Genomic DNA, 230,686 nt, shown 5'->3' on the forward strand with positions numbered 1-230,686 from the left:
TCGAGGAAATTGCCGGCGTGGCAGCCATGTCATTGCCGAATCTCTATCGATTGTTTCACAGTATAACGGGACACCCCGTCAAGGAGTACATACGAAAACGCAGGATCAGCGAAGCTGCCAGCTGTTTGCGCAATACCGACCTGCCGACCATCGATATCGGGTACCGCTGTGGATTTGAGTCCTACCCGGCATTCATGAAAACCTTCAAAAGGTGCACAGGTCTAACTCCAGGAGCATACCGGAAAGCTCGGCTGGTCTACAGTTTTGAACGGATGAACCTGAATGAACGGATAACATTCATGGGAGAGCGGGATGCCTCTGAACGCTTTCCTGAAGTAAGGGTTACCCGTTTGCTTCCCCGGAAAGGGATCGGTTGCCTGTTTGCTGCAGAGCATGAGAAAGGGATAGAAACCGCGGCGATCGATCATTTCCGGACGCTTATGTCTTCTCACCATATCGATATCCATGAGCTGAGGCTCTTCGGTTGGAACGTGGATCTGGAGGATGAAAGCAAGCCGTTCGGATATCAATTGCTCGCTGTTGACGTGAAGGAGCGGGCCCGGATGATGAATCATCCGGAACTGCAAGCCATCGTTCTTGATGGCGGGCTGTATGCAGTGGTCCGAACGCCATCGGTGGCGGAAGACTGCATTCAGAACACATGGAACCGTTTGTTCTCCGAATGGCTGCCCCGCAGCGTGTTTGAGCAAGGAAAGCATCATTTCATGGAAGAATATGTACTGAACAAGAATCAAATCGTTCGCATGAAGCTTTACCTTCCCGTGGAACGAAGCAAGTTGATGGGAAAGATCGAAATTGTGGAGTTGTCCACGCTTAAGGCGATAGCCTTTCGCAGAAAGGGGCCGGACTGCGTGGAACAAGCGGATGAAGCTTCGATTGCCTGGTTATCGCGTAACGGGTTTAGGGGCGACTCGCGTATTCGCGTATTCATGCGCTGTGACGACGCTCTGCTGAAGCAAAGATCCGCCTACGAGATTTATATAGTTCCGCCGGAGGAGTTCCTTCCAACCCTTGAAGATAAGGACGTGCAGGTTGAGTTGGAAGGCGGTACCTATGCCTGCCTGGAATCAGGTGCTTATGGCGCAATGACAGGCGTACTTCATCGAATTTATCGATGGCTCGATGCTTCAAGCGAGTTTACGCCGGATCCAGAACGCCGGTGGTATGCCAGTTACGACCTGGAGGGGGCTTCAGATGATGGAATGATCCAAGCGAAGTGTTATGTTCCGGTAAAAATCCAGCAGCAGACATAAGAATGGAGGGAGCTCATGAGCAGATGGCCTGTCGGAAAAGAGCTGCCGGAAGGGTATCGACCGTTTAAGGCACCACGCGTACTTAAGATGATCCAAGGAGGCAAAACCATGAACGAATCCATACAGAATACGGACAACCATACACAGGCAAGCCCGATTAAGAACAAGGTGGGCAGCATCTTCATTCCGGTCCGGAATATCGAAGCGTCGCGCAGCTGGTACTGCCGCGTTCTGGGCATACCAGAGGCCGATTGCCAGATTATGAATGGCCATTTATGCCCATTGCCCATGGAGGGTACGGGCGTGATTCTGGATACGATGCCGAAGTGGGGAGGAGATCAGCCCGAGGGAGCACCGTCAATCGATACTCCCGCCTTCATGCTGATGACAGAGGACCTGGAAGGTTCTTTGGAATATATGAAGAAGCTCGGCGTGGAACTCGTGACGGAAATCGAGCACAACCATTGGTTCGTCGTGAAGGATCCCGATGGGAATAAACTCATGATTTGTCGTGAATAAGTTAGAATTTGTACGAGGAAATAGGGAAGTGACAGAAGCCGGCTCTAGCAGCCGGCTTTTTGATATGGAGAGAAGCGTAAGGAATTTAATGAAAGAAATAAAAAGACGAATGTAAAATAATATAAATTTAGGTTGATAGTGGCATACAACAGGAATATAATGGAAATGTAAGCGCATTATTTACGGTGTTTTATAGGAGAACAACAAGTGAATCTTCCATCATAGATTGGTTTGAGGCAAGACAAGAGAACGAGAAAGAGAGGTGATACGAAGCTTCAGTAGACGGTCCGCACGATGCTCGCACACGAGGTATCCATGAAACCTGAATCCGATGAAAATAGGAGGGAACATGATGCTAAGAAAATTAATATGTGTAGTTCTGCTGTTTAGTCTTCTGGTCGTTCTATTGCCTGTGAACAAAACCAATGCGGCGCCGAACTGGAATTTGGTATGGAGTGACGAGTTTAACGGGACCTCGCTCAACAGATCCAATTGGACGCCGGAAATCGGTACCGGCAGCGGGGGATGGGGTAACAATGAGCTGCAGTATTATACCGATCGCGCACAGAACCTGCAGGTCTCCGGCGGTAACCTTGTCATTACGGCGCAGAAGGAATCCTATGGCGGGATGAATTACACCTCTGCCCGGATCAAAACCCAGGATTTGAAGAGCTTTACTTACGGGAAAGTGGAGGCTCGAATCAAGTTGCCGTCGGGCCAAGGTTTGTGGCCGGCGTTTTGGATGCTCGGAAGCAACATCAGCACGGTCGGCTGGCCGAAGAGCGGAGAGATCGACATTATGGAACGGGTAAATCTGAATCCATACGTGAACGGTACCGTTCACTGGGATGCAGGAGGTCACGCCGAATTCGGTCGGGTATCCGGCAATCTGGATTTTTCGCAGTTCCATGTTTACAGCATTGAGTGGGATTCTAAATACATCCGCTGGTTTGTGGACGGTCAGCAGTTCAATGAATTTTATATTGAGAACGGAACGGGCAATACCGAGGAATTCCAGCGTCCGTTCTTCTTATTGCTGAATTTGGCGGTTGGCGGAAATTGGCCGGGTAGTCCGAACAATTCCACGCCGTTCCCATCGCAGATGCTGGTGGATTACGTACGCGTGTACCAAGACACGGGTGCATCGAATGTCATCAGCGACGGGATTTATACGATCGCTTCCAAGGCGAGCGGCAAAGTGATGGATGTCGTGGATGTGTCCACGGTCAGCGGCGCCAAAATCCAGCAGTGGACCAACTACGTCGCCAATAACCAAAGGTTCCGGGTGGAAAGCACGGGAGACGGATACTACAAACTCACGGCCGTGCATAGCGGCAAAGTTCTCGACGTGCCGAATTCGTCCACTTCCACCGGCGTTCAGCTGCAGCAATGGAATGATAATGGTACGGATGCACAGCGATGGAGGATCATTGATGTTGGAGGCGGTTATTATAAACTTGTGTCCAAAGCGAGCGGGCTTGCAGTCGATGTAGCCAGTGCCTCCACCGCGGACGGGGCCGCCGTTCAGCAATGGACGGACAATGGCACGGATGCGCAGAAGTGGGCTTTCACCAAAATCAATTAAGCTTGGACAGGCAGTCCCGTTTGGGACCGCCTGTTTCATTTTGGGGAGGGTTGCCTTGGGGCGGCGCCGGCTGACGAGCTGAAGGCATGTTTGGTATAATGTTGGGAAAAATCCGGAGGAATCAGACACATGGAACCTGTCCTTTTTACAAACGGTCTTCTTTATTCACCGCACGCTGCAACGACTGCGGATTCGATATATGTAGAAGACGGCATCATTCGTGCCATGGGAAGTGCGGCTGAGCTGCGCCTGCAGTTATCGGGACGGGATTATCGAACGGTGGATTGGGAGGGGGCTTTCGTGCTGCCAGGCCTGGTGGATGCCCATATGCATCTCGGCATGCACGGACTCAAGCTGGGCATGCTGGACTTCACCGAGGCGGCTTCGAAAGACGAGATGCTGGCTATGCTGCGAGCTCGGGCTGCGGTAACGCCGCCTGGGGAGTGGATCATGGGGCTGAATTGGAACGAGAACCATTTTCCGGACCCGGTAATCCCGAATATGATGGAGCTTGACGACATCACTACGGAGCATCCTGTATATCTGACGAGAACCTGTTTCCATGCTTTCCTCGGTAATTCGGAAGCGTTTCGAAGAGCGGGGATCACTGCAGACACGCCCGATCCGGAGTCCGGCGCTTTCGGCCGGGATGCCGATGGCCGGTTGAACGGCTGCATTTACGAGAATGCTTCGGTGCCTTTTACCATGGTCCAGCCGGAGCCTGACCCGTCCAAGCTGAAAGCTGCGATGCTTCAGGCATGCCGTGATGCCCTTCGGCTCGGCCTGACGGCAGCGCATACGGAAGACCTCCGCCTGCTGGGCAGCGTGGAAGCGATGCAGCGGATCCATCGTGAACTGCGCGAGGAGGGACTGCGCTTCCGTACCCATCAGCTGATGTTCCATGGCTTTCTTGATGAAATGGAGGAGCTCGGCGTCAAGGCAGGCAGCGGGAACGAATGGAATCGCATCGGATCGGTTAAATTGTTCGCGGACGGGGCGGTTGGAGGAAGAACGGCGCTGCTCAAGGAGCCTTACCATGATGCGCCGCATACCCGCGGGCTGGCCATGCATACGCCAGAGGAGCTAAGGGAGATTGTTGGCAGGGCGCGCAGGCTGGGTTATCCCGTTGCTTTTCATGCGATCGGTGACGGCGCGGCAGAGATGATGACGGATGTGCTTGAAATCCTTCCGCTGAGCAGAGCTGCGAAGCTTCCCGACCGCTTCATTCATGCCCAAATTGTGCATCCCGATACGGTTAAGCGAATGAGCAAGCTGAAGCTGGCCGTGGATCTGCAGCCTCGGTTTGTGCCCAGCGATTTTCCATGGGTGCTGGAGCGCGTAGGTCCTGATCGGACAAGCTGTTTGTATGCATGGAAGAAGTGGCTGCGTTCGGGGCTGCCTTGTTCCGGCGGCAGCGACGCTCCCATAGAGCCGCTGAATCCGCTGCTCGGGATTCATGCTGCCATTACCAGACGCAAGCCGGAGGAGAATCACGCAGGCTATTTGCCGGAGGAGAAGCTCAGCCTGACGGAAGCGCTCGGGCTGTTTACGCTCGGCAGCGCGGGGGCAGCGGGAGAAGCGGATCAACGAGGAACACTGGAATTGGGCAAATATGCCGATTTCACGGTAGTGGATCGCTGCTTGCATGATGGGATGGAGCCGGACGAGCTGCTGGAGGCGAAGGTCAGAATGACGGTGATTAACGGGGAAATCGGTTATGCCGAGTAGGTGTCACGACAGGAACAGGTCTTAAACATCTTGATCATTCTCGTGAAAATTTTATAAATATGGTTTACCGACGAAATGGTTTTATATATAATAATCATAACAAATGCGATGACGAGACGAGTAAATAAACGAATTCTTGTACAGAGAGCTCCGGCAGCTGAAAAGGGGCAAAGCGTTCTTTATTGAAAAAAGACTCTGAGCAGCACAAGGAACTCTCAACGGAGGGGGATGGTGTGCCAGGAGCTCCTGTTACAGAGCTAGAGTATCTGCATTCCAGTGTAATGCCGTACTCGATGAGGCGAATATGGTGACATATTGGCAAATTTGGGGTGGTACCGCGAGTATAACAATCTCGTCCCTGAGACTTACGGTCTTGGGGGTGGGATTTTTTTGTTAAGTGATCCAAAAGGTTAGACATCAGTGGCTTGCCGTTCGTATATCGTAAGTAACGGTCTGATATAAGCAGTCCGTCTTCTGAGAAAGCAAACTTTTATATCTAAAGAAATACGAAGGTTAAGGCGGGAAACCTACACGGATCTTGCCGGTTTGAATAATTATCTAGTAGAAGCTTATTTATTGCATGCTTTTGTCCGTACGGTACATCGATGTATGGGGAACATGACGACATTATTGAAAGGATATGAGTAGCGAATGTCACAAAAACTTAGAGTGGGAATTGTCGGTGGAACAGGAATGGTGGGTCAACGTTTTATGCAATTGCTGGATGGGCATCCATGGTTCGAAGTGACCACCATTGCAGCCAGCCGCAATTCGGCCGGGAAAACGTATGAAGAATCGGTACAGGGCCGCTGGAAGCTGGCTACACCGATCCCCGAGCAGGTGAAAGGCATTGTCGTTCAGGATGCATCGCAGGTGGAACAGGTTGCCGCAGAGGTTGACTTCGTATTCTGCGCGGTCGACATGAAGAAGAACGAGATTCAGGCATTGGAAGAGGCCTATGCCAAAACGGGCACGCCCGTCATCTCCAACAACTCCGCCCATCGCTGGACGCCTGACGTTCCGATGGTCATTCCGGAAATCAATCCGGGTCATATCGACGTGATTGCCGCACAGCGCAAACGTCTGGGAACAACAACCGGGTTCATTGCGGTGAAGCCGAATTGTTCCATTCAAAGTTATGTGCCGGCGCTGAACGCTTTGCTTGATTTCAAACCTACGAATGTCGTTGCTTCCACTTACCAGGCAATATCCGGGGCCGGCAAGAACTTCACCGATTGGCCGGATATGCTGGACAACGTGATTCCGTATATCGGCGGCGAGGAAGAGAAGAGCGAGCAGGAGCCGCTTCGCATCTGGGGCAGCGTTGTGAACGGGGAGATCGTGAAAGCTGAATCCCCATTGATTACGACGCAATGCATACGCGTTCCCGTAACCGATGGCCATTTAGCTACCGTATTTGCGTCGTTCGAGAACAAGCCGTCAAAGGAGGAAATCCTGGATCGCTGGCAGCAGTTTAAAGGCAGACCGCAAGAGCTGGAACTCCCTAGTGCGCCTAAGCAATTCATTACGTATTTTGAAGAAGAGAACCGGCCTCAGACGAAGCTGGATCGCGACATTGAGCGCGGAATGGGCGTTTCGGTTGGCAGATTGCGCGAGGATTCCCTGTACGATTATAAATTCGTGGGCCTCTCGCATAATACGCTGCGCGGTGCAGCCGGCGGAGCCGTTCTGATTGCGGAACTGTTGAAAGCGGAAGGTTACATTCAAGCGAAATAACGATACATCCTATATATGATAAAAGACGACTGCAGCAAGCAGTCGTCTTTTTTTGGTGATTGTTCATGATTCCTACATTGACGGCATCCGTCCTTATCGTTTATAGTGTTACTCTGTGCTTCAATGCAAAGAAGCCAAAAAGCCGAAAAGCATAAAAGCGAAAAAGTCAAACATTCATCATCAATGGACGGGAGGTAACTCCCGCCACGACAATGGATAAGGAGTCTTAGCATCATGGAACGACATCTCAGTTTCTCAAAAAGCATCATTCTTATCGCGTTTATTCTGGCGCTGCTGTTTGTCTCCATATTTTTGCTGAAAGCAGAGCCGCATCTTCCGCTCTTGGCAACCACCGTCGGTACGGCGGCCTTGCTGCGTTTGTTCGGGTTTTCCTGGAAGCAGCTCGAATCCGCCATCATTCAAGGAATTCAAACGGCGATTATGCCGATTCTCATTCTTTCGCTCATCGGCATTCTGATTGCGGTATGGATGATGAGCGGCACGGTACCGACCATTTTATACTATGGCATGGATTATATCGAACCGCATTATTTTGCCGTGAGCGCATTATATGTGACCATCGTGGTCTCGATGTTCACCGGAAGCTCCTTCACGACAGTCAGTACGGTTGGCGTTGCCTTTATGGGAATCGCGGTAACGACAGGAATTTCTCCGACACTGGCAGCCGGAGCGGTGATCTGCGGCGCTTGCTTCGGTGATAAAATGTCGCCGCTCTCCGACACCACGAACTTTGCTCCCGCGGTCGCCGGCATATCCTTATTCACCCATATCGGCAATATGATCTACACGACAGTGCCGGCCCTTGTGGTGACAACGGTCTTTTTCCTGCTTGCGCCCACAAGTAACGCGCTGGATTTGTCCTCGATAAATCTAATCAAGGCGGCGCTTCATGACGGATTCCATATTCATTGGCTGACGTTGATGTCGCCGCTTGCCGTTATCGCCTGTTCCGTCAAGCGCATGCCGATCCTGCCGACACTCATCGCAGGCATTGTAACCGGACTGATCGTGACGGCCTTCGTTCAGCAGCAGGCAGCCGTCGATGTCTGGTTCAGCGTGATGCAGAGCGGCTACAAGAGCACGGTTGCCAACGAAACCGTTGCTTCCATTGTCAACCGCGGCGGATTGCAATCCATGATGTGGTCCGTATCGCTAATCTTGATTGCATTATCCTTGGGAGGGCTGCTTCAGCATTGCGGCGTCATCGAAGCCTTCTTCCGTCAAGTCATGCAGCCGCTGAAGCGCAGCAGCAGCGTGGTCGTGATGACGGGTGCATCTTCCATCGCGGTTAACGGCATGACGGGCGAGCAGTATTTATCGATCCTTTTGCCCGGTCAAATGTTCAAGGAGGAATATACTCGCCGAAACATACCGGCCAAGACGCTGTCACGCACATTGGAGGATTGTGGAACGCTGGTTAACCCTTTAATTCCATGGGGCGTCAGCGGTGCTTTTTTTGCCACGACCCTTGGAGTACCGGTCATCGAGTACGCACCTTATGCAACTTTCCTGTGGCTGAGCCCGCTCTTCACGTTTGCGTACGCTTTGATACCGCGATTGCAGCGGAACTCGCTTGGCAGGAAGATATGACCCTAGATAGGCACGATCCCATGTTGGCCTTGTTTCCCTGTTTCAAAGGGAGACAGGGTCTTTTTATTTATCGTTTATATTCATTTGTGCCCAACCTGTGGTTCGAAAAATCTGCTACGATGGAGATATGTGATGCGAAACTATGGTTGAAATATTCTTATGGGGGTGAAAGCATGAACCAGCGGATTGGAAATGAGCCAACCGCTAAGGATTTGATGGAGATGCACACACGGGTTATGTTTACGCATGACCTGGATAGTCGGATACGAACCATTAACGAGCCTTGGCCGGGAGAGGAGCCGGCTCCCCGATTTTTCTTGGGTCGAACGATCGACGGTTCAGCCGTTTGCAGGCTTCGTTATGATATACAGGACAAACTTGCCAAGCAACTGACGGCGCTGGTTGAAAATGAACCGTCTCTTAACGAAGATTTTCAAACGAGACCCAAGCACTTCGATGACTACATGAATCTGCTGGCTGCTGATCAATATACGAGCGGACCTTGTTATCGGATTCTTGACATCACAATGTCATCGCCGACCATGCAGGCGGTATCGATCACCGGAGACAATATAACCGAGTATTCGCTCGCCGGTTTGGAATGGCTGAACGCGGAAATCGACTACGCCCAGCCTTGTGTCGCGATCATTCAAGATCAGAGGGTGGTGTCGGTCTGCCGGAGTGTTCGCGTTTCTACGGAAGCGCACGAAGCCGGACTGGAGACGTTAGCCGAATTTCGAGGGAGAGGTTATGCGGCCGCCGTTACTGCCGGTTGGGCAATCGAGGTGCGGAAGATGGGAGCATTGCCCCTGTACAGTACCTCATGGGATAATGCTTCCTCCCAGAGAGTGGCCGGTAAACTGGCATTGTCCTATTACGGCGTCAACTTCACGATTCGGTGAAAGGATAAAAAAAAATCCCTCAACAGACAACCACGTTGAAGGAGGTAGTGTGCTATATGATGTTGAATGATTAGCTTGAGCTGCCTCTTCTGTTTTTATAATAGCCATGACCTTGGTTGCCGTGCCTGCGTTTGTAATCGGATGACGATCCTTTGCGGCGAGAATACACGTGACTGCTGCTGTATTTTCTTCCGTAATTCTTCGCGGAACTGCTGTACCGCTTGCGGCCATGACTGTGGGAAGTTGAGTGGAGAAATTTGTTCATGATTTTTCTTAACATGTGGAATTTCCTCCTTTCTTGTTCGGAATCATTCCATATCATTTAATCGGATCGTAACATAAATGAAACCCAGGAATCAAATAAAACGCTGCCCATCTTATCAGAGGGGCGGTTTTTTTGCATTCGCGAGCGTCTGGAGCTCGTTCATGAACTGCAAAGAACCGGAGTAAGGACTGCTCAGTTGCAGCAAGCGTTTGATCATCTCCCGCAGTTCTTCCGAAAGCTGCAGTTCTTCCTGCCAGCTTCGTTCCCCGATTGCGCTCGGATCGTCGTCCGGATCATAGGCAGAATAGAGCATGAACAACATAAAGTGACCGATGTCGCGGAGATCCTCGATTTCTTTCGACTCTTTATATTGAACAGAGGAGCTTGTGCCGCCGCGCCGGAACTTCTTTCGGGCAGGCAGCCGGAGAGGAGGGGGTTCACCGATCCTTCGTGCCAGCCCAAAATCGATGAGATGGATACGGCCATCCTTAAACAGCACATTGGGAATCCGCAGGTCGAGATGAACATAGCCTTGTTCGTGCAGGTAACGGACCAGCTCCAGAAGCTGCAGCGCGATATGGAGACATTCGGCTTCCCCGTATTTCATGCCATGTTCGAATATTAAATCCTCCAGCGTATCCCCGTCCATATAAGACATGACCAGATACGAATGGCGGCTGTCCGTGAAAAAATCCTGATATGCCGGAATTTGCGGATGCTGAAGGGTGCTTAATATAGCGGCTTCCCGATTCAGCAATTCTTTGGCGTAATCGCCTTTGCTTGGCCGTGACTGTTTGACGGCGACTATATGACCGCTCTGTTGATCCCGACATTGATAGATGATACCGTAACTTCCTTCGCCAATCATTTCTTGGACGGTGTAGCGACTCCCCAGCACCGTATTCTCTTCAGCCGGGTAATCCCGCCATGCGTTGATAAAGGAGCCAAGGTTCGATAAAAAGCGCATTATATTCCAACCTCTCCTTTTTGGGTCCTTCGCCTAATTCTGAGCGTGTGCCATTTCTGATTATCGTACATTATAAGCGATGTTACGCATCGAGGTATACATCGGATTGGGGCGAAGTTCGTTAGTCGTCGGCTTCCATCTGATGTTTCCGATACTCCAGGGGCGACAGTCCGTTAAGTTGACGGAACAGCTTCGAAAAATAATGGATGGATGAGAAGCCGAACTTCTCGGCGATCTCGGTAATGCTGATGTCCGTATTGCACAGATCCTCCTTGGCCCGATGGATGCGAAACTGGTTAATATACTGCGTCGGCGGCAGCCCCGTCGAACGCTTGAACAATTCGAAGAAATAACCTCTGCTGATCCGGAGCTCCTCATAATATGCTTTCAATGGCCGCAGCTTGCCGTGAAGGATATCCTGATCCAATCGCTGCAGCAGCTTGTTCATTCTGTGATCGGGTATCGCCTCGTCCTGCAAGGCGAAGGCAAGGAAGTATTCGATGAATTGCAGGAATTGGCTCTGCGTCTTTACGCTGCGCATATAGGTATGCTCATTCTCATACTGGTTCCCGGTGTAGAATTTTTCAAACCAATCGCTCCATAGGCTGACTTTCTCTACTCTCATGAACTCGGGTATGGCGTAAGGAAAAGCAGGGCCTACATAGGAAGGATTCAGTTGGGCCATGTCATAACAGATAACGCTGGGGTGATCGGCCAAATGCCTGCGGTCCACATGGGCCCAGTCGAAATAACAGCACACATGGACCATGGGATCCCGGTTGTCCGCTATCCAATCATGCGGCTGACCTGCCGGTATGTACACAAGGGAACCTGGGTCGGTGATGTGCCTTCGCCCACAGGTGCGAACGATGCCCCGTCCCTCGGTAATGAGATAAAGGGATGACGAATAACAGTGGCGATTGTTATTGCTTTGACCTTTGGAAAAGGGGTATCTGGTGGCATACAGCACATAGGGATGGAAGACGGCAAAATCCACGTATTCATTTCCACATCCTTCAAGAAAAGATTCTATTCATATTCGCATGACGATTGTACAAAAGCCTGACGTTTATGTAAATACAAGGATCGCGGCCATTGCTATACTAACACTAATTCATTTCATGCTTGAGGAGGGAATTGAGATGTTGGACAGTCAATGGCTGTTGACGGATGAACAAATCTGCCAGTTTATCATGAAGGGGTATGTGGTGCTTCATAACGAATTGCCGGATCAGCTGCATGCTGAAGTCAGGGACAAAATCAACGCCGTACTGCACGAGGAAGGAAATCCCGGCAATAACATCCTGCCCCTTGTACCCGAGATTCAGCAGTTCTTCGAAACACCGGTCGTTCAAGGGGCTTTGACGAGCGTGCTCGGACCGGACTACTACATGCATCCGCATCGGCATTGCCATTACAATCAGCCGGGCGATCCGCTGCCGGGGGGCGGGCAGTGGCATAAAGACGGTTACTGGTCCAGCATGCGCAGCCACCGACCTTGGTGGGCGATGATATTTTATTACATGCAGGATATCACCGAGGAAATGGGACCTACCGCCATCATGCCCGGTACCGCATACTACGATAAGTTCGTAGGCGATCAAGGTGAGACGATACTCCCGACCGGCAAAGCGGGGACGATGGTTTTGGTGCATTTTGATTTGTGGCACAAAGCTTCGCTTAATGTGTCTGGCATGGATCGATACATGCTAAAGTTTCAATTCGTTCGATTGCGTGCGCCGGAATCGCCGAGCTGGAATCATCTAGGGACCGAAATGAACCTAACGGGGGGAACCCCTTACGTGCACTTGAATCTTTGGAGGGATGTATGGAACTGGATGCGCGGCGAACCTGGTCAGGCGAACCTCTTGGCAATGGGAGACGAAGCCGCAATCGAGCCATTGGCCGAAGAATTAAAATCCGAGGACGAGGTCATTCGCGCCAGGGCGGCGGATCAAGTTGGAATGTTAGGAGAGAAGGCCGCTTCCTTAGCTCCGGAACTGGGCCGAATGTTGAATGACAAGGAGCCGGTGGCTTTGAATGCCGGTTATGCGCTTGGCCGGCTGGGATCCGCAGGAAACGATGAATTGCTGCGCCTTATGTCCGAAGGTACAAGGCAAATCGCGGAAAGAGCGGCTTACGGACTGCAGAGTGCCGGCGCTGGAGCCGTTCCAGGACTGCTGACACTGCTCGAACATACGGACGAGAAGCGCAGAGCGCTTGCTGCTTTCGCGTTAGGGGCGATTGTGCCTTCGACGCGTGAGGTTTCGTCTGCATTGATTGCATGCTTACAGGACCCGAGCGATTGGGTTCGTCGAAACGCAATCGAAGCGCTGGGCATGATGGGGAGTGAGGCAGGCGAAGTGTGCCAGGCCTTGGCCAACATATTGGAAGAGTCGATACTGCAAGAGGGGGACGGAACAGCGGAAACCCGGGATAACGACAACACGCAGCAAAGTTATATCCTGAACAAACTCGGATATACGGCAGCCTTGTCATTGCTGCGAACGGCCTCGCCACAGGATGTTCCCATCGTCATCCATTCGCTAGAGCAAGCTCTTCTCAGCAAGGATCGTTACGTCAGGGCGTATGCCTTCGAAACGCTTACCCATCTGCGGACACCCGAAGCGATGGAGGTCCTGATCCGATATTACCGACCGGCCAGATGGTGTCCGGACACAACGAAGGCGAGCACGTTCTGATATCCGTATTTTCCTTTCAAGCCCTTCTCATTCCAAGCCGAAATGAGAGGGCTTTTCGGCATGCCCGTGCTCTGGCTCTATTCACGCTAGGTGTCCTTATTTTGCAAAAGCATGACCCTATCATGCAAAGACTTGCTCGATGCCCTCTAGTAAAATGGGCTCAAAGTTCGGCATTAGCCGATCATTGTTGAAGGAGGCGGTCATGCATGGCAGCATCAATCAAAAGAGTTCATGTCGTATTCAAGACCCATCTGGACATCGGGTTTACCGATATGGGAAAGAACGTAATCGACCGATATATGGAACATTTCATACCCCAGGCCTTGGAGCTGTCCGAACAGCTTGCGAATGAAGAGGGGGATGTAAAATTCGTATGGACCACCGGCTCATGGCTAATCCATGAATTTCTGCAAACGGCTTCTCCCGACATGCGGGCGCGCATGGAAAAAGCCATTGGGGATGGACGCATGGTCTGGCACGGGCTGCCGTTTACAACGCATACCGAGATCATGGATGCCAGTTTATTCGAATTCGGGCTGTCCATTTCGGGCGATTTGGACCGAAAGTACGGAAAAACCACGATTGCCGCAAAAATGACGGACGTTCCGGGCCATACCCTAGCCATGGTGCCTCTGCTGGCAAAACACGGCATACAATATTTACATTTAGGCGTTAACATGGTCTCCAAAAATCCCAAGGTGCCGGAGATGTTTGTATGGCGTGCTTCCGACGGCTCGGAGATTATCGTACATTATGCGGATAGTTATGGTAAGCCCTATCGGATGGAAGGGCTGGAGGATGCCTTGTATTTTGCCCATACCCACGATAATCATGGTCCATCCACGATGGAGGAGATCCGGGCATTATTCGAACAGCTGCGACGGGAATATCCAGGGGCGGACATCATGGCCTCGACATTGGATGCTTTTGCCGCGCGGCTTCAAGCGGTGAAAGACCGATTGCCTGTCGTCAGCGAAGAGATCGGGGACTCGTGGATACACGGGATTGCCTCGGATCCTTGGAAAATCGCCCGCTACCGCGAATTGTTAAGGCTTCGGGATCGCTGGATCGAGGATGGTCGATTGGATAGGGACAGTGAGGCGTACGCTCGATTTTGCAACCGTCTGATGTTGATTCCCGAGCATACTTGGGGGCTGAACAATTCTGTGTATCTCGTCGATTTCGTGAATTATTCCTCGGCTGACCTAGCCGCAGCAAGAGCACGGGATATTGTTGAAGACAATACACGGAAGAAATTCGATTACCTATGCCAGCAGGCAAACGGCACCAGATCGTACAGCCATTACGAGAGTTCCTGGCAGGAGCAGCGGGATTATCTTGAAGAAGCCCTTCAATCGCTGCCCGCGGCGCTAGCGGCTGAAGCGAGAACCGAGCTGGATCGGATGAGTCCGCAGCATACCGTCCTTAACTCGGAGCCGGTGCAGCCTCAGCCGATCGAAACGAACGAGCTTTATGAATTAGGCCAGTTTCAGGTGAGCTTCGCTGCCGACGGCTCGATTAACCGATTGATGGATCGATCCGGAAAGGCATGGGCGGGAGAGCATCAGAGACTTGGCACTTATATGTATGAAACCTTCGGCCAAGAAAACTACGACCGTTTCTTCAAAGAATACATGACGAATCTGGATATACATCATGGCTGGGCGGATAACGATTTCGGCAAGCCGGGAATCGAGTATGTCAAACCGAGGCCGGAGCATCAGCGGTATACCGCGTCCTTGCGAACATTGCACCTGGAGAGGCATGCCGATTATGATATCGTGACCGCAGAAATGAAGCTGCCGGAGGTTCTCAGCAATCAATACGGGGCTCCACGCCAAATCAACGTATTCTATTCGTTCCATGCGAATGAGCCCGTCATTGAGGTATGCCTAAGCTGGATGGGCAAACCGGCATGCCGTCTTCCGGAAGCAAGCTGGTTATCATTTGTGCCGCTTGTGGATAATCCTAACGCATGGTCGATGGATAAGCTGGGAATGCGGATATCTCCGTTATCCGTCGTCAAGGACGGCAACCGGAACATGCATGGCATCAATTCGGGCTTATATTATGAGGGGGCGGACGGAACAGCGGTCATTGAATCCTTGGACGCGCCGCTTGTGTGCCCGGGGGAACCGAGGCTGCTGCAATTCGACAACTCCTATGCTCCGTTGACCGGCGGATTTCATTTCAATCTGCACAATAACGTATGGGGGACAAACTTTATGATGTGGTTCGAAGACGACATGAGGTATCGGTTCCGCTTAAGCCTGCATTCCCATTCGTAAGCTCATTGTGTTTGTAATGAAACGGAAAGATGTGAGTTATGGGCTCGCATCTTTTTTTCATGCCTAATCATCCAAACCGTCAAATTATGATGAAGTATCGTTCTTGGCGATAAAATCCTGAATCCTGTTCCGCAGCTGATCATGCTGTTCAAACTGGTTATACATGCGATAGGCTACCGTCTGCGCATTTCCGAAGAAGAAGCGTTCAAACTGGGTTTGACGGCCCCCGAAAGAGCCTGCGCCAAGCTCCCAGGCAAGGCGGAACAAGGCGATTCGATCACGCGCCTCCGTGGTCGAGCCTCTTAAATATTGGTTCAGGTAAGGACCTGAATCCGACTGGAAGTCCATTTCGGAAGGGATCATAATCAGGCCGCTGGAACCCAGCAGCTGTATCATCTCCACCATCTCGGGATAAAAATGGGGGAATAACATGCTGGATGCGGTAAGCGGGCCCGCCGATGGAACGAAATAACCGAATTTATCCCGGCTGGCGCCCAGTTCGGAAGCCAATCTCAGGGCTTTGAAGGTCTCCAGATATGCAATGATTTTTGAAACGTTCGCGATCATTTGGGGTTCGAGCCCAACGTTCTGCTCGTCTGCCAAGCTCTCCAGCAAACCTAGCATAAATTCGGTTTTGGCGATATAACGGGTGGCCATTTGATGGGCAATATGGGTGTGAAAGCGACTCTCGCCGAATAAACGTCCGGCATAGGCCTCGTCCCCATAGTAAAAGATCCGGTCATGCGGGACCAATACGTGGTCAAAGATGACGAGAACGTCCATCTCTTCGTATCTTGCGCTCAAGGGATAATCATAGGAAGAAGCGGCACCATAACTCTCACGGCATATAAACGTCATTCCGGGCAAATCGTTCGGTACCGCAAAGGCGAATGCGGTTGGATTGACATCATGGAACAACGTGGGCGAAGGCGACGGGAATACCAGCATTTCCTCGCACGTGGCTCCCTGCGTTGCCATCATGAAAGCTCCGGTTATGATCATGCCTTGATCGTTGATCTCAACCACCTTGGCGGCAATCGTGTCCTCTGCAGCATCTTGCTGTCCGGACATTTTACAAGCATAGGGCTGAATGAAGGCATGGGATAACGTAATATCATGATCTCGACAGTACCGGTAATAGGCCCTGAGGTTGTCCGCATACTTCGGATTGTGTTCCTCCAGTATATCGGCAGCCGTGTACAGCGACATGATCGCCGTGTTCATATAATCGGGAGAGCGGCCTAAAAAGCCGTTGTGCCTCTTGGCCCAAAGTTCCATCATCAATCTGCGTTTCTGCAAATCCTCGGCATTCCTCGGCGGGAGAAAAGACAGGCCCACCCGTTCTCCGGTATCGGGCGAGGGGTACGTCATCTGCTCGATATAACACGCTTCGCCTTGCATATCGTAAAGCTCCGCTTGGGTCTGAATGATACCCTGGAATGCAGGGTGCTTGGATAAAGGTCCCTGGATAAGCTCCCCTTTATACCAAAGGTTGATGTTTTGCCGATCGATCCGTTCGATGTACTGCTTCCCTGATTTGATAGGCACATTGTTCACCCCGTTTGCGAAAATCGTAAGCTCTAACTAACCTGTCTACTGCTGTTAATGTACGTGCTTCGTCCAAGCGGAGTACATTGTCCGCAGGAAACGCTGCAAAATATGCGGATGTACCTCAGAAGGCGCGACCGGAAGGCTTCATACGAAAAAAACGGACCCGTTTGGGCCCGCTTTTATAAGATTTGCGATTACCGGGCTTGACCCAGATACTGCTCCAGCGTCAGTTGTTGTCTCGTAATTTCTCCGGCAATATAGACGCCCACATAGCGTACATGCCAAGGCTCGTAAGCGTATCCGGTTAATTTCTCCTGACCTTTTCCATAACGAATGATAAATCCGTACTTCGGTGCATTGGCCTTCAGCCATTTGCCTTCCTTCGTATTTCCGAAGCTCTGCTCCAGGGCATAGCCTACGGAAGCACTGGAAATATCCATGCTAAGTCCGGTCTGATGCTCGCTTTGCCCCGGGCGTGCGCTTGTTTTGTTAGCGACAGCCTCGCCCTTGATACTGGCGTTACGCGCGAATATGGCTTTTTGGGTTGCATAGGAACGATAACCCGATACGGCTTTGAGGTCGATCCCGTCCCGTTTGGCAGCAGCGAACAGCTTTTCGAGCGCAGTCGCCGCTATTTTTTTCATCTGCTTTTTGGGGCTTGGTCCCGAGAAGCTGAACGGAATTTGGGGTACGACCAAATCTTGCGGTACATAATTCGATGGTAGATTTCTTTGTTTGTTGACGAGCACAACCGTGCTGGACAGATTGGTGACCGTATTTATCCCGTTAACCGACCTCAGCGTCCGTTTAGGGGCGTTGTTATCCAAAAACTTCGAAAATGATAGGCTGGCAGAAGATGCTGCGGCCGCTTCCGCCTTATCCAAGCCGGAACCGTTCGGGAACCCGGATAAAGCCAAACTTGTTACGACTGAACCGATGATGACGGATGGCAGGATTGTTTTGATAAAAGTATTGCGCATGTGTAGTTCCTCCTCGTTAGCTGTCTATTGAGTATATAAGAGAGTTATATCGATAGAATCTCCGGATTGTTTCTGAATTGTAAACAAAATAGAATAGATTGAATCTAATCATAACCCGAAAATAGATTATAGTAATATATGAAAAAGGGACGATTTTCTACATAAGGAGACTTTATACATGGAGATACGCGATTATATCAAACAAGGGTTTGAGGCCTATTACGCTAAATACAGCGAAATTTCGGAGGATGGGTTCTGCAGGTGGATGCGGCCGGACGTTCCCGCGGAGATGAAGACCGTTGATACCGATGAGGAATGGTCCATATGGAAATTGCTCCCTTCCATTGTGAGCGAAGAGCAGATTGGGGCGATGGAAGCAGAGTATGGATTGAATTTTCCCGAGTGGTATAAAGCATTCATCTCCACGTACCATCATTACTTTGACGTCATACCTGAACAGGCGGTAGACGAGCCGCTGGAGAACGTCAGGAACATGTACAATCCCTTGTTGTGCCGGCTGGGATATCTCCCTTTCACTTGGGATTCTGAATACGGCAAGATCTGGTGTATCGATGTATGTGGAGACGCCGGTGAGGGGATCGAAGCCATCTATGAGATCGAACATGAAATATTGTTTGATCTGGATGAAGAACACACGGATCGGACCGAACTTAAAGAGTCGCTAGTATTTTTGTACCCGGATTTTAAGGCGTATTTTGACGATACGTTCGTGGAGGGCTGACGGGTTCCATTTCAGAAGTATAAGGAGAAGTTTCAAATGCGAAATGAACAGCTGCAGGAAATTTTGAATGAATACGATATCCGGGAACCGGAAATTGCCTTTATTCGGCATAATGAAAATCGAACGTATAAGGTAATAGGCCATGACGGAAGTACATATCTGATGCGCATTCATCAACCGCTAAAAGAAGGCATGGCTGGTCAGCAGCATACCTACGACGGTCTGCTGGGCGAACTGCAAATGCTGGAGCACTTGTCAGGCTGGGATCATCTGCTTGTCCAGAGGCCTATGCGTAATCGGAAAGGTGAATTGATCACGATTTTCGAACACGAGGGGAAGCGTTGGAACAGCTCCGTGCTTACCTGGCTGGAAGGAAGAGACTTGCAGAAGGATGACGTAAGCGACCCGGTACTGGTCGAGAAGCTGGGGACTCGCATTGCAGAGTTACACAAATTTTATGGCTCATACGAGCAGGAGGGCTTGGACAAGCGTCCGAGTCAGGGGATAGCCTACAATCTATATATGATTGAAGTTGTAAAGCAAGGATTGGCGAAAGATTTGTTTACTACCTCCGATGTTTCCATTATTGAAGAAACGATATCGTTGGTTAACGCGCGCCTTGTGGACAGTGGTAACGTTGAGGCCTGGGGGCTTATCCACGGTGATTTAAGCTTGGGGAATATCATCATGACCTCAGATGGAGAACTGAGTTTTATCGATTTTGGTTTTTTCGGACCAGGGTACCATTACACGGATGTTGCCATGGGTGCCATGATGGTTCCTTCAGCCCTTCGGGATATATTCCTGAAAGGATATTATGGCAATGATCATACGGGACAAGAGAAGCTTGTTTTGTTAGAAGGTTTCATGCTGCTGGCCATTATCGGCTACTATGTCTTTCAGATGGAGAATGAATCCGTGCATGCATGGATGCGTGAACGAATGCCGAAGCTGTGCGCCGATTTTTGCACGCCTTATTTGTCGGGGGCACGCATATTTTATTCCGTATAGTTCGATGTCGAATCACACGGTATCCGTGAAAGATAATTATAAGCATTCAATCCCTTGGAAAGCACGCTGATCGGATGATACCATATGAGATATCAACGATATGATTAGAGGTGAACACCGTATGGCGGAAAGCGAACTTCAACTACAACAAGAGGCTCTCCAGGAGGAAGCTTCTGAGGTAGCAGATGAACTTCGACTTTACGAGTTGTTAAGTCAAGCAGGCGAACCGGTGCGTGTCGGCAGCTCAGCCCTCGGATTGATGGTATGGAGAGACCTGGACATGACGGTAAAATGTTCTCGGCTGAATCAACCATTAACTGCACACATCGCATCGGAGCTCATGCTGCAAGCCGGTGTACGGGAGCTGAAGTTCATCAACGATACCGGTGATTATAATACGGATCCCGCGTATCCCGATGGATTGTACATCGGACTAAAATATAAATCACAGCGCGGTAACGAATGGGCCTTGGACATTTGGTTCGTGGATGAACCGGAGAGACAACCTGACTTGAAACATATCATAACGATGCCTGGACGACTGACTCAGGAACGCCGGGAGGCTATTTTGAGAATCAAAAATCGTTGGGCAAGCCTTGCTGAATATGGAAAAAGTGTACGAAGCTTCGATATTTATACAGCGGTTCTCGAAGACAACGTAAGCACGCCGGAACAGTTTGAAGCCTGGCTGGATCAAAGGTCCGTGAATAAAAGCTGAAAGCCCATGATTCAATAATAGGAGATCTGCATATGGAGATTATCAAGCATAACCAAGACCAATGGGAGCTTAAAGTCAAACAGAAAAATCAGTGGACTGTTCCTGTAAGCAGCGAAGAAATCCAGAAAGCCAGAATGGGCGATTGGTCTATTATCGTCACTTCAATCAAGCCTGTGCCCAAAGAATGGTTTCCGGAACTAAACGGAAAGAATGTGCTCTGCCTAGCTTCTGGAGGAGGGCAGCAGGGACCCGTATTGGCAGCTGCGGGAGCAAATGTAACCGTGTTGGATTTCTCCGAATCTCAACTGGAGCAGGATCGCTTTGTTGCTGAACGGGACGGATTGTCCATTCGGACGGTTCTCGGTTCGATGACGGATTTAAGCATGTTTGAATCGGAGAGCTTTGATTTGTTGGTTCATCCGGTATCTAACCTTTACGTGCCTGATATCCAGCCGGTCTGGCAGGAGGCATATCGCGTGTTGAAGCCTGGCGGCATAATGATTAGCGGCTTTATGAACCCGGTCTTTTATTTATTCGACTGGGAACTGGAAGAACAAGGCACGCTTCGGGTGAAGCACACCCTTCCCTATTCGGAACTGGATTATGCGACGGAAGAAGAAATCGTGAGAAGCGGGGTAGCATTGGAATTCGGACATACGCTGGAACAGCAAATGGGAGGTCAGATTCAATCCGGATTTATGATTGCCGGGTTATACGAGGATTCCTTCGGAGGCGAGAAATTGTTGGACCGATATGCAAACAGTTTTATTGCGACAAGAGCCATAAAGCTTTAACCTCATGCCTACTTCCATGTCTTCACCAGAAGAGTCATCCTAACGGGTGGCTTTTCTTTTTAATGTATATGTAAAACATAAGTGAATCCTATATTTTTAATATTATCCATATAGATGTTCCTATGATAGCATAATCGTATATCTGGCAAGGGAAGGAACGATGGATATGAGTACCGCATTTTGGTTAACGAATGCTCGTTTAGAGAGCGGCTATGAAGTTTCAGAAGGCGTTATTACGGGAACAAAAACGGAGATTTGCCACGTATTCATAGAGGACGGGAACATCGCGAAGATCGTGTCATCCGACAAGACCATCACGGATTCATGGCCGCGACACGACGTGAAGGGATTGCTGCTTTTGCCGTCCTTTACCGAAAAGCACTGCCATCTGGATAAAACGCTGCTCGGTGACCGGTGGCGATCCGTAACGCCGGTCTCCAGCATTTTCGAGCGTTTGGATATCGAGAAAGCAACGCTTCCGGCCCTGGATACCCGGACGCAGGACCGTGCGGAACGCCTGCTTCACATGTACCTGGAGTCCGGGGTGACGCATGTGCGAACGCATGTCGATATTTATCCGGAAGTGGGTTTGGCTAACTTCGAAGAGGTTCAACAAGCATTGCACGCATTTGAAGGAAAGTTATCCTACGAGATCGTAGCTTTTCCTCAGCATGGTTTGCTGCGCTCGAAGTCAAAGGAATGGGTGAGACAAGCACTTCGCGGCGGAGCAGGCTTGGTAGGCGGGGTGGACCCGGCGACGGTGGATGGTAATATCGAAGCCTCCCTGCAGGAAATGGTGGAGCTTGCCGTGGAGGCGAATGCGGGAATTGACCTGCATTTGCACGATGCCCATCATCTGGGAACCTTCACCATGAAGCGGTTGGCACAGCTGACCATCGAGGCGGGCCTGCAGGGCAAGGTGGCGATCAGCCATGCATTCGGACTCGGCGATATCCCGACGTCGCAAGCCATCGAAATGGGGGAAATGCTGGCTGATGCAGGGGTTGCCATTATTTCGAGCGTGCCGATCGGTCGCAACATGCCGCCGGTCGGTTTGCTGCACGAGTGCGGCGTAGAGGTAGCCGTCGGTTGCGATAACATTTTTGACGTGTGGTCGCCTTTCGGAAACGGGGACGTGCTGGAACGCGCGGGCCGGCTGGCTGAGGTGTCCCGATGGGTGGATGAACGCTCTTTGGCAAGGACGCTTCAATATATCACCGGCGGCATGACGCCGCTTGGTCCGGATGGCGAGCAGATATGGCCGCAGGTCGGGGACGCCGCCAGCATCGTGTTTGTCGAAGCTTCTTGTTCCGCCGAAGCCATTGCCAGAAGATCGAAGCGCGTGGCGACGATGTTTAAGGGCAGCATCGTTTCCGGTTCGCTTTAGGCGACGCATGTCGATCAGGATCAAGCTGCTGCTGTCCTTTACCGGCATGCTGGTCATCAGCTTGTTGGTTTTCGTCTTGACTGCCAGTTTGTTTACCGTCGCGGCTACCGGCGACATTCGCGGGGTTCGGGATTTTTATAAAGTTCACTACCAGGTTAACCCGCTGACCGAGCAAGAGGAGTCTATATTCCTTGAATTAAAATATCTTGCCAAGAACGAACCGGACGGTCTGCTGGATCAAGAGCTGCTGAAGGAATATGATTTTAAGCTGAGAACCGTGCGGGCAGGCCTGTACGTCCGTAAGGAAAGCCTTCAGGTTTACGAGTCCAATACGTTAAACCAGCCTGAACTGGAAGCGAATCTCCCTCCATTCGACCTGAACAACAATCAAATCCGCAATACGCTGAGCATCGGGGAACGCTTTTATGCTTATGCCAAATTCGACTTCCGGTTCTCGGACGAGACGAAGGGAAGCGTATACGTGATCCGAGAGCGAAGTCCTTTCGGCGAGGTAACGCGCAAGCTGTTGCCCATCCTTGTATTGAGTCTCGTTGGCATCATTGTGGTTGCGAACGTGATGTTATATCGCTGGATTACGCGCAGCGTGGTCAAACCGCTTGACTTGCTCCGAAATTCGGCCGAACACATCAAGGAGGGGAATCTTCAGTTTTCCCTGGATATGCATTCGAAGGACGAAATCGGCCAGCTGAACGAAACGTTTGAGAATATGCGAAAGCGGCTGCACGAATCGATTCAGCTCCGGCTCCGGGACGAAGAGAACCGAAAGGAGCTGATCTCCAATATCTCACACGATCTGCGCACACCGATAACGAATATTAAGGGTTATGTCGAGGGCATCCGAGACGGCGTCGCGGATACGCCCGAAAAGGTGGATAAATACGTGAATATCATCTACACCAAAACCATCGATCTGGATAAACTCGTGGAAGAGCTGTTTCTGTATTCCAAGCTGGATTTGAAGCAGGTGCCGTTTATGTTCGAGCATGTCGATATCATCGGTTTCATTGACGACTGCATCGAGGAGCAGCGCTATGTTCTGGAGGAGAAGGACATTCGGCTGGAGTGGAAGGAACGCCCCGGTGATCCTGTCGAAGTCATTGCCGACCTTGAGAAATTAAAGCGAACCGTGCTCAACATCATTGGAAATGCCCAGAATTTCATGGACAAGGGGCAAAAAAACATCGGCATCTCGATCCGGCTGTCTTCGGAATGGGTAACGGTTGAAATCCGGGATAACGGCACAGGCATCGCACCGGAAGCGATCCCTTATATATTCGAAAGGTTTTATCGGGCCGAGTCATCCCGCAACTCTTCAACAGGCGGCAGTGGTCTGGGTCTTGCGATTGCGAGCCAGATCATTGAAGGACACGGGGGCCAAATCTGGGCTGAAAGCGAGCTTGGCGTCGGAACAAGCCTGTATTTTACCCTGAAACGAGCGAACAGGAAGGAGGCGCGGTAACCCATGGCCACACGCATTCTCATCATCGAAGACGAAACGACCATCGCCCAGTTGGAGCGGGATTATTTTGAACTGAACGGTTTTGCCGTCGATTTATGCCATACGGGTGACGAGGGCTTGAAGCTTGCACTTAACGAGGACTACAGCCTTATCATTGTGGACCTTCAGCTTCCCGGCATGAATGGCTACGAGTTGTGCAGCCATATCAGGAAGAACAAGGAGGTCCCGATTCTGATCGTATCCGCCAAGAATGAGGAGATCGATAAAATCCGTGCGTTTAATCTCGGTGCCGACGATTACATTACCAAGCCTTTTAGCCCGAGCGAATTAGTCGCAAGAGCCAAAGCCCATTTGATGAGATATGTCAGGCTTCTGGGCAAGCAAAGTCCGAGTCCAAGCTCGGAAATTCACATCCGGGGCCTGGTCATCGACAAAACGGCGCGAAGGGTGTTCGTACGCAATCAGGAAGTCGCGTTTACGACACGGGAATTTAATTTGCTTGAATTTCTGGCGAGCCATCCGAACCGGGTGTTCAACAAACATGAATTGTTTGAACGGATTTGGGGCATGGATTCCAGCGGGGATATCGCTACCGTCACCGTTCACGTCCGAAAGCTGCGCGAAAAGATGGAGCTGGATCCATCCAATCCGCAGTACATTGAAACGGTATGGGGAGCGGGCTATCGTTTTTCGGTCTGAATGAGTTTAGAAATTGTTAATAAATATTTTCGAAACGTTTAATCCCGGATTTCTTGGGAGTTTAGGACTCTCATCTATCATGGAGATATGACGATTATCGTTCATATTCATCGAAGATAGGGAGGACTTACTTATGAAGAAGTATTCGAATAAACTGGCGGCCATGATGCTGGCCGCCGCACTGGGAACGGCGACGCTTCCGTTTCATGTTCTGCAGGCCGATGCTGCACAAGCGCCGCTCGCTGCCCAAGATATAGAGCAAGCCGTTCAAGGGCTGTCCCAGCTGCGCGTGATGCAGGGTTACCAAGACGGCACGATGGGGATAACAAGTCCGATCACACGGGCGGAGCTGGCGAAAATGCTGGTGCTTGCGTTTGGACTTGAAGGCAAAGCGGAGACAGAGCCAAGCTTTACGGATGTGAAATCAAACGCGTGGTATGAGCGGTACGCAACTGAGCTGGTAGCACTAGATATGATGCAGGCACCGGACGGACGTTTTGATCCAAGGGGAAGCGTTACCCACGACGAATTGGTACAGATGGTGACTAAGGCTCTGAAACGAGATGCGAAGTCCGTGGATTACTGGGCGCAACGTTTTTATTCCGAGGAGGGCCATGCCACTCGAGGTCAAGCTGCCTATTTGATAAGCATTGCACATGACGCAATACCGTCGGAAAAAGCAAAAATCACGAGCGTCCGCTCACTGAATGCTATCACCTTGATCGTCACCTTTGATGCTCCATTGACATCGGACGATGAGTCGTTTGCCAAAGCCAAAGAAGATTTTAAATTTAACGACGGTCTTGCCCTAACGAATATGCCGCGTCTGAAGACGGGTTCTATTTCCACCTATATCGTTCCAACTTCCGTTCAAACACCGGGGACATCGTATACGCTGACCTATAAAGGGAAAACAGCAGGTACATTTACAGGAAACAGCACGAAGCTGGACATGACCGAGGCTAGACAGGTTACCCAGGATACATTTGAATTGGAGGCGCTCAAGGAGAATGGCGTCGTCGACTACGGTTATGTTATTTCCGCTTATAGCGGAGGCCGCGGAGCCAATGCCTTCGTATTGGATGAGAACAACAGCGCCGATGGCAAGGTCTATCAGATCATATCTTCTGGTCAAGCCAGGGAAGTTACGATTACGCCTGCAGGCGGACAACCTATCGTGGCCAAATACGTACCCTTCACCCAATCCACCGACGGCAAGCAAGAGCCGAAATTCCGATTGCCGGAAGGCCAGACGTTGACGCCGGGCGTCACTTACACCGTTTCTTCGGACTGGGCTCAGATCGCCAATCCGTCATTCGTTGCAGGATCGTTTGCTCCGCTGGACATCATCGGAGCCGAGGCAGTCAGCGACAGTTCCATTGCCATCACGTTGTCCGAGGATCCGGGGGATGAGCTGTTCTCCGGCCGGAGCGTGGAATTGACCGACGCTGACGGCAATCAACACATTGCGACCTATAAATATTCAAGCCGAAAAGGAGCCGTAGGCATATTCGATCTGACGCAGGAAAGTAAATTGAAGCCGGGATCGACGTATACCATCAAACCGGTAGGCGAGTGGGCAGGAGAAACCGATGCGTCCCTGACCGTCAATTAATCCATTACAGCATGGACATGGCTGTCCATACACAAGAGGACGAGCGTAAAGCTCGTCCTCTTGAACTTGTTTATATGTGACTATCTAAGTGGTTCTATCATTTGTAAAATTAAGGGTAAGAACTTATACTGGTTTCAATATCTGCTATATTCGAGGTGTACATATGGTCAAAGAGCTTGCAAATTATTTAAGCGAATGTGATATTGAAGTTTTGGATTTGGATGGCTTAACGCTCCCTGTCCCAAAGGAAGGGGAGCACAAGATTCTCATCGCTCCCGGCTACAATCTGGTGGAAATGATGGAGGAAATATGCGAAGAAGAAACCCTTTCTGAATACGTGAACAAGGAGCTGGAGCAAGTTCAGCGGTTAAGCATGAAAGATGTGTTGGGAAAAATCGTGGCTTCGCGATTATCCTATACGGATATTGCGCTGGAACCGGAAGAAATAGAAGGCAAGAGCTTTGAGGAGTTATATCGTTCTTATTCATTATTATGGGAAGGCAGCGAAATGCTCAACGAAGAGTTTGGCGAATCGGATACCGAGCCCTTTGACTGGAATACGTCATGGGTACAGGGAAAGGTGGAAGAGGACGAGCAGGTGATCCTGCTGACGCTGCCGGCCGAAGCCGGATATGAAGCACCGCTGTGGGTTCCGATGGGAGGTTATAACGAATGTCCGCTGCCCGAGCATCAGTCGGTGATTTTTAAGCATTTTCAGCAGAGGTATCAGATTAACATTGTGGCCGTTTCGCAAGATACTTGGATTCTTCAGGCCGGAAAACGACCCCAAACGTTTGAAGAAGCATTACGGCTCGCCAAGGAGCATTTTATTTTCTGCCAATATGTCATGGACGGGTTTCCGACGCTTGGACATTATGCGGACTATTTAATGAAGAGCGCGATATCTGGTATTTTTGGTGGGATTAAACGTCAGCTGCCGCGTGAAAACGCGGCTTTTTTTATGTGGACAATGGTCAAAATATCCAAAGGCATGGTTATTTTCCGTTATTGTCATAAAGCATCATGAACCTTAACAATCGGATATTTACCAAGCTTGCCGATTCCCCTAATATGGAGTTACTTTCCGTCATTTAGCCGCATGCAGGCCTGGTATGGAAAAATGTACCCTGCCATACGCAGAAGTACCTACCCTTGCGCCGCAAACATCCATTATGATCAAATTTATAGCTGGCGGGAGAACTTGAGTCGTTATTTTTTGAAAACGCTGTCACATAAGGGGGGATATCTATTCTTAAGCAATCGAAGGTTTTTCGCAGCTTTCTCATCTCCTATATTGCCATTCTGCTCATTCCCACCATCGGAGGATACATATCCTACTTGACCTCCATCTCCGTAACGCAATCCATTTCGATTGAGAACAGCATCGTTCAGCTCGAGAAAAGCCAGGAGCTGCTGGAACACAGGATGGCGGAAGTGGAAGGGATGACGCGGCAGCTGGCGATCAATCAAGACCTTAACGTGCTTCTCAACGATCATCTTGCCCAAAGGGATGTTTATGGCATATGGAGAACGATGCGCAATGTGCTGACTTTCGGTCAAACCAACGATTTTCTTCAGCATTACTACATCTATTTGGCGAACTACGACTTGATTGTAACGTCAGGCTCCTCTTATCGGCCGGAGCATTATTATGAGTTTTTTCATTATGACGATCTCAGTTTTGAGGAATGGAAACAACAGATCCTGGAGAAAGCCCATCGCAGTGAAATCAAACCGCTCTCTTCCTTTTGGGGAAAGGGACAACGAAACCTCGGTCATCACGTACATGCAATCGCTCCCGCTGGACAGCTTTAATGATTCCTCCCCAGCCAATGTTGTGGTCGTGATCGATGCACGGACGATTGCCGGATTATTCTCGGGGTTAACCGACAACTACGGCGGCTGGGTCCACATCCACGACGGGAACGGGAATACGCTTGCTCTTCAAGGAAACATGGAATCCGATGTAAGCCAAATCATGAACGATCCGGCATTCGATCAGAACAAAACCAGCCAGTTCTACAAGAGTGACCTTGTGATCACCACGCGCTCCGCTAAGAGCGGTTGGGTCTATCAGGCCGGCATCCCCCGCAGCGCCCTAATGGAGAATGCCGATCAAATTAAACAAGCGTCCTGGTTCATTACCGGGGGCGCCATGATCGTCGGGCTGCTGTTCGGGTTGTATTTGGCTCATCGGAACAGCGTGCCGATCCATCGAATGATTAGCATCATGAAAGAGCAGTTCGACAGGGATGAGCTGACGGAGCGCAATGAATTCGACTTTTTGATGAATTGGAGTATGACGAATTGAAATAAAGGAGGCAAGGCGAGTGGAGGCAAACATGAAATTACAGTATGTGAAACCGGCGACGGTCTGGACCGAGGCACTGCCGATCGGCAACGGACGTCTTGGAGGCATGGTCTACGGCGGCGTGGAGCGTGAAACGATCAGCTTGAACGAGGATACGCTCTGGTCCGGTTATCCCAGGGATTGGAACAACCCGTCTGCACGGGAAGCGCTGCCGGAGATCCGGGAGCTGGCAAGCCAGGGACGTTATATGGAGGCTGATCAGCTAGGGCGCAAGATGATGGGGCCCTATACGGAATCTTACCTGCCGTTAGGAGACTTATGCCTCAGGTTTGATCATGGAGGCGTGTTTCATTCTTACCGAAGAACGCTGGATATCGCCAATGCCGTTCAACGAACGGAATACCGCATCGGCGAGGTGACCTACACAAGGGAATGCTTCGCGTCCAGCCCGGACCAGATGATTGCCTTGCGGTTAACCTCGAGCGCTGCTTGCGCCCTGAACTTTCATGCCTATCTGGAAAGCCCGCTGCGTTATACCGTAAAGACCGAAGAAGATATGTACGCCATGTCGGGATTTGCGCCGGAACGCGTCGAGCCCAGCTACGTTTCCTCTGATCATCCTATCCGTTACGGCGATCCTGATCATACCGCTGCCATGGCTTTCAATGGTCGGCTGGCGGTGGCCGAAACGGATGGCCGCGTTACCGTGGATTCAGCTGGCATTCATGTACTGGATGCGAGCGAAGCGGTCATTTACTTCACCGCGGCCACCAGCTTCAACGGATTTGACCAAATTCCCGGTCACCGCGATGGCGGAGACCATCCGGCGGCTGCCGCCGCTGCTCTGACTGCGGGGACCATGAAAGCCGCGTGCAGCCAGTCCTGGACAGAGCTGCGCGATCGCCACATCAATGATTATCGCAGCCTGTTTGACCGCGTCAGTCTTCGATTAGGCGAGACGCTGGCTGCAGAAGATATGGACACGGGGGAGAGAATCGAGCGATTCGGTGCCCGGGATCCAGGCTTGGTCGAGCTGCTGTTCCACTATGGCCGCTATCTCCTGATTTCAAGCTCCAGGCCCGGAACGCAAGCCGCCAATCTTCAGGGGATATGGAATGCCTCAACCCGGCCGCCATGGAGCAGCAATTGGACCTTAAACATCAATGCGCAAATGAACTATTGGCCCGCGGAGGTATGCAATTTGGCGGAATGCCATCAGCCTCTGCTGGAGCTGATCAGAAGCCTGTCGGTAAACGGTGCGGAAACCGCCGCCGTCCATTATGGCACCCGGGGCTGGACCGTTCATCACAATACGGATATCTGGGCCCATACCGCACCGGTCGGCAATTACGGGGACGGCGATCCTTCCTGGGCGCTTTGGCAAATGGGAGGAATCTGGTTAACGCAGCACTTATGGGAGCATTACGCATACAGCGGCGATGAAGCTTATTTACGATCGTTCGCTTATCCCCTGATGAAGGAAGCTTCTTTATTTGCTTTGGACTGGCTTATAGAAAACGACGCAGGCCATCTCGTGACCTCGCCGTCGACCTCGCCTGAGCATAAATTCCGCACGTCTGAAGGGATGGCGGCCATCAGCGAAGGGGCGACCATGGATATTTCCCTCATATGGGAGTTGTTCACCAATTGCATGGAAGCCGCCGGCATTCTCGGCGTGGATGAGGAATTCCGGGAGGAATGGAGCAGCAAACGCGAACGTTTGCTGCCTCTGCAGGTCGGCCGATACGGCCAGCTGCAGGAATGGTCCCATGACTCCGAGGATGAGGACGTATTTCATCGGCACACGTCCCACCTGGTCGGGGTTTATCCTGGACGGCAGCTATCTGCGGAAGAAAGCCCGGATCTGTTTGCAGCTGCCCAAACCTCTTTGGAGCGTCGCGGGGAGGAAAGCACGGGCTGGAGCCTGGGCTGGCGGGTGGCGCTATGGAGCCGTTTCGGTGACGGCAACCGTGCGCTCCGGCTGTTAACCAATATGCTGAGATTGGTGCGGGACGGGGACTCGGAGCGTTACGACCACGGAGGTGTGTATGCGAGTTTATTAGGAGCGCATCCTCCTTTTCAGATCGACGGCAACTTCGCAGCTACAGCGGGAATTGCGGAAATGCTGCTGCAGTCGCATCGCTCCTTACTCGTGCTGCTGCCGGCTCTGCCGGATGCATGGCCGGAAGGCGAGGTACGTGGATTGCGGGCACGAGGCGGCTTTGAAGTCGGTATTCGCTGGAAGAATGGAAGACTGACGGAGGCAGAGATCATGTCTCGGTTGGGGAATGTATGCAGCTTAAGCATAGGCAATGGACATGGAAATGGGATTGCGGTTTACCAAGGCGATACCAGCATTCCCATACCGGCCTCCGCCAAAGGCGTATTTTCATTTGAAACAGAACAGGGCTTAACCTATCGACTGGTCACGGATCACGCAGGGGAGCCCGGAGCTTGATCGGCATAATGGAGACCTTTTCGATGGTATCCATACATTATACTATGTTAAAAAAAGACTCCTTCAAGGAGTCTTTTTTACGTGAACTCAGAAGAAAATTCCAATTAAATTGTAATTTTAGTAGTCGAAACGTCCGGGAAGTGGGTATTAATTGTTAAACGGTTGACAACCTGTATATACATGTATATGATTTTCCTATATGCAACCTGTATATACAAGATGACGAGGAGGACCCAGTTACATGCAGAACCCAGGAACCCAATCTCAAGATTGGTGGAGAACTTCGACGGTTTATCAGGTATACCCGAAGAGCTTCAACGATACAACCGGCCGGGGAACCGGCGATATATGCGGGCTCATGGAAAAGCTTGATTATATAAAGGGACTTGGCATCGACATTGTGTGGCTCCAGCCGGTGTATGTTTCTCCGCAAAATGATAACGGTTACGACGTCGCGGATTATTGCAGCATCGATCCTGCATACGGGACGATGGACGATTTCGATGAACTTGTTGCCGAATTAAAAAAGAGAGACATGCATTTGATGATCGACATCGTCGTGAATCATTCTTCAACCGAGCATCGATGGTTTAAAGAAGCCATTTCCTCACGCGATAACCCGTATCGCGACTATTACATCTGGCGGGATCCCGCGGAAGACGGCGGCCCGCCGAATAACTGGCAATCCAAGTTTGGAGGCCCGGCGTGGCAGTATGACGAGGGGACAGGGCAATATTACTTGACATTGTTTGACAAAACGCAGGCCGATCTGAATTGGGAGAACGAGAAGGTCCGGGCGGAGGTTGTGGACATTCTCACGTTCTGGGCGGACAAGGGCGTCAGCGGATTCCGGATGGATGTCATCAATCTCATATCGAAGGATCCCGCTTATCCCGATGATGACGGTTCCGTGGCGCCTGGCGACGGGCGCAGGTTTTATACGGATGGCCCCCGCGTGCATGAATACATTAAGGAATTGAACGAAAAAGTGTTCAAGCCTTACAATCTCGTCACGGTAGGAGAAATGTCCTCCACAACCTTGGAACATTGCATTCGTTACTCGAACCCGAAGGAGAACGAATTCTCCATGACGTTCAACTTCCACCACTTGAAGGTGGACTACCCCAACGGGCAAAAGTGGGAGCTCAAGCCTTACGATTTCGAAGAATTGAAGCGGGTGCTTTCCGATTGGCAGATCGGCATGCAGAAGGGCGGAGGCTGGAATGCCCTCTTCTGGAATAACCATGATCAGCCGCGGGCGCTGACCCGGTTCACCAATGATGGCGAATACCGCTCGGAAAGCGCAAAAATGCTGGCTACGACGCTTCACGGATTGCAGGGCACGCCATATGTGTATCAGGGCGAAGAGATCGGCATGCCCGATCCGAAGTGGAATGACATATCCGAGTTTAGGGATGTTGAATCTCTAAACATGTATACCATCCTCCAAGAGCAAGGAAGAACGCCGGAGGAGGCTGCCCATATCGTCAGGGTGCGCTCGCGCGACAACTCCAGATTACCCATGCCTTGGCATGACGGCGATCAAGCGGGATTTACGACGGGGACGCCTTGGATCAAGCTCGATGAGCGGTATCCGCTGATCAATGCGCAATCCGAAGTGGATAATCCGCAATCGATCTATCATCATTACCGGAAACTGATTGAAATGCGTAAGAACCTTCCGGTGATGACGGACGGTGAATATGTTCGTCTGGATGAAGGCCATCCCGAAATATATGCGTATGCCAGAACGAACAAGGAGCAGACGCTTGTTGTCATTTCCAATTTCAGCGACCGCGACGTATCGTTCGAGCTGCCCGAGAAAATGAAAGACAATCTGACCGAAAGTCGATCAGTTCAGCTGTTAATTGGCAACACAACGGAAGAACCCAAGCTCATGCCAACAGTTGCACTTCGACCGTATGCTTCCTATATGTGGCTTATTCACAATAACTAAATTCATAAATGTCAGGAGCGTAGAGCTATGGCCATTGATCGCAAAAACGTGGAGCGCATTGTCGAGGCAGTCGGCGGAAAAGACAATATCGAAGCCGCTACGCATTGCGTAACCCGATTAAGATTTGCCCTGGTGGACGACAGCAAGGTGGATTCCCGGGCACTTGATGAGAACGACCTGGTGAAAGGGCAGTTCTCTTCCCAGGGTCAATTTCAGGTCGTAATCGGACCGGGTCTTGTAGACCAGGTTTACAACGAAATGATGGATATCACCGGCGGTGCGAGAGTATCGAAGGATGAAGTGAAGAACATTGCGAGCAAGAAGCAAAATCCGCTTCAGCGTGCCATTAAAACGCTTGCGGATATTTTCATCCCGATTCTGCCGGCGATCGTCATGGCAGGTTTATTGTTAGGGATTAACAATCTGCTTACGGGGCCGGGCATATTCTATGAAGGACAATCGTTGATTCAGGTCCATCCCGAGTGGGCGGACGTAGCCTCGATCATCAATCTGATTGCAAGCACCGCTTTTACTTTCCTGCCTGTCCTGATCGGCTGGTCGGCGGTACGTCAGTTCGGTGGCAATCCGCTCCTTGGAATCGTGCTGGGCCTGATCCTGGTAAACCCGGATCTGCTTAGCGCCTACCAGTATGCGGATGCCAAACTTGAAGGCACGGTTCCGGTTTGGAACCTGTTCGGCTTTGAAGTGGAGAAAATCGGTTATCAAGGCCAGGTGCTGCCGGTTCTTGTCTCGGCTTATATTTTGGCCAAAATCGAGAAGTTTCTGAACAAACGCGTCCACGATTCCATCAAGCTGCTTGTCGTGGCACCCGTTGCCCTGTTGGTGACCGGGTTCCTCGCGTTTGTTCTGGTGGGGCCGATCACATTTGCCATCGGCAACGTTCTTACTTCAGGCCTAGTCAGCATTTTTGATTCCTTTGCCGCTCTGGGCGGCCTGATCTATGGCGGACTGTATGCACTCCTTGTTATTACGGGGATGCATCATACCTTCCTTGCGGTGGACATTCAGCTCATCGGCAGCGAAGGCGGAACGTTCCTGTGGCCGATGCTGGCGCTGTCTAATATTGCTCAAGGTGCCGCAGCGCTGGCCATGATGTTTATCATGAAGGAGCAGAAGGCGAAAGGACTTGCCGTTACATCTTCCATCTCGGCCTTCTTGGGGGTTACGGAGCCCGCCATCTTCGGGGTCAACGTTCGCCATAAATATCCTTTTATTTTCGGTATGATCGGATCCGGGATTGCCGGCGTGCTGCTGGCCGTGAACAACGTTCTGGCTTCATCGATCGGCGTGGGCGGAATTCCGGGATTCCTGTCCATCTTCCCTAACCAGTGGGGTGTCTTCTTCATTGGTATGGCGATTGTACTGGTCGTTCCGTTCGCGGGGACATTGCTGTTCGGGCGCTACCAGTTGTCCAAGCAGTCTAGACATGCAACTGCAGCGGATGGGAATGCTGCCGGCTTAGATGGAAGAGCCGAAACTGTTAAAACGGAATCGAACGGCAGTCTTCAATCCGAGTCGTTCGCGTCGACGGAAACGGCAAACAGTCTAACCATGGAAGCGGCGCAACAAGGCGCATTAGAGGTCATGGCACCGATCAAAGGGAAAGTGGTTCCGCTGTCAGAGGTACCGGACCCTGCCTTCGCCGAGAAACAAATGGGCCAGGGCATTGCCATCATCCCGTCCGAAGGCAAAGTGTATGCTCCTTTTGACGGCCAAGTCGCCCATCTCATCAAGAAGAGCAAACATGCGATTATTTTGACGGATGCGAACGGAATCCAGATCCTGATTCACGTCGGAATCAACACCGTTTCGTTAAAAGGCGAAGGATTCAAGGCACATGTCGAAACGGGTGCGGAGATAAGGAAAGGGCAGCTGCTGCTTGAATTCGATATCGATCGCATTCAGCAAGCCGGATTGCCGGTCATTACGCCAGTCATTATTCCGGATGGGCAAGACCACATTCAGAACGTGACAGAGTTTGAAGGCGAGGCGCTTCCTGGCGAAACGCGAGTGCTTCAGGTGACACTCGGTAATGGAAGCTGATAGGTTCCTATTTAACATGTGTTGGCTGCTGGAAAATGGTACAATAGCTGATGGTGATAAAGGATGACGAACAACATTTATTGGACGCTGTATAAAGACTATGCCGACCAAATCGAAACCGGCGCTTTGCAGCCCGGCAGCAAGCTGCCCTCGGAGAACGAGCTTGCGGCAACCTATCAAATTACAAGGGAAACGGTCCGCAAGGGATTGAATTTACTCGCCCAAAACGGCTATATTCATAAGGTGAAAGGCAAAGGTTCGTTTGTGCTGGATACCGGAAGAATGAATTTCCCGGTTACGGGGCTTGTCAGTTATAAGGAAATGGCGGAGCGGATTGGCCGGAAAAGCCGTACGATTGTGCATGAAACGGAGTGCGTTCCGGCCGGGGAAGCCATCGCCAAGGAGCTGCACACCCGCCCGGACCGGCTCGTGTGGAAGGTGATCCGATCCAGGGAAATTGAAGGGGAGCGCATCATCCTCGATGTGGATTATTTGCTTGCCGACATCGTGACGGGTTTAACGAGAGAAATTACGGGCGATTCCATCTATCAATACTTGGAGCAGGAGCTCCATCTAAAGATCAGTTACTCGAAAAAAATCATCTCCGTGGAACGAGCTACGACGATGGACCAGTCCTATATGGATCTTGGAAGCGATACCCATGTCGTCGTCGTCCGAGGTTACGTCCACTTGGAAGATACCACGCTTTTCCAGTACACGGAATCCAGACATCGATTGGATAAATTTCAGTTTGTGGATTTTGCAAGAAGGGAATCCAATCATGATTTTGGAGACAAATAGAAGTGAAGTTAGCCGCGAGTTTATCGCGGCTTTTTTTATTGGCTTCCCATGTCGCTCATTCGTAAAGGCCATGCAGATCAGCAGCGTAATAGATGAAATAAAGAGGAAAACTCCTGGTTGATGTTGAAGCTGTACTTAGAGGCAAAGATTCAAGCAATCCAGTTAAAGGAGCTGATGGATCATGGATATGGGACTCCATGGAAAGGTTGCGTTGATTACCGGGGGGAGCAGGGGGATTGGCCTTGAAACCGCCGTTACGTTTGCGTTGGAAGGGGCTAAAGTTGCCATATGTGCACGAGATGAGGAGCAGTTAAGGGCTGCCGCGGATCATATCAGGCATCTATCGAAATCCGAAGCGTTAACCATCGCAGCGGATGTTACGAAACCTGAGGATTGCATGCGAGCCGTAAACGAAACCGTCAGCCGCTACGGACGGCTCGATATCCTGGTGAACAATGCCGGAACCGCCGCAGCGAAGCCGTTTGAGCAGATCGACGACGAATCATGGGCATCCGATCTGGATCTCAAGCTGTTCGGCGCGATTCGTTTTTCGCGTGCGGCCGTCCCTCATCTGCGGAATTCCGGCGGCGGCGCGATTATTAATGTGACGACATCCTGGGCCAAAACGCCGCCGGCTTCATCCATGCCAAGCAGCGTCAGCCGCGCGGCGGGACAAGCCATGACCAAAGCGATGAGTCACGATTTGGCGAAAGACCATATCCGGGTAAACACCGTATGTATCGGAACGATACGGAGTGCACAGCTTGAGGCGCGTTGGAAACGTGAATCACCTGAACTCACCTGGGACCAGTACGCCCGGGATCCGCGCCATAACATCCCGCTCGGGCGTATCGGCGATACGGAGGAAGCGGCAAAAGTCATCGTATTTTTGGCTTCCGATGCTGCTTCCTATGTTACAGGAACTTCCATCAATATTGACGGGGGTTCAGCTCCGGCTTTGTAAGGGGTCAGCATTTAAATGATGGGGATATGATTTGGAGCATGGAGGTTCATGCATGCTGGTAAAATTTATAATATTTTCATAACGAATATTATGTAAACCATGGTGCTTCGGAACGGGCAGCCCTTGTTTGAAGACATGGCGATGATGTCGTAATTTTATATATGATTTGTCGCATAGTTGGACTAAAAAAATGTGCAAGATGTGATACCTTATATGTGGATGTTCGGAAAATAAATGACGGGCTGCCGGAAGGAGTGATTTCCCTCATTGTTACTTTTTTTCTAAGACGCCATAGGGATAGAGCAGTCATAGGACCACTTCCCTAAACGTGGTGCGTACACCAACCCTTCGGATGGATGAAGGTTATCCACATGCCGACTGGAGGCCGCTCTTTGTTGAGGGTGATGTGCCTTTCAGAGATTCGTAGAGGTGTTGTGACAGAATTACATACAACGATCTGCTTGTTTTATAAGGCGTTTCGAATAAGCAGAAATTATGAATTTTTAAAAAACAATGAAAAGTGATGGTGATGATCCATGTCTAAAGTGTATCGTATTGGAATTATCGGCTGCGGCGGAATCGCAAACGGGAAGCATCTTCCGAGCTTAAGCAGATTAAACAACGTGGAGCTCGTGGCATTCTGCGATATCGTAATCGATCGGGCAGAAGCAGCGGCTAGCAAGTACGGTATTGAGGAAGCAAAAGTGTATGGCGATTATAAAGAGCTGCTGCAGGATCAAAGCATCGATATTATCCATGTCTTGACCCCTAATGATTCTCATGCCGAGATTTCCATTGCTTCGCTTGAAGCGGGAAAACATGTGATGTGTGAGAAGCCGATGGCCAAAACGGCCGCCGATGCCAAGCTTATGATGGAAACCGCGAAGCGCACAGGCAAGAAATTGACGATCGGGTACAATAACCGTTTCCGCGAAGACAGCCTTTATCTGAAACAGGTATGCGAAGCCGGCGAACTCGGAAATATTTATTTTGCCAAAGCGCATGCCGTACGGAGAAGAGCCGTGCCGACTTGGGGCGTCTTTTTGGATGAGGAAAAACAAGGCGGCGGGCCGCTTATCGACATCGGCACGCACGCGCTCGATCTGACGCTCTGGATGATGGATAATTACAAGCCGAAGATTGTACTCGGCACCACATACCATGAACTGTCCCGCAAGGAGAATGCGGCCAATGCTTGGGGACCTTGGGATCCCGAAAAATTCACGGTGGAAGATTCCGCCTTCGGCATGATTGTGATGGAGAACGGCGCAACCATTATGCTGGAATCCAGCTGGGCGCTCAATACGCTTGAAGTCGATGAAGCCAAATGCTCGCTGAGCGGTTCGGAAGGCGGAGCCGATATGAAGAACGGTCTTCGCATCAACGGCGAGAAATTCAGCCGCCTGTATACAAACGAAATCGAATTGAACTCCGGCGGGGTTGCGTTCTACGACGGCAAGAAGGAGCAAGCTCCGGATGTTGAGATGAGAAGATGGATCGAGGCTATCGACCAGGATAAGGATCCTGTCGTAACCCCAGAACAAGCTTATGTTGTATCTCGAATCTTGGAAGCTCTATACGAATCCGCAAAAATCGGCAAGGCCGTTTATCTGGACTAAGTCCATCTTAAATCGGATTCATCCCGAAGAAGCCCTGATCATCAGGGCTTCTTTTAGTTGCGAAAGTATCAAGTCTAGCAATCCATGAATCGCGGGCGAATGAGATTTACATAATGGGTAATAATAAGCTCATTAAATCGGAAGGATGGGGTCATGGACATGATATTTATTTATAATGATTATGGCGGAACCCATACAACATCTCTGGCTGCAGCTTATCATTTGAATAAATTGCCGACCAATCGCCAGCTTACGAAAGAGGAGATTCTGGCGGTAGACTATTTCGATAAACTGAATACGTCCGATATGGGTAAACTTATCTTTCACGGTCTGGACGAGAACGGGAACCCCGTGTACACCATTGGACGGGGTTCATCCAAAGTCGTAGTTCCCGCGTTGGAAAATGTGTGCTTGATTCTTCAAGACAAATACCAGAATGACGAGCCGATCGTATTCTCCAACACATCGCCTACCGTGCCCATCATCATGTCGATCGGGGGATTTTTGTCCAAGAGGCTAAAACTGAGTTTCGTCGGCAGTCCGTTATTGGTGGCAGGGGCCAAGCAGTGCTGCAGCACGATCCGCGAGCTGGTCTTATATACTAAACAAACGGCGGCATCGAGGTCCGGCTCGGAGTCCGTTATCGTGATGGAGAACAAGAATTTCTCACCTTAACCATAGCAAGGCATCATGAAGCTGAGAGGATAATCCTGAATTTGCAGGGTTATCTTCTTTTTTTATCATTCGCCGAGCATCTTATGAGCTGCTTGATCTGGTATAATTTAGGGACGCTTGATCGGATCGGGGAACCGTCTCGCATTTATAACTCAGTCCCATCGTCCCGCGGTCCATACGGCAACATGAAGGGGAGTGATGGTAATGAAACGTTTATTCACAATCAGCACTTGGGTTGTCATTGTGACGTATCTCTTACTCCTGATGATGGGATGGTTCAGAGGAACGTTATCCATTCGTGCCGTTATTTTCATGACCGTCATTACAATCTTGATTATCGCCATTGTGTATGGGCTGACTAAACTGATTCGATACTTAAACCGTAAGCTGTATAAAGAGCTGAAGCGCATGATGAAATAATCGTTCGGCTGGTGAAGCATAGGGTGACGCCGGGGGTCAATCGACTCCGTGGATGTCATCCTTTTGTTTGTTCGGACAACATTTTCGCAAAAGTTTACAGCCTGTTTTCTTCGGCAATAATGGGGGAATAGCATCTGTGAGAGGAAGAATGTTCTTATGCGGTATCGAAGAAGAACCGGCCATTCCAACAAAAACAACACCAAAGATACCCCATCGGCTGCTGCAAAGAAGAAAGATTCTAATGCTTTAAGCCCGGAACTCGAAAGCAACCTGAACCATATCCGAAGGACTCTCGGTAACAGCACCGATATCGTCATCAGGGAAATCCCGCTTGACGAAGGCGAAAAACACTATATGGCTGTTGTATACACGGACGGCCTGGCCGATCAAAAGATCATTTCGGAATCCATCATGTCCGCTGTAGCCGACATTGCGAAATCCAGGGCTAGAGAAAATACGGAGTATGGGAAACCATTGGAAGCTCAAAAGGTACTAGAAGAAATCTCTTTTATAAGTAAAGAGATACAGTCCATATCTGACTATAAAACGCTGTTCCATTCTTTATTGTCGGGAGACGCGATCGTGCTGGTTGATGGCTTGGATCGAGGCATCGCGGCCGGCGCCCGGGGATGGAAGGACCGCGGAGTCATGGAAACATCGGCTGAAAATGTCGTGCGCGGCCCGCGCGAATCCTTTACGGAGGCAGTTCGAACGAATACGGCTTTGATTCGCCGAAAGATCAAGGATCCTCATCTATGGATGGAAACGAAGCAGATCGGACGCATTACGCAAACGGATGTCGTTATGATGTACATCGATGGCATCGCCAACGAGAAAATTGTCGGCGAAGTGCGCACTCGGTTGGAACGAATCGATGTTGACAGCATCTTGGAGAGCGGTTATATCGAGGAGCTTGTGCAGGATAAGACCCTGACTCCTTTTCCCACGATTTATAATACCGAGCGACCCGACGTGGTCGCAGCCGAGCTGCTGGAAGGCAAAATCGCGATTATCGTGGACGGCACTCCATTCGTTCTGATCGTTCCTGCCTTATTTGTTTCGTTCTTGCATGCTGCAGAGGATTACTACCAGCGCGCGGATATCAGCTCGTTTCTGCGGATACTGCGCTATCTGAGCATATTCATTTCGTTGCTTGGGCCATCACTTTATGTGGCGATAACCACCTTTCACCACGAAATGCTGCCGACACGGCTCCTGTTCGGGCTAGCTGGACAGCGCGAGCAAATCCCATTTCCCGCCTTCGTTGAGGCGGTCCTCATGGAGGTAACCTTCGAAATTCTGAGGGAGGCAGGCGTTCGGCTGCCTAAAAACATCGGATCCGCTATTTCCATCGTAGGAACGCTGGTCATTGGACAAGCCGCCGTTGAAGCAGGGATCATCTCTCCAGCCATGGTCATTGTGGTGGCTATTACCGCTATATCCAGCTTTGTTGTTCCATCTTTTAACATGTCTATTGCTTTTCGGATGCTCCGGTTTCCGTTAATGGCGCTTGCCGGGTCCTTCGGACTGTTCGGCATCTTAGTTGGGGTCATCGCGATCATACTCCATTTGTGCAGCCTTCGTTCGTTCGGAATTCCGTATATGTCGCCTTTTGCCCCATTAATTCCGGAGGGGCAAAAAGATTCCATTTTGCGGCTGCCACACTGGATGCTGATAAACCGCCCCCGACTGATCAATCAGGACAACGAGAAGCGCAGGAAAGACACACCTCCCCAGAAGTCGCGGGAATAGTTGAATGCAGATCAGTGGGAAAGCGAGTGAAATGGAATGAAACGGATATTGGCGCTGCTGCTCCTGCATATCGTAATCATGCTTCTTCTTAGCGGATGCTGGAATCGCAGGGAGTTAAACGAGCTGGCCATAGCGGTGGCCGCAGGGGTAGATTGGGTGGACGGCCGCTACCGACTGTCGATCCAGGTCGCTATCCCTGGGCAGGTTACCGCCAAACGAAGCGGCGGTCCCCAAGCGCCAGCTACGCTGTATACAGCCGAAGGCGACACCATATTTGAAGCGGCGCGGAGGATGACCCAGATTAGCCCACGAAAAATATATTTTTCTCATTTGCGGATGTTTCTGATGGATGAGGCGATGGCAAGGGAAGGGATAGCCAAAGTTCTGGATCTGTTATCCAGGGATCACGAATTCAGACCTGATTTTTACCTGGCAATTACCAAAGGGGCAACGGTCGAGGAAACCTTGAAAATCATGACCCCCATGGAAACGATTCCTGCAAATAAACTATACGATTCCCTGCAAATCTCCGAGAAGGTATGGTCACCGAGCATGGCCGTAACGCTGGATGAATTGATCAACGACATTACCAGCATTGGAAAACATCCCGTGCTAACCGGACTTGTGATTACAGGGAACCGGGAAATTGGAAAAACAAAGAAAAACGTAGAAAATATCCAAACGCCAAGCCAATTGAAATATTCGGGGTTTGCTGTTTTTAAAAATGACAAGCTGATTGGCTGGTTAAATGAGAAAGATAGCAGAGGATATCGATTTATAATGGGGGACGTTAAAAGCTCTTTAGGTTTCATACCCTGCCGTAACGACGGCAAGGTCGTAGTGGAGACGCTTAGGACCGATGCGAAGCTTAAGGGAAGAATCGTGCAATCCCGTCCCGAGATGAGCATCAAGTTAAATATCGAAGGAAATATCGGCTCCGTGGAGTGCAGCGGGTTGGATTTATCGCAGCCTGAAACAGTGAGGGAACTTGAAGAGGAAATGGAGGAAAGGTTAACTCGATTTTTGGAGTCGGTGATCGATAAAGTACAAACGGAGCTTAAAGTGGACATATTCGGTTTCGGAGAAACGTTTCACCGTTCTCATCCTAAACAATGGAAAGAGATGCAGGATGCGTGGAATGACCGATATTTCCCGAACCTAAAGACCCATGTCAACGTGGATTACAAAATCCGGCGAACCGGCACAACCAATAATTCATTTCTAAATGATATTAAGGAATGAGGCAAATTCATGCTGAATATCGCATTAATTGCAGTTTCAGCCGCAATTATAACCTGGCTTGAGCTGCCTAGGATGCTGCGGGAAAAAGAATACAGGGAAGTCTGGGGATTCGCGGCATTCATGATCATTGCCATAGGAATCAGTGTGGCTCAAACGATCTTGAGAGATATACCAACTCCCTTGGTCATGATTACGATTGCCTTCAAGCCGCTCAGCGATTGGCTTACAGCCATCGGTTTGATCCAATGAGAAAGGGAGCGGGGAAGATGCCTGTAGTAAAAATTTCATTGCGCCAAGTTAGCATTTTAACCGCTATGTATACAATCGGAAGCGCAATTCTTATCGTTCCTTCGGGTACGGCTAACATTGCCAGGCAAGACGCCTGGATTGCCGCCTTGGTTGGGATCGGGCTGGGCTTCATCTTCTTAGCGGTGCAGCTGCAATTGTCCCAAAAATACCCGGAATCGAATTTAATGCAATTGACTGAGAAACTATTGGGAAAATGGATCGGCAAAACGGTAAACTTTCTGTTATTACTAACATTATTTCTAAGTGGTCCAGCATCAGTATTGCACGAAATTAGTGACTTCATGACCATCCAAATGCTGCCCGAAACCCCGGTTCAGGCGATTATTTTCCTCTACGGAGCACTTGTTGTCTTGGGGGTACGTTTAGGGCTCGAAGTGCTGGCCAGATCAGCGGAGATGCTATTTCCATGGTTTCTTTTTCTGTTTCTGTCCATGAGCATTTTATTGTTGTCAGAAATTAAATGGGAGAATGCACTTCCCATTTTCGAATCGGGAGCCAACCCTATTTTCCCGGCTGCGATCTCTTTCGCTAGTACTGCGTTTCTGCCAAACATCGTGTTGATGATCATCTACCCGGGAGCCGTCAACCGCCCGGCGGAGACAAGCAAGGCCGTTTATATTGGAAGCCTATTGGGAGCGGGGGTGCTTTTTACGATTATTGGATTAGCAATTTTGGTCTTGGGTCCGGACATTGCGGCACGAAATATGTATCCAAGTTATATGCTGGCCAAGAAAATCAATATCGGTAATTTTCTTCAGCGCATTGAAGCGGTCATGGCGGTGATGTGGTTTATCACTTTGTTTTTCCGAATCTCCTTGTACTTTTACGCCATTGCAATCGGCATCAGCCAGATATTTAATATCAAAAATTATCAGCCGCTGGTCGTGCCGCTAGGCTGGATACTTGCCGCGGTTTCCGTCTTTATATATCCCAATGTTCCTTACAAGTTGGAATGGGACGCAAAGACTTGGATTCCGTATACGATCACCGTCGGATTTATATTTCCATTGGTGTTGTTCGGGATGCACGGACTCCGTAAATTGCGGTCCAAAAAAACAAAAAAGTCCTCGAAATCCGCCTGAACGATTGGAGGACAAAGTGGGTTGTTCGATAATCCACTGTAATCGTGATTGGAATGGAAATAGCTTGGCTGTGCGATCCGTCTACTTGTAGACGGTTTTTTTATGTTGAACCGGCAGGAAAGGGTAGATTTTCTCTTGCGCACTAATATATGAAGCCACTCAGACTTCATAAAAGAACGGCAATTGTGCTTTATGCAAATCCTAAGGCTTATCACCGATTAAGCCCAACAAAAACATTTGAGAATAAGCGTAACCTTTATAAGTCTTGGATAAACACGAAGGAATCGTAAGATCCAGATCCATGTAGGTAGTCAAGATCAATTGAGTGAACTCCTTCTGGTTCGTCAAGGAATGCTCCTGCAATTGTTTGGCGAATTCCTTGCTGACATGTTCTCTTCCTCCAAGTGCTTGCTGTAATAGGTAACCTGCCAAGTATAACTCGGCAGCTGTATCTTCATCTGTCCCTCGATGCTCAGCTACATAATTGCTGATCCAGTCGCGAACAAGAGTTGAAGGGTCTGTGTTATTCTCCTTCGCAATCTCTTGAAAGCTCTCCTTGAGGTCTTTGGATAGACGGATGTGCAGATTGGTATCCATGGGCAAAGCCTCCTTAACGTAGTGAATCTATTGTACGCATAATGTAAACACGTTGTCAACACAAAATATAGACTCGCGAAAACACCGGAAAAGCTCCGGTGATAACCGATAGAGGGAGCAACTCCCATCCAGTGCTTGAAATGACGGTTGAAGCAGATACCGTGATAGCCAGAGACAAGAACATATACACGCTAGAAACCGCGACTATCGCGATTTTTTGTTTTATTTGTTTTAAATGATGTGGAAATCAGCAATTAAGAAGAAATCATTGATAGTCGAGTACGATAAAATCAGTGAGTATGCTCAATATGTGAATCGAGGAGGACTTAATGATGGGTAGAATCATTCTGACTATGCAGACTACGATGGACGGCATTGTATCAAATGAAGATCAATGGATGACATTAAATGAGGAAATCTTTGAAGATTATTTAGAGTACTATAATACTATAGACACGATTATTATAGGCAGCAATTCGTATTCATCATTAGCACAGCATTGGCAAAATGCAGAGAATTCATCTAACGACGACCTTGAACGAGCTATAGCCAAGCGCATAAATGCCATCCCCAAATTTGTGATTTCCAGCACGAAAATGGATCTAACTTGGATAAACTCTCAGCAAATTCTAGTAAATGGTGAAAATTCCATGGCTCATGAAATCGAGATGCTCAAAAATAGAGAAGGGAATATCTCGGTAGAGAGTGGAGTAAGAACGTGGCAATTATTTATCCAACATGATTTATTTGATGATCTGTGGTTATTTATACATCCGGTAATCGTTTCACAGGGAGAACGGTTGTTTGCGCTTGCAAATAAACGATTCACTATGAACCTTAACAGCAGTAAAACCTATGGCAACGGTGTACTTGGACTGTACTACAGTAAATAGGGCACTGCTATGAGAAGAGGTCTTCTATTCGAGGAAACCAGTGCGGCCAGCGTCTCTAAGATGTACGCTGGCCGCCTTTATTTCAATGGGGATAAGCCGTATCGAATTCGATGCCGCACGGACCGCCATTCGGATTGACGTCAAGGTTGATCTCCGTGCCGTCTTCCCGGAACAAAGGCCGATAAAATGCACCGATTTTGGTAGCCGACGCGTTGGCGTAATGGCAGATGAAAGCGCGGCGGAACCGGTTGGATTTGTTGCGGTAAGAGCCGTGGATCAGGTTGCCGTTAAAGAACAGGACGTCCCCTTTGTCCATGATCGCGGGGAGGACCTTTCGATCCTTGGGCGGCTTCACGAAATGAGTGGTAAACGACTCGTTCGAATCGGCTTCTTCCGGGCATACCAGGTCATAATCACTTGTTTTCGGAACGACGAGCAAACCGCCGTTCTCTTCATTAGCCGCGTCGATTGCGGTCCATGCCGCGATGCAGTTGCCCGGTTCCACCTGCAGGTAGAAGTTGTCTTGATGCAGCGCTTGGCCGCGGGAGCCTGGAGGCTTGTAATAGAACATGCTTTGGGCGGCGAGCGCCGGTTCCCCGTACAAATCGGCCAATACCTGCATGACCGGTTTATGCAGCATGTATTTCTTCGCGGTTGCATGAAAGCGGTGCGGATGCATAACGCGGGGATAACGTTTGAGCGGTTCAACGGTTTCATCGTCCAGCACAGGCTCAAAGTGGCCGGGCACGGTCGTGTGGCTGATCTCCTCAAACGTTGCTTCGATCTCCGACAGCTCCTCCTCGCGGAAGAGGCCTTTTACAATCAAATATCCCTCCGTTTCGAATTTGTGCAGCTGTTCTTCCGTCAATACGTGTAACTTCTCTCTCATAGCAATTCCTCCCGCAAATTAATGGTTTTCCTGTTGACAATAGAATAAGGTCTGCTTAACTTGAGAGGAAGTATGATTTCTGCTTAATATTACCGGAATTCTGCTATTCGGGGTACAGAGGAGGAGAGACCGCTTGAGAACGCCGGCTGATAGGCATGCCATATCCTTAGAAAGCACCGGAACCATATTCGGCGATCATTTCGAGCAAGACGATTCTTATCGCCTGCGTCGTCCTAACGGAATGCAGGACTGGCTGCTTGTTTACACGCTGCAAGGTGAGGGCTATTTCCGCACGCCTGCCGGGGAGAAACGCTGCGGATCCGGGCAGCTCGGCCTGCTGCGCGCCAACATCGCCCATGAATACGGGACCGTGCAGGGGACGCATTGGAACTTTCTTTGGATCCATTATCCCGGGCTCCCGGAAAACGGGATGCTGCCGAACGAGGAGTTTCTGGTCGAAACCTTGCCCGATGAACGTGTCCGAGGCCGTGTCGAGCTGGCCTTTCGTAATGTGCTGCAAGATTCGCTGGACCGGTTAGAACTGTGGGAAGCTCTGTGCGAGAACGCCCTGCGTGAGATTTTGCTTCTGCTTGCACAGCGGACAAACAAGAGGCTAGATCCCAGAGTCGAGCAAACGCTTGGGTTGTTATCCCGTTCGTTAAAAGAAGACGTCAAAATTGATGCCTTATCCCGAGAGATCGGAATTTCGGGATCCAGGCTGGCGCACTTGTTCAAACAGCAAACGGGATCCACCATTTTGGAGCATCTGAACCGGATGAGGGTTCGCCATGCCGCTTTATTGATGAGCCATTCGGGCCGTACGGCGAATGAAGCTGCCCACGACGTAGGGTTTAACAGTTACAATCATTTTGCCGATCAGTTTCGCAAGCAGTTCGGGGTTTCGCCGAGGCAGTACCGCCAGTCATGCAGGCATCCATGAATGTGCCGGGTTTACATTTGATGCCTGAATGAAGACGGTGCAGATATATCAGACTAACATACGAAAAGACAGGAAGGACTGCTGAAGGGCAGTCTTTTATTTTTCTATTCCCGGATTTGAGATATCATCGGTTTCTCAGCCATTTCGCTATGATCCCAATTGTAGAATTTCATAAAGAGCTTGATAAAATTGAGAAAGATACCATCCGTATGACGGTCCCTTGCTGTTTATGCGGGGCCGCTTATGATGCGGCTTTTTTGTCGTTTGGCCTTAACTTTGTGACAGAATCGAGCTTGGTTAACCGCTAGAAATAACAACTTTTCTGCTGTGATGCTTCTGCTTCTTTTGAAATATCCACATTGTCGAATAAAGGGACAAGAGGAATATGGCATGATCGTTATGGATTGACACCATCCCGGTATTTGCCTAATATACGGCCAGACGGTTCCGCTAGTCTTCCATATTCCACCAGTGCGGGTTGCGTCTAATCATGACCAAAGGAGGTTCAGTTTACTAAAAAACAGAGGCTGAATGCCTGCCGGATTCGTTCATAGCTATTAGAGCGGTCTTACGGGATAGTCAACACCGAAATCTAAGGAGGTCATTTATGAGATTTGCAAAAAGCGGCAAGTACCAGGTATTTATGCTGGCATTGTGTCTGTTATTGGTTTGTTCGGGCGGCGGTCTCGCCGCTGCTTCCGGGGAGAGCAGGCTTGCTCAAAAAACATACGGAACACCGGAGGAAATTCTCGTTCCTAACAACTATACGGTTGCCGTGTTCAACGGTACGGCAGGGAAGGAAGAAGGCCGCAACGTTCTTTATGCGACCAGTAAAGGAAAGCCGGGGCATCTTAACGTGATCGATCTGGAGGATTATAAACTGCTTCGCAGCATTCCGATCGGCCCCTCCGAAAGCTCCTGGGCACATACCACGGCACCGGACGGTACCTTGTTCCTTGCGGCCGACGGCGGCGGAGCGAGGCTGTGGAGTTACTCACCGGTTACTCATGTCCCTGTGCAAGTTGCACAGTTCGATGGCCAGTCGGTTCCGAACAGCATCACCACGGATGAACAGGGCCGCGTGTATGTCGGAACCTATCCCGGCGGCAAAGTGTACCAGTACGATCCGGCTACGAAGCAAACCAAAGATTATGGCCGCGTCATCGGGTCGCTTGACCAGGAGTATGTGCGCTCCATCGCTTACCAGGGCGGCAATATATATGCCGGTACCGCGCATAAGCAGATCGTACGCGTGAATTTAGCGACCGGTGAGAAAACAAATATCGCGGCTTCCCTGCCGGTTAAAGAAGACACCGTGTATGACCTGAGCACGATTGATAACCGTTATTTGTTTGCCCGATATACGGACGGAAGCGGCATTCCTGGAGAGGCGTTTATCTACGATACACAGACGGAAAGCTGGCTGGATGTTGTGCTGGAGAACGTAACGGGGCTTCACGCAACGGACTCGCTTGACGGAAAACTGTATTACATGTCCGACAAGAAGTTGAAAACGTTTAATCTTGCCACGCATGAGGTCGAGTTGACCGGCATGGAGTACAACAGCGGATTTCGGGGAGTAGATTGGGTGGAATTTCCCAATAATCCGGAATACCCGGGCAAAAATCTGGTGACCGTCCGTTATGACGGCGGTGTTACGATCATGAACATCGAAACCAAGCAGGTGCACCTGATGCCGCCGGTCATCCCGGGTCTGCCCGGCGTTGTCAACCGGTTGAAAAGCGTATCGGACACTCAATTGATCACCACCGGCTCGCAGGCCCGTTCCTCGCTCGTCGATCTGACCAATAACACCGCAACGCCGTTCAGCATCGGCCAAGCGGATAGCGTTCATGCCGTAGGCAATAAAGTCTATATGGGCGTGTACCCGGAAGGCGGACTGTACGAGTTCGATTTATCGACGGAGCCTGGAATGAACAATCCGAAGAGACTGGCCGTTCTGGGCAACGATCAGGAGAGGCTGGTTGATATCTCCAGTTCCAAAGGCAAGCTCTACATTTCGACGATTTCCGGTTACGGCACTTTGGGTGGCTCGTTGACCGTTTATGATACCGCCACCGGAGAAATCAACGTTCATCGCAACGTCGTCCAGAATCAGAGCGTGCTCAGTACGACGGTTCATGACGGCAAGGTGTTCGGTTCCACCACGATTCGGGGCGGACTGGGCTCCGAGCCGACGGAAGCGGAAGCGAAGATTTTTGTTTGGGATGAAGAGACGCAACAAAAAATCACCGAGTTTCCGCTCCGGGTTCCGGGACTGGATAAACCGATATTCATCGGAGATCTTTCGGCCGGTCCGGACGGTTTGATCTGGGGAGCATCCTATGAGTATATTTTTGCGATCGACCCCGATACGTATGAAGTCGTGAAGAGCAAAAAAGTGTATCCAAGCTTGAATTTCAGCCAATGGGCGCATCACCCGCTCCGCTGGTCGGAGGATGGTCTGCTTTACGTGCTGTTCAACAACAAATTGACGGTCATCGACCCTGAAACGCTGGAGCATCGGACATTGGCCGACACCTCCAGATTCGATTTACATGCCGACGGGAATCTCTATTTCACGGACATGCAGACCAATACGATTCTGTATCGGATGGAAGTTGACGGAGAAGTCGTGGAAGAACCGCCGCATACGGCTGTTCCCGTCACCAATCCTGGTTTCGAAGAGGAAATGAAGGGATGGAGTCAATTATTCGCTCCAGGCAACGGTTATCGCTATGATCTCAGCACGGAACGCAGTTTCACGGGAACGCACAGCCTGAAGATTACGGACACGCTGAGAACGGCATCCGTTGCCGTCCAAAGTGATGCGATTCCCGTCATCCCGGGAGAGGAATATACGGCAGGCATGAATCTCTATATTGAATCGGGCCAGCCGGGTTTTATGTTCCGATTCTTTGACAGCAATAACGCCACGATTTCCACACTGGAAACCCATTTGGATGAATCGCGATTGGCCCAATGGCAGAAAGTGACGCTCAGAGGGAAGGCTCCGGCTAATGCAGCTTATGCGAAACTGATTGCGGTAACTTCCAGATACAATGTGGCAACAGCCTATTATGACGATTTCTTTGTAACCGTAAAAGACAGTGTTCCTCCCGTCTCGACGGTTAGCCTATCGCCTTCTCCCAACGAGAACGGCTGGGTAAATGCCGATGTGTCCTTGTCCATCTCGTCCGACCGCGCATACTCTATTGCATATGCTGCGGAAGGGGCGCAGCCGATAGAGAAGACCACGGTAAAAGGGAGTACGGCTCAGCTTCAAATCACTGAGGAAGGCGTCACGACGGTTACCTATTCCGCCACCAACTTCTCAGGCGTATCTGAGGCACCTGGAACGCTGAACGTGCAAATCGACAAGACGGCTCCAGTCGTTGAATTCACCGGTGAGCGAACGTACACGGTAACCGACTCCGTATACGTTTCGTGCAGTGCCGTCGACAGTCTGTCAGGGTTAGCTGACAATCCTTGTTCTCTTCCGCTGCTCGAACGTCCTGCCTATTCCTTTGAACCGGGCTCCCATGAAATATCCGTAACGGCAGTCGATCTGGCCGGAAATAAAACGGAATCCGTCTTTCGTTTTGAGGTAGCCGTGACCTATGACAGCTTGATCGGGCTGGTAGAGCGTTTCGCAGGAAGCGATCAGGGAATCGCACAATCGCTGTCTACGAAGCTGCAAGGCGCCAAAGAGGCGGAGGATCGGGGCAACGACTCCGCTAAGCAAGGCAAGCTGAACGCTTTTACCAATCAGGTCAGGGCACAATCCGGCAATAAATTGACGGATGAACAGGCGGATGTGCTTGCAAAGCTGGCAGCATATCTATAAGCAGACTTAGAGCAAGGTAATGAACATCGACCATGCGTTTCTAAACGCTCGTTTATTTAATAGAAACAGCCGCGTAAACCATGCGGCTGTTTCTTTTTTTCGGAATGATACCGGCCCTCCCTTGTGGGATCGTTCGACAACCTACGGCACGCAGGACGATGTTAATAAGGCTGCAACCGTCGAAATTTGTCATAACAATTCCGCGTTTATACAACTAAAGTAGCAATTATTCGATGTCATATTGACTGGAAAATAAAACCTCACTAAAATGTGTTATAACAAATTATTAATTACATAACAAATGTTAGTACAAGTGAATAGAAGGGAGGTGTCATATTACTGTACCAAGCAGATATTGCTGATGATCTCGCACAGCTCAGACTTCTGCTACACGCCATTCGATTAGATAAAGGAGGTCATGATTAAGCATGGACGCCCGATTAAACTCGGCATCCCCACAGCCCGCTCCCAAACCCACCCGGTGGACGCATGTTAAGAGGCAGCTAAAGCGAAATATCGGGCTGTATATCATCATTTCCCCGGCAGTGCTTTACTTTTTGGTCTGGCATTATTGGCCGATGTACGGCGTACAAATCGCTTTCAAGGATTTTATGCCCGGGCTTGGCATCTGGAACAGCCCATGGGTCGGGTTCGAACATTTTGAGCGGCTGTTTGACGCCTATTATTTTTGGACGATTCTGAAAAATACGATCGGGATCAGTTTATACGGACTGCTGGTCGGCATTCCCGCACCGATCCTGCTGGCGCTATTGTTCAACGAGATTCGGAATCGCAAATTCCGCTCATTCGCTCAAAGCATTTCTTATGCTCCTCACTTTATTTCGGTCGTCGTTGCAGTCGGTATCCTGTTTTTTTTCATCTCGCCTACGAATGGCGTCTTTAACTCCATCCTAGTCTCCTTGGGGAAGGAACCGGTCGATTATTTGGCAGAGCCGTCTAAATTCTGGCATCTCTATGTCTGGTCGGGCGTATGGCAGGGAGTTGGCTGGTCTTCACTCATCTACAGCGCAGCCATCTCGGGCATCTCGCCGGACCTGTACGAGGCGGCATATATGGATGGCGCCAGCAAATTTCGCCGAATTTGGCATATTACGATTCCCGGCATCGTCCCGACGATCGTCATCCTGTCTATCTTGAGTGCAGGCGGCATCATGAGTGTCGGCTTCGAGAAAATCCTGTTGATGCAAAATGCGATGAACCTGGAAACCTCCGAGGTAATCTCCACTTACATGTACAAGAGCGGACTGCTTAACACTCAGTACAGCTTTTCGGCGGCAGTCGGCCTGTTCAACAATGTGATCAATTTTATCATCCTGATCATCGTTAATGCGGTTGCACGCAAGGCGGGGGAGACCAGCTTGTGGTAAAGGCCGTCGATGCAGGAATAGGGAGGGAGCCTAAGAAGTGCTGCTGAACATTAAACGAACGCCAGGAGAAAAACTGGCCGATATCATAATATTAGTGCTGGCGATTCTCGTGACCATCGTCATTTTGTACCCGCTCATTTTTGTTTTGTTTGCGTCATTCTCCGATCCGCGCCAAATATGGGACAAGCCGCTGCTGCTCTTTCCGGCAGGCTTCAACCTGGACAGCTATGCCAAAGTATTCGAGAACAGCGAAATATGGAGCGGGTATGCCAATACGCTGCTTTACGCTCTCGTGGGTACCGCGATCAATATCATGATGACGGTATTCGGTGCGTACCCGTTATCCAGAAAGCGCTTTTATGGCAAGGGACTATTCACGCTGCTTTTTGCTTTTACGATGTTTTTCAGCGGCGGATTGATCCCGCAGTACTTGGTGAACAAGGAGCTTGGATTACTGAATACGATGTGGGCATTGGTGCTGCCCGGAGCGATCAGCGCCTACAACATGATTATTATGAGAACCTATTTTCAGACTCGGATTCCGGTGGAACTGGAAGAGAGCGCCTACGTCGACGGCTGCAACGATTACCATATGCTGTTCCGAATCGTGCTGCCTTTGTCCATGCCGATCATTGCTGTGATGATTCTGTTCTATGGAGTGGGCCACTGGAACTCGTATTTTGACGCTATGATTTATTTGACAGACCGGGAGAAATTCCCGCTGCAGCTGATTTTAAGAGAAATCCTGGTGCAGAACGACTTCAAGGAAATGGCCGGAATTTCGGTCGGCGCCGAATACGCGGATCAGATGATGGTTAAGGAAGGGCTGAAATATGCGATCGTCGTATTATCCGCCCTGCCGCTCTTGCTATTGTATCCGCTGCTGTCGCGATTCTTTGAGAAAGGCATCATGGTGGGAGCTATCAAAGGGTAAGCCGATATAGGAGCGGTCAATTACCGCTTGGAACTCATAATCATGAAAAGAGGGGATATGGATTTATGAGAAAAGGAATGAATCTTCTGCTTGCTTTCATGTTGACATGCTCGTTGACGCTTTCCGCCTGCGGCGGATCAGGGGGAAAGGCGGAGCCGGAACCAGTCGGAACGGACGGAGACACCGGGAACATCAAGCTAAGGATCGTCAAACGCGGATATACCGATGTGCATCCACCAGCTGATCAATTATGGATGTGGCAAAAATACGAGGAGATGTCCGGAATCGAGGTTGAGTTTGAGGAGCTGGCCGGTTCCGCCGTAACCGAGAGGAAAAATGTCATGCTCGGCTCCAACGACCTGCCCGATGCGTTCTACCGTATTGCCTTCGGCACCGACGAGCTGATGAAATATGGCAAGCAGGGCTTGTTTGTTCCGCTCGAGGACTTGATTGAACAGCATGCGCCGAATTTAAATAAGCTGCTCAAGGACAACCCGGATATCAGAGGAGCGATTACGATGTCGGACGGACATATATACGCTCTTCCATACGTTGATTTTTCGAAAGCGTTCAATTCCGTTCGCCTGTATATTAATCAGGATTGGCTGGATGAAGCGGGGCTTGAAGTGCCCAAGACGACCGAGGAGTTCCGCCAAGCGCTCATGAAGGTTCGGGAGAAGGACAGTTCCCGCCTCGGCTGGGTGCTTGAATCGCAGTACTGGACCTTCCTGGAGAGCTTTCTGGCCGGCAGCTTCGGCATGGGCGAAGGCGGCGCCAAGGCTTTCGGACAGTATCTCTATAAGGACGCGGACGGACAAGTCAAGACGACGTTCAACGATCCGAAATACAGGGAGCTCTTGCGTTATATGAGCGATCTGTACAAGGACGGCTCGTTGGCTCAGCAGAATTTCACAACCGGCTACGATTATGCCAAATGGTCTACGGACGGCTCCAACAATTTGATCGGCTCGTTTGTATGGGAAGGGCCGGGATATATCGGAAAGGAAGCGGCCGAAAATTATGTGGGCATCCATGCCCTGGAAGGTCCGAACGGCGATAGAGTCGCGGGGGTGCTGGGACCGCCGGCCAAAGGGATCTTCGGTTTCGTGATTACCAACAAAAACAAGTATCCGGTCGAAACCATCAAGTGGATCGATTATTTCTACGGTGAAGAAGGGATTAACTTCGCTACCTTTGGATTGGAAGGAGAAACTTACGAACTGGTGGACGGCAAACCGAAATACAAGGACGAAATATTGAACTACAAGGGTGGCGTGCAGCTGGGTGCCTTCCAATATGTTGATAATGTGTATGGCGCTTATTATCCTTATGTTGAGCCTGACGACGATTTGCGGATGGCGGCTCGCGGGACGACGGTCGCTGACGAGATCAAAGCGGATCCTGCCGAGCTGGATGAGTTGGCGCCCAAAGAGCTTTGGCCGGATTTTGTTCCCACGGATGACGAAGCCAACCAAACCAGCGCGATTCTGACCGACATCAATAAATACATGGAGGAGATGCGGGTCAAATTTGTTACGGGTAAAGCGAGTCTGGACACGGATTGGGATAACTACGTTAAGACCTTGGACAAAATGGGGGCCCAGCGTTACCTGGAAATCAAAAGAGCGCAGTATGAACGCTATACGAACGTGAAGTAACCATGACGGGAGGCAGGCATGATCGATCGGGGCGGTTTACATGCCAATGATGCTAACGCTATAATTTTAGTTGGACTAGATCAAACCGGAAAATAGATAAAGATGGGATGAGAACCAAGTTGACCAAAGACAATAAACCGCTGTACCGCGTGATGATGGACGAGCTAAAATCGAAAATTTCATCCGGCCTGTACCCTTCCGAGGCCCAGCTTCCTACCGAGGCCGAGCTGAGTACGGCCTTCGGCGTGAGCCGCATTACAACAAGAAGAGCGCTCGAGGAGCTGGAGCGGGACGGGTTCATCTACCGCGTCAAAGGAAGCGGCAGCTTTGTCAAACCCCGGCAGCGGGGGCAGGAGCAGCGATCGGTTGGAACGGAAAAAATGATATCGCTGATCCTGCCTTCCGAAGACGACCGCGGCACGATGGGGTATATTCGCGGCGCTTCGGACTGGCTGAACGCGAACGGCTACTATTTAAGCATTCATCAGAGCGATTATGACTCCCAGAAGGAGCGCGATCTCCTGGAGATGCTGACCCGAAAGGGCATTGCAGCCATTATATTGTACCCGCGGAACGATCATACGAACTACGATATCCTGCATCGGCTGTGCCTTGAAGATTATCCGATCGTGACCATCGATAAATACTTTGACAGCCTCCCGCTCGGGGCGGTCGTTTCGGATAATTGGAGCGGCTCTTATCAAGCCGTATCCCGATTGATTGAGCTCGGACACCGAAAGATTGCGTTTTTGACCGCGGTCAGCATTGAATCCACTTCGTCGGTGCGCGACCGGTATTTCGGATACTGCCAAGCGCTGAAGGACCACGGGCTTCCCCTCGACAGCCGTTATATCAGGCTGAACATGAAGGGTTACCGGGAGAAGGTCGGCGTGGAGCAATTTTATAACGAGCTGCTGGACTCGTACAAGACGGAGGGGGTGACGGCCGTTCAGACGGAAAATGATCTGATCGCCGCCAACCTGCTAAACCTCTGTTTGGAGAGGGGGATCCGTATTCCGGACGATATCTCCATCATAGGCTTTGATAATAATCCGGTCACGGAGCATGTGATGATCCCTCTGACTACCGTCGAGCAGAACTTTTACGAGATCGGCCGCCAAGCGGCCGAGCATGTCGTAAACTGGCTGGAGAGAGGGAAACCGACACCGGGCAGGGCGCTGATCCCTGTTAAGCTGGTGGAGCGGGATACGACCGCTCCTGCTCCGAAAGCGAGATCGGGCAAGTAGATACGACATAAAGGCTGATTGTCTGCGGATGCACTTTCTGCAGGCAATCGGCTTTTTGTTCGGTATGTAAAAGTTGAATATACATATTCTTTGCTTACTCAAGCAAGGCGCAAGCGTGGTACATTATTTGGAGGGATGAAATTCGATTGGCGATGTCCATCAAAGAGAATGATTCGAAAGAATATAACGCTCAGCCCCTCCGAACAGGTAAACCATGACACTGACACCATGCTAAGCTAGTCGCGAAAGGAGGTGAATTTCATGAGTACGATTCATATGCTGGTCGGGATACCCGGCAGCGGGAAAAGCTATTATGCCAAACAATTGTGCAAAAGCGAGCGGGCCGTGCTGGTTGCGACGGACGCGATACGCGAAAGATTGTTTGGCAGCGAATCCAAACAGAAAAATACGTATATGGTATTTGACGAGGCTTTCGCCGAAATCGAAGAGGCGCTGAAGTCGGATCGAAACGTCGTATTCGACGCAACGAATGTCAGCCGGGAACGAAGACTGAAATTTCTGAAACGGTATGGCGATCGACGGGTGGAGTGCCATATCTGCACGACTCCTTATGAAGTGGCACTGGATAGAGTTAAGAGACGAAAACGCCGGCTTGATGAGAAGATCATGACCAAGTATGCCAAGAATCTTGAATTCCCGGTCATGGGTGAAGGGTTTGTCGATCTGCACCTCGTTCATGAGGCGGGTGAAACTCAGCTGGCAAGAGAGGATTTGGAACAGCTGCTAACGCGCAGGCCGGATCACGATGAGTTGTTCGGTTACTTATCGCAATCCCCCTATTTTCAAACGATGCTGGGATTTGATCAAGAGAATCCGTTCCATTCGAGAACGTTGTCGGAGCATACGTTTGCCGTGCTGGAATACATCCAAAATTGCTATGAAGGTGAAGGCGATCATCTGCTGGCTATGCAATTAGCGGCTCTGTTCCATGACGCGGGCAAGCCGTTTTGCAAAGTATGGAAGCAGGCTCGAGGATACTATTCCTATTATGGACATGAGCATGTATCGGCCATCATGGCATGTCATGCCTTAAAAGACCTTGGGTATGAGGATGAATTTGTGCTTCATGTCGTCCAACTTGTCAGCTTCCATATGGAAATATTGCATGGAGGCGATGCCGGCGCATCCAAGATTTATCATTTGTTAGGCGAGGATTTGCTGGCTCAGCTGTATTTCTTCGCAGAGGCCGATACGTTCGGCAAGTAAGAGAGGTGAACAACGATGAAAATGAAATACCCCAGAACGATGCATCTGCCCTGGTCCAGAGGTTATACCGACGACGATAAGATTTTGCGGAATACCGACCATTTTAAGGGGCAGGAGGTCGTCATTACCGAGAAAATGGATGGGGAGAACACCACCATGTACCCCGATTTCATTCACGCCAGATCCCTGGACAGCAAGGATCATCCTTCCCGTCATTATGTCAAGACGCTGCATGGGGGCATCAAGTATTTGATTCCGGAGGGATATCGTCTCTGCGGGGAAAACGTCTATGCCAAACATTCGCTTTCGTATTCGGCGCTGCCGTCCTACTTCATGCTGTTCTCCGTGTGGAATGAGTTGAATGAGTGCCTGTCATGGGATGAGACGGAGGAATGGGCGGAACGTCTGGGGCTGGTTACGGTTCCTGTGTTGTACCGGGGAATCTGGGACGAGGAGGCTGCCAAGGCTTGTTATACGAAGCGATCTTGCTGCGGCGGTGAACAGGAAGGTTATGTGGTTAGGCTTGCTTCCGCATTTGCATATGACGATTTTAAGCATAGCGCTGCCAAGTACGTCCGCAAGAATCATGTTCAAACCGACGAGCATTGGCTGAGCAAACCGGTGGAAGCGAATCATTTGGCTGCAGGAGATTTGAACGGTAAGTAAGTATTTTATTATTTTTAGAATATGAGGTGTTGATCATGTGATTTCTAAATGCTTTTTAATAAAATGATGTGGATACATAGCACTGATATGAGCTGCCGCTAAAATCGGGGCTTTTTTTATTGGGTTATTGCAAATCAGGTTACCACATTTTGTGAGTGCAGGTATAATGAGCATATACTTTAAGGTGAATACAGAATCAACCTTATTCGATGATAGGAGATCACATGAACAATAACAGGATGTTTAGCGTTTCAGCCCCGTCTGGCATTAAATTAATGGTTTCCATGCTGCTCTTAATCGTTATTCTTCTTGGAAATATCATGTTGGAACAGGGAGAAAGGGACTTCTTTTATTATGCCTGTATAGTGTGGTTAGTTTTTTGTTCCACCGTATTCATCATCTCCTTCTACAGAACCTGCCTGATGAAACCAGGCGTGATGAAAATGCATCAAGACGGGATCATAATAAACGGAAAAGAAATGAACGCAGATTCCGTGGCATGTTTACTGATCAACCAGGACAGGAAACCGGTGACCGGAATCAAGCCGAAAGGGCGTAGAATCGTGCCTTTGAAGCTATGTTTTCAGTTCTTGGAGGATCAGACTGAAGGGATCGAGCAGCTTGAACTATGGGCACAAGCAAGTCATGTGAAGATAACCAAAGGTTTTTTTATGAGATGGTTGTAGAAAGCACTTGCATTTTATTCCACCTAAAGGAGGATGGTAAATGGAGGGATTATACTCATTTATAGTCCTTGTTATTATAGTTGGACAATGGGTCCTAAGGAAGATTATTGATGTAGGCGAAGAAGAGATGCGTGACACACCGGTGTATAAATGGTATCTTCTGGGCTCATGGGCTTTATTAATTCCGATACTCATTCTTGTATGGACGATGGATAGAAGCAGACCTTATCCCATATGGCCATTCTTATTATCCCTAATCTTCTGCTTTCGCGGATATATGGAGTGGAAATACATACGCGAAACCAGGCGCCATCAAGTTTCAATCCTATTGGCTGCAGTTTCACTTTTCTTCACAGGTTGGATGATATTCATTCTCTTATTAAAATATTAAAACAAGAAAGCAATCCAAAAGAAATGTCCCGTAGATGGGTCAGCTATCATATAATCAGGTGTTTAGACATGGATTTCACTATAGGGAGAGACAAACATGAATAATATGTTCAATCATTTCGATATGACCCAAATATTAAACCGAATCGACGCATTAAGCCCTCAATCACAACCGTTATGGGGAAAAATGGATGCTGCCCAAATGCTGTCTCACTGCTCCGCGTTCCAAGACATCGCCATGGGCATCACAAACCCGCCAAGAGGCTGGCTAGGTAGGTTGGTAGGGAATTTCGCGAAGCCCGTGTTTTATAATGAAAAACCGTTACCTCGCAACATGTCGACTATTCCGGATATTTTGATTGCGGATCCAAGAGAATTTGAAACGGAAAGAGAACAATTGAAAGAAAAATTGATAGCATTCCAAAAGCACGGACCCGAGAAATGTACCACGCATCCTCATCCTTTCTTCGGTAAACTGACCTCGGAGCAATGGGGGAGGGGATTATACAAGCATCTGGACCATCACTTGAAACAGTTTGGCGTTTAAGGCTCAAGAAACCTATGTAATGTGGATACGGATGCAACCCGTAGAGCCATGACTACGAAGGTTGGCTCTACGAGGTTGAAGGGTCTTGCTGCAGATTATGTATTCTTCTTTATAACCATTCCACGTATTTCTCCATCGTAAACTCGCCTTCCAATTCCAGCCGGGTATCCGGCTTACTCCCATCATAATAATTGACGTCCATCGTCGTTCCAGTCCAATATACGTAAAATACGCCATTTCCTCTATACTCAATGCGTCCCCGGTTATCATTTACCTCCTGATGTTCAAAATAATAGAGTCTTGCATCCAGGCTTCTGGAGTTCTCGTTATAGCCCTGGGCAAGCGTAAATTCCAGCGGTGCAAACTCATTCAGTTTTAGCGTATCCAGATAAATCGTAAGCTCCGCGTCCGGATTGTTCAGCAGCTCATCCGAATCCGGGAAATCCTGAAGCGGTTCGGTCTCGGTTTCCGTTTCAAACCACAGCATGATTTGCGGCCGTTCATTGACTTGGCTGCGGGTTGCATAGGCTTTGGATTCGGCCAAAGCGTGTTTTTCGGTTCCGTTATAACGGATTAATGTGATCGTTCCCGGCATGTGATTCTCCTTGTCTATTGTATTCGATTATTATAGAATGTCAGATTTGCCTTACTAAATGGTAGCATAAACCAATCATCGCACCAATAAGTTAGCATAACTTTCCCTTACCTTATCTGGCGAATGGAACGATAAAAGTAGAATGTGCAGGGGCGGGATATGGAATCTCCTATTGCGAAAATGATATTTTATTGTAAAATGACCGCAACAGATTAGTTACGACATGGCAGGACTTCTTGTCATTTCAGGAGAGGTTGATCGAGTATTGATTAAACGACAAAGACACGAGCATTTTACCGGAAAGTTCAGCAAGTGGGTTTACGGGATCACGTTTAAACAAAGAGTTCGCTTATCCTTCATCATTATGATAACGCTTGCAATTGGAGCGGTAGGCATGACAACCTATTGGATCGCCTCCAAAGAGCTTCAGAAGAACGCTTTCGAATCCAGACAAGAGACCGTGAACAAAACGACTCAGATTCTGGACGACAAATTGGCCGGGATCTCCAATTCGGTTCGTTCCCTAATGTTCAGCTACGCCTTTAAGGAAATGATGCTGGATGTGCAGAGCAACGACATCTCGAATTATTACGTGCATTTGTCCGAGCTTCAGTATGTGTTTTCACAGGTTACCTTTAACGAGCCACTGATCGAAAGCATACTCATTGCTACCCCGATCGGGGATTTTTATCCAGTATCGCAGCGTCGTTCCCAGACCCAGTCCTTTTATGAATCCAGCATGTATTACGACGTGAAGGAGAATTATGGAGGGATCTGGGTTAAGGGGCACACCGACAAATTTTTTACCGGGAACAGCCGAACGCTTTCCTTTGTTACCAAGGGAACGCAGGAGAACGTTTCCAACACCAACGTATTCATCGTGGTGAACGTGAACGAGAGCGGGTTGATCGGCATGGTCAACCAGCATTCTTCGAATGATGACAGCGATTATTTTGTCATTGATTCGAAAGGCGAGGAAGTCATTCGGACCGCCTGGTCGTCCAGCCATAATCTCATGAAAGATAAACCATTCCTGTACAAAGTATCGGAAGGTAACCAAGGTTCTTTTTTTCATCATTTTGACGAAACCGATTACCTGGTGAATTACACCCGATCCGCCGTGGTCAAAGACTGGAGCCTGTTCGGCATTCAGCAGAAGGATAAGCTGCTGGAGCAAATGAACGGAGTCAAGCGAACCACCTTTTATATCATGCTGTTCTTTCTGCTTCTTACCTGGCTGCTGTCCACCAAATTGACGGCAATCCTGCTCAACCCGTTATATAAACTGCAGCGGCTCATGCGGGAGGTTGAGGACAACCGATTGAACGTCCGTTTTGCCAGCCGGTCTACCGACGAAGTTGCGCAGGTGGGTTATCAATTTAACCGCATGCTGGACGAAATCAATCGGCTCATCGATGATGTAAGGCTGAGTGAATCCGGGAAACGTAAGGCGGAGATGCGGGCTTTAACCGCGCAGATGGAGCCGCATTTTTTATACAACACCCTGAATACGATCTACTGCAAATCGGTGCTTGGCGAGAACGATGAGGTCAATGAGATGATTTTGTCCTTGTCCCAGATGTTCCAGTTAGGGCTGAGCGGAGGCAAGGACTGGAACACGCTGGAGGATGAGCTTCTGCATGTGGAGCAGTATTGTCTCCTGCAGCAAAAATGTTATGAGGGGCTGTTTGAGTTTGAAGTTACCGTGACCGACGATTCGTTGTTAACTTGCCTGATGCCCAAAATTCTATTGCAGCCGATCGTGGAAAACAGTATTCAGCACGGGTTTAGGGACATCGGCTCAGGAGGTCAAATCCACTTGCACGTTTGCAGGCAGGGCCAGCTGTTATATCTGATCATTGAGGATAACGGAATCGGCATGGATGCGGATAACGTCATGAAGGGGATGCTGGAGCCGCGGGTCTCCAAGAAGGGTTATGCCTTGAATAATATCGTGAACCGGCTTAGTCTCTTTTATGGTGAAGATGCCGGAATCAAGCTGACCAGTCTTCCCGGCAAAGGATCAAGAACGGAAATATGGATGCCGATTAGAGAAGGGGACGTTGAATCATGACGAATGGATTACCCGTGATTAAGTTATGCATCATTGATGATATTCGAAGCGTGGTCGACATGATCGCACGGAAGCCGCCTTGGAAGGATCATCATATCGAAGTCGTTGGCACGGCACTGGATGGCGAGGAAGGCATCCGCCTCGTGAAAGAGACGAAACCCGATATTGTCCTAACGGACATCCGGATGCCGAAGAAGGATGGGTTGGCCATGACGCAGGAAATTCTCGAAAGTTCTCCTTACACGAAGATTGTCATTCTCAGCGCATACACCGATTTCTCGTTCACGAGACAGGCCATCCGCTTGGGAGCCTTTGATTTTGTGAAGAAACCGTTCTCGATTGACGAAATCATCCAGGTCGTTTTGAAGGCAAAGGCTGCGTACCTGGAAGAATTGCAGGAGCAAAGCAAGGTCTTGGAACTCAAGCAGAACATGATCAAAAGCTTGCCGGTCCTGCAGCAGGAATACTTGTCATTGCTGATCCATCACCGTATGAATCCGGAAGCGGCATATCAGCAATGGCAAGCACTTGGCATCAAGCTTGAGCCACGGCGATTCAATCTCTTTATCGTGGAAGTGGACCGTTTCATGGACAAATATAAGGAGCAGCCAGCACGTGAAGTGGAGCTAATCAGGTTCAGTTTGCGCAATATTTTGGAGGAAACGATTGGAGGGGTTACCCATGGCGTCGTCTTCAGCGAGGCATTGAATCGCTTGATCTGCCTGATCAATTGCGAGGATATGGGGATGGCGGAGCAAATATCGGAGGCTTGCCGGCAAAACATTTTTCAATTTACGCATTCGACTATTTCCATCGGGATCGGCATGTGCGTTCATTCAATCGATGAGCTGCCCGATTCCTATCAGCAGGCTTTGAATGCGCTGGATTATCATTTTTATACAGACGGCAATGGTGTAAGCAGTTATTCCGGCACTTCTGCCGAAGAAAAGACCCTTTTGAATTATACGGCTTCGACGGAACAAGAGTTTCTGTTTGCCTTACGATCCGGGCACAGGGAAAAATGCCAGCTGATTCTGGAGCAGATATTTAATGACTTGCTGCAGCGTGACCCGCTGCCCAAGCCGCAGCATGTTGAAAACTTATGTTATGAGCTGTCATCCAAGATCTGCAGAGTCATGTCGGAGCTGTTCCCTCACGAGCGGGTGAAGAGGCTTGAAGGACAATGGAACACGGTGAAGAGTTCCGGCCATGGTTCATTCCAGATCATGCGGGATACGGTAAAAGGGATATGCCTTGAAGCTTGCTCTTGGGTCGAGCAGGAGCGCTCGGACGAATCAACCAAATTAATCTATCAGGCAAAGGATTATATATGTGCGCATCTACATACGAACTTATCGTTGGATACATGTGCGAAGCAGTTTAATATCAGCCCCGGTTATTTTTCGAATCTGTTCAAAAAAGTGCTGAATATCTCCTTCCAACAATTCGTGATCCATCAGCGAATGGAAAAAGCCAAAGAAATGCTGATCGATGATTATCAGGTACAGGAGATCGCACAGAAGCTTGGATACGAGCATCGCCGTTATTTTAGCGAAATCTTCAAGAAGCATACTAACATGACCCCGTCCGAGTTCAAGCTGTATAGTACGGGGAAGCTCAGCACTCCTATGGATTTGGATTGAGGATCATCCTATAGAATACAGCCTTGTTTCCCGTAATTCTGGATGCAAGGCTTGTTTTGTGAAGAACGGATTCATGGGGAAACCTGCCCTCGATGTGTGGTTACCCGCATTATGCGAGTGAGAGGGGCCCTTTATAATGAGAGAGAAAGAAAGAGGTTCCGTAGATAAAAAGGGAGGTAACACGGATGAAAATAAGCAAGAGATTCTTCATGTCCGCGATATGCCTGATGCTTTCTGGAAGTCTGGCAGCTTGCGGCAGCTCGACGTCCACAGATCAAGGGGCGGAAGCCGGATCCAATGACAAGACAAAAATCACCTATTGGACCGGAGATCGCCATGATTCCGAGTTTGTCAAAGAGACCATCGATACATTCAACAAGACGAACAAGGATAACATCGAGGTGGAACTGGTCATCAAGGGAGACGACTTCGATCAAGCACTGGACATGTCCTTTCAGACTTCAGAGCCACCGGATGTCATTCGCGTGAAAGAGAACACCATCCAGACCTTCTATAAAAAAGGGTTTCTTGCACCGATCGACGAGTTTCTGACGGATGAAATGAAGGAAAAGTTTCCATTGATGGAGGATCTGAACAGCTTTGAGGGAAAACGCTACAGTCTGCCGAACTACGGCACGACCATGCGACTGATTTACAATAAAGAGCTTTTTGCCAAAGCTGGCATTGAGCAGCCGCCAACCACTTTGGATGAGCTGGTCGAAACCGCCAAGAAAATAACGGAGGCAGGAAAGGCAAGCGGAGCCTATGGATTCGCCCAGAATTTCAAAAATCCTTCCAGTGCGTTAGGGCGTTCTGCGCGCGTCATCGCAGAGGTAAGCGGTTTCGGAGGCTTTGGCTATGATTTTAAGACGGCCCGATATGACTTTAGCGGCTTTAAGCCGATCATGGAGGCGTTCAAACAAATCAAGGACGACGGAAGCATGCTGCCGGGTGTCGAATCGCTTGATATCGATCCATTGCGTGCTCAATTCGCTGAGGGAAAAATCGGCATGTACTTATCTTTTTCTGCTGAGGCGGGAGTCTACCAATCCCAATTCCCGGCCAAAATCGAATGGGCTGCGGCACCCGTTCCTTCCATAGACGGTCAATTCAATGGCGCTTCCGGTTTCCTTGGCGGTCAGTGGCTGGCCATTAGCTCGGAGTCGGAGCACAAGGAAGCCGCATGGAAGTTCCTAACGTACATGTACGATGAGTCGATCCTCCAACAGTACCAAGAGAAGGGATTCGGCATATCGATGGTTCCTTCGGTTAGCGCTGTTGCCGCGAAGCCTGAAGTGAAAGGGATCGACGGGTTCCTGCCTAATCAATACGACGGTGTTTGGCCGGTCTATCCGACCGTGCCGGTACAAGGCATGAAGTCGGACGACGCCTTCTTCAAATACATCCTCAGCGGAGGCGATCTGGATTCCATCATCGACGATTTGAATACCCGCTATAATGCCGCCTTGGATGCTGCCATTGCGAGCGGGGAAGTGAAGGCGGAGCCGATGGCAGATTTTAATCCGCTGGATCTTGCCGGACAATACGCTAAATAGATAGTGTCACAGGGGATGGGGCATGCCCCATCCTTTCTTAAATTCTAAAGAGACCGCAAGGAGTTGAGAGGATATGAATAAAGCGAAGAGTGTTGCTTTTTCATACAGCTTTCTGTTGCCGAGCTTTATTCTGACCATGGTTCTTGGCATTTACCCGATCATGTGGGCGATGAGGTATATGTTTTACGATTATAAAGGATTTGGCGCCGAACGATTCGTAGGATTGGTCAATTTCGAACGTGTCATGAAGGATCATCAGTTTTGGGAATCCGTAGCCAACACGTTCATATACGCCGGAGGCAAACTCCTGCTCTCGATACCGCTTGCCCTGATCTTGGCCGTTATTCTGAACTGGAGGATCAAAGGCAGAAATTTGCTCAGAGCGATTTTCTTTATGCCGACGATCATAAGCACCGCCGTAATGGCGGTCGTATTTTTTACGATCTTTAATTCCTATAATGGCATTCTCAATCAGTTTCTGCTGAAATATCAAATCATCGGAAATGCCATCGATTGGCTGGGCGTGGATTATGCCATGCTGACCGTCATTCTCGTGGCCGTATGGGGGGCGATTGGCAATTACATGCTACTCTTTCTGGCGGGGCTCCAAAACATTCCCGAGGATGTTTATGAGAGCTCTGCATTGGACGGGGCAAGCAAATTTCAGCAATTCCGATACATTACCATCCCTATGCTTGGACCCGTGATGCAAATGATCATCATGTTGGCCATTATCAATGCCCTAAAAGGTTATGAGAGCATCATGGTCATGACCGATGGCGGTCCGATCGGAAAAACCAATGTCATGTTCCTATACGTATATAAATTGTTCTTCCCTCCGGCAGGCTCCACGGCATCCACGCAAATCCAGGAGTTCGGCTATGGCAGCGCGGTAGCTTTTGTTACGGCCGTGATTGTCGGCGTCATTACGATACTGTACTTCTATGGCTCGAAACGCATGAGTCATAACGAATAAGGGGGAAACGTTCATGAGAATCGCATGGAATACTATACTGTGGGCGTTTCTGTTAATCGTCGCATTTCTGACGCTATTTCCCGTCGTGATCACCTTGCTCGGTTCTTTTAAAACCAATGCCGAGCTTACGGCTGGGGCCACGTTTCTGCCGGCCGATTGGCAGTTTTCCAACTATATCGAGGCTTGGGAACAGGCGAATTTCTCAACGTACACGCTGAACAGCCTGTTCGTTGCCGGAGCCGCGACCATCGGAACGTTATTGGTGGCTTCCATGGCGGCGTACGTCGTGAATCGAATGAACTTTATCGGTAAAAAGCTATACGTCGGTCTCCAGGCATTTACGATGTTTGTCGCCATCGGCGCCGTGGTGCTGCGTCCTCAATTCGACCTCATGATTCGCCTTCATCTTCATAACTCGCTGTGGGGCGTAATCCTGATATTAATCAGCGCCCATGCTTCAGCATTCTTCATCCTGCTCAGCTTTATGAACGGGATCCCCAGAGAGTTGGATGAAGCCGCGCGCATCGACGGTTGCTCGCCGGGCAGAACGTTCTGGCGAATCATCATTCCCTTGCTGACGCCCGGGCTTGGCGTGTGTGCTCTGTTTGCTTTTCGCGGGGCATGGAATGAGTATCTGCTCCCGTTTGTGTTTACGCTCAGCAAACCGGAGCTGCAGACGTTGACCGTGGGCCTTGCCAATCTGAAGTACGGTGTTGCTGCCGCTTCCCAGACTCACTTCATGATGGCCGGAGCTTGCCTTTCCATAACCCCGATTCTTATCGCTTATATTTTTGCCAACAAATCTTTTATGCAAATGACCGCCGGCTCTTTAAAGGGTTAGCGGCAACTTACCATAACAGGAGGCTTTTTGCCATGAACTCACTTCATATCGGAAATCTCATCTCAAGTTCCGTGATTCGGCGTCATCCGGATAACCCGATTCTGGATGCGTCCCGCGTTCCATATCCGACAGCGCTTGTATTTAATGCCGGTGTGACCAAATTCAACGGGAAATACGTGATGGTGTTTCGTAACGACTACGGAAGTGTAGAACGCCGGACGCTCGAGCCCCATCATACCACCGACCTTGGCGTCGCCTTTAGCGATGACGGAGTTCATTGGGAGGTGCAGCCAAAGCCGTGCTTTAAGCTGCATAACCAAGAGATCATTCGGGCGTATGACCCTCGGCTCACCGTTATCGATGGTCGATGTTACATGTGTTTTGCCGTGGACACGCAGCATGGCATTCGCGGAGGCGTAGCGGTTACTGACGATTTTGTGAGCTTTGAAATATTGAGTCTATCAACGCCGGATCTGCGCAACATGGTGCTGTTTCCCGAGAAGATTGGCGGCAACTATGTACGGCTGGAGCGGCCATTCACGGTGTACAGCCGAGGGGGAGTCGATCGGTTTGATATGTGGATATCGGAATCGCCGGACCTGAAGTACTGGGGGAATTCCGGTTTGCTGCTCGCTGTCGAAGGCGTCGCGTTTGCCAATGACAAGATTGGTCCCGCGGCTCCTCCAATAAAGACGAAGTTTGGCTGGCTTACGTCTTTTCATGCGGTGGATCTTGATCCTGCAAGAGGCAAGAACGGGTGGGAACCCTCCTGGAAAAAACGTTATACCGCCGGCTTGATGATGCTGGATTTGGATAACCCCAAAAAAATCATCGGTATGTATAAGGAGCCCTTGCTGGCGCCAGAGGTTAGTTACGAGACCGAAGGAGGCTTTCGGAACAACGTGATCTTCCCTGGCGGCATGATACTTGAAGAGGATGGCGAGGTTAAAATTTATTACGGTGCAGCGGACGCGGTGGAATGTTTGGCTACGGCACATATTGATGAATTGATCCAATTATGTCTCAACGATTAGAGCGAGGTGGGATAAGAAAATGACGATATGGAACCTTCTGCAGCATCCTCCAACCCGTTATCGAACGGTGCCGTTTTGGTCCTGGAACGACGATCTGAATAAGAACGAACTCTTACGGCAGATCGAAGAAATGCACGGGGCTGGCATCGGCGGTTTTTTCATACATGCCCGCGGGGGACTTACGGTACCGTACATGGGTGAGGAATGGATGGAGGCCATCCAGGCCTGCATCGAAAAAAGCCAGGAGCTCGGGCTTGAGGTATGGCTGTATGACGAAAACGGCTGGCCCAGCGGTTTCGCCGACGGTAAGGTGCCTGCGCTTGGCCCTGCTTATCAGCAGAAGCGGCTGGCTTATGAATGGGCTCCGTTTACGGACGGAGAAAACGTGACGTTAGCCTATTATGTTCAGAGCGGTGAAGAGCTGCTGTTACTCACTCCGGATGATCCTTGCAGTCCTGACTTTCGTGTATATTACGAGGTCAATCCGTACTATATCGACACGCTAAGCAAACAGGCCGTGAAGGCGTTCATTACGACCATCTATGAAGCTTACTGGGCACATTTCGGCAATGAATACGGCACTGTGCTCAAAGGAATATTCACGGATGAACCGCAGTTTGGACGGGGGGATTTTCCGTGGTCGCTGGAGCTGGAAGAAGACTTTGAAACCCGGTTTGGATATTCCTTGCTGGAAGCACTTCCGTCACTGTTTCTGGAGACGAAGAATTGTCGCAGGACAAGATACGATTATTGGGCGTGTGTTACCACGATGTTCACGGAAGCCTACGCCAAGCAGATCGGAGCGTGGTGCGGGGAGCGGGGGTGGTCTTCCGCCGGACATGTCGTGGACGAGCAGACGCTTATGAGCCAAGCGACTTCAGTAGGCGATCCGCTGCTCTTCTATGAGTACCTTCAAATTCCCGGTTGCGACTGGCTCGGCCGATCCGTTAGCGAAGAGCCGCTTGTTCCCAAACAAGTCAGCTCCGTTGTGCGTCAACTCGGCAAAAAACAAGCCATCACCGAGAGCTATGGCTGCACCGGATGGAATATCAGCTTTCAGGATCTAAAGCGGATTGGGGAGTGGCAATTCGTTCACGGCATGAATCTCATGTGTCAGCACTTGCAGGCCTATTCCTTAAGAGGGCTGCGCAAAAGGGACTATCCGCCATCCTTGTTCTATCAGCAGCCTTGGTGGGAGCACTATCACCGGTTTAACGATTATTTTGCCCGTTTGTCCATGCTGCTTATGGAGGGAGAGCGACAGGCCGAGGTACTCCTGATGCATCCTATTCGGACTGCTTGGGTGGAGCAAGCGGGCTCGGACTCATGCAGGATAGAGCCTTACCATCAAGCGTTTGCCCAGTTGTCCCGTTGGATGTGTCAATCGTTCATCGAGCATGATTACGGCAGCGAGGGAATCATGGAACGTCATGGTAAGGTAGCAGGCGGACGATTCATTGTAGGAGAGGTCGGTTATCGGGTCGTTGTCATCCCTCCTTGTGTTACCTTAAATAAGGTAACCGTGAAATTGCTGCATCAGTTTATCCTTCAAGGAGGAACATTGATCGCTTTCGAACCTTACCCTTACTTGATCAATGGGGAACGTTGCGAAGACATCATGCGTGTCGTAGACGCTGCAATGAAACCTGATATGAGTCGATTATCTTTGGTGAAGATGCTTACGGATACGGTTTCACCTCCCATTTCTGTAACTGACGGAATCGGGAATCCCATTATCTCGGACATGGTAAACGTTCAGACACTTGAGCTGGACGGCTCTTATCTTTATTACCTGGTGAATTCCGGAGAAGAGCGCTATCCGGATACGGTGGTGACTATTCATCGAAAGGGTTCGCCTTTTCTTATTCATTTGGAGAGCGGCGCGATCGAGCCGCTGAACCATAAAGCAATGCCCGACGGCATTCGGTTGAACTTGACGCTGCATCCAGCTCAATCCTATATGATTCGGGTCGTCCCGGATCATGAGGAGCTAAACGATTCTGTTACGGTAACAGAACAGCATGCCGAAGGGCAGATTCTACCATTGGGTGAGCGGTGGAGAATCGATTATCTCGATAAGAACAGTTTAACGCTGGATACGTGCAGGTATCGGGTGGAACAAGGCGAGTGGTCAAAACCACGGCCCCTTATTTTTATCCAGGAAGAGCTGCTGAAGATCGGAGCACCGGTGCAAATCGAATTGGAATTCGAGGTTGCCGTTGCATTTGATCCCTTGATGAAACGGGAATTGTATCTTGTCTTAGAGAATCCGGAGAAAACGAAAATCCAGGTGAACGGAAACGAAGTAGCATCCCATAGTTGTGGCTGGTGGAGAGACGTTGCTTTCAAAAAATTAGATATTACAGGCTGCCTTCAGCACGGGCGAAATACCATCAGGCTTGCGCTCAATTTTTGGAACTCGCCCGAAACGTATACGGCTATAAAGCGTGCCAATCAATTTGAATCTGAGGCGAATAAGCTTACGTTTGATTCGGAGCTCGAGAGCGTGTATATCATAGGAGATTTTGCGGTAACCTCGGAATCGCCGTTTGTTGATGGAGGGGATGGTGTCCTTTTTTCGGACGGCCCGTTCATTCTTTCCGAACGTCCGCACGAATGTTCGCTGGCAGAAGATTTGGTCAGTCAGGGCTTGCCGTTCTTCGCAGGAAGCCTCCGCCTGGCGCAGACGGTTTCCATCTGTCTGGATAACCGTGCTAAATGGCTGTGGCGGTTTGACGCTAGGCCGAATGCAATTGTCACGCGATTAACCATAAACGGACAAGAAATCCACACTTTCTTATGGGAGCCGTACGAAGTTGATATCTCTGAATATCTCATTTCAGGAGAGAACCTGATTGAACTAGAGTTAATCGGAAGCTGCAGAAACTTGCTAGGTCCGCACCATCATGTGAAAGGGGAACCCCTTAAGGTCGGCCCGGACAGCTTTAAGAATAAACCCGGATGGACGGATAAGGACCTTGATCAGGACAGCCCGATCTATCAAAACCGCTATGCTTTCGTTCGTTACGGTTTGTCACATGTTCCAAGCTTGGTTCCCCAGAATATGAAACCGGAGAGGGTACGTCCCGAATGAATTAGCATATAGGATCTGCCCTTTTTGTGGAATTACCCTCATTAATCGTCCTATCCATGAAGTCTATAATGAAGAGGCGCTATATGGAAGCAGACAGGTATGAAAGGGTTTTTGAAAAACGAACGAAAAGGAGGCAATATGTAATGTCATTCGTCAAAACATGGTTTCGTGCGGCACTTGGATTTACGCTTGCTGCTGCCTTGCTGGCACCATCCGTGAATCTACAAGCGGAAGCATCGGAGGGAGGGGCTGCATTTACTCCAGCTACAATCGTAGCCTACGAGCCATCGGAAAGGTATGAAAGCTCCGTCAATTATACGCTCAAAGCGAACGGAGTACCCGTCCCGGTGGTGAAGGGGTTCAGCGATTATGACTATGCGCATTTTTCCATGTCCGACGGTCCTGTCACTTACGAGTTAACGATCCTGAATACGGACAAGGTACACGAATACTCCATAAGTCCCAAGAAGCTGGGCATCCAAGCCGATAAGATTGAAGGACGAACCATCACTTTCACGACCCAATCGGACGAGTATTTGATTGTGATGATGAATAACCGCAAGACGCGTATGGTCATCGCGGCGGATCCGCTCGAAACGGATGCACCCGCCTCAACCGGCGAGGGCATTTTCAATATTACATCCGCTCCTTATCATGTTGTATCCTCAGGTTCTTCAGCGGCCGAAGTTTCGGTAAGAACCGGGGCCATTCAGCAGGCGATTGACGATGCCAGTCATTACGGTACCGCTCGAGGAGACGGTGCGCAGGGTATTGTCTACATTCCGGCGGGAACCTATGAAATCGGCAATTTGGTATTAAAAAGTAATACGGCCCTCTACATGGAGCCGGGAGCCACCTTGGTCGGTACAGGACGAACCAGCGATTACACCGAGCACTGGTTTAAGGATTCCATGGGACGACCGGCTACCTGGTGGATCTCAACCGCATTTCAATCCGAGAATATCCGGATCTATGGACGGGGCACGATCGATGGCAACGGGCAAGCGCTGCACGACGACAAAGGAACCAATGGCAAGGGAATGATCAATAACCTCGTTGTTCCGATAGCTACCTCCCATTTTGTCATGGAAGGGATCGTGATTAGAGAATCATCGGGCTGGGCGGTGGTCACGGTACGTTCTAACGATCTTGCCTTCAGAAATCTGAAGCTGTTCAACAGTTTGGGGATGGGGGAAAATGACGGGATCGATATTTGCGAATCCCAAGACGTCGTCGTACAAAATGCGATCGTCATTTCGCTGGATGACCCGTTCTCCACGAAAGCCTGGAAAGAGGATACCGATATCGCCTCGGGCAAAGTGCCATGGCCGGGCAATCCGGAGCCCGTTCGCAATGTGTTATTCGAGGATACGATCGCTTGGACCTTATGCTACGGTTATAAGATCGGTCAAGGCGTCATGCAGGATCAATCCAATATCGTATTCCGAAACGGAGTCGTTTATAAAGCGGCTGTGGGATTCGCCATTCATCATAAATACGGCACCGGTGCGGTGAGTGACGTAACATTCGAATCGATGGACGTCGAAGATATCAGCGGCAAGAACGAGGACAATAGCGCATGGATGACCATGTTCACGGTAAATGGAAGCAATAACGGCGTGGGACCCGTCAGAGACGTTAAAGTGACGGATATTACGGTGCGCGACGCAGGTGAAAGTTTTGCCAAGATCAAGGGTATGGAAGGTGCCGAGATTACGGATCTGATGTTCGAGAATGTTTATATGCCAGGATCAAGCTTGCCGGCAACTACACTGCACGAGATGAACTTCTTGAGCAAAGAGCATTACGGCGATGTCACGATCAGACCCGTTCAGAATGAGGAACCTCTGCCAAAAACCAATTTGGCGCTGCACCGTCCAGCCATGGCTTCGTCCAATGACGGATTGGAGGATACCGCGCCGTACGTTAACGACGGAAGTTTAACTACGCGCTTCGGTTCGAAGCGGGGCGTGGACCCCGGCTGGATCTATGTGGATCTCGGAGAGACGCGAACGATAAACGAAGTCAGGCTCTATTGGGAGGCCGCTTATGGGAAGAGCTACCGGATTCAGGTAGCCGACGATCCAAGCGATGAGGCGAATTGGAGAGATGTATACAGCACCACGACAGGCAAGGGCGGTCTTGAGACGATAACTTTTGACGAAGCGGACGCGCGGTATGTACGGATGTACGGAACAGTCCGGGCTACAATATACGGATACTCCATTTGGGAATTTGAGGTATATGGGCCTGAAGAGTGAAGACTAGGGGGACGGTGGGCAGTTGATTAATAAGCAAAGGACACATTCTCTTAATGAGGTGTGTCCTTTGCTTATGTTGGCAGGCAGCCCTCTTCGTTTATCGAAGCGATAAATATTCCAGCAGGGCATCCATTTGCTCGCTTCCCAAAAGATCCGACAGTGGCGGCATCACATGGGCGAGAAAATCAGGCTTCGTCTCATAAGTTTCTTCGTCGCTGGTTTCACCTTGAAAAAGCAGAGCGCCTTCAATGAGGATGGACAGCGCGTGAAAGCAATCCGCAAGCGAATTCGCGATCAGTTTAGGCTCGCCACCTTCGAAAGCGGCATATACGGGTGAACCACTGGCTTGGACATCTACAATCAGCGGATCATCGTTCACATTGGCAATGACAACGTGATGAGCTGGCCAATTGCTCGATTCTATGGTTTCCCCCCTATCGCTAATCCAGCGATAGCCCATTTGCTGCCGGACCAGATGCTCGGGAGAAACAAAGTAAATGACAGCCGATTCGCCGATCTCAACCGCCGCGTTTTTCATTTTATGGGTTCCTTCGGCCATAGCGTCAATCATCTCATAATGGCTATATAGATAGGTCAGCTCAGGGGACAGCGTGATACGGTCATCCACGGGCGGCAGCCGGACCTCGGACCGCTGCCGTATTTCATGATCGGTGAAGAGCCCGAAACCCCGATTATACAAGTCCTGTTGTTCTATGAATCTAGTTAAAGCCGCTTCCAGTTTCAGCATTCATTTCATCCCTTCCAGCATGTTAACCGAATTATAACACGCCGAGTCATCGCGGTTAAGCGCGAGAAATTCTATCTCTGATTGGATATATGGTAGAATATCCCGTATGTAGAGAATCTATTAAACGAACGGAAGATGGTATCACGAATACGAATAGGACGTTGATTCTGCAGCAAGCAAGGAGGCGGCAAGGGATGAAATATGAATTCAATATAACGGCTTCGATCTCCGAGCTTGTGTGGTATCCGGATGAGCTGTCTGACGAGTATAGGGTACACCCTAACTTTAAAGCCGTGATGGATCGGCTTGGCATAGCGGTTCCCGTAAAGGAGATCTATGAGCGGTATTTCGATAGTCCGGTGAACACCGGCCATGTTCTGGTATTCCAGGAGACGGAGGGCCCGACTTCCTGCATCATGCTGGACACGTATCGCGATCCGTTGGATCAGCTGGATATGATCCAGATGGGTTGGCGAAGCCAAGGCGAAGATCACGAGCTTCGCCGGCTTTCCCGCAAATTCTATGATGAATGTGAATTCGCGGTCCGTTATCAGGAAGGTCAGTCGGTATTGTCCGAGAAGCTTCGCGAAGATCGATATCCACGGACCTTCCGGTATCATACGGTATTCGAACAGAGAATGAAGCGATACGTCAATTACGCAAATTCCCCTAATTTGAAGGAGTGAGCAAATTATGAATATATCGAAATCCCATATTCGTCCTTTTCCGGCTTACGAGGATGTATTCGATGGCGACGTGGAGCGGTACCGGAAGCATTTTCTTCCGATTCTTTCCTTGAATCTGCAGTGCCTGTTTCCTGGCGAGGATCAGTGGCTGCACTTTGTGTCCGTCAAAGAAATATACGACGGCAGCGTCGGCGAAGAAACCGTGTCCGAACACCGGCCGTATACCAAGGAGGATATGCTTGGTTTTGATGTAGTGAATGGAAAATACCGATTCGAAGCGGATTGGAACTACTTTTTGCTTGAGCAGGAACCGGAGCATGAGACGCTGGCAGAAGCATATGCCGACAATGAGCGGGACTTTATGGCCCGCAAGCGGTTCTATGAAGAGAAGGGGCATATCTTCCCTTACTCGTCTTTTGGTCGTGCTGCCGAATCGGCGGACGCGCTGATTCATGAATACAAGGAAAAGCAGGAGAAGGGCTGGGGATTAAGCTTCCCGGAGATCCATGGACTGCTGGATGATATTGGCTTTATGTCGGAAGAGGCACAACAGGATTTGCAGGAAGAGGGGGAATCTCTTGAGGACTGGCTGCGCTTCGAGCAGACCAATCTGATGCATGTGCCGCGTACGCCGGAAGGAGAGACTTTTACCTATGTTGGCCGATTGACGGGTTATTACTTTCAGGCGTACGGAGCAGACGCGCTGTACTTGTTCTATTCGAGGGAGCTGGGCAAGGCCGTCGTTTGCTTGGAATATACTTGAGATGCGACAATGACGAATATCCAGGTTAGGATCAATGATCCGCCCCTAAGAACCATTTGGCACGATAAGCCGCAGGAGAGATGCCTTTGAATTGGGTGAACAGCCTTGTGAAGTAATGAACGGAAGAGAATCCGGTTCGTTCCGCAATCAGCTTGATGGGATCATGGGTTTGCTGCAGCAGAAGCTCAGCTGCCCGGATCCGTTCGGTGCGAACCATGGACGAAAAGGATTCATGGATGCTGCCCGCAAGCAAGCGGGACAACTGCCGCTCCGACACGTTGAGGTATGTCGCCACTTCCGGCAAGGATAACGGTCCGCTCAGATTATCTCGAATGTACAGTTTTGCCCTTTGGACAAGCTGCACCGTGGTTGAGTAGCTCGGAGCCGCATCGAGGTTGCGGGCAGCCCCGAACAGGGCAGGGAAGGATTCGAGCAGCGCATGCGCAAGTTTGGGCAGAAGCGAAGCAGGCAGCGAGTCTTCGGCTTCCGAACGCACCAGCATGGATTTCCATAATTGGATGGCCGGCGATTCGCTGGCAAACTCGGTCCAAACGTTACATCGCCGAAGCGCCTCCAAGTATGCCGCCGTTACATCCGAGGCTGAAGGTTTCTCCCTGGCATCATATGCAACGAACAACAGATTCAGATCGTGAACGTCCTTGATCTGATGGAGCTGACCTGGACGTGTACAGAAAGCGACCCCAGGATACAAGGGGTATGTCTTGTCGCCTTCGAGATACACGCCGGTTCCGCCGTTTACATAACAAATTTCAACGAAAGAATGCCGATGCAAGGAATTGGCCGTCAAATGACGAACGGTTCCCCAGTAATGGACAAGGAACGAGAGGCTCTCGCCTTCTAACCGTCCTGCATAACGATTAAGCCGTTCCTCGCTTTTGCTCCAATGGTACAAGGCAGTACAGCTCCCTTCTGGCGTAATTTTGCAAAACGTCGTCTTCCCCGTGCAAATACGATCCCGCTTGCCCTCACTATAATTAAACTAGATATTCCATAAAATATCGAGAGGGTGCATGGCGATGATTGACGAGAAGGATGTGCAATTTTACAAAGAAAATGGGTATCTGCTGGTCCGAGGCGTTTATAATCAACAGGAAGTCGAGGATATGCGAACGGCCGTTGAGGGGATCATCCAAAGGGCGGCACGCGCCAAATCGGATCAAAACCATGCCTGGCAGGGCGATTTCCTGCCGCCTGAACAGCTTAAGAAGCTGGTTCTGAAAGGATTTCACGACGTGCAATATCATGATGCCGCTTTCATGCGTGCCGCGATCCATCCTCGAATGACCGAAGTGCTGAACGGGATCATCGGACCGAACGTGCAGCTGCATCACTCCAAAATGCTGGTTAAGCCCCCTTCTAACGGGGCCGCATTCCCCATGCATCAGGATTATCCGTATTTCCCTCATCGGGACCACACCATGCTTGCTGCCAGCGTTCATCTCGACGACGCCGATATGGAGAACGGCTGCCTCTGCGTCGTTCCCGGCTCTCATAAACAGGGCGTATTGCCGCATGTCGGCGCTTACTATTTGAACCATAAAGAGCATCCTTTATCTTCGGGGACTCCATGTCCGGCCAAGGCAGGCGATGTATTGTTCTTCAATTACTTGACCATCCATGGGTCGGACGTGAACCGGAGCGAGCGTACGCGCCGAAACATCCTGTTCCAATATCGCGATGCTTCGGATGTGCCGACCGCGGATGTTCACTTCGATTGGGGCATGGGCTTAATGGTCAGCGGAACCAACCCGGATTTTAACAATGTGAAGCCGAAGTATGAAATCATCAGTGCGAAATGACCACATAACAGCACCGATACCTATGCTGAATGATAAACCAGCTTAAAAGCCCCTTACGGGGCTTTTTTTATGCCTGGAACTCATGACTGTCATGTTTGCACCTAATATGTAAAAATAATTCGTTGTAATGTCAGCCGGCCCCCCTATACTAGATGATAATGGATGGAGAGATAACGGATTGGGGGAAAAGCATGAAACTTCAGGCTGCGGGCAAAGCATCGAAATGGTTTGTTTATCAAAAAATCGTCATCGTATTTATCGTATTGTTACTTCCTCTCATCTCGATGAATATTTGGTTGAATTATAAGGGGATGTCCGTCACCAAGGAGTCTATCTTGAACTCCGCGGCCGCGGGGGCCTCCTTCTATTCCAAGCAGCTCGATAAAGAAATGTATTTTATCCGGAATCTGCAGCTGCAGCTGTTAAATGACAAGGATCTGCAGAAGCTTAGTTTTCGAGGCAGCATGCTTGAGGATTACGAAGAGGTGGAGCTCATCGACCAGGTAAGGGATCGGCTGGCAACCTTGATGGTTTCCAGCGAATATGTTGTGAGTGCCGGCGTGTACGTGAAGGATGTCGGGAAAACGATCTCGACCACGACGGGAGTGACCAATACCCCGAACAAGGAAATGGAACGGATATCGTCCATGATGGCGGTCATGCCCAAGCCTTCATTCTATAGGAGCGGCGACCGGATCTTTCTGATCGAAACCGAAAACAACGGGGCTGTATGGTCATACATCGAGATTTCCCGGCCCAAGCTCCTCGGGGCTTTAAGCGAAATCGCCAAGCTGTATCCGGAATCCGAAGTCCTTCTGGGGAGCAGGGAAGGCAGCACCATCTTGACGACGGCGCCTGCGGCCGATGAGTCAACAGAGATCTTGAATCATGTCCTGGACAAGCCGGATACGGATCGAAATGCGCCGGAGACGGGGGAATTGGGAGGCGTAGACTATTTTATCATTCAGAATGAAGTCGGCTCGCTGGATCTGTCCTTGGTCATGTATGTGAATCAGAATGAAATCACCCGCCCCATAAGCCAATTCATTACCTGGTTCTATACGCTGTTTATCCTTGCCGTGATTGTGATGGTGCTCTATTCGTTCTCGGTCAATCTGATGATCCACAGGCCTTTGTCCAAGCTCGTTAAAGCCTTTCATATGATCGAAACCGATAATTTGAATATCCTGATCGAGTCCAGAACCAAGGATGAGTTTCATTACGTGTTTAACGGTTTCAACAGGATGGCCTTGAAGCTTAAACAGTCGATCGAAGAAAACTATGAGCAAAAAATAGCACTGCAGCACTCGCAGCTGAAGCAGCTGCAATCCCAGATTAACCCGCATTTTTTATATAACAGCTTTTTTAATGTGTATATGATGTGCAAGGTCGGAGATTCGGATAGTGCGGCGGAGCTCTCGCAAAAGCTCGGCAGCTATTATCAGTACATCACGAGAAGCGGCTCCGACGAAGTGCCTTTTTATACGGAATACAGGCATGCTCTGGATTACTGCGACATACAGGGCATTCGCTTCTCGAACCGGATTTCATATGAGCATAGGGAATTTGCGGACATTCCCCAAGGTATCACCGTACCGAGACTTATTGTTCAGCCTATCGTGGAGAATGCGTTTGAGCATGCATTCGAGGATGGCATGGAGGAAGGCATGCTGTACATCAGCGCTGATTATCGGGAGGGCAGACTGCGTATCACGGTGGAGGACAACGGGAATTTGCTTACGAATGAGATGCTGCAGCGTCTGCGCGGCAAGCTTGCCATGGATTCGAAGCATGTGGAGCAGACCGGATTGGTCAACGTGAACAACCGGCTTCAGCTCAAGTATGGGCCCGGCAGCGGATTAACCGTCTCGCGCAGCGTCCATGGCGGTTTGAAGGTGGATTTGATCATTATGATTCATGAATCAGAGGAGGCATCGTGATGTACAGACTGTTGATCGTGGACGACGAGCCCGTCATCGTGAACGGCTTGGTTCAGCTTTTTCAGGAGCAAACGCAATTCGACCTGGATGTATGGAAAGCCTATTCCGCCAAGGAAGCGGTGGAGATCGCCATGAGAGTGAAGCTGGACATCCTGGTCAGCGATATACGAATGCCCCATAAGAACGGGCTTCAGCTGATTGACGAAATTACGTATTATTGGCCGCACTGCCGAATCATTTTTCTGACCGGTTACAGCGAGTTTGAATATGTGCACGAAGCCCTGCGCAAGAACGTGGATAACTACATCCTGAAAACCGAAGGAATCGATCCGATCTTTCAAGCCGTCCAAGAGGCTTCCTCCAGGCTGGATGAAGAGAACCGACGCAGAATCCAGGCAGAAAAGGCTAAGATGCATTTTCAAATGGCCGAGCCTCTGCTCAAGCGCGAACTCATACAAAAGGCATTGAAGGGGGAAGACCTGGGTTCCCTGTTGTCGCAGCCCCGTTATGAAGAGGTGGGGTTCGGTATCGACGCAGATCGGCCGGCATTCCTTCTCGTTGGAAGGATCGGAATGGCCCCGGAGGCCAAGGCGAAGAATGCGGTGCAAGCCGTTCAGATGATGTTCATCAACGACCTGCCCAGCTCGTTTGCCTGCGAGCATGCCGTACTGGATGAAGACTTGCTGGTATGGCTGCTGCAGCCGGGCGAGGAGCTTCTGGACCGTTATCGGAGGTTTGAGCCGGAAGATGTGCTTCATTGGCAGGGCATGATGTCGTATATGAGGGGCATCCTGGAGCAGGTGCAAAATGAGTGCGAAGAGCTGCTTGGCGTTCAGGTTTCTTTCGGGATATCGGGCAATCTTCTGCATCAATGGAACACGGCGGGAGAGCAGCTTCATGCTTTGCGGACCATGCTGCTCAGCAGGGCGGCGCTGGGACAAGAGATGGTCGTTGCCGATATCGAAAAGGCCAAGGAACACGAAGCGATGATACATGGAAACAGCCAGCTGAGGCAGGATGACATGAAATTCGATGTGATCGACCGGATTCACAGGTACATACTGGAGCATATATCCGGGGACGTCTCGTTGACCGCCATAGCGGAGGAAGTGCATTTTAACCCATCCTATCTTTCGCGCTACTACAAGCAGCTGACAGGTCAGAATCTGCTGGAGTATATTCAGGCGAAAAAGCTGGAGGGGGCGCTTCATCTGATGCAGCATACGAACATGAAATTACAAGAGATTGCCGTGCGGCTCGGGTTCGAATCCCCGTCGTATTTCACGACGTTTTTTAAGAAAAAGATGGGCGTAACCCCGCAGGAATACCGAAATACCCAATAATAGGTAGTTCAAAAAGTCTGCTTTTGATAAGAAAACCTCTATCGAGGCCACTTCAAGGATGAGCGACCGCGATGCGTAGGTAGGTTTTCTTGCGATATAGAATTTCATCAGTTCCACTGATAACTCATAAATTCTATATCTAACACGAAGCGAATCAGGAAGCAGCTCGGCATCGAATCTTGAATTCAGCCGGGATTTCCGGTGCTCACGTACCCAAAACGTACGCTCCGCTCCTCACTCCCTAGCTTCATCCAACTGAAGCGTTTTGAAAAAACGCACATCGAAAGCATAAGCTTCGGTGCTGAAAATCGATCTTTTTGAACACGCACAATAAGTAAAAAAAGTGAAAGGGATGTAAAAAACTTAAAATTGATAGCGCTTTCGTGCGGAATCTATAATGATATCTAAGCAGCACGGATATCAAGAATATGCCAGATCAAGGGGGATATAGCCATCATGAAATGGACCAAACTAGCGAAAATGATGTTGATTAGCACGATGACGCTTTCGGTAATGGCGGCATGCTCGAATCAGGGGAACGAATCGGAGGGGACACCGAACAAAACCTCTGCCGAGGAGACGAACTCCAATACGCCGCCGGATCCTCTCGGCAAATATCCTGAAACGGTAACGGTCACGCAAGTGCTTGGCTACAATCCGCCCGAGGACCCGCGGACGCCGCAAGGGATTACGCCCGAACAGAATGCTTACTTCAAAGATCTCAAAGACATGCTGAACATTGAAGTCCAGTACAAATGGACAGTGCCTTCCAGCCAGTTCGAGCAAAAGTTTTCATTAGCCATGGCTTCGGCCGACCTGCCGGACATTATGGAGCTGGACCAGAAGAACTTCGAGAAGCTGAAGAAGCAGGACATGCTTGCCGATCTCACCCAAGCTTATAACGACTTCGCTTCGCCGGCATTGAAAAAATACATGGAATCCGACGGCGGTTTTGCGATGAAGACGTTTACCTCAGACGGAAAGCTGCTCGCGATTCCCGGTTTCGAGGATCCGTTCCTGTCCACCCAGCTGCTCTGGATCCGGAAGGACTGGCTCGATAACCTGAATCTGCAGGCGCCGAAAACGATGGATGAGCTGGAGCAGGTTGCTAAAGCCTTTGTGCAGCAGGATCCCGATCAAAACGGCAAAAACGACACCTACGGTATCGCCATGCAAAAGAATCTGTTCTTTTGGGGCTTTGACCTGAGGGGCTTCTTCAATGGATTTGGCGCTTACCCTTCCATCGGGGACAATCAATCGGCCTGGATCAAGGACGACAGCGGCAAGCTGATCCCCGGGCTCATACAACCGGAAGTCAAGACCGCGCTGGGCAAGCTGCAGTCCTGGTACAAGGAGGGAATTCTGGACAAAGAATTCGCCTTGAAGGACGAGAACAAGTCCGTTGAAGATATTACGGCAGGCAAGGTGGGCATTTCTTACGGGGAATGGTGGTATCCGAACTGGCCGTTGAATCTGAATGTTGACAAGGATCCCAAGGCAGACTGGATTGCCCTTCAGATTCCCGGACTCGACGGGCCGGGCAAGTCCATGGTTCCCAAAATCCGCAGCAACAAACTCGTGGTCGTGAACAAAAAAATGAAGAATCCGGAAGCCGCCATCAAAATGATCAACTTCTACATCGAGATGGGCAACAAGAAATACATGGACCAGAACAAAGCGGAAAAAGGATACGTCTATAATTGGTTCAACCCACGGATCTATAATCCGGCACAAATCGAAACGATCTATACGGAAGTAAACAAGGCTCTCGATGCAAACCAAACGGAAATCACGCTGGATGACGAGAACTACAAAAATGTGGCGGACGTCTTCAAGGCGGCAAAGGATTATCTTGCAGGCAATACCGCGAATGCCTCGAAAGGCGTAAACTGGGGCCAATATTTCAGCCGGGCGGCGAAAGACGGCGGCTGGGGCATGACGCGGCAAATCAAAGAGAATCAAGCTTACGTAAATAACGAGTTCTACGGACTGCCAACGGCAACTCAAGTCGAGAAGGGCTCCCAGCTTGATAAGCTGATGCAGGAAACCTTCACCAAGATCGTCATGGGGGCCTCGCTGGACGAATTCGATAAATTCGTTCAGAGCTGGAAATCGCTGGGCGGGGATCAGATCACCCAGGAAGTCAATGATTGGTACGGCCAGCAGGGCGCCAAATAATCTTGGATTGATAAAGCGGGAGGAGAAGCCCTTGAGGAAGCCGGCAGACTCCTCCCGTTTGAAATGGACGGGGAGGTTTCATCTGTGAGAACGCTGAAAAAAGAATATTTGCTGCATTTGATGCTGCTGCCGGGAGTCATTGTCACGTTGATTTACGCATACGGGCCCATGGCCGGCCTTGTGATGGCCTTTCAGCAATTCGAGCCGCTGGCAGGATTCTTCCGCTCGGATTTCGTCGGCTTCGATAATTTCCGCTATGTCTTCGAACTGCCCGATTTCAAGCAGGTTCTGTGGAATACCATCGTGATTTCCGTATTTAAAATGGTTTTGTTTTTACTGGTGCCCCTGATATTGGCACTGCTCCTCAACGAAGTCACGCGAAGATGGTTTTCGCGCTTTATCCAATCCGCCATCTTCCTGCCGTTCTTTCTGTCCTGGACCGTGCTCGGCGGCGTCATCATCGAATTGTTCTCCTTGAATGGTCCGGTGAACGGCCTTCTGGGCGCGCTCCATATGGAACCGATCATGTTCATGCTGGATAATAACTGGTTCCGCGGGATCGTCATCGGATCGGATGTATGGAAAGGGATGGGTTACAACATGATCGTCATGCTTGCAGCCATCACCGGAATCCATGCGACGCTGTATGAGGCAGCAGAAGTAGACGGAGCCGGAAGATGGAAGCAGATGATTCACATCACGCTGCCGGGCATGGCGCCGATTCTCATTTTGCTTGGCGTGTTGAGCCTTGGCGGCATTCTTAACGCAGGTTTCGAGCAGATCTTGATCATGTACAACCCGACGGTTTATGAAGGGGCGGATATCATTGATACCTTCGTTTATCGACTGGGCATGTTCAGCCAGCAGTTCGGTCCTGCCGCCGCCGTCGGTTTCTTTAAATCCGTCATCTCTCTGGCGCTCGTGGCCGTGACGTACTATGCGGCTTACAAATATAACAATTATCGGATCTTTTAGGCTGGAGTGGAGGTAGGAAGATGCATAAACCAACGATCAGCAGAAGACTGTTTGTAATCACGAATACGCTGGTGCTGTCCCTCATCACCTTGCTCGGTATCATTCCGTTCGTTCATTTGCTCTCGATTTCGCTAAGCTCGAATACGGCCGCAATGGCGGGAGAGGTGAGACTCTGGCCCGTGGGCTTTAACCTGGACGCTTACCGGTACTTGGGCGAAAAGGTAGAGTTTTTCCGTTCGTTCCGCGTCTCGCTTACCCGGGTCGTGTTGGGGACGGCGGTGAATATGCTTCTTGTATTCATAACGGCGTATCCATTATCGAAATCGAATCATCAATTTAAGTTCCGTACGCCGTATGTGTGGTTTTTTGCCATAACGATGTTTTTCGGCGGGGGATTGATTCCCACGTACATGGTCGTGAAGAATACCGGACTCATCGACTCCGTGTGGGCTTTGATTCTGCCCGGAGCGCTTAACGTATGGAACATGGTTCTGATGCTGAACTTCTTCAGGACAATCCCGAAGGAGCTGGAAGAAGCGGCAACGATTGACGGTGCGGGACACTGGAGAATATTATGGCGAATTTACCTGCCGGTTTCGCTGCCGTCCATTGCGACGATCGGTCTGTTCACCATCGTGGGGCACTGGAATGCTTGGTTTGACGGTATCCTGTACTTGAATTCGCCGGAAAAATACCCGCTGCAAACCTATTTGTCCACCCTCATTATGTCGATCAATTCCCAAATGACCTCGATTTCGATCGAACAGATCAAGGCGATGGAGAATTTGAGCGAAAAAACGCTTCGAACGGCCCAAATCTTCATGGGCGCACTGCCGATCATGGTCGTGTATCCGTTCCTGCAGAAGTATTTTGTCAAAGGGATGACGGTCGGAAGCGTGAAAGAATAAGACCTACGGAGGGAGAGGAAACGGATGAATAAAGTGAAGGTCGCCCTGATCGGAGCCGGTCTGCGGGGCATCAATTATATGGACTATGCCCTGCAGCATCCCCATGAGATGGAGGTGGTCGCCGTCGCAGAACCGAATCGGCAGCGGAGGGAACAGTTTCAAGAAAGGCATGGGCTTGAAGACGCGGCATGCTTCGAGAACTGGAATGATTTTTTTACAGCACCCAAGGTCGCGGACGCCGTGTTCATATGTACCCAGGATAAGCAGCATTTCGAGCCGACAATGCGGGCGCTTGAGACCGGCTACCATGTGCTTCTGGAAAAGCCGATGTCTCCGGATCCCGAAGAGTGCATCCGGATGGGTGAAATGGCTTCGCAGGCCGGTTTGGTATTTTCGATCTGTCATGTGCTTCGGTACACGCCGTTTTTTTCCACCATCAAGGAGCTGCTGGAGCGTGAGGCTATCGGCCGATTGATGTCGATTCAGCATAACGAGAACGTGGGTTATTGGCATCAGGCGCACAGCTTTGTGCGGGGGAATTGGCGGCGGACGGAAGATTCCAGCCCAATGATACTGGCCAAGTCCTGCCATGATCTGGATATGCTGCTCTGGCTTGCCGATTCGGATTGCGTCCGGGTATCCTCCTTCGGCTCGCTCGGCCATTTTACGGCTGCGCAGGCACCGGCAGGCGCACCCAAGCGCTGCTTGGACGGATGTCCGGTCTCGGATGAGTGCCTCTATTATGCACCTGATCATTATTTGACCGAGGACACGAATTGGCCGACCTCGGCGATCAGCGACGATATGAGTTATGATGCCCGATATCAAGCGCTGCTGGAGGGGCCGTACGGCAGATGCGTATACCATTGCGACAATGACGTGGTGGATCATCAGGTCGTCAATATGGAGTTTGCCAACAGCGTGACGGTCGCCTTCACGATGAGCGCGTTTACGCGAGATGTCAGCCGCACGATCAAGCTGATGGGAACCCGCGGGGAAATCCGCGGAGCCATGGAGAAGAACGAAATAGAGATCATTCACTTTGACAGCGGGAAGGTCGAGCGAATTTCTTTTGCGGACCGGGGCGGCCATGTCGGCCACGGCGGCGGAGATATGGGTCTGATCAAGGATTTTCTGAGATTGGTGCAAACGGGAGGAAACAATCAAGGACTTACATCGGCAAGCCGTTCCGTACAAAGCCACCTTATGGCATTCGCGGCTGAGCAGTCGAGAGTGGATGGAAGGATCATCTATCTAAATGAGTTTGCGCAGCAGTTCAGTACGCCGATCAGAACGATGTCGGGGAAATAATGTTTAAATCTTGAAGCCTGATTGCAGTCGCAATCAGGCTTGTTTGATATAGTAAAGAAAAGACGCCGCGCCCAAGCACCTGGATATGGTAAAATAAACCGGGTGCCATATATAAAACACTCATACGGTTCGTAAATCTGAATCTGGAATGGAAGAGGCACTACGCTTATGAAGCGAATAGGGAAAATTGGGAAGATTCGGCACCTGAAACCATTCCTACGGGCCGACTCTCTTTTCTGGCTTGTGCAAGCATATAGGATATCGCATATTTGGTTTGGCCCGAATCGGACGACGCCATAGAGCCGGAGCCCGAGGTGTGGGTTTATTTAAGTTATAGCGAGAGCCGCCACCGGAACTTGGCCGAATTTCTTGAACGGTTGCTCAGCTGATAGGAGGACGATTTTTGAAATATCTGAAAGATGTTCAGGAACCGGGAATGGGGACCTGGTATTTTGAAGTGGATCACGACGGAACGGCTTACAGGCAGATGGTTCATGATGAGGACGGCAGCTGGATCACGTCGAACCGAAAGCATGACTCCCGTCATTTCTTGCTGGCGGAGCATCCACTTGATCCGAAAGAACCCTATTATGAAGAAATCAGTCAAGCTGCATTCGAAGAGCTCTGGCAGAAGCAGCTTTTGGTCTGGATGGAGGACTGGCAGCGGATCCAGCGCATGTTTCCTATAGGCGCACGAGTAGAAGGCTGGATCGAGGCCTTTTTTCCGCAAGGCACTTTGATTCATTTGCTAGAGCCGCATGCGGTCGGTTTGACGGACACCTCCGCTCTGGAAGCCGGTACCCCTCCCGAATGGATGTACCCTCGATATCGTGTGGTTGCCGAGGTATCCGGTTACGACCAATCCAACCAATGGGTTCTTCTTGCCCATGCGGAAGTTCTGGGAAGTCAGGATGACGAAGCTGAACCCGGCAAGTAATATAACCGAAGATCCGTTGCGTTCATCCGTTCAGGATCAACAGCCATTGCTTTTCCTTTGATGACAAGGATCGTCGAGTCTGAAAAACCACGTGAATCGTGGTTTTTTTTGTTTGCGGATGCGATTTTACAAGTGATTTGGTTTGAATTGGATATGATTTGCTATGTTCGGGTTATCCTAACCTCAAATAGAAGTTAAACGAGTTCAAAAAGCCCCGGGGTGGGTAATCATGTATAATTCCAAGACTGCAGGAGGTTTGAGCATGAAGCAAACAAACGGTAGATCCGATGTCGCGATTCTCGGGATGGGCACGGCATTGCCGGTGCATTCCGTAGCTCAGTCGGATATCGCAGAATTAATCGCATCCACGCTGCAGGACAGACCTGATCTGGCCCGCTTTGCCCGAAGAGTATTTCGATCCTGCGGTGTCGAAACTCGTTATACTTGCGAATCCAACTATTTGGATCCCTTGGAGAAGTGCCGATATTTGCATTCCCATGACGCGTCCGTCATTCCGACAACCGAAGAGCGTATGGATACATATAAGAGAGAGGCCCTCCCGCTTGGCGTAGAGGCTGCCGAGAAGGCATTGAAAGATGCCGGCATGTCTCCGGATCGAATTACGCATCTCATTACGGTCAGCTGCACGGGTCAATACCAGCCGGGGATGGATGTTCTGTTGATCCGGAAGCTGGGGCTTTCTCCGCGGGTCAATCGTTTGCCGTTAATCTTCCAAGGCTGTGCCGCTGGTCTTAAAGCAATCCAAATGGCGCGGGATGTTGTGAGTGGGGCGCCGGGTTCGCAGGTGCTGGTCGTGTGCGTGGAGCTTTGCACGCTTCACTTCCAGCCGGTTCGGGAGAGGGAAGCATTGTTTGCGGCCTCATTCTTCGGCGATGGTGCCTCGTCCTGTGTCATCGGTCAGCCGGAAGCAGAGCATCGGCATTATGTGGAGCTCGGCACGGGATATTCCGTCCTGCTCCCGGATTCAACGGAGGATATGACGTGGGAGGTAGGCAATACGGGCTTTGATCTTTTCTTGTCGCCGCGCATTCCCAAACTGCTCGGTGCTCATCTGGAGGATGAACTTCGTGTTCTGCTGGGAGGCGACAAGCTTCCGGAATTATGGGCGATTCATCCGGGCGGCCGGGGCATCGTAGATTCGGTGCAGGAAGTCATGCGCTTGACCGACGAGCAAACCCACTACAGCCGGGAGATTCTAAGAACGGCAGGCAACCTCTCCTCCGTGACGATTATGTTCGTGCTGAACGCGATGCGCCAGAAGATGAAAGAACGGAATGAAGCTTCGACGGAAGGAGTAGCCATGGCTTTCGGACCTGGCTTGACGGCGGAGCTTATGCGTTTTACCTATGTGAAGGCTTATGCGCCATCGGTTAAGGAGCAGGACCATGTCCTTCTTTAGAACGCTGTCCAACCGGGCACAAGAAGATGAGCTTATGGATGACTTCTCCATGGGCGGAGAAGAGCTGAGCGAAGCGCTCCGGCATTTAAGGCGGTTGAATCGCATATTCGCGGCACCAGGCCCGACCTTGGACGGCGTGGTGAAGCTCTGGAAATCGGTCGGCTGTCCGAACACCCTTAGCATCATGGATGTTGGCGCGGGTTCCGGCGATGTGAACCAGAAGCTGCTGCAATGGTCGGATCAAATGGGCGTGGAGCTGAGCATTACCTTAGTCGATGTGACGGAAGAAGCCTGCGAAGAGGCGAGACGGCTGTTTCGTCATGAACCGAGGGTTCAAGTACGCCGCGCGGACGTTAAGGAACTGCCCGATGCGTCGGCTGATATCGTGACCGGATCCCAGTTCATCCACCATTTTCAGGGACAGCAGCTCTTGGAGATCGTGTCGCATATGCTGCGAACTTCCGTTCATGGCGTCGTCATTAACGATATCCATCGGCATCCTGTGCCTTACGCGGCCGTCTGGATCACAACGCGTCTCATCTCCCGCAATCGTTATATTCGTCACGATGGGCCGTTATCGGTTGCCAAGGGGTTTAAGGGGAGAGATTGGAGAGAGCTGAACAAGCAGCTTAATCACGCCACCTTAACCTATCGATGGAAGCCGTTGTTCCGCTATTCCGTTGTTATCCCAAAACGATAGGAAGCCATAATCGGTTGCCAAAACCGATGATTAATTCTTCATGCAAGCTAAAAGGCGGGTGTTCACATATGTCAAAGCAAGCCGATGTAATGGTCATCGGAGCGGGAGTTGCCGGAACGAGCTGTGCCCTGCAGCTTGCCAAGCAGGGGCATCGTACGATCCTGCTGGATCGCCAATCCTTTCCGCGCCACAAAACCTGCGGCGAATTCATGTCCCCAGAGACCCGAGAGATGCTGGAATATCTGGGTGTCCATCTTCAAGTCCAGGAGGTGAACCCCGCTGCGATGGATCATGCCTCTATCGTGATGCCTCATGGCGGCGTCATCACCGCTCCGTTACCGGGTAAGGCTACCGGCATCAGCCGTTACGAGCTGGATCGCCTATTGCATGAGAGTGCCGTAAGCGCGGGTGCGGAAATCGTAACGGGGTCTGCCGTGACCGAGATCCGGAAGCGAGGCGATCATCGATATGAAATCGAAACGAGGCAAGGGAACGAGCAGATTCGGTATGAGGCAAGAGCCGTCATTGGAGCCTACGGTACTAAGAAGCCGCGCGGTGTTGCTTCAGCCGAAACCTATCGCGATGATACCGTATATGTCGGCGTAAAATCGCACTTTGCCGGCATCACTGTGCCTTCCAGGGTGGAGTTGTATTTTTGCGAGGGCGGTTATGTCGGGATATCGCCGGTCGAGAATGGGAAGGTCAACGTGGCTGCATTGCTGACCTTGAAATCGGTACAAGGAAGCGGCAAATCGGTACCCGAAATTCTCAAAGCCGCATCGCGCTCGAACAACAGGTTAACTGAACGGTTGGCTGAAGGAGAGCCGGTAGAAGGCACCCAGGTATCGATTGCCCCGCTTCGTTTATCCGACAGACCGGAACCGTGGTCGCAATATCCGCACATAGGCGATGCCATGTTGATGCTTCCGCCGCTTTGCGGAGACGGAATGTCGGTTGCCCTGCGTTCATCTCTGCTGTGCTCCGGCTGGACCGACAAATATTTAAACGGAGAAATCAACTTCGCTCAATGGCAAAATCATTACACGTACGAAGCCAATCGCACCTTTGCGCAGCTGCTTCGAAGGGCGAGAAGAATTCAGAATCTGGCTTTTGCCAAAAGCAATCGCTTCTATCCCGGCATCGTCCGGATGATCCCCGGACTGGCTTCCTATATCGTCAAAGCCACCCGTTTATCCGAATCGGGCATGGGCACCAGATAAGCCGCATCCTTGCGGCTTTTTTGTTTGCTGATGTTCAGATCCATGGATTGATTGGTGATAAACAATAGCTTATTATATCCTTATATTAATAGACGAATATGTATAACGTCTATATTATAGTTAATCGATGACGGAGGTATGTACTATGCAGGACGAAAATACGGCTAACCCGCCTTGTATCCTTCGAAACACCCTTGATTTCCAGTTCCAAATCGCTTGGCAGTTGCTTGATCTGCATCTCACGGGCCTTCAAGACGAGGAGTTTTTTTGGCGGCCTGCCTCGAAGGGGCTTCATGTTTATCGCGAATCCGGAATCTGGCGCGCGGAATGGCCGGAATCCGAGGAGTACGACATCGGCCCGCCCAGCATATCCTGGCTGACATGGCATATCACCTATTGGTGGACGATGGTGCTGAACCATTCGTTCGGAAACGGGGCGATGACCCGCAACGATATCCATTCTGCTGGAAGCGTTCAAGAGGCCAGAGAGCGGATTAACGATTTGAGACTGCGATGGGAACGTGAAGCGGCGGCTTTGACGGACGATGCTTTTCTTTCGACGGAACGAACCAAGTGGCCTTTCACGGATCAACCCTTTCATAAGCTGGCGGCCTGGCTTAATGTCGAGCTGATGAAAAATGCGGCTGAGATCGGCTATGGTCGTTTCCTATATGCCGTAAACAGGAAATAATAGATGTATCCCCGGTGTCAATCATCGTATAATAAACTTAATAGGATATGATGCGAGTCCATATCTTAAATGGGAGGAACTTGAATGCGCATACAATATGACCGTTTTCCCAATGGCGCCAAGGAGGCATTGACGCTTAGCTTTGATGATGGCCGCGAATATGATCGGAAATTGGTCAAGAAGCTGAATGAGTACGGAATGCGGGGCACGTTTCATTTGAACAGCGGAACGCTTGGCAAAGACGGATACATCGACCCTTCGGAGGTGGCATCCTTGTACCATGGGCATGAGGTATCCGCGCATACCGTGGATCATCCCTTCCTGGAGCAAATACCTACGGAACAAGTGGTGGAGCAGGTTATAGAGGATCGGAAAGCGTTAGAAGCTCTGGTTCATTACCCCATTAAGGGGATGAGTTATCCGTTCGGCACTTACAGTGAACAAGTGATCGGCCTATTAAGATATGTCGGCATGGAATACGCTCGCACGGTAAACAGCCATGGCTCGTTTCACAAGCCGGATGATTGGCTTCGGTGGCATCCGACTTGTCACCATAAAGATATGGTGGAATACGCCGAGAAGTTCGTGGATATGCGGCAGATTTTCTCCAGGATGGCCATCCTGTACGTGTGGGGCCACAGTTATGAGTTCGAGAACGACCGCAACTGGGATCTCGTGGATCGGTTCGGGGACATGATCGGCGGCCGGAATGATATCTGGTATGCCACGAATGCCGAGATCTATGCATACTGCAGTGCCTTGGACCAACTTCGTTTCTCGGCAGATAGCCGGATGATCCATAACCCCAGTGCCTTAAACGTATGGATTAGCGTAGATGGCGAGCCTTTAGAGATCAAAGGTGGTCAGATGGCGCGTTTGTAGATTTGGAAGGTAGAGCCCAGCGTGGACTCAAGTTCTTAAGCATAAGATAAAAGAGGGATGCAGGACTGCTGTGTGCAAGTCTTGCATCCCTCTATGTACATGAGTTCAGTTTTCGATGACGATGCGATTTAGCTTAAGATTCACCGGCGCAGCAATCGTATCGCCCACAGGGCATTTACTCTCCAGGAATGCCACGAACGACTCCACCTTATCGGCGGGCGATGGTGTCTTGATGTAAAACGTATATCGAATGTCGGAGTATCCGGGGCGTACCTCGGAGCGGTTAAAAAATCCGTCCAGATCCAAGTCGCCTTCGACGTCTACCCTGAAATCCTCCAGCACCACATCGAATTTCGGCGCATAAACACGGGCCACGATCGATTGGCATGCACCCAAGGAAGCAAGCAAGGCTTCGACGGGATTCATTCCGGTATCCGTACCGCCGAGACTTTGAGGCTCATCGATGACCAGCTCGAATTGTCTTGCTTTCGTTATAACTTTTACTCCTTCTTGCAATTGGGCGGTAGCTTTAAACGTTTGAACATTTGGCATGTGGATCTCTCCTTTTCCGGGCAGCCCAAGGTTGGACGGTTATTTGTCGTTCTATAAAATATACTATTTGTGTAGGATTAGTATGAATTATAATTCTAGTGATTCGGATCTGTCAATATCATATAAGGTCGGCAGGGATCGCCATGTGATCCGTAGTGGATCAAAAAAAGAACGTGTTTTCAGATTGAAAACACGTTCTAATGGAATCCTGTTTTATTTTTCGGAGGCCTGGTTTTGCTGTTTCAGCAAATCGCGAATCTCAGCTAACAAAACTTCTTCCTTCGACGGAGCCGGCGGTTCTTCGGCTTTGGTCTCTTCTTTGCGTTTGAAGCGGTTGAGCGTGCGGATGAACATGAATATCGAGAAGGATACGATCAGGAAGTCCACGACGGTTTGAAGGAAGACTCCGTATGTCAGCGTTGCGTCCCCGATGGTAGCCTTCAGCCCTGATAAATCCACACCGCCAAGAAGCAAGCCAATCACCGGCATAATGATATCGCTCACGAGCGAAGATACGATCTTGCCGAAGGCTGCCCCTATGATCACCCCGATGGCCAAATCCAGCACATTTCCCTTGAGTGCGAAGGTTTTAAATTCTTTTAACAAATTCATAATCGGTCACCTGCTTTTCGATCCATATGATTAGGCAGCTAGCTGCCACTCGAATTATCCTAACAGCAACCCGCTATTTGCGCAAGATCGGAAAGTCGGATATGATCCATGGTCTTCGTTCAGAATATTAAAACGGTGAGGCTCCCGAGCAGGTTGACCAAAGGGAGGTTTTCATGTTAAGTTTTTTTATATTCGGACTATAATGAGTGATCATACAGAGGAGGGATAAAGCGATGACTGAATTAGAGGTTGTAGATGTTTATGTGAACCTGTCGAAACGGGGAACACTAGACAAGGTTCACATCATAACCAATCAGATACCGGAACTTTATCCTTCTATATTCATATACAGGCATGCTTAGCGATGACTTGATCCATCGCTTGGTTTCTTTATGGTATAGTTAGGTTAACGTTAGCGTGGAAAGCACCGGGGATCTGGTGTTATCTGCGCTTTTTTCGTTCTGAAATTTCGCCATAGAGGAATGAGTAAAATGTCATTAATTAATGTAACGAACCTAACCTTTGCTTATGAAAGCAGTTATGATCCTATATTCGAGAATGTGAGCTTTCAAATCGATACCGATTGGAAATTAGGATTTACCGGAAGAAACGGCAGAGGGAAAACCACGTTCTTGAACCTGCTGCAAGGCAAGTATGAATACAGCGGGAATATTTCGTCCGCCGTGAGCTTTGACTATTTTCCTTACCATGTCGAGCACAAGGAGTATCTTACCCTGGATGTAATCGAAGAGATTTATCCGGAGTATGTTCATTGGCAAATCCTGCGCGAGCTTAACTTGCTGAAGGTATCGGAAGATGTTCTATACCGGCCTTATGCATCATTGTCGAACGGAGAACAAACCAAAGTGATGTTGGCGGCGCTCTTTACCAAAGAGAACCGCTTCCTGTTGATTGACGAGCCGACCAATCATCTTGACATGCATGCGAGAAAATCGGTCAGCGACTATCTGAGCAAAAAAAGCGGGTACATTCTGGTATCTCACGATCGAGCATTCCTGGATGACTGTGTCGACCACATCCTGTCCATCAATAAAACCAATATCGAGATCCAAAAGGGCAATTTCTCCGCATGGTGGGAAAATAAAAAGCGACAGGATCAATTTGAGCTTGCCAGTGACGAGAAACTCAGGAAAGACATTAAACGGTTAACCGATTCTGCCAAAAGAACGGGAAATTGGTCGCATGAAGTAGAAAAAACGAAAAACGGCACCAGAAATTCCGGCTCCAAAGTCGATAAAGGCTATATTGGCCACAAGGCAGCCAAAATGATGAAACGCTCCAAAAACCTGGAGCAGCGGCAACAATCCGCTATTGAAGAAAAATCGAAGCTCCTTAAAAATATCGAGAGCTCCGAGAGTCTTGCGATTTCCCAGCTCGAGTATCACAAAAAGCAGCTGGCCGAGCTAGAGAATGTATCCATCTCATATGGCTCCAAGACGGTGTGTGAGAACGTAAGTTTCACGATCGAACAAAGGGAGCGAATTGCCCTTTCGGGTAAAAACGGATCAGGAAAATCCAGCATCCTGAAATTAATATGCGGAGAAGATCTGCAGTACACGGGACATCTCAGCAGGGATCGTCAGCTGAAAATATCCTACGTATCCCAGGACACGTCCCATCTTCGGGGCAGTTTGTCGGATTATGCCACCAGCAGCGGAATTGACGAGAGCCTGTTTAAATCGATATTGCGGAAGCTCGATTTCTCGAGGCTCCAATTCGAAAAGGATATTTCGACTTATAGCGGGGGACAGAAGAAGAAGGTCCTGATCGCCAAAAGTCTTAGTGAGCAGGCTCATTTGCATATTTGGGATGAACCGCTTAATTTTATTGACGTGATTTCCCGTATGCAAATTGAAGAGCTATTGCTGGAGTATGCACCGACCATTCTGTTTGTGGAGCATGATCGTGCATTTTGCGAAAATGTTGCAACGAAAATCGTTGAGCTTGAAGGCAATCAAGAAGCATAGAAAAATTTCGAATAAAAAAGCTGTCCGCTCATTAGCGGCAGCTTTTTTTAACATTTTATTGTTATATCATCTAGGCAATCTTACAGAAGCCCAGCCTCGCTTGATTTCAATTGCACTCTACCTTAATTGCCTTCTCGAATCAACTGGAGCAGCTGATTCGTGTAAAAAGTCAGCTCGTTCTCCGAAGACAGATCCTTTAGCAGCGCTTGGATCAAAAAGGGTCGAGGACGTTCTGCGGAGAACTCTTCCCGCAGCATTGCCGTTACCTCAGACAAGTCATTTTTTCTAGAATTCGTAGAGGACATATCGGGGATAATCGACTCGATCGTATCCATCAACGCCGTTCTTCGAATTTCTTGCGTATGGGTAAGTGCTTCTAGATCAATCATCGAATATTCCTTCATGAGTTCGTCGGTGAGCAGGGGACGGGGATCACGTTTTTCCAATCCCAGTACAAGATCATCCATTCGCTCCGCAATGAAAACAGCCAATTCCTTTTGAATGAGCGGCTTGAATCCAAACAAGACATGAAAGGTATACTCTCGGATCAATCCGTTAAAGATCGCGGTAGCATCCCATTTCCATTCCGCTATCGAATCCCCGTACTGACGGAGCAAAATATCCTGGTAATAACGAAACATATTCAATTGGAGCTGATGAATGACGGAGCCGATCTTGTCACTGTTCGCTGGTGGAAGCTCATTGTGATCACGCGAAATATAATATCCATGCTCGATGAAAAAATCGAATTGGTAAGCGATCTCCTCAATAAATGTTTCCCTGCGGGATAAACCTTTATTGCGGATCTTCTCTACGGCATCAATCATATCTTGCTGTCGTTTCTCCAGAATACGGATGTACAGCTCTTCTTTGGAACCATAGTATTTATAGATTGAGCCTTTAGCGATGCTGCAATCATCCGCGATATCTTGAATCGAAGTGGCTTGATATCCTTTTTCGGCAAAGGAACGAATAGCCGATTGCATTATTTTTTCTTTTAGCAAGCTCATAGCGTGACCCCCTAACGATGTTCAAATAAACCGGATTTGATCATTATCATATCGTTTTTTGCAGAGCTAATCCACAGGCACAAGAAGGCTCCTCAATCTTGTACGAGATCGATATCCGGATATTTTTTCGACAGTTCATCCATGGCGTTATTCCGTGTTCCTTTGAGATACTGGCCAAAGAAAGCAACGCTTACCTCATTTATGATGCGATGAACCGATCTGGGATTCTCTCCCGGGTTAGGCAGCAGCGGAGAGAATAGATGAAAATCCGTATAACTCATATGGGAAGTATGGGGAATCGTCATCGTGTATCCCCCTCCTTGCAGAGCATTCATGCGACGCCGTACCGTTTCTTCCCAAAATTCTTGGTAATACTCCCGTGTATGGCCGCTTTGGGCCATGGCTTGATCGAGTGAGTTATCGAATATCGATTTATCGATACTCTTCTCGCCATTCATCTGTAAATATGGCTTATTCGGTCCCGTACTCGGCATGGGGTCCCCATATAAGGTTCCATCCATATTGAGCGCAGCTTTGATACGAGAATCCTTCAGCAGCATTTGGGCAGCGGTGGCTCCGCCGTAAGAATGCCCGAACATGCCGATTCGTTCCAAATCAAGACGGCCGGTAAAACGGTCCTGTTCATCCTGTCCATTCAATTGTTCCAGCCGATCCAAAATAAAGGATACATCCTGAGTCCATAATGTCATGTGCTCGTCAAGTGCCTCAAAACCAGAAAGCTGCTGCTTGTTGATCAAAATCTCTCGGCCGTCCGGGAATACCGTTGCAGCCGCATCATAGGCATGGTCGATTCCAACCACGATATATCCATGGCTGGCCAGCTCTTCGATCTGGAAGGTATTCTGATTGCGAAATCCCGTCATGCCGTGTGAAAAGATTAAGATGGGATATTCCTCTTCAGTGGAGGACAGCGGGGGATTGCTGTAGGCATGAGTTCCCACGAGCCCCAGATGGCTTAACGTCCAAGCAGGGAAAGACAAAGCCTGTTCGAGACCTTTAGTAATGGCTCCTACATTACGCATGTAGGGTGCGGCTTCTTCCCCCGTTTCGGGCTCGGAAGGATACCATAATTGTACCATCAGCTCGCGGTGATTCGTCGGATCGGCAGAGTACTCATCGGGCCGGTCATTGTCGATAAAATGGTATACCGCAGTTCCCACACTATAGGGTCCCTGAGGTTGATTAAATGCGAATACAGGGAGCAGGAGAGGCAGCGCGACCATGACCGATGCGTAAAAGAATAATACCGTTGTCCACAACCAGGCTGTCCATCTTCTCATGCTCTTACTGCGCGGTTTCTTTTCGTTTTTTCTAAAAATGATGCAAATCGTCAGGATAACGGACGCCGCATAACAAGGAATCATTTGCCACCGGCAGTCCTCCACGATGATCTGTACAACCGTAACGATATATAGAACGATTAACGAGTAAATCAGCTGGCTTTTCTTCGATTTTGGTCCCCAAATCGTAGCTATAGCCAGAGCGATAATGAATAGTATGATAACCATTTCCCCGAATCTCAAGTAAGCCCCTCCTATGTGTAACGGTTATTGTGGTTTATTAGATGTCTGCTGTTCAATGAAACGAAGAATCATCGGTTATTTGTTTTGGTTTTCTAAGAAATAAGCTGAGAACCAGTCCCATACATGCAATGCAGGCAGCCAGGAAAAAGGTGTCCGCAAAGGATGCGGTATGGGATTCCAGAGGGTTGGTTCCAACAGGCTTACCCGGCAGGTCTGATGTCATCCGGGAAGATAAATATCCCGTGAAGCCTGCTACGGCAAATGAAGCGATCACCTGCTGCGACGCGCTTGTGAGCGGAGTAACCCGGCTTACAAGGTGCTTAGGGGTTGCATTTAATACATGCGTATTCAGGGACATCATCGATAGCCCCATGCCGGAGCCCATGAAGAACAATACGATCATGATGAGAAATAAAGGGGTATCGATTCGAACAAAGGACATCGTTAACAAGGCTACAGTCATCAGCGCCATTCCGGCCACGAGCGGGGGGCGTGCTCCCACTTTATCAAACAGCTTGCCTGCCATCGGCATAAAGATCATGGAACCGACTGCCTGCGGCAGCAGGATTAATCCGGTCGTCAGCGGAGTGAAACCTTTAATCTGCTGTAGAAGGAGCGGGAACAGAAGCACGGAGCCGAACATGGCAGCCTGCATGATCCAGGAGATGATGATACCGCGTGTGAAATCAACCGATTTAAACGCACGCAGTTCAAGCAACGGTTGTTTTTGCCGCAAGCAGGATCCAATGAAGAGGAGGAGCGCGATCCCACCGATGGTGATTCCGAATAACGTTCTGGGGGAAGTCCAGCTTACCCCTCCCTCACTGACCCCATAAGTAATCATGGCAAAAGCCATGGGCGCAAGAATCATGCCGGCAATGTCCAGAGTAGGTGCCTCCTTTCCTGGAAAGGAAGGAAGATGTTTGATACCCACAAATAATCCGATCATGCCGATGGGGAGGTTGATCCAAAATATCCATTGCCAGCTGACAAACTCAATCAACCAACCGGATAATACGGGACCGAGCGCTGGGGCAAGCAGTAATGGTATTCCAAACATGCCTATAACAGATCCTCTTTTATCGGGAGGTGCCAAACGGTACACCATGGCCATCCCGATCGGCGATACCATGCCGCCGCCCATTCCCTGAAGAACCCGGAAGGCGATAAGCTGCTCGGCTGTCTGGGCAAAAGCACATAGCACGGATCCTATCGTAAACAATCCGATCGATATGAGAAACACTCGTTTAGGCTTAAATTTATCAGACAGCCATCCCGCGAGAGGGATAACTGCTGACAATGCAAGCGTGTATGCGGCTATCGACCATTGCATGGTATGCAGGGGGCTATCAAAATATTGAACTAACGTTGGTACGGCGACATTGACGACCGTGCTGTCCAACAGGACCATAAAGGTGCCGATGATGACTGCAAGTAATGGCGCAATAATGTCTTTGATTGTAAAAGCTTTTTCTACTGGGGTGTTACGGACGATTGCTGATGGATCTGACATGATGGTGAACCTACTTTCTGTAAAAAATATAGAATATGAACTTTATAGTTTTTTGAAAAACTATAAAGTCACATATAATAGTAACGATGAACGTATCTTGTGTCAAACGGGTATCCGTCAAGTTTTTTGAAGAAGTTAGACAGAAATTAAACCTAAATTCGCAATTGAAAAGAAATATGTATACATTTGGCATGTTAGGATATGAAGAGAAAAGGAAGTCATGGAAGCAGGCTGGATTGACATTTCATTTACTTATACGAGGGAGTGTAGAATCGATGATTAGCAAAGTTGGTCAAATTATGGTGTATGTATACAATCAGGATCAAGCCGTGAAGTTTTGGACTGAGATGCTAGGATTTGAAGTTATCGCTGAAGAGAACAACGGTGAAATGAGATGGATTGAAATTGCTCCAACGAAGGAAGCTGAAACAAGCATCATTCTGCATGATAAGGAATTCGTAGCCAAAATGTCGCCAGGATTACATTTGGGCACACCGTCTTTAATGTTGTTCACGGAAAATTTCGATGCGCTGCATCGTCATTTAACCAGCCACAATATCACGGTCGGCGAAGTGGTACATTTGCCTTCCGGCAGAGTTTTCAATTTTGCGGATGAGGAAGATAACTATTTTGCAGTCATGGAAAAATAAGATGAACCGTTCCATCAGATCAACCATAGATCATATGGATGTAAAGTCGCCTATTTGGCGGCTTTTTTGTATGAAAGAAATATCCCTGCTGAAATATGCATTAGCCGCCTGATCTAAACGGCTAGATGGCGGGCGTTATACTTTCTCCCTGTATTCGCTATAATGGATACAGTGCTTTGAGGAAGGGAATGTCATACATGAGGAAAGTCATCGTCATAGGGTCTGGTATACTGGGGGCATCGACCGCTTATCAGTTAGCCAAAATGGGAGCGGAAGTCCTCGTTATAGACCGCAAAGATCTAGGGCAGGCTACCGATGCCGCGGCAGGAATTATATGTCCCTGGTTGTCGCAAAGGAGGAATCAGGCATGGTACCGATTGGCCAAAGCAGGCGCACGCTTTTATCCTGAATTAATAAACGAGCTTATCAGCGAGGGCGAAACGGACACGGGCTACGCCCAAGTCGGCGCCCTTAGCATTCATGAAGATGTGAACAAAATCAGTAAGATGGAGGAGCGGGCTTATGCGAGAAAAGCGGATGCTCCGGAAATCGGCGAGATCACACGGCTGAATGAGGAAGAAACCCGTGAACGGTTTCCTTTGCTCCAGGAAGGCTATCATTCCGTTCATATCAGCGGTGCAGCCCGTGTCGATGGTCGGGCGCTGCGAGATGCGTTGATCCGATCAGCGCAAAGACACGGAGCCGAGCTAATAACCGGGAATGCCGAGCTGCAGTATCAGGCGAGCCGCGTAACTGGAACCGTAGTCGGATCCAAGCGCTACTCGGCTGATGAAGTCATCGTCTGTGCCGGCGCCTGGGCAAACCAACTGCTGCAGCCTTTAGGCATTCATTTTGGGGTTCACTATCAGAAAGCGCAAATCATGCATGTAGAGGTGTCCGACTATCCGGATACAGGAGACTGGCCGGTGATCATGCCGCCTTCGGATCAATATTTGCTCGCTTTCGATAACCGAAGGATCGTAATCGGGGCGACTCACGAAAATGATATCAAGGACTACGATACGAGGGTGACTCCTGGCGGCATGCAGGAAATCCTGAATAAAGGATTGGCATTGGCGCCTGATTTAGCAGACAGCAAGTTTCAGGAAGTGCGAGTTGGTTTTCGTCCGTTTACGCCCGGTTTTCTTCCCGTCATCGGCCCAGTTCCCGAGTGGGAAGGGCTGATTACGGCAAACGGGCTGGGAGCGTCCGGACTAACGACGGGCCCATTTCTAGGGTATCAGCTGGCAAAGCTGGCGCTCCGCATGCCGCTGGATATCGACATCCGCGATTATGATGTTCGTAAAGCCATGGAAGAAGCTCAAGTTTGAACCTTTGGCTAATCTGAGCCAGGAATGGATCACAGATATATACTCCATGCAGAAGAATACTGGATATCAAAAGAGCCGCGATCATATCGCGGCTTTTATTGATGAGTATGGCGAAGACTCCGACATTCTAGACGGTGTTGAGGGATTCGTTCATGCGGTTGGCTTTCAGCTTGCCAAACAGGAACCGCACGATCGGGCCTATAATGAGAAGTTGAAGCGGCAGCGCAAACACAAAATTTTTAATGAAGATGGAGAAGTAGCTTCCAAGCAGCGATTCACCAGGCAGGCCGTCGGCAAAGTAAGAGGACGCCAGACCGTACATGGACATAAAAGTCACCATCCCAATCACCATAAAAAAGGCCATTGCCACGATCATGATAATTTTGCTGGATTTGTTGCGCGTTATGGAAAATACGATTTTTTTGGCTGCAGGGCCGACAACAAACAGCTCCAGCAGGAAGGCAATCATAAACCCCAGAACAAACTGCGTGAGTACGGCTGCAAGCGATATGTTTCCGATCAATCCGTTCGTGATCAGATTGTAGGTGGTCATCATGATGACCATCCCCACACACATCATCATACCAAAATAGAAATTTTCTTTCTTAGTTGTTGGCACTTTCATCATCCTTTCTAGTTACCTTTGTAATTATAGGGATGGGGAAAAGCTCCTCGTAAGTGAAAATTCTGTGAACATTTACAGAAAAGTTTCTAATGCAACAAAAAACTGTGCCTTATTATATTGCGAATCTGCAACCGCTTGTTTCGGTTATCATCTTGAAATCATGCGGTTAGATTTACTACTCTTGGGGGCCAATTTGCTAATTCCATCGTTTATGGATTGATTATCCAAGACCAGCATTTTATAATGAGTAAAAACTCACTCAATAAAAAGGAGGGGCAACTTGCCACGTACAAAGGAACAATACGAAGAAATGCGTAACGCAACCAGACAAAAAATACAATCCGCCGGAATGCGGCTTTTTGTTCAAAAAGGGTTCGGCTCCACGAATGTGCAGGACATAGCGGATGCAGCAGGTATCAGCATCGGGCTTTTATACCGGCATTACAAAACAAAAGACAGCTTGTTTAATGAACTTGTTGAATTTGCGCTTAACGGCTTGACCCAAATCATCCAAACCTTCGAAGACGCTGATTCACCGAAAAAACTCATGACGCAGTTTGTTGACGAAATTTATCACGATATGCAAGAAGGGGAAGAGCTTGCCAATTTGCTGATTCTCATGAATCAGTTGTTTTTCTCCGGTGATGGAGCCAATCGGAAACAAGCTGAGGTTTTAGAGGTAAATGGTCGGCTGTTGCGTTCTACCGCCGCACTTATTAAGAAGGGACAGGAGTCAGGCGATTTCCGTTCCGGAGATGCCCATGAAATGGCCGTGTTGTTTTATTCGGCATTGCAGGGCCTGGCTGATATGAAAGCGATAATGAAAAACAACTTCGTTATGCCATCACCGAGTGTACTCACATTATTCCTGTTCAAGGAGGTAGAGTGACTATGTTTACAGTTAGGAAAGCCGATCAATTACAAATGGATGCAAGAGTTCAAATGTCCCGTATTTTTGCAGATGGGTTCTCGCAATGGCTTGGATATTTCTCGAAAGATAAGGAGCAAATCGCCAGAGCCTTTGCGCACATGTTTAACCTGGATCAATTTTATGTTGCCGTTGCCGGCGACAAAGTGGCTGGAATGGCTGCATGTTCGGACGGCACCTCTTTATCCGTGAAACTCAACAAAAAAGAGCTGCGGGAGCATTTGGGATTATATAAGGGCAGCCTTGCGCACACGTTTTTGAAAAAGGAATTTGAAACGCCACTTGCGAATCCGTCTCCGATGAAGTGTTCGATTGAGTTTGTGGGGACGGCCGCGGAATATCGAGGACAGGGGGTAGGCTCGCTGATCATAGGCCATATTCTTGAAGCTGCTCCATACCGTGAGTTTTTAATAGAAGAGGTAGCCGATACGAATATACCAGCGATGAGACTCTACGAAAAGATGGGTTTTAAGGAATACAAACGTACCACCATTCCTCGAAAGAAAGCAGGAAAAATAGGCATTAATCATATCGTATCTCTAAAGCAAGTAAAATGAGGAACACGGCTAGGATTCACCCAGCATAAATCTGTGAATGTGAATGTCAGCTAGCATGTAGGGTTATGGCCATATCGGTTCAAACGATATTCTGGATTCATAGTCCAAAAGTTGTAATAACGGGTCACTTCCTGGTTGAAAAGTAATAAACGAATAACAGCGGACCTATACGATATTACGGACCTCCGGCAGATGTGCGGATATCCATATCATGATAGGGTAAAGGCAGGATCAGGCAGCCATTGTAAGTGAAAACAAACGATGCCGCGTCGAATCCTCCTTTTTTACATGAAAATGACCGTATTACGAAATTGGTCAATTGGTTCTGTAACAAGAATTATTCTGCCCGAATATGGGCAAATACAAAGAGATGACAGGGATGATGGAGGGAGATCGCATGACACAAACCAAGGAAGTGCCTCAGCCTAAAACCTACGGTCCGCTCGGCAATCTGCCGCTGCTGGATTCCGCCGCACCAGTCCAATCGCTTGTGAAAGTTGCCTCCGAGCTCGGACCGATTTTTCAATTTCAATATCCAGGCGGACGCAAGGAACTGTACGTTTCGGGACATGAATATGTCAAGGATGCTTGTGACGAGAAGCGGTTTGATAAACGAATCTGGGCACCGCTGCAGAATGTCCGCCCATTCGCGGGGGATGGATTGTTTACGAGCGCCACGCAGGAGCCAAACTGGAAAAAAGCCCATAACATTTTGCTCTCCAGCTTCAGCCAGCGCGCGATGCAAGGCTACCACACGAAAATGGTCGATATCGCCATGCAGCTGATCCAGAAATGGGCTCGACTCAATCCGGACGAAACCGTGGACGTTCCTGCCGACATGACGCGCTTGACGCTGGATACAATCGGCCTCTGCGGATTTAATTACCGGTTTAACAGCTTCTACCGCGAAGACAACCATCCATTTATCGATAGTATGGTGCGGGCGCTGGATGAGGGCATGAACCAGCTTCATCGTCTGGGCATTCAGGACATGTTTATGATTAAAAAGAAACGGCAGTTTCAGGATGATATCCAGTTCATGTTCTCCCTCGTGGATGAGCTCATCCAAGATCGCAGAAAGCACGGCGGTGAAGAAGGGGATTTGCTCGCGCATATGCTGGAAGGCGTCGATCCCGATACAGGCGAGTCTCTCGATCATGAGAACATCCGTTACCAGATCATCACCTTTCTGATCGCCGGACATGAGACGACAAGCGGCTTGTTGTCCTTTGCCATTTATTATTTGATGAAAAATCCGGAAGCCTTGTTTAAGGCAGTCAGCGAAGTGGACCGCGTACTGAAAGATCCCGTTCCGACCTATAACCAGGTGAGGGAACTCAAATACGTCCGCATGGTACTCAACGAGTCGCTGCGCTTATGGCCAACGGCGCCTGCTTTCTCCTTGTATGCGAAGGAAGATACGGCGATCGGGGGAACCTATCCCATGAAGAAAGGGGACAGCGTGACCGTCCTGATCCCAGCGCTCCATCGGGACTCGCGGGTGTGGGGGGACGACGCGGAAACGTTCAGACCTGAACGCTTCGAGGATCCGAGCCGGGTGCCGCATGACGCTTACAAACCGTTTGGTAACGGCCAACGCGCCTGCATCGGGCAGCAGTTTGCGCTGCAGGAAGCAACCCTGGTGCTTGGTTTGGTTCTCAAATATTTCGAACTGATCGATAACCAGCCTTATGAGCTGCAAGTGAAGGAAACACTCACTCTGAAGCCGGAAGGGTTCCGTATTCAGGTTCGAAGCCGTCAAGGCGGGACGGCTCTCCTGGTACCGGGTGGCGGTCAAGTTGCTTCGCTCGAATCGAAGAAGCGGGATGATGCCAAGTCCGATCCTTCGGCGGCATTTGCCCATCATACGCCGCTGCTCGCATTGTACGGTTCCAATCTGGGCACGGCTGAGGGAATTGCCAGAGAGGTGGCGGATGCTGCGAAGCACCAAGGGTTCGACAGCCAGGTGGGCACACTGGACGAATATGCAGGAAAACTTCCGAAGGAAGGCGTTGTAGTCATCGTTACTGCATCGTACAACGGACAACCGCCTTCCAATGCCAAGGCTTTCATGGAATGGCTTGAGAACGCGAACGAATCCGAAATTGAGGGCGTTCGTTACGCGGTATTCGGGTGCGGAGACCATAGCTGGGCAAGCACGTATCAGCGCATTCCCCGCCTCATCGACGAGCAGCTTTCACTCAAAGGGGGGCAGCGTTTGATCCAGCGCGGCGAAAGTGATGCAAGCGGCGATTTTGAGCGGGAAGTCGATGAGTGGACGGAGCATTTATGGCCGGATTTGATGCAAGCGCTCGGATTGCCGGTTACGGCGGTCCATGGACAGAAACGCAGCGCCTTGTCCGTTCAGTTCGTCCAGAGTGCGGCAGCCGTTCCGTTGACGGAAACCTATCGCGCCGTGACGGGGCATATCGTATTTAACCGCAATCTGCAGCATGAGGGCAGCGGAAGGATCACGCAGCATATCGAAATCTCGCTCCCGCCGGGAACAGAATACCGCGAAGGCGATCATCTGGGGGTGCTTCCGGTCAATCCAAAGACACTGGTTCAGCGAGTACTTCGAAGATTCAAACTGAACGCGGGCGCCCATCTTATTTTGTCTGCAGAAGGAAGAAGCGGTGCGCATTTGCCGACCGGCATACCTGTCCGCCTCGACGATCTGCTGTCCCGCAGCTTGGAACTGCAGGAACCGGCTACAAGGGCGCAGATACGGGAAATGGCCGCTAGCACGGTATGTCCGCCGCATGCCAAAGAGCTTCAAGAACTTATAGAGGAAGCGAGCTATCAGGCCGAAGTTCGGACCAAACGGATCACCATGCTCGACCTGCTGGAGCGGTATGAAGCCTGCGAACTGCCGTTTGAACGGTTTCTTGAGCTTCTGCCGCCATTGAAGCCGAGATATTATTCGATTTCCAGCTCACCGAAAGTTAGCCGGAATACGGCAAGCATCACGGTTAGCGTCGTTCGGGACCGGGCATGGAGCGGCAAGGGAGAATATCGGGGCATTGCTTCGAACTATTTGGCCGAATTGGAAACGGGCGCGGAGGTCTTGATGTTTATACGCTCTCCCGAGTCGGGTTTTGCGCTGCCGGAGGATCCGGCGACGCCTATGATCATGATCGGACCAGGCACGGGCGTTGCACCGTTCAGGGGATTTATCCAAGCGAGACAAGCGCTTCGGGAGGCAGGTCAAGAGCTGGGCGCCGCGCATCTGTACTTCGGCTGCCGGAATCCGGAGCAGGACTTCCTGTATCGCGAGGAGTTTGAGCGGGCAGAGCAGGAGGGGCTGGTCACGTTGCATACGGCTTTCTCGAGGGTAAGAGGAGCGGAGAAATGCTATGTTCAGCATTTGATGAAACAAGACGGAATGTTATTGCTGTCGCTGCTTGAGGGCGGAGCGCAAATGTACATTTGCGGCGACGGCTCCCGGATGGCTCCGGAAGTGGAACAAACGCTGATTCGTTCCTATCAGGAGCGCCATGGCGTGAATGCTGAAGATGCTGCTGCCTGGCTGTCGGGTTTGGAATCGACAGGACAATATGTAAAAGACGTATGGGCTGGTTGAATCTCATGCCGGAAGGGAATCTCCTGAGTTTCCAGGATCGTATTTGTGATAAAATGATCCTGATATCGAGCCTTGGAAACAGATCGGAAGGAGAGTGTGGCTTGTGCGGGAAAGCGAATCCTGTGTACCAACCGGCGTGAAACCCCAAGACACCGGCTTTGGATATACATTGTCCTTAATCGGCGGCAAGTATAAAATGATCATCCTGTACTGGCTGTCAGAAAAAAAGATCATGCGGCATAACGAGCTGAAACGAAGCATCGGCTCCATTTCCTTTAAAACGCTTAGCATCATGTTAAAGGAGCTGGAAACGGATGATCTTATCGTTCGGACGGAATATCCCCAGGTTCCCCCGAAAGTGGAATACACTTTATCCGAACGCGGACTTTCTCTCATACCTGTATTACACATGATGTGCGAATGGGGAGAGAAGAACAGTTTGCTTGCTTCGGAAGGCGTACAGCGTGAAGCTTGACGACGGCCGATGTAACTAAAGAAGTATTTCCTACAGCAGGAAATACTTCTTTTTTTACTTTGTTGCAGCAACTCATCATAGGTTGTCTAAGAACTTCAAATACTGCCGGGCGCTTATATCCAACGTGCTTTGGGGCGGCCACGGCTCCATGTCGGGCGCGTTTCCGCCAGGTTCCTTCTCCTGCCCGTAGAAAGCATAGAACGAACGATAATCGGCATCGCAGTATAAGAACGTTGTCTCCAATGGAGCCAGCAGCTGCCCCAAGGTGTGGCGATACCTTCCGTCTTCCCGATAATCTTCCTCTTTAATGCCGGCGGATACGGCTAATGCGACCTTGCGTTTCTTTAGTTTATCGCCTCCATTCGAACCATAAGCCCAACCATAAGTCAAAACATCATCCAGCCATTTTTTCAGGAGCGGCGGGCAGCTAAACCAATAAACGGGGAATTGCAAAACTAAAATTTGATGCGATTCTATGAGCTGCTGTTCTTTTTTCACGTCTATGATTCCGTTCGGATACGCTTTGTGCAATTCGTGAACGGTATACTTATCCGGGTATTGCCGGAGTTCTTCTACCCAGCGCTTATTGATGATCGATGTTTCTATGTTCGGATGCGTTACGATAACGAGAGTTTTCAAAAGATGATTCCTCCTTGGATATGATGTATGTTCTAGAGTATAAAGGGCTTGCCGGATTGATGTAAGTATGCACTTTTTTTACAGGTACTTACCTAAAGGTGAGCGTTCAGGGGAAACGGCAGGTCCGATCCGGTGCCACGGAAAAACAATCTATCAACTTTATGAAATTTATGATATATAATTATTTGCATTGAAATGCATCGGAATGGACGCGTGCGGGTACATATTCTCTAGATCGATTTCATTATCACCGACAAATGCATGTAAGGCTCGCATTAGGAAATAGTATCAGTATCATATTAATTTCATCGAAGGGGTTCTTTGTTGCATGGTAGACTTTTTTATGAATTTCAATCCCATTATCCAAGCATTGCTGGCCACCTTGTTTACCTGGGGGATGACGGCGTTAGGTGCGGCTCTTGTTTTTGTTACGAAAACATTGAACCAGCGCTTGCTGGATAGTATGTTGGGGTTTGCCGGTGGCGTCATGATTGCGGCCAGCTACTGGTCATTATTGGCACCGGCCATCGAACTGTCGGAAGGCAATCCGATCGGGAACTGGTTTCCGGCTGCGTTCGGATTTTTATTAGGCGGAGTATTTATATGGGGAATCGATAAGATTCTACCCCATCTTCACCCCAATTCTCCGATGGGAGGAGCGGAGGGATATAATCCGAGAGTGAGGAAAAGAAGCACCTTGCTGGTTCTGGCCATCACGCTGCACAACATTCCGGAAGGATTAGCGGTGGGGATCGCATTTGGGGCTCTTGCGAACGGGGGAACGGAGGCATCTCTGGTGGGAGCTTTGACGCTGGCCCTGGGTATCGGCATTCAGAACTTCCCGGAGGGCGTAGCGGTCTCGATGCCGCTCCGCGGTGACGGAATGTCGCGTAGAAAAAGCTTTTTCTATGGACAGTTCTCGGGAATGGTCGAACCTATCGCCGCGGTGATAGGCGCGGTCGCCGTAGCCTTCATTGAACCCATGCTGCCTTATGCCTTGAGCTTTGCGGCCGGAGCGATGATCTTTGTCGTAGCCGAAGAGGTGATTCCAAGCTCGCAGGAAAAAGGCAACAAGGATTTGGCTTCGATGAGTTTGATGTTCGGTTTCGTGCTGATGATGATTCTTGATGTGGCATTGGGATAGGTAAGGATGGATTTTTATTAAAGAAAAGTCGCGGAATTGGCGGCTTTTTTTGTTTTCAAGCATAGTCTGAGGTTTATTCCCGGCGAGCTGGCTTCCCTTGCCAGGATTGAAGTTGTAAAGATTTGTTCTCCCATATGTTGTGAGGTATCTCAGCTTTACTAGACTTAGGTCGGGGTTCCAATCTCATTCGCGGGGTCAATGCTCATTTCCCGAAGGGATGGTATACTGAACAGGACTTCAGATATTGGAAAAACAAACCAGAGAACTCATAAAGGGATGATACGGAAGGAATGAGGAACACGTTATGAAGAAGAGAACAGGATATTTGATCGTGGCAGTCGGTGTGCTGCTGTTGATCTTTACGATGAACCCAAGGAACATTTTTTCGGATATTCAATTCGGCTTTTCCTTTGACACCAAGAAGATAAATGAAGAGCAAACGCTTGATGCGGATATCTACCGGGATTTGACGGTGAAGACCGGAAGCATCGACATACATGTCGTCCCAGGAGCAACGGATCAGATCAAGGTGCGGCTGAGTGGAAAGGCAAGTTCGAAATATGCGGACCAAGTAAAATTGAAGGTTGAGCCGAACGGCGATTCGATGACGGTTGGCGTCGAAGAAGATCATGGCATTAATCTGGGTATAAGCATTATGGATCTACAGTTAACGGTGGAGTTACCGGAAAAGAACTGGGAAACGGCCAAGATCGAAAGCGGGAGCGGTAATATCGAAATAGAGAGCATACTGGGAGACGAGGTTACCGTCAAGGCAGGCAGCGGCAATGTCAATGTCCAGCAGGTGAATGCCGGGGAGCTGGCTATGCATACCGGCAGCGGCAATATCGAAGTTGAGGAGATTGAAGCCGAATCGGTGGCGCTGCAATCGGGGTCCGGCGAAATCTCGGCAGACGGCTATCGTGCCGAACAGCTGAGCTTTCAAAACGGCAGCGGCAACGTTGAGCTGAGTGATGGAGAAGCGGCTTTGCAAGGCAAGACGGGATCCGGCAATATCCGCGTGGATGCGGAACGATTGGTCCATGATGCCGATCTGCGAACCGGCAGCGGCAACGTGAGCATTGATCTGGCTCAAGAACCTACTTCGTTGGAAGTCGATTACCAGGGAAGTTCCGGTGAGGGAAATATTCGGTTGGATGGAATGCGTTACGAGGTGAAGGACGAAGACAAAGGAAGACTGAAGGGAACGCTTGGCAGCGGCGACGTGCTGTTGAAGGTTCGCACGGGCTCCGGAAACTTCAAGCTGGAATAATTCTGTGAATAAAAGAGACGAGAAGACATCCTAACGGGGATGTCTTTTTTGTTGTGCATGAAGTCAACAAGGTGCAAAAGCCAAGGTGAAAATTTATCGATTGAAGGCGAATGCAGTGTGTATAATGAGGAAGATTATTTGCTTCCAATTTGTAGGTGAGGTGAAATGATATGCTTCCTATTCAATTGCATGAAATACCCGAGTCGATTATAGATGAAGTAGGTACGGTATCCAAGCTGGAATTTCCAAGACAGGGTCATACATCGGATGTAGGAATACTGGAAAACGAGCAGGAGCGATTTATTCTAAAGCGAACGAAGGGAGAGCAGTACAGCTCGTGGCTGGCACAAGAAATCCGCGTTCTGCATTCTCTGCAAAAGACATCGTTGCTTGTCCCTTCGGTTTACAGGTTCGTGGAAGATAAAGAAAACAATCAATCGTGGGCGCTTAACAAACACCTTGATCCATGGCGATTTCACGATTGATAATGTTTTGGTTCGCGACGGAAACATTACGGGCATCATAGATTGGAGCGGCGGAGCGCTTGGTGATCCAAGGTATGATGTATCTTTGGCGATACGCCCAAAACCGAACGCGATTGAAACCGAATCGGAAATCGACGTTTTCTTTGAAGGATATGGAAGAAGAAGGATTAGCGAGTCGGAGTACAAGTACTTTGAAGAAGGATTATATGCATTTTTCTAGATAGGATCGGGCGGTCTAATCACCATTACCTGATTATGATTCGTACTAGAACAGCTGACGATTCGAAACCGTCAGCTGTTCTTATTCAAATATTAAGCTATGAATGCCAAGCTTCCACTAGTAAGCAGCGGACCAAATTAAAAACCAAAAGCCTGCTGAATCAGTTTCGCGTAGATGGCCGCCGCTTCCTTCCGCAGAAGATTGTCCGTTGGCCGGTAATCGGCCGCACCGTTTGCATCCTTGGTCACTTCGGGACCATGCATGCCGGTTCCGACCATAAATTGCACCGCTTCATCCGCCCACGCAGCCGGTTTCGTACGGAGTTTGGCCGGGACGGCCTTCGCGCCAAGCGCATGATGTGCAGTCCGCCATATGATAGCTGCAGCCTCTTGACGCGTGACCGGCTGATCGGGTTCGAAATTTTGATTCGTCTTACCGTTCACGGCACCCATATTCGCAGCATTCTGCACATAACCAGCGAGCGGGTGCCCTTGCATATCTTTGAATATGCTTACGCTTTCGCTAGGCTTCATGCCGGCCAGCCTGCTGATGACGCTGACAAACTCGGCCCGGGTAATCGGTTCATCCGGCCGGAAGCTGGATTGTCCTTTATCCCCGAAAGCCTGGAGAGACTGAGCGAAGTAAATGTCCTTGGCATAAGGATTTTCTTCAGGGACGTCGTTGTAAGGAGCAGGATTCGGGAGCTTCTCGGACATACTGTCGATGGCCGTGTAATACATATACGCAACATCACCGTTATCATCTTCCTTAAACGCGGCGGGTACACCGTTCTCATCCACAAACCGCAGCGGTCCGACCGGTTTGAGTTTATGCTCGCCCATGGCATCTTTAACCAGCAGCTCGCCTTGTCCGGCAGTCACCTGGGTGGCGATAATCGGAGTCCTCAGGCTTCTGTATAGGCCCTCGAATTTCTGCAGCTGCTCCTGATGGAGTGGGAATGAATTCTCTGAGCCCTGCTTTTTCGGATAGAAATGATCCATGAACGCGACGAAAAATTCGCTGCGGATCGAAGCGCTCTTGTCGCTGTTAACAACGATCAGACCACCGACATTCTGGTCGGGAAGCAGCCAAAGCCAGGAATGGTAGCCCTCCAAATCGCCGCCTTTGCCAATCACCGTTTGGCCGTTATGGCTGTTGTGCATGAACGACTCGAAGCCGTAAGACGTCAACGGAATGCCAGCGGCATCATAATGCGTCTTGTGCATCAATCGCGTCGTTTCCTCCTTAAGGATGCGGGCAGATCCGAATCGGCCCTCGTTCAGATGGGCAGTAATGAAATTGGCCATATCGGTACCGCTGGCGAACATGCCGCCTTCAGGTGCGATGGTAGGCACATTCTCGTAAGGCTTTATCGGTTGTTGATCGACATTGTACCCCGTGGCAAGATTCGCGATGATATCGTCGTTCATTCGAAATGCGGCATGCTTCATGTTCAGCGGGTCGAATATTTGCTTTTTGATATAATTCTCAAACGGCTCTCCGGATACGCTCTGGACAATATATCCCTGCATGGAGGATGCCAGATTGTCATACCGGTAAACTTCACCAGGCGTACGAACCACAGCCGGAGCATTCACCCGGATAAAATCGGCGAGCGGAATCTCGCCCTTCTGAATGATGTGAGGCGGAACCGAGTAGCTGTCCGTAAAGTCGAAGCCTGTCGTATGCGTCAGCAAATGCTCAACGGTGACGGGGGCGCCGGTATGGTTAGGGATCTTCACATCCGGCATGTATTCGGTTATGTTTTGCTTCAGGTCGATTTTTCCGTTCTCGATCAGCTGCATGACCGCCGTTGCGGTAACCGATTTCGATATCGATGCCATGCGGAACAATGTACGATCCGGATCAATCTTCTTCTTGGATTCAAGATCGGCGTAACCGTAGCCCGTATTCAACAGCACCTTGTCGTCTTGTACGACCACTACTAGTGCGCCTGCCAGCATGTCCGAAACCTGGGGATCGGCAAAATAAGCGTCAGCGAATGCCTTGACTTCGTTGGAGCTTAGTACCGGTGCCTCCGCATGCCGGGATTCGACTGCGACTTCTGCGGATTTGGCCGCTGCCGCATGAATATCGACGGGGAAAGCCAGCAGACTGGCGGACAGCACGGAGGCTGCCAATACACGAATGGTTCTCGACTTGCTTTGTTTCTTCGGCTTCATGGGTTCCTCTCCTTATCTCATATGCATTGGATTTCCACTTAATGGTAGACCATGCAGGGAGCAGGAAGAACAGTCCCAAGAAGGAGTTTGAACTGGATCCGCGGCAGGAAACCAGACTCGACTTTGGTCCAGGGAATTGTATTGGCAAGCCGTGCAACGCATAATTTATACCATGGATCGTTTAAAAGTATAACAAAATTCTAAAAAAACCCGTTAAATCTTCGGATTAATATACTATAATTGTATTAATAGTAAATGTTATATATTGGGGATGATACAATGAACTTATTCATGAAGGAGAGCGGAAACATTCATGCGTCAAGGATGATCGTATTTTTGCATGGGGGCGGGGTAAGCGGCTGGATGTGGAACAAGCAGCTTCCCTTTTTTAAAGACGATTACTGCCTGGTTCCCGATTTACCCGGACACGGCGGCAGCTCCGCCAACGGGCCCTTTTCTATAAAACGCACTGCAGCGCAGATCAATGAGGTCATGTCGAATAAGGCGGACGGAAGGGAAATTATTGTATTCGGTTTTTCCTTGGGGGCGCAGATTCTCGTGGAAATGATGTGCCAACGACCTCAACTCATCGATTACGCAATCGTAAACAGCGCTTTGCTTAGGCCGATGCCGGCTGCGCTGAAGCTGATCGAACCTTCTGTACGAATGACCTTTCCGCTGACCAAATACCGATGGTTCTCCAGATGGCAGGCAAGCACGCTGTACGTGAATCGGGATGATTTTGAACAGTATTATTCGGAATCCCTGCATATGCCTTCGGAGCTGCTGGTTTCGGTGCTCAAGGAAAACATGTCCTATGCAATCTCTCCAAGCATCAAAGAATCTTCGACGAAGGTATTGGTTACGGTCGGGGAGAAGGAAAGAGCCAGCGTTAAAAAATCAGCCAGGGACCTCGTGCAGCTATCCAACCGTGCGGAGGGGATCGTGTTTCCCGGTATCGGGCACGGCATACCGCTTGCCGATCCGGCATTATTCAACCGCGTAGCGGGGAAGTGGCTGAACACCGGGGAACTGCCGGAAGATCTTCCTCAGGTGTAGTACGGAGGCGAGGAAGATCAGGGATTCCATTTTACAAATTAGCAGTGGACTTTGCCCTAAGGGCAAGGTGTAAAGTGATCTTGAACCAAGAGTCTATATACGGAAAGAGGTGGATCCTTGCTGCCGATCGGGGAATTCTCCAAACTATGCGAAGTATCGACGAAGACGCTTCGGTATTACGATGAAATCGGATTAATTCATCCGGATCAGATCAATCCGGAAAACGGGTATAGGTATTATTCCATCGGTCAGCTAAAGAGAATGCTCTATATTAACCGGTTGAAGTCTTACCATTTTTCACTGGACGAAATCAAAGAAATCTTAGCGGGGGAACCGGGTCACTCGGATGAGAAGCTTTACACGGCCCTTCACCGCAAGCGTCGGGAAGTCCAGCACAAATTAGATATGTATCATCATGCCCTGAACCAAATGGACCAGGATATCCTGAGCCTGGAAAAGGGCATCGACGTGATGTCGTACCTGAATCGAATTGAAGTGCAGCTTGTGGATCGGGCGCCAATGCATCTTCTTTTCATGCGCCGGATGATGAGCAGGGATGATTATGCTCTGGGTTATGGCAGGTATTTTAGCGGATTATATGAACGGATTGCCAAGGAGAAGCTTACATTGGTTGGTACGCCCATGACGATTTATCACAGCTCGGAGTACAATCCCGCAGGCAATGACACCGAGTTTGCCCTCCCGGTTAAGGAAAGGGTTATTGGAACGAGGGACCTGGAGGGAGGACGATGTGCCAAGTCTGTTTGGAAGGGTTCCTATTCGGATTTGACATCGGTATATGCCAGGCTCAGGGAATGGATAGAAGAAGAGGGATACGCATTGAGCCAATCCCCGTATGAAATCTATGTAACCGATCCGAATCAAGCCACGGCAGCCGAGCATTTGGTTACCGAGGTCTATTTTCCCGTGTCGAAAAAACAAATAAAAAATGTGAGGTATCTCTAATGAAGAGAGAGTATTGGCCAACGAAGGCATGGCAAACCGCTGCCCCTGAAGCCTTGAGTTTGGATGCCGGCAAGCTTTCGGCCCTGGATGCTTTGATCCCATCCGAATACGGCAACATCAACGGTATGGTCGTGGTGAGAAACGGATATATCGCATATGAAAAATACGATCATGGTTACGGCCCGGAGGATACCCACCACGTGGCATCGGTCACCAAGAGCGTTTTATCCGCCCTCATAGGCATTGCCATCGGTGCTGGCTATATTGACAATTCGGATCAAAAGGTGCTGGATTTCTTCCCCGAATATGAACACAAGTCCGCTGATCGGCAAATACAAGACATTACGCTTCGCCATCTTCTTACGATGACGGCTCCTTATCCCTTTGAGGACTGGCGCGAGCCATTGGACAAAATGTGCATGCAGCCTGATTGGGTAGCATATACGCTTGATATGCTGGGGGAAGGCGGAACCCTGGGAGCGTTTAAATATTCCACCGCAGGAGTGCACCTGCTGTCAGCCATTATCACCCGCACCACCGGAAAAAGCGCACGCGCCTTTGCGAACGAACACTTGTTTAAACCGATTGGCATGACCGAAATCCCGGATCATGACATGGGATCATTCGGATTTGATCATTTATTCGGTAAAGACGTCAGGGGATGGGTCAAAGACCCCGGCGGCAACACCACGGGTGGATGGGGCCTTACGTTAAGCCCGCGTGATATGGCGCGTTTCGGTTTTCTGTACCTGAACCGCGGCCTATGGGACGGACAACCGATTATACCGGGAGATTGGATAGACCAATCAACGGCGATGAACGCTAACCAATACGGTTATTTGTGGTGGCTGAGGGATGAGGACGGAATTTATACATATTCGGCCGTAGGCGATGGAGGCAATATCATCTGCTGCATTCCGGAAAAAGATATGGTTGTAGCGATTGCATCGTCCTTTACCGTCAATCCGCGGGATCGATGGACCTTGATAAAGGAAGGCGTGCTTTCAGCTGTCATAGAATAAATCGAGGAACGTAAACGCCATTCGCGCTATCTTCTTTCCTTGTTTCGTACCTGGTTCTCATCGCAATTCCGTTCTGCTAGAATATGTATAATCCGATTACGCAGCGAATACACCCAGCTCCTGAATATCTGACATCCATTTGCCCTCGATGAAAGAAGGGGCGAACGGAACGTATGATGTCTTATATGGGCACACAACGGATGTGGTACGGAGCTTACATCATGGAATATAACATTCAATTGTCGGTATGATCTTCAACGTTAGAGGATTTAGATTCATGCTAGAAGGGAAGGATCCCATGAATGAAGCATTAATGGAAAGATTACAGAATTTCCTCTTCCGGGAGGATCGAGCCTCACTTGTAGGAAGTCCGGCAACCCAAGAGGAAATCGCACATGCGGAGCAGCAGTTGAATGTAAGGTTTCATGAGGACTATGTACATTTTATAAGAAAGTTCGGAGGAGCCTATGCGGGCCTTGCGGTACATGCATTCTCTAATGGCTCCAGCATTGGAAATGAAACCGTCGCAGATTTGACGCTTGATTTCCGCGAGCAGTATAAGGAGCTTCCTATTGGAGATGCATTACAAACTGGTTATGTCATCTCGATCGACGGATCCGGCAACCCGATAATCATCGACCAATCAGGAAAGGTGTTCATCTGCCATCATGATACGGGAGAGGTCAAACTCTTGGCAGATTCCTTTGAGGCGCTGATCGAGGAAAATTTCTATGAATGGTAGGTCGTTCTTAACCGATCTATCAAGTGGAGATGAAATCAGTCACTGAACTCGATTGAGCAAAATGAGATGGGAAGGAGTTTTCGAAATGTATGAACGATTGGCTGAGAAACTGGAAAGCACGACAGCCGTGAAATGGTTTCCCGGACGCGGCGCGAAAGAGGAATGGATCGCCGAGGCAGAAGCGGAGCTGGGATTCAGCCTGCCGCCTTCCTATCGCTGGTGGCTCAAGAATTACGGCAGTGCCACGTTGAGCGGGACGGGCATTCTCATGTTAGCTCCTCCGGACGTGAGGGAATATACCGATACGGATATTCTATACATACATCGCCTGAATCAGGATGATGAGGAGTGGCGTGAGCAATATCCGCACAGACTGGATCTGTTCGTGCCGGACGAGGACGAGCTGTATTTTTTCGACACGTCCGCCAAGGATGAGCAGGGGGAGTTCCCTGTCATGCGTTATGATCTCATGAACGATTTGATCGAGGAGTATGCTCCGACATTTGCAGGATTTTTGGAACAATTGATTGACAAACGCAGTTCAGTATATTGAACACATAACATGAAAACCTGCAAAATGAACCGATATGATGTGAACAGCCGCAGTCTCCAGACTGCGGCTGCTTGTATCATATGGAAGAGTTGTTCCCTCATCATGAAGGCAAGTATGTTGTTTACGCCAGTTCCAGCACAACCATTTGATGATTATCCAGATTGGGAACCGTGTAGTTGATCTCCCCCTCACTCCCAATGGTGTATGGAAGCTCATCCATCGAGGGGGCCAGATAGACCCGCCGGATCGAAGGCACCGCAGGGAGGCGCAAGCGGACGGAAACGTCCCGCAGCGGCACGATGTCCTCGATGACTTCAACGCGCCCCTTCAGGACAGGTGAAGCATAGAGTAGGTGATTAATATAGCGGTTTTCTTCCTGCTGATACTGCAGCGTCGCGATGCCTCGTGCCGGCAAATCGCAGCGCAGAGTAGGCTGCGGCAGGAGCCGGTCAATCGCATGCAATACCATCTCCTTCAGAATGAGATGGCCGTTGTCCGCATAGTCGCCGAACACATTCCAAGCGATGTAGATGCCGTTTGTGCTCTCGATCATGCCCGGGCCGCCGTCTTCTCCGGCGCTTGGCGTGTGCTGATGCGAGCAGAACGTGAACACGTCCCGGTTAAAGTATGGATTCTCCCGGCTGCCAAGCGCACGGCCGCCGTTCAGTTCAACCAGCTGTCCTTCACCGTACATTACGAATGATGCAGGCATGAGAGGACCGGGAACAAAGTCCGGGCGGAAATAAGACGGACGGTATGGGCTCTGGCCTTTCCAGTTCAATCCGAGATCCAGCGTAAACGCGTCGCCTGCCGCATTCAAACCCGAACGACCCGAGGCAAGAACTTTTCCTCCACCCGCGGTGAATGCACGGATATCCTCTTCCAATTCGGGCCATATTGGCACCTCGTCCGGCAGTATCAGCACGTTGTAGAGGCTAAAATCAGCAGTTGCATCCACGATGTCGTAAAGGTAGTGCCCTTCGGTCAGGATGCGTACCGCACCGGCATCCGCCAGGTTGTTCCGGTCATCCGACTTCCGTGCTTCCGGACAAGCCTCCCAAGCAGCCTCCAGCGACAGGACGGCGATGTCCGCCACGGAAGAGGTTGCGCTGCACCAAGGCTCCTTCGCTTCCACCTCAGCATAGGCTGTGCCGATCAAGGCGTAGGTTGCTTCATCCATGAGACCCGAAGGATGAAGCTGGTCGCCGATCGAGCACTTGGCGCCGTGGGCGAGACTGAGCGCCGTTTCGAATCGCAGCGCGTTCGGATGCTTGTAACCGCCGAATTCGCCCCAGGAGGTATGGAATTTGCCCGTCATGCCGAGATAGTCCATGCCTAGCGTCTGGGCATAGCGTGCGGACAGCGGAAAGTGATCGTAACCCCAGCCACCGGTTGGAAGCGATTCGAGTTCCAAATGGCTGTTGACTTGAGCAAGGTCGCGGCGGCCGCGACGCTGATGGCCGCTGTTATGGAAGACCGGCAGACCGGGTTTGATCTCATCGATCGTTTCTCTTACGCGGCGGGCATAGTTCAGGTAGGTGGATTCGCCTAACGCGGCAACGGCAGCTTCATCGCGAGGGTCATGACCGGCTGATCGCAGCGCGGCCACGCAATGCTGGCACCGGCATTGACGGATTCCGACGATGTCAAGGAAAATGCCGTCCGCATCATACCTGGAAACTACCTCACGAATTTGCGCCAGCAAGATGTCCAGGTAAGGCGTGTTGAAGCAAAATTCATGGTAACCGGGCGTCATGAAATCTCTCGCCCAGCGCGTACGGTCTTCCGCGTCGCGGATCAGCCATTCGGGATGGCGCCGCGCCAGCTTTTCGTCCAGCCCTGCGGATAAGTACACCGGCGTCTTGACGCCGATTTCATGGGCAGCCGAGATCATTTCTCCCAGCAGATCGAATGTGAGATGCGGATGTATTTCATTAGCTTCGCTCGGGTGATATGCCCAGCCGTGATGGCATTTTGAAAACACCGTGATGGAATCGACATGCCCGGCACGCAGCATGTTCTGAAACTGGGGTTTTGAAAAACGGCTTCCGATGCCGGCAATGGCCTCGGATGTATGGAAGTCGAGATGGACCTGACGAAAACGCATGCGTAAACAGCCTCCTTAGTCGCTTTATGAGAGCGGTTTCTCGTGATCAAATGTACCTCTTTTTCATGCGGGCAACCAGTGATAATATAGACTTTGATTAGCACAAAATGAACTTGCGAAAAGGAGGGGGTGGCTGTGCTGTGCTTAGAATTCGCCATACCGCCGCTGCCGCAATTCGTTACGGCCGGACATGCCGTATGGAAGCCGGGAGACAGGCATTTCGCCCGCACCTTCGACGTTTATGACCTGCTTCTGGTCACGAAAGGAACGCTCTATATGACGGAAGAACAGACGGAGTATGAGGTCGGCGCGGGAAAGCTGCTGGTGCTGGAAGCAGGACTGGCGCATGTCGGGCACCGAGCCTGCTCTGAGCACACGGAGATTTATTGGGTGCATTTCATTCATGGTCATCCGGCTGCGCACATCCGTCGGGAAGAGATTCCCTGGTCGAACCTGCTGTCCAAAGGCACGGTCGAAGACGTTGAGCCTTCTCCGCAGCAGCGCATGTACTTGCCGAAGTTTGCGCCCTTCGAGGTGCAAACCTTGGAGCCGATGCTGCGCGGATTGAACGATACCCACAACAGACTGAACGGGGAAAATGCGCTCAGGCTCCACCTTATGCTGACCGAACTGTTTGCCGCGCTGCAGGCTGGCTGCGCCCGGACGTCCGAGCCGGAGCCTTCCGTCCGGCTGGCCCAGGCCGCCGCAGCCTATTTGAACGAACATTGGAAGGAGCCGTTTGAACGGGCCGCGCTGGAGGAAAAGCTCCACTTCCAAGCGAGTTATATCGCAAGATGCATGAAGAGGCATATCGGCAAAACGCCACTGCAGTACGTGCTGCACCTGCGCCTGGAGGAGGCCAAGAAACTGCTTGGCGGCACGGTGCTTGGCATTTCCGAGATCGCGGAACGCGTGGGAATCCGCGATTCGAACTACATGACGCGCCTGTTTACCGCCAAGGTTGGCATGACGCCAGGTGCTTATCGGCAGATGCTTCGGCAGAAGAGGGATGGCGATGGGCGGGTCACCTGAGCAGCCCTGATCATACGACGATACCCAGAGATACGGTCAGTGCGTATCCCGTACAGGGTAATATTTCGAAAATGCAGATTGACAATGAAAATCCCGGCGGCTTATAGTAAAGCCACCTAAACTTGCAGGAGAGTGGTCCCATGAACTTGCTGCAAACCCTCCGCTCTCGCAAATATTTGCAGCGGATTATCCTGAGCTTTATGCTCGTCGTCGCCATGCTCGCCATAGCCTCCCTCTTTCTGAACGCCGCCGCCCGTGACAAAGTGTTGAGCCTCCAGCATGAGGCCGACGTCAAGCTACTCACCCAAATCAACTACAACATCGAGAACATGAACGGGATCGTGAAGGATTTGGCGGTATCGCTGTATAACGACGAAGAGCTCATCGCACTGAAATCCGGGGCGGATTATAAGCAGAGCATTCTGAAGATTGAGCGTTTGAACCGCACGGTTGCCGCTTCCCCGTACTTGCACGCCGCCGTTTTTTATAACGGCAAACAGGGCCGTTTTTTCTCGTCGCTGAGCCATGATATGGATACGCGCGTCCTTTACGGCGCACTGGAAGATTACATGGACGCTCGTGCCGACCTGCCGAAGCTGCAGCTCATTCCGCTCGACCTCGATGGGGAGAACGAAGGCATCGACGTGTTCGCATTTTTCATATATGATGGGCCGAGCCTCGGTTCCGTCAATCGGAACGTGCTGATCTTGACCGTGAAGCCGGGGTGGATGCTGGATAATGTGAAAGCGCTTAATCGGGTCGCCGAACGGGAAAACGACGTCCTGTTCGTTACGGACGGCAATGGTCAAGTACTGATGGCGGGCGACCGCAAGCTACCGCCCGGGCTGGACATCAAGAGAGATTTACTCGGACGGATGGGCTCGGCAAACCATGCACCGGACTCCTTCATCCATCAACAAGGCGATAAGAAATATAAGGTCACCTATTTAAGCAAAGGCTTAAACGACTGGCAGATCATCAGCCTTCAAGACTATGACGACGTGCTGGGCAGCGTCCGCCAGATGCGGTGGACGGAAATGGCCGTGACATTGTCCGTGGCCATGCTGGCTTTGCTGCTGTCCGTACTGATTTCGCTCCGGCTATACAAACCGGTAGGACGCCTGCTTACGCTGGTGCCCTACGATGGACGTGGAGACGCCAAAGCCAAGGATGAGCTGTCCCTGATCACGGAGAACGTAACGGAAATGATCGGCAAGCTCAGAGGATTGGAACAGGAGCGGGCCACGCAATGGAATATCGCCAAGTTATATCATCTGCGGAGCCTGATCGGCACAAGCGACAGCATGGACGAAGATGCGTTTATGCGGATGAAGGAGCAGTACGGGATCGATATCGCGCATCCGTCGCCGCTTCGGCTTGCGCTTGTGCAGCTCGACGACCTGCAAAGCCAGGTCCTGCAGCCGGTTCCCCGGGCGGAAGAGCTCTATTCCTTCGCCATCGCGAATATCGGCCAGGAGCTGCTGCGCCATGGCGGCTCCTGCGAAGCGGCGGATATGAAGAGCGGCCATCTCGTTTTTGTTGTCGGGGGCGATTCCGGTCACCTCGAGTCCTTGCACGAACGCTTCCGTGAACTTCAGCAAACCATTCTCCGCTTCTATCGGATTACGTTCACCGTAACGCTAAGCGATACCTTCGAGGATTATCGCGAGCTTACGAAACATTACAATCTGGCGCTGCGGCATTCCAACTATCGCATGATATTCGGTAAGGGCGCCGTGATGCGGCCGGAGATGATCCGCAGGAACGAGCGGAACGAATCGCTTACCATTCCGAAGGAACTGGAACGCCGGCTGACGGAGGGCTTAAAAGGCGGTAATCCGGAAGAGACGGAGCAAGCCATTCGGAGCTGGAGGGAGCATCTTGCCGAGTTTAGCTTTGACGGCATGTTTTCGGCGCTGCTGCATTTGACCATGACGCTGAGCCATACGCTCGGTGAAATGAATAATAACAACTTGAACCCGGTGTCGGTCAATCTGCAGGCGATCAACCGCCGCATTCTCGAAAAAGAGACGCTGGACGAGATCGAGTGCGTGCTCCTGGACGTCGTGCGGGAGGTGTTCGAACAGCGTAGGAGCGGACGCGAGGATAAAAACCGGCTGCTTGCGGATACCGTCAAGGAAATGATCGATAAGCATTATGCCGATCCGGACCTCAACGTACAGAAGATCGCCGATATGCTGAAGATGAGTTCCGTCTATTTGGGGCAAGTGTTCAAGGCTCAGGAAGGTGCGACGGTAGTCGACCAGATCAACGCGACTCGGCTTGCCCGTGCCCAGCAGTATCTGGAGCAGCAGCAATTGACCGTGGCCGAAATCATGGAGAAGGTAGGCTTCGGCAATGAAAGCTATTTCTATCGGCTGTTCAAGCGCCGGTATGGAACGACCCCGAAAGAGTACCGCCTGAAGTGCGCCATCGAGCGCAGTACTTAAATCGCACAGGTTCCATCAGACCCGCAGGCGAGTGTTGCCGTTTGCGGGTTTTTGCCATGCCGTGCTCCGACAATGATATCCATTCGAATGCGGGCGAACCGGCAGATTCGATACAAGCTGCGAGCCCCCATTGACCAGTTGGATCAACGCGTAACTGAAAAGTACTGTCTCACTGTCTCCTGCACCTTGGGCATCGTATCGATGATGGGAGAACGGTGTTCCCTTAACGCAGGCAAAGCCCTAAAATTTTTCAAGTGCAGCAATCTTGGATCTATACAGCCGGCTGTACAGCATTCCGAAATCCCTACAGTCCACCTGTACAGCAATCCTGAAATTGTACAGTAACGGAAAGTACCGCGTTTGAGCTATCGTTAAACGTGCAAAGCCTGGAACGCAGGCAAGAAGTGCACAAGGAAAGGAAGGGGCTTTCGCTATGTTGAAGAAGATTACACGATCGGGCTCTATGGGCGCGGAACCGGCGAACCGATCGGGAACCGGGCCCGACCCGGATTCAGAACCAGCCGGCACTCGCCCAAAAAAAACGGCGCTTCGCAGGGAGCTTCGCCATTTTCGAAACAACCGCGAGCTGTTTCTTTTATCCCTGCCGGGGATTCTGTACAAGCTGATTTTTGCCTATATTCCATTGGTGGGATTGATCATCGCCTTCAAGCATTACCGCTACGATCTCGGCATATTCGGCAGCGAATGGGTAGGTCTGGAAAACTTCCGTTATTTGTTCTCGACCGATACGGCTTGGCGGATCACGCGCAATACGGTGCTGTATAATGCCGCTTACATTGCAGTTACCACGGCCGCTGCGCTGTTGTTGGCCATTCTGATGAACGAGCTCAGGGCGAAATGGAGCAAATTTTATCAGACCGCGCTGTTTCTGCCCCACTTTCTATCCTGGGTGCTGGTCGGATACGTGGCATATGCCTTCCTGAACCATTCCGACGGTTTCATTAACCGCACCTTGCAAATGTTCGGCATGGATCCGATCAGTTGGTACCAGACGGCCGAGGCATGGCCGGCCATTCTCATTCTTGTTCATTTATGGAAGGCAGTCGGCTTCAACACGCTGATTTATTTTGCGGGCATTATCGGCATTAACAGCGAGTATTACGAGGCAGCCCGGATCGATGGTGCGACGAAATGGCAGATGGCCATGAGAATTACGGTCCCGCTGCTGGCTCCGCTGGTCATCATTCTGCTGATTTTGTCCATCGGCAACATGTTCCGGGGCGACTTCGGACTGCATTATTTCATTCCGAACAACTCCGGCTTCCTGTACGGATCCACGGATATTATCGATACGTACGTGTACCGTGCGCTTCGCGAGATCGGTAATGTCAGCATGTCGGCCGCCACGGGCTTCTATCAGTCGGTTGTCGGTTTCGTGCTCGTGCTGGCGGCGAACGGAATCGTGCGCAAAATCAACCCTGAGCATTCCCTGTGGTAAGAAGGAGGATATCCGATGCCGAAGAAGTTCGAACTATCCAAAATGTTAATCCATCTGCTGTTCATCCTGCTATCGCTGGCCATCGTCCTGCCGTTTCTGCTCGTTGTCGCGGTCTCGCTGACGGACGAAGCGTCGCTTACCGACAAAGGCTATCAGTTTTTTCCAGAAACGTTCAGCCTGGAGGCTTATCGCTATCTTCTCGACGCACCCGACATTTTGCTGCGGGCATACGGGGTCACGATCACGGTGACCGTCATTGGAGCGCTGGCAGGCCTTCTGCTCACCGCGATGACCGCATACGTCATCTCGAGACCGGATTACCGCTACAAGAGGGTAACGACGTTTTACGTGTTTTTCACGATGCTGTTCAGCGGCGGGCTCGTCCCTTCCTATATTCTCATCACCCAATACCTGCATTTAAAGGACAGCTTGCTTGCACTAATCCTGCCGGTTCTGCTCTCTCCCTTCAACATCATGGTCATGAAGGGATTCATGTCCAAAATTCCGCTTGAAATCGTGGAATCCGCCAAAATCGACGGGGCAAGGGAGCTGCGCATCTTTTTCCGGATCATATTGCCGCTATCCACGCCGGCCTTGGCCACGCTGGGTTTGCTTATCTCGTTCACGTACTGGAACGAATGGTTCAACGCCATGCTGTATATCGACGATCCCGACAAGGTGCCGCTGCAGCTGCTGCTTGTGCGAACGCTGGGCAGCATCGAGTTCATAACCTCCAATTCGGAATTTTCGCAGCAGCTGGGCATCGATTTATCCAGCTTCCCGAACAACTCGGCAAGAATGGCGATCGCCGTGCTGGCCGGCGGGCCGATGCTGATCATCTTCCCGTTCTTCCAGCGGTTTTTCGTGAAAGGGCTTACGGTTGGCTCCCTTAAGGGTTAACATATATCAACCAATAAACGTTCAGGAGGTCATGTCATGAAAAAAAGATTATTCGGATTGCTCGCGGTCATCATGATCGCCATGTCCGCGCTTGCCGGCTGCGGAGGCAGCGGCGGGAAGAGCGATTCGGGCAGCGGAACGACCGGCACGCAAGGATCGACACCGGAGGCGAGCGGCGCTAGCGGGCTTGAGCCCGCAGAGCTGACTTGGTATTATCCGCTGCTGCAGCTGCAGCCGGACCAGAAGAAGGTCGAAGAGGAGATCAACAAAATCGTGAAGGAGAAGCTGAACGCCACCGTCAAGCTGATGCCCGTCGCAATCGGGGATTACGTGCAGAAGATGAATACCGTACTGGCGGCAGGCGAGAAGTTCGACATTCTCTGGACCGGTTACATGCTGAAACCGGAAGAGCTTGTACGGAAAGGGGCTATTCAACCGCTGAACGGGCTCTTGGATGAGTACGCGCCGCAGCTGAAGACGGACGTCCCTCAGGTGATGTGGGATGGCCTCTCGGTGGACGGGGAAATTTACGGCATCCCGAATCAGCAAATCAACGGGTCGAGATACGGCTTTATCGTGCAGAAGCGGTTTGCCGACAAATACGGGTTGGATCCTTCCACAATCAAAACGATAGCGGATATCGAGCCGTTCCTTGAGCAAATCAAGCAGAACGAGCCGGGCATCATTCCGATCGGCCTGTTCGGCGGCTCGTTTGTCAACCCGCAGGCGCATGACGATCAATATTGGGTCGTTCCGGGGCTTGACGATCATTTCTACATCAAGACCGATGACCCTTCCTACACGTTGCATCGCTATCCGGAGGAGGAGCTGGACAATTTCCGCCTGGCCAGCAAATGGTATAAAGCCGGGTACATCCACAAGGACGCGGCCACGGAAAAAATGACCGACTACCAATCCAAGGGCCAGATCGCGGTCGAGTTTGACGTCACGTTGAAGCCTGGGGTCGAGGCAGAGGTCAAGCCGAAGAACGGCGGCAACGATGTCATCATCATCCCGCTCAGCGATTGGTTCTCCAACGGTTATTCGGCAACGACCAACCAGTCGATCAGCCGCACTTCGCCGAATCCGGAACGGGCCATGATGCTGCTCAATCTGATCAACACCGATAAGGAGCTCTACAACCTGATGATCAACGGCTTAGAGGGCGTGCATTACGAGAAGCTGAGCGGGGAGTATATCAAAGCGATGCCGGATTCCAGGTACCGTCCGAACATGGATTGGGTCTTCGGCAGCGTCTTCAATTCCTACCTGAAGGAAGGCCAACCGGAGAACATATGGGAGGAAACGAAAAAAATCAACGAAAGCTCTGAAATCAATCCGGTCGGCGCCTTCAAGTTCAATTCCGAGCCGGTCAGCACGGAAATCGCGAACCTGAATGCCGTATGGGGCGAGTACAAACGGGGACTCGTGACCGGCACGCTCGATTTCGAGGAGACCTGGCCCGTTCTTTACGGCAAGCTGAAGGAGGCGGGCGAAGATAAATACGTGGAGGAGGTGACGCGTCAGTTCGAGCAATTCCTGAAAGATAAGGGCTTGAAATAATCGGCCAGTAAGCTTATAGACGGATGGAGACGAAACGGGAGAAACCTGCTGCCCGGGTGGGCTTTGACGACACTGCGCACGGCGCAGACAGAGCTGACCGGATTCCACGATGGAGGAAGGGGAGCGATTTATGAAGAAGCTTGTGCTTGCGGCACTGGCGGCAAGCCTGTTGTTTGCGCTATATCCATTTCTGCCCGCCGCCGAGACGGCGTCGGCTTATGGAAATCCGCACGGGACGGCTTTTTACGTAGCCTTGGACGGAAATGACTCGAACAAAGGGACGATCAACAAACCGTTTCGAACGTTGGAAAAAGCGCGTGACGCCATTCGGGCGTTGAAAGCGAAGAAAGGGCTGCCTCGGGGCGGCGTCACGGTCTATCTTCGGGAAGGCCGGTACGAGCGCACAGCCAGCTTTGAGCTGGGTTTGCAGGATTCGGGGGAAGCGGGCAAGCCGGTAACCTATACGGCCTATCCGGGCGAAACGGTCATCTTGTCCGGTTCTAAGCAGTTGGAGAAATCCGCATTCGTTCCGGTAGCCGATCCTGCCGTACTGAACCGGATGATTAGCGAAGAAGCAAGAAACGAAGTGCTGGTCGCCGATCTGGCCGCCCTCGGCATTAACGATTACGGCGAGATGAGCCGTCACGGTTATTACTTGGCCAACGATTTGAGCAAGGTGCCGCCGATGGAGTTGTACGTGGGCGGGCAAGGGATGACGCTGGCACGCTGGCCGAACGAGGGAACCGTCCAAATGGACGAAATCCTCGATCCCGGACCGACGCGGAAAGATCCGAACGGGGAGGTCCATACAAGAGGCGGGACCTTTACGTATACGTATGACAGACCGCAATACTGGACACAGGCGGACGACATCTGGCTGGATGGCATTTTCGGCTACAGCTGGGAATGGTCCTACAACAAAATCGCTTCCATCGACACCGAGGCCAAGAGCATCACGCTCCGGTACGGGGAAATGAGCGGCATTTTCAAAAATTGGTACCCGGATTTCCATTTTGCCCAAAACTTGCTGGAGGAGATCGATATGCCCGGCGAGTATTACATCGACCGCCAGGCCGGAAAGCTCTATTTTCTGCCGAACGCCGAATTCATGACCGCGAATCCATCCATTGAAGTGACGATGCTGAAGACGCCGATGATCAATGCGCTGGACGCATCCTATATCGATTTCTCGGAGCTGATCCTGGAGAACGGGCGCGATTCGGCGGTCGTCTTCATGGGCGGAAGCCATATGCGCGTCCTCCACAGCGAAATTCGCAACTTCACCAACAGCGGCGTGCTGGTCAACACCCAGAGCCGGTTTCATTATAACGACTTTACGGGGGTTCCCGGAACAGACCACACGATCGAGTTTACCCACATCCACCATATCGGGGGAACCGCCGTCACGCTCACCGGAGGCGACAAGACAACGCTCGCTGCGGGCAACAACGCCGTGGAGAACTCGCACATTCATGATTTTGCCTATTATCATAAGGCTTACAATCCGGGCGTCCTCTTGTCCGGAGTGGGCAACCGCATGTTGCACAACGAGCTGCATGATGCTCCTCATCCCGGGGTGCTGATCTTCGGCAATGATCATCTTGTAGAGTACAACGACATTTATGACGTTTGCAAAACCTTCTCGGATCTCGGCGCCATTTACATGAACGCGGGCGAAACGCCGCAGCAGCGGGGCACCGTCATCCGCCGCAATTACTTCCATAACATCGGCGAAGCCAAGCCCGGCGTGGAAGGGGTATATCCCGATAACTTCACGATGGGATTGAAGATCGACGAGAACATCTTTTATAAAATGGGCAACTCGGCGATCAAAAACAACGGCGGCGCGCATATTTTGACCCGCAACAATATATTCGTGGACAGCAAGATTCCGTACGACTACGCGGATTTGTTTCTCGGCGACGAGCCGGACGATCAGGTTCCGCTGAATTACATGCCGAAGTGGGAGGCGCTGTTCGAGGCCAACAACGACTTCATCGGGACGCCATATCTGTCCAAATATCCGGAGCTGGCAAACTTTTTCACGGAAAACCGCTTTTATCCGGACACGAACACGTTCCACGGCAACGTCGTATACAATCCGACAGTTCCGCGAAGCTCGACAACCAACGCGGAAGGTGCGTACGACAAATTCAATCTGGTCCAATATGCGGATAACTGGGTTACTAACGAGGATCCTGGTTTCGTCGATCTGGCAGGAGGCGATCTGTCGCTGCGTCCGGATGCGCAAGTATTCCAGGCCATCCCCGGCTTCCCGGATATTCCGTTTCACGAGATCGGCATTAACGGGAAAGCAGGTACCACGAGCAGTCCGGACAGCTATCCGGTGCAAAACGTGGTGGTCTATGACAACCAAATCACGGTAGATCGTTGGAAAACGGTGAAGCTGCGCACGGCGGTCCTCCCATGGAACGCGGATAATCCGAAGCTGGTCTTCACGTCGGCCGATCCCGGTGTCGCCACGGTCGATACTAACGGCATCGTCACGGGCCAGGCGGTGGGCCAAACGGTCGTCACCGTGGCGTCGGCGGAGAATCCGCAGCTCACGGCGGCGGTGGACGTCATAGTCGAAGCCGGAGACGGCGTCATGGATTTCACCAATTTCGAGTCGGGGGCGAACGGCTGGCCGCAGGATGCGAACCGCAGCATCGTCAAAGAAGGCGACAACCGCTGGTATAAGATACTGAACGGCGCTACCGCACTCAGCCAGAAAACCTTCACCGAATATGAGCTGAGCTTCAAGCTGAAGACGCCCGAGTCGATCAGTGAAAACGCAACGCTGTACGTGTTCGATCGCCAGGCGGGCAGCGGCTCGACCCGCGTCGGTTACAAAACGCGTCCGGACGGATCCTCCTCCTGGCTGCTGTATAATGCAGCCTGGACCGTGCTGCGCGAAGAGAAGCTCCCCGGCCACGACCTGCAGCCAAACACGGAATACGAGATCAAGGTGCTGGTCAGAGGCGGCGATATCAGCGTATACGTGGACGGCCAATTCCGTCTTAAGGCAGCCGATCCGGGCCATAACGCGGCAGGCAAGGTCGGATTCTACGTTAACAACGTCAGCCATATGCTGTTTGACGACATCCGGTTCAAGGCACTGAGCACGGAGCTGGCCGGCATCATACCGTCCGAGCGCGAAATACGGCTTGCCGCCGGCGAGCAGCATCAGATGCAGGTGACGTTCGATCCCGCGGACACCACGGATACCGGCATTACTTGGCAATCCGCCGATCCATCCGTGGCGGAGGTAAGCGATACGGGCGTCGTCCATGCCGTATATGAAGGACAGACCATCATTACCGCAGTGTCCGTCGTCAATCCGCTTATCAAGGCCGATATCGTGGTGACCGTTTCGGGCATCATGCACGAAACCGACTTCGAATCGGGCGGCAACGGCTGGCCGGTAGACCCGAACCGCAGCATCGCGGCGGATCCGGACGGCAATCGCCGGTATAAAATTTTGAACGGTGCCACGGGTCTGCTGGACCGCGTCTTTGAATCGTATGTACTCGAATTCAAGCTAAAGACCCCGTCGTCGATGCCGGAGGACGGAACCTTTTATATTTTCGACCGTCAGGCGGGCAGCGGTTCGACCCGGATCGGCTATCGATCCCGGACGGACGGAACCTCGTCCTGGATCCTGTACGATTCGGCATGGCAGAAGATCGCCGAGACTCCTTTGCCGAATCTCGACTTACAGTCGGACACGGAACATGCGGTCAAGGTCGTCGTGAAGAACGGGGACGTCGCGGTTTACGTGAACAACGAGCCAAGACTTGCCGCTACGGACCCGAATCATCAGCCTTCAGGCAAAGTGGGCTTCTATGTCAGCGGATTCGATTATATGCTGTTTGACGATATCCGCTTCTCGGTGGTGCCATAAGATATGCGGCGTGTCCTCCCGGTATCAGGGGGGGCCGCCTTTTACTATCGCAAAAGAAAGCTTCAGCTTCTTGAAATTGAGACATCCTGTAACATCAAAAATTGACAACAGGAGGTGCTGCATGCCATTCATGCAACGATGTTTATATAGGGCCGAGGAAATCGGGGGAAATATCCGTTCCCGGTTTCGCGGGGAACGGTATATTCAAGCGGTCGAAGATGCGATGAAGCGGGAGGGCGTATCCCGATTAAGTTTGTTTGCGGATGGAAGCCGGTTGTTTCTTTATTATGAATGCCGTGGTGAGCAGGTCCTACCGGAAATTCTGCTGCCGGAAGCCAATTCGTGGCTGGCCGTTTGGCCGGGAGGTGGATTAGAACGACGATGGGCGGCCATGACCGATATTTTTCATTACCAAGCCCCCGCTTCGGAGCAGCATTGGGAACGCAGGAATAAAGACAGCGTGCCGTATGGAAGGATCGCCCGGCTGAAGCCCGAGGAGACGGCCAGCTACGTGTACTATCATTATCAGTACCAGGAAGAACGGCCTGGCGATGGAGACAAGTACGGGATCATCGGCCTGCATGAGAATATGCTCTTCTTCTACTCCGAGCTTCCCGCTACGCTTGAGCCAGCGCCCTACAAAGGGAAGCTGAATACTTCGCTCCGGCCGGATGATTGGGCGGCGGCGATGGATCCGCATTTTATCAAGTGGGAGGAGGCGTCGAGCGGACAGGAGATCTGGCGGGATCTGGAGCTTGTACGGGAAGTGCGCATCTCTGACGAAAGGCAGGATACAAAGCATGCGTAACCGATGGTGCCTGAACGGAGAGTGGGACTTCATGCCGCTGTACGATCAGCCGCAGCGCCGGCAGCTTCCGGATGAGATCGTCTACGAGCCGGAGCCCGTCCGAGTTCCTTCCAGCTGGAGACGGTCGTACGAGCAGCCAAACGGCAGAACGTTCGGCGAAATTCACGAGCACGGATATGCTCCGATGGATCTCTACAGCTATCCCAAGGCGTGGGACGCCGCGGAAGCGGGCGTTCTGCACCGCTGCTTCCGGATTCCCGAACACATGGCCGGTCAGCGGATCGTCCTGCGGCTGGACGGTATTATGCAAAAAGCCGTCCTATTTCTCGACGGGGCGGAAGTCGCGGTTTGGGAGGACGGCTACCTGCCGCTGCGGCTCGATATCACGTCGAGCGTAGCGCCGGGCCGTGAGCATCATCTCCATGTCCTATGCGGGAGCTTCGACAGAGTGAAGCTGCCGTCCGGCATGGAGAAAGTGACGGGATTGACAGGTTCATGGTTTGGCAATGTCGCCAGAGGGATATGGCAGGATGTCTATCTGGAAAGCTACCCGGTTCTTTCACTGGAGGATGTAACCATTTGCACGTCTGTGCGGAAGAAGCGCTTGGAGCTTGCGGTCATCGCCGGGACGACAGAAACGGCTGCGGCTCTTGGGCCGATCCATGTGAGGCTGAGCGTGCGGGAACTTGGCGTATTGCGACAGGATGGAGAACTTTCGGAGGCAAGGGATGCCGATTCGTCAGGCAGCGGCATCCATCGATATGGGGCTCAAGATGCGAAGCCGCAGCAAGCTCAGGGGCGTGGAATTGAAACGGAGAGGCACCTCGTGGAGAGAAGGACAGGAGGCAGATCGGAAGCCGAAGACAAGCTGGCCGTTCCGGTCCTCCTGGCGGAGCAGCTCGCTGAACAGGTCGATCCCTCGGCTGTTGGGATGCTTCGGTTGTGCGAGAACGAACGCGTCGGAGCGGTTTATCGCGCCTCCTTCACCCTGGATTGGCAGGACGCCAAGCTGTGGAATCCTGACACGCCATTCCTTTATGTCGCGGTGCTTGAACTTGTAGCAGGTGAGCAGGTTCTCGACCGGCGCGAAGAGGTATTCGGTTTCCGCGAATTTTGGTGCGAAGGTCCTCAATTTATGCTGAACGGGATCCCGATCCATCTTCGCGGCGATTCGTGGCATTTTCAAGGCGGACTCCAGCAGATGGAGACGTATATCCGTAATTGGTACCGGATGTGCCGGTCTGTCGGAATCAACAGTATCCGTCTGCATGCCGAACCCTATCCGGAAGATTATGTGCGGATTGCCGACGAGGAGGGCATGCTGATTATCGACGAAACGGCCATATACGGATCGGGCAAATCCATGCTCGCCGACCATCCCGAATACTTGGCCCATTGTCGGTTGCATGTTCAGCGGCTCGTTCGGCGCGACAAGAATCATCCTTCGGTCATCATGTGGAGCTTGCAGAACGAAATGCGCTGGGTAGACGGCCGGGACGGCTACAGGTCGCAGATTCCCAGCTTCATGGAGGCAATGCGCGAACTGGATCCAACGCGGCCGATCATCGCAGAAGGGGACAATCGGCTGCTGTCCAAAGCGCATACGGAAGTGGAGAGCCGTCATTACAACATCGACGGCACCATTGCTCAATGGGACCGTTCCGTCCCTTTGACCTTCGGCGAACACGGCGGATGGTGGTACATATGCCCGCAGAACGCCAGCATGTACGCAGGGCTGCAGGCCTATCGCGGTACGGACGAAAGCACGGCCGGGCTGGCGCACAAGGAACGCCTATTCGTGGAGTATGCGCGGCGGCAAGGCGTCTCGGGCATAGCCACGTTTAATTTCGCCCATTATTTCATGCGGTCGATGCCGGAGAACGACGTCGCAGCTCCGCCGTTGGAACCGGACTTGCCCGGCGTAAGCCCCAAGAAGATCCCGGCCTATTCGCTGACGATCAACAACGGTATGCTCCCGGATCATCCGATGTATCTTCCTAATCCGGCTTTCGCCATCATGGCGGAGGCGTTGAAGCCGGTTACGATGTTCGCGGCCGAATACAACGGCTGCTTCTACGACGACGCGCCCATCTCGCGCAGCTTTGACGTCTTCAACGACACGCTGTCCGCACAAGACGTGCGGATTGAATGCGAGGTCATGCAAGGGGAGACGATCGTGCTGGATCGTATCTTCACGTTCCGTCAAGAGCCGGCCGAGTCCAAGGCCTTTGAAATCACGTGGATTCCCATCCCCGTGGATACGGAAGGGACGGCGCTGCTGAAGGCCTCGCTGTTTCATGGCGAGCGTCTGATGTTTGAGCTGCGCAAGGAATACCGGCTTGTGCCGGGAAGCTTGCTCCATGATCCTGTCGAAGTCGGCCGCCCGGCGGCTTACTGGGGTTCTGAGGAGGATTATATCCGGATCCGCCGGCTTGTACCCGGCTGCGAACGGGCGAACCGTGATGCGATCGCCTTGCTGTCGTCCGATGATTTGCTGATTATTGGCAGCAATGCGGAGGATCCGGACGGCAGGCTGGAAGCGGAGCTTAAAGCCTTCGTTGCAAGGGGCGGACGTCTGCTTCTGCTGGAGCAGACCGGCCTGTCGCTCGGTCGGATAACGCTGTCGCGCAGGCCTTTTCTGCGCGCCCATGCCGGGGATTACCGTCACCCGGTGCTGAAGGGCTTGAGCGACAAGGACCTGATGTTCTGGCACGAGGAGCTGCGTGAAGAAGGGCCGTTGCCGATCATACGCGCCGCGTTCGAAAAGCCGGTCCATGGCGATTTCACCCTGCTGCTGGAGTGCAGCGCCGGCGATTTCGGCGACGGGGGGGATCTTTGGTCGCCGCTGCTGGAGTATCGGAGCGGAAGCGGCATGTTTCTGGCCAATCAGCTGGAGATCATGGCCAATCTAGACCGAGTACCGCAAGCCTGTCTGCTGCTGCGCAACCTGCTGGCTTATGCAGGGCGGTCCGAGGAAGCTGCCGTCCCGGCCATGCGGACGGCAGGAGCGCTGGTAAGCCCTGGCGGGACAACGGCAGCGTTCCTCGACCGACTTCGGCTGCGTTATAAGGTGCTGGATGCCGCAGCGGTGATAGGTGAAGCTGCGGAGCGCGAATCCTCCGAGCCATCATTCGGCCTGCTCATGGCCGAAGCCTGCCTGCTTGGGTCGCCTGGCGCTGCTGAAGCCGTCAAGCGCTATGCTGAAGCCGGCGGGCATGTGCTTGTCCTGCCGGCGGACAGCAGTCAGCAGGACACGCTTGCCCGCTTGTTGGGCCGTCCGGTACGCGTGGAGCCGCACGAGGCCTACCATCTAGCGGCAGATTACTCCCACGACGCCGTGCGCGGCTTTAGCCCGGTTGATTTGTTCGGCTTCGATAAAGTGTTCCTTTCGCCGCGTGATGTCGTGAACCGGCCGCTGGCCAGCGATCGGCTGGAAGTGCCGGGCACGGACACGATGTGCGTAAGCGTCGAGGAAACTGCCTGGAAGGACTACTTCGTGAATGGTTACACATCCGAATACAGCCGTCTTGCGCTGGTTGAAATCAACCGCAGGAACGCTCGCCGATCCGGGGTATTTCTCGTCCGAGACAGGATAGGGGCAGGTTCCATTCTCTGTTCGCAGCTTCTGACTGATCTTGACAGTGACAAAGCGCTGCGATTGTACACTCGTCTGCTCGCCAATCTGGGCGCTGCCTTCGATGACCGCTTACTGGTGAGCGAGAAGGCTGACGGCGCATGGGCCGTGGAAGCGGTAATGGCGCTGTCTTGCCCGCCTTACGTCGATTTCGAAGCCATGAAGACGTATTATACCGATCCCGAATATTCGCTGAATAATTTGGGAGAAAGCCTGTACGGCTGGATGCAGAAAAAAGAGCGGAGGTCCGAGGACGGAAAGATGCGGATCTCCCATGTCGCGAATGAGCCATGGTTCTTGAGCTGTTTCGTACAGGTGCCTGATGGAACCGAGCCGTACCGCAAGGGATACATGAGAATCCAATCGGATGTACCGTACGCCATTTTTTTGAACGGCGAGTTTATACCGGAGCCAGAGCTTGAGCTTGCCCTGAAGAGCGGCCTTAACCGGCTGGTCGCGATCGTCCATGGAAACGGCGGGAATATGGACTTCGGTATGGTCATTCTGCACGCGGATGGATCGTACATGAAAGATCTGGAATACCGAATGACCCTGGACGAAGTCGAGCCGAAATAGCGGTGAGAATGGAAGAGCGGGCTCTGTTTGGATGGAGCCGCACCAAATGAATAAGTTATGGGAGGGCAAGATGGGCTGGAACGCTGTCATAGAACAAACCTTGCATACGACCAAAGCGAATATCGCCCGGTTTGAAGATCGGTTTCCGCATGTCGGAAACGAAAACGGCAAATACCGACTGGTGGATCATACGGATTGGACGGAAGGATTTTGGCCGGGAATCCTGTGGCTGAGCTGCGAGTACGGTCAGGATTCCTATATCCGTGAAGCTGCAGTCCGATGCACGCATTCATTTCAAGCAAGATTAGCGGAGCATAAAAATCTGGATCATCACGATATCGGTTTCTTGTATTCTTTATCTGCACTGGCGCAATGGATGGTTGAACGGGACGAAGCGGCCAAGATCACGGCTCTTCAGGCGGCTGATGCGCTCATGAGACGATGGAGGCCCACGCTTCAGCTTATCCAGGCGTGGGGCCCTGAACATGACCCCCAAAACGGCGGCCGGATCATCATCGACTGCTTGATGAATTTGCCTTTGTTGTGCTGGGCAACCGAACAGACCGGGAGATCGGCATATGCCGAAGCCGCCCGCATTCATGCTGACAAAAGCCTGAAGTTCCTGGTTCGCGGCGATGCCTCATCCTATCATACCTTTTATTTTGATCCCGAATCGGGGGATGCCGTGCGCGGAGGTACCCATCAAGGATTTCAGGATGGTTCGACGTGGTCGCGGGGGCAGGCATGGGGCATATATGGATTCGCGCTGGCCTACCGTTATTTCGAAGAACCGCAATATTTGGACACGGCGATTCGAATGGCGCGTTATTTCATCGACCGCCTTCCAGATGATCATGTCGCCTACTGGGATTTCGACGTTCCTCCAACGGCACTTACGCCTAAAGACAGCTCTGCTTCTGCGATTGCCGCTTGCGGGATGCTGGAAATCGCCGACCAGCTGTCAAGCGATGATCCCCGCAGGGAATTTCTCCTTGATGCCGTTCGGCGTTCCATGGATTCCATGGTACAGGGATATTTTACGAAGGGTAATCCGGACGAAGAAGGCTTTTTGCGGCATGGTTCGTATTTTGTCAGAGGGGGAATTGCGCCGGACGATTTTGTCATCTGGGGCGATTATTTCTTCCTGGAAGCGCTCATGCGTTTAAACAACGGGCGGCCCGGTTACTGGTATGAACCCAAGAGGTAAAAAAGCAATAGAATGATTTCCTAATAAGCGAGAGACCCTGTCATTTCAGAAACAAGCAGGGTCTCCCGATATCATGAGCCCTTGCTGTGGAGGGCTTTTTTTGATGTACCAAATAAAATGAGACAGGTCAGCCTTATCGATGAACACGGATAGGAAGCTGAGTCAACATTTGTCCTGCCGCAGAAGGACTCAGGTTATCTTCCAGTTTAAATTCAGGAACGGGTTCAATGCGCGGGAAGAAATCCATGAACCTGCTTATCGCAATATTTGCTTCCAGCCGTGCCAGCGGAGCACCCAGGCAGAAGTGAGCGCCATTCCCAAAGGTTAAATGTTTTTTGTTATTGGTACGGTGGATGTTCAAGGTGAAGGGATCCTCAAATACCTCTTCATCCATATTGGCAGCACTCATCCAAGCGACGACGAGATCCCCTCGTTTCATATCTACGCCGAGTACATGATTGTCCTGTTTGACGGTTCGATCCATTTTTGCAATGTTAAACCGATAACGCAGCATTTCCTCGATGGCATTGGGAAGGAGCTCGCGGTTAGCCTGGATTTCCCCGTAAATTTGGTTGTTGTCATATAAGAAGGAATAAAACGTATTAGCTAGCAGATGAGTCGTCGTTTCAATGCCTGCACCCAGGATAAACATCGTCGTTCGGACGATCTCATCGTCCGATAACCGATCCCCGTCCACCTCGGCTTGAATGAGGTCGGAGATGATATCGTCCGCGAGATTGGCTCTTTTTTGGACGATATGAGGATAGAGATAGTTGTAATATTCCTTGGCAGCATGACGTTTCAGTTCTTGTACATCTTCCGAATGGTTTTTGGGCAGGGGAAGGAACAGATGGTTTACCCACTCCTTGAATAATAACCGGTCTTCGGAAGGGACTCCGAGCAGATCCGCTATGACGATGGTTGGCAGCGCACTGGCATAATGTTGGACGATATCGATGACATGGGCGTCTCCCATTTCCTGCAGAAGCTGGTCTGCAATCTCTTGAATGCGCGGCTCCCAGAGCTTCAAGCTGCGAGGGGTGAAAGCGGCGGATATCAAGGCACGGCTTTTTTGGTGTTCCGGGGGGTCTGATTGCAGGTTGATTTTGCTCATTTTCTGGCCTTCGTCATTATCGGCGCCAACGCTGATCATCGTCCGCGTTCTTACACTAGAGAAATATTCATGATCCTTGAGAACCCTCTTGACGTCATCGTACCGGAAGACGTTCCAGGTTTGGGTCGCCTGATTATAAACGATGGGCTCATGCTGCAATTTGTGTTTGTACCATTCATAAGGATTGAATTCTTCGATCGGTGAACGGAATTGCGTGATTTCCTCTAAGGAGATGATCTCATGATTCATTACATTCCCTCCAATGCTAGTGTAATATAACATATGTTAATTTAACATATAGTTATAATTGGTCATAGTTTCCAATGACCCATGTCCAAAGTTCTGTTTATATTCTTCCTTGTCGGATTTTGGTTGAACATATACGCTAGAGATGTGCTGTTAAATATGCAGCGGTATTGTCAAATCCGTCGACGAAAGGCCTGAACGATCATGTATCTTGAACTTCTCATTCTGATCCAAATCGATAAATCCCCGAAACACGGGTATGAAATAAAAAAAGAAATACAGAAAGATCTCGGTTATTTGATGGACGTGAATCACAACATGTTATACCCGACATTGCGAAAATTTACGGATGAGGGATTTGTTCGTAAACATCGAAATGAGCAGGTAGGCAGACCGAATCAGTATGTATATGAAATTACAGAAGCAGGGAGGGAACAAATCGCAAACCTCATTAACGAATTCACCGAAAAAGATGCAAAACATCAAATCGAGTTCATGGTTAGAGTGTCCCTGTTCGATCGTATTTCGAAGGAGGACCGGAATCGGATTTTACATAGGAGAAAGAAGGATTTGGAAGAGCTGCTGTCAGATATCGAGAGAAGACTGGATGAAGGCGGGGACGAGTTGTTCCGGGACGAGGTTCTGCGGTATTCGGTATCCCAGGTTCAAGGCGAATTGGCGTGGATCGATAGGCTGGTCAGCAGCTTAACCTGATGGGTAAATACGGCTTCGACCAGAGCTTTATTCATTGCAGCATTCAGCGCGACGATGTTTTAGCGCGAGCAAAGGAGCCGCGAAATCGCGGCTTTTTACCAGTAGATCTTGAGGGCTTTGGTAGTGGATGGGGTGTTGGGCTCGAAAGTTTGAAAATTAAGCAAAGGGTTCTCCGTTGATCTTGACATGCTCCATAATTGTATTATCCCAAACCGGTAGAGCTTCCGCTTCACTTACAAACCGGCTTCCGGATAAGGAGCCGTTATGAAAGATTGCTTCATTGAAGCTGCATTCTTCAAAGAGGCAGTACATCAGATGTGCGCCGCGAAAATTAACATTCGAGAAGTTACACCGAATGAAGGCCGCGTCGCGTGCGATGGCGTGACTTAAATTGGCTCCGGTAAAATCGCAATCCTCAAACCTTTCTCCAATCCGGGCTTTTTTTAAATTTGTTTTTCGAAACGAACAATGATTGAAATGACGCGTCACAAACGAACCGCCAAGTTTCATTCCATCAAAGCGGCAATGCGTAAACCTGGATGAGTTCAGACCCGTTCCGTCCATAAACTTGGCAAAAGATAAATCAACATGATGAACATCCAGGTACTGGATAATTTCATTCAAGGTGACACCTCGGAAATCCTCTTGCCCTGCATCTGTTACTCCAAAGGGAGAGGAAGGGAATCTCCGTTCTTTTTTATGCATATTTTGTTTGCCTGTAACGGCAGCCAATGCCTGATTCACTTCAGTGGATTGCTCCGTATCCCATCTTGCGATCCATTGTTTTGCGCTCAATGAACAACCTCCTTATTTCAGAAACGAATGTATGCTCTTAGAAATGATCTTTAATCGAGTCGGTTTTATAGTATCATAGATGAAGCAGCATATTCCAAGATTTGGTTGGAATCAAATCGATGAAGGAGTGGCGAATGGAGGCTTAAGTCATGATCAAGGAGAGTGAAAGGGTATGAAGGAGAAAGAGAGACAGCCGCATTTGGCCAAAGCTGTTAGCGCAGATGAGGAACAATACGAAATGATATAAAGGAGTATTAGTGGAACATGGATCAGACACTGGAAACACTTTTGAATGAAATGAAACAGGAGATCGACAAATGGATGGCTTATATCAGCGATAAAAACGCGGACAAAATCGTAAAGCGTACTACGCTGCAGATCGGGATTCACGACTATGCGCTGCTCGAATATAACAAGGGCAGAGTGAGCATGACGGACGACGAGCTGGACTTATCGATGCCTGGAGACAGGGGCACACCTGGGGAGCCGTTGACCGAAGAACTTGTGCGAGAGCACATCGTTCCTAAATTATCCTCTTACATGCAGCGTAAATTGGACGAGATGCCAAGCTCATTAATCGATTATCAGTTTACGTTTAACGGCAAGTTTCGAGTGCGGGAAGGCGACCTGAACCTTTGCATTCTTACATATGCAGATGAGACAAAGAAGAAGCAATTACAGGAACGAATCTCAATCTATATTGCCAATAAGCTAGAAGCGGGAACCTATCCGACGAAACCGTTGGAGACGTTTTTCCTGTCCAGGCACATCCTGGACGAGGGGCTGTATCCTGACGCGGATCCCGCCTGGATCATTGCCGTTTTTGAGCGGATTCAGCAATTGAACAAAGGGAACCAACATCTCGCAGAGCATCGTTCTAATCTAATTACGGCTTTGCGGAATTGGGCGGAGCAGCGTTGGCTTCCTCGTTATTTTGATAATATCGGGACGCAGTGGCAGCCAGAATACAAGAAAAAAATCGACATTCATTTGGAAAATACCGAGCAAGGTCCAATCGATCTGCTGATCTATGCCGCCATCCTGATTCTGAAATACGAGCCCTCTTATAGCAGAAGTACAGGATTGACTATGTTGAATTGCGCCAAGGATCTTGGAAGCGAACGGGCCCAACGATTGAGTAAAGAAGGAAGCGGGACCTTCGCCAAGGAAGACGTCTGTTTACGTGACGAAATGGTGGAATGTACGGCCAACGATGTGTTTGCCGAGGTCTCCATAGCCATTAAGGAGGAAACGGGGGAGAGTTACGCTCGCGCGCTCCGGTTTCTGACACGCCTCTTCAGCTTGGGATTCCCGAAAAGCTACCAAATCAAACTGAAATCCCCGGTCAAGCAGTGGCTGCCGATCAAAGGATTGGCTAAGTCGGGAACGCATCGGTTCTTCGCCAACGCCTTGGAATACCCGGAATTGTATCCCTTCATGGAGGAGTATGCTAAAGCAGCGATGGAGCCGTTTGAATGGTATGCGGATACGGAAGGGGAAAAAAACTGCATGCCGGGAAGCTACGCCGTCTTTGGCCTCGGATTGAAGGATACAACGTTTTTCCCATTGGTGGAAGAATACATGGGCAAAGTTGATGACGAACACCAATCCGTTCAAAACCATTTCACGATAGCTTTTACTGAGCGGCATGGTGTTAATACGGAAACCATTCCAACCTTGGTAAAGTGCATGCTGCACTGCAACGATTCAATGAAAATGAAGATCCAATCGGACATGGAACACGGGCTAAACGTCAGACTGCTGCTCGATCAAGTTCGCGGCCTCCCGTATTACCAGGTGGAGCGTATCGTATATTTGATCTGGGGCGGTACGGACAAGCTGAAGAAGATAGCCGCCAAAGCCGAGGGGGAGAGGGCGCAGTGGCTCACTGATTTGGCGGAGGCCGCCTGTCGGAAGTAATCGTGTTCACTTAGGCCATCCTTAAATGAGTCCAAAATCAGCTGCTGAAAGGCAGCTTTTTTTATCCTTATCTAACTGTTCCAGGCAAAATGATGCGAAAATGATGGAACCGAAAGCCGTTTATATAGTAGCTAAATGGAGACGCATTGATATAAAATACGGACAAGAAGACAGGAAAAGTTTGGAGCCATTCGAAAAATTGAAAGCGTTGTCTTTAAGAATCTGCGGAACTTATGAATGTAGGGAAGGGGGCCTTGGAATCGGCACGTTATGGGCATTGCGAATAGAAGAGGCTCAGCTTCGAGCTGGAGTTGCCTTATATTGAGACCATGAGGACAGAGGATTCGCTATTTTGCCGAAATGGGCTCATTATGGTGACCTTGCGGACCCAGGATCCGTTATTGCACCATAATCGTAAATGATTCCACGCTAAATCCTGCAATAGCGGATCTCTTGTCCGCATATGGCTGTGAAAATAGGTAAATCAAAGAAATAGCGGAACCAGGGTCCTCTATTATCGCAAATCCATGAAGTTAAACGAAGCTGGATCGATAGCCGTGGTCCTAATGAGGGAAATGGTCATACGGCGCAAATCCCTGGTGTTATTTTGGTAATATCGGACGAATATTGAGATCACGAGGACAGCGGATACGCTATTTAACCGAAATGAGCTTATTATGGTGACCTTGCGGACACATGCTCCGTTATTGCACCATAATTGCAAGTAATTCCACGATGAATCCTCGCGAGGAAGGGACCCCAGGCATCATTCGCGGTCCAAACGGGCAGCCCGTCGTACAAATGAAGGGCATCACGATGGGCGCGAGCCAGCGAGCGGAATGGATCGTTTCTATCAAGCCGCGAATTCTGGCCGCCCAGGGAAACGCCACCGGCGAAACGCTGGAATGGATGAAAACGGATAAGAAGCCGCTGGAATTCAACAACCATTTCGGCGAAATCAGCAGCGGCTACATCGGAGTGCTCAAGGTGTTGTTTCCCGAGTTCGAGTACGGATGGTTTGATTATTATCTCGACCATGTGCCGAACTACATGCCTTATATGACGCCGGACAACAGTACGATGATTTCGGTCGGCGCGCACTCCAAGCATAAGGAAATTGCATTGCGCTTAAGCTGATCGAGAAGGCCCACACGGATCGTATATACTACAATCTCCTGCTGTATGGCGTGGAAGGGGAGAACTACAATCTGGAGGGGGATTACATCAGCTACGCCGGCATCAAGTCGGAGAACAATAAGCCGGGCTGGACGGGATTGTATGACGGCAGCATGAGCCAATTGGAAAAATAACCGGGAGGATGGCAGGCCATCGTTGAGCATTAGCATTCGGAAGGCGCGAAACGGGCCGTAGAAAACGGAGAGAGCCCGCTGGCGGGATTCCGCTTCGATACGGTACCGATAACGGCGGAGCTCGCAGCCATGGAGGCAGTCAGATCGCATTACATCGTACCGCTGTACGTCGGCATGTCCGAAGGTATCGATGCTGATCTTGCATTTGCGAGGCAGCAGATGAGTGAAGCTGGATTCCCGAGCTTCATGGAGGAGCTGCAGATTCAGCTGGATGCATTCGCAGCCATGAAACGATAGGGGATAATCACGAAGCAATCAAGTGATCCGACAAGGAAGCGAGGAGGTCTCAAATGACGAATTCCAATATAAACCTTAATGCTGAACCTGAACGCATCGAACGCATCCCTACAACCCTTACCGGTGATGGTGCCTGGTGCTGGTTTGCCGATCCGAGGGCGCTGCGACATGTCAATGCCGCAACGGGCAGCGACAAGACATTCATCGGGTACATCGATGTTGCGGGCAGCATCCAGGCGGTTCAATATGATCATGTGACCCAAGAACGCAAGCAAGTGCGGGTTCGGGCGGGTTTCCAGCAGGATGACCATAACAATCCGACGTTTTTGGTACTGCCCGACGGCCGGGTGATGATTTTTTATTCCGAGCACTCGACAACCCCATATTTTTATTATCGCGTCACAGCCCGTCCTGACGATCTAGAAACCTTAGGGCCTGAAAAAATCATCGCTACCACGGGATATGGGAACACCACCTATCCTTCTCCCTTCGTGATGACGGATCAGCCCGGTTATTTCTATCTGCTGTGGCGGGGCATGAATTGGCACCCGACCGTCGCTAGGTACACGCTGCCGGATCCGGATGGCGACGTCACTTGCGACATGGAACCGAAACAGATCGTGGATTCCAGGTGTTCTGAACAAGAAACCGGAAAAAGGCCGTATGCCAAGTACGAAACGAACGGCAAAGACAAAATTATGATGTCGTATACCTATACGCATCCGGACAATATGATTCCGAATTCATTGTACTATTCGTATTTGGACGTGAATACCCTGACGCTGCATGGCGCTTATGGACATCAGCTCGCAGATCTGAACCGCGGGCCGCTGAAGCTGGATAACAAAGAAACCGATCCGGCCCACTTGGTCGATCGCCAGCCGGGCATACGCAACTGGAACTGGGATATAGCCGTCGATAAAGAGGGATACCCGGTGATCTTGTTTGTTAGGATCAATGGGGATAAGGATCGCCACCATTATTGTTACGCTAAGTGGTCCGGCTCCGATTGGCGGATTACACCGTTGGCGGATGGCGGACGATGGTTCCACCAAAATGATCAAAGAGAATTATGCTATTCCGGGGGCATGACGCTGGATCATAACAACCCTTCCATCGTGTACATGTCAATCCCTGTAAAGGGTACATACGGTGAGGTTTTCGAAATTCATCAATGCGTCATTGCGCATGACGGGACGATCGCCGAAATAAACCAAGTCACCGAAAACTCGACTCATAACAACGTTCGACCTTTCGTTGTCCGCCATGCAGCTCTGGGCGAAGCCTATGATTTGATATGGATGCACGGGGATTACTACTATTGGGATCATTCGCAAGGGCGATTGGGTTATACGACGGGGCTGCGAACCTTGTGTGAAATCGTAGCGATTGAAGACGAAGGGAAGACCGATCCTTCGGCATAAGTCATAATATCGGCAACACCGAAAAGCATCTGGGGAGTCGACCGTTTCCCGCTAGGGAGAAACGGTCGATTTATTATTTGAGGTAAGAAATTTTGTGTTAAAGAAACTGCTTCCCGATGAAGGCAGCATGGATAATGGCAAAATAAGACAAGCGCCTAAGGACACTCCATCATATACATGTAAATGGATCCCCAACCGTCCGTTCTGAAGGATTGCTCTATTCGCTGCCTGCTATAGAAATTACGGTAAAAGGTGCTAATCACGACCAATCCGATGATCAGGATGATCACGATGCTGGCGAAGAAAACCCGCCGATTCCGGTTCAGAGGCTTCAGAAAATCACTCATTCGCCTATATGTAACGAGGTAGGCATCGATCGGTTCGATATATTTGGATAGGACAAAGTAGTCCCCACCCTGAGAACTGTAATCGAATCTGAGAATATGCTTTTGGTCCGGCGACATATGGCTAGGCGTGAAGATTGTCGTGACTTATGTAACCCCGGTTTTCAAGGTTGCCCTGCCGTTCATGCTGCTGTTGACGATATGGATCAGAAATAAGCCGGCTGCCTGAATACTTTTGATTCATGTAATGAACAATAAAACTGGACTGCAAATGCAATCCGTTCGCAGCGCCACCATCGTGGATTTATAGCTGCATAAAAATCGAAAAACCCATAGGAGGTACATGAATGCAATTCGAACAACAGCAAAATCATCAGAACATGGAAACCGGCATGATTCCACCGCAATTGAACCATGGCGGTCATGAAATGTTCGATGTACACGAGGTACTGGCAGGAGCCATCAATACGATGAACACGTATACCATGCTGAGCGGACATGTGCAGGATCCGGAGCTTCGGGATATCTTGCAGCGCCAAAAGCAATTTATGGCGGATGAATATAATATCACCTTAGAATGCTTCAAAACTGGACAAGATCCATCCAAGTCGACGCAAAGCTATAAAATGAAGCAGGGGAACGACTTTATCTACGGCATGAAACCGGGTCAACCGAAAAAACCGATGCAGTCCACTGCCGAGATCAATGATGAAACCATCGCGCTCAGCATGCTGAACGCCGTGAAATCCGGCGCTACCATGAAAACGAATGCAGCGATGGAATCCACGAATCCGGTTGTGCGCCGCGTCCTAGCGGATTCCCTTCCCAACTGCATCGAAATGGCGTATGAAATTTCGCTGTATCAAAACAAGCACGGCTACTATCAAGTGCCGCAGCTGCCTCAGCAAGATATGCAGTATATGCAGAACAGCTACGCCACGGCTCCGATCCAGTCGCAAATGCCCGGCAAAATGGCCCCTCACTAAATCCATAAAAGCGCCAAGTCCACAAGGAAATGGCGCTTTTATTTTTTCTGATTTCATCAGTTATAAGAGAGAATTCAGCTAGAGCTAAACACACTATTTTATTGAGAATGATTATCAATGAGATTATAATAGGTTAAAACAGGAGTTCGTCAGAAGGAGCGCCAGCATGGAAGAAACGCAATATTCGCTGTTGGGAGTACGGTACATAAAGCAAGGTCACGCCGAAGAGCCAGTCGGGGGTTTCATGGAGACGCATACCCTATACCTGATCCATAAAGGCTCCGGCGACTTATATTTGAACGGAGGAAAGCACCGACTGAAGGCGAAGGCTGTCTGTTATTGTCCGCCGGGTTCGATCGTCGACATTCAACGGACGCCGTCTTCCCCGGTGCCGCTGGAGGTTTACGAATTGCGTTATGAAGTATGGGATCTCAAGGAAAGCACCACGTGCAACAGGGTATACATCAAGAATTTGTCTGCACTGATGGACACCGGCAAGCTTCCCTTCGCCGCAACGCACGAAGCTCTTGTCCTGATTCAAGAACTAAGCCAACGAATGCAAGATCAAGCAGGAGGCGGAGGACTTGCAGCTCGTCTTTGCATCGACGCAGTATTCAAACAGTTGTTGAGTGCGCTGCTGCGATCAACGAACGATAAGAATCGGGAAGAGGATTGGCTTGAGCGTATGAGACTTGCAGTTGAATATATGGAGAAGCATTATCACATAGCCTTAACGCGCAACGACATGGCAAAGAGGGCTGGATTTACGCCGGAGCACTTTTCCGTATCGTTCAAAAAAGCAACGGGCTCCAGTTTCACGGAGTATTTAACCCGGCTGCGACTCGAGAAAGCCAGAGAGGCATTGCTTGATGGCGACGATCGCAATCTCGACCGCATTGCACGGGAGGTCGGATACCAAGACGGCATGTATTTAAGCCGGAAATTCAAGCAGCATTTCGGCCACTCTCCACGCGATTATATGCAGCGGCCAAAGCGTATTGTGGCGCTTCAATACCTGGGCCACCTGCTGGCGCTCGGACTTACGCCCGTGGGAACGTCATCGAATCTGCTACGCGCCCGCCCCTTCAGGGGAATGCTTAAGCATGTAGCGGATATCGGAGATGCCAAATCGCACCGTGCGATTGCCTCCGTGCAGCCTGATCTGATCGTTACGTCCGGACCCAACAGCCAGCCTTTGTCCCGGCTCGCAACAACGATCTCGATTCCATGGGGGCAGGAAGACTCCTTAGACGAGCTGCTCCGGTTGGGCAGAGCGCTGAATCGCGAGCGGGAGGCGGAGAAGTGGATTACTGCGTTTCGGGCGAAAGAGGAAGCTGCAGCCTCTATGGTCGCCAACAGAATCAGTACTCATAACGCGACGGCAGTTGTACTGGAGTTTTGGCAGGACCGGTTATGGGCGGTCAATATCGCCTATGGCAGAGGCCTTCGCAATTTATACCGGACCTTTTCCTTTCGGCCGCCGGAGCCGCTGACTGATTACGTCCTGGGAGAAGGAATCGGCTTGGAATTAACGCCGGATATGCTTGCCGCGCATGCGGCGGATTATATATTCGTAACCGTGTGGGAAGCGGGTGGAGGTGCAGCATATGCAAAACGGGTTATGAACAGCAAGGAATGGAGGAGCCTGCCCGCCGTTCGCAACGGCAAAGTGTTCTTACTCGATCTGGAGCTGTTTAAGCATAATGATCCGATAGCGTTAGAGCAGCAATTAAGCATCCAAACCGAACTTCTTACAAATGTCCATAGAACCGCAAACGGAGCGCAATAGACGAGCCTTCTCCCTATTAATATAATAATGATAATCATTATCAATAGGTGGAGGGTTTAATGGATGCAGTGGCTTAAAGGTTGGAAACTGGCTCTGATCGGAAGTTTGGTCATCGTATTGGGAGCATGCGGGGATTCTGGACAGCAAAGCGAGAAGGTGGTGAACCAAGCGGGTCAACAAACAGAAGCAACACGCAAATTCGATACGGTTATGGGAGAGATCGAGATTCCGAAGGAACCGAAGCGAATCGTTGCGACGCAATACCTGGGCCATTTGTTGACCTTGGGCGTTAAGCCGGTCGGGGCAGGTACGGCCAGCTTGAATCAATATTTTTTGCAGGACCTGACGGACGGAATCGAGGATATCGGCGATGATCAAGCGGCGCTTGAGAAAATCGTGTCCCTTGATCCCGACCTTATTATTCGGCCTTCAGACAAGAATTATGAACAATTCGCCAAAATCGCACCGACGATTGTCATTCCATGGGGAGCTAAGGATTTGTATGCAGAGCTGCGGGAATTCGGCGATTTTCTCGGGAAATCGGAGGAAGCCGAGGAGGCAATCCGGCATTACGAGGAGAAGCTGGCGGAGGCCAAAACCAAGCTGAACGGCGTGGTCAAGGAAGGAGAAACCGTTGGCGTTTACGAGATTTGGGCGAAAAACTTCTGGGTTGTGGGAGAAAGCTTTGGCCGCGGAACCCGTAATCTCTATTCCGGTCTCGGCTATCAGCCGCCTGAAGCCGTGAAAGGGCAGGTCGTAAACGGAGGCGCCGGTTTGGACATTTCGCTGGAATCGCTGCCGGACATGGCCGCGGATTACATGTTCGTGACCGTCTACGATGCGGACGGGGGCGGGGAACGAGCCAACGAGATATTGGAGAGCGCGCTGTGGAAATCCCTTCCGGCTTACAAAAACAACCGCATCTTCACGCTGGATATCAACCAGTTCTCCGCAGGCGACCTGATCTCGCTTGAAAAGCAATTGGAGATACAGACGAATTTGCTGCTCGGCAACGTGAAATAGCCGCAACACGGGAAAACCATGTCGAAACCCGCTTAAAGTCGCGATCCTCGCGGCTTTTTTTGTTATGACGTTAGCCGGATTATCAGTTGTCGGATATTGTGGAGGATCTTCTCACTTTGTTAACTACTTGAAATCGTTTATAATGATTAGATAATAATAGATATTTTAATCTATCAATATTTATAATAGACTATAATATGGTGATTATTGACACAGAAAAGGTGTGTTTTCAGAAGACGCCTTGCTTTTTATCGACATTTTTAGCAGGGGCGCCTACTCTTTTTTCAAATATATGGGATAAGGAAGGGTATAATGAGCAACATGGACAAAAAAACAGACGTAATCTTGATTGGTGCCGGCGTCATGAGCGCGACATTGGGAGCCTTACTGAAGGAGCTAGTGCCCGAATGGGAGATCAAAGTGTTCGAGAAACTCGCAAGCGCGGGGGAAGAAAGCTCCAATGAATGGAATAATGCGGGGACCGGCCATTCCGCACTGTGCGAGCTTAACTATACGTCCGAAAAACCTGACGGATCTATAGACATCAGCAAAGCGATCAACATCAACGAGCAGTTCCAGGTCTCAAGGCAGTTCTGGTCTTATCTGGTAAGTAGCAATCTGATTCGCAATCCGCAGGATTTTATCATGCCTATACCTCATATGAGCTTGGTTCAGGGCGAAAAAGACGTGGCCTTTTTGAAAAAACGTTTTGAAGCGCTGTCAAATCATCCTCTCTTTCAAGGAATGGAATATTCCGAGGATCCCGAGCAGCTGAAGGAATGGATTCCGCTTATTATGGAAGGGCGCACATCAAACGAACCGTTAGCGGCAACCAAAATCGATTCCGGGACGGACATTAACTTTGGCGCTTTAACGCGCATGCTGTTTGAGCATCTGAAGAACAAAGACGTGGAGGTCAACTACAAGCACAGCGTGAAGGATATCAAGCGTACTCCCGATGGCTCGTGGAAAGTAAAAGTGTTGGATATCGATAACGGCAGAACCGAGTTCCATACGGCCAAGTTCGTCTTTATCGGCGGCGGAGGCGGCAGCCTGCATTTATTGCAAAAAACCGGCATTCCCGAATCCAAGCATATCGGAGGGTTCCCGGTAAGCGGACTGTTCATGGTCTGCAAGAATCAAGAAGTCGTTGCGCAGCATCATGCCAAGGTATACGGAAAAGCCAAGGTCGGCGCACCTCCGATGTCGGTGCCCCATCTGGACACAAGATACATCGATAACCAAAAAGCACTGCTCTTCGGTCCGTTTGCCGGCTTTTCGCCGAAGTTCCTAAAAACGGGTTCGAATTTCGATTTGATCGGTTCCGTCAAACCGAATAACGTCTTCACGATGCTGGCGGCAGGGGTTAAAGAAATGGCGTTGACCCGATACCTGATCCAGCAGGTGGTGCTATCGAATGAGAAGCGCATGGAAGAGCTGCGCGAGTTCATCCCGAACGCGAAGAGCGAGGATTGGGAAATCGTCGTGGCGGGCCAACGCGTACAAGTCATTAAGGATACGGCTAACGGAAAGGGCACGCTGCAGTTCGGGACCGAAGTGGTTAGTGCCGCGGATGGTTCGGTCGCAGCCCTGCTCGGTGCTTCGCCCGGGGCTTCGACGGCCGTTCACGTGATGCTTGAGGTATTGCAGAAATGCTTCCCGCAGCAGATGAAGGAATGGGAACCGAAAATCAAGGAAATGATTCCTTCTTACGGGATGTCGCTTTCGAAGAATCCGGCCCTCTTCGAAGAAATTCAAGATACAACTTCAGAAACGCTAGGTTTAAGCTTAAAAGCACTGGTGCATAGTTAATCTCTTTTATGATGGAAAACCAACCCGGTATAGCGGTTGGTTTTTTTTCGTTCCGTGGGCTTGCAGTGAATTCAGCGATGCTTCACTTCAAGGATAAAAACTTGGCATTGATAAGTCATACCTTCACCCATAAAATATAATGAGAATGTTTCTCAATAACAAAGGGGGAAGTTGATATGTTCGAGGAGTTAACGGAAATGCATGGCTATCTGTACAAGCTTGTCCATGCACGGTCTCCGGAAGATACGCCCGGTATGAAAGTTGATAACAACAATCACCTTATGCTTCTTGTGTTCTCTGATAAGCAGAAGATAACAATTGAGCGGAAGCCTTATCATGTCGGCCCTCAAAAGGTCATCTTGCTGCCGGCAGGTCTTTGGATTGAGGATAAGTCCGAATCGATGGGCAGTTTGGCATTGGAGTTTGTCATGCTGGAAGAAACGCAAGCTTATCGTTATGCGCCTGTAAGCTTAAGCCGAGTTATCGAGGTTGAGGTGGGTCTTTTCCCGTCGTTGTACCAATCCGTGCTGGATATCAGAACCAAGTGGAGTGGGGAACGTGTGGATCAGCTGAAGGCCCAGCATATGTTTCTAGAGCTGCTAATAATGATCATGGAGAATGCAGCCGAAAAACCTCATACCGAACATGAACGAGTGGTCAAGCAAACCGTTGAATACATTCATCGTCACTATCATCGCAATATCAGCCGAGAGCATTTGGCAGAGCGTGCAGGTCTTAGCAGCGATTATTTCACGAGAATCTTCAAGCGGCAGCTTGGAAAATCGCCGATGTCTTACTTATCGGCGGTCAGGCTGAACCACGCAAAGCAAGAGCTATTATTAACGAAGGACTCGTTTCGGACGATCGCCCAGCGCATCGGTTATGCGGACGAATTTTATTTTAGCCGCAAATTCCGAATGATGACGGGCATGTCGCCGTCCATGTATGTGAAGCAAATGAAAAAGGCGGATAAAATCGTATCCCTTCACCACCATCTGACCGGCCATTTGCTTGCACTTGGAATTGAGCCTTACGCTGCCATCGTCAATTCCTATTATCCGATCGCGTTACATAATACGATTGAAATTGGTCATTTCCGACCTGATCTGGACAAGCTGGCCTCGGCGAACCCCGATGTCATTTTCACATGCGATATCTATGACGAGGAAACCTCTGCCAAGGCAAAAATGTTTGAGCATATCACGCAAACGATAAGCATTCCTTTCTATGACGATTGGCGTACCCAGTTTTGTAAAATAGCCACGGCAACCGGGAAGGACAAGGAGGCGGGGCTATGGCTTGAAAAGTATCAGGCAAAATCCCTGAGTGTTCGCGCAAGCATCAAGCCGTATGTCGATGGAAAAACAGCCCTGATCATCGGTCTCGGCAACGGTATACTCTGTCTGTTTGGTCAGCGCAACGTAGGTGCGGTGGTTTATGACGATTTGGGGCTTAAGCCGCCCTCGGGCTTGGGCTCCATTCCTCTGTACCGCGAGATAGCTTATGAGGACATTTTCGATTACGATCCAGATATCATTTTTTTGACCAGCTTTCGAAATGACGGCTCGCAGCAAACCAAAGCGGCCATCCGGCAGACCTTGAATCAATGGTATCGGGACCCGAGATGGAAGTCGAAAAGGGCGGTGCGGAATCAGGAGGTATACTCACTGTTGGAGAGCCAGCATTTATATACAATGTATACTGCCTATTCGCATGATCTGCTGCTGGACCGTCTGCATGACTTGCTTGTGTCGGATTTGTCCAAAGAGTGGACGTAATTACCTATGTTCATGCCCTAGGCTTTTTTTATAATTAATAATGAGAATCAATATCAATGGTATTGACTTATTAATTCATAGAGATGACGGGGGAGAAGAAACAGATGCAAGTTTGGAAAAAACCGTGGCTGTTTGCCATGTTGCTGGTGATTGTACTCGTAGTATCGGGGTGTGGACAAAATCAGGGAAGTGTATCGAAGGAACCTGCTTCGCAACAAAGCGGATCGCCAACAATAGGCAGCCAGAGCGAAGCGATAACTCCGGCCAACGAATCGGAAGTTCGTACCATAAAACATGAGATGGGCGAGACCAAAATTCAAGGTAACCCGACTCGCATCATCACCTTATATCAAGGAGCGAACGATGCAGCGGTCGCATATGGGGTTAAGCCTGTCGGCATTGTCGAATCCTGGCTACAAAAACCGGTGTATGAATATTTGCGAGATGAGTTAGACGACGTTCCCCAGCTCGGCACGGAGGTTCAGCCAAATCTTGAAGAAATCTACAAGTTGAAGCCAGACGTTATCTTCGCAACGAAAACGAGACATGAAGGCATCTATGATCAGCTCAGCCAGATTGCACCCACGGTCATGATCGGTGAAGTATACGACTGGAAAGCCTCGGTCAATTTGATGGGTGAGGTTCTGAACCGGGGAGATAAGTCCAAAGAACTTATGGCAGAATGGGACTCCAGAGTTGACGACTTTAAACAGAAAATGGGGGATCGCCTCCCCATCGAAGCGACCATCACTAATTTCAGGGCGGATCATGCGAGAATCTTCTACATGGGTTATGCCGGAGGCATTCTGAAAGAACTCGGATTCGCTCGTCCTGAGGGACACGATGCGGAGGTATGGGGCGTTCAGTTGACTTCCAAGGAGAGCATACCCGATATGAATGCTGACGTTATTTTCAATTTCAACTCGGGTGACGATATGGCAGCGGTAGAGAAGTATTACAAAGATTGGACAAGCCATCCCCTCTGGGCAAACCTGGATGCCGTCAAGAACAACCAAGTCTATATGGTTGATGAAGTCTCCTGGAATATGGCCGGAGGCATTCTGTCGGCGCACCTAATGCTCGATAGTCTGTACGATTTGTTTGAGTTGGACAAATGAACAAGCGCAATGCCCTGTTATTGCTCAGCGCATTCATTCTGATGGCCGGCGCGTTCATTGCGAGCCTGCTGCTGGGGCGGACGAATTATTCTTGGGTTACGCTCGTATCTTCGTTTACCCAGTATAATCCGGAACAGGTCGACCATCTCATTATTCGGACTGAGCGTCTGTCCCGGGCAGTCATTGCTTTGTCGGTAGGGGCTGCGGTCTCCTTGGCAGGGGCCATGATGCAAGCATTAACCCGGAATCCGCTTGCCTCCCCGGACGTTTTCGGCATTAACTCAGGCGCGATCCTGCTGGTCGTGCTGGCAACGCTCCTCAATCCAAGCAGCCCGATGCTGCATTTGGCCTTATACGCGGTAGGAGGTGCGACGGTGTCCGCATTCATCGTGTACGGGCTGGGCTCGTTGGGACGCGACGGGCTCACTCCTATTAAGCTAGTTCTAGCCGGTTCAGCGATAACCGCCTTATTCTCGTCCGGTACGCAGGCTATTCTTGTCATGAATGAAAACGGGCTGCAGGATGTGTTGTTTTGGCTGGCAGGTTCCGTGAGCGGCCGCTCGATTGATCAGGTCCTGCCACTGTTCCCGTTTATGGCGGCAGCGGGCGTGGCAGCCCTGTTCATGGGCCGGGCGGTCAACCTGCTTATGACCGGGGAGGACGTTGCGAAAGGACTCGGGCAAAACACCGTGCAGGTGAAACTGATGCTCGGCGTCCTGATCGTCGTTCTTGCCGGCGGTTCGGTAGCCATCGTCGGCGCGGTGGGTTTTATCGGCCTGTTCGTTCCGCATTTGGCACGCTCTTTGACAGGACGGGATTACCGTTGGGCTTTGCCCTTCTCTGCCGTATTGGGGGGGCTGCTGTTAATCATCGCGGATATAGCGGCACGGCTGTTGATTATGCCTAATGAAATTCCGATCGGCGTAATGACGGCGGCTATCGGAATTCCGTTTTTCATTCATGTCGCTCGTAAGGGAGGGGCGTGGAAGTGAAACGATATACCCATATTCGAAGTCGAACGGGAAGCATGGACCTACAATTCGAGACAATAAGTTTGATCTGGATACTACTGGGTATATTGGCCTTTGTCGTGGCCATTGCCATGGGAACAGGGTGGGGAGATACCTACATATCGCCGAATGCCGTCCTGTCAACCTTATTCGGCACGGGATCGGGAGAGCACGATTTTATCCTGCTAACGCTTCGGCTGCCGCGGGTATTGACCGCCTTGTTCGTCGGAGCGGCCCTTGGCGTTGCCGGTGCCATTCTGCAGGGGATCATTCGCAATCCGCTGGCATCGCCGGATATTATAGGCATTACCGGCGGGGCTTCGGTAGCCGCGGTGAGTTTCATTACGTTTGCCGGCGGTGTCGCAAGTATCAAGCTCCTGCCGTTAGCCTCCATTGCAGGAGCGCTTCTGATCTCCTTGCTAGTGTATGGCCTGTCATGGAAAAAGGGAGTTACGCCGATTCGTATGGTGCTGATCGGAATCGGCTTATCCGCTGCCGCTAAAGCGGCAACGACGCTAATGATTGTCATGAGCCCCGCCATATCGGCCGGCAAAGCATATCTTTGGCTTACCGGAAGCGTTTATGGGGCTTCCTGGCAAAACGTATATACGATTGTTCCGGTTGTTGTGCTTGGTACTTTGCTTGCCCTGGCATTCAGCCGAAGCCTGAATGCCCAGGAGCTTGGCGATGATATTGCAAGCAGCCTGGGCGTCAAGGTACAGCGGCATCGATTCCTGCTCATCCTCATCAGCGTAGTTCTGGCGGGGACTGCCGTATCCGTCGCGGGCGCGATCGGTTTTATCGGTTTGATCGCGCCGCATATCGCGCGGCGATTGGTTGGCCGATTGTATGGGGGAATGATGCTGGTGTCCGGTCTGATCGGCGGGCTTCTCGTCTTCATGGCCGATCTGATCGCCCGTACCCTGTTCTATCCGCTGGATATTCCGGCAGGTATCTTCACGGCCGGTATAGGAGCTCCGTTCTTCATCTATTTACTGTTCAGGAACCGCAATCAGATATAGCTTAGGAGGGAAGCCGTTTTGACAACGCTGCAAGTAAAAGAGCTGACCGTAGGGTATGGGCCCAAGACGGTAATCAAGGATATGAACCTGATGATTCCTGAAGGAAAAATAACCGTATTCATTGGTGGAAACGGGTGCGGAAAATCGACTTTACTGCGCACGCTTGCCCGATTGCAGAAGCCTGATACCGGCGCGGTTTTGCTGGATGGCAGGCAAATTGCCCAGATGTCGACCAAAGAGGTGGCCAAGAGCTTGTCCATATTGCCTCAGGGTCCATCGGCGCCGGAAGGCCTTACTGTCCGTCAATTGGTTCGCCAGGGAAGATACCCGCATCAGAGCTGGTTGAAGCAGTGGTCACCAGTTGATGAAGAGATGGTGAACGTTGCATTAAAGTCTACCCGCGTGGAAGCTTTTGCCGATCAGACCGTGGACTCCCTCTCCGGTGGCCAGAGGCAGCGAGCATGGATTGCCATGACCCTGGCTCAAGGAACCGGTATGCTGCTGCTCGACGAACCGACGACATATCTGGACCTGTCCCATCAGGTAGAGATATTGGATATGCTGTATGAACTGAATGAGCGGGATCAGCGCACCATCGTCATGGTGCTGCATGACCTGAATTTAGCTTGCCGTTATGCACACTACATGGTGGCTGTAAGCGAGGGGAATATTTATGCGTTCGGAGCACCTGAGGAAATCGTGACGCCGGAAACTGTTAAAGACGTCTTCCAATTGGATTGCAAGGTCATACCAGATCCCTTGTTCGGCACGCCGCTGTGTATCCCTAGGGGAAAGGGTAGAATTATCGGGCAGTTTTAAGCGTCCCTGTTTGGATCGTTGTTTGTAGGAAGGTCTTTCATACTTGCTGCATCGGTACGGGTATCCGTTGAAGGTTGAATACGAACAGAGTGAGGACAAACGATATGGAACCAAAGTGCTTGGACGAGTTACACAAGAAGTTCGGCATTCGGACGGATGCCGTGATGGGCAGTTATTCAATTGAGCTTCGCTTACTGCTGCAAGACGAGGAAGCGAAGCGGTTTCTCGATGAATACAATGTCGTTATTCGCGGGGAGGATCGAGCAGTCGCAGCTGTTTTTTGCGCGGGTTGGCTGAGCAAAATCGCCTTGGCTCTGCAGTATGCCATTTCCGTTTGGCAAATCGCACCCGATTTTTCAATACCGAATATGACTCTGCATTGGACGACCAACAACCATAAAATGAGCTATTTCATAGAGATGAGTCATTGGCAGGCTGTATTAGCTCCTGAGAACGAAGTGGATCGACGGGATTGGTTAGAGAGCGTCATGGAAAGATTTTACTTCGCTACAGCAAGACCTCTATTGGAAAGCTTGTCGGCGGCAAGCGGACTCCACATCCAACAGCTCTGGGGGCAATGGCCAACCCGATTCTATCGGGAACATCAGACATGGCTGGAGGAGCAGCACAACGAAGCGATAAAGAACCGTCTTCATGAGGATTATCGATTTTTACGTGAAGAGCTGGACCCCGAGGCAGCTTTTGCTCGGAAGAAAAATCCCTTCGCAGTGAAAATTCGTCAGCTTCCGCCGTTGGTTGACCCCGACTACCGGCCACCGATGAAAACGGCCTGCTGTCTTTATTACCGCACGGAAGGAAGCGATTACTGTTATACCTGCCCGCGTTTGAATGAACAGCAGCGTGAAGTGAAAAGAAAGGAATACATAGCGATGTTACAGGAAAATACGCATTGATGGGGACCATTCGTGCTCTTAATGCGAAAAACATGAGTCCAGCGGTTCAATGTTGAACCGCTTTTTTTATATGCTGCGAAGCATCACAGATAACAATATTTCGGATAATATTGAAAGTTTACAGGATATTATGAATGGACCAAGCCTCTTATAATGAGTTAAAGAAAGCAGCTTGATAACACTTACATAGCAATCACGAGGAGGCTTATCCATGAAAATCACCCGGCATGCGGAAAATCCGATAGTAGTGCCTGGACTCTACGATTGGAGAAAGGTGACGGTATTCAATCCGGCCGTCATTATCGATAACGGAAAATTCTATATGATTGAACGGACGGCAGGATCCCTGACTCCCTGCAAGAACTACCTGGGTTTGCTGGAAAGCACGGACGGCGTGCATTTCACCCATGTGCTGGACGAACCGGTGGTAACGCCGGACCAGCTGGGATTCCCCTATGGCAGCATCCAGGACCCGCGAATCGTCAAGATCGACGACACCTTTTATTTGAACTATGCCTTGCGCCCGTGCGCCATGAACTATTACCCGACGGGAGCCGGCATCCCCGAACGCTCGATTCCCGAATATCCGGACGGCTGGGGCGAAGAGGAAGGCCATTGGCTGACGCGTTCCGGGATCCTGACTTCGAAGGATCTCATTCATTGGGAGTACCTGTGCGATACAACGCCGCTGGATATCAATGATCGCGACAACATTCTGTTCCCGGAGAAAATCAACGGCAAGTATGTGCTGCTTCGCAGACCGGAAGAATATGTAGGGGAGGAATACGGAACCGAAAAAGCGGCCATGTGGATCAGCTACTCCGAAGACTTGATGCATTGGGACGAGCCGAAGCTGTTGGCAAAAGCCGAGAACAACGATTGGGAGTTTAAAAAAATCGGCGGTTCGACGCCTCCGGTGCGGACGGACAAAGGCTGGCTGGTGCTCTACCACGGCGTAGACCAAGATACGGTGTATCGCGTGGGGGCTTTGCTGCTGGATCTGGAGAATCCCGAGAAAATCATCGCCAGAACCCGCCGGTTCATTATGGAGCCGGAGACGTATTATGAAAAATTCGGCTATCAGATCCCGAACGTCATTTTCCCGACAGGCAATGTGGTCAAGGACGGTCTCCTCTATATCTATTACGGCGTAACCGATACGGCAATTGCCCTCGCAACGGTACCGTTGGATGACTTAGTGGATTATATTTTGAACGAACCGCAATAAAGACGCTTCAGAGCGTGGCAAATGATTTGGTTTCACTGCCACGCTTTCTGTAGAACCTAAGATGTAAGCGATACCATTAAAATGGAAAAACGCGAATTTAATGTAATGAAAATTAACGCTACCGAGAGAAATATGATGAATAAGAAGTCCGTTTTGTCCGAAATGACTTAAAAAAATTAGATGAAATCGTTTTTTTAGCGGATATTGGGATCGCTAACCCGATTGTATAATTAATATATCTTATATTGTTAAATATAAGAACATGATATGTAACGTATAAAGAGAGGGGTATAACAAATGAAAACGTCTAAGAAGCTTAGAACGATGCTTCTCACCGGAACAGCTGCGCTGCTGCTCATGTCAACCGTCGCTTGCGGCTCCGGGGAGAAAGACGCTGCCGAACCGGAAAAGGTTACCTTGAACATCATGCATCCATGGACATCGCCGAACGTGGATAACGAGGTGTACAAAGAGCGGATCGCCGAGTTCGAAAAACAGCATCCCGACATTATCATCAAGCAGGACGGGGTAGCTGCAACGGAGTATAAAACGAAGCTGCGCACGTTGGCTGCCGCCAACAATCTGTCGGATATCAACGTCGTATGGCCTGGTGCCGACCTGGCTCCTCTGGTAGCCGGGGATCTGCTGATGCCGCTGGATGACCTGATGGATAACTGGAAGGATATTTTGCCGGAGGACGCATTGGCCGGATTTAATCAGAACGGCAGTCAATTCGCCGTGCCGACCAAACAAACCTTCGTGGACATTATTTATTACAATAAAGAGATGTTCGCCGGGGTCGGTTATGACCAATTTCCGGCTACCTACGACGAATTCATCGATGCGGTGAAAAAGCTGAAGGAAGCCGGCATTACGCCGATCTCCTTGGGCAACAAAGAGAAATGGCCGCTTCAATCGTCCTTCTTGTCGATTATCGGGGACCGTTACGTAGGCAGTGACTTCTTGCAGAAAATTTTGAACAAGGAAGCCAAATTTACCGATCCCGAATACGTGAAAGCGATTGCCGTCATCGACGAACTGTCCAAGCTGGGAGCATTCAATACGGATGCGAACAACATGGATTCCGTCCAAGGGCAGGACTATTTCATTCAAGGCAAAGCAGCGATGCATATTTCTTCTTCTACCGTTGACGGAAGAATCCGCATCAACAACGAGGAAGGGGACAAATTCGGCATTGCGCTCTTCCCGAGCGTCCCTGGCGGATCCGGCGATCCGGTGAAAAGCGCGGGCGTCGTTCAGTACGGCATCTCCATTAAAAAAGGATTGAGCGATGAAAAGAAAGCGGCTGCCGAGGAATTCATTAAGTTTTTTGTCAATGAGGACCTGTACAAAGATCTGATCAGTAAAGGCGTTGTCGTACCGGCCAACGTTGAAATTCCTGAAGATGCGAGCCCGTATCTCAAGGAGATGCTGGAGTTGACCAACAAGGGAACGGCACCGGTGTTCGACAGCGTCATTCCGACGCAAGTTACCGACGTCATGCAGAACGGATTGCAGGCTCTGACCATCGGCAGAGGGACGCCGGAGGAGCTCGCCCAAGAGGTTCAGGAAGCTTTCGACAGCATGAAGTAAGTTGCGAATTTCCTTCCTTAAGTCAAGATCATGATGGCACAAAGAAAAACCCGGCAGCGGGTTTTTCTTATTAAAGGCAGAAAGAAAGGAGTTACGCCAATGCATACGCTTAAGCATACGAAATGGGCTATATTCTTGGGCTTGGCGCCAGCACTCATTATCTATATATGTATTGCCATATTTCCCATCGGCTTATCGGTTTATTATTCATTAATGAACTGGGACGGAATCACGCCCATGCGTTTTATCGGGCTGGACAATTTCGTAGATATTTTCAAAGATGATATTTTTTGGCTGTCCGTTAAGAACAACATCATTATCATGTTTACCGGGATAGCGGGTCAGATTCCGCTTGGCCTGCTGCTGGCCCTGCTGCTGAATCGAGGACTCAAGGGCTCCAGCTTCTTCCGGACCATCGGATTCCTGCCGGTCGTCATTTCATCGGTGATGGTATCCCTGATCTGGGGCATGGTGTACAACACGGAATACGGGATGCTAAATAACCTGCTCGGCGTTCTGGGTCTTGAGAGCTGGCAGCATAATTGGCTGGGGGATCCGTTCTGGTCCATGATCTCCATCAGCATCGCTTATATATGGCAAAACTGCGGCTTATATATGATCATTCTATTGGCCGCGCTGCAGAATATCCCCGATGAAGTCAATGAGGCGGCTGCCCTGGACGGGGCGACCGGACTAAGCCGGATCATGCGGATTACGATCCCGATGATCCGAGGAACATTGCTCGTCTCCGTTGTCTACAGCATAAGCAATTCGTTCCGCGTGTTCGATCTGATCCAGATCATGACGGGCGGCGGACCGGCACATGCGACGGAGGTTATGACCGTCTATATGTACAACAACTCGTTTATGAATATGAGATTCGGCTACGGCAGTGCAGTGTCCGTATTGATTCTGCTGTTTAGCCTTATCGTCATCACGATCGTAAATCGATTGGCGAGAGAAAAAGAATAGAAGGGAGAGGGAGGAGATGTACAGACAAACGAAATGGTTCCATTTATCGGCATACACTTTTTTGGGGATATTCGCTATTATTAATATAATCCCTTTCTTTTGGATGATCGTAGATTCGTTCAAAACCGAGCAGGAATATGCGGCGAACCCGTTCTCCATACCGACCGAGCTGCAATTCTCCAATTACGCGAAGGCATGGGAAGTGGCGAATATGGATACCTACTTCCTTAACAGCATCATCGTAACGGTCGTATCGTTGGTCGTGACGGTCCTTCTTGGATCGCTTGCGGCGTACTTCTTGGCAAGGTTCAATTTTAAGCTGCGCGGTGCAACTTACGCGATATTTCTGCTGGGCATGGTCGTTCCGATTCATGCGACCTTGATTCCGATTTTCTTGATCATGCGGAATCTGCATTTGCTGGATACCCACTTATCGCTGATTCTTCCATACACGGCGTTCCATTTGTCCTTGACGATCTTTATCCTGGAGGGTTTCATGAGAGGGTTTCCAAAGGATTTGGAGGAGTCGGGCGTCATGGACGGCGCGGGCGTATTCAAGATTTTCTGGTCGATCATATTACCGATCACGCGTCCGGCGATTTCAACCGTCGTGATCTTGAACTTTATCTATAATTGGAACGAGTACTTGTTCGCACTCGTCTTGATCAGTTCATCGTCGCTGAAAACATTGCCGCTTGGGCTCGCCAACTTTGTCGGCATTGAGACAGCCAGCCTTACGCTGCAAATGGCTGCGTTGACGATCGCGCTTATACCGATCATTATTTTTTACCTGCTCCTGCAAAAACAGCTCGTTAACGGCATGACGGCAGGCGCAGTTAAAGGTTAATCCGGTTTCAGCTCAACATCATGAAGACATCGAAAGAGGGAATGGACATGCGCAGCAGTTTGGGCTGGATCGGGAATTATGGTCTGAAACAGAAGGCTCTGGTCATTTTCCTCTTTTTTGTCATTCTGCCTACGCTGGGGGTCGGCGTCCTGGCCCAAGACAAGCTGAACGAAGTGCTGCGCGGCCAATTTATCCAATCAAGCCAGCGCAGCCTGGAGATCGTAACGAACCAGCTGGAAGAACAAACGGCCATGATCGAGGATATAGCCGATTATTTGATATTGAGCAATGACATGCGCCAATACCTGCGCCTTGATCCACCGCCAGAGAGCGGGAGGGCGGAGCAGTTGAAGCAGAATCTTGAAGGATTCCTGACGTTTCAGCTCATGTCCAAAAACTATATCAAATCGATTTCGATCACCGGGTTTAACGGCAATTCCATTGAGATGGGCGAGCCGATTCACGGCAACGAAGAGTCTTGGAACCGGCTGGCGGACGAGCATAAAGGCGGAATCGTGTGGAGCAACGGCTATCCTTCCACCAGCGGCTGGTATGGTGAAGTAAACCTCGTCTCATTGTTCCGGGTTCTGAATTCCTATGACGAGATCACGCTCCCGCTGGCTAGGCTCGTCATCCGCATGGATGAAGCCAGTATTCTTAAACAGCTGCAGCGGGGGTTAACTCGGGACGAAGGCATGGTATTCATTGTGAATGCCGAAGGACAAATCGTACTTCCCTCCAAAGAATTGCTATCCTTGGATATCGGCGATGGGAAAGCGATTACGGATATCATAACCGCCGGGACGATGGGCTCTTCCACATACCGACACGACGGGGAAGCGTATTTGACCTTTCATCAACGGATGGAGAATACCGATTGGACGATCGTTTCCATGGTGCCCAAGGCTGCGTTGGATCAGGATGTACGCGGCGTATCCATCTTGATGCAGGTCATTCTCATCGGAATTCTCCTGTTGGGCTTATCGGCCTTGATCGGGTTCCACTATACGATTATCAGGCCGATCCTGCGCCTGAAGATTGAGACCAATCGCGTAAAGCTCGGCGATTTCAACGCTCGGGTCCCCATTCGTTCCAAGGATGAGATTTCCGAGCTGAACCGCAGGTTTAACGATATGGTCTCCACGATTCAGGAACTGATCGAGCATAAATACAAGCTGGAACTGAGGGAGCGCGAATCCGAGCTGCGCCTGCTGCAGGAGCAGATGGATCCGCATTTTCTCTATAATACGCTGGATATGATCCGCTGGACCGCCAGGCTGGAGAAGGCCGTCGAGTCCAGCCAGCTCATCGAAATTTTGTCCCGATTCCTTCGTTCCAGTCTGAACAATGGCCATTACGAGACCAGCCTTGCTAAAGAAATGGAATTCGTACGCTCCTATTTGTATTTGCAGCAGAGACGGCTGGGGCGTAAACTGAAATATGCGCTGTACATGGAATATGATCTGGCGAATTCGCTTACCTTGAAGGCTACCATTCAGCCTTTGGTCGAGAATTTTCTCAAGCATGGCCTTGATCGGCGCGAGCCGGTTGCCAGGATAACGGTCATCGCGTATAAGCGGGAGGATGAGATTTGGATCGACGTGCAGGATAACGGCCGGGGTATGGACGATTCTACTTTGGAAGAAGTCAGGGAATCCCTGCGAATCGGAGTCCAAGCCGGCCGCACACGAGGTGCGCTCAGCAACATTCATGAACGTTTATACCTGTTTTTCGGAGAACGCTACGGACTGGAAGTGATTGAGGCTTCATCGCAAGGAACCTTGATTCGCCTCAAGCTTCCATATTCTGAAACCTACGGTGGTGAATCGTACGATGCAACACGTGAAGACAGTAAAAATGCTGATCGTTGACGATGAACCGGTGATCTGTCAGGGCTTGCACTATACCATTGACTGGGCGGATTATGGAGTCGAGGTCGTCGCCGAGGCTTATGATGGCAATGAAGCTTTGCAGGTGGTGCAGGAACACGAGATTGATCTGGTTCTGACGGACATCCGAATGGAGGGAATGGACGGGCTTCAGCTTGCTAAGGAGCTGAAGCTCCGTCATCCTCAGATTCGGGTCATCATGATCAGCGGTTATGAGGAATTCGAGTATGCCCGCCAAGCCATCAAGCTTGATGTAACCGATTACTTGCTGAAGCCCGTCGATATTGACGAATTGGTGGCCGCCGTGACGGGAATCGTGGAAGACATTCGCAACCAAGATACCCGTGTCGACGGATCATCGAAGGATGCCGAGCTGTGGCTTTCCGACATGGCAGCGCATAATGAAACTTCATTGGCCAAGGCGGTGCCCGGCGATTTAGTAAACGGTGCCGAATATAAACTCATGGCTACGCAGCTGGAGAAGTTCTCGAACCTTGCAGCTTCCGTATCGGAACAGGATTTAACGATGCTGCAGCATGTATGGATCCGGACGGTTCGTGAAAGCCTCGAAACCAGCGGAATTCGTCAAATATCCGTGTTTGTGCATAAAAATTTGCTGTTGACCCTGCTGATGACGGATCAGCCTCGCCCGAAGCGGCAGTGGGAAGAAATTCTGCAGGCGATGCTGGATGCCTGGCCGGAAAAGCATCGTTTGTACGGCGCGGTATCGGATGCTTACGCTTCCCCGGACCAAACGGCAGCCATCTGCTCGGAGGTGCGAGCGTTATTGCCTTATTATGCCTTGGAACAGCGCCCCTTGCTGGATCGCGAATATAAGTCCGAGGTGGATAACGGCCGGGCCAAGCACGATTTCGACAGTGCCGATATGGTCTCGAAACTGTCCGTGGCTTTATTCAAGCAGGATGCCGAAATGCTGGAAGAGCTAATCGACGGCATGTTCCGATTTTTCCGGGATCAGCGGTACCTGTTGACGGATATGGTGAACGTGTGTGATGAACTGTCCATCATGCTTAGGCAGCGACTTCGTCAAAGCGGTCTGACCCAGCTGGAGCATGGCCTGGAGAGAACGATCGATCTGGAGGTGTTCAATCATCCCGACGCGATTCGTCTGGCGATATCCTCGGAAGTGTTTGATCTGCTGCAGCTGATCGACAGGGTCGGCATCGACAGATCGTTCTGGATCATTGAGAAGGCCAAGAAGTATATGGCGGATCATTATCTCAGCGACCTGAAAGCGTCGGAAGTGGCAGCGTATTTAAAGATTACGCCCAGCTACTTCAGCAATATTTTTAAACAAAGCACGGGAAAAAGCTTCAGCGAATACATGAACGAATTGCGCATCAACGAGGCGAGAAAGCTGCTGCTGACGACGCAGGACAAGGTGTTTGAGATTGCCGACCGCGTCGGCTACAAAGAATACAAGTATTTTGTATCCGTCTTCAAACTGTACACGGGCATGACGCCCAAGAAATATCGGGTCTTGAATATCAAAGAATGATCAGAAGCGTGACGACCAGGATGGAAGGGGTATGGGAATATGGAGAAATATCGGAATGCTGCGCTCCCCGTAAACGAGCGCGTAGAGGATTTGTTGTCCAGAATGACGCTGCAGGAGAAGGTCGGGCAGCTGAACCAGCACTTGTACGGCTGGATGGCATATCGGCGAAGCGAAGGGACCGAAACGGAGTTTGAACTGACCGACTTATTCAAGGAGCATGTCGAGTGGGGGGCCGGCATGGGGGCCCTGTACGGTCTGTTCCGGGCGGACCCTTGGTCCGGGGTGACCTATGAGAACGGGATTCCTACGCAGGACAACGCGAAGGTGGCGAATGCCATCCAGCGTTACGTGATCGAGCACAGCCGGCTCGGCATTCCCGTCCTGCTCTCGGAGGAATGCCCCCACGGCCATCAAGCGCTTGACGGAACGCTTCTGCCCGTCAATACGGCCATCGGTTCCACCTGGAATCCCGAATTAATTGAAAAGGCCTATTCCCATGTGGCCTCCGAGATCCGCAGCCGAGGCGCGCATTTAGGTTTGGTCTCGGTACTGGACATCCTGCAGGATCCGCGGTGGGGACGCTCCGAGGAATGTTACGGAGAAGATCCTTACCTGGCTGCGCGAATGACGGAGGCGGTTGTGTTTGGCATGCAGGGAAGAAACCCGGAGGAATGGAAGAGTCCGGATAAGGCAGCTGCCGTGCTCAAGCATCTATGCGCACAAGGAGCAGGGCAGGGCGGAAGGAACGCAGGCCCGGTTCCCGCAGGCGAGCGGGAGCTGCGGGAAATTCAACTGCCTGCCGCAGAGGCGGGGATCAAAGCAGGAGCGGCTGGCGTCATGGCGGCCTATAATGAACTCGACGGCATTCCATGTCATGCCAATGATAAGCTGTTAACCGGCATTCTGAGAGATGAATGGGGATTTGATGGGATTGTCATGGCGGATGGAACGGCCATCGACCGTTTGGTGTCCATTACGGGAGACCATGAGTCGGCAGCGGCGCTTGCTCTGTCATCCGGGGTCGATCTAAGCCTGTGGGACAAGTCGTTCACGACGCTTAAAGAAGCGGTGAAACAAGGGAAGGCCGATATGGAGAGCATCGACCGCGCGGTTGGTCGAGTGCTTGGCCTGAAATTCCGATTGGGGCTGTTCGAGCAGCCGTACGTTGACGAGGGCTTGGCTGCTTCGACCGTGAACAATGCAGCCGCCAGAGAGTTGAACGTTTCCGTTGCAAGAGAAGCGGTTGTGCTTCTTAAAAACGATAAAGGCGTACTGCCATTGAATCACAACAGTATCAAACGGCTGGCGGTCATCGGTCCTAATGCGGACCGTCTCTACAACCAGCTCGGGGACTACACCAGCGTTCAGCGCGAGGGCAGTGGAGTCACGGCGCTTCAAGGCATTCGGATGGCCGCTCCCGAAGGCACGGACATCGTCTTCGCTCCCGGATGCAGCGTTCGAGGCATGTCCGCCCAGGGCTTGCCTGAAGCAATCGAAGCGGCCCGTTCCGCGGACGCGGTCGTGCTCGTGCTTGGCGGCAGCAGTGCTCGTCAATTCGGGGGCACGTTTGACAATAACGGCGCAGCGATCGTAGCGGAGGGGGATCCGACGGAAATGGACTGCGGGGAAGGAGTCGATCTAGCCGAACTGCGCTTAGGCGGGATACAGGAGCAGTTGGTTCGGGAAATTCACGCGATCGGCAAACCGGTGATCACCGTGCTCATTCAAGGACGTCCGCTCGCCGTCGGCGAGGTGGCCGAGCTTAGCGATGCCTTGCTGTGCGCTTGGTATCCCGGCAGCGAAGGAGGCCGTGCCATCGGAGAAATCCTGTTTGGCCAAGTGAACCCGAGCGGAAAGCTGCCCGTCTCGATTCCACGCTCCGTAGGTCAATTGCCGGTTTATTATAATCAGAAAAACGCAGGGCGCCCTCGTCCCTATGTCGATATGCCGTCCAAACCGTTATATCCGTTCGGATTCGGCTTGAGTTACAGCTCGTTTGAATATGGATCTCCGGCCATCTCCCAGAATGAAGTGACGCTTGACGAGCTTCGCTCCGGAAGTCGTGTCGAGGTGTGCGTGGAGGTGAAGAACAGCGGAAAGCTGAAGGGGGATGAAGTCGTTCAGCTTTACATACAAGCCGATCAATCAGGGATTACCCGCCGACTTCGAGAATTGAAGGGATTCAAGAAGGTAATGCTGGAGCCCGGGGACAGCACCACCGTTACGTTCAAGCTCGGCTTCGAGGAACTGGCCATCTGGAACCGCAACATGGATTACGATGTCGTCCCTTGCCGAGTCAGCATCGTAGTAGGCGGCCACTCGGATTGGGAGAGCGGCGTTGTTGAGTTGAAGGTAAAGGCCTGAGCGTAAGCCTATTTCAAAGGATTTGCCTACATGTCTAAGCTATCGATATTTTGGAGACAGCATTCCATGCTGTCTCTTTTCGTTGTGATCCGCCTTTCGTTTGACACAAAGAAGGAATCGGGATATTATGTATGGAAAACAAAGAAAACGATTTTGTTTTATTATTTTCCAGGGTGGGGGGTGAATTTCATTGAGAGAACGAATCGTCGAGGCGGCAAGCAAGGAAATCCGGAGAAGCGGATTGCGATTTACGATGGGTGAACTGGCCAAACAGCTGGGGATGAGCACGAAAACCCTGTATGGCGTTTTCCCTTCCAAAGATGAGCTAATTGCCGAAATTCTCGCGGGGGCGATCGATGAGCTTCAGCATAAAGAGAAGGAAATCATGAATAATGCGAGCCTCAGTACATTGGAGAAACTTAGACGATGTCTGATTCTTATCCCGGCTGATTTTCAGTTTATCGAGCTAAACCTCATCACAGAGCTGCAGCGTTATTATCCTAACCAATGGAACCGTCTGGACCAATTTCTAAATGAGCAATGGGGCAGCATTGCCGAATTATTTCAGGAAGGCATTCGTCAAGGCTTGCTCCGGCCGTTTAACGCCAAAATATTCATTGATCTGTATGTAGGGGGCTTCTATCGGTTAATGGAGGACTCGGCGGCAAACAGGAGCAGCATGACTCTTCAGGAGGGCCTGCGCGATATGGGAGAGATTCTTTTGGCCGGTATCATCAAAAGGGAAACTTGAGCCAACGATAGATCACGAAGGAGAAGAGAGGGTATGCCTTGGGCAAAACATTAAAAGGTTTGTTCTTAGTGACGGATATCGGATTTATTATGTATTGGGTCATTACCGCACTGGCCTTCATTCCTAAAGAGTATTTATATCAGGATTATACCAATGAGCTGTTGGTTATTTGGAATTGGTCGTTCTTTCCGCTGGACATATTCATATCCGTTACCGGGATGTATAGTCTGTACTTACATAAACGAAGAAATGCGAAATGGAAAAATCTCGCCTTAATCTCGCTTACCCTGACGTTTTGTTCCGGGCTGCAGGCGATCGTTTTTTGGATCATCAAGTCGGATTTCGACCTCATGTGGTGGGTGTCCAACCTGTACCTTTTGTTGTATCCGTTGTTTTTCATCCCTAAACTGCTAGAGACAAAGGAAGCATTCGCCGAATCTTAAAGCGGATGCTCCTTTTCTTTATGATCTCTTGGGCGTTTAATCGAAAAAAAAGGGCTAAAGGACCATGATTTCCTAAAACTTTAAGTATGATAAGCACAGGAAATCCCTGGGGGAAATGGTAAACTCAAAGTGTACATTCACTACCTAGGAAAGGGGGCGCCGAGGAACTCACGGAATTCTATCATTTCATGGAGGTGGATTGATGTTTGACGTTCAAGGGCTGAGCCTTAAGAAAAGGCAATTTAAATTACTCACGTCCTTCATCCTTGCAATGCTTATCTTTTGTATGTCCGGTTTGCCCGCGTTCGCGGCAACCCCAGAGAAAACCGTCAACGCTTCGGCAACGCTTGCCTACAATTTAAAAGGGCTTCAACACAACGTGGCTGTTCAAAAAGCCTACATCGCGGATAAATATCTGTATGTCACGCAGCGTTCCAAGGGAACCTGCTATCTTTCAAGATTGCTCATTAACGGCAATGACGCTACTTTTGTAGATAAAATGACCGTCACCAACACGGGGCACTGTCAAACGCTGGATATGTATACGTACAATGGCGTCAATTATTTCTATTTCAGTTCAAAAGCAGACCCTTCAACCGATTATTATTGGTCGCTCCAGGTAGCAAGACTGCAATATTCGGCCGGCAAGACGGTCGATTATACGGATCTGCATCGATTTACCTATATGAATTACGCCAATAAAACAGGAGCAAGGCTGGGCGAGACCTACCGGGTTGATGGCGGCGGCAACAGTACGCATACGGTGTTCCGCGTTCAGACGAAAGAAGGAACCGTGACCTGGTCCATTTATGACACGGTCGCGCTCAATAAGCTGCTTGACAGCAATGAACAGGTGCGGATGGACAGCGCAGCCGCGGTGAACGCAGCGGTTGGCAGCTTCACGCAATCGGGCAGCGGCATCGTCAGACCGAACGGATCTTTCCAGGGGGCGGATATGCTCGGCCAAACGAAAATCTATACGTCAGGCGGAGCCGAAGGCGAAACCCCTCAGATTGCCATGATGACGAATACCGGGACTTTCAAAACCCTCGTGAAAATTACGAATGTAGGCAACCATGAAATCGAGGGAGTCCAGACCAAGAACGGCAACGTATATTTTACGATCGTGACGGATCCGGTCAATAAGCAGAATACGCAGAAGGTATATTACGTTCCGGACAGCATTTTTAATTGATGCGCAGGCGGTTTTGACTCATTGAATAGTTGCGATCAACCAAGCGAATGTAAGTCGCAGGTCACAGGCTGGACCATATAAAGGGTGTCTAGTCTGTTTCTTTTTTACCATTTTAAAGGAGCAGCTCGTGGCTTGATCTGGCGAAAATAAAACCCGTATATAATCAATTTGATTCTTACAATATTAATCTGGCTAATGGAAGGAGATTCGTTCATGAAAAAAAGCTTCATTTCGCTAATCGCTTGCTTGTTCATCATTCCCCTGTTTGCAACGGGCGTCATGGCAGCGGGAAAGGGTCAAGGCAAAGAAGTAAGCACCACCGTGATGTCTTACAATATCCATCATGGGGTAGGAATCGATGGTCAGCTGAGCCTGCAGAGAATTGCGGATGTGATCCGCGACTCCGGCGCTGAGATTGTCGGGCTTCAAGAAGTGGATCGGCATTACGGGGAACGAAGCGATTTTAAAGACCAAGCCAAGGAATTGGCTGATTTGCTCGGCTATCATTACGCTTACGGCGCAAATCTTGATTTGGAACCGGGGGAAGGACAAACAAACAACCGTCAATACGGGACAGCCATCGTGAGCAAGTATCCGATACTCCGATCCGAGAATACATGGTTAAGCAGCTTCGGGAAGGAGCAGCGTGGCGTTCTTCATGCCGTCGTTAATCTGAGGGGAATCCATGTGGATGTTTACAACACGCATCTCGGGCTGGATGTCACCAGCAGAACGGCACAGGCTCAGGAAATCATTGACCTTGCTTCCGGCTCTCAGGGACCTGCGCTTCTCATGGGGGATTTTAATGCGGAACCGGACAGTTCAGAGTTTCAATTACTGTTAAACAGCGGTTTATTCGTAAACAGCTTTGAGGGAATAGACGATGCCTATACGTTCCCTGTCATCAATCCGTCGGCAACCATCGATTATATTCTGACTTCCCCTAACGTCCGGCATGCCAATCAACGCGTGATCCAAACCGAAGCATCGGATCATCTGCCGATTGCAGCCGATGTGGTATTCAAGCGATAGCGCTCTTTACCCGTGTTCAAGTTCATTATTTTTATAGCTAATTACTGTGTTGTGGGTCTGACACCATCATTCCGCCTTCATGCCGACTCTTCGGACTTTCGATGTTACACGGAAATCAAAGGTTGTATGTTTATAAATTTCACTCCATTGATCCGCGGTTTTGACATGGCTATTCCAATAGGATGGTTTTCTGGCTCGTACCAATTCACCGAATCCGAAAATATCGGATTCTTTTTTTTGCGTTTTTTGGATTAGTCCGAGCATGAGTTCTTTAACGGATCGTTCATTCTCCCGAGCAATTTCCTCAAGAATATGCGAGTTATTGAGCGGGAGGGTTTCCGTGTTTTTCTCTTCGACATTCACTTCCGTCACTGCCGTGATCGTAAAATGAGGAAGGCCGTTCTTGATGTCTACCTTGATTTCCGATTCCCGGTTCGTTGCATGGATGGTGACGACCTGAGAGTCGTCTCCAACATGAATGATTCCCCGATATCCTGCCGGACTGATTCCCTTAATGACCAAGTATCCGGCAATTTCAAACGGTTTTGTCACGCCGACCAGTGTGGCGCCTTTGAAAAAAGCCATGCCGCTGATTTCCACGTTATCGCCCTTCATGATTTGGATGTAAGGCAGAAATCCTTCCTGCCCCTTCTTCGACGAATTGTTCCAGAAGGTTCCGATATAGTCGCTCGGGAACTTGCCATGCTTAACGGCGTCGTCAAGCGTGGAGGACAAATACAATGCCGGGACGCGCTCCAGCTTCGGGGCTGCTTCCATCAGTTCTCTCGCTTTCCCTTTGGATACCATCAGCCAGGCCATACGGCGGACTTCCGCGTTTCGGTGGAGATAGTCGTTTAAATTCTCCATCCCCTTTCTCGCAAATTCTTCAGAAACGACGATGACGCGGAGATGTCCAAAAAACAATTTGCCTGATATTTGCTGCTGGAGATTCATCATCGCATCATCGACGGTATGTCCCACAACATCAAGCACCCACACGGTTTCTTGGGCGCCTTCTCCTGAAGCACCGCCTTCGCCGGGTCCGAGCGGTATTCTGCCGGGAAGAGCGATTTGAACGGATAACTGGATCATTTCCTGTTGCGGTGCGGGATATTTCCCTCGAAGATGAGAAATTTCATCTTCACGAATCTCGGCATTCTTGCCGGCCGTGTCGATTGATATACCTAGAACGACCGCGCGTTCCTCAATCTCCATCCGATCCCAGCAGCCTGTCAGAAGTGAGCAGAGGAGAAGAAGGATCATGAATTTTAGGTTAAAGCCGGCGTTTACTCTCTTACTCATTGAGATCCTCCTGAACTCAGACATCTAAACTCACACGAAGACTTTAACAAGGACGATAACCAGAAACCAAACCGTTACGATACTGATATTGATCCAACCCAGCACGCGGGATACTTTTTTTTCCTTGGTCATGTTCGATTGTCTGTACTTATTCGTGTCGATGAACAGATTGAACAAGCCGCAGAAGAGCCAGATCAGAATGGCAACATCCAAATAACCGCTGTAAATTTCCCCGATCATTTGGCTGCACCTCTTTTTTTGCGCAGGATGGCGATGATCAGCAGGATACCGGGATACGCGATAGTAATCAGCAGTCCGTATTTGGATATCATGCCGTTCACTTCATTCAATTGAATCAAGCTTTGGGGCAGCATGGCCAACACGAACAGAAAGGGGAGGATGAAGAAGGACAACATCCCATGGTCCGCTAACCGGAATAGCTTGCTTATCGAGTAAAGCGTAAAGTAGTAACAAGAGAACAAGGAAGTAAAAACAGCCGTTACCCATACGGCTAGAAAGACTGCATCCAAGCGTTCCAGCACATTGGCAGGCAATGAAGTTGCTTTGGCAAGCTCCAGTGTCGGCCACAACAGCTTTTTGGTTTCCTCGGCTCCGAACACACCCACGGTGGCAGCCACGATCAAAATATACAAAGCGCCGGTTACTACCATGGCCCATAGGCTGGACCGCATCGCTCTTTCAGGTTTGCACATGGCCGGAATGACCATCATCATAATAAAGTATCCTTGGAACACGGTGGAGAGCGTAATAATGCCTGCCGGTATGCCTCCGGGTTCATTTCCCCATAGAGGGAGTACATTGACCAAGTCTGCATTTTTTAATGAAAGGGCGACGATCAAAAGGGCAGGTATCAGAATAAAGGGGCTGTAAAATAAGTGGATATACGAAAAGGTCATGATATTCCGGCGTGAAGAAAATGCAGCCAACAGCAGCATGACCAGTACGGTTATCTCCAGCGGTGTGTTCTTCAGGACGGCCGTAACGACAACCTCTCCGAATTCTCTGGCGACCAGTGAGCTCAAAACCGCAAAAAACGCAATCGAGATCAAGCTTCCGATTCGACCGAACCACTTGCCGATGATGACTTCGCTGTACTCCACGTAAGAGTCGTTCGGAAACCGCATGCCGAGCCGGGTCATGAAGAAAAGTCCGACAAACGCCAGCAGCATTCCCAAAAAAGTAACGAACGGAGCCCCGGCATCCGCAGCTTTGACCGCAGACAAAGGGAGTGCAAGAACGCCTACTCCCACGATGGTGCTGATCGTAATGGCAGAGGCTTGCAGAACCGTGATTTGGCGCTGTTCATTCATGGTTATCGACCTTTCTCGTCATTAGGTTGGACGGGATTCATGATATTGGTTGAGGAATGATCCACCTGCTCCTTCATTTGATCACCGAGCCTTGATGTGTCAAGCGGGTGGAGGAAGGAAGGCCTGTTCTTCATCTTCCACAGCGGTCCGCGAGTCAGAAGATCCCGCATGCCTTGAAAGTTGCCTGGGACGAATGGGCTTAGATACGGAACTCCGAACGATTTAAGCGACAAAAGATGATTGGCAATCAGGATGATGCCGACCATGACGCCGTACAATCCGAAGATCCCGGCCAATATGATCAGCGGAAAACGCAGCAGACGGAGCGCAAGCGCCGCGTTGTAGGCCGGCGTTGCGAAAGATCCGATGGTCGTTAATGCAATGATGACGATGGTAATCGGACTAGCGAACCCGGCAGATACCGCGGCTTGCCCGATGACGAGCACGCCGACAATGGATAATGCGCCGCCCACCTGCTGCGGCAACCGGATCGTGGCTTCCCGCAAAACCTCCATCGAAATTTCAATAACGAGCACTTCGACCATCGCCGGAAAAGGGACGCCTGCACGTCCGCCTGCGACGGCGACCGCAAATTCCGTGGGAATCAGCTCAGGATTAAAGGAGATAATCGCCACATACAACGAAGGAAAAACCAAGGAAAATACCAAAGCCACCAGGCGGGACAGCCGAATCGCGCTCATCAATAGAAATCGTTCGGTATAATCTTCGACCGTTTGATAGAACTGGCTGAATACGGTTGGAGCGATCAAGGCGAGCGGAGAACCGTCGACCAGAATGGCCACTCGGCCTTCCAGCAGATTCGCCACGACTTTGTCGGGCCGCTCCGTATACTGGATTTGCGGAAACGGAGACCAATGATTGTCTTCGATAAACTGTTCCAGATACCCCGAATCCAGCACGGCATCGATTTCAATGGCGTCCAGGCGCTTATTCACTTCTTTAACGATGCCGGGATTGGTGATGCCATCCATGTAACAGACCGCAACCTTGGATTTTGTTTTCGTTCCGATCTCCATGGATTTCACGCGGAAATCCGGCGTTTGCAGCCGGTAGCGGAGCAGGGAAATGTTGGTACCGAGCGTCTCGATGAATCCTTCCCGTGCCCCGCGGATCACCTGTTCCGTCGCCGGCTGTTCTATTGAACGCTGCGATATTTTTCGCGTATCAATGATGATGGCCTCGTCCAGCCCTTCGATCGCTACGACAGACTGTCCCCTTAGAAGATTGTCGGTGAGCACGGAGATTTTTCGTTCCGAGTATCCTTCGCTGTGATAAAGCGTATCCTTCATCAAAGTGTCCATCAACGCATGGCGAGGGAGGTCTGAAACATCGAGATGGCGAGGGCCATATTTAAGTGGTCTTAATAAAGTATTATTAATGACGGCGTGATCCGTCATATCGGAGAAATAAAACAATACGGCCGGATGCTGCCCGAACACATGGAAGGGATGTATCATAAAATCGTCGTTATCGCCGAGAATTTTCTTGATTTCGGATGTGGTCTCTTCTAAGCTCTCCGATATGTTCCGGCCATCTGAACTCGCATCATTTGAGTTGGAAGAGGCTTCGTTACGGGATTGGTTTGAACCCGTCCATGTGGAAAATGGCATGGTTGTTTACACCTCACTTGTTTAAACGGTGGTCCTTAGCTGTTGGATAGTTTGATTAAGTATTTCCTCTGTTTGTTATTTTTATCAAACGAAGCCCTCTAAGTATTGTATTTAATATATGAATGCGATATATTGCATATAACAAACTTAAAGAGTAAGGATGATAAGTCATGCCAGTTCCTAAGAATTATGTCTCTCCCGTACGAATGACCGCAAAAGAAAGAGCCTTCTCCCAAATTCAACGGTGGATTATCGATGGCACGCTTCAGCCCGGCGAGAAATTGCTCGACGCCGAATTGGCGGAATCGCTTGGCGTAAGCCGAACGCCCATCCGGGAAGCTTTTCAACTGCTTGAAGTACAAGGACTCGTGTCCACGCACCCCGGAAAAGAAACAAAAGTTACGGCCATTGAGAGGGAAGATATCTTTAAGATGTATTCGACCATGGCCGTTCTTCAAGCATTGGCCGCTGAAGTGACCACTACCATCATTGTTCCGGAGCAGATCCAGCAATTGCGGGCGATGAATCTGGATTTTGAAAATGCCATGAAGAGCGGGCAAGCTTATCAAGCCATGGAGTTGGATGAACAGTTTCATAATTTCATCGTGGAGCTGTCAGATAATCCTTATGTCGCTGCATATAGTGCCTCGCTTCAGATGCATATCCGGCGGTTTAAGTACGTGTTCTTAAAACAGCCGATTGCTGCCACACAGGCTTCAGTCGATGAGCATGCCTCGATCATCAGCGCTTTCGAGCAGAAGGACGGTGATCGGGCGCAAGCTATGATGAAACAAAACTTCATGCGTCCCATGCAGGAACTACACGGGTTACTCTAAACAGAGGGGGAGAAGGAAGGATGACAAACAAAAAAGATTTACGCATTCGCAGTAAGGTAATCAGTGAGGGCGTCAACAGGGTACCGAACAGGGCGATGCTGCGGGCTGTTGGTTTCACGGATGCGGATTTTAAGAAACCGATGATTGGCGTAGCCAGCACTTGGAGCGAAGTGACCCCTTGTAATATGCATATCGACAAGCTAGCCATAGAGGCCAAGCAAGGGGTACGCAACCATGGCGGCGCTCCGCTTATTTTCAACACGATCACGGTTTCGGATGGCATTTCGATGGGACACGGCGGCATGCTGTTCTCCCTGCCCAGCCGAGAAGCCATCGCAGATTCGATTGAGATCGTGACGGGGGCCGAACGTTTCGATGGTCTGGTGGCGATCGGCGGTTGCGACAAGAATACGCCCGCTTGCCTGATGGCAATCGGACGGATGAATCTTCCTGCGGTTTATGTTTACGGCGGTACGATACAGCCCGGGAAGCTCGATGGCAAGAACGTGGATATCGTCACGGCTTTCGAAGCGGTCGGGCAATATCATGACGGAAAAATGACGGAGGAGCAGTTACACAAGGTGGAATGCAGCGTCTGCCCGGGACCGGGCTCTTGCGGGGGCATGTATACAGCCAATACGATGGCCGCTGCGGCAGAAGCCATGGGGATGAGCCTGCCCGGTTCCTCTTCAACGCCGGCTATTTCACCAGACAAAGCAGCGGAATGCGCTGCGGCTGGAAGACAGGTCCTCTCCTTGTTGGAGCAAGAAATCTATCCCAGGGACATCATGACCAAAAAAGCGTTTGAGAATGCGATAACCGTCGTCATGGCTTTGGGCGGTTCAACCAACGCGTTCCTGCATTTGCTTGCCATCGCTCATTCGGTTGGCGTAGATTTGACGTTAGACGATTTCGAGCGAATCCGTTTGCGAGTTCCCCACCTTGCAGACCTGAAGCCAAGCGGACGACATGCCATGCAGGACTTAAACGAAGTCGGCGGCGTACCGGGCGTCATGAAATTATTGCTCGCCGAGGGGCTTCTGCATGGCGATTGTCTGACGGTCACAGGTAAATCATTGGCAGAGAATCTGGCGGAAGCTGCGCCGTTAGAGGGCAGCCAGGAAATCATTCGCCCCATCGATAAGCCGCTGAAGCCGAACGGGCCATTGGTTGTATTAAGAGGCAATCTCGCGCCAGAAGGTGCGGTCGCCAAAATGTCGGGTATGAAGAAGCTGCGTTTTGTCGGACCGGCCAAGGTGTATGACAGCGAGGAGGATGCAACCGAAGCGATCTTGAGAGATGAAATATGCAAGGGCGACGTGTTAGTCATTCGTTATTGCGGTCCTAAGGGCGGCCCGGGTATGCCGGAGATGCTGTCGGTCACGGCACTCATTGTAGGCAAGGGTCTCGGCGGAGAGGTTGCGCTGATTACGGACGGCAGGTTCTCTGGCGGCTCGCATGGGTTCGTTGTCGGTCACGTTGCGCCTGAAGCACAGGTAGGCGGGCCGATCGCGCTGCTGAGGAATGGAGACATGATCACGATCGACAGCGAAACGCAAGAAATGACGTTCGACGTATCGGATTCCGAATTGGCTGCAAGGGCACAAGCATGGCAGCAGCCTCCACTCAAAGTTTCCACGGGCGTATTGTACAAATATGCAAAATTAGTGTCCTCAGCATCGAGAGGCGCGGTTACTGACTCTGCAGAATAAGTGGAATTTCCAGTCTGAAATCTGGCTTATGGTAAAACAAGCTCTTGCGGTTCGCCAGAGCTTGTTTCGATATGACCGGTGGCCCATTATCGCAAAACAAAAAGACATCATAATGCTAACAAAAAAGCATGTGAAGACTAAAAATTAATGCTCGGGTATGTTATGATTTTTAAACTATTATAATGCAAGCGTTATCATTCGGTTGTACATATCCATTTATACGGTCCAGTTGATCCTGTTCTTTACATCCAATGCCAAGAAGGAGCAGACGATATTGGGAACATTCAAATCCAAAATACTCATATACAGTTTGCTGCTGGGATCCTTCCCGACGATTCTTATCGGATTCTTCTCTTATTTCATCGCCGCCAAAGATGTGGAGGAGAAGGTGAACGAAGGCAATATGCATCTGCTGAACCAGACCCGGATGAGGGTGGAGCAGGTGCTCGATTCCATGCAAAGAACCGCCTTGCAGTTTGAGAACTCTTCGCTGCTGAAGTCCGTGATGGACAGCAAGTTAAGCGGACAGGATTTTATCAAGGTCCGGGAACTGACGAAGGAAATGTTCAACCTGCAGACGCAGACCATATTAAACCAGGTGTACGTCGTCAATCTGAAGCATGAATGGGTCGTGGATTTAAACTCACTCAAACCGCTGGAGGGCATGAACAAAGCCGAATTCGACCGGTATCTGAATACCCATGAAAGCATATTCTGGGCAGCGGGATCGGGGGAAATCCCGCAGACCTCGAATCCTGCGGAGACGGATTACTGGAACAGTGCCGAACAAACGGCGACAACTCTTCGGCTGGTACACAAATTACCGCTTCTGTCGAAAAGCGCCGCTCCGTCCGGCATTCTGATTCTGCAAATCACCGCCAAAGATATCCGGAGCATGCTGGAACCCGTCAATTTGCGGGCCAGCCAATATATCCTGAACGAGCAGGGAGAAGCGTTCCTGTCGCCGGTTCAGGATCGGGAGGCTTACCGCTCGATCAACGGAGAGGTCTTATCAAGGATTGGGCAGTCCGTTGAACCCCAAGGCGCATTTCACGCAGAAAGCGAAGGTAATAAGGTGAGCGTGCTGTACACCAAATCGGATTATAACGGCTGGACCTATGTATCCGTCGTATCGCTGGATAAAGTGACCGATCAGACGGGAAAGATTGCACTGATTACAGCCGCAGCCTGTTTCGGGATTATTGTGACCGTGCTGATCGCTTCCTGGTTTGGCAGCCGCAGGATGTATTCTCCAATCCGCAAACTCCACGAGTTCGCGACGAACGTTCAGCCGCAGCAGACCGATGACTACCGGAAAGATGAGTTTGAGTCCATCCGGGAGAGCTTGACCTCCCTTGCCGTTTCAAGAAACGAGCTGGACAAACAGATGAAATCCCAGACGGTGCATCTACGGGAATTCTATGTCCTGAAGCTGTTTACCGAGCAGATGTCCGGAGCCGATGACCAATACGCTTCCGAACGCTACGGGTTTCCAACGGGCTGGGGAAGCCTCGGCGTGCTGCAGCTTGAGTTGGATAACCTTCAGCAGTCGCGGTTTCAGGAACAGGACCGGGAGCTTCTTCTGTTTGCGGTCAGCAATATCGTGTCGGAAACCTTGCCCGTAGAGGCGCGTTTCAGTCCGATCGTGCTGAATCATTCCCAGGTAACGCTGTTAACCAGTAAGGAGGAGAGTGCCGAAGCTGGTCTAGCTATGTTCTATGAGACCTCTCAGCATATCAAAGCCAAGGTTCATGAATACCTCGGGCTCGAATGCAGCATCGGCATCAGCCACCCGTTTAAGCGGTTGTCCGATGCGAAGCGTGCCTATAAAGAAAGCAGTGCGGCTCTTAAATTGCGATTTATTCTCGGGTCGAATATCGTCGTGCGTTATGCCGATATTGAGGATCAAGGCAATACTGAGAAGACGGTATACACGAAATTAAGGCTGATCGAGGATCAGATGATGCTTGCCATGGAAGAACGACAGCTTGAAAAGGTGGAGCAGCTGTTTCAGCGTTATTTGGACAAATTGCTGTGCAAGGACGGGTTTCATCAAGAGCATCATTTATTGCTGCTGCAGCTGGCGTCCAGGACCGTTGGCATAGCCCAGGAGCAAGGACTGTCGATGCAGCAAGTATGGAATGGCGAAGAGGAGCTGAAGCATCTGTTCAGGCTGCAGACACGAACCGAAATTGCGAGCTGGTTCCACTCCAGGTTGTTTAAGCCTGTAATCGGAATTTTGGAAGATATGGCCGATAAACAGTTCGTGAACATCACCCGCCGAATCGTCGATATCGTGCAGGAGCAGTACGGTCAAGATATTTCGCTCGACTATTGCGCGGCGGTCATGAATTTTAATCCGGCTTATATCAGCCGTGTATTTAAGAAAGAAATGGGCGTCTCCTTCAGTGAATACATTAGCGAGTACCGAATGAATATCGCCAAAAATCTACTGGCCACGACCGAGATGAAGGTCTCGGAAATCGGCAGGAAAGTGAGCTACACGAATATTAGCGCCTTTATCCGTACGTTCCGTCGTGCGTTTGGGTTAACTCCCGGCCAGTATCGGGAGCAGCTCAACAGTGAAGAAGGGAAGGGATGATTAGCACCTCCATTCAAAGATGTAGACACAACCGGTATGATGGATCGGGCTCATCTTATGATGAAATCACCATATCAATCCAAGAAAGCTGTTCCAGCCGTAGCATGTTTTACGGTGATGGAGCAGCTTTTTGCTCCAATAAACGCTCGAGCGGGGTTACGGAAATCGCTGCACGAATCAATCAGTGTGCTGCTAACGTACGGCGCGAAGAACCAACTAAGACTGTATGTCATCAGCGGCACGCTATAGGTAGAATACGGCATATGCGACGGAAAACCGTGATATCTTACCTTCCTTGCAGGATAGGCATTTATCGAAGGTTGGTGCTTGAAGTCATGAACGGAGTATAGCCTTACACGAATTTCGTGACGGATAATAAAAACATGAAAACGCATACAATCAGGCAACAAGAACGATGTTCAAACAGGCAATGCCGATGCTTCCGAAGCGAGTTTAGTTCGAAACCGATTCAGGAAGCAACGCTCACAAAACTTTGAGGAGAGGTGCTATGAAATCTAATCAAACTCCGGCTGCGGCAGGCCCGCAAGTAAAAGGGGAACTGAGTCTGGAGAAAAGAAAGCTATTACTGAGGGATCTGGTCAGGGACAGGTGGATGTATCTGATGCTGCTGCCCGGCGTGCTGTATTTTATCGTATTTAAATATGTTCCGATGTACGGGGTGACGATGGCTTTTCAAGATTACAAGCCGCATACCGGATTTTTTGGCAGCCCGTGGGTCGGGTTCAAGCATTTCGAGCGCTTTTTCAGTGAGCCGCAGTTTTGGATGCTCTTTCGAAACACCATTATTTTAGCGTTATATAATCTGATCTTTTTCTTTCCGCTGCCGATTATATTGGCGCTCATGCTGAATGAGTTAAGGCGGGAACGCTTCAAACGATTTGTACAAACGTTGATCTATATTCCGCATTTTGTATCCTGGGTTGTCGTTGTAGGTATTTTCTATATTCTGTTTACGACCGAGAACGGCCTTCTCAATGAGATCATTTACCAGATAACGGGCGAGAAAATCGCATTCTTGCTGGAGAAGGATTGGTTTCGGACGATGATTGTCTCCCAGTCGATATGGAAGGAAGTGGGCTGGGGCACCGTGATCTTTCTTGCCGCCCTTGCAGGCGTAGATCTGCAGCAGTATGAGGCCGCACGGATCGACGGAGCCGGACGCTGGCGCCAGCTGTGGCATATTACGCTGCCGGCCATCCGAAGCACGATCATCATTTTGCTTATTCTTCGTTTAGGCAACTTCCTGGACTCGGGCTTCGAGCAAATCTTCCTCATGATCACGCCGACGAATCGGGAAGTGAGTGAAGTATTCGATACGTACGTGTACACCAAAGGGATGACGCAGGCCCAGTACAGTTACAGTGCCGCCGTCGGCCTGTTTAAATCCTTTGTCGGATTGATTCTGGTTCTCGGATCAAACTGGATGGCCAAGCGATTCGGGGAAGAAGGCGTGTACTAGGACGACGCTGCGGATGCATTTTTTCTAAGATGACAGGAGGGAATACAAGTGCGTCAAGATCAAACCTGGGGCAATCGCCTGTTTGATATCATTAACCATTCGGTATTATTCATCGTTGCGATCGTGTGTGTTCTGCCATTCGTGTATGTGCTGGCGGTATCCTTTGCCAGTCCGGCGGAAGTCGCCAAAGGCGGGTTGATTCTATGGCCCAAAGAATGGTCGCTCGTATCGTATCAATATATTTTCTCGTCGGATACACTGCCGCGAAGCTTGCTCGTGTCGATCTATATTACGGTAGTAGGAACGCTGATCAACCTGGCGTTTACGTCGCTGATGGCTTATCCGTTGTCCAAGCCTCATCTCCGGGGGAGAAATCCCATCCTTCTCGGTGTATTGATCACGATGCTCTTTAGCGGTGGCATGATTCCAACGTACTTTGTCGTGAATGGATTGAATCTGACCAACACGTTATGGTCTTTGATGATTCCCAATGCCATCAGTGCGTTTAACCTGATCGTGCTGAAGAATTTCTTCCAGCAGATTCCCGACGGGCTGGAGGATTCCGCAAAAATCGACGGCTGTAACGACCTGGGAGTCCTGATACGGATCGTGCTTCCCTTGTCCCTTCCGGCCATGGCGACATTTGGATTGTTCTATGCGGTTGCTCACTGGAACACGTTTTTCAATGCGATTCTGTACATCAATGATAACGAGAAGTGGCCGATTCAGGTCCTGCTTAGGGAAATCGTGATTTTGGCACAGAGCCGCGTGGGGGATGCCAGCTTTGACGAAATGGACGTGCAGCCGTTAACGATCCGTATGGCGGTCATCGTCTTTGCCACCGTGCCGATTCTGCTCGTGTATCCTTTTCTGCAGAAGCATTTTGCGAAGGGCGTCATGCTCGGCTCTGTGAAAGGTTAATCGGTTCGATGCGCCTTCTTCCCAAAGAGGGGTTTCTTATAGAATAAATATGATGGAGGGGTAATGATGAAGAAAAGATGGATGACAACCGTGATGGCGTTGCTGGCGGGGATGATGGTTGTAACGGCTTGCGGAGACAAGAGCGGCGGGAGCGGGGTCAATGGCGACGGGCCTTATCCGCTCACTCTGGTGGTGAACCAGGTGGGAGAAATACCTGACCCGAACAATCCGATGGAGGAAAAAATACGCGAATACACGAACACGGATCTGCGGATTCAGTGGATACCTTACTCCGCATACGACGAGAAGGTTAACGTCATGGTCGCTTCCAATGAGCTTCCGAAGCTGATCAAGCTGAACTATACGCCAACAACCATCAGCTCGCTCGAAGCCGATCTGTTCTGGGATATCACAACCCATTTGAAAAATTACCCGAATTTGGCCGCACAGCCGCAAGCCTATTACGATAATATCAGCGTGAACGGCAAAGTATACGGCATCCCTCTTTTCCGGGACATGGGCCGGGCGATCGTCAGCTACCGCAAGGACTGGCTCGATGCAGCCGGCTTGAAGGAGCCGGTGACCCTGGATGATTGGTATGAAATTATCCGGTACAGCACGGAAGAGGACCCCGATGGCAACGGTAAAAGGGACACCTACGGAATGATGCTGGACAAAGGCTATAACCAGGGTACCGCATCAACATTGACCCGGCTTGCCGTTTCCCAAGGCGCACCTAATAAATGGGGCATCGACGAGCAGGGCAATTTCTATCCGGAGTTCGAATCCGAGCAGTTCTTCGAGGTTATGAACCTGTTCCGAAGATTGTATGAAGAGAAGCTGATCAACCAGGATTTCGCCGTGGTGGATTCCTCCGAGCTCAATAAGGTGTATGAATCGGGCCGCGCGAATATCCGGATCTCCGGCGGTAACGGCCAATCGCTGCAAACCAAGCTGGAGAAGGTCGTTCCGGAAGCGGTTGTCGACGTATCGGCGCTGCAAGGACCTGAAGGCGTTCGGGTTCCGGGGGAAAGCGGTAATACCGGCTTTCTGGCGATCCCGAAATCGACGGTCAAGTCTGAAGAGGAGCTGGCTAAAGTGCTGACCTTCGTTGACAAGCTCCTGGATCCGGAGATGGTTAATGTCATTAATAAAGGTATCGAAGGCGTTCATTACGAAGTCGAAGGCGATTATACCGTAACGATCGATGCGGATAAGGACGCTCAAGAGGTCAAGCCTTATCGCGATACGTTTCCGCAACGGGGAGATTTGTACAACATGGAGAAGAAACCGAAAGGAACGGAGCTGTTCAACAAAAATAAACAAATCGTGTACGAGAACGAGAACTATATTGTGCCGAATCCGGCGCTTACCTTGAAATCCACTACGTATAATGAACGCGGCGGCGAGCTGGAGCAGATCATCACCGATGCGCAAACCAAGTTTATTATGGGACAGATTGACGAGGCCGGCTGGAAGGCCGAAGTGGAGAGATGGAGAAAGAGCGGCGGCGATCAAATGGCTGCGGAATATAAAGAGTCCTACGAGAATCAAGAATAGCGGTCATTAATAATGATAACGAGAGACAAAGCGGCAAGGAAAAGGAAGTACCTTTTACGTACTTGGCTGCTTTGTCTCTCGGTTCATGGAGCATCGATTTTCGTTCCGATGAGCACGAGGTCCAAATGATTCGTGCTGAGCGCCCCTGCCGGCTTGATTTGCAGCACAAGACCATCGCGGTCGAAACGGCAGGTCAGGATAAACATCTGCTGCACCTCCAGCAGTTGAATGTGGATCAAGCAAGTCGACGAGTCTGCCCATACGGCACCACAGGCGGAGGGAAGGCCATAAAAAGGATCAGGACCGATATGCCAATCGTTCATGGAGCATAAAACCCTGGCATGACCGGTTTCATGTACGAAAATGAGCTCGCATTGTTGCTCACTGAACATAAAGCGACAATACATCCAACCCGGCTCATTTGCTGAGAGGCGGTATTGCTGCCCAGAGACCTCCGTGGCCGCTGTGGAGGAGGAGCTTCCCTTCGGCAGATGGAGTTTCAAAGCGCTCAGACGCTGCTGCATCCGTTGATAATCGGCATCATCAAGGGGGCAGAACGCACTCATTGAAGGAACCAGATGCGTCCAAACGCTATCCAGGATCCCTTGGTGCTCATCCCGGTTCAGCATGGTGTTGGCCGTCGAGACGAAAACGGCATCTTGGTCCGGCATGACGAGGATGAATTGTCCACCCGCGCCGAAAGCGCAGTAGGCTTGACGCCTGGCCCGCCAGAACTGGTATCCGTACCCGCTTCGACCTTCCAAAAGAATTCCGGCACTGGAGTTATCGACCGCCTTGGATGTGCTTTGTTCTACCCAGCCCTCCGGCAGAATCCGGATCCCGTTCCAGACTCCGTCCTGCAGATAAAGCTGGCCGAACCTTGCCATATCCTCGGGCGTGCAATAAGCTCCGCTGCCGCCCTGGTTAATGCCGAGCGGACAGGTCTCCCATTCGATATCCTGCATCCCGAGGGGCTGGAACAAGCGTGTTTCGAGATATTCGTGCACGGTGGTTCCCGTGACTCGTTGGAGGATGGCACACAGCGTATGCGTACCCGTCGTATCGTAAGCAAAGACGGTACCCGGGGGATGGCTTGGAGGCGTATGAAGATATTCGAATACGATATCCCGGGCCTCTTTATTGGTGGATTTCCGGTGAACGGATTGCATGCTCAGCAGATGCCGGATGGTCATGCTGGCCGTATACGGGTGTACGGCCTCCGGCTGCTTGTCCGGAAAAAATGCAATGACCTTGTCCTCCAGGGAGATTAGCCCTTCTCCAATGGCGATACCGATGGCTGCAGAAGTCAGACTTTTGCTGACGGAGAATATCGGATGCCTTGCATTCTTTCGAAAAGGGTAGTAGTGGCCTTCAGCAGCCACTTTGCCATGCCGGAGCAGCATAAAGCTGTGCAGGTTCATATTTCTTTCCGTCATATCCTCCATAAAGCGGAGGATGGCTGATGGAGGAATACCCACCTCCTCGGGACGGACTCGTGCCAGTGCAGTCATCATCATCAACCTTTCTTCAGCTTAGATGAACCTGGTGCGTAAGGCGAACACCAACCGTCTTGTCCACTGAGCACTTGTTCAATCGTAAACGGTTTAGCCTCGGCTTCGGTAAGGTCCCTAGACCACGAAACCCGCAGGGAGGGGGCTGCTCCGGGGCCGCGGCTGTCGAATTCGGCATAACGGGATGTCTGCTCGCGATCCGGCTGGTTCCAGTTATGCCAGCCTTGCGGATGAACCGAGCCGTCCATCTCGCATCGGATGAACACCACATTGGCATAATCGCGCCACGGCCGGCCGAGGTATACGTTCTCAACGCCAGGCGCTCCCGATATAGTACAGTCCAGAAAGACATAGCCGAACTCCGCTTCCTTCGGCGTATTGGCTGCGGTCAGGTAACCGCCGGACCGCTTGCAGCGGATCATGCACCTGTCGAATACGGCCGCTGCCGGCCCAAATATAAAATCGACATCTCCTTCGATAAAGCATTCGGCAAAGTAATGACGTCCGCCGGATACATAGAGCGTATCTTGATCGCCTTCGAGCCTTACATGCTGAAAGGACACCCGGTCGGCATCGATAAAGGCGGCGACAGCCTGGCCCGTTCCAGGTCCGGAATCGTTGCGGACGGTCAATTGTTCGGCGCTGAAATCGTCGGCGTAGACATACAAGCTTCCACTGCGAAAGGTGCCAAGGGGCTGACCATCTTCCCCCAGGGTGTGGGCGTTATCCGAATAGGTAAGAATCGTTTCTTCGGCTCCTTCGCCGATCATGCGAATAGTTGGCTTCGATGAAGGGATCGTGATTTTCTCGCAATACACACCCTTTTTGATTTCGAGGATCACAAGGGAATCGGCCTGCTCGGGAATCGAGTCAACAGCGGACTGTACCGTCACGAAGTCGCCTTGTCCGCTGGGATCTACTGTGATTTTCATCGATGAACACGCTCCTTCTATGGATTTTTCATCCATGTTATCGAATTGCAGGCTCTAATAATAACACCTCCGATGTTTAAATCGGTTCATTCTTTGCCTTTTATGCCGAATTTATAAAAATGGCAGCTTATTCTGCTTGTCTTCTTGAACGAAAGCTGATTGGGAAACAGAGCATAAAATGCAAAATATGCGGGAGATTCGGCATCAAATCCGGATTTTTTATGATTTACGTTTCTTTATAATTAGTTAGTGATTAGAACTTCCAAGGATATTGAGGTGAGGCGGTTTTGAAACAAGAGAGCAGATGGTCCGTCTTGACGGCGGATACCATTCTCAGTCAAGCGGACAGCGAGGGACTTCACTCTGAAATTGCCCGTCGTTGGGCGTATGTACCCGGGATGATGCTCATGGCGATCGCCCGCACAGGGGATTGTTATAGCAAGGATGCTTATATTGATTTCATGAAAAGGCATATGGATCTGTTTGTTCAAGCGGATGGGGACATTCGGGGATATCGCATCGAAGAGTATAATCTGGACCAGATCAACCAGGGGAAAAATTTATTTGCTCTGAGCGCCAGATTTCATGACTCCCGTTATGAAAAGGCTTCACATACGCTTGCCGCCCAGCTGATCGGCCAGCCCAGGACGACGGACGGCGGGTTCTGGCACAAGAAAGTTTACCCGTTTCAGATGTGGCTGGATGGGCTCTATATGTCTTCGCCATTTCTGGCGCAATATGCGAAAACCTACAACCGACCTGAATGGTTCGACGAGGTAGCCCATCAGCTTCTGCTGGTGGAGCGAAGAACCCGGGATCGCACAACGGGGCTCTTGTATCACGGATGGGATGAAGCGAAGGAACAAGTATGGGCCGATCCGGAAAGCGGCCGCTCCCCGCATTATTGGAGCAGGGCCTTAGGCTGGTATGCAATGGCGCTGGTGGACAGTCTCGAGTATTTCCCGGTGGATCATCCGAAGCGCGGTACGATCATGGGCATATTCGAACGGTTAAGCCGGGCGCTTGGACGGTATCAGGAAAAAGAGAGCGGGCTGTGGTTCCAGGTGCTCGATCAAGGCTTCCGGGAAGGCAATTATCTCGAAACCTCCGGCTCCTCGATGTTTATTTATGCATTGGCCAAGGGAGTGCGGCTTCAATACCTGGAACAGTCTTCAAGATCCATTGCGGAAAGGGCTTACGAAGGTTTGGTACAGCGGTTTGTCGAGGTTAACGATACCGGCGTGCATCTACATTCCATATGCCATGGAGCGGGGCTCAGCGACGACCGCAACGGCTCTTACGAATATTACATCGGCGAGAAAGTGGTGTCGGACGCCCAGATCGGCGTCGCGCCTTTCATCCTTGCAAGTCTGGAAATGGAGCGGTTAGAAGATTCAAGGGTAGGAGGTTCTATATGATGCACTCATCGTTAACAATGCAAGCATTACAGAACAAACCGTGGTTGTCGGATCAGGGAGACGGAACGTTCGTGAATCCGGTGCTTCATGCGGATTATTCGGATCCGGATGTGATCCGGGTAGGGGAAGATTTCTATATGACAGCCTCCAGCTTTGGCCATCTGCCGGGACTGCCGATTCTGCATTCGAAGGATTTAATTAACTGGAAGATCATGAATCATGTGCTGCCACGGATGGATCTGCCGGGCTATGACGTCCCGCAGCATGGGAACGGCGTCTGGGCTCCGGCCCTTCGATTCCATGACGGCAAGTACTGGGTGTTCTATGGAGATCCGGATGTCGGCATCTTGATGAGCACAGCAGAGGACCCGGCAGGCAGCTGGACGCCACTCCATCTGGTTCAAGAGGGAAAAGGCTTAATCGACCCGTGCCCGTTCTGGGACGATGACGGCCAGGCTTACCTGGTTCACGCGTTTGCCAAAAGCAGATGCGGCATCAAGCATCTATTACGAATGTGCCGGATGTCCCCGGATGGAAAACAGCTGCTGGATGAAGGTCAGATCGTCTTCGACGGGACCGAGCGCCATCCGACGATGGAGGGCCCGAAGCTGTATAAACGGAATGGCTATTATTATATCTTTGCTCCTGCCGGAGGAGTATCAACGGGTTGGCAGACCGTGCTTCGGTCTACCTCGGTCTTTGGCCCTTATGAGGACAAAATCGAGCTGCATCAAGGCGATGGCCCGGTTAACGGTCCGCATCAAGGCGGCTGGGTGGAGCTGGCATCGGGAGAATCGTGGTTTATGCATTTTCAAGACAAGGGGGCTTACGGACGAATAACACATCTGCAGCCCATGCGCTGGGTGGATGATTGGCCGCAGATCGGGATCGACACGAATGGAGACGGGATCGGCGAACCGGTTCTGCGTTATCCGAAGCCAAGTGTCCTTGGGGAGCATATGATTCAAGCCCCGGACGATTCGGACGAATTCGAAGGCGCAACGCTTGGCCTTCAGTGGCAATGGCAGGCCAATCCGAATCCGGATTGGTACGCATTCGAGAAGGACAGCCATTTGCGATTATTCTCCTTTCCCGTGCCGGAGCACCGGCCATCGCAAACGATCTACGATGCCCCTCACTTGCTGCTGCAGAAATTTCCGGCTGAAGTATTTCATGCGGAAGCCAAACTGGATGGAACGTCACTCAAGCCCGGTGAACGGGCGGGTCTGATCATATTCGGACGAACCTTCGCCTATGTCGGCGTTCGGATGAAAACGGACGGATCCGGGATGGAGATTATTCAAGCCAAAGGGAATGACAAGGAGGAGAATATCGTATGGTCCGGCGGATGGAATGATGGGAAGGTAACGATTCGGGTCACGGTTCATCCTGGTGCGATATGCCGCTTCGATTACGCTGCTGCTGACGGTCGTTACATGCCGTGCGGGAAAAAGGATTTCGTAGCGGAAAAAGGTCACTGGGTCGGAGCCAAGGTTGGATTGTTCGCGGTTTGTAAGGAGGATCATCCAGACAGAGGGTATGTGGATGTCGAATGGTTTAGGGTCGGAAGAGGAGAGATGTAGTAAAGGCGGGGCTGTCCCAAGACGGGTGACTACTTTGGAACAGCCCCGATTCTATCCGTGACGCTTGCGATACTGGAGAGGCGTCGTGCCCGCTATTTTTTTGAAGGTTTTATTGAAGTGGGCAATATGTTCAAATCCGGCCAGCTCGGAGATGATTTGCACGGAGTCCCGGCTGCTCACGAGCATTTTTTGGGCTTCGCGGATTCGTACCACCTGCACGTATTCACGAAAGTGAAAGCCTGTCAGCCTGGTGAATACCCTGCTGAGATAGGAGGGACTGATGTAAAACTGCTTGGCGACCTGTTCCAGCGTGAGCTTTTCATGGAAATTCGATTTGATATATTGGGCAATTTCCGAAATTTTTTGATGCATCGGATGCTCGTATTCATGGGTTTGGGATTGCAGCGTAGTCTCAATCCGGTGGAGTCGGATAAGCAACTCGTTCATCAGCGAGCGAACCAATGAGCTGTAGTGAGTCTGCTCCGTTTGGCATTCTGCGAGCATGGAATGCAGCAGCCGCTCGATTTCCGGCTGATGCTTAAGCGGAATACGAATGAGCCTGGACGTCCCATGATCGAGCAAATTGGCGACGCCGGCGTCCCCCTGTTCGATGAAGGTTCTGGAGAAGCCGATCAGCACCCGCTCGAAGAGCAGCTTCTCGGAGCTTGCCGTCGAGTGCAGATCATGCGGGTTCACGATCATCAGATCCCCTTTTTTGACGGTGAACACGTTATCGTCCATGAAGTAAACTCGCTCCCCGTTGAGCAAGTAGTACAACTCGAAGTAGGGATGCTCATGGGGGCGCGGCATGCTGCTGGAACCGTTTCGCGACATGTATTGGATGGAGAAATTATGATCTCCGATGTGGTATTTAGGCTGCAGCCGGTCAATCATTCCTCTCAATCTCCTTTATACGCATGGTTGGATTACCATCGATAGTGATCGTAGAAAATTATATATCATGCCTGCAGCCGATCTTCAAGGGTTTTGGCCGCAATCACCAACTTTTTTAAAACGCTTACAAATTCTTAGCATAAGAAGCTTAGGAGGACAGAATGCCATTAACTTCAGAAACCTTGATATGGTTCGATCAGCCGGCCCAGAACTGGAACGAGGCTTTACCGATTGGGAACGGACGTCTTGGCGGCATGGTATTCGGATGCGCCCAGCAGGAAAAAATCCAATTCAACGAGGATTCGGTATGGTACGGAGGTCCGAGGGACCGCAACAATCCGGATGCGCTCCGACATCTTCCGCTCATCCGCAAGCTGTTGTTCGAAGGGCGGCTGAAGGAAGCCCACCGGCTGTCGGAGACGGCTTTTTCCGGGACGCCGCGCAGCCAGAGGCCATATTTGACGGCGGGCGATTTCTGCATTCAGGTCGATCATCCGCAAGGCGAGTTGTCCCACTATCGCAGGGAGCTGGATCTTGAAAAGGCGATCGCCGTAACGTCATACCAATACGGAGGCGTTACCTTTACCCGGGAAGTGTTTTGCAGCTATCCGGACCAGGTGATGGTCATCCGGCTGGAAGCCGATCGACCGGGTGTTCTGACCTTGACAGCGCGATTTGAGCGGCAGAAAGGGAAGCACATGGATGCAGTCCATCGGCATGGCACGGACACGGTGGTCATGACGAATGATTGCGGTGGGAAGGACGGGCTTACCTACAGTGCCGCTGCAAAAGCCATAACTGCAGGCGGAACCGTACGCGTTGTCGGCGAGCATTTGCTGGTGGATCAGGCCGACGAAGTCGTCATTATCCTTGCCGCGGCCAGCACCTTTCGCGTAGACGATCCGAAATTGCGCTGTGCTGAGCTGCTGGAACATGCAGCGAACCAGGGCTATGCCGCTTTGAAGAAGCGTCATATTGCGGATTATCAGCCGTTGTTTGAGCGGGTAAAGCTGGACCTGAGAGCTCCTGCAGATCAGGAGCGCCATTTGCTGCCGGTGCCTAAGCGGCTTGAGCGTGTGCGGGCGGGAGAGGACGACGCAGGCCTGTACACGCTGTATTTTCACTTCGGAAGATATCTGCTTATTGCCTGCAGCCGCCCTGGATCGCTCCCGGCCAATCTCCAGGGCATCTGGAACGATTCCATGGCTCCACCCTGGGACAGCAAATTTACGATCAATATCAACACCCAGATGAATTACTGGCCGGCGGAAAGCTGCAATCTGTCCGAATGCCATGAACCGCTGTTTGAATTAATTGAACGCATGAGGGACAACGGGCGCGTAACGGCACGAACAATGTACGGCTGCTGCGGATTCGTCGCCCATCATAACACCGATATTTGGGCCGACACCGCGCCCCAGGACATTTATCCTCCGGCCACCCAATGGGTGATGGGCGCCGCATGGCTGACCCTTCATCTCTGGGAGCATTACAAATTCAATCCGAATCCGGATTTCTTGAAAAGAGCCTATGAGACCATGAAGGAAGCGGCACTCTTCTTCACCGACTTTCTGGTGGAAAGTCCTGAAGGATACCTCGTGACGAATCCATCCGTTTCGCCGGAGAACCGTTATTTGCTGCGGAACGGCGAATCCGGAACGCTCTGTTACGGACCGTCCATGGACACGCAAATCATATCGGAGCTGTACAGTGCCTGCATCCAGGCAAGCCTGGAGCTGGACATCGACGAAAATGCTCGCCAAGAATGGGCGGCCATCATGGATCGTTTGCCGGAGATGAAGGTAGGAAGGCACGGGCAGCTGCAGGAATGGCTGGAGGATTACGAAGAGGCCGACCCCGGGCACCGGCACATCTCCCATCTGTTCGGTCTTCATCCCGGAACGACGGTCAGTCCGGACTCGACGCCGGACTTGGCGGAAGCGGCCCGGGTTACGCTTCGGCGGCGTCTCGCCCACGGCGGGGGACATACCGGCTGGAGCCGGGCCTGGATCATCAACTTCTGGGCGCGGCTGCTGGACGGCGAACAGGCCTATGTTCATCTTAAAGAATTGCTGAGGCAATCGACGCTCCCCAATCTGTTCGACAATCACCCGCCGTTCCAAATCGACGGCAACTTCGGGGCTGCCGCGGGAATTGCCGAAATGCTGATCCAGAGTCACCTGGATCACATCCGTCTTCTGCCGGCGCTGCCAGAAGCCTGGCCGCAAGGGCGCGTACAGGGACTTCGCGCCAGGGGAGGCTTCCAGGTGGATATCGATTGGAGAGACGGGAGCCTTGCGGAAGCGGTGATCACTTCGGTAAGCGGTCGGAAGCTTCGTCTCCATGCGAAGCGGTCCGTACGGGTCACGACCTCGGATGGAAGGGAGGTGCCGATGGAACGTCATGGCCATGTCATCGAAATGGCTACCGAAACCGGCGGAAGGTATTTCGTCCAGCCGATACAAATCGAAAATGAAATCTTACAATAACGGAGGTACCCATGATCATGATAACCGAAGAAGCGATATGCCCTGATTTGCCCGTGATCCCGGAACATACGGTAACGATTACAGACTATGGCGCCGTCGGAGACGGTGTTTATGACAATACTCAAGCATTTCATCAAGCGATTGAAGCCTGCGCAAAGGCAGGAGGAGGCACGCTGGTCATCCCTCCGGGGATATGGCTCACCGGTCCGATCAAGCTGCAGAGCCGGATTGAGCTTCATGCCTCAGCCGGTGCCTTCGTCATGTTCAGCAAGTTTTTCGAAGATTATCCGATCCTGATGTCCACGTATGAGGGCCGGCAGATGTTTCGCTGCCAGTCTCCGCTCGATGGCGAAGGGCTGGAGGATGTCGCGATCACCGGGGGCGGGATTTTTGACGGAAGCGGCGAAGCCTGGAGGCCTGTTAAGAGAGGGAAGCTGACGGAAAGCCAGTGGGAGCGCTTAATACAATCCGGCGGCGTCGTGGATGACCAGGGATTGTGGTGGCCAACGCCCGCTGCTCGGGACGGTCAGGAGACCCTGGACCGTATTGAACAGACAGGCAGCGAGGAACCACAGGATTATGAGCCCGTCAGAGACTACTTGAGACCCAATCTGCTCAGCTTGAGAAACTGTAAGCGGATCCTGCTCAGCGGTCCCACCTTTCAAAACTCCGCAGCCTGGTGCCTGCATCCTTGGGCATCGGAGCAGATCACCATTCAAAACATTACGGTCCGCAATCCGTGGTATGCCCAGAACGGGGACGGTCTGGACATTGATTCGTGCAAATACGTAACCGTTGAAAACAGCTCGTTTGATGTAGGAGACGACGCGATCTGCCTGAAGTCCGGCAAAAATGAAGCCGGGCGCCTGCTGGGAAAGCCGAGCGAGCGGATTAGTATCCGGAATTGCACCGTTTATCACGGCCACGGCGGCATCGTGGTCGGCAGTGAAATGTCCGGAGGCATCAAGGATGTATACGTATCCGATTGCACTTTTATCGGCACCGATATCGGCATTCGCTTTAAAAGCTGCCGCGGGCGCGGCGGCGTGGTCGAGAACATCTTGATTGAACGGATTCGGATGCGGGATATCGACGGGGATGCCATCTCCTTCAATTTATATTACGAAGGGAAAGCCGGCTCCGGCGAATACCAAGAGGAAGTAATGCTGCCCGTTACCGAGGAAACCCCCGTGTTCCGGAACATTGTCATTCAGGATATCGTGTGCAGCGGCGCGCATACTGCGCTCCTCATCAACGGCCTGCCGGAGATGCCGGTGGAGAACTTGACGGTGAAGCGGTCCGCCATCACAAGTCGGGAAGGCATTGTATGCCGAAATGGACAAAACCTGAGCATTCAGGACTTGGTCCTTCGCACTCAGGATAATCCGCTGCTTCTTTTTCACCAAAGCCGAAATGTTCAAGTGGCGAATGTCAGCGGAGAAGGCGGTTCGCAGGACGACCGCCTGTTGGTGGTGACCGGGGAACGGTCCAGCCAAATCGAATGCTCGGGGCTGAAGGCCGATAAGGCTAGGGGGATCGAGATCTCTCCTGAAGTGGAACCGGGGGAGGTCGTGATCAAGTAGCTTTCGGATTAAATATGGCTTAGAAAGGAGGTGATCGAATTATAACCGTTGTCAGAATCTCAAAATGATAAGGAGGTACGCAAATGAAAGCAGCAAAATGGTTGAAGCAAATGCTTGTCTTCACGATGCTGTTTACCGGTTTATCCGGCGGAGGTGCTTACGCTGAGGAAAATCCTGAATCCCCAGCCCCGGCAAATTCCCCGCAAACGCCTGCGTTTCCGGGGGCCGAAGGCGGTGGGAAATATACGACCGGCGGCCGGGGCGGCGAAGTGTACGAGGTAACGACGCTTGCCGACTCGGGAGCGGGGTCGCTTCGTGACGCGGTCAGCGCCGGGAACCGGACCGTCGTATTTAAAGTCGGCGGCGTGATTCAGCTGAAATCCCCACTGAAGATTCTCGGAGACAACCTGACGATTGCCGGTCAAACGGCGCCGGGCGATGGGATTACGGTTATCGGGTATCCAACGTCCTTCGATGGAAACAACCTGATCATCCGTTACATGCGCTTCCGGCTGGGCGATATGAATGAAACGGAAGCAGACTCTTTTGGCGGACGGTACAAGAAAGACATTATCATTGACCACTCCTCGTTCAGCTGGTCCGTTGACGAAGTGCTCAGCCCTTACGGCAACGAAAATGTCACCGTGCAGTGGTCGATCATCGCCGACGCCATGCATATTAGCAGACACGTCAAAGGCAGACACGGGTACGGCGGGATATGGGGCGGAAAGAACACCAGCTTCCATCATAACTTGATCGCTCATAATTCCAGCCGTAACCCGGCGTTTGACAGCACGGCCGGCAACTCCCATGATTTCCGAAATAACGTGGTATACAACTGGGGTTTCTTTGCTTCGTACGGAGGCAAAGGCGCAGTTACCAATATCATCAACAATTATTACAAGCCCGGCCCGGAAACGGAAGTCGTTCGGTTTATGAATGCGGAGAGCACCGGAAGTTACTTTATCGACGGCAACGTCATGGACGGGTATCCGGAATATACGCAGGATAACTGGTCCGGCGTTCATAAATACCCAAATTACGTGAAGCTGGAAACTCCCGCTTCCTTTGCCAATCCATTGCCGACCGAATCCGCCGAAGAGGCTTATGAAGCGGTCATGCAAAGCGCCGGAGCCACCCTGCCGAAGCGGGATGCCGTCGATGCCCGGATCATCCAGGATGTGATCCACCGAACCGGCATGCATATTAACTCCCAGAATGAGGTGGGCGGATATCCGCTCGTGGAGCCGGTTGTTTCTACAATAGAAGATGACGATCAAGATGGAATGCCGAATGATTGGGAGATCGCCCACGGGCTGGATCCGAAAGATCCGAGCGACCGCAATATGACCAATAACGAAGGATTTACGAATCTGGAGCTGTATCTGAATTCCATACCAGGAAACGGATCGGCCAATCCCTCAGCGGTCATTACCGCCCCGGCAAACAACACGGTGGTAAAAGCCGGTTCGAACGTCACGATTGAAGCGTCCGTTTCCGATGAAGACGGCAGCGTAACCAAGGTGGAATTTTACCGGAACGGAGAGAAGGTTGGAGAGGACGAAAGCATGCCGTTCCGCTATCAGTGGACGGACGTTGCGGATGGCACCCATTACTGGGCCGCAAAAGCGATCGACGATACAGGCACGATGGCATTCTCAACGAGCGTGGTCGTTCATGCGAACACTAAAGGGAGCATCAGGCCTTGGAAATCGGCCGATGTCGGCAGTCCGGGAATTCCGGGACACACGCAGCTCGGCGGCGCGCCGGGGGAAGTGACCGTCAAGTCCGCGGGTGATATCGGCGGCACGAAGGACGTCTTTCATTTTGCATATCAGAAGGTAAAGGGAGATGCTGAAATCGTTGCCCGGATTGAAAGCATCACTCCCACAAATGAGGAAGCGGAAGCCGGGATCATGTTCCGCGAGAGCCTGAAAGAGGATGCCCCGTTCGTTTCCCTTGTCGTCCCTTATATTCGCACGGGGAAAAGAGGCGTAACCCTTAGTCGCGCCGAGGAGGGCGGCGAGGTCGCGAGGATTCAGCCGGATCAGGAATTTCAGCTGCCATATTGGATCAAGCTTGTCCGCAAGGATAATCAATTCACATCGTTCGTTTCTCAAGATGGAACCAGTTGGACCACGGTTGGAAACGTCCAAGTCGATTTGCCGAAGCAAGTCTATGTCGGGCTTGTGGCGGATGCGTCTAAAGTTAACAATGAGACGTGGAAATACAATACTTCCACATTTTCCAATGTAAATATCTCGGCGAAGACAGGCATCGGTCCGAAGGCCGAGTAATGTGAACGATGACGAAGAAACTGGGCAGCTTTGAGAACAAAACAGGGATGATTTCATCCATGATTGTTGTTGTCCTGGGTCCCGTTGTCCTTTCGATACTATCGTTCACATAGTGTTACATTTCAGTATGACTGCAATCACATTTGCGGGGATGGGAGTTTCATATACTTGAGTTGTAAGAGTGAAAAAGTTCACAAACACGTATTTAGTCTAGGGAGGTTTGAATATGAGTTCATTCACGCTTCAGAGCCAAGTATCCGATATTGTGACATCCATCCCGCAAACCGCGGATTTATTTCGATCCCTCCGCATCGATTTTTGTTGTGGCGGCCAGGTGCCTTTGGAAGAGGCAGCCAAGCAGCGTCTTTTGGATCCAGCCGCCGTTCTGGAGCAGGTTCGGTCCGTAGAGAGCAAGTTTGCCGATTACCAGGAAAGCCGTCCCGCTTCATTGAAGGAATCCGAACTGATTGATCACATCCAACAAAAACATCATGCCTTCCTACGTGATGAATTACCGGCATTAACGCCCTATGTCACGAAATTGGCCCGTGTGCATGGAGAGCATCATCCCGAGCTGCTTCGCGTGCAGGAGCTTTTTTCGGAATTGAAAAAGGAGCTGCTAGAGCATACGAAGGACGAGGACGAGAACGTATTCCCGCTCATCTTGAAATTTGTGGCGGACCCTAGCCACCAAGCGGCAGCAGAGCTTAAGCCGCACGTGTCCGAACTGGAACATGAACATGCTCATGCCGGCAGCTTGCTGCAGGAGCTGCGGGACGTAACATCCGATTTCGAGCTTCCGGCTGGTGCCTGCGGTACGTATCGGCTTGTCTTTCAACGGTTAGCCATGCTTGAAAAGAACACCTTCGAGCATATCCATCTGGAAAACAACATATTGTTTGAGCGGCTGCGCCAAGCGGTATAACCTTTCGACAACGTCCCTTCCTCACCAAATGAGGAAGGGATTTTTATTGTTCCAGCCCATCATCCTACTCAACGATTCGATGCATTCGGACGATAAATATAGTGATCAGAAGGGAAGATGCAGTTCCCAATGATACGCCAATAAGCTTGATGATACGGTATGGCGGACAATAGCACCCATATGAAGGGTTGGGGGAGATAGCATGAGCAATGTAACTGAAGAACAAACACAGCATGAGATGATAGGGGCCTTTGTCAAGGTAGCTCCACTTCTGAAAAGTCTTACGAATGATGACATCACGATTGGCATATACGACACGGAGAAGCTCATCATCAACATTCCGGGAAGAACCTTTTCGCTGAATGTCAAGCCTGGGGACCCGCTCGTGGAGGGGGATATCGTAACCGATGCCATCCGCAATAATAAAGCTTTATCGGCAGTCGTTCCGAAAGAGCTGTTTGGATTTCCGCTTGCTGCACGGGCGATCCCGCTGCATGACGAATTTGGCAGGGTAATCGGCGGCGTAGGCATGGGTACAAGCCTCGAAAAAGCGAATATGCTGTTTGAGATGGCCGAGAGCTTTTCCGCAATTGTCGAGCAGACCACCGCATCCATTGAAGATATTAGCCAATCCATCGCCCGACTTACCGATCGGGTGTCGGACGTAACCGGTCAAATGTCGGAGGTTAGCTCCAGTGCGCAGCAGATCGGCAAGATTTCCACCGTCGTGAAGGAAATTTCGGATCAGAGCAGCATGTTAGGCCTTAATGCTTCTATCGAAGCGGCAAGGGCTGGGGAAGTCGGTAGGGGTTTCTCGGTCGTTGCCGATGAGATTCGGAAGCTGGCGACAAGCTCCAAAGAGAACGTGGACCAGATTAATGGCATCACCAAGCATATTCAGGAATTTTTACAGCGGCTCAATCATGCTTTTGCCGATATCCACACGCTGACCGATACCCAGTCAAGGACGATTCAGGAGTTCTCGGCAACGATTCATGAGATTAGCATCAAGGCTGAGGAACTGGCACAGGTTGCTGAAGAAACCTTGTATTCCAAAGAAAATAAGCAATAGGATAACTGAAACTCTCCTAATTCTTTAATTTTATTTTGCAAGGAAGAAGAAATACGCTGATGTATTTCTTCTTTTTTATTTGATTGATGATCTCCCTTATATACTCGATCTTGTATAGAGATTGCAGCATAAGGGGAACTTACTGAATATGTCAGATTTTGTGGGAAAGGGCTGAAGGTATTGGATTTTTTTGAAAGCCAAGAAACGCTGACGTCCGTCCAATGGATCTTAAGAGGCATCGTTAGCTTTGTTTTTTTACTTTTAGTAGCGAAAGTAATGGGACAGCGTTCCATTTCTCAATTAAGATTTCTAGATTTCATTGTCGCTCTCATTCTCGGCAATATAATAGCTCACCCGCTCTCAGACGAGGAATTGGGCTTGGAAGGATCTATGATCACCACCATCGTGATCATTGTGCTGTATGTTGCGGCGACATGGTTGAGCCTGAAGTGGCCGTTCATCAAACGTTATATAGATCCGCCACCCATCACGCTCGTTAAAAATGGACTCATCCAATTCCATAACTTGTCTAAAGCTAGGATCTCTGTCGATTATTTATTCTCCGAGCTTAGAAAAGAGAAAGTAGAGGATATACAGAAAGTATCGCTGGCTTTGTGGGAACCGGGGGGAACCATTTCCGTATTCGTGGACACTCCATACCAACCGGTTACTCCGTCTGATATGAACATAGTGACCCAACCATTTACGATCTCGAGGCCGATTATCGTGGATGGAAAAATCGATATGCTGCTCCTTCAGGAAATCGGAAAGGATCTTGATTGGCTCAAATTAAAAGTAACGCCTGCTCATAAGAATATTCAAGATGTGGCATTAGCGACCATTAACGATAAAGAAGACGTGCGCTTCTACTCCAAGCAAGATAGCCAATATACGCATAAATAACTCTTCCGATGATGACGTCGAAAGAGTTTTTTTCTTGCTAAAATGTTGACTATTTCGAAAAGCCATGCTATATTCTCATCATTCTTAATCGTAACAATTACGATTAGAGAACATCAATCCAACTGGCAATCCATTGGAACAGAGGGAGCCCGTGATGAAGCAGAAGATCGATTTTGTGAAATGCAATCCCACGCAGAACATGACGATTCTCATTAACACCAAGCTTCCGCCCGATGAACATAAACGCGTCGCTGCTAAAATCATGTCTTACGACAATGTTTATGCTGAGCAGGTTGGTTTTATCGAACAATCCATGAAAGATGATGCGGATGCGTTTCTGCGGATGGCAGGAGGTGAATTTTGCGGGAATGCTTGCATGGCCCTAGCGGCATACCTGGCTGAGGTCCAGGGGATAAAACGACATCTAACAACTGAGTTTCGACTAGAGGTTTCAGGGGCGGAGCGGTTAGTGTCATGCCATATAACAAAAAACAAGGAGGATTATCGCTGCAGGGTCAACATGCCGCTTCCGGTGAGAATTGATCAAACGATCCTTCAAGACGGGTGCTCCCTTGTTGATGCGGTTGTCGTTCGATACAAAGACTTTGTTCATTTCGTGATTGAAGTGGAGCGCTTCGATGCGCAAATGAACAGCAGCATGTTGGCCATAGCCAAGCACATCGGACCCTTTCTCGATACGAGAATGGTCGGGATCCTGTTATACAACTCCCGCACTAGGGAACTGACTCCGCTCATTTATGTACCGGAGCTTAATAGCGCGGTGTGGGAAAGAGGTTGCGGATCTGGCACCGCTTCCGTAGGCGCCTACTTAGCTTGGAAGCATAAGAGGGGTGTCGAGGCTTCCATCAAACAGCCCGGCGGGACGATTCATGTAAAGGCCCTATTTGATCAAAACCGGTTGACGCATCTGGAAATCGAAGGGTCCGTGGGGATTGCAGCTCAAGGCATCGCATTCATTGATCTGGATGAAGACCATATCGCGGGGGTGGGAAATCGTGAAACTAACCATGTTTGATCAATCCTTGGCTGAATATTTAACAAGGTTTAAGTACTACGCAGACCGCTTCGATGATATTTCCCGTCACCGAACGGAGCTGGAACGTCTGGTCGATGATTATTCAGCATTTATCACCGACCAGTCCAACTCCAATATTTGGGATGAGCTGGAGCGGCAAGGAACTGGAGGTTTAAACGGGCTTGCGGAGGAATTGAGAGCGTATTCGGCACGCTGCGTAGCGACCCTGGAGAAATATCGCGCATTGAAATTGATCAGGGGAGACACGGGGATCACCGATTATTTCAGGAATATCGAAGAATGCATCGAGAAAGAGTTCGGAAGCTTCCAAGTGACTTCGAAGTCGATCATACTGCTGGTTGGCTCCGGCGCATTTCCGATGACGGCTCTATTGATTGCCAAGCGAACGGGAGCCGAGGTGATCGGCATCGACATTGACGATGAGGCCATTGGGCTCGGGGTCAAGGTTATCGAGGCATTGGGCCCGGAGCTGAAGATCCGGCTGATAAATACACCAGTAGAAAATCTTGATTACATACAAGAGGTCACCCACATCATTTTCAGTTCAACGGTTGCTGAAAAGTACGACCTGTTGGAGCGGTTACATCCATTAACGAACGAAAAGGTCGTTGTGGCCATGAGGCACGGAAACCGTTTGAAGTCTTTATTCAATTACCCCATGAAAGAAACGGATGACGACAAATGGAAACTAGTTGATACGGTATTGCGCCAAAACGATATATTCGACATCGCGTTGTACAAAAAGGCACCATAACACATGGATAATCGAAGTGAGGTGTTCTTATGAGAGATATGAAGCGAGTCCTGATATTGGGAACGGGTCCAGCCGCCTTGCAGCTGGCAGTGATCCTTAAGAAAGGGTACCGTTGTCATTTGGGCATTGCGGGCCGGGAATCGGTCCGTTCCGCGGATTTCTTTGAATCGCTTGCGGCCAGCGGTCAAAGGGTTCGCGTAAGCATCCAAAATGAAAAACATCATGCCTTGGAAGGCGAGTGCCGCTTGGATGGCGTATTCCGTGGCATTGAGACGATCGAAGGCCAGTGGGATACCCTGATTTTGGCAGTGACCACCGACGCCTATTTGGAAGTCATGCGACAGATCGACCAAGACGTTCTGCGAAAAGTAAACAGCTTGGTGCTGATTTCCCCGACGTTCGGTTCCAACAGATTGGTAACCGGTTATATCGGGCAATTGAATCCGGGTGCGGAAGTCATAAGTTTTTCTACATATATCGGGGACACCAGATGGGTGGATGACCGGGTTTCCAATCAGGTCATAACGACGGGGGTCAAGAAAAAAGTCTATATCGGCTCGACACGTGGCCGTTCAGATCTTGTCGACAGGCTGTGCGGTCTGTATAAGCAATCGGACATTGAAGTGGAATTCATGAGGACGCCCTTGGAGGCTGAAGCGCGAAATATTTCGTTATATGTTCATCCCGCTTTGTTCATGAATGACTTCTCATTAAACGCCATTTTTGACGAATCGGGTTCTCGCAAGTATGTCTATAAGCTTTTCCCTGAAGGCCCCATTACGCAAGATCTGATCCGCGATATGCTATCCCAGTGGAAGGAAATGATGAGCATCTTAGACCGATTAGGGATGGGACGCATCAATTTGCTGAAGTTTATGACGGATGATAACTATCCGGTGAGAAATGAGAGTTTATCACGACAGGATATCGATTGCTTCGAGCACCTGGAAAGCATTCATCAAGAGTATTTATTGTATATCCGTTACGCCTCATTGTTGATCGATCCCTTCTCTCAGCCGGATCCTGAGGGAAAGTACTTCGATTTCTCGGCGGTGCCGATCCGGAGTTTGTTTATCAATCTGGAAGGCTGCCTGGATATCCCGAGAATGCCGAAGGAGGACTATTATCGGATCAAGATCATACAAGGCATCGCCGGCTTCTTAAAGGTGGAATGTCCAACCATCGATCGGTTCATTTCAGCATATGAAGGCAAAATCGTCAGCGTGGCACTTGCTCATAAGGACCGGTCGTTGTCCGGCGCCTTCGCGGTTCAGAGTTTCGGAGAAGAACTGGCCATGATATGCAAGGACCTAACCAATACATGAACGTTAACATAATCAAGTGGGTAGCAGGAGGAAAACCGTGAAAAGAAAAACCGTAATCATATGGATGTTTTTATGCACATTCGCGCTTTTGGCAGGCTGCGGAGAGACGTATCAGGAAAACAAATCCGCATCGGCTGTCCTGGATGAATTAATCTATGCGACAGCAAAAGATATTCATGATATGAACCCGCATTTGTACACGGGGTCCATGCCGGCTCAGGGCATGGTATACGAGTCGCTGGTGGAGAACACGAAGGAGGGCATCAAGCCGCTGCTTGCGGAATCTTGGGACCTTTCCGAAGACGGCCGGACCTATACCTTTCATTTAAGAAAGGACGTGAAGTTCCATGATGGAGAACCGTTTAATGCCGAAGCCGTCAAATTGAACATCGACGCCGTGCAGCGTAATGCCGAAAAACATGCCTGGATTAAGCTGTCAAGCAAAATCAAAAACGTGAAGGTCGTGGATGAATACACTGTCCAATTGATCTTAAGCGAAGCTTATTACCCAACGCTGGTCGAATTGTCCATGACGCGGCCGTATGTATTCCTATCGCCAAAGGACTTCATGCAAGGGGAAACGAAGGATGGCGTTAACGGCCATAACGGTACAGGTCCTTACAAGTTCACGGAGCATAAAATCGATGAGTACGCCGTCTTTACCACCAATGAAGAATACTGGAACGGTGCGCCGAAAATCAAGAAAATTACGGCCAAGGTGCTGCCTGCCGGCGAGACGACGTTTCTGGCCATGCAGAAAGGAGAGGTGAACTTCGTATTCACCGATGATCGGGGGGCAGACAGCATCGACGTGCAAGCGATGAATCAACTGGTTGACGCCGGAACCTATCAGCTTGTTCGCAGCGAAGCCATGAATACGAAAATGATAGTCGCCAACAGCAGCAAATCGGACAGCCCGGTAAGCGAAACCGCGGTGCGTGAGGCAATCTGGTATGCAATCGATCGCGAAACGATCAGCAAGGACATATTCGAAGGAACCGAAGCCGAGGCGAACAGGCTGTTCTCGTCCAACGTGAACTATGCAGATGTCGAATTGAAGGAACGCGGCTATGATCCGGGAGCGGCCGAGTTAATCTTGGAACAAGCCGGATGGAAAAAAGGCAGCGGCGACGAGGCCAGGACCAAGTCCGGGCAGCAGCTGGCCATGAGCTTATATTATGACAGCAATTCATCCTCGCAAAAAACACAGGCGGAATTCATTCAGCATGCGCTAATGCAGATCGGGATCAAGCTGGATATCATCGGCGAAGAATCGAGTTCGATCGCGAATCGAAGGTCTACGGGGGACTACGAGTTATTGTTTAATCAGACCTGGGGATTGGCGTATGACCCCCAAAGCACCATCGCTGCGTTCACTTCCGAGGCTTCTTATCTGCAAACGACCAAAGGGATCGCCGAAGCGGATCATCTCTATGACCGGATACAGCAGGTTATGGTATCGACTGACGAGGAAGCCAGAAAGGCGTTGTATGCCGAGATCATGCGGACGGTTCACGATGAAGCCGTGTTTATCCCGATTTCGAGCGGGAGCGTCACGGTTCTCGCACCGAAGAACTTGAAAGGCATTACGTTCAAGCAAACCCAATTTGAGCTGCCTTTTGAACAAATGTATTTCGAATAGGCTGCGTGCTCATCAATCGATAAGGAGTCATTATGGGAAGTTATATAGCTAAACGATTATTTCTGTCCGTTCCGATTCTGCTCATGATTTCATTCTTGACCTTTCTATTGATCAACCTGTCGCCCATGGATCCTGCCGAAGTGGTGCTCCGCGCCCAGGAAGTTCCCGAAATCACGGAGGAACTGATCGCTAAGACGCGTGAAGAGCTGGGATTGAATCAGCCCTTCCTGAAACAATATGCCGACTGGGTGATGGCCTGTCTTCAATTGGACTTCGGGGAGTCCTACGTCACGGGACAATCGGTGTGGTCCTTGATCAGCCCGGCGTTTCTCAACACGTTAAAGTTAACGTTGGTTTCGTCGATCATCATTATCGTCATGTCCGTCATCTTGGGGGTTGTCTGCGCATTAAACGAAGGCAAAATGCTGGATCGATCGGTAAGAGGCGTTTCTTTCTTTCTGACGGCGATGCCTTCCTATTGGCTGGCTTCGATCTTGATCTGGTATTTCTCCGTCCGGCTCGACTTGCTGCCGACCAGCGGCATGGACTCCTATCAAAGCTATATTCTTCCCGTAACGGTCATATCGGTGAGTTATGTCGGCATTTACTTCAGAAACGTAAGAAGCTCCATGCTGAGTCACTTGCACGAAGACTATGTGGTCTATGGGAGAGCTTGCGGTTTGCCTGAGAGGAAGATTACGAAACATATTCTAAGAAATTCGCTGCAAGTCGCCGTATCCATCTTTTGCATGGCGATCCCTATTATATTGGGCAGTACCGTAGTCATTGAAAATGTATTTGCATGGCCGGGACTTGGGCGCCTGAGCGTGAAATCCATATTGAGCAGGGACTTTCCGGTCATTCAGGCCTATGTCCTGATACTGGCTGTAGCCTTTGTCTTATTCAACACCTTGTCGGACATGATCAATGCTGCGTTCAATCCGAAATTAAGGAAGGAAATCTGATGAGAGCACTGAAAAATCTGAGCAGAGACAAGCTGGCCAGCCTGTCACTGCTCCTTATTGCTTCAATCGTAATCTTGGGGCTGTTCGCCCCTATATTCGCGCCGCATGATCCGAACTATGTCGATATGAAGCTGCGTTATGCCGGCTCGTCGAGGGCGTATTGGTTCGGCAACGACCACTTGGGGAGATGCATCCTGTCCCGGCTGATTTATGGCATACGTCCCAGTATTTTATGGGTTCTGGCCGCCTTGTTGGCATCGGTAGGCGTAGGAGCGGCCGTTGGATTCGTGGCAGGCTACTTCAGAGGCAAAACGGACGCGATTCTGATGAGAATTTGCGATATTATGCTTTCTTTTCCCGGGTATGTCATGACACTGGCGGTTGTCGGCATTCTGGGTGCAGGCCTTGAGAACATCCTGATTGCCTTTGTTGCCATGAAATGGGCGTGGTTTGCCCGCGTCATCCGAACGTCGGTCCAGCAGTATGCCGAAATGGATTATGTGAAGTTTTCAAAAGCAGCCGGTATCAGCAATCGTAGAATCATTATGAAGCATATCGTTTCCGTGACATTCTCGGATATTGCCGTCATTGCCAGTGGTTCGATGTGCTCCATGATATTGCAAATCTCCGGATTATCCTTCTTGGGACTGGGCATCAAGGCCCCTCACGCCGAATGGGGAATGATGCTGAATGAAGCGAGAGAGGTTATGTTTTCACATCCCGAACTGATGTTGGCGCCCGGCTTGGCGATCGTCATTGCCGTATCGGCATTTAATTTTCTGGCGGATGGGCTTCAGGTCGCGCTGGATCCCAAACGAATGAACTCCGGCAAGCAGCCGCGAATTGCAGAGGTGGAGAAACCGAATGTTGAATATGCTAGAGGTTAACCATTTGAGGGTATGGGATGCGAATGAGGGCAAAGAGATCATCCGTGACAGCTCTTTTCGGTTAAAGCCCCAAACCTGCCTGGCCATCGTAGGGGAAAGCGGGAGCGGAAAATCCCTTACGTGCAGATCGATCATCCGATTGCATAAGCCCTGGATTCGTCAATCCGGGGAGATTCTGTTCAAAGGCGAGAATTTGAATCAACTTTCAGATAAAGAAATGAGAAGAAGAAGGGGTAAACAGATTGGGATGATCATGCAGAACGGCATGGGAGCGTTTGATCCATCTTCCGTAGTCGGCGTTCATTTCCAAGAGACGTTGAAGGCGCATTTCGGCTGGAGCAAGAGCCAAGTCGAAACCATGATGAAAAAAGCGATGGAGAGCGTCATGCTCAACCATCCGATCGAAACCATGAATAAGTACCCTTACCAACTATCGGGCGGCATGCTACAGCGCTTGATGATTGCGCTCACGCTGGTTCTTTCGCCCGACATCGTGATCGCCGACGAGCCGACGACGGCACTCGATACCATCTCGCAATACGAGGTCGTTGAACAATTCATCCAGCTCCGTGAGCGAATGGGAGGCTCCATGATTTTCGTGTCCCACGACTTGGGTGTCGTGAAGAAGATTGCCGATGAAGTATTGGTCATGAGAAATGGCGTCATTGTAGAAAGCGGGAGCGTTGAAGAGGTATTATCGGCACCGCGGCATCCCTATACGCAGTACCTGGTTTCTACCCGTCTTGAGCTGAGCAGCCATTTCAACGAGATTATGAGGGGGGAGTAACGTGCTGAAGGTAGAGAACGTTCATAAATCCTACCGGGTAGGCGGCCTGTTTTCGAGGAAAAAGCAGCAAATTCTGTATGATGTAAGCTTCGAATGCGGAAGCGGCGAATGCCTTGGCATCATCGGCGAGAGCGGAAGCGGAAAATCTACGCTTGGACGATTGATTTTGGGTATTGAACAACCGGACCAAGGGGCCGTCTTATTCGAAGGAAACGATGTGAGGAATCGTCATGTGCGTTCCGGCAATATGAGTGCCGTTTTTCAGGATTATACGTCTTCGATCAATCCGTTCTATACCGTGAAGGAAGCCATCATGGAACCCTTAACGGCACGGGGTCCGGTACGTTCCGACCAAGACGCCCGAGTCGATCGTTTGCTGCATCAGGTCGGGTTGAACGCTTCCTACAAAACAAAATATGCGCATGAGTTATCCGGCGGAGAGGCGCAGAGAGTTTGCATTGCCAGAGCGATTGCCACGGAGCCCAAGTGCATCGTGCTCGACGAGGCGATCAGCTCTTTGGACGTATCCGTACAGATACAGGTCCTCCGCTTATTGAAGGAGCTTAAAGACATCTATCAGATGAGTTACGTTTTCATCACGCACGACATTCAAGCTGCCGCTTATATTTGCGACAGGGTACTTATTTTCAGAAGCGGCAAGGTGGAGGAGACGATCGACGTCAAGCAATTAAAGCATGTTCAGTCGGATTATGCCAAAAGATTAATGGAGCATTTGATTACGTTCTAACGTTTACACGCAAGCAGGAGGAGAAATATAGTGAGTGGAGCGATGTCTTGGCCGTTTTTGCGTTTATATACGCTGGCCCTGCTTTATTTCAGCGCCAATGCCTTACTTAACGTCATCATTCCGCTTCAAGGAGCCGCATGGGGAGCCAGCAGCACAACCATCGGTCTCGTCATGGGGGCTTACATGCTGACAACGATGTTCTTTCGGCCCTGGGCCGGGCATTTGATCCAAAAGCATGGGCCAGTTAAGGTGCTGCGCCTGGTTCTGTTGGTAAACGGCACTGCCCTGATTCTGTACACTTGTACCGGATTAGGGGGATACCTCATGGCTCGAATTTTGCAAGGCATTTGCACGGCTTTCTTTTCGATGGCATTGCAGATCGGCATCATTGATGCACTGCCTGAGAAGGAGCGTTCGCAAGGCATTTCATTTTATTCATTGTTCACCTATATCCCGGGCGTGATCGGTCCGGTTCTCGCATTAGGCCTCTGGCAGACGGGCGGCATGGACTCATTCACGCTTATTCTTGTTGCTATCGCCATTTGTACAGGTTTATTCGGGTATAGCGTCAAGATGGACACAGAGAAGGCCCCATCAGAACAAGCGACAAGCCGTTCAGGCGTGTTCCAATCCTTCGGGCAAATCGTCAAGAATCGGTTCCTGTTCCGATGCAGTGTCTTGATGCTGTCGGCATCCATCGTATTCGGAGCGGTCACCACGTTTATGCCTTTATACGGCGAGCAGCTGAACAGCGGCAGCGCCGGGATTTACTTGATGCTCCAGGCTGCGGTCGTAGTCGCTTCGCGGTTTGTCCTGAGAAAACGAATTCCGTCCGATGGCAGATGGCATTCATGGTTTATCATGGGTACCATGCTTCTTGTAACCCTGGCTTCGGCATGCATCAGCCTGTCTTCAGAGTTGGGAAGCATGCTGCTCTACGCAGGCGCCATTCTTATGGGCATGGCCCAGGCGCTGCTGTACCCTACGTTAACGACTTATTTGTCATTTGTATTGCCCTCGTCCAATCGCAACGTGTTAATCGGTCTGTTCATTGCGATGGCCGATTTAGGCATATCCTTGGGCGGGGTCGCGATGGGACCGATCGCCGATTATTTGTCCTACTCCACCATGTACATGATCTGTGCAATGTTAAGCATGATGATGGTTATTTTCGCGTACGAGCGAAAAGGAGGCTTGGCTGCTTCAAACTCCAGCCATATCAGGGAGAGAGAAGGGGATGTTTAGCAATGTACGCCTGAAGGTTCATGAATCTCTGCTCGCTGGTTGAGCAGAGATTCTTTTTTGAATTACTCAAAAGCTTCTTATACTGTCTACGGGATCGATCCATAAGCCATCATTTAAGATCTCTGCCGCTTAGGCAGGGAATATTGTTGAAGCTCATCCCAATGCGGCGTCGCCATATTCGCGCTTTTCTTTAATTCGGCAAAAGCTTGCTGCAGCGCTGTTACCTCGTTGGCCGACACCGCCTTATCACTTAACAGAATTCTGCTGATCGGGATAGACAGCATCATCTTCAATAGAATGTAAAAGAGCTTTCTGTTTTTGCGGGCGAACTGCTTTTGAGCGGCAGGCGTAACCGTGAACTCGTTTTTCTCTAATACTTGATGCCCCTCATCCATAGCATGGATGACAAGATGAAGAAGCTTCCTGTCTTTGGCGGCTCTGCGCAAATTCCCGTTATATGCAGAAGCAATGGAATTCAAAGCCAAGATCATAACATAATGACTCTTCAGCCACTCATTCATATTTTTTTGGTAGGTCCATGCATATTTGGTGTTTGCCAAAGCCTGATCGATGAACGGCCGCCAAGACAGATCCTCGCCTAAACCTCCGATATTGATTTTGGTTCTTGGGCCGCGCACGCTAATGACAAGGCCGTTCTCTCTCCAGCCAGCGATCGATTGAAAAGCGAAGGCCACATGTTTCGTCACAGAACTATGGGCTTGCAAGTAGGTTTGCATGTCCTGAGGGCTTGCATTGTTGCCCATGATCACGACATGGCGGCTGTGATTCGCAGCCAGTGCAGGCAATACGGCCTCGAAATCCGGATATTTCATCACGACAAAAATAAGGTCATATACATCGTCCGGCTCTAGCTCGCGAATGACCCTCACGTTATGAACCGTAGTTTTGAATTGAAAATAATGCCGGATGACATTGCCGTTCTTCTCAAGCTCATCCGCTCTTCGTCCTCTGGCCAGCATCGCGACGTTGTGTCCTACGCGCACCAGTTCGTGGGCTAAATAACTGCCCAGAACACCTGCGCCGTAAACCAATATTCGCATAATAGGTCCCCCATTGTAGATTGAGCGCTTGGATCAAAACGTGTTTGCTCAAGCGCATATTTCATGTATCGAACATAGTTTTTAAATAATCGACTCGATATTTAAAAATTATAGCTTGATTCTATATGGATCTTGTTAAGACTGTCAAGAAGTTTTTAAATATTGACTGAATAATTTAAAAACTGTGCAGGTCATGTTAAACTAGGTGTAGTGATGAATGCGGAAGCGAGTGAGGATTTTGATGAACAAATTCGAAGTGAGAACCCAACAGAAGAAGGATGCGATCGTTCAAGCGGCCTTAAAGCTGTTCAAAGAAAAAGGCTTCGTCCACGTCAGCATCAAAGACATTGCCGAAGAATCCGGAGTGTCGTCCGTATCGCTGTATAACTATTTTGGCAGCAAAGAAGGGGTGGTCAAAGAATGCGCAAACGTTCTGATGCAGAATACCATCCGTATGGCCACGGAGCTGTTAAAACAAGATATTGAGTTTAAAGACAAGTTATCCCGCGTGCTTGCGATCTGCGCCGACCAAGACTATCAATTGCTTTGTACCCCAGGCGCGGTCGAGGATCAGGTGCTGGCGAGTTTATATAGCGAAAGCACAAATAACATTAGAATGGAGCTTATTCAGGAATTTATTGAGCTGGGGAAGAAGGAAGGGGCGATTCATTCTTCGGTCTCGCTGGAGACCCTATTGGAATTATTGAATGCCGTCGGGACGCTGCAAGCTTCCTGGGCAAGAGCCGGGAATTATAACGACAAGATGGCTGAGCTTAACCAGCTTCTCTTGTTTGGTTTTATCGGACGCTAATGAATCAATCATAAAATGACCTCCGCCGTATCCGGTGAGAGGTTATTTCTGTTTAATAATGCTGACGAGACAACGCAAAAAAGGAAATTAGCCTTCCAAGGAGAACCCTATACTACTTGAAGGAGGATGCTATTTATGCCCAGAACCATACTTGTGGTCGATGATGATCCGGATATCGTAGACATGCTGAAACTCTATTTAGACGCAGAAGGATATACGACTTTGGCAGCCTTCGACGGACTTGCAGCGCTTGAGCATCTCCGAAGCCAACGCGTCGATCTCGCTCTGTTCGATATCATGATGCCGGTCATCGACGGATACCAGCTGCTCCGCACGATTAGACAGGATTATAAAATCCCGGTCATTCTCGTATCGGCCAAAAATCAGGAGCTCGATAAAATCACGGGTCTCAAGCTCGGAGCAGACGATTATGTTTCCAAACCGTTTAGCCCGATGGAAGTAATGGCAAGAATTCAGGCCCAGTTAAGACGGTCCTATGAATTCAATGAGCCGTCGGAACCTGACCCGGTTTCCGTCACCCGCATCGGTGATTTGGTGCTGGATCATCGCGAATACATGCTGTATATCAAAGGAAAGCCCATTTCGCTCAGCGCGATCGAATATAAATTGTTAAACCTGTTTATGGGAGAACCGGGGCGCGTATTTACGAAACGTCAAATGTTTGAGCATGCCTGGGACGAGTTGTACCTGGCCGACGATAACGCCGTTATGGTGCAGATTAGCAGGCTGCGGGACAAAATCGAGACCAATCCGAGAAACCCCGTTTATATCAAAACCATCCGCGGCCTCGGCTACCGGTTTGCCAAGAAAGATGAGTTAAACGCATGAAAACGCCTAATCGTTTGCAGCGTTCGCTGATCGGACAATACTTGTATTTCTTTGTTACGATTGCCATCATTGCGGCGTTATCGTTGTTTATATTGAATGCCCAAATCATGAATTATTTTCTCGATTCATCCGGGCAGACAAAGGTGGAGGAGGCAACACAGAAGGGCTATTCTCCCGCTACGCCAGAGGAGAGCTACAGCGATCAACAAAAGCGCGTATTTTATAAAATGGCTCTTCAGACCCTGCTTCTGTTTCTCGTTTTGTTTGCGATCACCGTGTATGCGTTCGGAAGAAGGACCGCTTCGAGGCTCACGACTCCGCTCAGCTCCATAGCCGACGGCATTCGAAACATTGCCCAAGGTCAATACCGCAAAAGGCTAAACTTCAAAGCAAGCTATGAGCTCGCGCAGATCCAGGACGATTTCAATGATATGGCAGAGCGTCTCGAGCGGATGGAGCGGGAAAAGCAGGAGCTGGAAGAAAGCAAGCAGCGCATGCTGATCGACATCTCCCATGACTTGAAGACACCGTTGACTACCATACGGGGCTATATCGAAGCGCTGGAGGCGGGACTCGTGGATACGGAAGAGAGAAGACGCCAGGTCTTGCGTTTGATATCCGACAAAGCCAGTCTGATGTCGGAGCTGATTGACGATATCTTTGACCTGTCCAAGCTGGACAGTCCCGATGTTCCTTTTTCCGTGGAATTCTCCGACATTACGGAATTTACGAGGGAAATCGCAGCCGAATATTATGAAGTTTTCGAAGATAAACAGCTTGATTTCCGTTACGATATTCCCAATCGGGAATTGAGGGTCCCGTTCAACGCGATCTGGTTGTACCGGGCGGTTTCCAATATGCTGTCCAATGCATGGAAATACAACCCTCCCGGCACAACCGTGGAATTGAAATTGGTAACCGCAGAGAACGGGGTTGAGATTCACGTTTCGGATGATGGCGCCGGTATCCCGGATGATCTGAAGGATAAGGTGTTCGAAGCTTTCGTTCGCGGAGACAGGGCACGGACCAGCGATGGCGGCACGGGACTCGGTCTGGCGATTGCCAAACAAGTGGCAGAGAAACATGGAGGAAAGATCAGGCTTACAACAACAAACGGGCAAACGAGTTTCATTCTGTTTCTGCCGAGCAATATGTAAGATTTCTGAAAGAATTGAGAAAGTGCACAGAAAGAGTGATCCGGTATCCTCAGATGTAGAACGATCTACTAAATAGAGTGCAGGAGGACTGGGAAGAGTGGAAATACAAAAAGAGAAAGAGAATGAGAAGGGCATTGCCATTATACAAAGAATCGTTGCAAACCGGAAACGTTTGCAGCCTTTAACTCCTGGATGGAAGGGAGCGTCGCTTGGACTAGGAGGCATCGCCTTCATTCTAATCCTGATCCAGGCCGATTATTTATTGACGGGGCACGGTTTCATAAAATATATCGCGGGCACGTTTTTGTTTGTCCTAGCGATTGCCTTGATAAGCGGCTTGACAGCGTTGCTGCTGCACGGAGTCAAGAAACTGCCAAGCCGTTATATTTGGACGTTGACAGGCTCACTGACCTTGCTTGCATTCTGCTTCACCGTGCCGCCGAAAGTATCGGCCTTGTTCATTGCATGTTTTGCCTTTGTTTTTTCTTTATTTGGGGCATTGCTTTATAAAATTGCAGCCGGAAGCTACAGGCAAGTCTCAAAAGCAAGGAGAATCGGCGCCTTGGCCTGCTTGTCCTTGATCGCCATCGTGATCGGAGCGGGCAGCTTCTGGCTGATTCGGGAGGGAGATGAAGCTGCTCCGGGCGTCACGTTACAACAGCTGAAAACCTCAAGCCGGTATGAAGACTCGACGATGAATAATCCGGCAGAACAAGGCCCATATCCCGTCCAAAGCCTGTTATACGGAAGTCCTGACAACTACCGGAAAGAGTTTAATCAAAGCGGTTCGCTGACGACCAAAACGGTTGATGCAACCGAGTTTGTCGAGAAATGGTCCTCAGGGCGTACGAAGTCGCTTGGATTCGGACCGGATGCCCTGCCGTTAAACGGAAAAGTATGGTATCCCGAAGGGGTGGGGGCATTTCCGCTGGTCCTGATTGTGCATGGAAACCACTTAATGAACGATTATTCCGATCCCGGTTACGAATACCTCGGCAAACTGCTCGCGAGCAAAGGGTATATTTTCGTCTCCGTGGATGAAAATTTCTTGAATGCCGCCCCATACGAGGACCTTTTTCTGGTTAGCGCCCTCCAACGCGAAAATCCGGCAAGAGGTCTGCTGCTGCTGGAGCATTTGAAGACATGGAAGGGCTGGAACAGCGATCCGGACAACCCGTTTTATCAAAAGGTCGATATGGAACGAATCGCCCTCATCGGTCATTCCAGGGGAGGCGAAGCGGTCGCGATCGCCGCAGCCTATAACAAGCTCGGACGTCACCCGGATCACGGCCATATCAAGTTCGACTATAACTTCTCGATCCGCTCTCTCGTTTCCATTGCGGGAACGGACGGGCAGTATCAGCCGCAAGGCAAACCGCTGCCGCTGCAGGACGTGAATTATCTCTCTTTGCATGGAGCTCATGATATGGACGTCAACAGCCTGGACGCTGCCAAACAATATCATCGGATTCGTTATACCGAAGGCAAAGATTACATGAAGTCGATGATTTATGTCTATGGGGCCAACCATGGCCAGTTCAACGGAGGCTGGAACAGAGGGGATGGAGCAGGTCTAGCGAATCGTCTCTTTAACCTTCGTCAGATCATGCCGCGGGAAGAGCAGGAAACGATTGCCAAGGTGTTTATTTCCGGTTTTCTCGATGCAACGCTTATGGACCAACGTCAATATCGGGAGATGTTCACGGATTTGGGTTACGCCAAGGAATGGATTCCCGACAACCTGTACGTGGGCAATGTTTACGATTCGGGGACGACCATGATTGCCGATTTTGAAGAAGACATCGATCTGCAGAGCACGACGCTGCCTGGCGGCAGCCTGATGGGCGAACATCTCCGGGTATGGAAGGAGGAGAAGGTAAGGACCAAGCATGGCTTGGCCGATTACAGCGCGGTTCGCTTAGGCTGGGACTCGAGAGGAGAATCCGAACCTGCATCCTTCACGGTCACGCTGCCGGAACGCGGCATGGAAACGGGAACGGAAAGCTCTGTCGTATTTTCGATGGCGGACGCCCGTGGAAAAGACGCGAGCGGCGACTCGAATGAACTGATCAATGCAACGGTTTCCGTTGAAGACAAGAAAGGCAATCAGGCCCATCTTCCCCTCAGCCACATATCCAAATTGCCGCCTGTTATAGAAGGTAAACTTCTCAAATGGCCGTTCTCGAATTCCGGGAACATTTCGGAGCCCGTTTTTCAAAGCTATGATTTCCCGTTAAGCGATTTTGAACAAATGAATCCGGACTTCAACCCGCAGCAGCTGAGCAAGGTCCGTATTCAATTCAACCTGACCAAGCGGGGAACCGTGCTTCTGAGCGACATGGGGATCCGATCGTAACATGCTTGATATGGTCTTATAGGATGACTTTGATGACTGCCAGTCGACAAGAACTAAATACGCTAAAGAAGCCGCCATATTGGCGGCTTCTTCGCTTTAGATTGTGCAGCGGGCTCATACCGTTACCGCTTTATAAGCGGTAATACGTATCCGTTTTCGGAAAATGAATCGTGACTGCTGTATACCTTCCAGCCTCCGACCGGATAGACAAATGATGTCCCAGCTTATGCGCCAATTGTTTTGCAAGATAAAGTCCCATGCCGGTCGATTTGGGATGGCTTCTTCCGATAGATCCGGTAAATCCTTTCTCAAAGACTCGATGGAGGTCTTCCGTCTGGATCCCGATCCCCGTATCTATAATGTTCAACCGCTTTTCTTTACGGTCTTCTTCCACCGTAAATGTAATGTTCCCGCCTTCGTCCGTATATTTCAACGCATTTGAAACGATTTGATCAAGGATAAATCCAAGCCATTTGCGGTCGGTATGGATGGTTTGCCGAATGTCCTCCATATGTAACCGAATCTGTTTATTGATAAACGTCTTGGCGAATTTTTTCGCGCAGGTTTTAATGATCGCTTCCAACGGTTCTTCCGTGATGAAATAATCCTTGGAAAAAGAATCGATTCGAGAATAGTACAGTGCCTGCTCCACGTAATTTTCTATTTTATCCAGTTCGTCCTCAAGTTTATCGGCCAGGGAATCTGCCGTTTCCTCCGTGCTGTTTTCCATGAGCAAACGACTTGCTGCAATCGGTAGCTTTACCTCATGAATCCAGGACATGATAAATTCCTGGTGATCTATTTTCTCTTCATTGAGTTTCCGGAGGTCCCGTTCATGATGCCGGTGCAATTTGGCAAAAAGCTCGAGATACAGCCGCTGCTGCGAATTTTGCGGTTCAGGGGCAGCGACAGGCCAATCTTCCCGGTCAAGATCGATCAGCTCCTGCAGCTTGCGGTAATAGGATCTGCGATAAACATAGCCAATCAGTAAGTAGGCTGCGGTGAAGGCAAAACAAACGATTTGAATATAAAGAATGCTGCCTAAGGCGTGGCCCGTGTTGACGGATAGGGCAACAATCATCGAAATAAAGCCCATCATCCCGGCGTACAGCAACAAAAAATAACGTTTGTCCTTTATGTATCGAAAGAAGCTCATGGGATCATATAACCTTGCCCTTTCTTGGTTACAATCCAGTTTTCCTTGCCGATGCCGGCCAGTTTTTTGCGCAAGCGGACGATGTTGACGGTTAACGTGTTTTCGTCCACGAAGCTTTCATCCTGCCAAAGATGACGCATGATTTTCTTGCGGTCCACAACGGTTCCCTTCTGCTGCATCAGAATCTTCAATATGCTGACTTCGGTTTTGGTAAGCTCCGCTTGTTCGGTTTCATACGTGAGCGTCCCTTTGTCCGGAAGGAACACGACCCCCTCATGCTCGAACACGTTGGATTGCATGTCCGAATAGGAATACGTCCGGCGCAGCAGCGCATTGACTTTAGCGGTCAAAACATCCATATGGAACGGCTTCTGAATATAATCGTCCCCGCCCATATTCACCGACATGACAACATCCATGGGCGAATCGCGGGAAGAAAGAAAGAGCACCGGCACATTGGAGATTTCCCTAATCTTTTGACACCAGTAAAATCCATCATACGACGGCAAGTTGATATCCATGATCACAAGATGAGGCTGTTCATGAATAAAGCATAACGCGACCTGGTCAAAGTTATCGACGCTGACCGTTTCCAGGCTCCATTTGGTTAAAGCTAACTGGATCATCCCGCGAATGGTCGGGTCATCCTCTACGATCATGATTTTCATAAACGATCCTCCCGGGCGTTACTTGCGGCAAATTAAACACATTGTATACGATCTTCCCGCGGCAGACAAGCAAGTTTCCGGGGCTGCTTCCTTTGTCTAATGTGACAGGAATGTAAGGTTGAAAGGGAAGTTGTAAGCTAAAGTAAAGGTGACCTGTATTAAGATCAGGATAAGAAATACATGATTTCGAAATCGTGTTGACATTGTTTCTATATTGATAACCAGGAAGGAAAGATCAACATGAAAATGGTAGTGAACGCGGCTCAGGTTCGAAAGGTTTATGGCGTAAAAGGAAATGTCTATACCGCCTTGGATGATATCGATTTGTCCGTGCAGGAGGGAGAGTTCGTAGGGATCATGGGGCCGTCGGGCGCAGGCAAATCGACTTTGCTCCATGTGCTGGCGACGATCGATCAGCCTACCTCCGGAGACGTTGTGATTGACGGGATGGACGTGCTGAAGATGGATGAGGAACAGTTATCCGCTTTTCGCCGGGATAAACTGGGATTCATTTTTCAAGATTACAATTTGCTGGACACTTTAACCGTGAAGGAGAACATCCTGCTGCCCTTGGCGCTGGCCAAGATGAATGTCAAAGAACTGGAGTTTAGAGTGGGGGAGATCGCGGACAAATTCGGCATCACCCCGATTCTGGACAAATACCCGTATCAGATTTCCGGAGGGCAAAAACAGCGGACTGCGGCTTCACGCGCCATGATTTCCGGCCCCAGCCTGCTGCTGGCCGATGAGCCGACCGGCGCTCTGGATTCGAAATCGGCGACCGACCTGCTGGAGAGCCTGAGGGACTTGAATGAATATGATCAGGCAACGATTCTGATGGTCACCCATGACACGTTTGCGGCAAGTTACTGCAAGCGCGTGCTGTTTATTAAGGACGGTCGCATTTTCACGGAACTGACGAAAGGCGAGGCATCCCGCAAACACTTTTTCAAAAAAATACTGGATGTATTGACCGTACTGGGGGGAAATGCAAGTGACCTTGTTTGACATCGTGAAAAAGAACATGAAAGGGAACTTCAAAAACTACGCCATCTATTTCATTTCCATCCTGTTCAGCGTCATTATCTATTATACTTTCCTTTCTTTGCAGTACAGCCAAGAAATTGCAAGTTCAATCGAATCGTCGCAGAGCATGCAATCCGTTTTTATGATGGCGTCCATCCTATTGATTGTGTTTGTTGCTGTCTTTATCATGTACTCCAACCGTTTTTTTTTCGAGACAGCGTAAAAAGGAAGTAGGCTTGTACGCGCTATTTGGTTTGCCTAAAAAAAAGATCGGAAAAATGCTGTTTTATGAAAACCTGATCATTGGGGTAACGGTTTTAATCATAGGAATCATGATCGGCACATTGTTATCCAAGCTGTTCGCCATGATATTAATCAAACTGCTGGGGACGCCTGTACAGGTAGGCATGGCATTCTCCCTTCGCGCGCTGGTTCATACGCTCATCGTGTTCTTGGTGATTATTTTGGCGACGTCGATCCAAGGCTATCGATTGATCTACAGCTTTAAACTCATTGAATTGTTTCGCGCGGAGCAGAAAGGGGAGCAGGAACCGAAAGCGTCGTTTCTATCGGCGGTGGGTGCAGTTCTCTGTCTTGCTGCGGGATACGGATTCGCTTTCCGCGATTTTTCCGTCACCGAAGAAATTCTTGTCAACCTGAGCGTGATGACCGTCGGTATTATCGCTGGAACGCTTCTGCTCTTCTCCTCCTTGGTCATTGTCTTGTTGAGAACCGCCAAGAAGAGAAAGCGAAGTTATTATAAAGGCATGAATCTGGTCATCACCTCTAATTTGGTGTACCGGATTAAAGGAAACGCTCGTTTGTTAAGCGTCATTTCCCTGTTATCCGCAGCAGCTCTGTGCGCTTTCAGTGTCGGATTAGGTGCATATTTCACTTTTGACAAAACATCGAAGCTCACGGCACCGTTTAGCTACATGTATATTGCCCAGGACAAAGCCTTTAATCAGAATGTAGACGATATCATACGCGGGGATGAAGCGCATCCGATTATAGCGCAAATGACGATTCCGGTACTGGAGACAAAAGGGGAGGCTTCCGATCCAGAGATCCTTCCGGAGAGAATGATCGAAGCCGATAAAACCCCGCTCAAAGTGGTTTCGATCGATCAATACAACCAGGTGGCAAAGGTGTTGCGCTTTCCCGTTCTTGATCCGATCGAACAGGATGAAGCCGTTGCGATCCGGCCCATGTATACGGATTATGAGTGGTCCGATTACGAAGGCGAAACGGTCGACATCGAACTGCCTGATCAACGGCTAACCCTTGCTTTTGCGGGGATGACCGTAGAACGAATCATCAATTGGAGTTATCCGGATGTGATGATTGTTGTAAGTAACGGCACCTACGACAACATCGAGGCTCAAGTTTCGCCGACCCGCTATGTCGGATATGCCGTGCAGGAACAGAAGACGACGAAGCACACAGCCGACGCGCTGGCGGCGCTGAAGACACCGGAATCGAACTTGTCTTCTTTTTATTCCGAATACCGGCTTGGGATCGAAGAGGCGGCCTTCAATGTGTATATATTAGGATTTTTGGGGCTCGTTTTTGTCATGGCAACAGGAAGCATGATCTATTTCAAGCAATTGACAGAAGCGGCGACAGACAAACCTCGGTTCGATATTCTTAAAAAAGTCGGCGTAAGCGGAAAAGAAATCAATATGGCTATCATCAAGCAGAACGCCTTCATTTTTGCTTTGCCGCTCGCGATCGGGCTTGCCCACTACATGGTCATCCTGCAATTGTTGAAAAGGTTATTCAGCAATATGGCAGGTGCCAGTCTCTTGCTGCCCATCCTGATCTGCGTCGCTGTGTTTATCATGATCTATACGGTTTATTATGTGCTCACGGTCAACTCCATCAGCAGGATCGTCCATGGAAAGGCTGCCCCCGTGGCAAGAATTGCGGTTATCGCCATTACGGTCTGTCTTCTGGTTCTGATTGGCATATTCTTCGGCACTGAAACCCCTGCAACGCAGGATGAAAGGGGCCCGGCAGAGAAAATCCAGTTACAGCTTCCAAAACCTACTGGAGAATACGCTGTGGGGTCGATGGAGATGCACTTCAAGGATGACAACCGGGTGGACCCATGGAAACAGGACAGAGACAGGGAGCTGATGGTCAGCATATGGTACCCGGCCACGGGGAAAAGCGAGCAGAAGGCTTTGTACATGCAGCCCGAAGCAGCAAAGTATTACGATGAAAACACGATCTCCACGATCGGGTTGGATCCCGGCAGAGTCGATCTATCCGGTATCGGCACACACTCTTGGGTGAATGCGCCTCCAGTGAACAACGGCGATGGGTGGCCGATCCTCATCTACACACCTGGCGGGTCTGTTCCAAGAAACTTCGGGACGGCTGTAGTCGAAGACTTGGTCAGCAGAGGTTATGTAGTGGTTGCAGTCGATCATACGTATGAAGCCTCTGCGGTCCAGTTTCCCGATGGACGTGTGGCCACGGAGTCATTACCGCCTTTCAGTGCAGAAACGGTACTGAAAATGCTAGAGATAAGAGTGGATGATATCCAATATGTATTGGATCAACTCGAACTCATAAAGGAAGGCCTTCATCCAGGCGATCAGCCTTTACCCGCGGGACTTCAAGAAACATGGGATCTGTCAAGGATCGGAATATTCGGACATTCTGCCGGAGGGGCTACCGCTGCTCAGGTGATGTATGAGGATGACCGGGTTGACGCCGGCATCGATATGGATGGAACGATGGGGCATATGCCCGATAACCCGCTCCCGGTGGCGGTGCACGGTTTGGATCGTCCTTTCATGCTCATGAACTCAGGCTACAATAAGGAGGGCGAGGTTGATTCCCATCTAACCGCGATGGACCGTCAATCGTTCTGGCAGCATTCGACCGGCTGGAAGCTCGATTTAAGCATACCCGAGGGAGCACATTATACGTTTACAGATTATCAGTCGCTCCTTCCACAGCTTCAAGAGAAGCTGAGCCTTTCGCCGCGAGTTGTCCAGCAATTTATCGGGACAGCTGAGCCTGAACGGACGATCGCCGCCCATCGAGATTATGTCGCTGCTTTTTTCGATTATCATTTAAAGGGTGCTCTGCAGCCACTGCTGCAGTCTCCGTCCGAAGACTATCCAATGGTTGATTTTATTCCATAATGTCAGAGGCGTGATCCTCTAAAGTTGCCAAAACGGGGGGAACAGGGATGATATCATCCCTGTTTTTTACGTTCCGGTTCAGGATCATCATCATGATTATTTACGGCTTTTGTTATTGTTTTTGCCACATTTCTCCTCGAATATCAACAGAAAAAACAGTATAATAAAAACAAACAAAACTAAACAAAAACATTCGGATAAGGCGGTGGCAGGAATGAATCAGGATTTTATGCATCCGGCAGATCAGCTTCTTCTCTTTATCAATCGCATTTACAACCATGGGATGACCACCACGTCGGGGGGCAATTTGTCGATCAGGGACCATAACGGGGATATATGGATTACGCCAGCGGGGGTGGACAAAGGGTCGCTTAACCGGTCGGATATGGTATGCGTGAAGGAGGACGGCAGGGTAGAGGGAATTCACAAGCCTTCCAGCGAATTTCCCTTTCATCGGCTCATTTATCAAGCCCGCCCGGATTTGAAGTCGATCATTCATGCCCATCCGCCTGCACTGGTTTCGTTCAGCATAGTAAGGCGCATTCCGGATACAAGGCTGCTTCCGAACGAAAGGCAAATTTGCGGCGAGATCGGAATCGCGCCTTATGCGCTGCCCGGAAGCGAGCAGCTCGGGGAGAACATCGCAGCCGTCTTCAAGCGAGGGATCGACACCGTCATGCTGGAGAATCACGGGGTCGTGGTCGGGGGAGAGGATCTTTTTCAAGCGTTTCGTCGGTTCGAAACCCTCGACTTCTGTGCACGCCTTGAGATTGAGGCACGTCGAATCGGTAAACCGGTCCTGCTTACCGATGAGGATTACGAAACCGTGCGCAACAAAAGCACGCTGCAGATGGATACGTTCATCCGCGATTCCTGCACGTCGGAAGAAAAAGAGCTGCGCCGCGATATGTGCGGATTGATGAAACGCGCGTATAAACAGGGATTGTTCACCAGCACGCAGGGCACCTTCTCCCATCGATTGCAAGGAAACGATTTTGTCATCACGCCATATGGCAAAGACCGCAATGATCTGGAACCGGAAGACCTCGTCCGCATAGAGAACGGCAAAGCGGAAGCGGGCAAACAGCCGAGCAAATCCGTTCTCCTCCATGAAGCAATCTATAACACGCAGCCGCATGTCCATTCGGTCATTATCGCGCATCCTCCCAACATTATGGCATTTGCGGTCACCGATACGGCCTTCGATTCGAGGACGATACCGGAAAGCTATATATTGCTTCGCGGAACGCCGAAGCTCCCCTTTCATGCGGTGTATAATGAGCCTGAGCGTACCGCTTCGCTGTTTAAAGCCAATACGCCGATTGCCATTGTGAACAATAACTGCGTAATCGTTGCCGGTCAAAGCCTGCTCAACGCTTTTGATCGATTGGAAGTTGCGGAGTACAGCGCGAAGTCCATTTTGTCGGCGAGAACGCTAGGCGATGTCATCCACATCGATGATGAACGGATCCGCGAGCTTGAAGCAGCATTTCATCTGGAATCATGAGCAAGAACCAGGCGTTCATGATCTATAGCCTTTAAATGAAGGAAGAGCAGCAGAGTTGCCGTGAATGATACGCGGCCATCTGCTGCTCTTTTTATTATGATAGTTGAAATCCGTTTATCATGCTATTTGGTCCATGAACCGACCTTATAAGCTCCGTCTGAAAGCCGGTTTGTGTTAGCGAAATCAACCGCCGGCTGGTTCGTCGATGGATCGAGAATCGCTATGGCTAATTCATAAGTACCGCTCGGCAGTGTATTCGTAGGAAGAGAGCCTGTGACTGTGTGCTGCCCAGTTCTCCAGGTCGTTAAGTCCGCCGATGTGGTTTGGCGTGCCACGATCTGGCCGCCGCTGCGCAGCTGGATTTCAAGAGGCCAATTGAATGGGAAGTGTTGAACCCCCTTATTCTCCACCGTGACGGATACTTCGAGCGTGCTTCCGCTATTTACTTGCGGGTATGCAGCCTTGTTTACGACAAAGTGATAACCCATTCGTTTCTTGAGCGTATCGATGTTGCCTTGCAATGGATTCCCAACCGCCAGGGAAGCCGGAGAATTCGGTCCCAGCCAGCTTGGCTTGCTGAGCTCGGTTTGCCGAAGGGTCTCATTGAAGCCGCTGCCTGACGTAAGCGCAGCATTCATGCCATAAGCACCACCATAGAATTCGCCGCCGGAGACGCGAGTGTCCCAAAAGTTTGCATGGGCGGGTTGCTGCTGGCCGATGTCATCCCAATATCCGTTCTGGGTGCCTGTATACCAGCCCCATTCGGAATCGAAGCTCGGCTGATCGCCGAAGACGTCATTGTACATTCCCAGAATCAAACCCTTGTTGTTATTCTTGGCCAGCTCTACGCTGCGTCTAATCAATAGCTGCGTGTGATCCTCCTGATCGGCAAAGGCATCGATATAATGCTGAATATATTGGTTGGATACGCTGTTCGGAGGAAATGCCCCCGTATAGTTGCTTTCCCCGTTCGGTCCGACATAAGGCCAGGTATGGAATTCGGCCCAATGTCCGAGCGAACCGATTTGCACAAAAGCGATCGGGCTATCCGGGGAGTCGTAATGGTCCGCAATCGCCTCGATTGCAAGTTTGTGCCTGGCGATCAGATAGTCGGAACTGTAATTAGGAGAGAAGCCCGTGTTGTTGCCGGCTCCCATGCCTCCAGTATCGTCGCGATAGGCCTTGCCCGGCGATTGTCCCAGGCTTGCCATGTCGTTGTACAGCCAATCCGGGATATCCCGGTGAGCCACGCCGGAAGGACTGTCCAGAATAAAGCGAAGGATTACCTTGACGCCGCGGCTTTTCCAATAGTCGAAATGATTGGAGGCTTCAATCGCACTGAAATCATAATTGCCCTTCGTCGGCTCAAACTCCTTCCAAGTCACGCCGGCATATACCAGCCGATGAGGTTGAGGATAATTGGTAGATTTTGCGGATGGAGCCCAGCCTTTAAACGGGTTATTCAACGGATCATTCAGCTCGGTTGGATAGAATTCGATCATATTGCCTCCCGGATGATGTGCTTGTAAGGTATAGACCGGAAGCGGCTGGTTCTGTGCCGGCAGGCGGTGCATATCCGAATTGTTATCCAGATACCCGATGCTCACGCTGCTGCCTTCGCCAAGTCCAAGCGTAGAAAGAGGGATCGCTGCTTCAATCACAGATGAGGAACGTACATATTGAGAAGAAGTCAGAGTCGATGAAAAATTCCAGTTCCAGCTGCTTCCATTGCCTGAGTAGCGGTATAAGGATTGGTTCTCGAGAAGCCACTCAACGCCTGTCGTGCCCCAACCAAAAGCTTGATATCCGGTAGAAGCATTCCCGTCCGTATTCAACCAGAAGCTTCCCATCGTAGTGCTAAGGCCTGAGCCTTGTACAAGCAGATAAAGATTCTTGTCGTCATGGGAAGCCTTTAAGATTTGAGCCGTTCCCGTATTCGTGGATAGGGCCGGAATGCCCTCCCAGTCGCTCGGATCGCCGTCAACAACAATAGAGGCAGAGGCAGTTTCCGCAGACCAAGTAAAGCGGGGAAAAGGGAATAAGGCAAGTAGAATGGCCGTCATGATAATTAGTGCAAACGGCTGCTTCCAATGGATACCCCGTGCTTTCATGTCAAACCTCCTCACAGAATTGTTCTTTTACTCTCAAGAAATCGAATCCTTCACCTCCTTTCCGAGCAGGCAATTAACAATTCGTGATTAAGCCGTTTAAGTTGAGCTGCGTGCCACCAAGCGGGTAGGCAAAATCACCTTTTTGGGCAGCAGCTTGTTTCCGTTTATTCGGTCGATTAGGTTATCGACAGCTACCATGCCGATTTCTTTCATCGGCACATCGATCGTAGACAGCGGCGGATTGGAATACTTCGATACCTCAATGTTGGATAGCCCAATAACCGCTACTTCGTCAGGAACGGAAATACCGTTGTTATACAGGCCGTTGAGGGCGGCCATAGCCATTAAATCGCTGCCGGCAAAGAAGGCAGTCGGGAAATTTCGGGTTGTACATAGATGATTGATTTTTTCGATGCAGACCGCCTCATCCCACATGCAATCAATAACCCAATCGGGATTGACCGACAATCCGGCAGCATGCATGGTTGCGTAGTAGCCCCGATAACGACGGCTGTCTTTGAGGTTGCTCGATAATCCGCTGCCCCCGATATATCCGATTCGGGTATGGCCTTTTTCAATGAGATGGCTGACGGCCATCGAAGCGACATTGTAATGATCGTAGCCGACATTGTCGATATCCCCGCGCTCCGTATCGATCCCTACGATGTACGGGACCTGCTTGCGAATATATTCGTAGGTCTCGTGATCGAGCGATTCCATGAGAATGAGGCCGGTAATCGGTTCGCTAAATGTATTAAATAGGATCTTGCTGTCGTTCAATTCAATTCCCGTCCGGATAAAGGACATGTTGTAACCGGCGCCAAGCAAGCGTTCTTCCACGCCGGATAAGATCGACATGAAGTAGGGATCGTTGTATTTATCCTTGGTGACGCTTAAGACGCATCCGATTTTGATATGCGATTTGCTTTCGGCTGGGTCCTGAGCAGAAACCTTGCGCTTGGGCCCTGATGCGATTTTATAGTTCAGCTGCGTAACGGCTTGCCAAACCCTTTCCCGGGTTTCGTCCGTGATTTTATACTTCGTATCATTGTTTAACACTCTGGACACGGTGGCTGTGGATACATTTGCAAGTTTAGCAACATCCCGAATCGTACTCATGTATAAACACATTCTCCTTTTAAGTTACTAATAATCGCCATTTTAGAGTTTATAGGAATGTTACATTGTAAACAATGATTTGCTTTTATTACAGACTATGTTACGTTGTTTGTTGCGTAATATCGTTACGTTACTTCATTTTACATTCCTCCTTAATCAAAATCAAGAGTGACATGTATATTCCATGCGTTGTCACTAGAAATTTCGTAGTATTTCAAAATTGATATTGCCAGATAACATGCGAATGATATAACATGAAATCACTAAACAAATTGTGTAATAAAACAGATTTAACGCAACAAACAACGTAACAAACAAAGGCTTCTGTTTAGTACATGGGGGAGTTGGGATATGAACAAGAGAGTTACGGTTTACCCAATGATATCGGATGAAATGTTGACCAATCCGGGGATTGGCTTTACCACGGCGCCGGGCTTGATGGGAGATCCGGAACGGATTGTTGATAACCGGGGGGAAGCGCAGCGCAAATACAAGTTTGCGGAAGACAGCAGGACGTACAATCATCCGGACAGCAAAGTATATTTCTGCAGCGTTCGTTGGCGTGACATCGAAACGGATAAAGGGAGTTACGACTGGAGCGTGTTGGAAGAAAAGCTGGATTACGCCAAATCATTAGGCTGTACTGCCGTGGTGCGCTGTTCGCCATATGCATTAAGCGAAGAAGACGATATTCCGTCTTGGTTCCGGGCCGAATATCCGGAGGAACCCGAGTTTCCGTTCTGGAGAGTAGACCCTCTGACCACCCCATATGCCGAGTATTGGTCTGATTTCATCAAGGCGTTTGCCGCCCGCTTTGACGGCCATCCGCTTATCAGCTCGATCGATTTGACCATAGTCGGAGCCTGGGGGGAAGGCGGCGGAACCGAATTTCTAACGACTGGCGCGATTAAGCAGATAACGGATGCTTACTTGGACGGTTTTAAAATAACGCCTCTCCAGGCACTGCTGCATGATCCGCTGTCGATCGGGATCATAAATGAACGCAAAGCCAAAGTCGGATTTCGCGTGGATTGCTTGGGGGATATGGGCGGCTTTCATGGCGATCAGTGGTCGCATATGACCGATTTCTATCCGCAAAATATTCAGAATTTTGAGATGGGCGATGCCTGGGAGAAAGCGCCGATCCTGTTCGAAGCATGCTGGCATATGAATGACTGGTATCTGCAGGGCTGGGATATCGACTATATCATACAAGAAACGCTCAAGTGGCATATTTCATCCTTTAACAACAAAGGGACGGTAGTGCCGGAACCGTGGAAAGAGAAGGTCAAGGCTTGGATTAACAAGATGGGCTACCGCTTCGAATTAAGGAAATTCGCGTACGATTCGATAGCGGACGTTGGCGGAGAGCTAAACATCGATGCGTTGTGGGCTAATGTCGGCGTCGCTCCGATTTATCATCGTTATCCGCTGGCGGTGAGGTTAACCGGCCAATGTCGATCGTTTACGCTGCATAGCAGTGAAGACATCAGGGAATGGCTCCCGGATGAGGATATTGCTTGGATAGAAAGGTTTTCGCTTCCTATCGATATGCCGGCGGGTGAGTATATGTTGGAGATTGGCATCGAAACCGGCGTGAAGGAAATCGGGAATATCCAGCTGGCAATCACGAGATATCAAGACGGCTTTTACCCGATGGGTAAGCTATTCGTCGAAAGGGGGAGGCAGGCTAATGGAAAGGCCGATGAATTATAGAGAAGTAACAGCGATCTGTGATTTTGATTATCTGCCTGATGGATTGGAAGCAAAATATGATCGCTATCTACCGGATGGCGAGCCCTATCTCATACCAAGGGGCTTCTTGAATGGAATCTTTGAGCGATATCAGACTCCCGAGGAGACTCGGCAATGGATTGAACAGGGGATTTTAGCGATAGAGGAAGACGCCGTATTGTTTCATTTCACCAAATTTTTGGTGGAGGATCTGTGCTCGGCTCGCAATCGCTGTGATGAAGCCCATTATACCAATATGACGCCCGCATGCATTAAGAAGCACGGCGAATTATATTCGTTTTTATTGCTGCTAGCCTGCGTGGTGCCTTCCATGAAGATGCTGGAGAAGCGTTCCGTACCCCTAATCTATTATGAGGACATTCCGCATCAACCGCTGAAGCTGCAAATGGAAAAATTGGCACTGCAGGGCGATGCCAAGGTTCATGATTTCCCGTGGGTGATGAATTTCTATACCTGCTCCATCTTTCTGTTGGACCGCTTCTATTTTATTCCGTACCGATTCGAGGATTCCTTCACCATGTTCCGCCATAGGGATACGCAGGAAGTGCTTGCCCTTCGCCATCCCGGAGAGGATTTCCGCAGCGATGGACAGCGGAATGGAATCAACAACGTTTATGATTCTCAAGGCCGCTTCACATCGGAATGGCAGGAGAATGCCGAATTCATCATCGCGAATCGGATCAATCCCATGGGATTCGTCGAAAGAGAAACAACGCCGATCTTAAAGAAGGACTGGGATACCGTGCTTCAAAAAGGGGATACCCTGTTGGCGCTTCACATTCCATCCGGGCCCGGGTACACGCCGGACAGGCTTAGGAATTCCATGGCGATGGCCATCGAATTCTATGATCGATATTTTCCGGAATTGCCCATTAGAGGCTTCTGGAGTTCAAGCTGGCTTTATGATACCAGGCTCTCGCTCGTTTTGGACAATGAAAAAAGCAATATCGTCCACGTTCAACGGCAGTTTTATAATTATCCCACCGATGAAGGGGACGGCATGCTGCGCTATGAAGTCTTTGGAGACCGGAATGCTGATCCGGCGTTGAATACCGGCGAATATACGACCTCGCTGCAAAGAGCGGCTGCTGAGTATATGCGGACCGGAGCCCGATTCAATACGTTAAGCATGATCGTGCTGAAGGAAGATATCGGCCGGATTGGCAGCATGACTTATATAACCGACGCAGATATAGAATTGTTCCGCGGAACCGTTGACAGCCATTTACAAAGGAGCGAAGAGGATGGGGAAATATTCGCTTGAGAGCCACGAGAAGTATAAAACCG

The 230,686-nt window shown here is 50.4% G+C and carries 188 protein-coding genes and 1 other annotated feature (2 of these 189 only partly in view); of the genes, 154 read left to right on the forward strand and 34 right to left on the reverse strand.

The features are described 5' to 3' along the window. From MHI43_RS13795 to aac(2')-IIb, 7 genes are all read left to right on the forward strand, one after another. On the forward strand, window positions 1–1,274 hold the 3' portion of the coding sequence (locus MHI43_RS13795; RefSeq protein ID WP_235201808.1) for a GyrI-like domain-containing protein. 88 nt of this gene lie to the left of the window's left edge; 1,274 of the gene's 1,362 nt are visible here — the last part of the coding sequence; the start codon falls outside the window, past its left edge; the stop codon is at window positions 1,272–1,274. 15 nt (window positions 1,275–1,289) lie between these two features. Then, window positions 1,290–1,793, forward strand: coding sequence for a VOC family protein (locus tag MHI43_RS13800; RefSeq protein WP_228468942.1), 504 nt, complete (start codon window positions 1,290–1,292; stop codon window positions 1,791–1,793). Window positions 1,794–2,142: 349 nt separating this feature from the next. After that, window positions 2,143–3,378: an RICIN domain-containing protein gene (locus MHI43_RS13805; RefSeq protein WP_235201807.1), complete on the forward strand. Its 1,236-nt coding sequence runs from the start codon at window positions 2,143–2,145 to the stop codon at window positions 3,376–3,378. Window positions 3,379–3,507: 129 nt separating this feature from the next. Beyond that, window positions 3,508–5,106: an amidohydrolase gene (locus MHI43_RS13810; RefSeq protein ID WP_036663399.1), complete on the forward strand. Its 1,599-nt coding sequence runs from the start codon at window positions 3,508–3,510 to the stop codon at window positions 5,104–5,106. A 99-nt stretch (window positions 5,107–5,205) separates the two neighbouring features. After that, window positions 5,206–5,469 (forward strand) — a binding site (T-box leader). Between the two features lie 288 nt (window positions 5,470–5,757). Beyond that, window positions 5,758–6,843 (forward strand): aspartate-semialdehyde dehydrogenase, encoded by a 1,086-nt coding sequence (gene asd / locus MHI43_RS13815; protein WP_081746319.1) that lies wholly within the window; start codon window positions 5,758–5,760, stop codon window positions 6,841–6,843. 234 nt (window positions 6,844–7,077) lie between these two features. Further along, window positions 7,078–8,454, forward strand: a complete 1,377-nt coding sequence (nhaC, locus tag MHI43_RS13820) for a Na+/H+ antiporter NhaC (RefSeq protein WP_036663395.1) — start codon at window positions 7,078–7,080, stop codon at window positions 8,452–8,454. Window positions 8,455–8,627: 173 nt separating this feature from the next. Further along, complete coding sequence (gene aac(2')-IIb, locus MHI43_RS13825; protein ID WP_036663392.1) at window positions 8,628–9,356, forward strand: kasugamycin N-acetyltransferase AAC(2')-IIb; 729 nt, start codon at window positions 8,628–8,630, stop codon at window positions 9,354–9,356. Between the two features lie 70 nt (window positions 9,357–9,426). On the opposite strand, the gene MHI43_RS13830 is transcribed toward aac(2')-IIb, so the two are convergent. The 3 genes from MHI43_RS13830 to MHI43_RS13840 all read right to left on the reverse strand — a co-directional run bounded on the left by MHI43_RS13830 (window position 9,427) and on the right by MHI43_RS13840 (window position 11,585). Beyond that, the gene (locus MHI43_RS13830) at window positions 9,427–9,636 is read right to left on the reverse strand and encodes a hypothetical protein (RefSeq protein WP_036663390.1); all 210 of its coding nucleotides are present in this window, start codon (window positions 9,634–9,636) and stop codon (window positions 9,427–9,429) included. Between the two features lie 100 nt (window positions 9,637–9,736). Beyond that, window positions 9,737–10,588, reverse strand: coding sequence for a protein kinase (locus MHI43_RS13835; protein ID WP_036663388.1), 852 nt, complete (start codon window positions 10,586–10,588; stop codon window positions 9,737–9,739). Between the two features lie 121 nt (window positions 10,589–10,709). Beyond that, window positions 10,710–11,585, reverse strand: a complete 876-nt coding sequence (locus MHI43_RS13840; protein ID WP_036663386.1) for a helix-turn-helix domain-containing protein — start codon at window positions 11,583–11,585, stop codon at window positions 10,710–10,712. 145 nt (window positions 11,586–11,730) lie between these two features. Between MHI43_RS13840 and MHI43_RS13845 the strand changes: the two genes are divergently transcribed. Next, on the forward strand, window positions 11,731–13,290 hold the full coding sequence (locus tag MHI43_RS13845) for a HEAT repeat domain-containing protein (protein WP_036663384.1): 1,560 nt from the start codon (window positions 11,731–11,733) through the stop codon (window positions 13,288–13,290). Window positions 13,291–13,496: 206 nt separating this feature from the next. Continuing rightward, complete coding sequence (locus MHI43_RS13850; RefSeq protein WP_036663383.1) at window positions 13,497–15,578, forward strand: DUF5054 domain-containing protein; 2,082 nt, start codon at window positions 13,497–13,499, stop codon at window positions 15,576–15,578. An 84-nt stretch (window positions 15,579–15,662) separates the two neighbouring features. Here the strand turns inward: MHI43_RS13850 and MHI43_RS13855 are convergent, their stop codons facing one another. Both MHI43_RS13855 and MHI43_RS13860 read right to left on the reverse strand, forming a co-directional pair. Beyond that, on the reverse strand, window positions 15,663–17,126 hold the full coding sequence (locus MHI43_RS13855) for a 4-hydroxyphenylacetate 3-hydroxylase N-terminal domain-containing protein (protein ID WP_036663382.1): 1,464 nt from the start codon (window positions 17,124–17,126) through the stop codon (window positions 15,663–15,665). 197 nt (window positions 17,127–17,323) lie between these two features. Then, window positions 17,324–18,109: a M15 family metallopeptidase gene (locus MHI43_RS13860; protein WP_036663381.1), complete on the reverse strand. Its 786-nt coding sequence runs from the start codon at window positions 18,107–18,109 to the stop codon at window positions 17,324–17,326. A 178-nt stretch (window positions 18,110–18,287) separates the two neighbouring features. On the opposite strand from MHI43_RS13860, the gene MHI43_RS13865 reads away from it, so the two are divergent. The 23 genes from MHI43_RS13865 (at window position 18,288) to MHI43_RS13975 (ending at window position 44,209) form a co-directional block, all read left to right on the forward strand. Then, window positions 18,288–18,851 (forward strand): SMI1/KNR4 family protein, encoded by a 564-nt coding sequence (locus tag MHI43_RS13865; protein WP_036663379.1) that lies wholly within the window; start codon window positions 18,288–18,290, stop codon window positions 18,849–18,851. A gap of 36 nt (window positions 18,852–18,887) precedes the next feature. Beyond that, complete coding sequence (locus MHI43_RS13870; protein WP_036663377.1) at window positions 18,888–19,862, forward strand: aminoglycoside phosphotransferase family protein; 975 nt, start codon at window positions 18,888–18,890, stop codon at window positions 19,860–19,862. Window positions 19,863–19,983: 121 nt separating this feature from the next. After that, window positions 19,984–20,580: a hypothetical protein gene (locus MHI43_RS13875; protein ID WP_015734956.1), complete on the forward strand. Its 597-nt coding sequence runs from the start codon at window positions 19,984–19,986 to the stop codon at window positions 20,578–20,580. Window positions 20,581–20,612: 32 nt separating this feature from the next. Then, complete coding sequence (locus MHI43_RS13880) at window positions 20,613–21,374, forward strand: class I SAM-dependent methyltransferase (RefSeq protein ID WP_036663374.1); 762 nt, start codon at window positions 20,613–20,615, stop codon at window positions 21,372–21,374. Window positions 21,375–21,540: 166 nt separating this feature from the next. Next, window positions 21,541–22,761, forward strand: coding sequence for an amidohydrolase (locus tag MHI43_RS13885; RefSeq protein WP_036663645.1), 1,221 nt, complete (start codon window positions 21,541–21,543; stop codon window positions 22,759–22,761). A gap of 7 nt (window positions 22,762–22,768) precedes the next feature. Further along, entirely contained in the window at window positions 22,769–24,241 is a 1,473-nt protein-coding gene (locus MHI43_RS13890; RefSeq protein WP_036663373.1) for a HAMP domain-containing sensor histidine kinase, read from the forward strand. 3 nt (window positions 24,242–24,244) lie between these two features. Then, window positions 24,245–24,940 (forward strand): response regulator transcription factor, encoded by a 696-nt coding sequence (locus tag MHI43_RS13895; RefSeq protein WP_009592947.1) that lies wholly within the window; start codon window positions 24,245–24,247, stop codon window positions 24,938–24,940. A 133-nt stretch (window positions 24,941–25,073) separates the two neighbouring features. Then, window positions 25,074–26,555: an S-layer homology domain-containing protein gene (locus tag MHI43_RS13900; RefSeq protein WP_036663372.1), complete on the forward strand. Its 1,482-nt coding sequence runs from the start codon at window positions 25,074–25,076 to the stop codon at window positions 26,553–26,555. A 163-nt stretch (window positions 26,556–26,718) separates the two neighbouring features. Then, window positions 26,719–27,582, forward strand: a complete 864-nt coding sequence (locus MHI43_RS13905; protein ID WP_235201806.1) for a DUF4253 domain-containing protein — start codon at window positions 26,719–26,721, stop codon at window positions 27,580–27,582. Between the two features lie 311 nt (window positions 27,583–27,893). Continuing rightward, window positions 27,894–28,370 (forward strand): hypothetical protein, encoded by a 477-nt coding sequence (locus MHI43_RS13910; protein WP_051425366.1) that lies wholly within the window; start codon window positions 27,894–27,896, stop codon window positions 28,368–28,370. Further along, a complete protein-coding gene (locus MHI43_RS13915; RefSeq protein WP_051425365.1) occupies window positions 28,342–28,866 on the forward strand; it encodes a hypothetical protein in 525 nt (174 codons plus the stop codon). Before MHI43_RS13910 ends, MHI43_RS13915 begins: the two co-directional genes overlap by 29 nt. Window positions 28,867–28,897: 31 nt before the next feature. Next, the gene (locus MHI43_RS13920; protein WP_036663643.1) at window positions 28,898–31,324 is read left to right on the forward strand and encodes a glycoside hydrolase family 95 protein; all 2,427 of its coding nucleotides are present in this window, start codon (window positions 28,898–28,900) and stop codon (window positions 31,322–31,324) included. A 241-nt stretch (window positions 31,325–31,565) separates the two neighbouring features. Further along, entirely contained in the window at window positions 31,566–33,281 is a 1,716-nt protein-coding gene (gene treC / locus MHI43_RS13925; RefSeq protein WP_036663371.1) for an alpha,alpha-phosphotrehalase, read from the forward strand. Between the two features lie 27 nt (window positions 33,282–33,308). After that, the gene (gene treP / locus MHI43_RS13930) at window positions 33,309–35,345 is read left to right on the forward strand and encodes a PTS system trehalose-specific EIIBC component (protein ID WP_036663370.1); all 2,037 of its coding nucleotides are present in this window, start codon (window positions 33,309–33,311) and stop codon (window positions 35,343–35,345) included. 63 nt (window positions 35,346–35,408) lie between these two features. Next, window positions 35,409–36,146, forward strand: a complete 738-nt coding sequence (gene treR, locus MHI43_RS13935; protein WP_015734967.1) for a trehalose operon repressor — start codon at window positions 35,409–35,411, stop codon at window positions 36,144–36,146. A gap of 181 nt (window positions 36,147–36,327) precedes the next feature. Next, a complete protein-coding gene (locus MHI43_RS13940) occupies window positions 36,328–37,110 on the forward strand; it encodes an SDR family oxidoreductase (RefSeq protein WP_036663369.1) in 783 nt (260 codons plus the stop codon). A gap of 536 nt (window positions 37,111–37,646) precedes the next feature. After that, window positions 37,647–38,729 carry a Gfo/Idh/MocA family oxidoreductase gene (locus tag MHI43_RS13945; protein WP_015734969.1) on the forward strand — a complete coding sequence of 361 codons (1,083 nt, stop codon included), beginning with the start codon at window positions 37,647–37,649 and terminating at the stop codon, window positions 38,727–38,729. Between the two features lie 159 nt (window positions 38,730–38,888). Further along, window positions 38,889–39,404, forward strand: coding sequence for a DUF3189 family protein (locus MHI43_RS13950; RefSeq protein ID WP_015734970.1), 516 nt, complete (start codon window positions 38,889–38,891; stop codon window positions 39,402–39,404). Window positions 39,405–39,608: 204 nt separating this feature from the next. Next, a complete protein-coding gene (locus tag MHI43_RS13955; RefSeq protein WP_015734971.1) occupies window positions 39,609–39,824 on the forward strand; it encodes a hypothetical protein in 216 nt (71 codons plus the stop codon). A 156-nt stretch (window positions 39,825–39,980) separates the two neighbouring features. Further along, the gene (locus tag MHI43_RS13960) at window positions 39,981–41,576 is read left to right on the forward strand and encodes a spore germination protein (RefSeq protein WP_036663368.1); all 1,596 of its coding nucleotides are present in this window, start codon (window positions 39,981–39,983) and stop codon (window positions 41,574–41,576) included. A 36-nt stretch (window positions 41,577–41,612) separates the two neighbouring features. Continuing rightward, window positions 41,613–42,818, forward strand: coding sequence for a Ger(x)C family spore germination protein (locus MHI43_RS13965; RefSeq protein ID WP_036663367.1), 1,206 nt, complete (start codon window positions 41,613–41,615; stop codon window positions 42,816–42,818). Window positions 42,819–42,827: 9 nt separating this feature from the next. Next, a complete protein-coding gene (locus MHI43_RS13970; protein WP_015734974.1) occupies window positions 42,828–43,067 on the forward strand; it encodes a hypothetical protein in 240 nt (79 codons plus the stop codon). 17 nt (window positions 43,068–43,084) lie between these two features. Beyond that, window positions 43,085–44,209: an endospore germination permease gene (locus MHI43_RS13975; RefSeq protein ID WP_036663366.1), complete on the forward strand. Its 1,125-nt coding sequence runs from the start codon at window positions 43,085–43,087 to the stop codon at window positions 44,207–44,209. A 201-nt stretch (window positions 44,210–44,410) separates the two neighbouring features. On the opposite strand, the gene MHI43_RS13980 is transcribed toward MHI43_RS13975, so the two are convergent. Further along, the gene (locus tag MHI43_RS13980) at window positions 44,411–44,806 is read right to left on the reverse strand and encodes a CopG family transcriptional regulator (RefSeq protein WP_015734976.1); all 396 of its coding nucleotides are present in this window, start codon (window positions 44,804–44,806) and stop codon (window positions 44,411–44,413) included. Between the two features lie 332 nt (window positions 44,807–45,138). Here MHI43_RS13980 and MHI43_RS13985 point away from each other — a divergent pair, with 332 nt between their 5' ends. Next, complete coding sequence (locus tag MHI43_RS13985; RefSeq protein WP_235201804.1) at window positions 45,139–45,699, forward strand: dihydrofolate reductase family protein; 561 nt, start codon at window positions 45,139–45,141, stop codon at window positions 45,697–45,699. Between the two features lie 82 nt (window positions 45,700–45,781). Here the strand turns inward: MHI43_RS13985 and MHI43_RS13990 are convergent, their stop codons facing one another. Further along, window positions 45,782–46,588 (reverse strand): phytanoyl-CoA dioxygenase family protein, encoded by an 807-nt coding sequence (locus MHI43_RS13990; protein WP_036663364.1) that lies wholly within the window; start codon window positions 46,586–46,588, stop codon window positions 45,782–45,784. A gap of 133 nt (window positions 46,589–46,721) precedes the next feature. Between MHI43_RS13990 and MHI43_RS13995 the strand changes: the two genes are divergently transcribed. The 11 genes from MHI43_RS13995 to MHI43_RS14045 all read left to right on the forward strand — a co-directional run bounded on the left by MHI43_RS13995 (window position 46,722) and on the right by MHI43_RS14045 (window position 60,118). Further along, entirely contained in the window at window positions 46,722–47,528 is an 807-nt protein-coding gene (locus MHI43_RS13995; protein ID WP_036663363.1) for a helix-turn-helix domain-containing protein, read from the forward strand. A 607-nt stretch (window positions 47,529–48,135) separates the two neighbouring features. Next, window positions 48,136–51,375 carry a PQQ-binding-like beta-propeller repeat protein gene (locus tag MHI43_RS14000; protein WP_036663362.1) on the forward strand — a complete coding sequence of 1,080 codons (3,240 nt, stop codon included), beginning with the start codon at window positions 48,136–48,138 and terminating at the stop codon, window positions 51,373–51,375. Window positions 51,376–51,803: 428 nt separating this feature from the next. Further along, a complete protein-coding gene (locus MHI43_RS14005) occupies window positions 51,804–52,763 on the forward strand; it encodes an ABC transporter permease subunit (protein ID WP_036663361.1) in 960 nt (319 codons plus the stop codon). Window positions 52,764–52,800: 37 nt separating this feature from the next. Next, the gene (locus MHI43_RS14010; RefSeq protein WP_036663360.1) at window positions 52,801–53,697 is read left to right on the forward strand and encodes a carbohydrate ABC transporter permease; all 897 of its coding nucleotides are present in this window, start codon (window positions 52,801–52,803) and stop codon (window positions 53,695–53,697) included. Window positions 53,698–53,762: 65 nt separating this feature from the next. Beyond that, window positions 53,763–55,355, forward strand: coding sequence for an ABC transporter substrate-binding protein (locus MHI43_RS14015; RefSeq protein ID WP_036663357.1), 1,593 nt, complete (start codon window positions 53,763–53,765; stop codon window positions 55,353–55,355). A gap of 107 nt (window positions 55,356–55,462) precedes the next feature. Next, window positions 55,463–56,602 carry a GntR family transcriptional regulator gene (locus tag MHI43_RS14020; protein WP_341283271.1) on the forward strand — a complete coding sequence of 380 codons (1,140 nt, stop codon included), beginning with the start codon at window positions 55,463–55,465 and terminating at the stop codon, window positions 56,600–56,602. 261 nt (window positions 56,603–56,863) lie between these two features. Then, window positions 56,864–57,829 carry an AAA family ATPase gene (locus MHI43_RS14025; protein WP_015734984.1) on the forward strand — a complete coding sequence of 322 codons (966 nt, stop codon included), beginning with the start codon at window positions 56,864–56,866 and terminating at the stop codon, window positions 57,827–57,829. 15 nt (window positions 57,830–57,844) lie between these two features. Then, window positions 57,845–58,495 carry an RNA ligase family protein gene (locus MHI43_RS14030; RefSeq protein WP_036663354.1) on the forward strand — a complete coding sequence of 217 codons (651 nt, stop codon included), beginning with the start codon at window positions 57,845–57,847 and terminating at the stop codon, window positions 58,493–58,495. A 224-nt stretch (window positions 58,496–58,719) separates the two neighbouring features. Beyond that, on the forward strand, window positions 58,720–59,181 hold the full coding sequence (locus MHI43_RS14035) for a hypothetical protein (RefSeq protein ID WP_036663351.1): 462 nt from the start codon (window positions 58,720–58,722) through the stop codon (window positions 59,179–59,181). A 40-nt stretch (window positions 59,182–59,221) separates the two neighbouring features. Beyond that, the gene (locus MHI43_RS14040) at window positions 59,222–59,572 is read left to right on the forward strand and encodes a DUF4181 domain-containing protein (protein WP_015734987.1); all 351 of its coding nucleotides are present in this window, start codon (window positions 59,222–59,224) and stop codon (window positions 59,570–59,572) included. Between the two features lie 96 nt (window positions 59,573–59,668). Next, window positions 59,669–60,118, forward strand: coding sequence for a DUF1569 domain-containing protein (locus MHI43_RS14045; RefSeq protein ID WP_009590564.1), 450 nt, complete (start codon window positions 59,669–59,671; stop codon window positions 60,116–60,118). Window positions 60,119–60,227: 109 nt separating this feature from the next. On the opposite strand, the gene MHI43_RS14050 is transcribed toward MHI43_RS14045, so the two are convergent. Next, window positions 60,228–60,713: a hypothetical protein gene (locus MHI43_RS14050; protein ID WP_015734989.1), complete on the reverse strand. Its 486-nt coding sequence runs from the start codon at window positions 60,711–60,713 to the stop codon at window positions 60,228–60,230. A gap of 265 nt (window positions 60,714–60,978) precedes the next feature. On the opposite strand from MHI43_RS14050, the gene MHI43_RS14055 reads away from it, so the two are divergent. The 8 genes from MHI43_RS14055 (at window position 60,979) to MHI43_RS14090 (ending at window position 74,192) form a co-directional block, all read left to right on the forward strand. Further along, a complete protein-coding gene (locus MHI43_RS14055) occupies window positions 60,979–62,787 on the forward strand; it encodes a sensor histidine kinase (RefSeq protein ID WP_036663348.1) in 1,809 nt (602 codons plus the stop codon). Next, window positions 62,784–64,430, forward strand: coding sequence for a response regulator (locus MHI43_RS14060; protein ID WP_036663346.1), 1,647 nt, complete (start codon window positions 62,784–62,786; stop codon window positions 64,428–64,430). The genes MHI43_RS14055 and MHI43_RS14060 overlap by 4 nt, the downstream gene beginning before the upstream one ends. A gap of 185 nt (window positions 64,431–64,615) precedes the next feature. Continuing rightward, window positions 64,616–65,986, forward strand: a complete 1,371-nt coding sequence (locus MHI43_RS14065) for a sugar ABC transporter substrate-binding protein (protein ID WP_036663343.1) — start codon at window positions 64,616–64,618, stop codon at window positions 65,984–65,986. A 73-nt stretch (window positions 65,987–66,059) separates the two neighbouring features. Next, window positions 66,060–66,962, forward strand: a complete 903-nt coding sequence (locus MHI43_RS14070) for a sugar ABC transporter permease (protein ID WP_036663341.1) — start codon at window positions 66,060–66,062, stop codon at window positions 66,960–66,962. Between the two features lie 13 nt (window positions 66,963–66,975). Next, the gene (locus MHI43_RS14075) at window positions 66,976–67,803 is read left to right on the forward strand and encodes a carbohydrate ABC transporter permease (protein WP_036663339.1); all 828 of its coding nucleotides are present in this window, start codon (window positions 66,976–66,978) and stop codon (window positions 67,801–67,803) included. Between the two features lie 32 nt (window positions 67,804–67,835). Then, entirely contained in the window at window positions 67,836–68,837 is a 1,002-nt protein-coding gene (locus tag MHI43_RS14080) for a glycoside hydrolase family 130 protein (RefSeq protein WP_036663336.1), read from the forward strand. Window positions 68,838–68,856: 19 nt separating this feature from the next. Beyond that, a complete protein-coding gene (locus MHI43_RS14085) occupies window positions 68,857–71,931 on the forward strand; it encodes a glycosyl hydrolase (protein ID WP_036663333.1) in 3,075 nt (1,024 codons plus the stop codon). A 143-nt stretch (window positions 71,932–72,074) separates the two neighbouring features. Further along, on the forward strand, window positions 72,075–74,192 hold the full coding sequence (locus MHI43_RS14090; protein WP_036663331.1) for a discoidin domain-containing protein: 2,118 nt from the start codon (window positions 72,075–72,077) through the stop codon (window positions 74,190–74,192). 97 nt (window positions 74,193–74,289) lie between these two features. Here the strand turns inward: MHI43_RS14090 and MHI43_RS14095 are convergent, their stop codons facing one another. Continuing rightward, window positions 74,290–74,940, reverse strand: coding sequence for a hypothetical protein (locus MHI43_RS14095; protein ID WP_015734998.1), 651 nt, complete (start codon window positions 74,938–74,940; stop codon window positions 74,290–74,292). A 194-nt stretch (window positions 74,941–75,134) separates the two neighbouring features. On the opposite strand from MHI43_RS14095, the gene MHI43_RS14100 reads away from it, so the two are divergent. Both MHI43_RS14100 and MHI43_RS14105 read left to right on the forward strand, forming a co-directional pair. Next, window positions 75,135–75,626 (forward strand): hypothetical protein, encoded by a 492-nt coding sequence (locus MHI43_RS14100; protein ID WP_036663327.1) that lies wholly within the window; start codon window positions 75,135–75,137, stop codon window positions 75,624–75,626. Between the two features lie 7 nt (window positions 75,627–75,633). Further along, a complete protein-coding gene (locus tag MHI43_RS14105; RefSeq protein WP_036663325.1) occupies window positions 75,634–76,389 on the forward strand; it encodes a hypothetical protein in 756 nt (251 codons plus the stop codon). A 31-nt stretch (window positions 76,390–76,420) separates the two neighbouring features. Here the strand turns inward: MHI43_RS14105 and MHI43_RS14110 are convergent, their stop codons facing one another. After that, a complete protein-coding gene (locus MHI43_RS14110) occupies window positions 76,421–77,302 on the reverse strand; it encodes an AraC family transcriptional regulator (RefSeq protein ID WP_036663322.1) in 882 nt (293 codons plus the stop codon). Window positions 77,303–77,426: 124 nt separating this feature from the next. Here MHI43_RS14110 and MHI43_RS14115 point away from each other — a divergent pair, with 124 nt between their 5' ends. The 13 genes from MHI43_RS14115 (at window position 77,427) to MHI43_RS14175 (ending at window position 92,714) form a co-directional block, all read left to right on the forward strand. Next, window positions 77,427–78,209, forward strand: a complete 783-nt coding sequence (locus MHI43_RS14115) for a phytanoyl-CoA dioxygenase family protein (protein ID WP_015735002.1) — start codon at window positions 77,427–77,429, stop codon at window positions 78,207–78,209. Window positions 78,210–78,400: 191 nt separating this feature from the next. After that, a complete protein-coding gene (locus MHI43_RS14120) occupies window positions 78,401–80,149 on the forward strand; it encodes a histidine kinase (RefSeq protein WP_036663319.1) in 1,749 nt (582 codons plus the stop codon). Further along, window positions 80,149–81,492, forward strand: coding sequence for a response regulator (locus tag MHI43_RS14125; protein WP_036663316.1), 1,344 nt, complete (start codon window positions 80,149–80,151; stop codon window positions 81,490–81,492). The genes MHI43_RS14120 and MHI43_RS14125 overlap by 1 nt, the downstream gene beginning before the upstream one ends. Before the next feature lie 456 nt (window positions 81,493–81,948). Further along, window positions 81,949–83,670: an extracellular solute-binding protein gene (locus MHI43_RS14130; RefSeq protein ID WP_036663313.1), complete on the forward strand. Its 1,722-nt coding sequence runs from the start codon at window positions 81,949–81,951 to the stop codon at window positions 83,668–83,670. An 84-nt stretch (window positions 83,671–83,754) separates the two neighbouring features. After that, complete coding sequence (locus MHI43_RS14135; RefSeq protein WP_009595306.1) at window positions 83,755–84,645, forward strand: ABC transporter permease subunit; 891 nt, start codon at window positions 83,755–83,757, stop codon at window positions 84,643–84,645. A 20-nt stretch (window positions 84,646–84,665) separates the two neighbouring features. Next, the gene (locus MHI43_RS14140; protein ID WP_015735007.1) at window positions 84,666–85,553 is read left to right on the forward strand and encodes a carbohydrate ABC transporter permease; all 888 of its coding nucleotides are present in this window, start codon (window positions 84,666–84,668) and stop codon (window positions 85,551–85,553) included. 24 nt (window positions 85,554–85,577) lie between these two features. Further along, the gene (locus MHI43_RS14145; protein ID WP_036663309.1) at window positions 85,578–86,864 is read left to right on the forward strand and encodes a Gfo/Idh/MocA family oxidoreductase; all 1,287 of its coding nucleotides are present in this window, start codon (window positions 85,578–85,580) and stop codon (window positions 86,862–86,864) included. A 403-nt stretch (window positions 86,865–87,267) separates the two neighbouring features. After that, the gene (locus MHI43_RS14150) at window positions 87,268–87,801 is read left to right on the forward strand and encodes a hypothetical protein (protein WP_036663307.1); all 534 of its coding nucleotides are present in this window, start codon (window positions 87,268–87,270) and stop codon (window positions 87,799–87,801) included. 262 nt (window positions 87,802–88,063) lie between these two features. Then, a complete protein-coding gene (locus MHI43_RS14155; RefSeq protein ID WP_036663304.1) occupies window positions 88,064–89,221 on the forward strand; it encodes a type III polyketide synthase in 1,158 nt (385 codons plus the stop codon). After that, window positions 89,208–89,921 (forward strand): methyltransferase domain-containing protein, encoded by a 714-nt coding sequence (locus MHI43_RS14160; RefSeq protein WP_036663302.1) that lies wholly within the window; start codon window positions 89,208–89,210, stop codon window positions 89,919–89,921. Before MHI43_RS14155 ends, MHI43_RS14160 begins: the two co-directional genes overlap by 14 nt. 68 nt (window positions 89,922–89,989) lie before the next feature. Then, on the forward strand, window positions 89,990–91,141 hold the full coding sequence (locus MHI43_RS14165; protein ID WP_036663300.1) for an FAD-dependent oxidoreductase: 1,152 nt from the start codon (window positions 89,990–89,992) through the stop codon (window positions 91,139–91,141). Between the two features lie 145 nt (window positions 91,142–91,286). Then, entirely contained in the window at window positions 91,287–91,832 is a 546-nt protein-coding gene (locus tag MHI43_RS14170; RefSeq protein WP_036663299.1) for a DinB family protein, read from the forward strand. An 84-nt stretch (window positions 91,833–91,916) separates the two neighbouring features. Beyond that, window positions 91,917–92,714 carry a polysaccharide deacetylase family protein gene (locus MHI43_RS14175; protein WP_036663297.1) on the forward strand — a complete coding sequence of 266 codons (798 nt, stop codon included), beginning with the start codon at window positions 91,917–91,919 and terminating at the stop codon, window positions 92,712–92,714. Between the two features lie 105 nt (window positions 92,715–92,819). On the opposite strand, the gene MHI43_RS14180 is transcribed toward MHI43_RS14175, so the two are convergent. Beyond that, window positions 92,820–93,266 (reverse strand): OsmC family protein, encoded by a 447-nt coding sequence (locus tag MHI43_RS14180; protein WP_015735015.1) that lies wholly within the window; start codon window positions 93,264–93,266, stop codon window positions 92,820–92,822. A 213-nt stretch (window positions 93,267–93,479) separates the two neighbouring features. Then, window positions 93,480–93,878 carry a large conductance mechanosensitive channel protein MscL gene (gene mscL / locus MHI43_RS14185; RefSeq protein WP_015735016.1) on the reverse strand — a complete coding sequence of 133 codons (399 nt, stop codon included), beginning with the start codon at window positions 93,876–93,878 and terminating at the stop codon, window positions 93,480–93,482. Window positions 93,879–94,369: 491 nt separating this feature from the next. Here mscL and MHI43_RS14190 point away from each other — a divergent pair, with 491 nt between their 5' ends. Continuing rightward, complete coding sequence (locus MHI43_RS14190) at window positions 94,370–95,866, forward strand: Lsa family ABC-F type ribosomal protection protein (protein ID WP_015735017.1); 1,497 nt, start codon at window positions 94,370–94,372, stop codon at window positions 95,864–95,866. Between the two features lie 122 nt (window positions 95,867–95,988). Here the strand turns inward: MHI43_RS14190 and MHI43_RS14195 are convergent, their stop codons facing one another. From MHI43_RS14195 to MHI43_RS14205, 3 genes are all read right to left on the reverse strand, one after another. After that, window positions 95,989–96,876 carry a TetR/AcrR family transcriptional regulator gene (locus tag MHI43_RS14195; RefSeq protein ID WP_036663294.1) on the reverse strand — a complete coding sequence of 296 codons (888 nt, stop codon included), beginning with the start codon at window positions 96,874–96,876 and terminating at the stop codon, window positions 95,989–95,991. 92 nt (window positions 96,877–96,968) lie between these two features. Further along, the gene (locus MHI43_RS14200) at window positions 96,969–98,420 is read right to left on the reverse strand and encodes an alpha/beta fold hydrolase (RefSeq protein WP_036663292.1); all 1,452 of its coding nucleotides are present in this window, start codon (window positions 98,418–98,420) and stop codon (window positions 96,969–96,971) included. Window positions 98,421–98,472: 52 nt separating this feature from the next. Continuing rightward, window positions 98,473–99,933, reverse strand: coding sequence for an MDR family MFS transporter (locus tag MHI43_RS14205; protein ID WP_036663290.1), 1,461 nt, complete (start codon window positions 99,931–99,933; stop codon window positions 98,473–98,475). Between the two features lie 275 nt (window positions 99,934–100,208). Between MHI43_RS14205 and MHI43_RS14210 the strand changes: the two genes are divergently transcribed. Together MHI43_RS14210 and MHI43_RS14215 are read left to right on the forward strand one after the other, a co-directional pair. Next, on the forward strand, window positions 100,209–100,583 hold the full coding sequence (locus tag MHI43_RS14210; protein ID WP_015735021.1) for a VOC family protein: 375 nt from the start codon (window positions 100,209–100,211) through the stop codon (window positions 100,581–100,583). A 197-nt stretch (window positions 100,584–100,780) separates the two neighbouring features. Beyond that, window positions 100,781–101,914: an FAD-binding oxidoreductase gene (locus tag MHI43_RS14215; protein WP_036663288.1), complete on the forward strand. Its 1,134-nt coding sequence runs from the start codon at window positions 100,781–100,783 to the stop codon at window positions 101,912–101,914. A gap of 127 nt (window positions 101,915–102,041) precedes the next feature. Here the strand turns inward: MHI43_RS14215 and MHI43_RS14220 are convergent, their stop codons facing one another. Further along, complete coding sequence (locus tag MHI43_RS14220) at window positions 102,042–102,533, reverse strand: hypothetical protein (RefSeq protein ID WP_036663641.1); 492 nt, start codon at window positions 102,531–102,533, stop codon at window positions 102,042–102,044. Window positions 102,534–102,819: 286 nt separating this feature from the next. Here MHI43_RS14220 and MHI43_RS14225 point away from each other — a divergent pair, with 286 nt between their 5' ends. The 4 genes from MHI43_RS14225 (at window position 102,820) to MHI43_RS14240 (ending at window position 108,082) form a co-directional block, all read left to right on the forward strand. Next, complete coding sequence (locus MHI43_RS14225; RefSeq protein WP_015735024.1) at window positions 102,820–103,428, forward strand: TetR/AcrR family transcriptional regulator; 609 nt, start codon at window positions 102,820–102,822, stop codon at window positions 103,426–103,428. 2 nt (window positions 103,429–103,430) lie between these two features. After that, window positions 103,431–104,024 carry an N-acetyltransferase gene (locus tag MHI43_RS14230; RefSeq protein ID WP_036663286.1) on the forward strand — a complete coding sequence of 198 codons (594 nt, stop codon included), beginning with the start codon at window positions 103,431–103,433 and terminating at the stop codon, window positions 104,022–104,024. Window positions 104,025–104,421: 397 nt separating this feature from the next. Next, entirely contained in the window at window positions 104,422–107,607 is a 3,186-nt protein-coding gene (locus MHI43_RS14235; RefSeq protein ID WP_036663283.1) for a cytochrome P450, read from the forward strand. 103 nt (window positions 107,608–107,710) lie between these two features. Further along, window positions 107,711–108,082 carry a helix-turn-helix domain-containing protein gene (locus MHI43_RS14240; RefSeq protein WP_015735027.1) on the forward strand — a complete coding sequence of 124 codons (372 nt, stop codon included), beginning with the start codon at window positions 107,711–107,713 and terminating at the stop codon, window positions 108,080–108,082. A 75-nt stretch (window positions 108,083–108,157) separates the two neighbouring features. On the opposite strand, the gene MHI43_RS14245 is transcribed toward MHI43_RS14240, so the two are convergent. Next, window positions 108,158–108,721: an NAD(P)H-dependent oxidoreductase gene (locus MHI43_RS14245; RefSeq protein ID WP_036663281.1), complete on the reverse strand. Its 564-nt coding sequence runs from the start codon at window positions 108,719–108,721 to the stop codon at window positions 108,158–108,160. A gap of 328 nt (window positions 108,722–109,049) precedes the next feature. On the opposite strand from MHI43_RS14245, the gene MHI43_RS14250 reads away from it, so the two are divergent. From MHI43_RS14250 to MHI43_RS14265, 4 genes are all read left to right on the forward strand, one after another. Further along, the gene (locus MHI43_RS14250; protein WP_036663279.1) at window positions 109,050–109,865 is read left to right on the forward strand and encodes a ZIP family metal transporter; all 816 of its coding nucleotides are present in this window, start codon (window positions 109,050–109,052) and stop codon (window positions 109,863–109,865) included. A gap of 304 nt (window positions 109,866–110,169) precedes the next feature. Continuing rightward, on the forward strand, window positions 110,170–111,135 hold the full coding sequence (locus MHI43_RS14255) for a DUF4097 family beta strand repeat-containing protein (protein WP_036663277.1): 966 nt from the start codon (window positions 110,170–110,172) through the stop codon (window positions 111,133–111,135). A gap of 170 nt (window positions 111,136–111,305) precedes the next feature. Next, window positions 111,306–111,620: a hypothetical protein gene (locus MHI43_RS14260; protein WP_051425364.1), complete on the forward strand. Its 315-nt coding sequence runs from the start codon at window positions 111,306–111,308 to the stop codon at window positions 111,618–111,620. Window positions 111,621–111,627: 7 nt separating this feature from the next. Then, window positions 111,628–111,840: a hypothetical protein gene (locus MHI43_RS14265; RefSeq protein WP_341283286.1), complete on the forward strand. Its 213-nt coding sequence runs from the start codon at window positions 111,628–111,630 to the stop codon at window positions 111,838–111,840. 137 nt (window positions 111,841–111,977) lie between these two features. Here MHI43_RS14265 and MHI43_RS14270 read toward each other — a convergent pair whose 3' ends face one another. Further along, on the reverse strand, window positions 111,978–114,023 hold the full coding sequence (locus MHI43_RS14270; protein WP_036663275.1) for a serine hydrolase: 2,046 nt from the start codon (window positions 114,021–114,023) through the stop codon (window positions 111,978–111,980). Between the two features lie 279 nt (window positions 114,024–114,302). On the opposite strand from MHI43_RS14270, the gene MHI43_RS14275 reads away from it, so the two are divergent. The 5 genes from MHI43_RS14275 to MHI43_RS14295 all read left to right on the forward strand — a co-directional run bounded on the left by MHI43_RS14275 (window position 114,303) and on the right by MHI43_RS14295 (window position 118,365). Beyond that, on the forward strand, window positions 114,303–115,082 hold the full coding sequence (locus tag MHI43_RS14275; protein ID WP_015735033.1) for an alpha/beta hydrolase: 780 nt from the start codon (window positions 114,303–114,305) through the stop codon (window positions 115,080–115,082). A gap of 117 nt (window positions 115,083–115,199) precedes the next feature. Then, the gene (locus tag MHI43_RS14280; protein WP_015735034.1) at window positions 115,200–116,048 is read left to right on the forward strand and encodes a MerR family transcriptional regulator; all 849 of its coding nucleotides are present in this window, start codon (window positions 115,200–115,202) and stop codon (window positions 116,046–116,048) included. Next, a complete protein-coding gene (locus MHI43_RS14285) occupies window positions 116,048–117,070 on the forward strand; it encodes a serine hydrolase (protein WP_036663273.1) in 1,023 nt (340 codons plus the stop codon). Before MHI43_RS14280 ends, MHI43_RS14285 begins: the two co-directional genes overlap by 1 nt. A 298-nt stretch (window positions 117,071–117,368) precedes the next feature. Then, complete coding sequence (locus tag MHI43_RS14290; protein ID WP_036663270.1) at window positions 117,369–117,812, forward strand: SMI1/KNR4 family protein; 444 nt, start codon at window positions 117,369–117,371, stop codon at window positions 117,810–117,812. Window positions 117,813–117,873: 61 nt separating this feature from the next. Next, window positions 117,874–118,365: an SMI1/KNR4 family protein gene (locus tag MHI43_RS14295; RefSeq protein WP_341283272.1), complete on the forward strand. Its 492-nt coding sequence runs from the start codon at window positions 117,874–117,876 to the stop codon at window positions 118,363–118,365. Window positions 118,366–118,486: 121 nt separating this feature from the next. Here the strand turns inward: MHI43_RS14295 and MHI43_RS14300 are convergent, their stop codons facing one another. After that, entirely contained in the window at window positions 118,487–120,472 is a 1,986-nt protein-coding gene (locus MHI43_RS14300; protein ID WP_036663267.1) for an alpha-amylase family protein, read from the reverse strand. A gap of 135 nt (window positions 120,473–120,607) precedes the next feature. Between MHI43_RS14300 and MHI43_RS14305 the strand changes: the two genes are divergently transcribed. The 9 genes from MHI43_RS14305 to MHI43_RS14345 all read left to right on the forward strand — a co-directional run bounded on the left by MHI43_RS14305 (window position 120,608) and on the right by MHI43_RS14345 (window position 138,005). Next, window positions 120,608–121,504, forward strand: a complete 897-nt coding sequence (locus MHI43_RS14305; protein ID WP_015735039.1) for an AraC family transcriptional regulator — start codon at window positions 120,608–120,610, stop codon at window positions 121,502–121,504. Window positions 121,505–121,644: 140 nt separating this feature from the next. Further along, the gene (locus MHI43_RS14310; RefSeq protein WP_036663265.1) at window positions 121,645–123,954 is read left to right on the forward strand and encodes a helix-turn-helix domain-containing protein; all 2,310 of its coding nucleotides are present in this window, start codon (window positions 121,645–121,647) and stop codon (window positions 123,952–123,954) included. 433 nt (window positions 123,955–124,387) lie between these two features. Continuing rightward, window positions 124,388–125,413 carry an ABC transporter permease subunit gene (locus MHI43_RS14315; RefSeq protein WP_036663263.1) on the forward strand — a complete coding sequence of 342 codons (1,026 nt, stop codon included), beginning with the start codon at window positions 124,388–124,390 and terminating at the stop codon, window positions 125,411–125,413. Window positions 125,414–125,428: 15 nt separating this feature from the next. After that, on the forward strand, window positions 125,429–126,313 hold the full coding sequence (locus MHI43_RS14320) for a carbohydrate ABC transporter permease (RefSeq protein WP_036663260.1): 885 nt from the start codon (window positions 125,429–125,431) through the stop codon (window positions 126,311–126,313). 36 nt (window positions 126,314–126,349) lie between these two features. Beyond that, a complete protein-coding gene (locus MHI43_RS14325; RefSeq protein ID WP_036663258.1) occupies window positions 126,350–127,876 on the forward strand; it encodes an ABC transporter substrate-binding protein in 1,527 nt (508 codons plus the stop codon). A 130-nt stretch (window positions 127,877–128,006) separates the two neighbouring features. After that, window positions 128,007–131,780, forward strand: coding sequence for an Ig-like domain-containing protein (locus MHI43_RS14330; RefSeq protein WP_036663256.1), 3,774 nt, complete (start codon window positions 128,007–128,009; stop codon window positions 131,778–131,780). Window positions 131,781–131,901: 121 nt separating this feature from the next. Beyond that, window positions 131,902–132,588 (forward strand): hypothetical protein, encoded by a 687-nt coding sequence (locus tag MHI43_RS14335; protein ID WP_036663254.1) that lies wholly within the window; start codon window positions 131,902–131,904, stop codon window positions 132,586–132,588. Next, window positions 132,581–136,798 (forward strand): glycoside hydrolase family 2, encoded by a 4,218-nt coding sequence (locus MHI43_RS14340; RefSeq protein ID WP_036663252.1) that lies wholly within the window; start codon window positions 132,581–132,583, stop codon window positions 136,796–136,798. The genes MHI43_RS14335 and MHI43_RS14340 overlap by 8 nt, the downstream gene beginning before the upstream one ends. Window positions 136,799–136,868: 70 nt before the next feature. Continuing rightward, window positions 136,869–138,005: a glycoside hydrolase family 88 protein gene (locus tag MHI43_RS14345; RefSeq protein WP_036663637.1), complete on the forward strand. Its 1,137-nt coding sequence runs from the start codon at window positions 136,869–136,871 to the stop codon at window positions 138,003–138,005. A gap of 133 nt (window positions 138,006–138,138) precedes the next feature. Here the strand turns inward: MHI43_RS14345 and MHI43_RS14350 are convergent, their stop codons facing one another. Further along, on the reverse strand, window positions 138,139–139,368 hold the full coding sequence (locus tag MHI43_RS14350) for a cytochrome P450 (RefSeq protein WP_015735048.1): 1,230 nt from the start codon (window positions 139,366–139,368) through the stop codon (window positions 138,139–138,141). Between the two features lie 201 nt (window positions 139,369–139,569). On the opposite strand from MHI43_RS14350, the gene MHI43_RS14355 reads away from it, so the two are divergent. Further along, window positions 139,570–140,079, forward strand: a complete 510-nt coding sequence (locus MHI43_RS14355; protein ID WP_036663249.1) for a PadR family transcriptional regulator — start codon at window positions 139,570–139,572, stop codon at window positions 140,077–140,079. 156 nt (window positions 140,080–140,235) lie between these two features. Here MHI43_RS14355 and MHI43_RS14360 read toward each other — a convergent pair whose 3' ends face one another. After that, on the reverse strand, window positions 140,236–140,823 hold the full coding sequence (locus MHI43_RS14360; protein ID WP_235201803.1) for a pentapeptide repeat-containing protein: 588 nt from the start codon (window positions 140,821–140,823) through the stop codon (window positions 140,236–140,238). Between the two features lie 315 nt (window positions 140,824–141,138). Between MHI43_RS14360 and MHI43_RS14365 the strand changes: the two genes are divergently transcribed. The 6 genes from MHI43_RS14365 (at window position 141,139) to MHI43_RS14390 (ending at window position 145,825) form a co-directional block, all read left to right on the forward strand. Continuing rightward, on the forward strand, window positions 141,139–142,794 hold the full coding sequence (locus MHI43_RS14365; RefSeq protein WP_036663246.1) for a DUF6138 family protein: 1,656 nt from the start codon (window positions 141,139–141,141) through the stop codon (window positions 142,792–142,794). Between the two features lie 25 nt (window positions 142,795–142,819). Continuing rightward, window positions 142,820–143,119, forward strand: a complete 300-nt coding sequence (locus MHI43_RS14370; RefSeq protein WP_041621990.1) for a hypothetical protein — start codon at window positions 142,820–142,822, stop codon at window positions 143,117–143,119. A 410-nt stretch (window positions 143,120–143,529) separates the two neighbouring features. Beyond that, a complete protein-coding gene (locus tag MHI43_RS14375) occupies window positions 143,530–143,931 on the forward strand; it encodes a hypothetical protein (RefSeq protein ID WP_155989888.1) in 402 nt (133 codons plus the stop codon). Window positions 143,932–143,981: 50 nt separating this feature from the next. Further along, entirely contained in the window at window positions 143,982–144,104 is a 123-nt protein-coding gene (locus MHI43_RS14380) for a hypothetical protein (RefSeq protein WP_261979718.1), read from the forward strand. 129 nt (window positions 144,105–144,233) lie between these two features. Next, on the forward strand, window positions 144,234–144,401 hold the full coding sequence (locus MHI43_RS14385) for a DUF3502 domain-containing protein (protein WP_327196878.1): 168 nt from the start codon (window positions 144,234–144,236) through the stop codon (window positions 144,399–144,401). A gap of 53 nt (window positions 144,402–144,454) precedes the next feature. Then, window positions 144,455–145,825, forward strand: a complete 1,371-nt coding sequence (locus MHI43_RS14390) for a BNR repeat-containing protein (RefSeq protein ID WP_036663244.1) — start codon at window positions 144,455–144,457, stop codon at window positions 145,823–145,825. Between the two features lie 155 nt (window positions 145,826–145,980). On the opposite strand, the gene MHI43_RS14395 is transcribed toward MHI43_RS14390, so the two are convergent. Then, window positions 145,981–146,172 carry a hypothetical protein gene (locus MHI43_RS14395; protein ID WP_341283273.1) on the reverse strand — a complete coding sequence of 64 codons (192 nt, stop codon included), beginning with the start codon at window positions 146,170–146,172 and terminating at the stop codon, window positions 145,981–145,983. A gap of 344 nt (window positions 146,173–146,516) precedes the next feature. On the opposite strand from MHI43_RS14395, the gene MHI43_RS14400 reads away from it, so the two are divergent. The 21 genes from MHI43_RS14400 (at window position 146,517) to MHI43_RS14500 (ending at window position 172,273) form a co-directional block, all read left to right on the forward strand. Then, window positions 146,517–147,155, forward strand: a complete 639-nt coding sequence (locus tag MHI43_RS14400; RefSeq protein ID WP_015735056.1) for a spore coat protein — start codon at window positions 146,517–146,519, stop codon at window positions 147,153–147,155. 166 nt (window positions 147,156–147,321) lie between these two features. Next, window positions 147,322–148,944: a helix-turn-helix domain-containing protein gene (locus MHI43_RS14405; RefSeq protein ID WP_036663240.1), complete on the forward strand. Its 1,623-nt coding sequence runs from the start codon at window positions 147,322–147,324 to the stop codon at window positions 148,942–148,944. A 63-nt stretch (window positions 148,945–149,007) separates the two neighbouring features. After that, the gene (locus tag MHI43_RS14410; RefSeq protein ID WP_036663239.1) at window positions 149,008–149,967 is read left to right on the forward strand and encodes an ABC transporter substrate-binding protein; all 960 of its coding nucleotides are present in this window, start codon (window positions 149,008–149,010) and stop codon (window positions 149,965–149,967) included. Window positions 149,968–150,279: 312 nt separating this feature from the next. Continuing rightward, window positions 150,280–151,779 (forward strand): malate:quinone oxidoreductase, encoded by a 1,500-nt coding sequence (locus MHI43_RS14415; protein ID WP_015735059.1) that lies wholly within the window; start codon window positions 150,280–150,282, stop codon window positions 151,777–151,779. 176 nt (window positions 151,780–151,955) lie between these two features. Further along, complete coding sequence (locus tag MHI43_RS14420; RefSeq protein WP_051425361.1) at window positions 151,956–153,557, forward strand: helix-turn-helix domain-containing protein; 1,602 nt, start codon at window positions 151,956–151,958, stop codon at window positions 153,555–153,557. A gap of 83 nt (window positions 153,558–153,640) precedes the next feature. Beyond that, entirely contained in the window at window positions 153,641–154,675 is a 1,035-nt protein-coding gene (locus MHI43_RS14425; RefSeq protein ID WP_341283274.1) for an iron-siderophore ABC transporter substrate-binding protein, read from the forward strand. Further along, window positions 154,672–155,667 (forward strand): iron ABC transporter permease, encoded by a 996-nt coding sequence (locus tag MHI43_RS14430; RefSeq protein WP_015735062.1) that lies wholly within the window; start codon window positions 154,672–154,674, stop codon window positions 155,665–155,667. Before MHI43_RS14425 ends, MHI43_RS14430 begins: the two co-directional genes overlap by 4 nt. Beyond that, window positions 155,664–156,707: an iron ABC transporter permease gene (locus tag MHI43_RS14435; RefSeq protein WP_036663237.1), complete on the forward strand. Its 1,044-nt coding sequence runs from the start codon at window positions 155,664–155,666 to the stop codon at window positions 156,705–156,707. The genes MHI43_RS14430 and MHI43_RS14435 overlap by 4 nt, the downstream gene beginning before the upstream one ends. Before the next feature lie 18 nt (window positions 156,708–156,725). Further along, on the forward strand, window positions 156,726–157,526 hold the full coding sequence (locus tag MHI43_RS14440; RefSeq protein WP_015735064.1) for an ABC transporter ATP-binding protein: 801 nt from the start codon (window positions 156,726–156,728) through the stop codon (window positions 157,524–157,526). 119 nt (window positions 157,527–157,645) lie between these two features. Continuing rightward, the gene (locus tag MHI43_RS14445) at window positions 157,646–158,440 is read left to right on the forward strand and encodes a (2Fe-2S)-binding protein (protein WP_341283275.1); all 795 of its coding nucleotides are present in this window, start codon (window positions 157,646–157,648) and stop codon (window positions 158,438–158,440) included. Window positions 158,441–158,651: 211 nt separating this feature from the next. Further along, window positions 158,652–159,668: a glycosidase gene (locus MHI43_RS14450; RefSeq protein WP_036663233.1), complete on the forward strand. Its 1,017-nt coding sequence runs from the start codon at window positions 158,652–158,654 to the stop codon at window positions 159,666–159,668. Between the two features lie 297 nt (window positions 159,669–159,965). Next, window positions 159,966–161,261, forward strand: a complete 1,296-nt coding sequence (locus tag MHI43_RS14455) for an extracellular solute-binding protein (RefSeq protein ID WP_015735067.1) — start codon at window positions 159,966–159,968, stop codon at window positions 161,259–161,261. A gap of 99 nt (window positions 161,262–161,360) precedes the next feature. Then, a complete protein-coding gene (locus MHI43_RS14460) occupies window positions 161,361–162,233 on the forward strand; it encodes a sugar ABC transporter permease (RefSeq protein ID WP_036663231.1) in 873 nt (290 codons plus the stop codon). Window positions 162,234–162,336: 103 nt separating this feature from the next. After that, window positions 162,337–163,080 carry a carbohydrate ABC transporter permease gene (locus MHI43_RS14465; RefSeq protein ID WP_233354854.1) on the forward strand — a complete coding sequence of 248 codons (744 nt, stop codon included), beginning with the start codon at window positions 162,337–162,339 and terminating at the stop codon, window positions 163,078–163,080. A 20-nt stretch (window positions 163,081–163,100) separates the two neighbouring features. Next, window positions 163,101–164,951, forward strand: coding sequence for a sensor histidine kinase (locus tag MHI43_RS14470; RefSeq protein ID WP_341283276.1), 1,851 nt, complete (start codon window positions 163,101–163,103; stop codon window positions 164,949–164,951). Continuing rightward, window positions 164,914–166,488, forward strand: coding sequence for a response regulator (locus MHI43_RS14475; protein ID WP_036663229.1), 1,575 nt, complete (start codon window positions 164,914–164,916; stop codon window positions 166,486–166,488). Before MHI43_RS14470 ends, MHI43_RS14475 begins: the two co-directional genes overlap by 38 nt. A 39-nt stretch (window positions 166,489–166,527) precedes the next feature. Next, on the forward strand, window positions 166,528–168,852 hold the full coding sequence (locus MHI43_RS14480) for a glycoside hydrolase family 3 N-terminal domain-containing protein (RefSeq protein ID WP_036663226.1): 2,325 nt from the start codon (window positions 166,528–166,530) through the stop codon (window positions 168,850–168,852). A 190-nt stretch (window positions 168,853–169,042) separates the two neighbouring features. Then, window positions 169,043–169,603: a TetR/AcrR family transcriptional regulator gene (locus MHI43_RS14485; protein ID WP_015735072.1), complete on the forward strand. Its 561-nt coding sequence runs from the start codon at window positions 169,043–169,045 to the stop codon at window positions 169,601–169,603. Between the two features lie 38 nt (window positions 169,604–169,641). Continuing rightward, entirely contained in the window at window positions 169,642–170,046 is a 405-nt protein-coding gene (locus MHI43_RS14490; protein WP_036663223.1) for a YvaD family protein, read from the forward strand. 202 nt (window positions 170,047–170,248) lie between these two features. Then, on the forward strand, window positions 170,249–171,241 hold the full coding sequence (locus MHI43_RS14495) for a helveticin J family class III bacteriocin (RefSeq protein WP_036663222.1): 993 nt from the start codon (window positions 170,249–170,251) through the stop codon (window positions 171,239–171,241). Between the two features lie 213 nt (window positions 171,242–171,454). Next, a complete protein-coding gene (locus MHI43_RS14500; protein ID WP_036663220.1) occupies window positions 171,455–172,273 on the forward strand; it encodes an endonuclease/exonuclease/phosphatase family protein in 819 nt (272 codons plus the stop codon). A 66-nt stretch (window positions 172,274–172,339) separates the two neighbouring features. Here the strand turns inward: MHI43_RS14500 and MHI43_RS14505 are convergent, their stop codons facing one another. From MHI43_RS14505 to MHI43_RS14520, 4 genes are read right to left on the reverse strand one after another with little or no spacing between them, the layout of a single operon-like run. After that, entirely contained in the window at window positions 172,340–173,575 is a 1,236-nt protein-coding gene (locus MHI43_RS14505; protein WP_036663217.1) for a Ger(x)C family spore germination protein, read from the reverse strand. Window positions 173,576–173,605: 30 nt separating this feature from the next. Next, entirely contained in the window at window positions 173,606–173,815 is a 210-nt protein-coding gene (locus tag MHI43_RS14510) for a CLC_0170 family protein (RefSeq protein ID WP_036663216.1), read from the reverse strand. Further along, window positions 173,812–174,906, reverse strand: a complete 1,095-nt coding sequence (locus MHI43_RS14515; RefSeq protein ID WP_015735077.1) for an endospore germination permease — start codon at window positions 174,904–174,906, stop codon at window positions 173,812–173,814. The genes MHI43_RS14510 and MHI43_RS14515 overlap by 4 nt, the downstream gene beginning before the upstream one ends. Window positions 174,907–174,908: 2 nt before the next feature. Beyond that, a complete protein-coding gene (locus MHI43_RS14520; RefSeq protein WP_015735078.1) occupies window positions 174,909–176,537 on the reverse strand; it encodes a spore germination protein in 1,629 nt (542 codons plus the stop codon). Window positions 176,538–176,707: 170 nt separating this feature from the next. Between MHI43_RS14520 and MHI43_RS14525 the strand changes: the two genes are divergently transcribed. The 6 genes from MHI43_RS14525 to MHI43_RS14550 all read left to right on the forward strand — a co-directional run bounded on the left by MHI43_RS14525 (window position 176,708) and on the right by MHI43_RS14550 (window position 185,648). Continuing rightward, entirely contained in the window at window positions 176,708–177,373 is a 666-nt protein-coding gene (locus MHI43_RS14525; RefSeq protein ID WP_015735079.1) for a GntR family transcriptional regulator, read from the forward strand. Window positions 177,374–177,393: 20 nt separating this feature from the next. Continuing rightward, window positions 177,394–179,085, forward strand: a complete 1,692-nt coding sequence (gene ilvD, locus MHI43_RS14530; RefSeq protein WP_015735080.1) for a dihydroxy-acid dehydratase — start codon at window positions 177,394–177,396, stop codon at window positions 179,083–179,085. A 202-nt stretch (window positions 179,086–179,287) separates the two neighbouring features. Further along, window positions 179,288–181,687: an AraC family transcriptional regulator gene (locus MHI43_RS14535; protein WP_235201802.1), complete on the forward strand. Its 2,400-nt coding sequence runs from the start codon at window positions 179,288–179,290 to the stop codon at window positions 181,685–181,687. 508 nt (window positions 181,688–182,195) lie between these two features. Continuing rightward, window positions 182,196–183,167 (forward strand): sugar ABC transporter permease, encoded by a 972-nt coding sequence (locus MHI43_RS14540; protein WP_036663214.1) that lies wholly within the window; start codon window positions 182,196–182,198, stop codon window positions 183,165–183,167. 48 nt (window positions 183,168–183,215) lie between these two features. After that, window positions 183,216–184,088: a carbohydrate ABC transporter permease gene (locus MHI43_RS14545; protein WP_036663212.1), complete on the forward strand. Its 873-nt coding sequence runs from the start codon at window positions 183,216–183,218 to the stop codon at window positions 184,086–184,088. A 66-nt stretch (window positions 184,089–184,154) separates the two neighbouring features. Continuing rightward, window positions 184,155–185,648 carry an extracellular solute-binding protein gene (locus MHI43_RS14550; RefSeq protein ID WP_081746316.1) on the forward strand — a complete coding sequence of 498 codons (1,494 nt, stop codon included), beginning with the start codon at window positions 184,155–184,157 and terminating at the stop codon, window positions 185,646–185,648. An 83-nt stretch (window positions 185,649–185,731) separates the two neighbouring features. Here MHI43_RS14550 and MHI43_RS14555 read toward each other — a convergent pair whose 3' ends face one another. Both MHI43_RS14555 and MHI43_RS14560 read right to left on the reverse strand, forming a co-directional pair. Further along, entirely contained in the window at window positions 185,732–187,165 is a 1,434-nt protein-coding gene (locus tag MHI43_RS14555) for a serine hydrolase (protein WP_036663210.1), read from the reverse strand. Beyond that, on the reverse strand, window positions 187,165–188,091 hold the full coding sequence (locus MHI43_RS14560; protein WP_036663209.1) for a pectinesterase family protein: 927 nt from the start codon (window positions 188,089–188,091) through the stop codon (window positions 187,165–187,167). Before MHI43_RS14560 ends, MHI43_RS14555 begins: the two co-directional genes overlap by 1 nt. Before the next feature lie 287 nt (window positions 188,092–188,378). Here MHI43_RS14560 and MHI43_RS14565 point away from each other — a divergent pair, with 287 nt between their 5' ends. Both MHI43_RS14565 and MHI43_RS14570 read left to right on the forward strand, forming a co-directional pair. Next, the gene (locus tag MHI43_RS14565) at window positions 188,379–189,509 is read left to right on the forward strand and encodes a glycoside hydrolase family 88 protein (RefSeq protein ID WP_015735087.1); all 1,131 of its coding nucleotides are present in this window, start codon (window positions 188,379–188,381) and stop codon (window positions 189,507–189,509) included. Beyond that, window positions 189,506–191,092, forward strand: coding sequence for a glycoside hydrolase 43 family protein (locus MHI43_RS14570; protein WP_081746315.1), 1,587 nt, complete (start codon window positions 189,506–189,508; stop codon window positions 191,090–191,092). The genes MHI43_RS14565 and MHI43_RS14570 overlap by 4 nt, the downstream gene beginning before the upstream one ends. A 51-nt stretch (window positions 191,093–191,143) precedes the next feature. Here the strand turns inward: MHI43_RS14570 and MHI43_RS14575 are convergent, their stop codons facing one another. Continuing rightward, entirely contained in the window at window positions 191,144–191,986 is an 843-nt protein-coding gene (locus tag MHI43_RS14575) for a helix-turn-helix domain-containing protein (RefSeq protein ID WP_015735089.1), read from the reverse strand. Between the two features lie 161 nt (window positions 191,987–192,147). Here MHI43_RS14575 and MHI43_RS14580 point away from each other — a divergent pair, with 161 nt between their 5' ends. From MHI43_RS14580 to MHI43_RS14650, 15 genes are all read left to right on the forward strand, one after another. Next, the gene (locus MHI43_RS14580) at window positions 192,148–194,475 is read left to right on the forward strand and encodes a glycoside hydrolase family 95 protein (RefSeq protein ID WP_036663208.1); all 2,328 of its coding nucleotides are present in this window, start codon (window positions 192,148–192,150) and stop codon (window positions 194,473–194,475) included. 11 nt (window positions 194,476–194,486) lie between these two features. Next, window positions 194,487–196,058 carry a glycoside hydrolase family 28 protein gene (locus MHI43_RS14585; protein WP_015735091.1) on the forward strand — a complete coding sequence of 524 codons (1,572 nt, stop codon included), beginning with the start codon at window positions 194,487–194,489 and terminating at the stop codon, window positions 196,056–196,058. 83 nt (window positions 196,059–196,141) lie between these two features. After that, complete coding sequence (locus MHI43_RS14590; protein WP_036663207.1) at window positions 196,142–198,355, forward strand: Ig-like domain-containing protein; 2,214 nt, start codon at window positions 196,142–196,144, stop codon at window positions 198,353–198,355. 226 nt (window positions 198,356–198,581) lie between these two features. Further along, window positions 198,582–199,280, forward strand: a complete 699-nt coding sequence (gene ric / locus MHI43_RS14595) for an iron-sulfur cluster repair di-iron protein (protein WP_036663206.1) — start codon at window positions 198,582–198,584, stop codon at window positions 199,278–199,280. Between the two features lie 202 nt (window positions 199,281–199,482). Next, on the forward strand, window positions 199,483–200,352 hold the full coding sequence (locus MHI43_RS14600; protein ID WP_015735094.1) for a methyl-accepting chemotaxis protein: 870 nt from the start codon (window positions 199,483–199,485) through the stop codon (window positions 200,350–200,352). Between the two features lie 180 nt (window positions 200,353–200,532). Further along, window positions 200,533–201,255, forward strand: a complete 723-nt coding sequence (locus tag MHI43_RS14605; RefSeq protein WP_036663202.1) for a DUF421 domain-containing protein — start codon at window positions 200,533–200,535, stop codon at window positions 201,253–201,255. Between the two features lie 154 nt (window positions 201,256–201,409). After that, window positions 201,410–202,291 (forward strand): diaminopimelate epimerase, encoded by an 882-nt coding sequence (locus MHI43_RS14610; protein WP_036663200.1) that lies wholly within the window; start codon window positions 201,410–201,412, stop codon window positions 202,289–202,291. Then, on the forward strand, window positions 202,272–203,066 hold the full coding sequence (locus tag MHI43_RS14615) for a class I SAM-dependent methyltransferase (protein WP_200868617.1): 795 nt from the start codon (window positions 202,272–202,274) through the stop codon (window positions 203,064–203,066). The genes MHI43_RS14610 and MHI43_RS14615 overlap by 20 nt, the downstream gene beginning before the upstream one ends. 29 nt (window positions 203,067–203,095) lie before the next feature. Further along, a complete protein-coding gene (locus MHI43_RS14620; protein ID WP_036663196.1) occupies window positions 203,096–204,391 on the forward strand; it encodes an opine metallophore biosynthesis dehydrogenase in 1,296 nt (431 codons plus the stop codon). A gap of 37 nt (window positions 204,392–204,428) precedes the next feature. Further along, a complete protein-coding gene (gene nikA / locus MHI43_RS14625) occupies window positions 204,429–206,033 on the forward strand; it encodes a nickel ABC transporter substrate-binding protein (RefSeq protein WP_036663190.1) in 1,605 nt (534 codons plus the stop codon). 32 nt (window positions 206,034–206,065) lie between these two features. Beyond that, window positions 206,066–206,998: a nickel/cobalt ABC transporter permease gene (opp1B, locus tag MHI43_RS14630; protein ID WP_036663187.1), complete on the forward strand. Its 933-nt coding sequence runs from the start codon at window positions 206,066–206,068 to the stop codon at window positions 206,996–206,998. Then, window positions 206,998–207,885, forward strand: a complete 888-nt coding sequence (gene opp1C, locus MHI43_RS14635; protein WP_036663186.1) for a nickel/cobalt ABC transporter permease — start codon at window positions 206,998–207,000, stop codon at window positions 207,883–207,885. Before opp1B ends, opp1C begins: the two co-directional genes overlap by 1 nt. Then, window positions 207,863–208,672 carry an ABC transporter ATP-binding protein gene (locus tag MHI43_RS14640; protein ID WP_036663184.1) on the forward strand — a complete coding sequence of 270 codons (810 nt, stop codon included), beginning with the start codon at window positions 207,863–207,865 and terminating at the stop codon, window positions 208,670–208,672. The genes opp1C and MHI43_RS14640 overlap by 23 nt, the downstream gene beginning before the upstream one ends. Before the next feature lies 1 nt (window position 208,673). Then, window positions 208,674–209,420 (forward strand): ABC transporter ATP-binding protein, encoded by a 747-nt coding sequence (locus tag MHI43_RS14645; protein WP_036663181.1) that lies wholly within the window; start codon window positions 208,674–208,676, stop codon window positions 209,418–209,420. Between the two features lie 30 nt (window positions 209,421–209,450). Beyond that, window positions 209,451–210,665, forward strand: a complete 1,215-nt coding sequence (locus MHI43_RS14650; RefSeq protein ID WP_036663178.1) for an MFS transporter — start codon at window positions 209,451–209,453, stop codon at window positions 210,663–210,665. A gap of 113 nt (window positions 210,666–210,778) precedes the next feature. Here the strand turns inward: MHI43_RS14650 and MHI43_RS14655 are convergent, their stop codons facing one another. Next, window positions 210,779–211,726 carry a 2-dehydropantoate 2-reductase N-terminal domain-containing protein gene (locus MHI43_RS14655; RefSeq protein ID WP_036663176.1) on the reverse strand — a complete coding sequence of 316 codons (948 nt, stop codon included), beginning with the start codon at window positions 211,724–211,726 and terminating at the stop codon, window positions 210,779–210,781. A gap of 256 nt (window positions 211,727–211,982) precedes the next feature. On the opposite strand from MHI43_RS14655, the gene MHI43_RS14660 reads away from it, so the two are divergent. From MHI43_RS14660 to bahA, 4 genes are all read left to right on the forward strand, one after another. Next, a complete protein-coding gene (locus MHI43_RS14660; protein ID WP_341283277.1) occupies window positions 211,983–212,537 on the forward strand; it encodes a TetR/AcrR family transcriptional regulator in 555 nt (184 codons plus the stop codon). A gap of 135 nt (window positions 212,538–212,672) precedes the next feature. Continuing rightward, complete coding sequence (locus tag MHI43_RS14665) at window positions 212,673–213,386, forward strand: response regulator transcription factor (RefSeq protein WP_036663173.1); 714 nt, start codon at window positions 212,673–212,675, stop codon at window positions 213,384–213,386. Next, entirely contained in the window at window positions 213,383–214,543 is a 1,161-nt protein-coding gene (locus tag MHI43_RS14670) for a HAMP domain-containing sensor histidine kinase (RefSeq protein WP_036663171.1), read from the forward strand. Before MHI43_RS14665 ends, MHI43_RS14670 begins: the two co-directional genes overlap by 4 nt. A 97-nt stretch (window positions 214,544–214,640) precedes the next feature. Continuing rightward, entirely contained in the window at window positions 214,641–216,899 is a 2,259-nt protein-coding gene (gene bahA / locus MHI43_RS14675; RefSeq protein WP_036663170.1) for a bacitracin amidohydrolase BahA, read from the forward strand. 130 nt (window positions 216,900–217,029) lie between these two features. On the opposite strand, the gene MHI43_RS14680 is transcribed toward bahA, so the two are convergent. Continuing rightward, window positions 217,030–218,055: a sensor histidine kinase gene (locus tag MHI43_RS14680; protein WP_015735110.1), complete on the reverse strand. Its 1,026-nt coding sequence runs from the start codon at window positions 218,053–218,055 to the stop codon at window positions 217,030–217,032. Next, window positions 218,052–218,723: a response regulator transcription factor gene (locus tag MHI43_RS14685; protein WP_036663169.1), complete on the reverse strand. Its 672-nt coding sequence runs from the start codon at window positions 218,721–218,723 to the stop codon at window positions 218,052–218,054. The genes MHI43_RS14680 and MHI43_RS14685 overlap by 4 nt, the downstream gene beginning before the upstream one ends. A gap of 240 nt (window positions 218,724–218,963) precedes the next feature. On the opposite strand from MHI43_RS14685, the gene MHI43_RS14690 reads away from it, so the two are divergent. The 4 genes from MHI43_RS14690 (at window position 218,964) to MHI43_RS14705 (ending at window position 224,414) form a co-directional block, all read left to right on the forward strand. Next, window positions 218,964–219,731, forward strand: a complete 768-nt coding sequence (locus MHI43_RS14690) for an ABC transporter ATP-binding protein (protein WP_015735112.1) — start codon at window positions 218,964–218,966, stop codon at window positions 219,729–219,731. Further along, a complete protein-coding gene (locus tag MHI43_RS14695) occupies window positions 219,718–219,972 on the forward strand; it encodes a hypothetical protein (RefSeq protein WP_235201801.1) in 255 nt (84 codons plus the stop codon). Before MHI43_RS14690 ends, MHI43_RS14695 begins: the two co-directional genes overlap by 14 nt. Before the next feature lie 31 nt (window positions 219,973–220,003). After that, a complete protein-coding gene (locus tag MHI43_RS14700) occupies window positions 220,004–222,907 on the forward strand; it encodes an FtsX-like permease family protein (protein WP_341283278.1) in 2,904 nt (967 codons plus the stop codon). Window positions 222,908–223,121: 214 nt separating this feature from the next. Continuing rightward, on the forward strand, window positions 223,122–224,414 hold the full coding sequence (locus tag MHI43_RS14705) for a class II aldolase/adducin family protein (RefSeq protein ID WP_015735114.1): 1,293 nt from the start codon (window positions 223,122–223,124) through the stop codon (window positions 224,412–224,414). A gap of 122 nt (window positions 224,415–224,536) precedes the next feature. Here MHI43_RS14705 and MHI43_RS14710 read toward each other — a convergent pair whose 3' ends face one another. Next, window positions 224,537–226,525 carry a DUF4832 domain-containing protein gene (locus tag MHI43_RS14710; protein ID WP_036663166.1) on the reverse strand — a complete coding sequence of 663 codons (1,989 nt, stop codon included), beginning with the start codon at window positions 226,523–226,525 and terminating at the stop codon, window positions 224,537–224,539. A gap of 96 nt (window positions 226,526–226,621) precedes the next feature. Then, complete coding sequence (locus MHI43_RS14715) at window positions 226,622–227,644, reverse strand: LacI family DNA-binding transcriptional regulator (protein WP_009590609.1); 1,023 nt, start codon at window positions 227,642–227,644, stop codon at window positions 226,622–226,624. A 351-nt stretch (window positions 227,645–227,995) separates the two neighbouring features. Here MHI43_RS14715 and MHI43_RS14720 point away from each other — a divergent pair, with 351 nt between their 5' ends. The 3 genes in view from MHI43_RS14720 to MHI43_RS14730 are tightly spaced (each overlapping or abutting the next) and all read left to right on the forward strand, a layout consistent with a single transcriptional unit that may run on beyond the window. Further along, window positions 227,996–229,360, forward strand: a complete 1,365-nt coding sequence (locus MHI43_RS14720; RefSeq protein ID WP_036663165.1) for a DUF4832 domain-containing protein — start codon at window positions 227,996–227,998, stop codon at window positions 229,358–229,360. Continuing rightward, on the forward strand, window positions 229,338–230,663 hold the full coding sequence (locus MHI43_RS14725; protein WP_036663163.1) for an acyltransferase domain-containing protein: 1,326 nt from the start codon (window positions 229,338–229,340) through the stop codon (window positions 230,661–230,663). The genes MHI43_RS14720 and MHI43_RS14725 overlap by 23 nt, the downstream gene beginning before the upstream one ends. Then, a protein-coding gene (locus MHI43_RS14730) for a DUF4832 domain-containing protein (protein WP_036663162.1) crosses the window boundary here: on the forward strand, window positions 230,644–230,686 show its beginning. Its footprint extends 1,049 nt past the window's final position; 43 of the gene's 1,092 nt are visible here — the first part of the coding sequence; the start codon lies at window positions 230,644–230,646; its stop codon lies off the right edge, out of view. The genes MHI43_RS14725 and MHI43_RS14730 overlap by 20 nt, the downstream gene beginning before the upstream one ends.

Origin of the sequence: Paenibacillus sp. FSL H8-0457 (assembly GCF_038051935.1) — a bacterium.
GTDB lineage: Bacteria > Bacillota > Bacilli > Paenibacillales > Paenibacillaceae > Paenibacillus_AQ > Paenibacillus_AQ lautus_A.

Coding starts and splice junctions, on each gene's coding strand:
- MHI43_RS13800 (WP_228468942.1), top strand. CDS start 1,290: ATGAGCAGATGGCCTGTCGGAAAAGAGCTGCCGGAAGGGTATCGACCG.
- MHI43_RS13805 (WP_235201807.1), top strand. CDS start 2,143: ATGATGCTAAGAAAATTAATATGTGTAGTTCTGCTGTTTAGTCTTCTG.
- MHI43_RS13810 (WP_036663399.1), top strand. CDS start 3,508: ATGGAACCTGTCCTTTTTACAAACGGTCTTCTTTATTCACCGCACGCT.
- asd (WP_081746319.1), top strand. CDS start 5,758: ATGTCACAAAAACTTAGAGTGGGAATTGTCGGTGGAACAGGAATGGTG.
- nhaC (WP_036663395.1), top strand. CDS start 7,078: ATGGAACGACATCTCAGTTTCTCAAAAAGCATCATTCTTATCGCGTTT.
- MHI43_RS13830 (WP_036663390.1), bottom strand. CDS start 9,636: ATGTTAAGAAAAATCATGAACAAATTTCTCCACTCAACTTCCCACAGT.
- MHI43_RS13835 (WP_036663388.1), bottom strand. CDS start 10,588: ATGCGCTTTTTATCGAACCTTGGCTCCTTTATCAACGCATGGCGGGAT.
- MHI43_RS13845 (WP_036663384.1), top strand. CDS start 11,731: ATGTTGGACAGTCAATGGCTGTTGACGGATGAACAAATCTGCCAGTTT.
- MHI43_RS13850 (WP_036663383.1), top strand. CDS start 13,497: ATGGCAGCATCAATCAAAAGAGTTCATGTCGTATTCAAGACCCATCTG.
- MHI43_RS13860 (WP_036663381.1), bottom strand. CDS start 18,109: ATGCGCAATACTTTTATCAAAACAATCCTGCCATCCGTCATCATCGGT.
- MHI43_RS13865 (WP_036663379.1), top strand. CDS start 18,288: ATGGAGATACGCGATTATATCAAACAAGGGTTTGAGGCCTATTACGCT.
- MHI43_RS13870 (WP_036663377.1), top strand. CDS start 18,888: ATGCGAAATGAACAGCTGCAGGAAATTTTGAATGAATACGATATCCGG.
- MHI43_RS13875 (WP_015734956.1), top strand. CDS start 19,984: ATGGCGGAAAGCGAACTTCAACTACAACAAGAGGCTCTCCAGGAGGAA.
- MHI43_RS13880 (WP_036663374.1), top strand. CDS start 20,613: ATGGAGATTATCAAGCATAACCAAGACCAATGGGAGCTTAAAGTCAAA.
- MHI43_RS13885 (WP_036663645.1), top strand. CDS start 21,541: ATGAGTACCGCATTTTGGTTAACGAATGCTCGTTTAGAGAGCGGCTAT.
- MHI43_RS13890 (WP_036663373.1), top strand. CDS start 22,769: ATGTCGATCAGGATCAAGCTGCTGCTGTCCTTTACCGGCATGCTGGTC.
- MHI43_RS13895 (WP_009592947.1), top strand. CDS start 24,245: ATGGCCACACGCATTCTCATCATCGAAGACGAAACGACCATCGCCCAG.
- MHI43_RS13900 (WP_036663372.1), top strand. CDS start 25,074: ATGAAGAAGTATTCGAATAAACTGGCGGCCATGATGCTGGCCGCCGCA.
- MHI43_RS13905 (WP_235201806.1), top strand. CDS start 26,719: ATGGTCAAAGAGCTTGCAAATTATTTAAGCGAATGTGATATTGAAGTT.
- MHI43_RS13915 (WP_051425365.1), top strand. CDS start 28,342: ATGCAATCGCTCCCGCTGGACAGCTTTAATGATTCCTCCCCAGCCAAT.
- MHI43_RS13920 (WP_036663643.1), top strand. CDS start 28,898: ATGAAATTACAGTATGTGAAACCGGCGACGGTCTGGACCGAGGCACTG.
- treC (WP_036663371.1), top strand. CDS start 31,566: ATGCAGAACCCAGGAACCCAATCTCAAGATTGGTGGAGAACTTCGACG.
- treP (WP_036663370.1), top strand. CDS start 33,309: ATGGCCATTGATCGCAAAAACGTGGAGCGCATTGTCGAGGCAGTCGGC.
- treR (WP_015734967.1), top strand. CDS start 35,409: ATGACGAACAACATTTATTGGACGCTGTATAAAGACTATGCCGACCAA.
- MHI43_RS13940 (WP_036663369.1), top strand. CDS start 36,328: ATGGATATGGGACTCCATGGAAAGGTTGCGTTGATTACCGGGGGGAGC.
- MHI43_RS13945 (WP_015734969.1), top strand. CDS start 37,647: ATGTCTAAAGTGTATCGTATTGGAATTATCGGCTGCGGCGGAATCGCA.
- MHI43_RS13950 (WP_015734970.1), top strand. CDS start 38,889: ATGATATTTATTTATAATGATTATGGCGGAACCCATACAACATCTCTG.
- MHI43_RS13955 (WP_015734971.1), top strand. CDS start 39,609: ATGAAACGTTTATTCACAATCAGCACTTGGGTTGTCATTGTGACGTAT.
- MHI43_RS13960 (WP_036663368.1), top strand. CDS start 39,981: ATGCGGTATCGAAGAAGAACCGGCCATTCCAACAAAAACAACACCAAA.
- MHI43_RS13965 (WP_036663367.1), top strand. CDS start 41,613: ATGAAACGGATATTGGCGCTGCTGCTCCTGCATATCGTAATCATGCTT.
- MHI43_RS13970 (WP_015734974.1), top strand. CDS start 42,828: ATGCTGAATATCGCATTAATTGCAGTTTCAGCCGCAATTATAACCTGG.
- MHI43_RS13975 (WP_036663366.1), top strand. CDS start 43,085: ATGCCTGTAGTAAAAATTTCATTGCGCCAAGTTAGCATTTTAACCGCT.
- MHI43_RS13980 (WP_015734976.1), bottom strand. CDS start 44,806: ATGGATACCAATCTGCACATCCGTCTATCCAAAGACCTCAAGGAGAGC.
- MHI43_RS13985 (WP_235201804.1), top strand. CDS start 45,139: ATGGGTAGAATCATTCTGACTATGCAGACTACGATGGACGGCATTGTA.
- MHI43_RS13990 (WP_036663364.1), bottom strand. CDS start 46,588: ATGAGAGAGAAGTTACACGTATTGACGGAAGAACAGCTGCACAAATTC.
- MHI43_RS14000 (WP_036663362.1), top strand. CDS start 48,136: ATGAGATTTGCAAAAAGCGGCAAGTACCAGGTATTTATGCTGGCATTG.
- MHI43_RS14005 (WP_036663361.1), top strand. CDS start 51,804: ATGGACGCCCGATTAAACTCGGCATCCCCACAGCCCGCTCCCAAACCC.
- MHI43_RS14015 (WP_036663357.1), top strand. CDS start 53,763: ATGAGAAAAGGAATGAATCTTCTGCTTGCTTTCATGTTGACATGCTCG.
- MHI43_RS14020 (WP_341283271.1), top strand. CDS start 55,463: ATGAGAACCAAGTTGACCAAAGACAATAAACCGCTGTACCGCGTGATG.
- MHI43_RS14025 (WP_015734984.1), top strand. CDS start 56,864: ATGAGTACGATTCATATGCTGGTCGGGATACCCGGCAGCGGGAAAAGC.
- MHI43_RS14030 (WP_036663354.1), top strand. CDS start 57,845: ATGAAAATGAAATACCCCAGAACGATGCATCTGCCCTGGTCCAGAGGT.
- MHI43_RS14035 (WP_036663351.1), top strand. CDS start 58,720: ATGAACAATAACAGGATGTTTAGCGTTTCAGCCCCGTCTGGCATTAAA.
- MHI43_RS14040 (WP_015734987.1), top strand. CDS start 59,222: ATGGAGGGATTATACTCATTTATAGTCCTTGTTATTATAGTTGGACAA.
- MHI43_RS14045 (WP_009590564.1), top strand. CDS start 59,669: ATGAATAATATGTTCAATCATTTCGATATGACCCAAATATTAAACCGA.
- MHI43_RS14050 (WP_015734989.1), bottom strand. CDS start 60,713: ATGCCGGGAACGATCACATTAATCCGTTATAACGGAACCGAAAAACAC.
- MHI43_RS14060 (WP_036663346.1), top strand. CDS start 62,784: ATGACGAATGGATTACCCGTGATTAAGTTATGCATCATTGATGATATT.
- MHI43_RS14065 (WP_036663343.1), top strand. CDS start 64,616: ATGAAAATAAGCAAGAGATTCTTCATGTCCGCGATATGCCTGATGCTT.
- MHI43_RS14070 (WP_036663341.1), top strand. CDS start 66,060: ATGAATAAAGCGAAGAGTGTTGCTTTTTCATACAGCTTTCTGTTGCCG.
- MHI43_RS14075 (WP_036663339.1), top strand. CDS start 66,976: ATGAGAATCGCATGGAATACTATACTGTGGGCGTTTCTGTTAATCGTC.
- MHI43_RS14080 (WP_036663336.1), top strand. CDS start 67,836: ATGAACTCACTTCATATCGGAAATCTCATCTCAAGTTCCGTGATTCGG.
- MHI43_RS14085 (WP_036663333.1), top strand. CDS start 68,857: ATGACGATATGGAACCTTCTGCAGCATCCTCCAACCCGTTATCGAACG.
- MHI43_RS14090 (WP_036663331.1), top strand. CDS start 72,075: ATGTCATTCGTCAAAACATGGTTTCGTGCGGCACTTGGATTTACGCTT.
- MHI43_RS14095 (WP_015734998.1), bottom strand. CDS start 74,940: ATGCTGAAACTGGAAGCGGCTTTAACTAGATTCATAGAACAACAGGAC.
- MHI43_RS14100 (WP_036663327.1), top strand. CDS start 75,135: ATGAAATATGAATTCAATATAACGGCTTCGATCTCCGAGCTTGTGTGG.
- MHI43_RS14105 (WP_036663325.1), top strand. CDS start 75,634: ATGAATATATCGAAATCCCATATTCGTCCTTTTCCGGCTTACGAGGAT.
- MHI43_RS14115 (WP_015735002.1), top strand. CDS start 77,427: ATGATTGACGAGAAGGATGTGCAATTTTACAAAGAAAATGGGTATCTG.
- MHI43_RS14120 (WP_036663319.1), top strand. CDS start 78,401: ATGAAACTTCAGGCTGCGGGCAAAGCATCGAAATGGTTTGTTTATCAA.
- MHI43_RS14125 (WP_036663316.1), top strand. CDS start 80,149: ATGTACAGACTGTTGATCGTGGACGACGAGCCCGTCATCGTGAACGGC.
- MHI43_RS14130 (WP_036663313.1), top strand. CDS start 81,949: ATGAAATGGACCAAACTAGCGAAAATGATGTTGATTAGCACGATGACG.
- MHI43_RS14140 (WP_015735007.1), top strand. CDS start 84,666: ATGCATAAACCAACGATCAGCAGAAGACTGTTTGTAATCACGAATACG.
- MHI43_RS14145 (WP_036663309.1), top strand. CDS start 85,578: ATGAATAAAGTGAAGGTCGCCCTGATCGGAGCCGGTCTGCGGGGCATC.
- MHI43_RS14155 (WP_036663304.1), top strand. CDS start 88,064: ATGAAGCAAACAAACGGTAGATCCGATGTCGCGATTCTCGGGATGGGC.
- MHI43_RS14160 (WP_036663302.1), top strand. CDS start 89,208: ATGTCCTTCTTTAGAACGCTGTCCAACCGGGCACAAGAAGATGAGCTT.
- MHI43_RS14165 (WP_036663300.1), top strand. CDS start 89,990: ATGTCAAAGCAAGCCGATGTAATGGTCATCGGAGCGGGAGTTGCCGGA.
- MHI43_RS14170 (WP_036663299.1), top strand. CDS start 91,287: ATGCAGGACGAAAATACGGCTAACCCGCCTTGTATCCTTCGAAACACC.
- MHI43_RS14175 (WP_036663297.1), top strand. CDS start 91,917: ATGCGCATACAATATGACCGTTTTCCCAATGGCGCCAAGGAGGCATTG.
- MHI43_RS14180 (WP_015735015.1), bottom strand. CDS start 93,266: ATGCCAAATGTTCAAACGTTTAAAGCTACCGCCCAATTGCAAGAAGGA.
- mscL (WP_015735016.1), bottom strand. CDS start 93,878: ATGAATTTGTTAAAAGAATTTAAAACCTTCGCACTCAAGGGAAATGTG.
- MHI43_RS14190 (WP_015735017.1), top strand. CDS start 94,370: ATGTCATTAATTAATGTAACGAACCTAACCTTTGCTTATGAAAGCAGT.
- MHI43_RS14195 (WP_036663294.1), bottom strand. CDS start 96,876: ATGAGCTTGCTAAAAGAAAAAATAATGCAATCGGCTATTCGTTCCTTT.
- MHI43_RS14205 (WP_036663290.1), bottom strand. CDS start 99,933: ATGTCAGATCCATCAGCAATCGTCCGTAACACCCCAGTAGAAAAAGCT.
- MHI43_RS14210 (WP_015735021.1), top strand. CDS start 100,209: ATGATTAGCAAAGTTGGTCAAATTATGGTGTATGTATACAATCAGGAT.
- MHI43_RS14215 (WP_036663288.1), top strand. CDS start 100,781: ATGAGGAAAGTCATCGTCATAGGGTCTGGTATACTGGGGGCATCGACC.
- MHI43_RS14230 (WP_036663286.1), top strand. CDS start 103,431: ATGTTTACAGTTAGGAAAGCCGATCAATTACAAATGGATGCAAGAGTT.
- MHI43_RS14235 (WP_036663283.1), top strand. CDS start 104,422: ATGACACAAACCAAGGAAGTGCCTCAGCCTAAAACCTACGGTCCGCTC.
- MHI43_RS14250 (WP_036663279.1), top strand. CDS start 109,050: ATGGTAGACTTTTTTATGAATTTCAATCCCATTATCCAAGCATTGCTG.
- MHI43_RS14255 (WP_036663277.1), top strand. CDS start 110,170: ATGAAGAAGAGAACAGGATATTTGATCGTGGCAGTCGGTGTGCTGCTG.
- MHI43_RS14260 (WP_051425364.1), top strand. CDS start 111,306: ATGCTTCCTATTCAATTGCATGAAATACCCGAGTCGATTATAGATGAA.
- MHI43_RS14270 (WP_036663275.1), bottom strand. CDS start 114,023: ATGAAGCCGAAGAAACAAAGCAAGTCGAGAACCATTCGTGTATTGGCA.
- MHI43_RS14275 (WP_015735033.1), top strand. CDS start 114,303: ATGAACTTATTCATGAAGGAGAGCGGAAACATTCATGCGTCAAGGATG.
- MHI43_RS14285 (WP_036663273.1), top strand. CDS start 116,048: ATGAAGAGAGAGTATTGGCCAACGAAGGCATGGCAAACCGCTGCCCCT.
- MHI43_RS14290 (WP_036663270.1), top strand. CDS start 117,369: ATGAATGAAGCATTAATGGAAAGATTACAGAATTTCCTCTTCCGGGAG.
- MHI43_RS14295 (WP_341283272.1), top strand. CDS start 117,874: ATGAGATGGGAAGGAGTTTTCGAAATGTATGAACGATTGGCTGAGAAA.
- MHI43_RS14300 (WP_036663267.1), bottom strand. CDS start 120,472: ATGCGTTTTCGTCAGGTCCATCTCGACTTCCATACATCCGAGGCCATT.
- MHI43_RS14310 (WP_036663265.1), top strand. CDS start 121,645: ATGAACTTGCTGCAAACCCTCCGCTCTCGCAAATATTTGCAGCGGATT.
- MHI43_RS14315 (WP_036663263.1), top strand. CDS start 124,388: ATGTTGAAGAAGATTACACGATCGGGCTCTATGGGCGCGGAACCGGCG.
- MHI43_RS14320 (WP_036663260.1), top strand. CDS start 125,429: ATGCCGAAGAAGTTCGAACTATCCAAAATGTTAATCCATCTGCTGTTC.
- MHI43_RS14325 (WP_036663258.1), top strand. CDS start 126,350: ATGAAAAAAAGATTATTCGGATTGCTCGCGGTCATCATGATCGCCATG.
- MHI43_RS14330 (WP_036663256.1), top strand. CDS start 128,007: ATGAAGAAGCTTGTGCTTGCGGCACTGGCGGCAAGCCTGTTGTTTGCG.
- MHI43_RS14335 (WP_036663254.1), top strand. CDS start 131,902: ATGCCATTCATGCAACGATGTTTATATAGGGCCGAGGAAATCGGGGGA.
- MHI43_RS14340 (WP_036663252.1), top strand. CDS start 132,581: ATGCGTAACCGATGGTGCCTGAACGGAGAGTGGGACTTCATGCCGCTG.
- MHI43_RS14345 (WP_036663637.1), top strand. CDS start 136,869: ATGGGCTGGAACGCTGTCATAGAACAAACCTTGCATACGACCAAAGCG.
- MHI43_RS14350 (WP_015735048.1), bottom strand. CDS start 139,368: ATGAATCATGAGATCATCTCCTTAGAGGAAATCACGCAATTCCGTTCA.
- MHI43_RS14355 (WP_036663249.1), top strand. CDS start 139,570: ATGTATCTTGAACTTCTCATTCTGATCCAAATCGATAAATCCCCGAAA.
- MHI43_RS14365 (WP_036663246.1), top strand. CDS start 141,139: ATGGATCAGACACTGGAAACACTTTTGAATGAAATGAAACAGGAGATC.
- MHI43_RS14370 (WP_041621990.1), top strand. CDS start 142,820: ATGAGTCCAAAATCAGCTGCTGAAAGGCAGCTTTTTTTATCCTTATCT.
- MHI43_RS14375 (WP_155989888.1), top strand. CDS start 143,530: ATGAATCCTCGCGAGGAAGGGACCCCAGGCATCATTCGCGGTCCAAAC.
- MHI43_RS14385 (WP_327196878.1), top strand. CDS start 144,234: ATGGAGGCAGTCAGATCGCATTACATCGTACCGCTGTACGTCGGCATG.
- MHI43_RS14390 (WP_036663244.1), top strand. CDS start 144,455: ATGACGAATTCCAATATAAACCTTAATGCTGAACCTGAACGCATCGAA.
- MHI43_RS14395 (WP_341283273.1), bottom strand. CDS start 146,172: ATGAGTGATTTTCTGAAGCCTCTGAACCGGAATCGGCGGGTTTTCTTC.
- MHI43_RS14400 (WP_015735056.1), top strand. CDS start 146,517: ATGCAATTCGAACAACAGCAAAATCATCAGAACATGGAAACCGGCATG.
- MHI43_RS14405 (WP_036663240.1), top strand. CDS start 147,322: ATGGAAGAAACGCAATATTCGCTGTTGGGAGTACGGTACATAAAGCAA.
- MHI43_RS14410 (WP_036663239.1), top strand. CDS start 149,008: ATGCAGTGGCTTAAAGGTTGGAAACTGGCTCTGATCGGAAGTTTGGTC.
- MHI43_RS14415 (WP_015735059.1), top strand. CDS start 150,280: ATGAGCAACATGGACAAAAAAACAGACGTAATCTTGATTGGTGCCGGC.
- MHI43_RS14420 (WP_051425361.1), top strand. CDS start 151,956: ATGTTCGAGGAGTTAACGGAAATGCATGGCTATCTGTACAAGCTTGTC.
- MHI43_RS14425 (WP_341283274.1), top strand. CDS start 153,641: ATGACGGGGGAGAAGAAACAGATGCAAGTTTGGAAAAAACCGTGGCTG.
- MHI43_RS14430 (WP_015735062.1), top strand. CDS start 154,672: ATGAACAAGCGCAATGCCCTGTTATTGCTCAGCGCATTCATTCTGATG.
- MHI43_RS14450 (WP_036663233.1), top strand. CDS start 158,652: ATGAAAATCACCCGGCATGCGGAAAATCCGATAGTAGTGCCTGGACTC.
- MHI43_RS14455 (WP_015735067.1), top strand. CDS start 159,966: ATGAAAACGTCTAAGAAGCTTAGAACGATGCTTCTCACCGGAACAGCT.
- MHI43_RS14460 (WP_036663231.1), top strand. CDS start 161,361: ATGCATACGCTTAAGCATACGAAATGGGCTATATTCTTGGGCTTGGCG.
- MHI43_RS14465 (WP_233354854.1), top strand. CDS start 162,337: ATGATCGTAGATTCGTTCAAAACCGAGCAGGAATATGCGGCGAACCCG.
- MHI43_RS14470 (WP_341283276.1), top strand. CDS start 163,101: ATGAAGACATCGAAAGAGGGAATGGACATGCGCAGCAGTTTGGGCTGG.
- MHI43_RS14475 (WP_036663229.1), top strand. CDS start 164,914: ATGCAACACGTGAAGACAGTAAAAATGCTGATCGTTGACGATGAACCG.
- MHI43_RS14480 (WP_036663226.1), top strand. CDS start 166,528: ATGGAGAAATATCGGAATGCTGCGCTCCCCGTAAACGAGCGCGTAGAG.
- MHI43_RS14495 (WP_036663222.1), top strand. CDS start 170,249: ATGTTTGACGTTCAAGGGCTGAGCCTTAAGAAAAGGCAATTTAAATTA.
- MHI43_RS14500 (WP_036663220.1), top strand. CDS start 171,455: ATGAAAAAAAGCTTCATTTCGCTAATCGCTTGCTTGTTCATCATTCCC.
- MHI43_RS14505 (WP_036663217.1), bottom strand. CDS start 173,575: ATGAGTAAGAGAGTAAACGCCGGCTTTAACCTAAAATTCATGATCCTT.
- MHI43_RS14510 (WP_036663216.1), bottom strand. CDS start 173,815: ATGATCGGGGAAATTTACAGCGGTTATTTGGATGTTGCCATTCTGATC.
- MHI43_RS14515 (WP_015735077.1), bottom strand. CDS start 174,906: ATGAATGAACAGCGCCAAATCACGGTTCTGCAAGCCTCTGCCATTACG.
- MHI43_RS14520 (WP_015735078.1), bottom strand. CDS start 176,537: ATGCCATTTTCCACATGGACGGGTTCAAACCAATCCCGTAACGAAGCC.
- MHI43_RS14525 (WP_015735079.1), top strand. CDS start 176,708: ATGCCAGTTCCTAAGAATTATGTCTCTCCCGTACGAATGACCGCAAAA.
- ilvD (WP_015735080.1), top strand. CDS start 177,394: ATGACAAACAAAAAAGATTTACGCATTCGCAGTAAGGTAATCAGTGAG.
- MHI43_RS14540 (WP_036663214.1), top strand. CDS start 182,196: ATGAAATCTAATCAAACTCCGGCTGCGGCAGGCCCGCAAGTAAAAGGG.
- MHI43_RS14550 (WP_081746316.1), top strand. CDS start 184,155: ATGAAGAAAAGATGGATGACAACCGTGATGGCGTTGCTGGCGGGGATG.
- MHI43_RS14555 (WP_036663210.1), bottom strand. CDS start 187,165: ATGATGATGACTGCACTGGCACGAGTCCGTCCCGAGGAGGTGGGTATT.
- MHI43_RS14560 (WP_036663209.1), bottom strand. CDS start 188,091: ATGAAAATCACAGTAGATCCCAGCGGACAAGGCGACTTCGTGACGGTA.
- MHI43_RS14570 (WP_081746315.1), top strand. CDS start 189,506: ATGATGCACTCATCGTTAACAATGCAAGCATTACAGAACAAACCGTGG.
- MHI43_RS14575 (WP_015735089.1), bottom strand. CDS start 191,986: ATGATTGACCGGCTGCAGCCTAAATACCACATCGGAGATCATAATTTC.
- MHI43_RS14580 (WP_036663208.1), top strand. CDS start 192,148: ATGCCATTAACTTCAGAAACCTTGATATGGTTCGATCAGCCGGCCCAG.
- MHI43_RS14585 (WP_015735091.1), top strand. CDS start 194,487: ATGATCATGATAACCGAAGAAGCGATATGCCCTGATTTGCCCGTGATC.
- MHI43_RS14590 (WP_036663207.1), top strand. CDS start 196,142: ATGAAAGCAGCAAAATGGTTGAAGCAAATGCTTGTCTTCACGATGCTG.
- ric (WP_036663206.1), top strand. CDS start 198,582: ATGAGTTCATTCACGCTTCAGAGCCAAGTATCCGATATTGTGACATCC.
- MHI43_RS14600 (WP_015735094.1), top strand. CDS start 199,483: ATGAGCAATGTAACTGAAGAACAAACACAGCATGAGATGATAGGGGCC.
- MHI43_RS14610 (WP_036663200.1), top strand. CDS start 201,410: ATGAAGCAGAAGATCGATTTTGTGAAATGCAATCCCACGCAGAACATG.
- MHI43_RS14620 (WP_036663196.1), top strand. CDS start 203,096: ATGAGAGATATGAAGCGAGTCCTGATATTGGGAACGGGTCCAGCCGCC.
- opp1B (WP_036663187.1), top strand. CDS start 206,066: ATGGGAAGTTATATAGCTAAACGATTATTTCTGTCCGTTCCGATTCTG.
- opp1C (WP_036663186.1), top strand. CDS start 206,998: ATGAGAGCACTGAAAAATCTGAGCAGAGACAAGCTGGCCAGCCTGTCA.
- MHI43_RS14640 (WP_036663184.1), top strand. CDS start 207,863: ATGTTGAATATGCTAGAGGTTAACCATTTGAGGGTATGGGATGCGAAT.
- MHI43_RS14655 (WP_036663176.1), bottom strand. CDS start 211,726: ATGCGAATATTGGTTTACGGCGCAGGTGTTCTGGGCAGTTATTTAGCC.
- MHI43_RS14665 (WP_036663173.1), top strand. CDS start 212,673: ATGCCCAGAACCATACTTGTGGTCGATGATGATCCGGATATCGTAGAC.
- MHI43_RS14670 (WP_036663171.1), top strand. CDS start 213,383: ATGAAAACGCCTAATCGTTTGCAGCGTTCGCTGATCGGACAATACTTG.
- MHI43_RS14680 (WP_015735110.1), bottom strand. CDS start 218,055: ATGAGCTTCTTTCGATACATAAAGGACAAACGTTATTTTTTGTTGCTG.
- MHI43_RS14685 (WP_036663169.1), bottom strand. CDS start 218,723: ATGAAAATCATGATCGTAGAGGATGACCCGACCATTCGCGGGATGATC.
- MHI43_RS14690 (WP_015735112.1), top strand. CDS start 218,964: ATGAAAATGGTAGTGAACGCGGCTCAGGTTCGAAAGGTTTATGGCGTA.
- MHI43_RS14705 (WP_015735114.1), top strand. CDS start 223,122: ATGAATCAGGATTTTATGCATCCGGCAGATCAGCTTCTTCTCTTTATC.
- MHI43_RS14710 (WP_036663166.1), bottom strand. CDS start 226,525: ATGAAAGCACGGGGTATCCATTGGAAGCAGCCGTTTGCACTAATTATC.
- MHI43_RS14715 (WP_009590609.1), bottom strand. CDS start 227,644: ATGAGTACGATTCGGGATGTTGCTAAACTTGCAAATGTATCCACAGCC.
- MHI43_RS14720 (WP_036663165.1), top strand. CDS start 227,996: ATGAACAAGAGAGTTACGGTTTACCCAATGATATCGGATGAAATGTTG.
- MHI43_RS14725 (WP_036663163.1), top strand. CDS start 229,338: ATGGAAAGGCCGATGAATTATAGAGAAGTAACAGCGATCTGTGATTTT.